Origin of the sequence: Actinomadura macra NBRC 14102, assembly GCF_001552215.1 — a bacterium.
Classification (GTDB): Bacteria; Actinomycetota; Actinomycetes; order Streptosporangiales; family Streptosporangiaceae; genus Spirillospora; species Spirillospora macra.
Genome location: NZ_BCQT01000001.1, coordinates 56,892 through 284,002 on the forward strand (window position 1 = coordinate 56,892; position 227,111 = coordinate 284,002).

Below are 227,111 nucleotides of genomic sequence, written 5' to 3' on the forward strand. Positions count from 1 at the left end.
TCGCCCGGCTGGAGGTTGTAGGCGGCCATGGCCAGCGAGAACCCGTGCGGATAGCCCGCCTGCTGGAGCAGGCTCTTCGCCTTGGCGGGATCGTAGGCGTAGTGGCCGTCCAGGGACGGGTCGTGCCCGTCAGCCTTGGGCAGGAGGATCTGGTCACTCGGGGAGGCGTACTTTCCGAACAGCGCCTTCGCCAGCGCCTTCCGGTCGATCGCGTAGTTCAGGGCCTGCCGGACCCGGACGTCCCCGAGCGCCTTGACCTGCGTACCGCTGCGGTCGAGGAGCTGGAGGTGGCCGAACAGGTACGGCCAGGTGCTCACGTTGAAGCCCGCCTGCTTCGCGGCGTCGGCACCCTTGGTGTCGCTGATCATGTAATCCACCTGCCCGGTGCGCATGGCGCCGAGGGCGGCGTTGGAGTCGGGGATGACCTTGACGACGATCTTCTTCCAGTTGATCGCCTTGGGATTCCAGTAGCCCGGATTCGGGGTGAACACGTACGTCTGGTTGGTGACGCTGCCCCCGGCGTCGAGCACGTACTGCCCGGCTCCGGCGGTCGAGGTGCCGAGCTTGTTCGGGTCCTTGAGCCCGAGCGGGCTGATGACATCGCCGATCGCGAAGCCCTGGGTGAGGATGTAGGGCAGTTCCGGATTCGCCGATTTCAGCTCTATCCGCAGCTTGAGCGGTCCGGTGACGGTGACCCGTTCGAAGTTCTGGACGCGGGACGCGCCGAGGCCCCCCGCCTTGGCGAAGTAGGCGAAGTAGTCCGCCACGCCCCGCGCGGTCAGGCTCGACCCGTCACTGAACTTCACGCTCGGGCGCAGTGTCAGTTCGAACACCTTGTTGCCGGAGCCGACGAACTTCCATTCGGTGGCCAGACCGGGAGCGAGGCTTCCGTCGGCCTTGAGGTAGATCAGCGGGTCGTACGCGAGTTCGACGGGGATGATCAGTGGGTCGCCGTTGCCCGCGAGAGCGGGGTTCAGACTCTGCGGCGGGGCCGCGACCGCGATGGTCAGCGTCTCGGGATTCTGCCGCGCGGGCTTTCCCCCGGCACCGCCATTCGCGCCCCCGCAGGCGGTCACCAGGGCGGCCACGAGCAGTGCGCCGCCGAGGATGCCCGCCGGGCGGACACAGTGCGGCCTTGCCGGTCGGTGAATCTTCTGTGTGTCGACCACGATCTCTCCATACTTTGAAGACAGTTGATGAGGTTCGTCTCGCATGCGACCGAGCAGATGCTTACGTCGATGCAGGCCATCAACTGTTTGCACACCGTATGGCGGGTGTGATGGATATCGCAAGCTTTGAAATGATAAAAACTCAGAACCAGAAAGTTACTTCATAGACTGAAGACAAAGCTCGGTGCCCCCGAAGACGAACCGTGCGGCTCCGATCGCGATGGCATGGCCGCCGAGTTCGGCCAGGACGACGTTCCCGCGCCAGTTGCGCGGGCTCGCCATCCGCTGCATGCCGTGGCTGACCGGATCCAGGAGTGCGGGCCCGGCGGCCGCCAGCTCGCCGCCCAGGATGAAGCGCTGGGGCGCGAGCACCGCGACGACGTTCGCCAGCCCGCTGACGATGTCCTGCGCCGCATCGGTGACGATCCGGACGCAGCCGGGATCGCCGGAGCGGGCCAGCTCGGCGAGCCGGCCGAGTGCGAGGTCGTCCCCGTGGAGAGCGGCGACATGGCTCAGCAGCGCTTCGCCGCCGACCTTCGTCTCCAGGCAGCCGCGGTTCCCGCAGACACAGAGCCTGCCGCTCGTGTCGGTGGAGGAGTGCCCGAGCTCCCCGATCCCGCCCAGCCCGCCGCGATACAGCAGCCCACCGAGAATCAACGCGCCGCCGACGCCGGAACTCAGATGCAGATAGAGCACGTCCCGGCAGCCGCGGGCCGCGCCCCATCGCACCTCGGCCAGCAGCGCGGCGTCGCAATCATTGATCAGCCGTACGGGGAGACCGGTCTCGTCCTCCAGCTCGCCCGTCACGTCGGCGCCGTACCAGGACGGGTCGAACGCCGGCAGATGCCCGCCGAACCCCACCGGGACGGTGTTCGAGACCGGGTCAATGGAGACGCACAGCGCCAGCCCCACACCGGCGAGCGGCCGCGACGACACCCCGTCGACGGCGCGCAGTTCCTGGATCAACTCCACGAGGGTGGATCGCTCCTCGTCGTACGGGGTTTCCTGGCCCCGCAGCCGCGACCGTTCGGCCAGGACCGAGCCCTCGTGGTCGACCGCCGCCGCAGTGATCGCCTCGCGCGCCACCGTGACAGCCAGAGCGAGCTCCTCGGCCGCCGCGTCCAGCTCGACCAGGTTGACGCTCCGACCGTTCCGCCGTCCCTTCGAGAGTTTGACTCGACCTTCCTCGATGAGTACACGGACGAGATTCGAAACGGTCGCCTCCGACAGCCCCGTCACCCTCGCGAGCTCCGACTGCGACAACGTCCCGCTCTGTCGCAGTGCTGAAACAACCTTCTTCAGGTTCGTACGCCGCAGCTCAGCGAGCGCCCCGCCGGTTGGTGCCATCTTGCGAACCCCTCACCCATGTCCACATGCTTTGAATCGACAGGGTACGCGGGCACATCAACTCCACCGCCGTCCACGTGGCGCCCGCCGTCCGGAGGAACCCACCTCTGGGCGGTCTCGGAACGAGCATGCTGTTCGAATCGATCGGCGGATCAAGGCCGAGGTCGTGATCCGGAGTCAGGTGTCGTGGAGGCCGCTGGCCTGGCTCTGTAGAGCTGTCACCATCGCCTGTGCCTGCGCGGAAGGGCGCGGGCGGGTCACAGCGAGGGTCGCGCGGCCGGTCCAGTGGCCGTCGGTGACGGCCACCGCTCGAACCCCCGCGGGCAATGCCGGCAAGGCCAGGTCGGGGATGACCGTGATGCCCAGGCCGGCCGCGACCAGGCCGAGGCGCGTGGGCCAGCTACGCGCGGTGTAGGCGATGGTGGGATCGGTCAGGGTGGGCCAGGCTCCGAACTGCGGCGCGTTCGCCGCGCCGTCCCCGGCGATCCAGTGCTCCTGGGCCAGGTCCGGCAAGGTGATGACGGAGTGGCCCGCGAACCTGTGCGTGTCGGGGACGGCCACCAGGAGATCGCCTTTGAGCACCGTGGTCTGCCTGAGTTCGCTCAGGTCGTAGCCCGGCAGGCCGTGGCCCACACCGATGACCGCCACGTCCAACCTGCCGGCCCGGAGCCGCCGGAGCAGGGCGGGCGTCGAGGCCTCTTCCAGGACCACGGCGAGACCAGGATGACCGGACATCACCTGCGCCATCGCACGCGGGGCCAACGCCATGGCGGCGGTGGGGTAGGCACCCATCGCGAGGCGACCCGCGAGCCGATCGCGCAGGCCCGCGAGTTCCATCTCGGTCGCGGCCAGGTCGGCCAGGATCTCGGTCGCGCGGCGGACCAGCACCTGGCCCGCCGGGGTGAGCGCCACACCGCGTCCTCGACGGTCGAACAGCGGCCCTCCGGCCGCGGTCTCCATGGCGGCGACTTGGCGGGAGACGGCCGACTGGGTGTAACCGAGCATCTCGGCGGCCCGCGTGAACGATCCCGCGGCGGCGACCTGGTGGACGACGTGGAGACCGGTGATGGTGAACTCGGCCATGGCCGAGATTACCATGCGCGTTCGTCATGGAAGAGATGCCGAATCATTGTTGGACCGCATACGTCGAGCGGGGCAAGCTGGGCCCATGACACAGAACTTCACCCGCGACGAACTCGTCGCACGCCTGGTCCGCGCCGGTGAGCTGGAGGTATCGGGCGAGGACGTGGCCGAGGCCGCGACGTACTTCGACACCGAGAAGTTCCGCTTCCACGGACCGGACGGTTTCGAGTCCGACTACGCCGGGCTCGACTCCTACTTCGCGGCGGTGCGCGACGCCTTCGACGACCGGTCGATCCGGCGCGGCATCGTCGTGGCCGAGGGCGACCGCATCGCCTGCCAGACCTGGATCGAAGGCACCTTCGTCCGCGAGTTCACCCAGTCACCGGCAGGCTCGCTGCCGCCCAACGGCGAACGGGTCGTGTTCGACCTGATCAACATCTTCCGCTTCGACGATCAAGGGCGGCTCGTCGAGGAGTGGGTGCGCATCGACAACCGCGAACTGCTGCGCCAACTCGGCGCCGAAGGACGCTAGACGTGCGCGACGACGTCGAGTACGTCTTCGGCGACGAGTCGGTCACGCCGTGGTGTCCGTGGGCGTCCGACGGCGGTGCAGGGCACCCGCGATCGCGTCGACCATCAGGAAGGCGAGCAGGGTGATCCCGAACAGGGGGATCGCCCAGCCCACGAACAGGACGGCCGGGATGCCGAGGAGCAGCAGCGGACGCGGAAGCCGCCGCCAGCTCCCGCGCGCGGGCGGCCGTCCGAACGGCGCGCGCCGGCCGTTGCGGGTCGGGCGGCGCCGCCACCACATCCGGTAACCCCAGCCGATGATTCCCAGTAGACCGAGCGCGGTGGCCGAGAGCAGGATCTGGTTCGGCAGGCCGAACAGGCGCCCCATGTGGAACTGGATGCCGAGCGTGGACAGTTTCGCCAGCCACGGGTGGTCCGCCCAGTTCACGCGCGCGCTGACCCGCACCGTGGAGGCGTCGACGGCGATCTTGTCCTGGTGCACCGGCCACTGGTTGTCAGCCTGGGCGACGCTCCACACGCTGTGAGCGTCCGTGGGAGGGCTGATCTCAAGCGGACCGGACAGCCCCTCCCCGCGTGCGACCGCCAGCACGAGGTCGACGTCGTCCGCCGGATCGACCGTCCCCGCGGAGGCGACATCGCCGCCGTGGTGCGCGCGGCCGCCGCTCGCCCCCGGCGCGGTGCCGGGCTGGGCGGTGTTCAGCTCCGGGGCGGTGGCCCGCAGTCCCGCCTGGACCTCGTCAAAGCGAGCCCCGGCGTGGTCGGACCAGGTCAGACCGGTCGCGCTCAAGAACAACAGGACCGCGCCCAGCCAGACACCGGTGACGGCGTGCCTGCTCCGGGTGCGGCGGACGCCCTTGGCCGAGCCGTCCGGCATGAGCGCCTGGCGTCGGGGGCCGCGGCCCCGATAGTGGCGGCGGCGACCCAACCACAGGAGCAGCCCGCCTGCGACGATGACCCACAGCCAGCTGGCGGCCGTCTCCGAGTACAGGCGCCCGGCCGTGCCCAGATGCAGGCTGCGGTGCAGCTCGTCCAGCCAGGCGGTCAGGGGTGTCGATCCGAACCAGGTGGTCAGCTCCCCCCGCACCCGGCCGGTGTAGGGGTCGACATACACGGTGCGCTGCTTTTCGCCCAGCTCCGGCACCGACAGGACGACCTTCGTCGTGGCGCCCGCAACGGTGGGCGGAATGACCGTGGCGACCGTTCCTTCCGGGTGCGCGGTTCTGGCGGCGCGTACCTGGTCGGCGAGCGGCAAGGACGCACCGGTGACGCGTTCGGCCCGCAGTTCGTCGCGATACACCAGCGCGTCGAGCTGCGGGGTGAACGCGTAGGCCAGGCCGGTCAGCGCCGCCATCGCGAGGAAAGGGGCCACGAACACGCCGGCGTAGAAATGCAGCCGCCGCACCAGCGGCCACACCGACGGTTCGGCGGTTCGGCGCGAACGCGCTTCATCCGGCCGGACGGCGGTGGTCGCGCCCGCCGGAGGGTCGGTCAGTTCGAGATCGTTCACTGGGCGATCGGACTCAGAAGTCTTGGACATGCCCGCTCCAAGGACGTGACGCCAGGGCTGGTGAGGCGCATGCCAGGCAGGCGGAACCGCCGCACTGGCCGCGAAGGGTCGGAGGCGCTCGCACCAGGCTTTGGTGAGAGCGAGGTGTCCCTACCACCGGAGGCGCGCTGCCCCGTCCGTCCACCGCGAAAGAGGCGATGGGACGGCTGCCGCGCTCCACTCCGGTACTCAGAAGTCCCGCTCGGACCGGCGACACCTCAGGGACGTCAGCCGAGAGCGGCGGCACTCTCCGGAGGTCCACGCCTGACCATGGCGTATCGCAGGATGACGGTCCGAAGCGCCCTACCCACCCTGGGGCCTGGTCGCATCGGACGGGCCGGACCGTACGCGGGCATCGGCCGTACACGGGCGAACGTCCGCAACACCCAGCGGGCCAGCCGACGCATCTGCCCGCACAGCCTGGCCTCGCCGCGCTCCAGCCACCACGAGGTGACCAGCACCGCCACGGCGTGCATGAGCAGCATGCCCAGTCCGGGCGAGCCGCCATGGGCATCGGCCATCATGGGCTGGTCGCCCGGCCCGGCGGCAGGCATCGCCATCGCGTGTCCCTCGGACGAACGCGACAGCATGACGTGCAGAACGACCTGGCAAACCGCGACGGCGGGCAGGATCGTGGCGATCGTGCGTTCCCGCCGGGTCAGCGCCAACGCCGGCACGAACACGGTCAGGAAACCGGTGACGAGGGCGACCCGGTGGACGTGTCCGCCGCCGACGAGGTGGGCGCCGGCCGCGAGGAGGGCACAGCCGGCGGCGAAGCTCGCCGCGCGCACCCACCGCACCGCCGACCACAGCCCCATGATGGTCAGAGCCTTTCAGAGCCGTTCCACGCGAACCGCACGATCCGCGCCGCTGGACGCCCAAGCCTCACGGGCATCACAGAGGTGATACGCATCCAGGGCCCGGAACCGTTCAAGCCCTTCGCGGCCGCGCCGGTGCTGGTCAGTGGGACGTGACTGGGAGGTCGAGGCGAAGGTGGTAGCCGTCGTCGGAGGTGGGGCCCGCTTCCAGGGCGCCACCGAGAAGTTCGGCGCGTTGGCGCAGGCCGATCAGGCCGTGATGCGCGCTGGGGAGGGGAAGGGCGGGCCTGGTCGGGGCGGTGTTGGTAACGGCAGTGCGTACCTTCCCGTTTCGCTGCCGGACCTCGACCCTGGCGGTGGAGCCAGGGGCGTGTTTGCGGACGTTGGTCAGCGCCTCCTGCACCGTACGGTAGATGGCCCGCTGCACCGGGGCCGGGAGGTCGCCGGCCAGGTCGATCTCCAGGTCGGCCTCGATGCCGCAGCCGGCGACCAGAGCGTGGAGCTGGGCGAGGGTCGGTTGCGGGGTCAGCTCCGTGGGCGGGCTGCCGGAGGCGCGCAGCACGCTGACCATGTGCCGCAGTTCGTCCAGGGTCTGCACGCTCAGCCGCCGGATGGTGGTCGCGGCATCCTTGGCGTCCGGATCGCCGGTGCTGACCTGGAGCGCGCCGGCGCGGACCGCGATCAGGCTGACCTGGTGGGAGACGACGTCGTGCATCTCGCGGGCGAGCTGGGCGCGTTCCTTGGCCAGGACGCTCTGCGCGGCGAGGAACTGCTCGTGCTCGCGTACCTCGGTGATCTCGGCCAGCCGGGCGGCGAGGTCGCGGCGGGCCTGGACGAGCTGGCCAAGCAGGGCCGGGGCGGCGCCCAGCGCCAGCCCGTAGCCGAGGGCCGGCACGTCCGAGACGGCCACGATGGCGCCGATCTTGGGCGCCGGCCAGGGCACCATGTAGCAGCCGGCGAAGGCCACCGCGCAGACCGCCAGCAGCGACCGGCGGCGCGTGTGCGCCGCCAGCGCGTACATGGCGATCAGCGTGGCGGCCACGGCGGACGAGGTCAGGGCGGCGGGCATGGTCAGGATGAAGGCGGGTAGCGGCGCGCGGCGGCGCAGCAGCAGGGCGCACGAGGCGAGTGCGGCGCTCGCGGTTTCGGACCGCACGTCGAGGTCCACCTGAATCCACGCGTCGAGCAGCGACACGGCGACGAAGCCCACGTCCAGCAGGGGGCCGGGGATCGTGCGCCGGCCGCCCGTCCTCACGTGCCGTCCCCATCATCCGGGGCGAGCAGCCCGGCGCGGTCGGCCAGCAGCGCGGCCTGGACGCGTCCGCCGACCTCCAGCTTGGCGAGGATCGCGCTGACGTGATCTTTCACGGTCGACGGGCTCAGGTGCACCCGGGCCCCGATCTCGGCATTGGACAACCCCTCGGCGACCAGCGCGAGCACGTCCCGCTCCCGGCCGGTCAACCGTGCCACGGCGCGGACGGCCGGCGCCTGGGACCCGGCGTCCAGATAGCCGTCGACGACCGTGCGGGTGACCTTGGAGGACAGTGCGACTCCGCCGCCGGCGAGGGTGCGTACCAGGTGGGCCAGCTGTTCGGGGTCGGTGTCCTTCAGCAGGAACCCGGCGGCGCCGGCCCGCAGCGCACCGGCCACGAACTCGTCGGTGTCGAACGTGGTGAGCATGGCCACCACGGGGGGATCGGGCAGCCGGCGAACGGCGGCGAGCACGGTCAGCCCGTCGACGTCCGGCATGCGGATGTCGAGGAGCACGATGTCAGGGCGGAGCTCCCGGACGGCGCGCAGCGCCTCGCCACCCGCGACCGCGCCGACCGTCTCGATGCCGTCGGCGGCGTTGAGGATGTGGGTGAAGCCGGAACGGATCAGTGCCTCGTCATCTACCACAAGCACGCGGATCACTGTCGTTTCCTACCACGCCTCATGTGAGCGGGCCCGGCCACGGCCATGAACACCCGCCGGACGGCGGGGGTCGGTCCGGCCGACCGGCCGGGCGCCTCTGGAAGGGCAGCGGATGGGATCGGCCTCACCGGATCGCGACAGTCGACTGTATGACGCAGGAGACTCCCCTGGCCGAGCGCGATGCCTCGGCGACAGAGAAAGTCGCTCCGACGACCGGCCGTCTGCTGGGCATCGATCTGGCCCGTTGCCTCGCGCTCTTCGGGATGTACGCGGCGCATGTCGGTCCGGACCCCTCCGACGGAGGGGCGACGGGCACGCTCGTGGAGTTGACGCATGGCAGATCCATGCCCTTGTTCGCGCTGCTCGCCGGAGTGACGCTGGTCGTCATCGCGGGGCGCACCACACCGAAGACCGGCCGTCCCGGCAGGCAGGCCGCGGCGAAGATCATAATTCGCGCGGCGATCCTGCTGGTGCTCGGCACCGCGCTGACCATGACCGGAACCTCGGTGGAGGTGATCCTCGCCTACTACGGCGTGTACTTCCTGCTCGCCCTGCCGCTGATCCGGCTCCGCGCCCGGACGCTGGCCCTCATCGCGGCCGGGTGGGCGCTGTCCGGTCCGCAGCTCTCGTACGTGATCCAGGGTTTCCTGGACGGCCCCGCGGACAGCGGCATCGATCCGCTCGACCGGCTGAGCGGCGATGGCTTCCTCGACCTGCTGTTCACCGGCTCCTACCCGGCGCTGACCTACCTGCCCTTCTTGATCGCGGGAATGGCCGTGGGCCGTCTGGACCTCACCTCGGCGACCGTCCGCGTTCGGCTGGCGGCACTCGGCGGGTTCCTCACGGCGCTCGGATACGGCGGATCATGGCTGGCCTTCCAGCTCTTCCCGAATCTCATGGCGGCGACCGAGGCGCCGTCGGCCTGGTGGTCCGATGTCGACGGCGATCCGGCCGGCGGAGCCGCCTGGCTGCTGACCGCCGCACCGCACAGCGAGACCACCCCCTGGGCGGTCGGCAGCACCGGCGCGGCGCTCATGGTGCTCGCCGCCGCGTTGGCCGCCGTCGACATGCTCCCCTGGCTGCGCCGCCTGGCCACCCCGCTGATCGCGGTCGGCGCGATGTCGCTGACCGCGTACGTCGCGCACATCGTCGTGCTCCTGCCGCTGGGCACCGACGACCTGCCGTCCTGGCCGCCGCACCTCCTGCTCGGCTTCATCGGCGCCGTGACCGTCCCGGCGTTCGTGTGGTCCCGGTACTTCCGGCGCGGCCCGCTGGAGTACATGGTCCACTCCGCGACCAAAGCGAGCCGGTACGTCCGATGACGCGCACCGAGGGGGTACCGGCTATCCGCGCGCAACCGGCTGGTCTTCGATCATCACCGTGACCGGCGCCGCGTGCTCCGTCAGGTCGGCGAAGAACCGGGCGGTGTCGATGGCCGCCTCGGGCGGGTGGACGCCGGGGCAGTCGACGGTTCCGTCGACCAGTTGGGACAGCCCCAGTGCGGCCGGGAGCCCGGTGGCTTCGGCCATGTCCTTCAGGAGCGCGGTCGAACCGGTCAGATGGGCCAGGACCGTGGTCTCCCTGCCGTCCTTCGTCCCGGTGGCGGCGGCGAAGAACAGCGGCAGGGAACCGGGCCCCTTCAGCCTGGGGGCGCGCAGGGCGGCCTGAAGAGCGTGCCGCAGTGTGGGTCTGGCGAGGTTCGCGGCCGCCGTCTCGTTGGTGAGCCGGCCGCTGTCGATGTTCCTGCGCAGCACGTCCAGGTAGGCGACGGTCCCGGGCGTGATGACCATGAGGTTGGCCGAGTCGCCGGACGGGCGGAAGCTGCGCCGCAGGGTCACGGGCTCGGGATGCCCGACGGTGTAGGCGGTGCCTTTGCGGCCACCGGGCAGGTCGAGCGTGACCGGCCGCAGTGGCGGCCGCCGCACAGTCTGCCCGTCGTTCACCTCGGCGATCGTGCCGCTGATCTGCTGCATCCAGTGCACCGCGGCGGCGCTGGGGCGCCCGCCGGGTCCGTCCAGATCGGTGTCGCCGGCACCGGAGCCGGGAACATCGACCGGCCAGGCGGTGTGGATGTCGGTCACGACGTCGAGGCAGGACACGGCCCTCGCCGCGAGCAGGTTGCTGATCCCGGGGCTCGCGCCCATGCCGACCACGGCGCGCACACCGGCCGCGCGGGCGCCGGCGTCGAGGTCGAGCATCGGCAGGGTGGCTTCCCAGTCATCGCAGATGTCGATGTAGTCGGTGCGGGTGCGGATCGCCGCTCGCAGCACGTCGGGGCCGAACCGGTAGTACGGACCGACGGTGTTGAGGACGATGTCCGCCCCGGCGAGCATCGCGTCCAGCTCGACCTCGTCGGTGACGTCGACCTTCCGAGCCCGCAACGTGACCCGGGAACCCGCCAGCTCGCGGACGAGCCGCCGGGCCGCGTCCAGATCACGGTCAGCGACGGTGATCTCCCTGACACCGGGCAGGCTGGTGGCGATGCGGACCGCGACCCGGCCCATCGCGCCGGGCCCGCCGAGGGCAAGGATCTTCACGGGCTCCTCCTTCGGTGATCACAACTTCAACGTTCGTTTCAGCTACGATCGTGTAGACCATGAGCGAATTGATCATGCTGTTCCGCGAGCGACCGGCGAGCCGACTGATCGTGGCCGAGGGGGCGGGGGCCCTGCTGTTCGCCGCGATGGCCCTACCGGTCTCGACACCGGATCAGCGCAGGGTGCCCGAGTGGGTCCAGCTCGTCGGCCTGGCGATGCTCGTCGGCCTCTACGGGACCGCGGTGCACACCTGGCGGGCTGTCATGGTCCGCGGGCTGCGCCCGGATCCGGCGATGCGCCGGCGGATCCGCGACGAACGGCGGCTCCATGTGCTCGTGCTGTGCTATCCGATCCTCATCGCGCTGCTCCTCCCGATACCCGACACCTGGACGATGTTCTGGTTCTGGCTCACGCTCGCCAGCGCGGTCGGCGGCGCGGCGTCACTGATCCGCCTGGTCACCGCGGTCAACGGCCGCCCTCTTCCAGATAGCGCCGCTGGTCACGCAGGTACCCCGGGACGAACAGGGACCTGGGCGCGGCGATGGCGACCACGACGGTCTTGACGGTGGAGTCCTCGACGTCCTTGCGCACCAGCGCATGGGTGGCGTCCGGATAGCGCAGGATCCGCAACTGACCTGGCATACGCACGTGCCGGCGATATCCGGCCTCGGTGTCGGCGACGTCGACGTTGATGTCGTGGCCCGCCAGGACCAGCAGCACCGGCACCCGTACCGCGGCCAGGTCGGCGGACGCGTCCGAGGTGTGGTTCTTGGCTATGAACGCCCACCGGTCCCGCGAGATGCCGCTCACATCACCGCCCGCGGCCTTGTAGCGCTCGTAGGTCTGGCCGGTCCGGAACGCGCTGCGCTCCCTGTCGCTCTGAGCGATCCTGGCCGCGGTCTCGCTCGGCGAGGCGTGCCGGGCGCGGAGTTCGGCGAGCAGGTTGTACCGGCCCTGCCGGAGCCAGTTGATCGCGGGTGAGACGGCGACGACGAACCGCACGTCGGGCGACTGCCTCGCCACCTTGGGCATGACCCAGCCCGCCTGGCTGGCGCCCCACAACCCGATCCGGTCGGGGTCGATGTCAGAGCGCCGCTTGGCCCACTCGATCGCCGCGACCGTCTCGTCGGCCCGGTCCTGCATGCTCTGGTGCAACCAGTTGCCCGGCGCTCCGTCCACGCCCGGCTTGTTCCAGGACAGCGAGGCATAGCCGGCCTTGGCCATGGCCTCCCAGATGGGCCGGTAGAAGGTGTCCTGGGTGGCGTCGGCCGGCCCGTCGCCATGGACGAACACCACCAGCCCGTACGGCCCGCGGCCGTGCGCCGGCAAGGCCAGCACCCCCTGAAGCGGCTGCGCGCCACCGGTGATCGTGACCTTCTGCTCCGCGAGGTCGTAGTCGTTCTGGTAGACCACCCAGCCGGCCGCGGCGGCGACCAGCACCAGTGCGGCCAGCAGCGGAACCCAGATCCGCTTGCGCACGTCCGCCTCCTTTTCGTTCATATCGAATACGATCGTTGCAAAAACGAGCGTACTACAATTGCCACCATGCAGGAGATACCGAGCCGGGTGCTGGTGGAGGCGATGGTCCGCGCGGACGGCACCGTGGACTGCGGTGACCTCTACGCGGTGGCGGGGATTCTCGGGATGACCGACCAGCAGGTGCGGCTGTCCATCAAGCGGCTGGTGACCGACGGCCGCTTCGTCCAGGAGGGACGCGGGCGCAAGGCCACCCTGCGGGCGACCACCGAGACACGGCGGTCGATCGAGCCCGACATCGAGTTCGTGCGGCTGATGTACCAGCAGGACCGCGGCGAGGCCCCGTGGGACGGGATGTGGCACCTGGCGGGGTTCGCGATCCCGGAGCAGGAACGGCCCGCACGGGACGCGCTGCGCGAAACGATCGTTCGACTGGGCGGCGCCCCCGTGCAGGGCGGCCTGTACGCCTCGGCCAACGCCTGGGAGGAACTGATCGAGGCCGAGGCCGCCAGGCTCGGCGTCCAGGCTCACCTCACCCTTCTCACCAGCCGGGATCTGCGGATCGGAGGGGAGGCCGACGCTCAGGCCCTGGTCCGCGGGCTCTGGCCACTGGACGAGATCGCCGAACGGCACACCCGCCTCATCGAGGTCGCGGCGGAGCGGCTGACCCGGCTCCGGACCGATCTACCGGAGGCCGAACGGCTGACCATCGTCATCGAGCTGGCCGCCGAGTTCACCCACGCGATGGAACCCGACCCGCTGCTCCCCCCCGAACTGCTTCCGCAGCCCTGGCCCGGGACGAAGGCACGCGATCTGGTCGCGCAATGCTGGGCGCAGGTGCTCAGCAAGCCGCACCACAACACGCCGCGGCTGTTCGAGGTCTACATCGACGCCGCACGACCCATCACGGCCTGACCCCCGGTCGCCCTCGTCCGCCCGGCGGCATGAGAGGAATCGTCCGCGAGTGTGGCGGAGTCGGTACGTTCCGCTGCGTCCGGGGGTGACAATGGAGCGATGGCGAATCCGGGCTCGGGGGAGGTAGGGCCGCAGCCGTTCGCGTATCTCAGCGCTCCGAACGCGGCTCTGTATCGGGACGTGCTGCGCTCGTTCGCGCGGGCGAAGGAACGGTTCATCGTCCATCTGCGTCCGGAGGACGTGGCGGCCGAGTTGCGGCGCGACAGCGACGAGCAGCTCACCCAGGCGCTGGAGAAGCTCGTCGAGTGGGGCAACCTGCGGGCCGACGCCGACACCGGCCGGGTGACCTCCGTCGAGGACTTCCACCGCAAGCGGTTCCTGTTCCAGCTCACCGCGGCCGGTCACGCCGCCGAGCAGGCCATCGCGTTCTACGAGGAGGCGATCGGGCAGCGCGGTGTGCTCCAGTCGGTGGCGCTCGCCGACATCGCCGACCAGCTCGCGGCCCTGTCGGCGCTGGCGGGCGAGGACGACCCGGATCCGGCCAAGGTCCATCTGCTCCTGCTGACGCTCGCGGACCGGTTCTCCTCCCTGGCCGACAACGCGCAGGCGTTCATGTCGTCGCTGCGGCGGGCGATCGACTTCTCCGACGGCGACATCGAGGGGTTCATCGCCTACAAGGAAAGGCTCATCGACTACGTCAACCGGTTCATCGCTGATCTCGCCAATTCCGGCGCGCACATCGCGAGGCTGCTGGACGAGGTCGAAGCGCGCGGCCACGAGCGTCTGCTGGGCCTGGCGGCGGGACGGGAGGCCTCCGACGCGGTCCCGGACGGCGCGGACGCCGCCGAGGCGTTCGGCCGGGCCGAGGCGGGTGCGCTGGAGTCGTGGCGCAACCGGTGGCGTGGCCTGCGCGACTGGTTCGTCTCCGGGGGCGCGGATCGCCCGTCGCAGGCGCGGCTGCTGCGTCAGTCCGCGGTCACGGCGATCAAGCAGCTGGTCGACACGGTGGGGCTGCTGAACGAGCGCCGCTCGGGCCGGTCGGACCGGTCGGCCGACTTCCGGACGCTGGCACGCTGGTTCGCCGAGGTCCCCGACGAGGCGGCGATGCACCGGCTGTGGCGGGCGGCGTTCGGGCTGACGTCCGCGCGGCATCTCACCGTCACCGCCGCGACGGTGGAGGCGTGGGAAGGGGCGCAGGGCGCGCCGTGGGCGGACGCACCGCCGGTGCGGATCTCGCCGCAGCTGCGCCGCACCGGTTCCTACGAGCGGCGGGGCAGGCCCAACCGCGTCCAGGACCGGTCGCAGATGCGCAGGCTGCTGCGCGAGCGCGCCGACCAGGAGGCCGCGGAGACGGCGGCGGCGCGGGTCCGGTTGCGTACGTCCGGGAAGGTCCTGCTGTCGGATCTGGGCGTCTTGGACCGGCGGGCGTTCCGGCTGTTCCTGTCGCTGCTGGGGGATGCGCTGGCGGCGCGGCTGCCGGGCGACACCGAGGTGAAGGCGGTCACCGGCGACGGGTCGATGGAGGTGCGGTTGGCCCTGGTCCCGGACGGCGGGCAGGTGCGCATCATGACGGAGGACGGCGTGCTCAGCGGGCCTGAGCACCTCATCGAGATCACGGACCTGCATGAGTGACACGGATGTGTATGAGTGACGACGACACCGCGCGGCGGCGGGCGGCGCTGCGGGCCCTGCTGCGGCGCCCGTTGCTGACCGCCGAGTCCGATCCGGAGGAACTCGTGCTGGTCCGCCGGTATCAGGCCGAGTTGCGCGACTGGCTGAGCCGGGAGACGGGCTGGCGGCTCCAGGTGCACGCCGAGTCGGCGCGGCTGTTCAAGACCGCGCCGACCTTGGACGACGGCACGCATCCGGCGCGCGGTAAGGCCGGGGAACCGTTCGGGCGGCGCCGTTACGTCGTGCTGTGCCTCGCGTTGGCGGCGCTGGAGCGCGCCGACGCGCAGACGACGTTGGGCCGGCTCGCGGAGGAGGTGCTGAACTCCGCGGCCGAGCCGGATCTGGCGTTCCCGTTCACGTTGGACAGCCGGGCGGAGCGCTCCGACCTGGTCGCGGTGGTGCGGCTGCTCCTCGGATGGGGCGTGCTGCGGCGGGTGTCGGGGGATGAGGAGTCCTACCTGTCGGCGACCGGGGACGTCCTGTACGACGTGCGCCGGGTCGTCCTCGCGGTGTTGCTCACCGGGACGCGGGGACCGTCCACCGTCACCGCGGCGGGGTTCGAGGAGCGGCTGGCCGAGCTGACCGACGAGCCCGTGCCCGATACCGACGACCTGCGGAACCGAGCCTTGCGGCGCGCCCTGACCCGCAGGCTGCTGGAAGATCCCGTGGTCTACTACGACGACCTGGACGACGCCGAACGCGCCTACCTGGTCTCCCAGCGCACCGCGATCACCCGCCGGATCGAGGAGGTGACCGGGCTCGTCACCGAGGCCAGGGCCGAGGGCGTCGCGATGGTCGATCCCGACGACGAGCTGACGGACGTGCGGATGCCCGAGCAGCGCACCGACGGGCATGTGACGTTGCTGGTCGCCGAGTACCTGTCGGCGCGGGACGGCGCCGGGTGGGATGAGCTGGTCGCGTTCGTCCGGGACGCGGCGGAGCGGCACCGGTCGTTCTGGCGCAAGGGCGTGACCGAGCCCGGCGCCGCGGAGGAACTGCTGGGCATCGCGCTCGGGAAACTGGCGGCGCTGCGGCTGGTGGAGGTGCTGCCGGGCCGGGTCCGGGCACGTCCCGCGATCGCGCGCTATGCCGTGGGGGAACCGACCGTCCGGGAATCGAGGAGGGCCACGCAATGACAAGCGCACCCGTTGCGACGTCGGAGCGCTGGAAGCCGCTACGGGCCGGGCTCGTCGACATGTTCTATTACGACGTCGAGGAGTTCCGGTTCCATGACGGGCGGCTGCTGTTGCGCGGCAACAACGGCACCGGCAAGTCGAAGGTGCTGGCGCTGACGCTGCCGTTCCTGCTGGACGGCGAGTTGTCCCCGCACCGGGTCGAACCCGACGGCGACCGGCAGAAACGCATGGAGTGGAATCTGCTGCTCGGCGGCAGGCACCCGCATCCCGAGCGGCTCGGCTACACCTGGCTGGAGTTCGGCCGCCGGCATCCGGACGGCACCGAGGAGTACTGGACGCTCGGTTGCGGGCTCAAGGCGGTGAAGGACCGCGGCATCGTCCGGCACTGGTTCTTCGTCACGACCCGCCGTGTCGGTGTCGACCTCGCGCTGGTGTCGGAGGGGGGCGTGTCGCTGACGCGGGAGAAGCTACGCGAAGCGGTGGACGGTCACGGCCTCGTCTACGACCGGGCGTCCGATTACCGGCGGGCCGTGGACGAGGCGCTGTTCGGGTTGGGCGAGCATCGCTACGAGGCGCTGGTCAACCTGCTGATCCAGCTGCGGCAGCCGCAGCTGTCGAAGAAGCCGGACGAGCGGCTGCTGTCGCGGGCGCTGACGGAGGCGCTGCCGCCGCTCAGCCCCACGCTGATCACCACCGTGGCGGAGGCGTTCCGTGGCCTGGACGAGGAGCGGGACGCGCTGCACGCCTTGGAGGACGCGCACAAGGCCGCCACCGACTTTCTCCGGCACTACACCAGGTACGCCCAGATCGCGGCGAAACGGAAGGCGGCCGGGCCTCGCCTCACCCAGAGCCGCTACGAGCACCTGAACCGGGACATCACCGAGGCGGAGACGCAGTTCACCGCGGCGGAGACCGAGCTCACCGAGGCCGCGCGGGTGCTGGAGGAGCTGGCGAAGGAGAAGATCCGGCTGGATGCGCGCCGGGAGGCGCTCGAAGCGAGCCCGCAGATGCGTGACGCCAAGCGCATCGAGGAGATGGGCGAGGACGCGCGGCGCCGGGCCGCGCACGCGAAGACGCGTGAGCGCGACCGCGACGAGCTGTCCGGCGAGGTGGTGCGCAGGCAGGCCCGTGCCGAGACGGCGCGATCACGCGCGGCCGAGGCCGCGGCGTCGTTCGGGGCCGTCCGGGATCAGTCGGCGGCGCTGGCGCAGGTCGCCGGCTGCGGTCCGGCCCACGCGGAGGCCATGGACGGGTGGGAGACCGATCTCGCGGGGGCGCGCCGCGTCACCGGCGCGCTGGCCGACGACCGGTCCCGTGCCCTCGCCGAGCTCGACCGGCTGATGTCGGCCGTCACCGCCGCCCGGACCCGGCTGGAGGCCGCCACCGCCGAGGCGGAACGGCTCGTCGGCGAGGTTCAGGCGGCGTCCGAGCGGATCGACGAGGCGGAGGCGCAGACGAGGGCGGGTGCGGCGGCGCTGCTGGACGACTATGTCACCTACCTCGCCGGACTCACCGAGATCCGGGTGGACGATCCCGATGTGCTGCTGGCGGAGCTGGAGGGATGGGCACAGGCCGCCGACGGCCCGAATCCGGCCGCGACCGCCGTGGACGACGCCGCGCGCAAGGCGACCGCGTCGCTCGGCGGGCGCGTGGCCGATGCGCGGTCCCGGCTCCGTGACGAGCGCGCGGCGGAGAACGCACTGCACGACGAGATCGAGCGGCTGGAGTCCGGTGGGCACGACGTCCCGCCCGTCCCGTACACACGTGCCGGCTCGCGTGAGGGCCGGCCGGGCGCGCCGCTGTGGAGGGTCGTCGACTTCACCGACACCGTGCCCGCCGACCACCGGGCCGGGCTTGAGGCGGCGCTGGAGGCCGCCGGCATCCTGGACGCCTGGGTGACACCGGACGGCGCCCTGGTCGGAGACGATGACACGTTCGTGCTCGGCGGCGAGCCCGTCCAGGGACCCTCGTGCGCGCTGGTGCTGCGCCCCGCGATCGACCGCGCCGACCCGGGGGCCGCCGCTCTCGGCGACGACGCCGTGCGGGCCGTCCTCGCCGGGCTGGGGCTCGGGCCGGGCGCGCGGACCTGGGTCGCGGTGGACGGGCGCTGGGCCAACGGGGTCCTCGGCGGCTCCTGGCACAAGGACGGCGCCGGTTTCATCGGCGAGGGAGCCCGCGAGGCGGCCCGCCGCGACCGCATCGCCCGGCTCCGCGACGAGCTCGCCGAGGCCCGGGCCCGGATCGCGGCGCTCGGCACGGAACTGGACGATCTGGCGGCACGCCAGGAGCGGCTGGCCACCGAGCACCGCGGAATCCCGCGCGACACGGACCTGCGCGAAGCGCACGTCCGGCTCGCCGGAGAGCATCGCAGGCGGCGTGAGCTGGACGTCGAGCAGACCCGCGCGGACGGGGTCGTGACACGCCGTCGCGACGAGGTGGCGACGGCGGCGGGGCGCGCCGCCGAGTTCGCGTCGGACGTGGGCCTGCCGACCGGCGACACCGAACTCGCCGAAGTTCGCGAGTCGGTCTCGGGCTACCGGCTGGCGCTCGCCGAACTGTGGCCCGCCGCGCGGGAGTCGCTGTCGGCGCGGGAGGCGGCGCGGGAGGCCGCCGAGGACCTCGAACATCTCCGGGTCCGGCTGGCGGAGGCGGCGGAGCTGGCCGCGGAGGCGCGCGGGCAGGCCGACACGGCGGCCGAGCGGCACCGGGCCCTGGTCGAGACGGCGGGCGCCGCCGTCGACGAGCTCTTCCGGCAGCTCGAACAGGTGAAGCTGGGCCTCACCGAGCGGGCCGGCGCCGAGTCGGCGGCGCGCGCACGGGAACGGTCGGCGCTGGAGGAGCGCGGCAAGGCGCAGGGAAGACGCGACCGGCTCCGCGGCGAGATCACCGAGGCGGCCCACGTCCGCGACGAGGCCGTCGCCGCGTTCCGGGCGTTCGCCGCGACGGGCCTGCTCGGCGTCGCCCTACCCGGGCTGGACGTTCCCGACCCGGCGTTGGAGTGGGCGCCCAAGCCCGCGGTGCTGCTGGCCCGCACCGTCAACACCGAACTGGAGGCGCTCGACGACGGCGACGGTCCCTGGGACCGCGTGCAGAAGAAGGTGACCGAGGAGCACAAGCTGCTGTCGGACGCGATGTCCCGGCACGGCCACTCGGTCGGCCTGACCCTGCGTGAAGGGATCATGGTCGTGGACGTGCTGTTCCAGGGCCGCGGCCGGGACGTGCCCGGCCTCGCGGGTGCGCTGGAGGCCGAGACGGCCCAGCGGGCGCGGCTGCTGTCGGCACGCGAGCGGGAGATCTTGGAGAACCACCTGCTGAACGAGGTCGCCGGCACCCTTCAGGAGCTCATCACCGCCGCCGAGGACGAGGTCCGGGAGATGAACGCCGAGCTCACGTCCCGCCCGACGTCCACCGGGATGCGGCTGCGGCTCGTCTGGAAGGCCGCCCGGGACGCACCGGACGGGCTGGACCGTATCCGCGACAGGCTGCGACAGACGATCGACGCCTGGTCGGCGGACGACCGCGCCGCCGTCGGCCGGTTCCTCCAGGAGCAGATCGCCCGCGAGCATGCCGACAACCCCTCGTCCGGCTGGACCGAGCAGCTCACCCGGGCGCTGGACTACCGGTCCTGGCACGCGTTCACGATCCAGCGGCTCCAGGACGGGCAGTGGCGTCCCGCGACCGGGCCGGCGTCCGGCGGCGAACGCGTGCTCGCCGCGTCGGTCCCGCTGTTCGCCGCCGCGTCCGCGCACTACAAGTCGGCCGGCAACCCGCACGCGCCGCGCCTCGTCGCGCTGGACGAGGCGTTCGCCGGCGTCGACGACGACTCGCGCGCCAAGTGTCTCGGGTTGCTCGCCACCTTCGACATGGACGTGGTGATGACCAGCGAACGCGAATGGGGTTGCTACCCGCAGGTGCCCGGCCTGTCGATCTGCCAGCTGTCCCGGCGGGACGGCATCGACGCCGTCCTGGTGACGCCGTGGCGCTGGGACGGCCGGGAGCGCGTCCGCGCCGACGTGCCGGACCCCGAGCCCGCGACCGGGCAGGCGGACCTGTTCGGATGACCGACACCGACCGGCTGCGGCGGCTGCTGGGCGGGCCCGACACGGCCTGGCTCGTCAGGCGTGTCCGGCAGCGGCTGGAACGCGGCGGCGCGCTCACCGGGACGGTCACCTTGGCCGGGGCCACCCCGTCCCAGCGGCGGGCGGTCGAACTGCTGCTGGGACGCCGGGCCGGCGTCGGTGCGTCGTTGTCGGTGTCCCTCACGGAGGTCGACCGTGTCCTGCGGACCAGCGGGGCCTGCGCCGGCGGGCTGGCCGCGGCTGTGGAAGCCCTGGACGGCCCGGTGCGCGACCTGGCCCGCGAGCACGCCGAGAGGGCCGCCGGCTGGGCCGCGGCGTTCGCTCCGCTGGACCAGGTGCTCGCCTCCCGCCCGGAGCTGGCCGAATGGCGTGAGCGGCTGGACTCCTCCGGTCTCGTCCGCCGTCTGACGTCCGGCTCCGAGGAGGCCGCCGAGATACTGCGGTGCCTCGCCGCGGTCGTGCGAGACCTGCCCGCCTCGGGTGTCCCGCTGGGCCGGTTCGCCGTCGAGACCTGCGGTAACGCGCACGCACTGGACGACGGGCGCCCTCTCGCCACGCTGGCCGTCTCCGGTGCCCGCGCCGTCGCCGGCCTGCCCTTCCGTGCGGACGGCGGCGCCGGGTCCCGCCGCGACACCTGGGCCGCGGTGGGCGTCCACCTCGACGAATTGTCCTCGACGGCGCTGTGCTTGGGACTGCCCGGCGATGCCGAGACCGCGACCGGCCGGATGCTCGCGGCCATGCGGGGCGAACCGGTGTCACTCACCCTGCGCCAGCTCCGGCGCCACCTCGCCCCGATGCGGGCGGGCCTGGTGCGGGTCTGTGAGAACCCCGTGGTCCTCACCGCCGCGGCCGATGCCCTCGGCCCGGCCTGCCCGCCCCTGGTCTGCTGCAACGGGCGTCCGTCCGCCGCGGTCTGGCGGTTGCTGGAACTCCTCGCCGAGGGGTCGGCCGAGTTCGCCTACCACGGCGACTTCGACTGGGGTGGAGTGGCGATCGCGGTGTCCGTCCGGGACCGCTGCGGCTGGCGCCCCTGGCGCTACGATGCCGCCGCCTACCGCGAGGCGGTCTCGGACACGCCCCTGACGGGACGCCCCTCCCCCACCCCGTGGGACCCCTCCCTGGTCAAGGCGATGACCGAACGCGGCGTACGTGTCGAGGAGGAACAGGTCCTGCCGGATCTCATCGCCGACCTCCGGAAGTCGAAAGTGACGGGTCGATGACTGTCCGTTACCTTAGGGTGGGCTCGTGGAGCCGTTGCCGCCGCCCCCTGCGGCCTATGTCGATCATTTGCGGTCGCTCTCGGACGCGCAGCTCGTGGCCATGCTGGACGAGCACGATCTGGCCTACAGCGCTCCCGTGCCCGCGACGTTCGAGGAACTCGCCGCGGCGCTCGTCCGGCGGCGGCTCCGGGGTTTCTTCGGGACGGCGTTCAACCGGTTCGAGGAGGAGGTCCACGACGCACTGATGATCCTCGGGGCGCGTCCGGTGCCGCTGGACGAACTGGGCCGTCTGCTGGGGCCCACGTGTGACGCGGCGGCGCTGAAGCGGGTGGTGGACCGTTTCCGCGCCTCGGGGCTGGCCTGGGAGAACGACGCCGGCGTCCACCTTCTGGAGGCGCATCTCGCACCGCAGGACGGGGAACGCACGAAGCTCTCGGGGCTGGGGCGGCCGATCCGACGTCTGCTGGCCCCGTACGACCGTGCTCAGCTGTGGCCGGTGCTTGACGCTCTCGGGCTGACCGAGGGGGACGGGGAACCGGTCGAGCGTGTCGCCGCCGCGTTCGCCGATGCCGACTGGGTGCGCCGGCATGTGGCGGGGCAAGGGGAAAGGGAACGCGCGCTGCTGCACGGGCTCGCCGAGAGCTCGCGCCCCACGTGCTGGGTGTACGGCGACGAGTTCTCCACCTACGACCGCGAAGAACTGTTCGAGCGGATCGGTGTGACCGGTGCCCGTGATTTCGTCCTGGCCCTGGCCGGGCAAGGGCTGCTCGGCGTGACGACGACCATCGGTGACCCGGTCGACTTCACCGCCAGATCGCTGGGGGCGGAGCTGCCTCGCGAGGTCGGGATGGCGCTCCGGGGAGACTCACCGTACGGCCGGCTTCATCCGCATCCGCCCGAGTTGCAACCCATCGACGTCGGGGCGTCCCAGGCCGACCGGGCGGGGGCCGCCGCAGTGTTCACCCTGCTCTGCGCGGTGGACCGGCTGCTGGCGCACTGCGCCGCCGACCCGCCCGCCAACCAGCAGCGGCACCAGGCCGCCTACGAGCGGGAGCCGCGCCCCCATCACGGCGTCAACGGCCAGGAGATGGACCACCTCACCGGCTGCGTCGGCCTCTCCTACGATCTGGTCTCGCTGTTGCTGGAGATCGTCGCGTGGGCCGATCTGCTCGCCCTCGCCGCGGACGAGACGGTCTGGCTACCCACGCCCGACTACGACATCTGGCGGGCGGCCGCGCCCGCCGAACGCTGGTACACGCTGGCCGAGGCGTGGCTGTCCATGGGGCGTCTCGCCGGACGCGAATCGGCGTACGATCCCGAATTCCACGAGCCGAAGACCGTCCTCGGGCCCCATCTGAACGCGCCGGCGGCGGCCCGGCGCCGTCCGCTGGAGGTGCTCGCCGAGTTGGAGACCGGGCAGGGGGCGTCCATGGACCGCGTCTGCGCCCTGCTCGACTGGCGGGGGCCCTTCACCACGGTCGATGGGAAGGAGCGTGTACGGCTCACGCTTCAGGAGGCCGAGGTGCTGGGCGTCGTCGGGAACGGCGCGCTGACGGCGTTCGGCCGTGCCCTGCTCGACGGTCGCCGCGACTACGGGCGGTTGGAGGCCCTGCTTCCCACGCTCCTTCAGCAGGGCGGGCGCCCCCGGCCGCGCTCGGCCGCGACGCTCGGTGACCTGCGGGCGCGCCGCCGCGGCTTCGTCCGCCGCGCCGCCGTCCGCGCGGAGGACGACCAGGTCCCGCACCGGTTGCGCTTCTCCGGGCTCTCCGACTTCTGGAACCCCGACCACGCCGAACTCGCCCTCGTCGTGCACGCCCTGCGCCAGGCCGATCGCGGGCGGGGCCGCCCGGCGCGCGAGCCGCGGCGGGTCGCCGAGCTGCGCGCCGCGGCGGCCTCCTGGCATGGCGGGACCCGTTGGCTGGAGATCGCCGATCCGCGGGGGCGGCGCTACCGGTTGATGGCCCGCGTCATGCTCGTCACGGGCGGCGTCGTCGCCGCGGTGGAGGCCGTCGACGGCCTGTCGTTCACCGTCCCGGTGAAGTGGGTCAGCGGCGTGACGGTACCGACGGACGAGGAGGCGCGCGCCCACAGCGCCTACCGGTTCCGCCCCGTCAAGCGGTTCCCCGACCCTCGGCGGCCACCCGATCCCTGGGGCGACGACCTGACCGACGAGTTCGACTCATGGTTCCAGCCGACGAGGCCATGAGGGTCGAGGTCAGGAACACCTGCCCCGTGCCGCCCGCGCCCTGCCGCGCCTCCCGCCGGTAGGGGCCGAACTGCCGGGATCACCGGGATGCAGGAGTTCCATGTGCCATCCGTCGCTGGGCCTGACGCGTCCGGGATTTCCAGCAGAGATGAATCTTCTTTCAGCAGCGTCCAGCGGGCGGCGTGACACAGAGCATGATCGAGCCTGGCGCGGCCGTCCGTTCAGACGCGGTCGGCGGCGGGCTCGTCCCGTTCCCGCTCGGGCGCGGCCACCGGTTCCGGCGCACCGGCCGGACGGAGGGCGACCGCCAGAACGACAGCTCCGGCGAGGGCGATCACCATGGTCCACAGGCTGGTCACGTGCATCGCGTGCATGAAGGCACGGTCGGCCGCCTCGGCGAGGCCGGGCCGGTGCGCGGCGGCCGCCGCGTGCCGGGCCTGCTCGGCGGAGATCCTCGCCTGGTCCCGGACGGGAGCCGGTGCTGCGGTCAGGGCGTCCTCGATGCCGCTCCGGTAGACGATCGACATGATCGTGCCGCCCGCCGCGATGCCGAGCACGCTGCCGGTCTGCCGGACGGTGTTGTTGACCGCCGAACCGGCTCCGGCGCGGTCCAGCGGGATGGCGCTCATCACGGCCGTGCTCACCGGGGCGATCACGGTTCCGATCGCGAGCCCCTGGACGAAGGACAGGATCTCGGTCCAGATCAGCGGGGTGTGCAGGCCGAGCAGGCTCCAGCAGCCCATGGCGAGGCCCGCGACGGCGAGCCCGGTGACCGTGACCGGCCGCGGGGAGGAACGGGCGACCAGCCGGGTCGCCAGCGGCGCGCCGAGCATCACGCCCACGGCGGCGGGCAGCGCCCCGGCCAGCCCGGCGGCCAGCGGGGAGTAGCCGCGGGCGCCCTGGAGGTAGAAGGCGGCGTAGAAGGTGCTCGCGGTCATCGCGAGGAACAGCAGGCCGAGCGCCGCGTTGCCGCCTCCGAAGATCCGCTGGGTGAGCAGCCGGGGGTCGAAGCTGGGCTGGTGGATCCGCGTCTCGACGGCCACGAACACGGCCAGCAGGACCAGGCCGCCGGCCACGGGGACCGCCACGTCCCACCGGACCCACGCGGCCACCTGCCCGGCCCGGATCAGCCCGTACACCAGCGCGGCCAGGCCGCCGGCCGACAGCAGCAGCCCGGCGAAGTCCAGCCGGCGCGGCGTCCGGCTCCGGAAGTTCGGCACCACCCAGCCGATCGCGGCCACCGCCACGATGACGATCGGCACGTTGACGAGGAACACCGAGCCCCACCAGAAATGGTCGAGCAGCACTCCGGCGAGCACCGGCCCGGCCGCGATCCCGACCCCGGCCGAGATGCTGACGGCGCCGAACGCCCCGGCGCGGGCCGGGCCAGTGAAGGCCCAGGTCAGGATGGCCGTGGTGGCGGGCACCGCGAGGGCGCTGCCCACTCCCATCACGGCGCGGGCCGCGATCAGCTCGGCCGCGCTGGAGGCGTACGCGGCCCACACCGACGAGAGGCCGAAGACGACCATCCCGACGAGCAGGACGGTGCGGTGGCCGAAGCGGTCGCCGAGCGCCCCGGCGGTGAACATCAGGGTGGCGAAGACGAGCGTGTAGGAGCCGACCGCCCACTGGAGCTCGCCCGGCGTGGCGCCGAGCCCGCGGTCGGGGTCGGCGAGCCGGACGAACGCGGTGTTCAGGATGGTGTTGTCCATCCAGATGACGATCGGGGAGAAGACGAGTACGGCGAGGATCAGTCGCTGCCGGGTTCCGGCCATCGCATGCCCTTACGGAGGTAGCCTTATTGTCAGGTTCTTGACGACTTGGCACAGCATGCCAATTCGTCAGGAACCTGTCAAACTCCGGCGCGTGCTCGCATGGGAGAGTGGAGCGGGTGGGAAAGTACCTGAACACCGACGGCGCGCTCGCCTTCCTGGTCCGCAGCGCCTGGCTCGGCATGCGCGCCGCCATCGGCACCGAACTGGAGGAGTTCGGGCTCTCGACACCCCAGTACGCCACGCTGATGATCGTCCAGGACCATCCTGGGCTGTCGAACGCCGACATCGCGCGCAAGGTGTCGAGCTCCCGGCAGTCCGCCAACGAGATGCTCTCCGGGCTGGAGCGCAACGGGCTGATCCAGCGGCTGCCGCATCCGGGCGACCGGCGCACCCAGCAGATCCAGATCACCGAGGCCGGGCGGGCGCTGCTCGAACGGGCCCGGATCGCCGTCACCCGCCGCGAGGCCGAACTGGAGAGCGGGTTGGACGAGCAGCAGCGGGCGGCCTTCCGGGCCTGGCTGGAGGGGATCGCCGAGGCCTGCGTCCCGGACGACGGCTGACTCCGCGCAGGTAGCGGGCCCAACGCCCTTCCGATCGAGGGCGTTTGCCGGTCGAGGGCCGGGTACCCCGGTGAGGAGGCGCCCCGGGTGGGGGCGCCGTTCCATCGTCATCTGGGGGCATCCGATGGGTTTCGTCAAGACGCGCGACGGCGTCGAGATCTACTACAAGGACTGGGGTCGCGGGCAGCCGGTGGTGTTCATCCACGGGTGGCCGCTCAATGCCGACGCGTGGGACGACCAACTGAAGGCGGTCGCCGACGCCGGTTACCGCGCCATCGCGCACGACAGGCGCGGGCACGGAAGGTCCGGCCAGCCGTGGGACGGCTACGACTTCGACAACTTCGCCGACGACCTCAACGACCTCATCGAGGCCCTCGGGTTGTGGGACGTGGTGCTGGTGGCGCACTCGATGGGCGGCGGGGAACTGGCCCGCTACATCGGGCGGCACGGGACGAGCCGGGTGTCCAAGGCGGTGCTGCTGTCGGCGATCCCGCCCCTGATGCTCCAGACGGACACCAATCCGGAGGGTGTGCCGGCGCAGGTGTTCGAGGACATCAAGAAAAGCATCCTGAACGAGCGCTCGCAGTTCTGGAGGGAGAGCTCCGAGGGGTTCTTCAGCGCCAACCGGCCGGACACCAAGGCCACCCAGGGGAACCGGGACGCGTTCTGGTTCATGGCGATGCACGAGAGCATCAAGGCGGGCGTGGACTGCGTCACCGCCTTCGCGGAGACCGATTTCCACGAGGACCTGCGCCGGTTCGACATCCCGACGCTGATCGTGCACGGCGACGACGACCAGATCGTCCCGATCGACGCGACGGCCCGCAAGTCGGCCGAGATCATCCCTGACGCCACCCTGAAGGTCTACGAGGGCGGGTCACACGGCATCGCGCTCGTCCCCGGCGACAAGGAGCGCTTCAACGCCGACCTGCTCGACTTCCTGGCGAGCTGAGCAGAGCGACCGGCGGCGGCGCGAGGACCGCCGCCGGGCAGGGTTCGCGTATCGCCAGGAGTACCGCTCCACGGCACGGCCGGTGGCGTCAGGGGATGATCGCCCAGGCTGGGCCGTGGGTCTCCTTGACGTCCACCTGGATGAGGGACGCGGCCTCAGGGTCGATGGCACCCGGGCCAGTAACCGTCCCATGATCCGGCTGGCTTCCGCGTCGTCCATGATGTGCCAGAAGACTCCCAGCATCGTGATCGCGACCGGACGTGACAGTTCCGGCGTCTCCTGCGCCCGGTCGAGAATGTGGTCCGGTTCGTGCATGTCGGCGTCCACATACGCCGTCCGTCCTTCCGGGGTGCTGGTCAGGAGGGCACGCGCGTGCGCCAGAACGAGCAGGCCACCAAGGGAAAGTCACGCGGGGGCCCGGCGGCCGCTGACAGCCTAGTCGCAAATCTCACGAATGGTGAGTTGTTCCAGTTCGCCTTCCAATATGTGGCGATACGGTCAGGACTAGCGAGGTAGAGCGTACCGTCAATACCGCATCAGCCGCACCAGCAGGCCAGGATGCGCTTATTGGGATAAGAATTGCGCAGAAATTCACGTCCCTCCCAGCAGGCACTGGACCGGGCGGCGCCACGGCAATGCCACCCGTCCGCCAAATTGCCCACCGGGAATCTCCGATGAGGCGCGGCGACGCTTCCGGGGGCAGGGAGCAACCCCCGGAAGCGTGGCTTTCTAGCGCTGGCCTGGGCGATCAACGATCTTGACGGTGAGATAGGCGTGCCAACTGAGCAGAGTCCCCGCCCTGGCGACCGCGTTCGGGTCGGCGGGCTCGCCCGTGACGGGGATGTCGCGGGCCGCCTCGGTACCCGTGCCGAGGTAGCGGTAGGTGGCGGGGTCGATGATGGCGCTGGTCCGCTCACCGTGCCCGTCCACGTAGGCGAAGGCGTCGCCCACGCGCCCGACCTGGTCGCGCACGTGCCGGCGCAGCCGCACGCCAGGGATCTTGGGCAGGGCCCGGTAGACCGCTGCCTGGAGCCGGGGCGGGATGGGGTTCTGGAGCATCTCGTTCAGCATGCTGAAGACGTCCCCAGGCCCGGTCTTCCCGATCTGGTCGCGATAGTGGAAGGCGTAGAGCGTGCGCAGCAGAGCGTCGGGATCCGCTGGCAGGGTGTGGTAGTTGCGCATGGTGTACTTCGGTGGCCCGCCGACCCAGCGGCGGATGACCTTCGGTGAGTCGTTCTTCCCGGGGTTGTCCTTGATCACGTCGACGACGAGGCGGCCGGTCCGGGACGAGACGTAGGCGTAGCCGCGGCCGTCGATCCGCTCCCAGTGCTCGCCGGGTTCCGTGCGCGAGCGATCGACACCCTTCCACCAGGTGTTCATGTCGAACCCGCCCGCCATGGCGGTCTTGGTGTAGACCCACTGGTCGGGCCTCGGCGGCGCGTAGGACCGTCCCTCGACGGCCTTGGCGGCCCTCGCCCCGAACTGTGCGGCCTCGGCGGCGGGCGGGCCGTCGCCGTCCAGGCCCTGGAGCAGGGGGATCCCGGCCGCGGCGGTGGCGGTCAGCGCGCTCGCGAGTCCCACCCGGAGCACGAGCCGCCGGCCAGGACGTGACGGAGCGGGTTCGGTCTCCCCCGTCGAGGCCAGAGTCCTGAGCCGGTCGCGGACGGCGTCCTCCTGTTCGGCGGACATCGGCGCCATTCCGCTCCGGAATTCCTTGATCGCGTTCAGGTCGTCCATCACCTTCACCTCTGCTCCTCGTCCTTCCTGGTCTCCAGATCCGCTTCGGCCAGCGCCGTGCGCACCTTGCGCCGCGCCCGGTGCAGCCGCGAGCGCACCGTGCCGATGCGCAGGCCGAGCGCGTCGGCGACCTGCTCGTAGGTCAGGTCGCCCCAGGCGACCAGCAGCAGGACGTCCCGGTCCCCTCGCGAGAGGCGTCCGAGCGCGCCCGCCAGCAGTTGTTCCTGCTCCTGGGCGGCGACGCGTTCGAGCACGGCGTCGTCGATCGGCTCGGCCAGCGGGTCCTGGCCGGTGCGCTGGAGCGCCTGGTAATAGCGCTCCTCGGTCCGCCGGTGGCGGGCGATCAGATTCGTGGCGATGCCGTACAGCCAGGGCCGTGCCAGCGGACGCGTCCGGTCATAGGAGTGGCGGCGGCGGAAGGCCGCGGCGAACGTCTCGGACACGATGTCCTCGGCCGCCTGGGCGCCCAGGCGGCGCGCCGCGTAGTCGTGGATCCGATGGCCGTGCCGGTCGAAGAGCACCGAGAACCACTCGGGCTCGTCGAGCGACAGCCAGATCAGCCCGGCGTCGTCCAGCTCCTGCGCCCGCTCCGGGTCGATCATGGCGGCCGTCATGGGGACAACCCGCGTCGATGCATTGCGTGCCCCTTCTCAGTCGGGAGGTCTGTGCGCACTGGTTGTCTCCCGGATCGATCGAAAGAGTTCGCGGCTCGGCTCCATGGTGGGCGCGTTTCCCTCCAGCCCGGGCGCCTGGCGGGGCGCCCGGGACATGGCAGCCGCGCTGAGCTGCGGTGTTGTTGATTTTGGGAGAGTTTGCCTTCCTTTGACGTTCGGAGTAGCTTGTCGCACACCAAAGCGCTCGCCAGGCGTTTTGTCACACCGTGTCCAAGCGGACACGATCGCCCCACATGACGCCGTCAGGTGGGGACGGCGGCGCGATCCACGCGTCGTCCTGCGATGTCCTGCCGCGCGGGTCCTCTGCCTGAGACCCGATCGTCAGCCCGACCATGCGCACGCAATGGCGTGCTGGTGCTGAGAGAAGCCGGGACCGAATCGCAGCAGCCCCTTCACGGGGCGCCGTACACGTCAGGCTGCCCGGGCATCGACGCCCCGGAGCCTAAAACCTGTTCACACCCCTCCGTGGACGCTCGCCCCCGGGCGTCCACCCGCCTAGTCCGCCATGCCGCCGTGCCCCCACGACGGCTCGCGGAGCCGGGGACCCACCCAGCAATCCGGGGTGAATCGGCCTGCCCTCAGGCCGTAGGGCGACTTCCACGCCCGAACCCGTCAGCTAACCCGGTAGGCGGCCTGGAAGCCAAGGAGTTTTCCCTTGCAAGGCAAGCAGAACAAGAACCGTGGTCCTCTCGGCCCCCGTACGATCGGCGTCGTGGCCGCCCTCGCCTTCTTCGGCGTGGCCGGGACCGCCGCGCAGGCGACGGTCTTCTCGTCCGACTCCGACTCCGGCAAGTCCGTCGCCGCCGTCGAGTCGTTTCCCCCGAAGCAGACGTCCGACCGGCCCAAGGCGGACCACTCGGACAAGAGGACGGGCGACTCACACAGGAAGACGGGCGACTCGCGCAGCAAGACCGGCGACTCGCGCAGCAAGACCGGCGACTCGCGTGCGAAGACCGACGCCCCCGACAGGACGACGAGCGACTCCAGCAGGAAGAAGCCGGACGCCCGTTCCGCCATCATCGCCCGGGCCAAGACCTGGGACCCGCACACCGGTGACCGGGTGCCCTACAGCCAGACCAGCTACCACAACGGGTACCGCACCGACTGCTCGGGTTTCGTGTCCATGGCACTGGGACTGCCCAAGCCCGGGGAGAACACCGTCGGCCTCACCTCGTCGCGGTACACCGAGCGCATCACGATGTCCGAGCTGAAGAAGGGCGACCTCGTCATGGACGCGCTCGGAACCAACACCACACGGCACGTCGTCATCTTCGAGAAGTGGGCCAACAGCGAGCACACGGCCTACTGGGCGTACGAGCAGCGCGGCAGGTACGGCACCGACTACCGGACGCGCGACTACGGCCTGTCCTCGGGCAGCGAGTACAAGGCGTACCGCCCGAAGAACCTCTAGTCCACCGAAGCGGTGAGTGACGCCCGGCCGGGCACGTCCCGGCCGGGCGTTTCGCTTGTGCGAGCCGCGGGGCGGCGGGCGTCCGTTCAGCCGGTGGGAGGTCCGAGGAGTACGCGGCAGAGGCGGCGCATCTCCTCGATGACGCGTTCCTGAAGGTCGGCGTCACCGGTGTGGATGAGGTGGTCGGCGGCGCCGTGCAGCGCCTGGAACAGGACGATGGCCGTCGCGGCGGGGTCGGGGACGGCGAACCCGCCCTCTTCCATGAGCCGGACGAGCGACTCGACGGGGAGGGGCTCAGCGGCCTCGGCGGGAACCGGCTCGGGGGCGCCACCGCGGGCCGGCTCGCGATGGCGGAAGACGACGTCGTGCAGGCGGTGGTCGCCCACGTAGTCCTCCAGCCCGGTGACCACCCATGCCTCGATGCGGGCGACCGGGTCGCCGGCGCGGGCGGCCGCCGCGTCCTGGCGGGCGACGAAGGCGGCGACGTAGCGGTCGCGCAGCGCGTCGAGCACCTCGTCCTTGGAGCGGAAGTACAGGTAGAAGGTGCCCTTGGAGATGCCGGCACCCGCGGTCACCTGGTCGACCGTCACCCCGTCGATGCCCCGCTCCAGCGCGAGCTTCTCGGCCGCGTCCAGGATGTCGGCGCGCCGCTCCTCGACGGGCTTGTCTCGTGGACGCAACCCTCACCCTCCGTCGTCACCTGAATCTTTGTTAGGTAATCCTAAGCCGGGCCTTGCCAGCCGCGGCCTCTCATGATTATCGTTCCCCCATTAATGACCGGCAGTCATTAACTCGAAGAGGTGAGGGACGAGATGGTGCTGCTCAACCGCCGGCTGCTCGGGCTGGCGTGGACCGTACGCGGCCACATCGCGGCGGCCACCCTGCTCGGCCTCCTGGTCACGGCCACGCGGGTGGTGCAGGCGCTCGCGCTCGCGCACGTCGTGGTCGCCGCCGTCGACGGACGGACGTCAGCCACCGGATACCTCTGGCTCGGCGGGGCCATCGCCGTGCGCGCGGCGGCGCTGTGGCTGGCCGAGGTCGCGGCGGACCGGACGGCCGCGGCCACCAAGGAACGGTTGCGCGTGCGCCTCTACCGGCACCTCCTCACGCTCGGGCCCGGGCACCTGATGCTGACCCGCAGCGGCGAGATCAGATCGACGCTGGTCGAGGGCGTGGAGGCGATGGAGCCCTACTTCGGCCGCTACCTGCCCGCGCTGGTCAACGCGCTGGCCGGGCCGCTGACCGTGCTGGTGATCCTGCTCGCGGTCGACCCGTGGCTCGCCCTGATCGTGCTCGCCGGCGGGCTGCTCGCGATCCTCGGCACGCTGGGCTGGCAGGCGGCGTTCGCCGACAGCAGCGACGACGTGTGGGCCGCGATCGGCGAGACGGACGCGGAGTTCGTCGACACCGTCCAGGGCCTGCCCACGCTCAAGGCGTTCGACGCCACCGCCCGCCGCCGCGTCCTGGTCGCCGAGAGCGCGCAGCGGCTGCGGAAGGTGTGCATGGACCAGCTCCGCTACAGCCTGATGCAGCTCGGCGTGCACAGGATCGCCACGCTCGGCGCGGGCGCCGCCGCGACCATCTACGTCGCCTACCGCTTCACCCGCGGTGACGTCGGAGCCGCCGACCTGATCAGCGTCGTGTTCCTGGTACCCGAGGTGTTCCGTCCACTGGACGACCTCGGCCGGCACGCGCACGACGGCATGGCGGCGGTCAGCGCGTCCAAGGGCATCGGCGAGTTGCTCACCGCGCCGTCCCCCGCACCGGAGCCGAAGGGGCCGGCCGATGCCCGGCCGCCGGAGCCGGGCATCGCCTTCGAGGACGTGACCTTCAGCTATCCCGGACGGGACCGTCCCGCCCTGCGCTCGGTGTCGTTCACGGTGCGGCCGGGCGAGACGGTGGCGGTCGTCGGCGAGTCCGGTGCGGGCAAGAGCACCCTGACGGCGCTGCTGCTGAGGTTCCTCGACCCCGCCGACGGGACGATCCGGCTCGGCGGCCGGGATCTGCGCACGATTCCCGCCGAGGTGCTCAGGAGCATGATCGGGCTCGTCCCGCAGGACACCTACCTGTTCCACGGCACGGTGGAGGAGAACATCGCGTTCGGCGCCCCGGGCTCCGAGCGCGGGGACAGCCCCGAACGCGTCCGCGCCGCCGCCCGCGCGGCCGGGCTGACCGGTCTCGGCGGGCTGGAGCTGGAGGTGTCCGCGGGCGAGCGCGGCCAGCAGCTGTCCGGCGGCCAGCGGCAGCGCGTCGCACTGGCGAGGGCCCTGCTCAAGGACGCCCCCGTCCTCGTGCTCGACGAGGCGACGTCCGCGGTGGACGCCGCCACCGAGGCCGCCATCCAGGAGACCCTGCGGACCGCCACCCGGGACCGGACCACGCTGGTGATCGCGCACCGCCTGTCCACCGTCCGGGACGCCGACCGGATCATCGTGCTGGACGGCGGCACGGTCGTGGAGACCGGGACCCACGACGAACTGCGCCGCGGCGGCGGCGCCTACGCGCGGCTCATCGCCGCGCAGGAGGAGATGACGGGGGTCACGCGATGACGCACGCCACGGAAACACACACAACGGAAACACGCGGCGCCGATAGCGCGCGGCACCCGCGCCCGCTGCGCGGTCTCCTCCCCTACATGCTCGAAGATCCGGTCGCGTTCACCCTGGTCGTCACGTCGGGGATCGCGTTCTCCGCGCTGCTCATCACCACGTCCGTCCTCGGCGCATGGCTCGTCGGCGCGGTCCTGACCGGCCGGACGTTCGGGGACGAGGTCCCGGTCGTCTGGACGCTCGCCGTGTGCGCCGTCCTCACCGGCGTCGCCACCTGGTGGCAGTCCTACATCAGCCACGACTGGGCGTTCCGGATCCTGGCCGGGCTGCGCGTCAGGCTCTACGACGGGCTGGAGCGCGCCACGCCCGGCAGGATCCTCGGCAAGCGGACCGGGGATCTCACCGCCTCCGCCATGGCGGACGTGGAGAAGACCGAGATGTTCTTCGCGCACACCGCCGGCGACTATCTCGGCGCGGTGCTGGTCTCGCTCGCCTCACTCGGGGTGATCGCCGCGCTGGACTGGCGGACGGCGCTGGTCGCGCTTGCACTCATGATCCTGGTCGCCGTCGTCCCGTTCACGCTGGCCGGACGTGCCGCGGCGCAGGGCCGGGCGATGCGCCGCGAGCTCGGCACCCTGAACGCCGAGGCGCTGGACGGCGTGCAGGGACTACGGGAGCTGGTGACGTTCGGGCGCGGGGACTGGTACCTGGCACGGCTGGTCGGCCGGACCCGCGCGACCGCGGCGCACGGCGCGGCGTACGCGCGCCGGTCCGGCCTCGAACAGGCGGCCACCGACCTGCTGCTGGCGCTCGGCGTCATCCTGGTGCCGCTCACCGCCGCGCACCAGGTCCGGACGGGCGACCTGGACCCGCGCTGGCTGCCCGCGCTGATCGTGCTGGCGCTGGCGTCCCTCCGCCCGATCGCCACGGTGTCGGCGACCGCGCGGACGCTCGGCGAGGTCCGCGCCGCCGCCGCGCGCGTCCTGGCGATCATCGGTTATCCCGCCCAGGTCACCGACGACGCGGCCGAGGCCCCGGACATCGTGGCGGCCGACGTGCGTTTCGAGGACGTCCGCTTCCGCTACGACGGTGCCGGCCCCGACGTGCTCGACGGGGTGGACCTGCACGTCCGTCCCGGCGAGACCGTCGCGCTCGTCGGCCGGTCGGGGGCGGGAAAGACCACGTGCGCGAACCTGCTCCTGCGGTTCTGGGACGTGGCGTCCGGGCGGGTGCTGATCGGCGGGCACGACGTCCGGGACCTGCCGCTGTCGGCGCTGCGCGCGGCGGTGACGCTCGTCCCGCAGGAGGTGTACCTGTTCAACCTGTCGGTGCGCGAGAACATCCGGCTCGCCCGCCCGCGGGCGAGCGACGCCGAGGTCGAGGCGGCGGCGCGCGATGCGATAGCGCACGACTTCATCGCCGCTCTGCCGCAGGGCTACGACACGCCCTGCGGGGAGCGCGGGGCGCAGCTGTCGGGCGGGCAGCGGCAGCGCATCGCGATCGCCCGCGCGCTGATCAACAACGCGCCGGTCATCGTGCTGGACGAGGCGGTCTCCAGCCTGGACACCGAGAACGAGAAGGCCGTGCAGGAGGCCGTCGCGTCCGCCCGGACCGGGCACACGATGATCACGATCGCGCACCGGCTCTCCACCATCCGGGCCGCCGACCGGGTGATCCTCCTGGACGGCGGCCGCGCCGCCGACACGGGCACGCACGACGAACTGCTGGCCCGCAGCGACGGTTACCGCGACCTGATGGCGGCGCAGACCGCCGGCCGGCCCAGGTGACCGGTCGCCCCGGGTGACCGGCCGGCGCGCCGCTCGCCGGGCGCGCCGGCCGTCACGCGTCCTGGGCGGTGGTGTGGCCGTTGTCCCAGGCCCACGCGGCGATGCCCACGCGGTTGCGGGTCCCGAGCTTGGCCTGGATGGCGGCGATGTAGTTCTTGACGGTGCCGTGCGACAGATGGAGCTCGCCGGCGATCTCGGTGTTGGTCCGGCCGGCGGCGATCAGCGCCACGATGCCGGTCTCGCGCCGCGTCAGCGCCGCCGGCGGCAGGGACGGCGGGGTCGCCGCGGTCGCCTCGGGCCGGCGCGGCGCCGGGCGCGCGAGGTGGCGCAGCAGCCGCACGGTGATCTGCGGGCTGATCAGGGCGTCCCCGGCGACCGCGGCGCGGACGGCCTCGACCAGCAGCGCCGGGGTGGAGCGCTTGAGCAGGAAGCCGCAGGCTCCGTTGCGGAGTGCGGCGTCGACGTACTCGTCCAGGTCGAACGTCGTCACCACCACCACGCGGAGCGGATCCGGGACACCGGGCCCCGCCAGGGCCCGGGTCACCTCCAGGCCGTCGAGGACGGGCATCCTGATGTCGGCGAGCACGACGTCGGGACGGTGCCGGCGCGCCAGCTCGACGGCGCTGCCGCCGTCCGCGGCCTCGGCGACCACCCGCAGGTCGGGCTGGGACTCCAGGATGAGGCGGAACGCGCCGCGGATCTCCTCCTGGTCGTCGGCGATCAGGATGTCGATCATCGTGTGATGTCTCCGTTCTCCGGCGGCAGGACGGCTCTGACCTGCCAGCCGCCGCCATGCGGTCCCGCGGTCAGCTCGCCGCCGAGGGCCCGCACGCGTTCGGCGAGCCCCGGCAGGCCCGTCCCGCCCCGCCGGCGGGCGCGCGGCGCGGGGGCGGACCGGTCGCCGGAGTCGTTGGTGACGACGACCTCCAGCGCGCCGCCGGACATGCGTCCGACGCCGACGTCGACCGTGCCGGCCGCGGGTGCGTGCCGGCGCACGTTGGTCAACGCCTCCACGACGACGCGGTACACGGTCGCGGCCTGTGCCCGCGACGCGTCCAGGCCGGGAGCGAGGGCGAGCCGCACCGTGGCCGGGCCGGCGTCGCCGTAGCGTTCGGCCAGCGCCGGCAGGTCGTCCAGGCCGGGCTGCGGGGACCGCCCTGCGGCCCGGTCCCCGTCCGGGCGCAGGGCGTCCACGGCCTGGTCCATCGAGGCCAGGGCGCGCTGGCCGGCCCGCTCGACGCGGGCGAACAGCTCGGCGGCGCGTTCGGGGTCGCGAGCGGCGACCAGCTGGCCCGCCTGGGCCTGGGCGACGATCGCGCTCACGTCGTGGGCGACGAAGTCGTGCAGGTCCTGGGCCAGCTCCAGGCGCTGGGCGCGGCGGGCGCCGGCCACCGCGCGGGCCCGCCGGAGCTCCAGGAGGCGCAGGTACGTCCCGAGGGCGACCGCCGCGACCGTTCCGGCCGAGAAGATCGCGCAGGCGATCGCCGCCGCGACCGCGGTGACGTCGGTACTCGCCATGATCAGCCTCAGCACGAGCGCGACGACGGCGGCACCGCACGCGACGACGAGCGCGCTCGCCCGGCGCGCCGGCGCCCACCGGGCCACACCCCCGGCCGCCACCATCAGCGCCGCCATCTCCACGTACCCGAAGACCTGGCCCGACTCCGGGACGTCGGCGGAGCCCGAACGCGGGTAGGCCGCGCTGGCGGCGATCGAGACGGCGGCGGCCACGCTCCCGCTCCACACCCACCACGGGTGCGGGGCCGGACGCGCGTTCAGGACCGCCGCGGCCACCGCCGCCGCGGCCGGTACGGTCACGATCGCGCCGAACGCCGGGGAGGCGGCGAGCCCGGCCAGCACCGTGCCCCCCGCGACCGCGACCGGCCACGACCGCCCCTGCTCTGCTCGCATGGCCCGAGCCTAAGGCGCCGGGCAGTGCCGGCAACGGTGCCGGATGGCACCTTTCGCGCCGGCCGTTCCAGGACGATCGGCATCTGGGCGTCCCCCTCCCCGGGTACCGACTCTTGACCCATGTCGATCACATCACGCCACTCGGCGTCCTCGTCCCACGTACCGACCGCCCCCCGCTGGGCCCGCTGGACGGCGCACGCCTCAGCGCTGGCGCCCCTTCCCTCCGGGCTGTGGCGCATCGCCATGGCGGTCGGAGTCCCGGTCGGCTTCGACCACGCCTGGCTCCGGGAGGCCCAGATGCCCGGACGCGGATCGGTGTGGCCGATCCTCCTGAGCCTGCTGACGGAGGGCTGCGCCCTGCTGGCGCTCGGGCTCGTCCGGCCGTGGGGCGAGCGGGTGCCCGGCTGGATCCCCTTCGCCGGAGGCAGGAGGGTCGCCCCGTATGCGGCCCTGGTCCCGGCCTGGTTCGCCACCGCGATCCTGACGGGCTTCGGCGTCGCGTTCGCCATCAAGATCACCCGAGTGCTCGGCGGGTACGAGTCCGACCCGTCCTTCCCCGAGGGGGCGGCGGCCTGGGTCATGAGCGCCACCTACGTGCCGATGCTGGCCTGGGGGCCGCTGCTCGGCCTGGCGACCCTCGCCTACCAGCGCCGGCGGCGGGCCGCGGCGGCGCATTCCGCCCCGCCGAGTTGACGTTATCGGCGGCGTTAACGATCAGTTATCGACCGTCGCTAAGCTCGGCGACAGTGAAATGAAAAAGTGGGCGAATATGCAGGCGCCCCGTTTTTTCAGCTGGGATCGAGCTACCCAAAAGGCAAGGGGGTGTGGGTGTGAGCACCAATCCATTCGACGACGAAGAGGGCCGGTTCCTCGTTCTGGTGAACGCGGAGGACCAGCATTCGCTGTGGCCGTTCTTCGCCGACGTGCCGGCCGGCTGGCAGGCCGTGTTCGGCCCGGAGAACCGTCAGGACTGCCTGGGATACATCGAGGAGAACTGGACTGACCTGCGGCCCAGAAGCCTGCGGGAGTCCATGGCCGCCGGCGCAGGTGGCGCCGGCGGCACGGCGTAGCCGAACCGAGCAGAAGTCGAGTACTCGCTACATTCCCTGACTGGGCTGGAGAGAACTCTTGTCTACTGAGCTGAGCACCGAGCAAGAGCCGGCGCGCAACCAGCGCGGCGTCATCGCCGAGCACTATCATTCCCTGCAAAGTCTCAGTGCCATCGAGGCAGCGCGCGAGGCCATGACGGTCGAGCCCGCCACAAAGGAGGCGTTGCTCGTCGGGCTTTACCAGTCCGCCGAAATCGCGCTGCACAATCTCACCGACCTTCTCAACCGGGCCGCCGAGCACCTCGGCAGGCAGGACGTCGACCGCTGCGTGACGCAACTCCACTGGGTGCGCAGTTTTCATCGCGTGCTCGTCCGGCTGAGCGTCGACGCGCTCCGCGTCAGCGACGGCTGGAGCGGTGACGCGCCGCGCTGGCCGGTCGACACGACCCCCGCGTTCACCGAGTTCCTTCCGGCCATGCAGGGCTTCGACAAGGCGCTGTCCCACTTCGTCGAGCAGGGCGGACTCGACGTGCAGGCGACGATCGCCGGGGCGTCCCTCGAAAGCGTCGAGTACGGCATCCTGCACTGCGCCCGCATCGCCAACCACGACGCCCGCGTGTGGAGCGCGAACCTGGCCCGCGCGGCGCATCCGGCGCCCGAGGACGAGATCGACCGGCTCCTCGCCTCCGACCACCTGCGGCACGCCGTCCACGAGCACCGCCTGACCGGCGACACCTACTTCACGCAGTTCCGTGGCCTGCACCAGATCCCCGAGCTCCTCGTCCGGGAGATCAACGACCGGCTCGAGATCGCGACCCGCGCCGCACGCGAGGGTGACGTGGCCCTCGCGGTCGAGATGCTCGACGGCGTCGCCGACCTGTACGCGCCGATCGAGGCGTGCCTGCCGCCGATCGTCGACAACCTCAGCACCTACGACTACCACCAGATCCGGGAGAACCTCGGCCTGACCAGCGGCAGCCACTCGGTCAGCATGCGCTTCCACCTGTTCACCGACCTGTACGAGCAGTTCGCCGAGGCGCTCGGGAGGCTCCAGGAGTCCGGCGAGGAGCACGCGCTCCTGCCGCGGCTGCGCCGCCACGCCTCCGACCTGCGCGTCTTCATCTTCGCCTGGCGTGACATGCACCTGCACCTGCCCCGCAACAACCTGGGCGGGCAGGAGACCAAGTCGCTCACCGGCTCCCCGGACGCGGTCCGCACCGTCCGCAAGATGCGGGACAACGCGGTGACGTCCGACCCGCTGACGCGGGTCGCCAACCGCAACCACCCGACGAGCACCAGCGGCCCGCTCGCGGGCTACCTCGACGGGCCCGGCTCGTCCGACACCCTGCTGCTCAACGTGACCGGCAGGGCGACGCAGGAGAACTTCCGCGACGTGCAGGAGCGGCTGAACTTCTTCTCGCAGCGCACGCCGTTCTCCCGGCCGCCGCGCCGCGTCGTCTAGCGGCCCCGCCCGACCACCCCACCCGACTCCGGCGTCGATCCGCTGCGGGCGGACGTGCCGGTCCCGCTGGAAGGAGCACCGATGAGCGGGCAGCAGGAGACCGCCGGGTCAGTACCCGAGACGTCGATCGCCGAGTTGTTCGACCGCCAGGTCATCGCGCGGCCGGACGGGATCGCCGTCCTTCCCGGCGGAGTGTCCGGCGCGGAGCCGCTGACCTACCGGGAGCTCGACGCCCGCGCCAACCGGCTGGCGCGGGTCCTGGCCGCACGCGGTGTGGGGCCGGAGTCGGTGGTGGGGGTGGCACTGCCGCGGACGCCGGAGGCGGTGGTCGCGGTACTGGCGGTGGTCAAGGCCGGTGGCGCCTACCTGCCGGTGGACGCCGCCTACCCGGCGGACCGGATCGCGTTCATGGTGGCGGACTCGGGGGCGCGCCTGGTGATCGGTGACAAGGGGACGGCGGAGCGGCTACCGGAGCTCGCGGTGCCGGTGCTGCGCGTCGACGACCCCGAGGTCATCCGGGCGATGGCCGCCGCCGACCCCGCGCCGGTGAAGGACGCGGACCGGGTGTCCCCGCTGTCGGTGGGCAACACCGCCTACGTCATCTACACCTCCGGTTCGACCGGCCATCCGAAGGCCGTCGCGGTCGCCCATTCGGGTCTGGCCGCCCTGCTGGCCACCCAGGTGGAACGGTTGGACGTGACGCCCGAGAGCCGGGTGCTCCAGTTCGCCTCGCCCAGCTTCGACGCCTCCGTCTGGGAGATGGCCACGGCGTTGCTGACCGGCGCGACCCTGGTGGTGGCCGACCGTGACGCCCTGGCACCCGGCACACCGCTGGTGGAGACCATCGCGGCATCCGGGGTGACCCATGTCCTGCTGCCCCCACCAGTACTGGCGACCCTGCCCCCCGGGTCACTGCCCAGCGTGACGTCCCTGGTGGTCGGCGGCGACGCCACCTCCGGCGAACTCGCGGCCGCCTGGGCGCCGGGACGACGGATGATCAATGCCTACGGCCCCACCGAGACGACCGTCATCGCCTCGATGAGCGGACCACTGACCGGCGACGGCACCCCACCCCCCATCGGACGGGCGATCACCGACGCCCGGGTCTACGTGCTGGACCACGCGCTCCGGCCCGTGCCCGCGGGCGTGCCCGGCGAGTTGTACGTGGCCGGACCGGGACTGGCCCGGGGTTACCTGCGCCGGCACGGGTGGACGGCCACCCGGTTCGTCGCGTGTCCGTTCGGCCGTCCGGGCGAGCGGATGTACCGCACGGGCGACGTGGTGGTCGCCACGCCGGACGGCGAGTTGCTGTTCCGGGGACGCGCGGACGACCAGGTCAAGATCCGCGGGTTCCGGATCGAGCCCGGCGAGGTCGAAGCCGCGCTGGAATCCCACCCGGGAGTGGCGCAGGCCGTCGTGCTGGCCCGGGAGACCCCGGCGGGTCCGCGGCTGGTGGGTTACGTCGTCCCGCGCGAGAGCACCGGCGGCGGCCCGGGCCGGACCGTCCGGGACGGTGAGATCGACCTGTCGTCCGGTGTCATGGCGGCGGACGTGCGTGCGCACGCCGCGCGACGCCTCCCGGACTACATGGTGCCGTCGGCGGTGATGTCGCTGGACCGGCTGCCGCTCACGGCGAGCGGGAAGGTGGACCGGGCGGCCCTGCCCGACCCGGTGTTCACCCGGGACGCCTACCGGGCGCCGCGGACTCCGGAGGAGGCGGTCCTGGCGGAGGCGTTCGGCGCGTTGCTCGGCGTCGACCGGATGGGCATCGACGATGACTTCTTCGCGCTGGGCCTGGACAGCATCCAGTCGATCCAGGTGGTGACCAGGGCCCGCGCTCAGGACGTGGACGTGAGCCCCCGGCAGATCTTCGAATACCGGACCGTGGCGAAACTGGCCGAGGCCGCGGTGGCGAACCGCCGGGACGGCGGGCGTCCGCGCCTCGCGGAACTCGACGGCGGCGGCGTCGGCTGGATGCCGCTGCCGCCGGCGGCGGAGTGGCTCCTCACCGGCGGGCCCGGCTTCGGCGAGTTCCTCCAGGCCATGGTGCTGGAGCTGCCCGAAGGCGTCGACCGGGCCGGGCTGATCGCGACGCTGGACGCGGTGGTGGACCGCCACGACGTCCTCCGGTCCCGGCTGGTGCGGGAGGACGGTCCCGGCCTGCGGGTCGATCCACCGGGCTCGGTGGACGTGAAGGCGCTGACCCGCCGGATCGGGTGCGAGGGGCGGTGGGACGGGGAGGACTGGCGCCGGCTGGTGGCGCGCGAGCTGGACGCGGCGGCCCTGCGGCTCGCTCCGGCGGCGGGCGTGATGGCCCAGTTCGTGTGGTTCGACCCGGTGGCCGCGTCCGGCGCCGGGCAGGCCGGTCCTCCCGGCCGGCTGCTGGTGGCGCTGCACCGGCTGGTGGTCGACGCGGCGTCCTGGTGGATCCTCGCCCGCGACCTCGCGGAGGCATGGGCCAGGGTGCGCGCGGGAGAGGAGCCCTCGCCGGCACCGGTGCCCACCTCGATGCGGCGCTGGGCGCACGCCCTCGCGGACGAGGCGTCGCGGCCCGAGCGGGTCGCGGAGCTGCCGTTCTGGCGGTCGACCGTGGACGGGCCGGACCCGCTGCTCGGAACCCGGCGGCTGGATCCGGACGTGGACGCGTCCTCCACCGTCGAGAAGGTGACGGTCCGGTTGCCGGTGCCGGAGACCGAGGCGGTGCTCGCCCGGGTGCCGGCGGCCTTCCACGGCGAGGCCCGCGACGTTCTGCTGGCCGGGCTGGCGCTGGCGGTGGCGGAGTGGCGCCGCAGGCGGGGCGTCTATGAGCCGTCGACGCTGGTACGGCTGTCGGGCGACGGCCGCGCGGAGGGCGCGGTGCCGGGCGCCGACGTGTCCCGCACCGTCGGCGGGTTCACCAGCGTGTTCCCCGTCCGCCTGGACCTGACCGGGATCGACCTCGACGAGGCGTTCGCGGGCGGCCCGGCCGCCGGGGCGGTGATCAAGGCGGTCAAGGAGCGGCTGCGTGCCGTCCCGGACGAGGGGATCGGCTACGGGCTGCTGCGGTACCTGAACCCGGACACGGCGCCGGTGCTGCGCGACCACCCGATCGGCCAGATCGGCTTCACCTACGTGGGGCGGTTCTCCGATGTGGACTCGGGCCTGGGCATCGGGCGGGACGCGGGCATGCCCGTGCCGTCCGAGCTGGACATCGAGGCCACGGTCACCGACACGGCCGACGGGCCCAGGCTGGACGCCGTGTTCGCCGCTCCGGCGGGTGTGCTCGGCTCCACCGAGGTACGTGAGCTCGCCGATCTGTGGCCGGCCGCCCTCCGAGCACTGGCCGCGCACGCCGCCCGGCCGGGCGCCGGCGGGATGACGCCCTCCGACGTGCCGTTGCTGCCGGTCGGGCAGGACGAGATCGAGACCTGGGAGCAGCGCTACCCCGGGCTGGTGGACGTCTGGCCGCTGACGCCCTTGCAGTCGGGGCTGCTGTTCCACACGATGGCGAACGAGTCCGCGTTCGACCCGTACCGCGTGCAGTGCGTGCTGCATCTGAGCGGACCGGTGGACCCGGCGCGGCTGCGCGCGGCGGCGCAGGCCCTGCTCGACCGCCACGCCGGCCTGCGCACCGCGTTCGTGCCGGGCGCCTCCGGCGAACTCGTCCAGCTGGTGCTGGACAAGATCCCGCTGCCCTGGCGGGACGTCGATCTGGGCGGCCTCGGCGAAGCGGGCCGCGAAGCCGCCTTCGAACGCCTCCTCGCCGATGACCTGGCCGTCCCGCTGGACCTGGCCGCGCCGCCGCTGCTCCGGTTCACCCTGGTCACAATGGGTTCCGAGCGGTCGGAGCTGGTGCTCACCGCCCACCACGCGGTGTTCGACGGCTGGTCGCTGCCGCTGCTGGCGAAGGACCTGCTCCGGCTCTACAAGACCGGCGGCGACGCGGCGGCGCTACCGCCCGCGCGCGACTACCGCGAATTCCTCACCTGGCTGTCCCGGCAGGACGGGGACGAGTCGGCGCGAGCGTGGGCCCTGGACCTCGACGGGCTGGACGAGCCGGCGACGCTCGCGCCCGATGGCCCGTCCGCCTCGCAGACCTCGCGGACTTCGTCCACCTCGTCCACCTCGAACGAGGGCGGTGCCGAGGACGGTGTCGGGCAGGTGCCCGTGCCGCTGTCCGCGCAGGAGGCCGCGGAGCTGGCCCATCGCGCCGCCGAGCTGGGCGTCACGCTGAACACCGTCGTCCAGGGCGCGTGGGCGATCTTGTGCGGGCGGCTGACCGGGCGCCGGGACGTCGTCTTCGGCGCGACGGTGTCGGGCCGCCCGCCCGCGGTGCCCGGCGTGGACGAGATGGTGGGGATGTTCCTCAACGCCGTCCCCGTACGGGTGCGGTGGGCGCCGGAGGACTCGCTCGCCCACATGCTGACCGAGTTGCAGGGCCGGCAGGCCGCGCTGCTGGACCACCACCACGTCGGGCTGACCGACGTCCAGCGGCTGACCGGGCTGCGGAGCCTGTTCGACACCTGTGTCGCGTTCGAGTCCTTCCCGGTGGACCGGGCCGGACTCGCCGAGACGAGCGAGGCGGCCGGGATCGGCTGTACCGGCATCGGCCTGGTCACCACGACCCACTACCCCCTGACCGTGATGGCGATGGCCGACGCGGATTCCCGCCTACGGCTGACCCTCCAGTACCAGCGGAACGCGTTCGACGAGGAGACGGCCACGGCGATCTCGGCCCGTTTCGGGCTGGTCCTTCGTCAGCTGGCCGCGGATCCCACCCGCCGCGCGGGCTCCGTCGAGGTGCTGGACCCCGCCGAACGCGACCACCTGCTGCGCGAGCTCAACGACACCGCCGTCGCCACGCCTGACATCACCATCCCCGTACTGTTCACGAGCCAGGCGACCGCCACCCCCGACGCGGTCGCGGTCGTGTCGGACGAGGAGTCGCTGACGTACCGGGAGCTCGATTCCCGGTCCGACCGGCTCGCGCGCGCCCTGGCCCGGCGCGGTGTGGGGCCGGAGTCGGTGGTGGCGGTGGCGCTGCCGCCGTCGGCCGAGCTGGTGGCGGTGCTGCTCGCGGTGCTGAAGGCCGGCGGCGCGTACCTGCCGGTGGATCCCGGCTACCCGGCCGAACGGATCGCGTTCATGCTCGGGGACACCCGCCCGGCCGTCCTGGTGACCAGCGTGGACTTCGCGGCGCGGCTGCCGGACGTGGACTGCCCGAGCGTGCTGGTCGGCGAGCTGGACGCCGCGTCCGGCGAAACGGAACCGGGCCGCGCTCCGGATCTCGCGGTGGGCTCGGACCCGCAGAGGCGACCGGACCGGCTGGCCTACGTCATCTACACCTCCGGCTCGACCGGGGTGCCGAAGGGCGTCGGGGTGACCCACCGGGCCGTCGTGGACCTGGCCCTCGACCGGCGGTGGCGCGGCGGCGCCCACGAGCGGGTGCTGCTGCACTCGCCGCTGATGTTCGACGCATCCGTCTGGGAGCTGTGGATCCCGCTGCTGGGCGGCGGCCGGGTCGCGGTGGCCGGGCCCGCGGCCCTCGATCCCGGTACGCTCGCCGCGTACGTGACCGAGCACGCGCTGACCTCGATCTTCCTGACCACCGCGTTGTTCAACCTCCTCGTCCAGGAGGACGCCACGTGCCTGGCGGGGTTGCGGGAAGTGTGGACCGGTGGCGAGCGCTCCTCGTCCCCGTCGTTCCAACGCGCGCTCGACACCTGCCCGGACACGGCGTTCGTGCACGTGTACGGCCCGACGGAGACGACGGTGTACGCCACCAGCCACCCGCTGCCGGCCCGGGAGGCGGTCGGTGAGAACGTCCCCATCGGGCTCCCCATGGACAACACCGGCGCCTACGTGCTGGACGGGGCGTTGCGTCCCGTACCGGCCGGTGTCGCCGGTGAGCTGTACCTCGCGGGCTCCGGGCTCGCACGGGGATACGTGCGTCGGCCGGGCCTGACCGCCGCACGCTTCGTCGCGTGCCCGTTCGGGCCGCCCGGCGCGCGGATGTACCGCACCGGGGACCTGGTGCGCTGGAGCGCGTCCGGGCGGCTGGAGTATCTGGGCCGGAGCGACGCCCAGGTGAAGATCCGCGGCTTCCGGATCGAGCCGGGCGAGATCGAGGCGGTGCTGGCGGAGCATCCGGCGGTGGCGCAGGCGGCCGTGATCGCCCGCGACGGCCACGACGCCGCCGCGAGCAAGCAGCTCGTCGGCTACGTCGTCCCCGCCGGACGGGACGCGGCGGCGCCCGGCGAGCTCCGCGGCCATCTGTCGAAGCGGCTCCCGGACTTCATGGTGCCGGCGGCGTTCGTGACGCTCGACCGGTTGCCGCTGACGCCGGGCGGCAAGCTCGACCGGGCCGCCCTGCCCGACCCCGAGTTCGCCGGGAACGGCTACCGGGCGCCGCGGACGCGGCGGGAGAAGGCGCTCTGCCGGCTGTACGCCGATGTGCTCGGGCTGGAGCGGGTCGGCGTCGACGACAATTTCTTCGACCTCGGCGGGCATTCGCTGCTCGCGACCCGGTTGTCCAGCCGCATTCGCGCCGCCCTCGGGCTCGACGTTCCCGTCGGGACGATCCTCAAGTTCCCCCGTGTCTCGGAACTGGCCCTCGAAGTGGACGACTTCGCCGAATCCAGCAGGCCGCGCCTGCGCAAGATGATGGTCAAGGAGTAGAGGTCACATGATTCCCCTGTCTTTTGCGCAGCGCCGGTTGTGGTTCATTCACCGTTTCGAGGGTCCCTCGGCGACCTACAACGTCCCGCTTCGCGTCCGGTTGACGGGCACGCTCCATCTCCGTGCGCTTGAGCTGGCGATCCGGGACGTGGTGGGGCGGCACGAGAGCCTGCGGACGGTGATCGTCGAAGACGAGGGCGGCGTCGCGTTCCAGAAGGTGCTGCCGCTGGACGAAGCACACGTGACCGTCACCTCGCAGGACGTCGGCCCTGCCGGCATCGACGCCGCCGTCACCCAGGCCGTCAGCCACCGCTTCGACCTGGCCACCGACATCCCCCTGCGAGCCTGGATCTTCCACACCGGACCCGACGAACACACCCTGGTCCTCCTCATCCACCACATCGCCATGGACGGCGAATCCATGGCACCCCTCGTCCGCGACCTATCCACCGCCTACACCGCACGCGTCGCCGGCCACCCCCCACACTGGCCCGACCTCCCAGTCCAATACACCGACTACACCCTCTGGCAACGCCAACTCCTCGGCGACGAAAACAACCCCGCCAGCCTCGCCGCACAACAATTCCACTACTGGCGCCAAGAACTCCACGGCATACCCCAACCACTCCCCCTCCCCACCGACCGCCCCCGCCCCGCAGTCGCCAGCCGCCGCGGCGACATGCTCGAAATCCGGCTCGACACAGCGATGCATGCCGCGATCGAGGAGCTGGCCCGCGAGCATGACGCGACCGTCGCGATGGTGCTCCAGTCGGCGATGGCGGTCCTGCTGCACCGCCTGGGCGGTGGCGAGGACATCACGATCGGATGCAGCATCGCGGGCCGTACCGAGGAGGCGCTGGCCGACCTGGTCGGCTTCTTCGTCAACACGTGGGTGCTGCGGACCGACCTGTCGGGCGCCCCCGCCTTCGCGGCCGTCCTCGGCAGGGTGCGGGACAAGGCGCTGGCGGCCTACGACAACCAGGACGCCCCGTTCGAGCGGCTCGTCGAACTGCTCAACCCCGAACGCTCCACCGCCTACCACCCCCTGTTCCAGGTCGGGTTCACCTGGCAGAGCAACGCGCGGCTGGACGTGGACATGCCCGGAGCGCGGGCGTCCCTGGAGGGCGTCAGGACCGGGACCGCGAAGTTCGACCTGGAGTTCAGCTTCGCCTACGAGCCGGCCGGCGAGGGGATGCTGTGCCAGCTGGAATACGCCACGGACCTGTTCGACCGGGAGACGATCGAGGCGATCGGAGAGCGGTTCGTCCGGGTGCTGCGTCAGGTGGTGGCGGAGCCGGGGCTGCCCGTGGGCGCGGTGGACGTCCTTGGCGAGGCTGAGCGGGACTGGCTGCTGTCCGGGGTGAACGACACCGCGGGAGCTCCCGCCGAGGCGGAGACGATCCCCGCGCTGTTCGAGCGTCAGGTCACCGAGCGCCCTGACGAGACCGCGGTGATGTACGGCACCGCGTCGGTGGCCTACCGCGAGCTCGACACCCGCTCCGACCGGCTCGCGCGAGTGCTGGCGGCGCGCGGCGTGGGACCGGAGACGGTGGTGGCGGTGGCGCTGCCCCGCTCTCCGCACCTGATCGTCGCGGTCCTCGCGGTGATGAAGGCGGGCGGCGCCTACCTTCCCGTGGACCCGGCCTACCCCGCCGACCGGATCGAGTTCATGCTCACGGACTCGGCCGCACACTTGATGATCACTGACACCGCGACGCAGGGGCAGCTCCCCGACCTCGCCGTCCCCGTCCTGCGCACCGACACCCTCGACTCCGACGCGGACGCGGACGCGGACGCCGGTACCGACGCGCCAGGCGACCGCCTTCGGCCTCCATCGGTCGGCAACACCGCCTACGTCATCTACACCTCCGGGTCGACCGGACGCCCCAAAGGCGTGGCGGTCACCCACATCGGGCTGGCCAGCCTGCTCGCCACCCAGGTGGAACGCCTGAACGTCACGCCCGACAGCCGCGTCCTCCAGTTCGCCTCACCCAGCTTCGACGCCTCCGTCTGGGAGATGACCACGGCGTTGCTGACCGGCGCCGTCCTGGTCCTGGCCGACAAGGACGCCCTGGCACCCGGCACGCCACTGGTGGAGACCATCGCGGCGTCCGGGGTGACGCATGTCCTGCTGCCCCCGCCCGTGCTGGCGACGCTGCCGGCCGGTTCGCTGCCGAGCGTGACGTCCCTGGTGGTCGGCGGCGAGGCGACCTCGGGTGAACTGGCGGCGGCATGGGCGGCGGGACGGCGGATGATCAACGCCTACGGCCCGACCGAGACCACGGTCATCGCGTCGATGAGCGAACCGCTGGCGGGCGACGGCGCCGCGCCGCCCATCGGCGGGCCGATCACCGGCGCCCGGGTCTACGTGCTGGACGGCGCGCTCCGGCCTGTGCCACCGGGAGTTCCCGGCGAACTGTACGTGGCCGGGCCGGGCCTGGCCCGCGGCTATGTACGGCGGGCGGGCCTGACCTCCGAGCGGTTCGTCGCATGCCCGTTCGGCAGTCCCGGGGAACGGATGTACCGCACGGGCGACCTCGTGACGTGGACGCGGGACGGAGAGTTGCACTACCGGGGACGCGCCGACGCGCAGGTGAAGGTCCGCGGTTTCCGGATCGAGCCCGGCGAGGTCGAAACGGCGCTGGTCGCGCACCCGAGGGTCGCGCAGGCCGTGGTGGTCGCCCGCGGTCCCGCCGGGAACGGCGGAAGCACCCGGCTGATCGGCTATGTGGTGCCCGTCGGCGCCGACGAGGCGGGGTTCGGCAACGTGACGAACGTCCGCGACTTCGACTTCGACCTCAGCGCCGGGGTGTCGGCGGCGGAGCTGCGCGCGTTCCTGTCGGGACGGCTGCCGGAGTTCATGGTGCCGTCGGCGTTCGTCGTGCTGGGCGGGCTTCCGCTGTCCCCGAACGGCAAGGTGGACCAGCGGGCGCTGCCGGACCCGGAGATCGCCGCCGCGGCGTACCGGGCGCCGCGCACGCCCCTGGAAGAGGTCCTGGCCGCAGTGTTCGCGCAGGTCCTGCAACGGGATCGGGTGGGAATCGACGATGACTTCTTCGCCGCCGGTGGGGACAGCATCCGGTCCATCCAGGTGGTGTCGCGGGCGCGCGCACGCGGGGTCGAGATCAGCGCGCGGGACGTCTTCGAGCACCGGACGGTCGCCAGGCTGGCCGAGGTCCTGAACGGCCGCGCGGACGCCGAGGGCCCCGAGGGCCCCGCCGGAGCGGCGGACCGCGACGAGGGCGGGCGGGGCCGATCCGACGCGCCGCTGGTGACGGTGAGCCCCGGCGAGTGGGAGATGTGGCGGGAACGCCATCCCGGCCTGGCGGACGTGTGGCCGCTGGGTCCGTTGCAGGCTGGTCTGCTGTTCCACGCGATGCTGGCCGACACCGCCTTCGACGCCTACCACATGCAGTTGGTCATCCATCTGTCCGGCCAGGTCGACCCGGATCGGCTGCGCGCGGCCGGGCAGGCCCTCCTCGACCGCCACGCCAACCTGCGGACGGCGTTCGTCGACGACGAGTCCGGGGACCCGGTCCAGCTCGTCATCGCCGGCGCGGGGTTGCCGTGGCGGCATCTGGACCTCGGTGACCTGCACGAGGACGAACGCGAGGAGTCCCTGCAACGGTTCCTGGCCGAGGACCGCGACGCCCACTTCGACCCCGCGACGCCGCCGATGCTCCGGATGACGCTGGTCACGCTCGGTTCGGACCGCTCGGAACTGGTCGTCACGGCCCATCACGTCCTGCTGGACGGATGGTCGTTGCCGCTGCTGATGCAGGACCTGCTTCGGCTGTACGGTTCCGCCGGCGACCCGTCGGCGCTGCCCGCGGCCCCCCGGTTCCGCGACTACCTGGCGTGGCTCGCCGAGCGGGACGACGCGGAGTCGGCCCGGGCCTGGGCGGCGGAGCTGGACGGGGTCGACGAGCCGACCCTGATCGCCGCGGGCAGGGCGCAGGAACTCGGCACGACCGGTCCCGCCGTGGTCGACGTGGCGCTCTCGGTGGACGAGGCCCGCGAGCTGGCGGGCCGCGCGACCGAGCTGGGCGTCACGCTCAACACCGTCGTCCAGGTGGCCTGGGGGGTGCTGCTCGGAATGCAGACCGGGCGGCAGGACGTGGTGTTCGGCGCGGCGGTGTCCGGCCGCCCGCCCTCGGTGCCGGGTGTCGACTCGATGATCGGGCTGTTCATCAACACTGTGCCGGTGCGGCTGCGGTGCTCCCCGGCGGCGACGCTCGCCGAGCTGATGACCGGGCTCCAGGCCCGGCAGGCCGCGCTGCTGGATCACCACCACCTCCGGCTGGCCGACATCCAGCGGGCCGCCGGGCTGACCACCCTGTTCGACACCGTCATCGGCTTCGAGTCCTATCCGATCGACCGTGCGGGCATCAGGGAGGCGGGCACCGCCGCCGGTGTCGAGATCACGGGGATCAAGACCTCGGGCGGCACCCACTACCCGCTGGCCGTGCTGGCCTTCGAGGACCCGCACCTGCGGGTCGCCCTGCAGTACCAGGAGGAGGCGTTCGACCAGGACGCCGTCCAGATGATCGCGGCGCGGTTCGCGCGGGTGCTGCATCAGGTGGTGGCTGATCCGCGGCTACCCGCCGGCGCGGTGGACGTCCTCGGCGAGGCCGAGCGGGACTGGCTGCTGTCCGGGGTGAACGACACCGCGGGAGTTCCCGCCGAGGCGGAGACGATCCCCGCGCTGTTCGAGCGTCAGGTCACCGAGCGTCCCGACGAAACCGCGGTGATGTACGGCACCGAGTCGCTGACGTACCACGACCTCGACACCCGCTCCGGCGAACTCGCACAGATATTGGCGGCGCGCGGCGTGGGACCGGAGACGGTGGTGGCCGTGGCGCTGCCCCGCTCACCGCACCTGATCATCGCGGTCCTCGCGGTGATGAAGGCGGGCGGCGCCTACCTTCCCGTGGACCCGGCCCACCCCGCCGACCGGATCGAGTTCATGCTCACGGACGCGGCCGCACACGTGATCGTCACCGATGCCGCCACGCGGCGGCGGCTGCCCGACCTCGCGATACCGGTACTGCACGCCGACGCGGACGCCCCCGACGCCGACACCGGCGTCGACACCGGCGTCGACACCGGCGTCGACACCGGCGTCGACACGCGAGGCGGTCGCCCCGCGCCCCTCTCGGTGAGCAACACCGCCTACGTCATCTACACCTCCGGATCGACCGGACGCCCCAAAGGCGTGGCGGTCACCCACACCGGGCTGGCCAGCCTGCTCGCCACCCAGGTGGAACGCCTGAACGTCACGCCCGACAGCCGCGTCCTCCAGTTCGCCTCACCCAGCTTCGACGCCTCCGTCTGGGAGATGTGCATGGGCCTGCTGTCGGGGGCCACGCTCGTCCTGGCGGACAAGGACGCGCTGGCGCCGGGCGATCCGCTGGAGCACACGATCGACGCCCAGCGGGTGACGCATGTGACGCTCCCTCCCCCCGTCCTGGCCTCGATGCGGCCGGGGACGCTGGGGACGGTCGAGTCCCTGGTCGTCGCGGGCGAGGCGTCCTCGTCGGACCTGGTGGCGGCGTGGTCGCGCGACAGGCGGATGATCAACGCCTACGGCCCCACCGAGACCACCGTGTGCGCCACGATGAGCCCGCCGCTGGTGGGGGACGCAAGCGTGCCGCCGATCGGCGGACCGATCACCGGTGCCCGCGTCCACGTGCTGGACCACGCCCTCCGTCCCGTACCGGCAGGAGTTCCCGGCGAACTGTACGTGGCCGGGCCGAGCCTGGCCCGCGGCTATGTACGGCGGGCGGGCCTGACCGCCGAGCGGTTCGTCGCGTGCCCGTTCGGTGGCCCCGGGGAACGGATGTACCGCACGGGCGACCTCGTTCGCTGGAACTCCGAGAACCAGCTGGAGTACATCGGCCGGGCGGACGCGCAGATCAAGGTCCGCGGCTTCCGGGTCGAGCCGGGAGAGATCGAGGCGGCCCTCGCCTCGCACGAGGCCGTCGAGCAGGCCGTGGTGGTGGCGCACGAGGATCCGGCCGGTGATCGGCGGCTGGTCGCGTACGTGGTGCCGAGCGCGGCCGGGTCCGCCCTCGGCGGGGCGGATGACAAGGTCGCCGCGTGGGAGCAGGTCCACGAGCGGGTCTACGCGTCCTCGGACGCGCCGTGGGGCGAGGACTTCGGCGGCTGGGACTCCCAGTACACCGGAACCGCGATCCCGCTGCCGGAGATGGCGGCGTGGCGGGACGCGGCGGTGGAGCGGATCTCGTCCTGGTCCCCCCGCCGAATCCTGGAGATCGGCGTGGGCACCGGGCTGCTGATGTCGAAGATCGTGCCCGACGTGGAGGAGTACTGGGCCACCGACCTGTCGGCCACGGTGATCGCGCGCTTGCGCGACCAGGTCGCGCGGGCGGGGTACGCCGAGCGGGTGCGGCTGCGGTGCCAGACCGCCGACGACGTTTCCGGGCTGCCGCGCGGGCATTTCGACACGGTCGTGTTGAACTCCGTCGTGCAGTACTTCCCGGACACCACCTACCTGGGCCGCGTGCTGCAACAGGCCATGGAACTGCTCGCCCCGGGCGGCCGGATCGTGGTCGGGGATGTGCGGAACGCGGGTTCGTTCCGGTTGTTCCGGGCCGGAGTGCAGCGGGCACGGCATCCGGACGCGGCGGAGTCGGTGGTGCGGGCGGCCGTCGCCAAGGCGATGCGGGCGGAGAAGGAACTGCTGCTGGACCCCGAGTGGTTCACGCGCTGGGCCGACCGCCATGACGTCGGCGCCGCGGACATCCGGCTGAAGGCCGGGCGGGCGCACAACGAGCTGACCCGGCACCGCTACGAGGTCGTCCTGCACAAGGCGCCCGTGGACGCCGTGCGGCTGGACGACGTCCCGACCTGGGTGTGGGGCGAGCAGGTCGGGGATCTCGCTGGGATGGCCGAGTTCGTCCGCACCCGAGGCGACACTCCCGTGCGGATCACGCGGATCCCGAACGCCAGGCTGACCGGCGAGGTCGAGGCCGCCTCGGCGGCCTCGCTGATCGACGCGCCCGCGACCGGCCACCGGGAGATCGACCCGCAGGACGTGCACGACTGGGCGCGACGACAGGGCTGGGACGCGCTCGTGACCTGGTCGACCAACGCGGTGGAGTGCTTCGACGTCGTCGTGTTCCCCGGCGGCGGGACGGCGGGACGGGTGCTGTCCGGCGGGTTCGTCCCGTCCGGGCGCGTCGGCCGGACGCTGGCGAACGAGCCGGCCGGGGCGCGGGAGGGCGAGACCCTCGCGGCGGTGCTGCGCGGTCACGTAACCGGGCGGCTGCCCGGATACATGGTCCCCTCGGCCGTGATGACCATCTCCGAGGTGCCCCTGAACACCAGCGGAAAGCTGGACCGGCGGGCGCTGCCGGCGCCCGACTACGCCGGGGCGCTCGTCGGCCGGGCCCCCCGCACGGCGCAGGAGGAGGTCCTGTGCGGGTTGTTCGCCGAGGTGCTCGGGCTGGAGCGGGTCGGCGCCGACGACGACTTCTTCGACCTCGGCGGGCATTCGCTGCTCGCGACACGGCTCGTCCGCCGGATCCGCACGGAGCTGAACGTCGAGATCCCCATCAAGGCGATCTTCGAGTCACCGTCCGTCGCCGAGCTGGTCAGGCACCTGTCGACGGGGCTGTGGGTGCGGCCGCCGCTGCGGCCCGCCGAGGTGCGCCCGGATCGCCTGCCGCTGTCGTACGCGCAGCGCCGGTTGTGGTTCATTCACCGTTTCGAGGGCGCATCCGCGACCTACAACTCCCCGCTCCGCATCCGGTTGACGGGCACGCTCGATGCCGGCGCGCTGGAGTCGGCGATCCGGGACGTGGTGGGGCGGCACGAGAGCCTGCGGACGGTGATCGTCGAAGACGAGGGCGGCGTCGCGTTCCAGAAGGTGCTGCCGCTGGACGAAACGCACCTGACCGTCACCTCAACGCACATCGACGCCGACGGCATCGACGCCGCCGTCACCCAGGCCGTCAGCCACCGCTTCGACCTGGCCACCGACATCCCCCTGCGAGCCTGGATCTTCCACACCGGACCCGACGAACACACCCTGGTCCTCCTCATCCACCACATCGCCATGGACGGCGAATCCATGGCACCCCTCGTCCGCGACCTATCCACCGCCTACACCGCACGCGTCGCCGGCCACCCCCCACACTGGCCCGACCTCCCAGTCCAATACACCGACTACACCCTCTGGCAACGCCAACTCCTCGGCGACGAAAACAACCCCGCCAGCCTCGCCGCACAACAATTCCACTACTGGCGCCAAGAACTCCACGGCATACCCCAACCACTCCCCCTCCCCACCGACCGCCCCCGCCCCGCAGTCGCCAGCCGCCGCGGCGACGCCGTCGAGTTCACCGTGGACCCGCAGGTCTTGGCGGCGGCCGAGGAATTGGCACGCGCACAGGGGATGACTGCGGCGATGGTGTTCCAGTCGGCGCTGGCCGTACTGCTCCACCAGCTCACCGGCAGGGACGACCTGACGATCGGATCGCCGATCGCCAACCGGACCGACGAGGCTCTGACGGACCTTGTGGGCTTCTTCGTCAACACATGGGTGCTGCGGACCGACCTGTCGGGCAACCCCACTTTCGAGGCTCTGCTCAACCGCGTGCGGGACAAGGCACTGGCGGCCTACAACAACCAGGACGCCCCGTTCGAGCGGCTCGTCGAACTGCTCAACCCCGAACGCTCCACCGCCTACCACCCCTTGTTCCAGGTGGCATTCGCCTGGCAGAACATCTCCTGGGAGGACTTCGACCTCCAGGGGACGCGGGCCACGCTCGAACCGTTCTCGACCAATGTCGCGAGATTCGACCTGGAATTCGCGATGTTCGCCCTTCCCGGGCACGGGGTCCAGGGCCGTCTCGAATACGCCACCGACCTGTTCGACCGGGGCACGGCCGAAGGCATCGTCGCGCGTTTCGTGCGGGTCGTCGGGCAACTGGTCGCCGACCCCGTCATGCCCGTCGCACTCGTGGACGTGCTGGACCCCGCCGAGCGCGACCGTTTGCTGCGGACGGTAAACGACACGGCCGCACCGGTACGGGTGGGGACGATCCCCGAACTGTTCGAGCGCCGGGTGGCCGAGCGTCCGGACGCGGTCGCGCTGGTGCACGAGGGAGAGTCGCTGACCTACCGGGAGCTGGACTCCCGGGCCAACCGGCTGGCGCGGCTGCTGATCGGGCGCGGCGTCCGTCCGGAGTCGGTGGTCGCGGTGATGCTGCCGCGCTCGCCCGGCTTGTGGACCGCCGCGCTGGCGGTGATGAAGGCGGGCGGCGCCTACCTGCCGGTGGACCCCGCCTACCCCGCGGACCGGATCGAGTTCATGGTGAAGGACTCCGAGGCGCACCTGGTGATCGTGGACGCTTCGACGGCGGAGCAGGTCCCGGACCTGAACGCGTCCGTCGTCCACCTGGACGATCCGGACATCGCCACTGCACTGTCCGGTGCCGCACTGTCCGGTGCGGCAGCGTCCGGTGCCGCAGCGTCCGGCGCCGACCGGGAGGCGGAGCCGGTTCGCGACGCCGACCGGCTCGGTCCGCTCACGGTGGCCAACGCCGCCTACGTCATCTACACCTCCGGGTCGACCGGGCTGCCGAAGGGTGTGACGGTGACCCATGTGGGGCTGGCGAGCCTGCTCGCGTCCCAGATCGACGGCCTTGACGTGACGCCGGAGAGCCGGGTCCTCCAGTTCAACTCGCCGAGCTTCGACTCCTCGGTCTGGGAGATGTGCATGGCGCTGCTCTCCGGCGCCGCGTTCGTCCTGGCCGGCCGGGACGAACTGGCCGCGGGCGAACCGCTGGTGGAGACGATCAACACCCACCGGGTGAGCCACGTCCTGCTGACGCCCTCGGTGCTGGCGGCGCTGCCGCCCGGGTCGCTGCCCACCGTCACCACCCTGACGGTGGCCGGGGAACCGGTCTCGCCCGAGCTGGTGGCGGCCTGGTCGCAGGACCGCCGGATGGCGAACGCCTACGGTCCGACGGAGACCACGGTGATGCCGACCCTGTGCGAATCCCTGGTCGGGGACGGCCGGACGCCGTCGATCGGGCGGCCGATCCCGAACGCCCGCGTGTACGTCCTGGACGCGTTCCTGCGCCCGGTACCGGTGGGCGTGGCGGGCGAGCTGTACGTGGCCGGGGCGGGTCTCGCCCGCGGGTACCTCGGCCGGGCCGGGCTGACCGGCGGGCGGTTCGTGGCCTGCCCGTTCGGCGGACCGGGTGAGCGGATGTACCGGACCGGCGACCTCGTCCGCTGGAACCCGGGCGGCGAGCTGGAGTTCGTCGGACGGGCGGACACGCAGGTGAAGCTGCGCGGATACCGGATCGAGCCGGGCGAGATCGAAGCGGCCCTGGCGGCCCATCCGAGGGTCGCGCAGGCCGTGGTGGTCGTCCGGGAGTCCGCCGGGACGAGCGGGGCCAGGCAACTGGTCGGCTACGTGGTGCCCGTGGGCCTGCTGGAGACCGACCGGTCCGAGGGGCTCGGCGGCGGCGGCATCGACCTGAGCTCCGGGGTCTCGGCGGGGGAACTGCGCGGTTTCCTGTCGGGGCGGCTGCCGGAGTTCATGGTGCCGTCGGCGTTCGTCGTGCTGGACCGCCTGCCGATGACGCCGAACGGGAAGGTGGACCGCGGTGCGCTACCGGACCCGGAGTTCACGGGCGAGACCTACCGGGCGCCGCGCGACCACCTGGAACGGGTCCTGGCCGAGGTCTTCGCCGAGGTCATGGGGCTGGAGCGGGTGGGCCTCGATGATGACTTCTTCGCCACGGGCGGGGACAGCATCCAGTCCATCCAGGTGGTGTCGCGGGCGCGGGCCCACGGAGTGGAGATCAGCCCGCGGGACGTCTTCGAGCACCGGACGGTCGCGAAGCTGGCCGGGGAGGTGCGCGGCCGGTCCGGCGCGAGCGCGACCCTGGAGGAGTTCGAGGGCGGCGGCACCGGAACCATGCCGCTGCTGCCCGTGGCGCGGTGGATCCGCGAGCAGGGAACCACGCCCGAGGGATTCGACCGGTTCTCCCAGTCCATGGTGGTGGATCTCCCGGACGGCATCGACCACGCCGGGCTGACCGCGACGCTGAGCGCGGTGCTGGACCACCACGACCTCCTGCGGTCCCGGCTGGTCGCCGCCGACGGCGGGACCCTGGAGGTGAGCGCGCCGGGTTCGGTGGACGCGGCGGGGCTGATCCGCCGCGTCGAATGCGACGGCCGCTGGGACGAGCGGTGGCGGGACCTTGCCGCCGCGGAGCTGAGCGCCGCCACCCGCGCGCTGGACCCGTCCGCGGGCATCATGGCCCGGTTCGTGTGGTTCGCACCGGCGCAGTCCGGGCCGACCCTGGCCCCAGCAGGAGGGCGACCCCCCACATTCCCCGAAAAGACCCGGTTGCTGATCGTCCTGCACCATCTGGTGGTAGACGGCGTGTCATGGCGGATCCTGCTGCCGGACCTCGCGGCGGCCTGGGAGCAGGTCCAGGCCGGGAAGACGCCGGCCCTGCCCCGGGTGGGGACGTCGATGCGGCGGTGGGCGCACGCGCTCGCCGCGGAGGCGGCCGACCCGGCGCGGGTCGCGGAGCTGCCGCTGTGGCGGTCGGTGCTGGACGCTCCGGACCCGGTGCTCGGGTCCCGCGCGCTCGATCCGGCCGCGGACGTCATGTCCACCGTGGACGCGGTGTGGCTGCGGCTCCCGGCGCCGCTGACCGAGTCGGTGGTGACCGCGCTCCCGGCGGCGTTCCGCGGCGGCGTCAACGACGGCCTGCTGGCCGGGCTGGCGTTGGCGGTCGTCCGGTGGCGCCGCCGGCGGGGCTTGGAGGAGTCCTCGGTGCTGCTGCGGGTCGAGGGGCACGGCCGGGAGGAGCAGGTGGTACCGGGGGCGGACGTCTCCCGGACCATGGGCTGGTTCACCAGCGTGTTCCCGGTCCGCCTCGACATCGGCGACACCGACCCGCAGGAGGCCTTCGCCGGCGGGCCGGCCGCCGGCGAGGTGGTCGCCCGGGTCGGGGAGCAGGTGGCGGCGCTGCCCGACAAGGGCATCGGCTTCGGGTTGCTGCGGTACCTCAACGCCGAGACCGCGGCCGAGTTGGAGCCGTACCCCACCGGCCAGATCGCCTTCAACTACCTGGGCAGGTTCTCGGCGGCGGACATGCCGGAGAGCCTGCGAGGGAACGGGTGGACCGAGGCCGCCGACGCGGCCGAGCTGGTCGCCGAGCCCGCCGCGGACGGTCCGGTGCTGGCGACGCTCGATGTCAACGCGTACGTGTCGGACGCCGAGGACGGCCCGAGGCTGAGCGCCCGCGTCGCCTTCCCCACCGGGGTGCTGTCCCGCGACGAGGTCGCGGAGCTGGTGGACCTCTGGTCGGACGCGCTGGAGGGGCTGGCCCGGTACGTCGCGGAGCACGGCGGCGACCCGGTCCCGTCGGACGCGACGATGGTCCCGGTGGATCCCGGCGAGCTGGAGGCGTGGCGGGCACGCCACCCCGGCCTGGTGGACGTGTGGCCGCTCGCGCCGCTCCAGCCGGAGCTGCTCGTCCACGCGATGGCGGCCGGAATCCCGTTCGACGCCTACCACATGCAGATGGTGATCCATCTGTCCGGACGGGTGGACCCGGACCGCTTGCGCGCGGCGGGACAGGCCGTGCTCGACCGGTACGCCAACCTGCGGACGGCGTTCGTCCACGACGCGTCCGGAAGCCTCGTCCAGCTCGTGGTCGACGGCGTCCGGCTGCCGTGGCGGCATCTCGACCTCTCCGATCTGGAGGGGGGTCAGCGCGAGGACGCGCTGCAACGGTTCCTGGCCGAGGACAGCGACGCCCACTTCGACCCCGCCGCACCGCCGATGCTGCGGATGACGCTGGTCACGGTGGGTCCGGAGCGCTCGGAACTGGTGTTCTCCGCCCACCACGTGCTGCTGGACGGATGGTCGGGCCCGCTGTTCATGCAGGAGTTGCTCCGGCTCTACGGGTCGGCAGGTGACCCGTCGGCGCTGCCTCCTGCGCCGGAGTTCCGGGACTACCTGGCATGGCGCGCCGGGCAGGACCCCGAGGAGTCGGCCCGGGCCTGGGCGGCGGAGCTGGACGGGCTCGGCGGGCCGACGCTGCTCGCCCCGGAGACGACGTCCCCCGTCGAGTGGGAGGGTTTCGGTCTGGCCGACGTCCCGCTCCCGGTGGCGGAGGCCCGCGCGTTGGCGCGGCGCGCCACCGAGCTGGGCGTCACGCTGAACACCGTCGTCCAGGTGGCCTGGGGCGTCCTGCTGGGACGGCTGACCGGCCGGCGGGACGTGGTGTTCGGCGCGACGGTGTCGGGCCGGCCGCCGTCGGTGCCGGACGCCCACTCGATGATCGGGCTGTTCATCAACAACGTGCCCGTGCGGGTGAGATGCGCACCGGACGCCACCCTGGCCGACCTGGCGACCGAGGTGCAGTCCCGCCAGGCCGCGCTGCTGGACCACCATCACCACCGCCCGGCGGGCGTCGAGCGGCCGACCGGCCGGGGCGGCCTGTTCGACACCCTCGTGGTGTTCGAGTCGTATCCCATCGACCGGGCCGCCCTGCGGGAGGCGAACACCGCCGCCGGTGTGGCGATCACCGGGGTGGGCATGTCGAGCGGCTCGCACTACCCGCTGGGCGTGGCGGCGATCGAGGATCCGCACCTGCGGGTGGGCCTGCAATACCAGCGGCACGTGTTCGAGCAGGACGCCGTCGAGGTGATCGCCGCACGGTTCGGCGCGATCCTGCGGAGGTTCGCGGCCGATCCGCGAGCGCGGGTCGACACAGTGCAGGACGCAGTGACCGACACGGCGGCCGGCAGGGCGACCGACACGGTGGCCGACACAGCGACGGACACGGTGACGGACGCCCCGGAGGAGGACGGGGTGGAGGACCGGTAGAGGCCACGGGTACCGGCTGACGCGGGCCGGTACCCGTGCGAAGGCGGCACCTCCCGCTCAGGACGCCAAGCCGACCTTGGCGAGGAGGTGCCGCGCCAGCCTCTGGATATGACCGAAACCGAACTCACCGGCCATGGACAAGGCCACCCGCGCCTCCTCGTGCGCCTCGTTGAGACGGCCTGCGGTGAAGTGCGTACGGGCCAGTTCGAGATGGGACTCGGCCGCACCATAAGGGTGAGTCGAGGTCTGGGTCGCCGCGGCCAGGGCGCGCTCGTGGGCCTCAACGGACTTGCCGAGCTCGCCCCGGCGGCGGTGGACGGTGCCCAGCCCGTTCCACACGCTGATGGCGATGCACCGAGTGCGCAAGCCCTGCGACCGGGCGAGCGCCTCGTGGGCCGCCTCGGACGCCTCGGCCGGCTCGCCCATCTCGGTGAGGGCGACGGCCAGATAGGCGAGGCACTCCGCCTGGTGATACCGGGTCTGGAGCTCGGCCGCCTCGTCCGCCGCCGTCCACAGCACCTCGGCGGCGTGCTCCCACTGCCCCATCAGCAGCCGGCACCGCCCGACCACCATCAGGCACTCGACACGCTGCACGGTCGGCTGCGCCCGGGTGGCAGCGGCGAGTGCCTCCTCCAGCAGCGGCAGCGCCCGCTCGTAGTTCCCGGCCAGCATCTCCGCCGCGCCCAGGCCGAGCGGCACCGCGCCGAGCAGGAACGGCGGCAGCGCGTCCGCGGCGGCCAGCTCGGCGACCTCGCCGAAGCACTCCCGCGCCTGGTCGAGCTCACCCCTTTCGAGCCGGACGGACCCGTGCCAGACCATCAGCAGCGGCCGGCCGGGGGCGGCGGGGTCGCCGTCGGTGAGAGCCTCGGCGACGTAGGCGAGCGCCGTGTCGAGATCGCCCAGCTTCCGGTGCTCCCAGACCAGGCAGCCCACCATCGCCGTCTCGGCGGCCGGGTCCCCCGCGACGCGGGCGGCGTGCAGACCGGCACGCGCGGCCACGATGTACTCGGTGTGGTGCCCGCCGATGCCCAGATGCCAGGCCAGCGCCTCGGTCAGCCGCCACGCCATCGGGCGGGGGCCATGTTCCGCGCAGTGCTCGATGATCGCGACGAGATTGCCGCGTTCGGCGTCCAGCCAGTGCAGCGCCTGGGATCGGCTGAGCCGGGGCGTCGCGGGTGCGTCCGATGGCTCGGTCGTCGACCTGATGGCCGTGGTGAACTCCGGATACAGCGCGGTGACCGCGTCCTTGACGGCGTCCAGGTACCAGTCGAAGAGCCGGGCCCGCGCCGTCGCGCAGTACTCCTCCCCGTACTCGGCCCGCACGCGGTCCGCCGCGTACTCCGACAGCAGGTCGTGCATCTGGTAGCGGTCACCGGGCAGCCGCTGGACGAGGCTCGCGGCGGCCAGCTGTTCCAGGGCTTTCGCCGCCTCCTGCGGCGTGCCGTCGGCGAGCACGGCCATCGCCTCCGCCGCGACGTCGGGGCCGGGGAACAGCGCGAGCAGCCGGAACATCGCGCGGGCCTCGGCCGGCAGCGAGAGATAGGACAGGTCGAAGGCCCGATCGACGGCGATGTGGTCGTCGTCGTCCATGGCGAGCGCCCGCACCCGACGGTCCGCGAGAAAGCGCAGGATGTAGGCGCCGATGTCGGGCCGGTGGCTGCCCGCGAGGTTGCCCGCGGCGATCCGCAGCGCCAGCGGCAGATGCCCGCACAGGTCGGCGAGCCGCTCGGTCGCCGCCTCCTGCTGCCCGGTGATCTCCTTTCCGAGGATCGCCGTCAGCAGCGCGATGGACTCGCTGCTGCTCAGCATGTCGAGCCGGACGCGGCGGGCGCCGTCCCGCGCGGTCAGCGCGGTCAGCTCGTTGCGGCTGGTGATCAGCATCGCGCAGCCGGGCTCGCTCGGGATGAGCGGGCGGACCTGGCTGGCCGACGCGGCGTTGTCCACCGTGACGAGGACGCGCTTGCCGCGCAGCGCCGTCCGGTACGCGGCGACCTGCTCGTCCTCGTCGACGGGGATCTCGTCGGCGTCGTGCCCGAGCGCGCGCAGCAACCGGGCGAGCACCGCCGACGTCGACGGCCGCCGGATCACCGAATGCGTGTGCAGCTCGACGTATAACCGGCCGTCCGGGAACGAGGCGCGCATCTGGTGCGCCACCCGCACGGCGAGCGCGGTCTTGCCGACCCCGGGCGGACCCGACACCGTGACCACCGGGACCGCGACCCGCCCCCCGGTGTCCAGGAGCCCCGCGATCTGCTCGATCTCGGCGCCCCGGCCGACGAAGTTCCCGATCGCCGGCGGCAGCTGGGAGCCCGTCCGCGGCAGCCCGTCCGCGGCGCCCTCCGCCGGCTGCGCGCCCGGCGGCGTCAGTGCCGGGTCGGCGACCAGGATCGACTGGTAGAGCTCACGCAGCGCCCGGCCCGGGGTCACGTCCAGCTCGTCCGCGAGGCCGGCGGAGATCGTCTGGTAGGCGGACACCGCCTCGGCCTGCCGGTTCGCGCGGTACAGGGCGAGCATGAGCTGCGCCCAGAGGTCCTCCCGCAGCGGGTTCGCGGCCGTCAGCTCGCGCAGCCGGCCGATGACGTCGTGGTGCAGCCCCATGCGGAGCTTCACCTCGAACCGCAGGTGCTCCGCCCGCAGGCGCAGTTCCTGGAGGCGGGCGGCCTCCAGGTGCAGCGCCTCCGACGGCACGTCCGCGAGGGGCTCGGCCCGCCAGAGCGCCAGGGCCTCGTCGAGCAGCGTCTCCGCCCGCTCCAGCGCCCCGTCACCCGCCAGCGCGGTGCCCCGGGAGACCAGGTCGCCGAAGCGGTACAGGTCGAGCGCCGCGTCGTCGATCTCCAGCCGGTAGCCGTCCGGCATCGTCCGGATGAGATCGGGCACGTGGAACAGCTGGCGCAGGCGCATCACGAAGACCCGCAGGGCGGCCACCGGCTGCGCGGGGACGTCGGTCCCCCAGACGGCGTCCGTGAGCTCGCGGAGCGAGACCTCCCGGTTCGCCCGCAGCAGCAGCGTCGCCAGCACCACGCGCAGTTTCGGGGCGCTGACCCGGACCTCTTCTCCGTCCTGCCGTACCTCCATCGGCCCCAGCAGGCCGAATTCCATGAGTGGACGCATCCGTCGACCGACCCCCGTTCGTGTCAAACGTCAAAGCTGGTAACGCTCGCCCACGCATCGACCATAGCCCGGCGATCGTGTTTTGTTCCCCTCGACAACAGAGATAGGGGTGGTTTCGCGGAGCGTGAAGCCGCACATACTGTGCGATGAATGGCTTTTCCTGCCCAGTGCGCAGCGACTGGCGGCCATCGTCCGGACTCCTGGAGAATGACAGCGGGGTGGCTACATGATCATTCTAATTTCCACGATCCGACCCCTAACCCGGGCGGCAGTGCCCTAAGCCGACAAGCGGCACGCCTGTTTCCCGGATTCGCAGAACGCGGGAGTTCCAGCGCGCGGAGACACCGGGCGGGCAGCCCGCAACGGCCGTCCGGACCTGCTCACCGCGCACCTGCTCGTCGCGCACCTGCTCGTCGCGCACCTGCTCGTCGCGCACCTGCTCGGCTTGGCGCAGCACCGCGTAATCGCGCAGCAGGTCGTGGACGTGGTACCGGCCGCCCGGCTTGCGCTGGACCAGGTTCGCCCTGGCGAGCCGCTCCAGATGCCAGGCGGCCGCCACCACCGGCACCCCCGCCAGCGCCGCCAGCGCCTCCGGTGTGAAGTCCGGGCCGGGGATACGGCCGACCAGCTGGAACATGGCCTGGAGCAGCGGCGGGAGCTTCGCGTACGACAGGTCGAACGCGGCCCGGGTGGCCGCCTCGTCGCCCTCCACGGTGAGCGCGGCCAGCAGGTCACCGGAGCGGAACTCGCGGACGTAGGCGTCCACGTCGACCTGCGGACGGCCGGCCAGGTTCGCGGCCGCTATCCGCAGCGCCAGCGGGAGGTGCCCGCACATCTCCGCCAGCCGCTCGACCGCCTCGAACTGCGCCGTGACGACGTCCTCACCCAGGATCCGGGCCAGCAGCCCGACGGCCGCGTCGGGGCCGAGCACGCCCAGCGGCACCAGGCGCGCGTCGTTCGTCACGATCAGGCCGCGCAGCTCCTGCCGGCTCGTCACCAGCACCGCGCAGCCGGGACCGCCCGGCAGCAGGGGCCTGACCTCCTCGGCGCTGGCGACGTTGTCGAGCACCACCAGTACCCGCCTGCCGTCCAGCAGCGTCCGGTAGACGGCGGCCTGCTCGTCCTGCTCCGCCGGGACCTGGTCGGGTGGGACGCCGAGCGCGCGCAGGAACCCGGCCAGCACCGAGGTCGTGGAACGCGGCGCGCCCGGAGAGTGACCGCGCAGGTCGGCGAACAGCTGACCGTCGGGAAACCGCGTCTGGCAGTGCCGCGCGACGAAGGTCGCCAGCGACGTCTTCCCCACCCCGGGTGGCCCGCACACCGTCACCACGGGCATGGTCGCGTTGGTGGCGCCCGCGTCGAGCAACCCGATGATCAGCTCCGCCTCGGCGTCGCGGCCCACGAAGTCGGCCACCACCGGCGCCACCTGGGACGGCGTCGGCTCCCGTGCGGCGGAGACCTGGTCGAGAACGGGATCCCGGGAGAGGATCGCCGTGTAGAGGCCCTCCGCCTCCGGCCCGGGATCGATGCCCAACCGCTCGGCGAGGAGGCCGCGCAGGGTGTGGTAGGCGTCCATCGCCTCGGCCCGCTCGCCGGACCGGTACAACGCGAGCATGAGCTGAGCCCAGAACTGTTCGCGAAGCGGATGCTGCTCCGTCAGCTTTTGCAACGGCCCTATCAAACCGATGTGCCCGCCCTTGCGCAGAACCGCGTCGTTCCTCGCGGCCTCCACGTCCAGTTCGCGGTCCTGGAGCCGGGGGACCTCGACCCGGTGCAGGAACTCCGAGTCGACGTCCGCCAGCGCCGGCCCGCGCCATTCGGCCAGCGCCCGGTCGAACAACGCGACGGCGGCGTCGAGCGCGCCCTGCGCCGAGGCGGCCATGCCGCGGGCGGCGAGATCCTCGAACCTGCCGAGGTCGAGATGCTCGTCCCGGACGTGCAGCACGTATCCGGTCGAGGTGGTCTCGATCAGCTCCGGCTCGCCCAGCAGCTGCCGCAGCCGCATGAGGTACACGCGGAGCGCCGGCACCATCCGCCGGGGCACCCGGTCAGCCCATACGCACTCGGCCAGCTCGTCGATCGAGACCGACCGTCCGGCGCGCAACAACAACGCCGCGAGCAATGACCGTTGCTTGGCGGCCCCCACCGGGATGGGCTCGTCACCCCGATGAACCACGAGCGGGCCGAGCACACCGAACCTGAGTCGAGAATTGCTACCAGGCCCCATATCACGAACCGTCATCGAAGTGAAGATGAAAGGAGTCGGCACTATTGTGGCCGGTCACGATCGGGGTGGAGTAGACGTCGATGCCGCGGGGCCTGCCGGGTGCCCCCATTCGGGTCATGGAAGTGAGTGTACGCGGCGAACAGCGCCGTGCTCGCTCGCATCATCGCCGCTGACGTATTCCCGCCACGGAGTACCCGCGTCGAATTCTTTATTCCCAGCAAAGCGCGCCACAGCCGGCCACTCGCGTCCCGGCCGGTCGGGCGGGGATCGCCGCATCCTCCATCGGGGCCGCTCGTCCGGCGAAGGGACCGAATCGGATCCTGACTTAGACTTGTGCCGTCCGAATCGTTCGCGTTCACGAAGGCAGGTTCGGTGCCATGACCGCCTCCCGGCCCCCGACCACCGCCGCGGAACTGCGCGGCGCCGGCCTGCGGGTGACGGCCGCGCGCGTCGCGCTGCTGGAGACCGTCCGGGACGGCGACCACCTCGGTGTCGAGGCCATCGCCGGGGGTGTGCGCGACCGCGTGGGTCACATCTCGCTCCAGGCCGTGTACGAGGCGCTCCACGCGCTCACCGCGGCGGGCCTGGTGCGCCGCATCGAACCCGCCGGCAGCCCGGCACGGTTCGAGGGACGCGTCGGCGACAACCACCACCACCTGGTGTGCCGGAACTGCGGAGCGGTCAAGGACGTCGACTGCGCCGTCGGGCACCCGCCCTGCCTGGACGCGGTGGACGACGCCGGCTACCTGGTCGACGAGGCCGACGTCACCTTCTGGGGCCTGTGCCCGGACTGCCGGCCGGCACCGGGCTGACACGTCCGGGCTGACACGTCCGGGCCGGCCCGATGCGGACCGGCCCGGACGTTCAGATCGACCTGCCGTCAGACCAAGCTGCCGTCAGACCGGCCAGCCGTTCAGATCAAGCTGCCGTTCGGATCAGCCCCGGACGAGGTCGAACCGGTCGAGGTTCATGACCTTGTTCCACGCCGCGACGAAGTCGCGGACGAACTTCTCCCTCGCGTCGTCGCTCGCGTAGACCTCCGCGAGCGCGCGCAGCTCGGAGTTCGCGCCGAAGACGAGGTCGACGCGGCTGCCGGTCCACCGCACCGCGCCCGACGCGTCGAGCCCCTCGTAGGTCTGGGCGTCCTCGGCCGACGGCCGCCACGTCGTGCCCATGTCGAGGAGGTTGACGAAGAAGTCGTTGGTCAGCGTCCCGGGGGCGTCGGTGAGCACGCCGAGCGTCGAGTGCTGGTGGTTCGCACCCAGCACGCGGAGACCGCCGACGAGCACGGTCATCTCGGGCGCGCTCAGCGTCAGCAGGTTCGCCCGGTCGACCAGGAGGTACTCGGCGGGCAGCGTCTGGCCCTTCCCGAGGTAGTTGCGGAACCCGTCCGCGGCCGGCTCGAACACCGCGAACGACTCCACGTCGGTCTGCTCCAGCGACGCGTCCGTGCGTCCCGGCGCGAAGGGCACCTCGATGCTGTGCCCGGCGGCCGCGGCGGCGTGCTCGACGGCGGCGCACCCGCCGAGCACGATCAGGTCGGCGAGCGAGATCCGCTTGCCGCCGGTCTGGGCGGAGTTGAACTCCTCCTGGACGGTCTCCAGGACGCGCAGCACCGTCGCCAGCTCGTCGGGGTCGTTGACCTCCCAGCCGTTCTGCGGCTCGAAGCGGACCCGGGCGCCGTTGGCGCCGCCGCGCTTGTCGCCGCCGCGGAACGTCGAGGCCGACGCCCACGCGGCCGCGACCAGGTAGGAGACCGACAGCCCCGAGTCGATGATCCGCGCCTTGAGGGCGGCGATGTCGGCGGCATCGACGAGTTCGTGGTCGACCGCCGGGACGGGGTCCTGCCACACCAGCGTCTCGGACGGGACCTCCGGCCCGAGGTAGCGCTCGATCGGCCCCATGTCGCGGTGGGTCAGCTTGAACCACGCGCGGGCGAAGGCGTCCGCGAACTCGTCGGGGTTCTGGTGGAAGCGCCGCGAGATCTGCTCGTAGATCGGGTCGTAGCGCAGCGAGAGGTCGGTCGTCAGCATCGTCGGCGCGTGGCTCTTCGACGGGTCGTGCGGGTCGGGGACAGTACCGGCGCCCGCGCCGTCCTTCGGCCGCCACTGGTGGGCTCCGGCCGGGCTCTTGAACAGCTCCCACTCGTAGCCGAAGAGGATCTCGAAGAAGGAGTTGTCCCAGGTGACCGGGGTGTTCGTCCAGATGCCCTCAAGGCCGCTGGTGATCGCGTCGCCGCCCTTGCCGGTGCCGTAGCTGCTCTTCCAGCCGAGGCCCTGCTGCTCCAGCGGCGCGCCCTCGGGCTCGGGGCCGACGTGGTCCGCCGGGCCGGCGCCGTGCGTCTTGCCGAAGGTGTGACCGCCGGCGATCAGGGCGACGGTCTCCTCGTCGTTCATCGCCATCCGGCGGAACGTCTCGCGGATGTCCCGGGCCGCCGCGATCGGGTCCGGGTTGCCGTTGGGCCCCTCCGGGTTGACGTAGATGAGCCCCATCTGGACCGCACCAAGGGGGCTCTCCAGCTCCCGGTCCCCGGTGTAGCGCTCGTCCCCGAGCCAGGTGGTCTCGGGCCCCCAGAAGACGTCCTCCTCGGCCTCCCAGACGTCCTCGCGTCCACCGGCGTAGCCGAAGGTCGTCAATCCCATCGACTCCAGGGCGACGTTCCCGGTCAGGATCAGCAGGTCGGCCCACGAGATCTTCTGCCCGTACTTCTGCTTGACCGGCCACAGCAGCCGGCGGGCCTTGTCCAGGCTCGCGTTGTCCGGCCAGCTGTTGAGCGGCGCGAACCGCTGCTGCCCGGACCCGGCGCCGCCGCGGCCGTCGCTGATCCGGTACGTCCCCGCGCTGTGCCACGCCATCCGGATCATGAACGGGCCGTAGTTGCCGAAGTCGGCGGGCCACCAGTCCTGCGAGGAGGTCAGCACCTCCGCGATGTCCCGCTTCACGGCGGCGAGGTCGAGGGTCTTGAACGCCGCGGCGTAGTCGAACCCCTCGTCGAGCGGATTCGACACGGCGGGGTTCTTCGCGAGAAGCCTCAGGTTGAGCCGCTCCGGCCACCAGCCGCGGTTGCCACCGCCCTGGGTGGGATGCGAGGCGCGGCCGTGCGCGACCGGACACCCGCCCTCACCTATCGCACTCGGGTCGTTGATGATCGATTCGTTTGTCTCCGACATGAGGATCCTTCCAGGGCTACGCGGGGGGGATCAGATTTTCTGGTCGGTGGAGCAGTCAGGGCACAGGCCCCAGTAGATGACCTCGGCCTCGTCGATCGAGAAGCCGCTGTCGTCGGACGCGGTCAGGCAGGGCGCCTCCCCCACGGCGCAGTCGGCGTCGGCGATGACGCCGCAGGTCCGACACACGATGTGATGGTGGTTGTCCCCGACCCGCGACTCGTAGCGGGCGACGAAGCCCGACGGCTGGATGCGCCGCACCAGACCCGCCGCCGTCAGCGTGTGCAGCGAGTCGTAGACGGCCTGGTGGGACACCTTCGGCAGATCCCTGCGCACGGCACCGAGGATCGAGTCGGTGTCGGCGTGCGGATGCGCGTGCACGGCCCTCAACACCGCCACCCGAGGCTGGGTGACGCGCAGAGCGGCCCCGCGCAACATCTGCCGGAAGTCCAAGGTCGACGCCACCCGCCACAGGCTGGCCCATTTTCTTGAACGAGTCAAGAATCCAACGTAGATCATCCCACCCTGGTCGAGCCCTTGCCCACCGAGTAGCGCCTCCACTGCCGCCGGGACCGCCGTGAGCCCGTCGCCCCCACGAATCATGGTCAGTGCTCTGGACGCGCTCTCATCGGGACGCACTCGCCGCTCTGAATCCAAGGCACTTGATTCCGCGGCCGTGCCCCCCTTGGTCCGTCCGTCGACCCCGTCCACTGGCCCGTCACCCGGGTGACCCGTCGCCCGGACCGTTGACGCTGATCCCGGGCGCACCGACTCGGCGCGGAGAAGGCGATCAAGAAGCGCGGCGCTTCCACACGATGACGCAGCCTGCCTTAGGAAGGATCCAGTCGTCGATGCTGACGCTCACCAGGCGAGTCCGGTCCATGTTGGGCGCATAGTCGATGGACGCGGGCCTGGTAGCGCCGAAGTAGTCAAGGGCGCGGACGCGTTCGATGTCGGGAACGGCGACGCTGACCGAGTACGTGGCCCCGAACGTGGGCTTGGGTACTTCGAAGCTCAGCAGGTTGCCGTCGGCGAGGACCTTAGCGGTGAACGAGTACTGGACTCTGATGCTCTCGCTGTCCTCGAACTCCTCCACTGGGAGGTGACCGACGAATTCGCGCTCGACATCATTGCGGGCGAAGTCCACGGTGCGGCTTCCGAAGGACGCACCGTTAAGGACGAAGCCGTCCGCCCAAGTGTCATCAAGCTCACCCGTGGAAGGAAGCCGCCATACCGCGCCCACATCCTCGGCACGCAGCGCCTCATCGTAATCACCGAACCGCAGCACGCGGAACGCGAACCGTGAGCGCCGGACGTTGCTGGTGTGGTAGCCGAACTGGAAATAGACCGAGTAGTAATCGTGCTGCCGACCATGGTCGGCAGCGTGTTCAATCTCCAAGATCTCCGCCCGCACGACGAGGCCGTGCCAGATCTCGCTGGACTCGAAAACGCCCGTACGCAACTTGCGGGCGATGACCTTGCCAAGCTCGGCGTCGCCCGACCGTAGGCGGGAGGCGTTCTCGATCACGTGGTCGAGTTCGTCGGGCGACAACCGCAGGTCAGCGAGATGGGCGCCGGCCGACAACGACTTCACGACCGCGTGCGCGACCTCGTCTTGCTGCTCGTCGAGCACCTGCCTGACATGCTCGACAAAGCGGTCCTCCGCGATCTGGTTCAGCAGGACCTGGAAGATCGTGAGAGTGATACCGACCTGGAACAGGGCGACCCCTATGTCAGCGACCCGGAACCGCGTCCATAGGTTGTGGGAACCGCCCCCCACGATGAGCCGTCCGCCTTCGAGGGCAACCTCCGTTTCGGCAGGCGGGGCAAGCAAGATCAACAGGAACCCTGCCAGTGTGGCCACCACGCCGAGCAGCAGACCACGGCTACGGTAGAGATCGCTGAGGGTTCCGACCAGGTTGCGGGCCGGTCCTCGCGTCCCTCGGCCGCCCGGCGCGCTCACGCGCCCGGAGCCGGGGAACCCGGAAGGTAGCGGATGACCGCCACATCGGCGGCGGCTTCAAGGCCGAGATAGTGGTCGACGTTGGAGTAACCGATGCGATCGCCGTCCTGAACGAACAACGCCGACGTGGCGCCGAGCTCCTCCAGCATGGGCGCGCCGACGTCTCTGGAGACTCCTGCCTCGACGCAGACCTCTCCAACAGTGCGGCCCTTCCGAGCGTGCAGGGCCAGCAGACATTCCAGCGGAGAGAACACGTGGGACGGCAGGTAAGCTTCGCACGCGAACTCCACCAGTTCAGTGGTGGCGTCGTCCCATGAACCTCGCGGTAGTGACAGTTCCCGATACGTCCCCTTCATCACAGCCTCCTCGGCCTCGTGGATGGCTGCGCGCCCGCGTCGTACCAGGGCGACGATGCCCTCGATGCCGAACTCCCGGTAGAGGAGGGACGCTTGGCGGGTGTGGTCGAGGTAGACCGACCAGAGCTTGTCCCGTTCGGCACCATGCCGACCGTGCACGATGATGTTGCGCAGAACGTGCGCAGGTAACACTCCCAGCCCCGCGTAACAGGTGCCGAGGATCTCGGCCACCCCTTCTTCCAGCCCCATCGCATAGATCTCGGGGTCAACCGAGCCCGTGACCGTGTGCACGACCTCATGGGCGAACAAGGCGTCGGAGTAGAACGGGCGAAGCCGGTCGCGGCGGAAGTAGACCCCGGGCTCGATACCGTACCTGTCCTGATCTTCTGCGTCCGGCGCGAAGGCCGCCCAGGCGAACCGGTGGAACGGTTCCGGGAAGGTGTCCACGACGCGCAGCGGAGCCTCACCGACGGGAAGCCCCGCTTCCTGAAGCCGTTTCTGCAAGCTCGGGCCAAGGACGTCCAAGCGCTCGGTCACCGTGTCGTACCCGACGATGCCGCCGAAATCTGCGCTGGAGACGCGCCGGAGATCCTCGGCGATGAGGCGCCGCGCGGCGTCATGCTGGGTGCCGACCTCCCCGCCGGTGCTCAGCCTGTCCGCGATCGCCGCCAGTTCAGCGGCGAAGGATTGCGGCGCCGTCGTCTGGTCGTACGTCGCTGTCAGATCTGCCTCGGTTTCGAGGATCGCGGCGAACCGCTCGATGTTGGCGAATCTGCACATTCGCTGATAAACGCCGCCGTAAAGAAGATCAGAGAAGCTGGTCATCGATTCGATCCGGGTCTTCGATGGTTCAAGGACAGATCACTCCGGCTCGCCCAATGGCCAGGAGGCCGCTGGGCGAGCCCGCGGTCCATCAGCCACCGCCGCTATTACCGTCGACCCACATGGTTCCTCCTTCCCCTTCGATCAGTTGATGGCTCCGCCGAGGACCTGAACCCGTCTGGTAACAGCAGACCGCATGTCTGGGTCCATATCGGGCTCGGCGCCGGAAGCCACCCGCTCCCAACATCGGATCGCATGATCGACCAGTGCTTCGGAGATGTCCTTAGCGATTTGCTTCAGCCGACCTGCCTGCTCGATCTGATCCGTGGTAATGCAACGGAACAGAGCGGTCTGACACCGCCGTTCCACATGGGTGTACGGTTCCAGAACGTCAAGGAACGACCGGCGCAGAACGGCCACCGAGGCATCAGTGAAATCGTAGTCGACCCTATATGCTGACTCCCTCAGCGCCACACCTCTACGCCGAAAATAGCCGTTGAGCGGAGCTCCGGGATAAAGTTCGAGGCGGTTGGCGATTCGACGATACGTACCCAGGCGTAACCGATATAGGAAGTCCAGATTCTCCCGAACCCCGCCCAGCGACGACTGCGGCTGGAACATGATGAAGCCGATGGTGAAGTCAATCTCGAGTCTGCGTAACAGGCTGATGGCCCGCTCGGCCTGGGCGTTCGTGGTCTTCTTGGCGAACAGGGCCAGGTCTGCGTCGTTGGCGGCCTCGATCCCGATGAGCACCCGGCGGAGCCCGGCGGCTCGGAGCGTCAGCAGGAGATCTGCGTCCAGCTCGTTGATCCGGCATTCGATGGAGAACCGGATACGGCGCGGGAGGCCGCGTAGCAGCCGCGCGATCTCGTACGCCCGTTCGTGCCCCTGAGCGTCGCCGCCGAAGAAGTCGTCGTCGACGAAGCTGATCGCCGTCACATCGTGTTCGCGGATGAGTTCGGCGACCTCCGCCACAACGTTTTTCGCCGACCGGGAACGCCAGCGAGGAAGGCGGTGGTACCGGTTACCATAATTGCCGGACTGGCAGAAGGTGCAGTGCGCCATGCATCCCCGGCTTGTGCTCATGGTAGCGACGCCATCGCGATAGACACCGGTACCGGCGCGCCGGTAGGGGAAGGGAAGTGCATCGAGATCCTCTACCGGTGAACGGGGGTCGGCCGTGATCTGACCGCCATTTCGATACGCCAGCCCCGGAATGGTGTTGAAGGAACGACCGGCTCGCAAGCATCGCCAGAGGTCACGTACGGTGTCATCACCTTCATACAGGCACACCGAGTCCAACGCCGAACTGTCCTGGAGGACGCGCTGCCAGAGGAACTGCACGCCTTGGCCGCCGAGGATGAGGTGAGCGGCCGGAGCGACGGCGCGCAGGGTAGAGATCAGTTCCAACGCCGCGGGTACCTGACGGGTGAACAGCACCCCCACTCCGATCAGGCGTGCGCTCGCCGCGAATTTCGCGACACCGGCCGGGACTTCACCAGGGCACTCGTCTACCACGCATACCTCTGCACTCTCCCGTAGCAGGGTTGCCGCGACGGACCGGAGACCTAGACTTTCGGCAGAACCGTAGGCCGAAATGTCGTATGCAGGAGAAATCAGCAATGCGCGATCATTTGGGTCGCTCGCCATGCCTCCCCCTCACTCCTCGGCCAACCTCAGGACTAGCACGCCACCGAGAGACAGTCCAGGGAATGCCGGTTCGAGACAGATGAAATTGTTCAAAGGTCCATAAAGATGTATATGGCATACCGAAACACTCACCAGGTTCAATTCAACCTGTGCGGGTCGGTCGCGAGTTGGCCGCAGGCGCTGTAAACGTTCGTGAAATAGGTGAAACTTCTGACAGCAGAGGTTCTCGACAAGATCGTCTTTGCACGCACCGGCACTTAATGTGCTGTCCTGCCGGCCGCCCTTGATCTGCCGCGCCCGATCCCCACCGTCACCTTGCGATACGTGATCACCGTTGCATGCGCCCGTTCACTAGGCGCAGAGAAGGTTACAACCACACGAACTGGCTCGACCTGATCGACGTCTCGGGTCCATTCCTCCGAATCCCGGTCCTCCGGCGGACGTGGCCGATTCCGGAGACGCCTCGATCGGTCCGCTCGCGAACGGCTCCGCCTGGCACACGCCACCTCCCCAAGAAGGCCATGGATCAACTACGTCCTGACCGAGCTTCTCGGCTGGGACGACCTCGTCCATTTCGAGGCTGAGACCGGTGGCCTGTCCATGGACGTCCCGGCATACGACGCCACTGTCACGCCGTCGTTCGTCCTGCGGGAACCCGGAGCAGTGGCCGACGCCGATGCCGAGACTGTCCATCTCCTCAGGCTCATCTGCGGCGAGCATCCGCATCAGCGGATCATGGGCTCGGACTGGCCGGCGACCTCTGTAGACCTGCTTGCTCAGTTGTGCCGCCACTATGACACCGGACAACGTCCTCGTTCTGACCAGTCAGAAGATCGCCTTCCGACGCGGGCCGTCGGGCCGCAGCGTCGGGCGCCCCTGGCCTGGTCTTCCACGGTGCGGGCCGCACCGACAGCGCGATCTGAACACTGTGGACTCTCGCTGATGACCTGGAACGCCTCAACGGCCCGGCCGATCGCACCCTCCCGACCGTCCAGGAAATGCTCAGCCGACTCACGTGAGGGAGCCGCCCTCCAGTGAGCCATCAGCCATCAAGCAGGACGCTGCGAGAGGCTCAGAGGAGGGCGATGGTCAGGACGAGGACGGCGATGGAGGCGGCGGCCAGGAGGGGAAGCCAGCTCTGGAGGCTTGCGGTGCGCGAGGGGCGGGGGTCGCCTTCGAGGCGCCTGGCGCGGGCGGCGGTGTGGCGGAGGTGGAAGGTCAGGAGGGCGGCGAGGCAGGCCGCCAGGATCAGGACGGCGCTGTGGACGCGATCCCCCATGCTCAGCCGGTACAGGACGTGCGCCGCGAGGAGGCCGGACGCGCACGTCCAGAGCGTGGAGGCCGGGCGGCGCATCGGATCAGCCCCTCGGTGCCCCGGCGCCTTGGCCGAGTGCCGGTTCCGTGCCGAGGTGCGGGTGGTGCAGGTCGAAGGCGGGGCGTTCGGAGCGGATCCGCGGGATGGCATTGAAGTTGTGGCGGGGTGGCGGGCAGGTGGTGGCCCATTCGAGGGAGTTGCCGCTGCCCCAGGGGTCGTCGGCCACCACCTTCCTGCCCTTTTTCCACGTGACGTAGATGTTGAGGAAGAAGGGCAGGGTCGAGGCACCGAGAACGAAGGAGAAGATCGAGGATATCTGGTTCAGGGTCGTGAACATGTCGGGATAGTCGGCGTAGCGGCGCGGCATTCCCCAGGCGCCGAGCCAGTGCTGGACGAGGAACGTGCCGTGAAAGCCGATGAACAGCGTCCAGAAATGGACCATCCCCAGGGGTTCGTTCAGCTTCTTCCCGGTGAACTTGGGCCACCAGTAGTAGAAGGCGGCGTACATGCTGAACACCACGGTTCCGAAGACCACGTAGTGGAAGTGGGCGACGACGAAGTAGGTGTCGGAGACCTGGAAGTCCATGGGCGGGGACGCCAGGATGACACCTGTCAGGCCACCGAAAAGGAACGTGACCAGGAACCCCAGTGCGAAGACCATCGGCGTCTCGAAGGTGATCTGGCCGCGCCACATCGTCCCGACCCAGTTGAAGAACTTCACTCCGGTGGGCACCGCGATGAGGAACGACATAAAGGAGAAAAACGGCAGCAGGACCTGACCGGTGACGAACATGTGGTGGGCCCATACCGTGACCGACAGTCCGGCGATCGCGATGGTCGCGAAGACAAGGCCGATGTAGCCGAAGAGGGGTTTGCGGCTGAAGACCGGCAGGATCTCGCTGATGATGCCGAAGAACGGCAGCGCGATGATGTAGACCTCGGGATGGCCGAAGAACCAGAACAGGTGCTGCCACATCAGGGCACCACCGTTCGCGGCGTCGAAGGCGTGCGCGCCCAGTTTGCGATCGGCCTCCAGGGCCGCCAGCGCGGCGGCCAGGACCGGGAACGCCACCAGGATCAGGATCGAGGTGAGCAGCACGTTCCAGGTGAACAGCGACATGCGGAACATGATCATTCCGGGGGCGCGCATGCAGAGGATGGTCGTGACGAAGTTGACCGCCCCGAGGATGGTCCCCACCCCGGACAGCAGCAGCCCGGTCACCCACAGGTCGCCGCCCACGCCGGGCGACCGGATCGTGTCCGACAGCGGCGCATAGGCCGTCCACCCGAAACTCGCGGCCCCGTTCGAGGTCAGAAAGCCGGCGACGGTGATGATCCCGCCGAACAGGTAGAGCCAGTAGGAGATCATGTTCATGCGCGGGAACGCCACGTCCGGGGCGCCGATCTGCAACGGCATGATGGCATTGGCGAAACCGGCGAACAGCGGGGTGGCGAAGAGCAGCAGCATGATCGTGCCGTGAATGGTGAACATCTGGTTGAACTGCTCGTTGCTGATCACCTGGGTCCCGGGTTCGAGCAACTCGGCGCGGATCATCATCGCCAGCAGCCCGCCGACGAGAAAGAACACGAACGAGGTGATGAGGTAGAGGTGACCGATCACCTTGTGGTCGGTGGACGAGAGCCAGGATGCGACGAGACGTCCCTTGGACGTCCTCGGCGGAGCCGCTCGCGGGGCCGGCGGGCGCAGTTCCTCCAGCGAGGTCACCGCCCACTCCGGAGCATGGACGGAGCGCAGGGCGGGCGTGGTTGCCGTGACGCGGCCATAGGGCCAATCATCACCGGTGCGCATGCCGCTGATCGTTTCCGTCCCGCCAAGGCCCGGCAAAATCTCGGGTGCCGATAGTCGTTCGCCGGCCATCCGTCAAGAATCCCGCCATGCCTCCACGGCCTTTACCGCGGCGCACGCGAGAATGAACGTGTGCCCAAAGCGCGCGATCACGGACCACTGCCGCCTTTGCTCGTTCTCCTCACGGTGATGACCGGTTTGGTGGACTCGGTCAGTTACCTGGCGCTCGGTAATGTATTCGTGGCTAATATGACGGGGAATATCATCTTTCTCGGTTTCGGGCTCGGTGGCAGTGGCACGGCGACGGGCTCGATCCTGTCGACCACCCTGTCGACCCTGTTCTTCTGCGCGGGGGCCTCCGTCGGAGGCCACCTTGCTTTCAGGCGGCCGATTCACCGGGGTCTTCTCCTCGGCCGGGGCACCGCCCTGCAAACGTGCGCCCTCGTCGTCGTGGCCTTGCTCGTCACGACCTCCGGGCCTACCGGATCGCCCGTCCGGGAGGTGTTGATCGCGATCTTGGCGGTCTCGATGGGATGGCAGTACGCGCTCGTGCAGCGTCTCGACGTGCCCGACTTCAGGACGATCGTGGTCACGACCACGGTCACCGCGCTGGTCGCCGAACCCGGGCAGTCCAGGGAACGGGCCGTGCGCCGGGTCCTGTCCATCGGCGCCCTGCTCCTGGGCGCGGCGATCGGGTCCGCGCTCATCAGGAAGGTCTCGGTCGCGGCGCCCCTGTGGGGAGCGACCGCCGTGCTGCTCGTGGTCGCCGTCGCCTCGTCCGTCACGGCCCGGCGCGCGGGCTCGGAGCGCTGGCGCTGACGGGAACGGCCCCCGACGTCCTCTGGGGCGAGGAAGCCGAGGGCCGTTGGGGTGGGTGCGTCAGCAGGTCAGGTTGGCGCCGGGAGCCACGCCGAGGAGCTGGGTGAACCGCTTGTAAGCGTCCACCCGGCTCTGCACCTGGGCGGGATTCCTGCCGTCGCATTCCAGGCCACCGTTGATGCTGCGGATCGTCTCACCGAATCCGCGGCTGTTGACCATCGCGTTGTGCCCGGTCATGGTCCCCGGGCCGTTCTGGGTCATCCAGTACCAGAGGGCGCTCTTCCACGACACCGCCGCGTCGCGCTCCACCAGGAAGGGGTTGTTCAACAGGTCGATGCCGAGGGCGTCGCCCGCGGCCTTGTAGTTGAAGTTCCAGCTCAGCTGGATGGGCCCGCGCCCGTAGTAGGCGGCACGCCCCGCCGGGCAGCCGTAGGGCTGGCCGGCGTCACAGTAGTGCGGGTAGTTGCTGGTGTTCTGCTCGACGATGTGGACGAGCCCGCCGGTCTCGTGGTTGACGTTGGCCAGGAAGGCGGCGGCCTCCTGCTTCTTGATCGTGTCGCTGCCGGTGGTGGCGAACGCGGGGAAGGACGCCATCGCCGCGGTCAGTCCGCCGTAGGTGTAGAAGGCGTTGCGGCTCGGGAACATCTCCTTGAACTGGGCCTCGCTCACCACGAAGTCGCCGGTGGCGGGCGGGACGTCGGACCCGCCGCAGGTCCCCTGGTCGGTCCAGACGGCGTCGCCGCCCGGAGACTGGTTCTGCGTCCACCACTTCGCCGACCAGTTGTGCCCGTTGTGGGACACCGCGGCGCCGCCGGCGTAGACGGCGGACGCGGTCCACGCCGTCGCGCACTCCGCGGCGATGGCAGACGACACCGGCAGCACGGCCGATACCGTCCCCGCCGAGAGCAGCGCGGCGCCGAGCAGGGTCAGGACACGTTGCACCTGATCACTCCTTTGCGAGACCCGTCCGGTGCGGGCGTCACTGGACCTGCACGTCGATGCAGGCGTAGAAGGCCATGGCGGTGTCGGCGATGTTCCAGATGGCCAGCACCTTCTGGCGTCCGGTGTATCCGCTGAGGTCGACCGTGTGCGCCACGAGCGAGGACCGGTCGCCCTTGAAGTACCCGATGCGCTTGTCGCCGATGTAGTACTCGTAGTCGCGGGAGGGGTGCTTGGCGGTGAACGTCCAGGTGAACGTCACCGACTTGCTGACGGAGGCGACGCGCCACGCCTTGGCGTCGTCGTCGAGGTCGGAGAAGCGCCCGTTTCCGCCGCTGCAACTGCGCAGGCCCTTCGGCCCTTCGACGCTCTGCGGCTCGTACTGGATCTGTCCACACTGGACGACCTTCTGCGCGCACTGGGCCTGCCGGCTCGGCGGCGCGGAAACGTAGCCGTGGGCGTAGGCGGTGGCCGCCGGCAGCACGACGGCGACGACGGGTGCGATCACCAGTCCCGCCGCGGTCGCGGCGAGTCTGCGCCTTGAAGTCTTCATGCGGGGGTCCTTGCGTTCGGGGTGGGACGGGTTTCGTCGCGGCCACCGGCATGGCGGTGGCCGGATGAGCCCTGGCGGGGGAGCCGGGCAAGGGGCCGGACGGGAGTGCCCGTGGCTCTCGATGGCACGGCCGGGCACGCCGGGCGGGGTGGCGGGGAGCGAGGCATGGGAGCTCCATCTGATAGGAAACTTTCCTATCGGATAGCTGAACGTTAACCGCCCGTCGCGCAACGGGCAAGGCTTCGGACACCGAAACATGACCATGCCGAGGTCAGAGAGGTCCACGCCGCCGACATCAGGAGTCGCCCGGGATGCGGAGGACGCCCGGGCCCCCTCCGGCCACGTGCCGTCTCCTGCTCACGGGCCGCCTCGCCTCCGGGCGCCGCACTATCCGCGCCTGCGCGCGGCGGACGGGAGCGGAAAGGTGCTGTGCGCTTCCTCTATGCTTCCTATCTTCTGGCAGTTCATCGATGGACGAATTTCCCGGGTGGGGTGCTGGTGCGCCCTGCCGGGATTCCCGTCTGAACGGGCTGCGGCGCCCTCCCGGCCACGGATAACCGGAAGAGCGGTCAGGGTATCCAGCCTGCCTCGGTCGCGATGCGGACGGCGTCCACCTTGTTGCGCGCGTGCAGCTTGACCACCACGGTCGTCAAGTAGTTGCGCACGGTGCCGACCGACAACTGAAGAGCGGCCGCGATCTCGTTCGGCTCGGCGCCGAGCGCGACGTGCTTGAGAACCTGCACCTCCCGTTCCGAGAGGGGATTCTCACCTACGTCCCATGCGATCAGCGCCAATTTTGGGTCGATGACACGACGTCCCGATGCCACTCCGCGGACCGCCTCTGCGAGGCGTTCGGACGGCGTCGACTTGAGCAGGAAACCCGACACCCGGGCGGCGAGCGCGCGGCGGATGACGCCGGGTCGTGCCAGCCCAGTCAAGATCACTGTACGGCAGGACGGGAGGGATTCGTGCAGCATCTTCGCCGCGGTCAGTCCGTCGACGTCGGAGCTGTCGAGGTCGATGATCGCCACATCGGGCCGGCATTGCCGGGCGGCGTCGATGACCAGGTCACCGCGGTCCACACTGGCCACCACGCTCAGGTCGTGCTCCATTTCGAGCAAGGCCACCAGCGCTCCCCGGATCATGTGCTGATCGTCGGCGATGAGCACCTTCAACGCCCGCATTTGTGCACCTTCTGGCTTACAAGACAGGCCATACGGCATCTGTCAAATGCGAACCGCTGGGGAGGCGGGTCCGCTGTTGAGGTCGGTGGGACGGCGGTCGCGATCGGGATCGTCGTTCCCGGTTTCGGCGGCCTCATGTCATGGTCACCGTCATGGCACTACCAGTGACTTCGACGGCACCATCAGTGTGGTTTGCGGCACCGTCACTCCGCTCCCTCGACACTGTGGTTATTTATGATAACCCAATCAGTATCGTCGTAAAATGGCACGCTCCAATCGTGCTCCTGCAATGGCCATAACCGGCCGTCTCGCCATGCTTGCGCCAGTTTTCGCAGGAACCGCGCTTTAAGCAGAATTACCGGAAGTCGACAGCTTGTTTTTCGGCCGTGTTCCAAGCGCACCGCTTAAGGCTCGCACTGATCATTCAACTCGGGTTTAGCGCGTGGTCGCCCGCCGTGTACGCCGGCGGTGATCCGTCAAGAGTCAATGACGTAGCGTGGAGAGGGCTCATCCGACCCGTTGCAGGGCCTTCTCGCGGTATCCGGCCACTCGCGAACCCGATTCGCGGCGGGCCATCCGGCGCAACACGATCGGCGCGACGACCAGGCCGGCGACGGCCCACGCGCTGAGGACGCCGAGTGTTTCCAGATGCCGCCAGGATTCGCCGAGTTCGACGCCGGCCATGTCGCCGGGCAGCAACGCCGACCGCATCCCGAGGCCGAGCCAGTAGATCGGGAAGACCTGGGCGATCCACTGCATCCAGCCGGGCAGCGCGGTGATCGGGTAGAAGACTCCGGAGATCGAGATCAGGGCCATGACGGGGAGTGCCAGATACCCGGCGCCGCGGGGGCTGGAGATCAGTGAGCCGAGCGCGGCGCCGATGGACTGGGTCGCCACGAGCCCGAGGACCAGCACCCAGGCCATCGTGAGCCAGGACGAGACGTCGCCCGTTTCCAGCCCGTCGACGATGAACATCCCCGGCACGATGATGATCGCCAGGTAGACCAGGACGCAGCCGGAGGTGGTGACGAGCTTGCCGATGAAGTAGCCGCGTATCCCGTGCGGCGTGGCCTTGGCGCGCAGGAGGGTGCCGTCCTCGCGTTCGGCGGTGAGGTACTGGATCACCACGATCATGCCGAGTGCGATGAACATCCCGAGCAGGCTCGGCAGGATGAGGGTCCCCAGCGTGAACCCGCTCTGCTGGAACTCCCTGTCCCGCAGGAAGTAGACGGTCGCCAGCGTCACCACGGGCCACAGGAGTTGCCCGAACAGTTCCGCGCCGGAGAAGGATTGGCGCAGCTCGATCAGCCCGCGGGAGAGGCCCGCGCGGAGCACCGTCGTGGCCGGAGACATCACACCGCCTCCTTCAACCCGCCCGTGCGGGCCGTGCCGCCGGACTCGGCGCGGCGCACCAGGGCGAGGTAGGTGTCCTCCAGGGACGAGCGGCGCACCTCAAGGTCGGCGACCGCCTCACCATGCCGCTTGAACAGCTCGAAGACGAAGGCGGTGGAGTCGCCGGTCGCGCGGACGTGCCGCCGCCCGTCCACGGTCCAGCGCACCTCGTCCGCGCCGACGATCTGCTGGGCGAGTTCCTCGGCGGTGCCGTCGGCGACGATCCGCCCCTCGTTGAGGATCAGGATGCGGCCGGCGAGCCTCTCCGCCTCGTACAGGTCGTGGGTGGTGAGCATGATGGTGGTGTCGCCCGCCGCCGCCAGGTCGAGGATGAGGTCGTGGAACTCGCGGCGGGCCTCCGGGTCGAAGCCCGCGGTGGGTTCGTCCAGGAACAGCATCTCGGGGCGGCCGACCATCCCGATCGCCACGTCCAGCCGGCGCCGCTGCCCGCCGGACAATGTCTTGATGCGTTGGCCCGCGTGCTCGTCCAGGCCGACCGCCGCGATCAGCTCGTCGGCGTCCCACGGCCGCCGCACCTTCTCGGTGGAGTGGCCGGCGTAGTAGGAGCCCAGGTGCGCGAGCAGTTCGCGCACCCGCCACTTGCCGTGGTCGCGCCAGGACTGCAGCACGATGCCGAGCCGGGCCCGCCACGCCTCGTCGCCGCGCGCCGGGTCGGCACCGAGCACCTCGACGCGCCCGGCCGACCGCGCCCGGAAACCCTCCAGGATCTCGATGGTGGTGGTCTTGCCTGCGCCGTTCGGCCCGAGCAGGGCGAGCACCTCACCCTGGAACACCCGGAACGTCACATCGTTGAGGACGTCGTTGGACCCGTACCTCATGCGCAGCCCGTCCACCCTGAGCGCGGTTTCCTCATCCGTCCTCATCGGCTCACCTCTCGTCTTTCGCGGCGCGCTCCGCGCCGGGGAGCGAACGCTGGACGCGTGTCGCCAGTTCGGACTGGTCGACACCGGCCAGGGCGAGGGCCCGCGGGACGGTGCCGACCTTGAGCCGCAGGACGCCCAGCAGCAGGTGCGCCGGCCGCAGATCCCGCTTGCTCGCGGCCGCCGCCACGCCCCGCTCGACCACGAGCCGGGCCGAGGCACCCAGCCGTGTCGGACGGTTCGCCGCCTTGCTCGACCGTGGCAGGGTCCCGCCGGCGACGGTCACCCCGGCCGCGCTCAGGCTGTGCCTGAACTCCCGCTCCAGCGCATCGCGGATCGCCTCGTGGTCGAGTCCGGCCGAGGCCAGGAGTTCGCGTGTGCTGCTCTCGTCCTCGGCGGCGATCGCCAGGAGCAGGTGTTCGGCCTCGATCGTGGCCGAGCCGTCGCGCCGGGCCTCCTGCGCCCCCCGCTCCATGATCGTCTGGACGTATCCGCCGAACGGCCGCATCAGCGCCTCCTCCTCAGCTCGACTCCCACGGCGATGAGCCACTTCGCGTGCTTTTTGTGCACCGCCTGGCGCGTGACTCCGAGGGCCTCGGCGACGTCCGACCAGCTCCACCCGGCCCGCATGGCCTTCTCCACCGCGGTGTCCTCCAGCCGGTCGGCCAACCGCCTGAGAGCCACCACGGCCGCCAGCTCGTCGGCGGGATCCTGCGAATCGGGAACCTCGAAACCCGGCATGCAAGCAACCCTAGTTGCTTAGCGATGACTGTCAACCCCAGTTGCTTAACGCGCCCCAAGCCCGCCCCTGCCCGGCCGCGTGAATCTTTCATAGCGATGACGTGATCTGGTCAATGGCCCCTTCCGGCCTGATACATGCATGCTGTGCGTATCTCGGCCAGAAAGGGACGAAAGAGACCACATTGCCGGGGGTGGCCGACCCCGAACCGTCTCGACATTTCGTCCGGGCACGCCGTCCAGCCCCTCGACATCCCAGTGCCTTCACGAGGGAGAGATCCGTGAACACGGCAGGAAAGGACCTGATCACCAATGGCCGGGCCGGAGGTGGGAATGCACGGGCGGCGCGGCAGCCGAGGCCGGAGGCGGCCGGCCGAAGCCGCGAGAGGTGGTCCGTCCAGACCGGTTTGAGGGTCGATGCCGGCGTGCGGGCCGGCCGGGCCGAGTTGCACATGCCCGTAGGCCTGACGTTCGACTCGTGGCGCCATATCGGACGCAACCTCAAAATGATCACCGACTCGTCCGGCTGGTGGCTGGGCGACTGGCTGGTGTACGGCGAGAACCGGTTTCCCAACCGCTATCGCGTCGTGATCGAGGAGACGGCCCTGGACTACCAGACCCTGCGGAACTACGCCTGGGTCGCCCGGAAGTTCCCCGCATGGCGGCGCCGGGACACGCTGAGCCTCCAGCACCACGCCGAGATCGCCGCGCTCCCCGAACGGGAGCAGGACAGGTGGCTGGAGCGCGCGGAGCGCGGCAAATGGTCCACCCGCCGGCTGCGCAGGGAGATCCGCCAGCTCCGCGAGGCGTCGAAGGACGGCGCGCGGCAGTGGGACGGCCGGGCCCCGACGAAGGTGGTCATGAGCCTGGACGCCGGCCGCAAGGACCGCTGGGACCAGGCCGCGGAGGCCGCCCAGATGCCCCTGCTCGACTGGATCGCCAAGGTGCTCGACGAGGCCGCGACCGCTGACTGACGAGCGTGCCGGGGGCTCCCTGTGGCTGGGGAGGGAGCCCCCGGCGCGCACCTCGGGTCAGGTCAGCGCCTCCCGGGCTCGCGTTCCTGGGTCGCGAGCCTGGTCTGGACGGCGAGCAGCCGTCCGGTCTGCCATCGCACGGCGGTGGCGGGCGCCGCGTAGAACGAGGCGCCCAGCAGCGCGTAGGCGAGTTCCGTTCCACCGATCAGGTATCCGGCGAAGGTCACGCCGCCCATGGCCGGGAGGCCGAGGAGCACGACGGCGGTCGGCTTGGAGCGGGCCGTGAAGTCCAGGAGCCCGGCCGCGACACGCCACGGGGTGGCGTAGCGGCGGCGAACGTACTCCAATACCCGTTCGGACGCGAGGATTTTGAAGGACCCGACGAGGTTGCCGACGGCCTCCAGGAGCAGTTCGGCGGGGATACGGCCCTGGCGGCGGCCGTTCCTGAGGTCGGCCGTCCACTGCCGGCGCAGGTCACCGCCCAGCGGGCCGCCGACGATCGCGGCGCCGAGGGAGTTGACGGACGCCGCGAGGCGCTCACAGCGCGACGGCCGGACCCGGTTCCACCAGGCCCGGACGACCAGGCGCCGCAGGACCCGTCCGGGCGTACCGCCCACGTGCTCGCGTATCGCGTCCCCGACCTCGGGGCGATCGTCCGTCGCTGCCTCGATCTTGCGCAGCGTGGGGCCGAGTCGGATGCCGGAGGCCGCTCCCCACAAGGCCGCAACTGCGAGGCCCGCGCAGAACAGGAGCACATAACTCCCGTCCGGCAGGCTGCCGTACTCGTTCATCGGGCGGTGTTCCCTTTCTGGTCATTGCCCGAAGACCGAACTCGGAGGTGGCACCAGGGGGAACGGCGCCCCGGCCTTGGCCAGGGCCTCCCTGCGCACCTCCAGCGCCGAGCGTGCGCGCTCCCGACCTTCGGACGTCAGTTTGTAGTACTTGCGCGGCGCTCCCGAGTCGCGCGCCTCGCCCGGATCGTCCCGGTCCTCCCACCGGCTCGTCACCCAGCCCGCCCGCTCGAAGCGGACGAGGATCGGGTAGACGGTGCCGGTCCGGAGCGCCGTGGCGGCGGAGATGGCCTGCCCGTACTGTCCCTTCTCGCCGTCGCTCACCAGGAGGACGGACAGCACGGCCAGCATCTGATCGGTCATTCGTGCGAGGGGGCGGACTTCGGCGTTCGCGCCGCCGGTCACCCTGTGGCCCGAAGAGGAGGTCATGACGCCATCCCCCTCCTCAGCGTCGTCAAAGGCGCCGCCCCCGCGCAAGGCGCCTTCGACCGGGTGCGCGCCGTCCGCACGCGCCCGTCCCGAGTGGACTTCATGCCGCTGGTGTTCCTCTCTCCTCACCGCGGCCGGCTTTCACCGGCCGCTCACCGTGGGTCACGAGCGCTGCCCCCGCGGACCCCCCGCGATCAGCGCTCGCCCCCCTGACGGTCACCAGAATACTTGTTCTCGATATATAGAGATAGACTCTTCAAGCGTTCGGCACGCACGGCGCGCGGACGAGAGCGCATGGCTCGGCGGCCCTAGGAACGCCCCTGAGGGCCGCGTGGCCCCCGGGCGATACTGGCCGAGGGGCACGCGGCGAATCCGCGAGAGAGCGGTGCTTGAGGCCCTCGCGGGCGGCCAGAGGCGCACTGCGGCGCGGTCCGGGCATATCGCGGGGCGGCATTTCGCGGGCGGCGTCGAGCGGACGCCGGGCGGCTGGAGATCCAGCCGGCTGGGCGCCTCCCCGTGTCGTTCAGCGGGCGGCCGGCGGTCTTCGAGGAGGACGTGTATGGGTCCTCCTCCGGCTGCCGCGCGGCCGCCGGGACCCTAAGGTCGCAGAGGTCTCAAAGGGGTGCAGGGTTCGTGGCGGTCTCAAAGGGGCTTGGCGGAATCGGTGGGATCGGCGGTCAGAGCGGGAAGAGCTTGGCGTACGGTGCGTTGATTCGGACCTTGCGGGTGCCGAAGTCGACGAGGACGGCATCGCGCTCGACCTCGACGACACGGCCGAGGCCGTACTTGTCGTGGGTGACCCGGTCCGCCACGTCGAACTCTTTGGCGGGCGGGGCCGGCGGTGGTGGTTTGAAGGGACTGGTCGGCAGGTGTCGCCGCCGTGCGGCTCCAGAGGGTTTCATCACCGCCAGTATGCGCCCGTAAAGGTGATCACGGGAGCCTCATCGGTATCTGATCTGGGAATTCATCTCGTTTATGGCCCTCTGACCAGCGCCGCAACGGCATGAACGGACCTTCAGGCGGTGGGGAAGCGGGCGACCCAGCGGCGCTGCCACGGGGTTTCGACGGCCCGATGGTGATGATGTTCACGCGTCCAGGCGACGGCGGCGGTCGCGTCCAGCCCCGAAAGGACGGCCAGGCACGCGATCACGGTGCCGGTGCGTCCCACCCCGCCGCCGCACGCGACCTCGACGGCGTCGCCCGCGCGCGCCCGCTCGTGCAGGGCCCGTATGTGCCGGACGGCGAGGACGGGGTCGCGGGGCAGCAGGAAGTCGGGCCACTCGATCCATTCGCGGGGCCAGTGCAGGGTGCCCTCGTGGCGCCGCCGGAGACGGCCGGAGCCAAGGTAGAGGCCGAAGTCGGGTGCCGGGCCCGGCGGTGCCGGGTCCCGCAGGCCCCTGCCGCGGATCCAGGAGCCGTCAGGGAGCTGGAGGGCGCCGTCCAGCGCGCTCATCGGGGCACGCCCCCGGCCCGCAGGCGGGCACGATGGTTGGCGACATTGAGCCGGTTACCGCACAGGTCGGGCATGCAGTAGCGGCGGCGGCCGGCCCGGCTGGTGTCGGCGAACACGCCGCGGCAGTCCGGGGCGGCGCAGGGGCGGAACCGGTCGTGGCCGAGGGCGCGGACGGTGCCGAGCAGGCCGACGGCGACCAGCGCGGCCAGTTCGGCGGCGAGCGGCGCGTCCGGCGCCGTGGGGACGTACCACTCCCATCCGTCGCCGTCGCGGCGCAGCACGGGGCTCTGGCCGGCGCGCTTGAGCAGGACGATCCCGCCCGCGACGGCCTGCTCCCCGGTCTCGGTCTCCAGGATGCCGCGCACCTCACGCCTCAGCAGCTGCACGTCGCGCACGTCGCCGGCGGACGGTGCCCGCCCGTCCGCCGTCGCCGCGGGCCGGACGGCGTGCTCGGCCAGGAGGAGCGCCAGCGCGTCCGGATCCGGGAGCGCCTCGCCGGCGGCGCCCCGTACGGTGGGTGAGGTGGCGACCAGGTCGTTGCCGACCGCCGCTCCCACCCCGTAGTCGGAGACGGAGATGTCCACAACGCTCCTCAGTAAGGCTTATAGGCGAACTATAACCCTTACTGGCCGAGCCCGGGCCGTCCGGTGCGCTCGGCACGCAGCGGAAGCTGGTGGTTCGGGCAGATCGGCACGGCCTCGCCGATCTCCTGGGCCGGGTAGCGGTAGTCGCCGTGCGGGCACGCGTACATGGTGGCCGCGGTGACCTCGCCGGGCCCGGGAAGGTCGAGGTAGGCGAACGCCCTGGCGCCCTCCGACGGGACGGGCGACACGGCGTTCAGCCTCTCCCGCAGGGCCGCGTCCCCGGTGAGCAGCTCGAACAGGTCATCGCCGGTCGGCTCGCCGCGCCGCAGGGCCGCCAGCAGCGCATCGAACCGCGCCGCCGTCTCGGCGCCGGCCAGCGCAGGCACCTCCGGGCGGAGGGCCCCGGCCACGGTGAGCAGCTCGTCGTCTTCCACGGTCAACCTCCGGTGTAGGCGAACGCGGCCCATTCCGTCGCGTGGGCGAAGGGCATCGCTTGCGGGTCGCGGCGGCGCACGGCCCGCCAGAGCGGACGGGCGTCGGCCGGGGACAGCCCGAAGGTCACGTGGGCCCGGTCGGGTTTGAGCGCGGCGGCGAGGTCGGCGTTGGTGAGACCGCGGAACTCGCGCTGGACGCCGCACAGCGCCGCGGCCGGATGCGTCCCGTTCGAGCAGCGCTTGTAGAACGCCGCGATCATCAGGGCGGCCGTCAGCGGCGCCACCGCCCACTGGCTCGCCACGACGCCCTGGCAGCCGAGCTGGAGCAGCCCCGTCGGCAGGCTGACCGTCTCCTCCGGCAGGTCGGCGCCCACCTGGAAGGACTCGCACGCCGGCAGGACGACCAGCCGGGGGCCGGCCGTCGCGTCGAGCTCCACCAGGTTGCGCAGGGTGAGCGGCTCGTCGTAGGCCATCAGCAGGGCGCTGTCCAACGGCGCGTCACCGCGGCCGAGGGCGTGGCAGGACAGGTGCACCAGGCCGTGCGACGGCAGCTCGCCGAGGACCCTGGTCCGCGTCGCGTCCGATCCGGCCAGCAGGGTGACGCGCTCGGACATCCGCGCGGCGGCCGCGCGCTCGGCCGACGACCAGGGCAGCGGTGGCGCGGGCACGGGCTGGGGGTCGTCGACGACCAGGGCGCTGGTGAAGGTTCTCGTGCCACCCGCGCCCGTCCGCAGCGCCTGGGCGTTCGGCGCGTAGCCGAACGTCATCTCGTCGAGGACGAGGCGCCCGCCGGGGCTGCGCGCCGCGTGCAGCGGCAGCAGGGCGAGCCGCCCGGCCGGGATGAGCACGCAATGCCCGGTCCCGCGTGGCAGGCGCCGGACGACCCGGTCGAGGATCGCGTCGTGCGCCCAGCGGGTGACGGCGTCGACCGCGCCGAGCCAGGTCGCGGAGTCCCCGTTCTTCGCGCGGTAGGCGTTGGTCATCACCTCGGCACGCACCCGCACCGCTCGGCTGGTCACCGCCGGCAGCTCGACCGCACGCACCTTCCCGGCCTCGGGATCGACGATCAGGGCGAAGCCTCCCGCCTCGGCGGCGCCGAGATAGACCAGGACCCGGGCACCGGCCGCGCCGAAGATCGCGTCGAGGTCCAGGACGGCGGTCTCGGCGCGGCGCGGGACGGCTTCGGCCAGCAGCACCGTGCGGGCGCTCTCCAGGACGAGCACGGCTTCCTCGACCCGCCCGGCCTGGATGAGCGCGTAGGCCGCCCGCGCGGGGATCGCGTGCGCGGTCGGCAGCCAGGTCTGCTTGCCGGGACGGTGCCGCTGCCGCGCGGACAGGATCTCGATGACCTGGACGCCGAAGGCGTACGCCTCGACGGCCTCCTTCCACGCGCGTCGGGACGAGGCCCAGGCGCCCCAGGCGAACGAGGCTTCCAGCGTCCTTTCCGGGGACCGGTCAAGGCCGGTCAGGCAGGCGATTCTCAAATGGCGGACGGCGTCCTTGTAATCCTTGCGCCGTCCGCGCGCCGCATGCCGGGCACTGAGACTTCTCCCCAGATTGAGATGTCGCGACGACAGTTCCAGATCTTTTTGATCGGTTCTTTCGAGAGCCTCGGTATAAAGGTCTATCGACTGGTCGAGATAGGCGCGGTCTCCGGTCTCCTCATAGGCGCTGGAGAGGCTGTTTCCGAAATTATTGAGACGTTCGGCATAGGATCTATCGGTAAAATCTGTGGCCTCGACGACCATTCGGAGAACATCGAGCGCCCGGCGGAGATAAGTGACGTCCCCACGCAGGGAATAGACGGCCTGAAAGGCGTTCGCCTGGTGGTTCAACGCCAGCAGCCACGACCGGCCGCCCTCGGGGGCCTCCGCGACGGCGCGCTCGTGGGATTCCAGCGAACGGTGCAGATCGGTCTCGTCGCCGGTGCGCATGTAGCGCTCCCGCAGCAGCATCCCGTGCAGGCCGTGGCCGTAGCACCGCGTGCCGAGGAAGACCCGTCCGGCGGACGTGGCCTCCAGCAGGCCGATCGCCTCCGCCAGGTCGGCCAGCCGCCCGGACGTCCGGTAGCGCGCCCGCAGCGCCGACGCCAGCATCACCCGCACCGCGTCGCGGTAGGGCGAGGCGGAGGCGAGGTCGACCAGCGCGGCCCTGGCCAGGTCGATCGCCTCGTCGAGATCGACGCCCTCGCCGCCATGGCCGTGCAGCCACACCAGGCTGCGCGACAGGACGTCCATGCAGCGCGGGCGGAGGCGGTCCTCGTCGAACGGAAGGTCGATGAGGACGCCCCGCAGCCGCGTCACCGCCGCCCACGCGTCCTGCTCGGAGTCGCGGATGACTGCCCGGTGGTAGAACAGGATTCCGAGGTGGTAGCGGACGTCCGGGCCGAGCCGTCCGGTCTCGCCGAGGGCGAGTTCGAGGTGGCGGCGGCCCACCTCGATCTCCTCCAGGTCGCCGTTCTCGGACGCGTGCCAGCACAGGGCCATTGCGGCGCGGTCGCGGCAGGCCGCACGGAACTCCGGATCGGCTCCGGCGAATTCGGGATGGTCGAGGACCGTCCTCCAGACACCGATCAGTTTCTCCAGTGCGGCCCGGTCGAGTTCCCGCCACCAGGCGGCAAGAAGGTCCTCCGTGCCGTCCATGAGGACGGTGAGGGATGCCGGGCCGGCGGGCATAGTGAGCCAGCCCAACTGTCCGGCCATATCGGGGGCCAGGGGGTATTCGGACACCGGCTCTGCCTACCATGTTACCCGTCAGGACCATAGCGATCGGGTTAATGTCAGGGCCGAAACAGAGCCGGGTGTCGGACGAATCGTCACTTCGCTACATCGCGTTAAAAAGGGTCAACGGAATGCGTTGTGCGCGCTTATCCGAGGGTGGAACCCCGGGCGGGGCGTCACGGCTCGCGGCGGCCCCGGAGGAAGAAGTCGACGACAAGGGCGAGCACGCCCAGGCCGGTGACGGTGCTGACGCCGACCTCGACCCAGGTGCCGTTCAGCGCCACGTTCGCCATGACGTTGATGGCGAGCAGGATTCCGATGATGGTCCAGCGGGTGCCGTTGCTCATGGTCATGTGCCTTTCCGGAGGTCGCGCGGGACTTCAGGGGATGGACGGAACTTCGGGGATCGGACGGTGCTTCAGGGATCGGACGGTGCTTCAGGAGATGGATGGGGAGGTGCGGCGGGGCAGCAGAGCCCGCGCCGGAAGGAGGATCGCGGCGGCGCCGGAGCCGGCGACGCCGAGCAGGACGACCGCGCACGCCACCGGGGAGACGGACGGGAGCGGGAGGCCGGTGATCGCGGTGGCGAAGGCCATCAGGGTCACCCCGGCGATGCCCGCCCCGGTCAGGGTGCCGGTGCCGAGGATGATGGCGGCCTCCAGGCGCAGCATCCGGAGCACCTGCCGGCGGGTCGCACCGACCAGCCGGAGCAGGGCGAACTCGCGCCGCCGCGCCGCCGTCGCCAGTGCCAGCGTGGTGACGAGGCCGATGACGATGAACCCGCCGATCGCCGACACGACGACGTAGTTGAAGAAGCCCTGGAGCCGGATCTCCCGCGACATGCTCGCGCCGAACGCGGCGTGGTCGATCGCGGCGGTCCCCGCGTACGCGGCCGTGACCGGGCGGAGGTCCGCCTTCCCTCGGACGAGGACGTGGTCGTCCAGCGTCGTGGAGGAGTGCGCGGTGACGAGATCGTGCGGGAGCAGGACGTCGCCGAAGCCGAGACCGCGGTCGTAGACCGCCACGACGCGGGCGGTCACGCGCGTCCCGTCGCCGAGCCAGAGCGGGGCCGCGGAGCCGACGCGCAGGCCGGCCGCGACGTCGCGGCTGAGCGCGACGGTGGTGCCCCGGAGGTCGGCGAGCCTGCCGGACGTCACCCGGGGATCCATGGTCGCCTCCGCGTCCCGGCCGACGCCGCGGGCGTTCAGCGATCGCAGGTTCTTCTCACCGAGCTCCTTGACCGGCATGACCACGGTGGTGCGCTTGACCGGGGTGGCGGCGGTGACGCCGGGGACCCGGCGCGCGGCGTCCGCCACATCCCGCGGCAGCCCGGGACCGGCGGCCACGATGACCTGGTCGGCGCGGTCGCCCGCCGCGGCCTGCTCGGTCGTCGCGTGGACGACGGTGGCCTGCGCGAACAGCTGGGTGCCGGCGAACGCGACGGCCAGCGCGACCGGGGTGATGATCGAGCCCGCCCGCAGCGCGGCGGCGGCCCCGGCGTGCTGGGCCAGGCGTCCGGCCACCGGCGAGGCGGCGCGGGCGGCGGCGCCGAGCACCCGGTTGCCGAGCCGCGCGACCAGCGGGCCGAGCAGCGCGGTCGCGACGATCAGTGCGATGACCAGGCCGCCGATCGCGGCGTTCGCGGCCGGCCCGGAGGTGGCGGTGGACGTGCCGAGCGCGGACAGGCCGAGCACCAGGAAGACCACGCCGGTGATGACCCGCCACGCCGGGAGCGCGGCGGACTCGACGGCGGACTCCCCCAGCGCCTGGACGGGACGGATCCGCGACACGCGCAGCGAGGCCAGCAGCGCCGTGAAGAGGGCCGCGACCAGCGTCACAGCGAAGGCGACCAGCGCCGGAAGCGGGCTGAGCGACAGCCCGAAGCCGGCCGGCAGCACGCCCTTGTGGAGCATCGCCCGGTGCATCGCGGCGCCGAGCCCGAGCGAGAGGACGCCGCCGAGCAGCGCGGCGGGCACCCCCACCTTGAGGGTCTCGCCGAGGAGTTGGCGGCGCACCTGACCGGGCGTCGCGCCGATCGCGCGGATCAGCGCGAACTCGCGCGCCCGCTCCCGCACCGACAAGGCGATCAGCCCGCCGACGACCACGATCGCCGTCATCACGGCGACGCCGCCGAACGATGCCCCGAGCTCCAGGATGTCGGGACGGGCGGCGGCCACGCCCAGATCCTCGGCGTCGCCACGCGCCGATCCGGTCGCGACGGTCAGGCCGGGCACGGCCTTGCGGAGCGCGTCCGCGTCCACCGTGCCGTCCTTGCCACTGGTGATCGCGAGCGCGTCGGCCCGGCCGGGGTGCCCGGCGAGGGCGGCGGCCGTGGCACCGGTGAAGAACGCCGCCGCAGGCCCGGACGAGACGACCCCGGTGACCCGGTACGGCCGGGGCGTCCCGTCGACCTGCAACCGGACGACACTGCCCGGCGCGGCCCCGGCCGACCGGCTCAGCACGACCTCGTCCGGCGCCTGCGGGGCCCGTCCGGCGCTCAGCTCGTAGGGACGCAGCGCGGCCGACTCCCAGCCGTGGCCGGTGACCGTCCGCCCCGTGGCGGACAGGACGGGGAACGACACGTCCGCGATCACCGCGCGGACACCGGGCACGGCGCGCAGCTTCGCCGCCGCGGCGACCGGGACCCGGGACCGCTCGGTCAGCGGCCGGCTCTGCGTCTCCGGCTCGTCCCCGAGCCGTTTCATCCGGTCCTTGACGCTGTGCGGCCCCGTCACGACGGCCTCGGTGGCGCCGAACCGTTCGACGGGCGCGTGCGCCCGCCACGCCGACTCCACCAGCACCCCGCACGCGCCGACGAGCGCGGCGGCGAACAGCAGCGCCGCGAAGATCCCGGTGAAGGCGCCCGCGTGCTTTCCGGCGCGGCTTCTCACAGCGACTCCCAGCGGTTGATCACGGTTGCGGTGGACGGGGCGATCAGCTCGTCGACGATCCGGCCCTCGCGCAGGAACAGGACTGAATCGGCCCACGCCGCCGCCACCGGGTCATGGGTGACCAGCACGATCGTCTGGCCGGTCAGGTCGGCCGCCTCGCGCAGCAGCCGCAACACGTCGCGGGCGGTCCGGGGGTCGAGGGCGCCGGTCGGCTCGTCCGCGAAGACCACCTCGGGCCGGGTGACCAGCGCGCGGGCGACGGCCGCGCGCTGCTGCTGCCCGCCCGACAGTTCGGACGGGCGGTGCCGCAGCCGCTCCGCCAGCCCCACCCGGGAGACGACCTCGCGCAGCCACCGGGGGTCGGCCTCGATCCCGCCGAGCCGCAGCGGCAGCGTGATGTTCTCCTCCACGTCCATGGACGGCACCAGGTTGAACGCCTGGAAGACGAACCCGATCCGCTCGCGGCGCAGTCGTGTCCGCTTGGCCTCACTGAGCCGCCCGATGTCGGTGCCGCCGATCCGGACCGTGCCGCCGCTCGGGCGGTCGAGCCCGGAGGCGCAGTGCAGGAAGGTGCTCTTACCCGACCCGGACGGCCCCATCACCGCGGTGAACCCGCCGCGCGGGAACGACCAGGTGATGCCGTCCAGGGCGCGCACCGCGCCGTAGGTCTTGGTGACCGACTCCAGGCCCACTGCCTGAGCGGTCGCCTCGGCCGTCATCGTCGTCATCGGTACCCTCCGCCGAAATCCGTCCTCACCTGGACGAATCTAGGATTCGGCGGGGGTCGGGCACATTGACGGCCGCTCCCGAACCCATGGTGTAGCCCGCTACACCATGCCGCCGCCCCCCGGGGCTCCCGGCGCCCGTACGGCGGTCGCTCAGAAGTCGATCACCGGGACGGGCCAGCGGCGCAGCCGGTAGGGCAGGGCGACCGCGACGCCCTCGATCTCGACGGCCAGCCGGGCGTCTAGGAGATCGTCGAGATGGGCGCGCTCCTCACCATCGAGGCACGTGGTGTCGACCGGGTCGGCGAGGCGGTGGAAGAGGGCGAGCAGGCCCGGGTCATGGATCACGAAGTGGGCGCCCGGGTTCTCGCGAAGGTCCTGGACGACGGCGAACCCGCTGCCGCGTCGCCAGTAGCACAGGCCGTAGCGGTACGCGGCACGCCATTTGTCGGCGACCTCGTCGCCGAACACGGGCGGCGTCAGGTGGAACAGCAGTCCGCAGGGCAGGTCCGCGACCGGGCCGCCCCATTCCAGCGGCAGCCCGAACGAGGTCGCGCGGACGAGGAAGGCGATCAGCAGGGCCGCGCTGGGCAGGGCCGGGGCGTCCAGCGTCATGCCGATGATCCCGGCGGAGCACAGCGCGGCGAAGTCCTCGTCGGACGGCCAGACACGGGCGACGTGCGGCTCGGTGCGACCGGCGCGCGGCCCGGCGAGGGCCAGCTCGGACGGCTCCGGCCGGACGCGAAGCCACGTCAGCGGCTCGTCCCCGCCGCGCGGGGTCGTCGCGCCCGAGGTCAGACCCGCGAGGGGCACCTCTAGGACACGGACGTCCGGGCGTTCCGCGGCGGCGTCGATCCCGGCGGCGCTCGTCAGATCGACGGGAGGCAGGTCGCGGATCATCGGGTGCCGGCGGAGGTCATGTGCCCGCCCCCACCATGGCGGGCGTCGGGATGGCCGCGCCGCGCACCGCCGTGGCGTCGTGTCCGGTGGACAGGGTCACCGCGCGCCCGGACTCGCGGTAGACGAGACCGAGCGCGGCGAGATCGTCGACGAACGCCGCCGGCCAGGAGTCGCCGACCCGCCATCCGCTGGCGGACAGGTGCCGGGCGAGGCTCTCCGGTGACCGTCCGCGGGCGAGCGCGGCATACGCGGCGACCTCCGCGGGATCGTCGAGGACATGGTCGGCGGCGCGGCGGCCGCCCCTGCGGTCGTACAGGTGGAGCCGCCCGCCGACGGCGCGGTGCGTGAGCGACGAGCCGGCGTAGGCGCCGCGCCAGACGTCGAACGCGGCTTTCAGCGCCGCGACGGTGGCGCCGCCGATCCCGCGGTCCGGGGTCTCGAAGAGGTAGGCGATGTCCGCCAGGTCGGGCTCGCCGAGGCCGGGGAACACGCCGCGGTACCAGGCGCGGGGACGGCGCTCGGCGAAGCCCAGGTCCGGATGGTCGAAGTAGGGGTTGAAGCGTTCGAGGGCGATCCGGTGCGCGCCGAGCGGCGGCTGAAGGTGGTGGAGCAGCGGGATCTGCCCGATCACCTCCTGGTAGCACTCGTCGGTCTCACCGGGAAATCCGACGAGATAGTTCCAGAGGACGGTGAGGCTCTGCTCCTGCAGTTCCCTCAGCGTGGCGATATTGCTCGTCCCGGTGACGCCCTTGCGCATCAGCTTGAGCGGCAGCGAATGCAGGTTCTCGATCCCGGGCTGCACCTGGATGACGCCGGCGCCGCGGAGCGCGCGGGCCTGGCCGGGCGTGAGATTCGACTTGATCTCGTACATGACGCGCAGGTCGAGGTCGCTTTTCGCGAGCGCCGGGAAGACCGTGTCGAAGTAGGTCCGGTCGACGATGTTGTCGGTGGTGAGGACATCGAGCACCTGATGTCGGCGCACGCCCGCGAGAAGTTCCTCGACGACCGTGTCCGGCGCCTTGGAACGGAACGGCAAGATCATGTCGGAGAGGCCGCAGAAGGTGCAGTGATGCCGCTCACCCCACCAGCAGCCGCGTGCGGTCTCCATCATCAGCGCGGGCTGGATGTAGTCGGCGACCGGGGACTCCTCGATCCGCTCGAAATAGGCGTCCTGGTCCATCGGCGGGAAGTCACCGCCGTCCGGCAACCGGCCGTCCTCGGGGTTCGCGCGGACCGTTCCGGACGCGTCCCGCCAGCACAAGCCGGGGATCTTTCCGGCCTGGACATCCGTCCGCCCCGCGTCGCCGGCGGCCAGCGCGTCCAGCAGCGCGCGCAGCGGCGCCTCGCCCTCCCGCCGGACGACATAGTCGATCTCGGGGAAGTTGCGGTGCAGCGCGGCGCCCATCGTGTCGTCGCAGTTGGAGCCGCCGAAGACGATCGTCACGTCCGGGGCGAGCGCGCGCAGCCGCCGCGCGACGGCGAGCGCGGGGACGGTCTGTGAGAACGTCGTGGTGAACCCGACGACGTCGGGACGGCCCGCGATGATCGCCTCCGCCGCGTCCGCCGCGAAGGGCGCCGCGAGCCGGAAGATCTGCGCCGCGACGTCCGGGGAGAAGCCGATCGCCGCGCACGCCCCGGCCGCCGCGTCCGGCAGGTCCGGGTATCCGTAGAGCGCGCCGGTGAAAAGCCATTCGCCGATTCCGCCGGTAAATCCCTCTTCGGCCACGTACATATAGGACTCGGGGAGCAGACGTGCTTTCGCACTGCCTTCGGGAGCCGTTTCGGCCTCGGCGAGCATGCGTTCGGCGAAGGCGATGCTGCCGTAGTAGGTGGTGACCTCGTGATCCGGGGCGAGAGCGGCGGCGAGAACGCTCGCCGCACCGTTCGGCGCGGTCATGAGATGCCAGGGCATGACCGCGAGGGTGACGCGCACGTGCGACCTCCGGTGCGGGAGAGCGGGGGGCGGAAGACGGAACGTGGCGCGAACCCCGCAAGGGTCCGGCCACGCTGGGGAGCCCGTCAGAACTCGTGTCGCTGGCTGGCGGTCTGCTGCTTACGGATTGCCTTTCGCTTCACCCCACCCTCCCTTCGCCACTTGATGATCACTCTGCTTTTCTACCCGCCGCTCGGACGGCCATCCGACGGAGGTGTCCGAACTCGGCCAAGATCAGCGACTCGCTTGCAGCGCCGTGTGCGGACCGTGCTTACCTGGGTGCTGGAGGTGAATGGTCCAGTGCCGAGGGGACGGGTGGAAACTGGCAACTCCTACCGTGCCCTGTTCTCCATCGCGGGCACAACACGGCTCTACCTCGGATACCTCTTGGCGCGCATGCCCGTCGGCGTCATCGGGCTGTCACTGCTCCTGCTCGGCCAGGAGACCGGCGGTACGGCACGCTCCGGGCTGCTGGTCGGCGCGTTCTCGGCCGCGCTCATGGTCGCGACACCGCTGCTCGGCCGGGCGCTGGACCTCTTCCCCGCCGGCCGCGTGCTCGTGCTGACCGCCGCCGCCCACTGCGGGGCGCTGGGCCTGCTCGCGTCCTGCTGGTCGGCGTCCGCGCCGTCGCCCGCGCTGCCGCTCGCGGGCGCCGTCCTCGCGGGCGCGTCCCTCCCCCCGGCCGGGCCCGCGCTCCGCGTCGCGCTGCCGTCCTTCGTCCCGGACGCCCTGCTCACCACGGGGTTCACCGGCGAGGCCGTCATCCTGGAGACGGTCTATGTGATCGGTCCGCTGCTCGTCGGCGGGCTGGGCACGGTCGCGGGCTGGCTGCCGCTGGCGGCGGCGGGCGCAGCGACCGCGGCGGGCGTGCTGGTCATGCTGGCCAGCGGGCGGCTCGCCCCGGCCGGGTGCTCGCCGAAGGGCCGCGCGCTGTGGACGCTCGGCCCGCTCGCGCACGGCGGCGTCCGGCGCCTGCTGCTCGGCGCGCTGCTCTTCCTTCCCGCCCTCGCCGTGGTGGAGGTCGCGGTCGCCGCCGTCGCCGGTGAGCGGGACCGCCCCGAACTGCTCGGCGTGATCATGGCGGTCGCCGCCGCCGCGAGCCTGGCGGGCGGGCTGCTGTTCGGGATGCGCCGCTGGCCGGGTTCGCTCCCGTCCCAGGTGGGGATGCTCGCCGGCTGGTTCGCGGCGGCGGCCACACTCGGCGCGCTGGCCCCCGGCCCGTGGCCGGTCGGTGCCGCCGTCCTGCTCGGCAGCCTCGTCGTCGCCCCGGCGCTGGCGCTGCTCAGCCGGATCGGCGGCGTCGTCGCACCGCAGGGACGCGTCGCCGAGACCTACACGTGGCTGTCCACCATGAACAACTGCGGCCAGGCGGCGACCCTCCCGCTGGCCGGGCTCCTCGCCGAGCGGACGGGGCCGTCCGGTGCCTTCCTGCTCGCCGCGGCCCTCGCCGGGACGGCAGGCGTGGTCATCGTGAACAGCCGCCACCACCTCGCACCCGCGGCGGCGTCCCGGCCGATGGAGACCGTCAACACCTGACCGGACGGGACGCTAGATGAGTCCCTGCGCCAGCATCGCTCCCGCGACGCGCTCGAAGCCCGCGATGTTCGCGCCGATGACGTAGTCGCCGGGGGCGCCGTAGCGCTCTGCGGTCTCGAAGCAGGTGTCGTGGATCGTCGTCATGATCGTGGACAGTTCCGCCTCGACCTGCTCGAACGCCCAGGCCTCGCGGCCCGCGTTCTGCCGCATCTCCAGCGCGCTCACCGCGACGCCGCCGGCGTTCGCGGCCTTGCCCGGCCCGAACGCGACGCCCGCGTCCTGGAACACGTGGACGGCCCCGGGCGTGGCGGGCATGTTCGCGCCCTCCGAGACGGCCTTGACACCGTTGCGGACGAGCACGAGCGCCGCCGCCTCGTCCAGCTCGTTCTGCGTCGCCGACGGGAGGGCGATGTCGGCAGGCACGTCCCACACGCTGCCGCCCGCGACGTAGCTGGCCGAGACGCCGCGCAGAGCGGCGTAGTCGGCGACCCGGCCCCGGTCGATCTCCTTGACCTTCTTCAGAAGCTCAAGGTCGATGCCCTTCTCGTCCACCACGTAGCCGCCCGAGTCGGAGACCGTGACGACGTTCGCACCGAGCGCCTGCGCCTTCTCGATGGTGTAGATCGCGACGTTGCCCGACCCGGACACCACGACCTGCTGCCCGTCCAGTTCCTCACCACGCCGCTTCAGCATCTCGGCGGTGAACATGACGTTGCCGTAGCCGGTCGCCTCGGTCCGGCCGGCGGAGCCGCCCCACGGCAGCCCCTTGCCGGTGAGGACGCCCGCCTCCCAGCGGTTGGTGACGCGCCGGTACTGGCCGAACATGAAGCCGATCTCCCGCGCGCCCACGCCGATGTCGCCGGCCGGAACGTCGGTGTGGTCGCCGATGTGCCGCTGAAGCTCGGTCATGAACGACTGACAGAAGCGCATGACCTCGTCGTCGGAGCGTCCGTGCGGGTCGAAGTCGCTGCCGCCCTTGCCGCCGCCGATGCCGAGCCCGGTCAGCGCGTTCTTGAAGATCTGCTCGAAGCCGAGGAACTTCACCACGCCGAGGTTCACGGTCGGGTGGAAGCGCAGGCCGCCCTTGTACGGGCCGAGCGCGCTGTTGAACTCGACGCGGAAGCCCCGGTTGACGTGCACCGCGCCCGTGTCGTCCTGCCACGGCACCCGAAAGACGATCTGCCGCTCGGGCTCGATGATCCGCTCGACCAGCCTCGCGGCGGCCAGCCCGGGACGGGCGGCCAGCACCGGCGGGAGCGACTCCAGCACCTCGTGGACGGCCTGGTGGAACTCCGGCTCGCCGGGGTCGCGGCGGAGAACGCGCTGGTACGACTCCTCCAGCGCGGCCAGAACCTCGGACGGGGCCTCCAGGCGGGGAGACAAGGGCATGGGGGGTTTCCTTTCGGCCGGACGACAACCTTTCTACCCGCAGTACGCGACCTCGTCGAAATCCGCCTCCCCGGCCGGGCGGAAATCGGGCCCGCCCATTCCGGGCCCCCCGCTGATCGTCCGAGCGGTACGCAACATCACGACAACCCCTGAAACCGAAAGAGCCCCCCAGATAGGGGGATACCGACCGTCGGATCGGGCCCGTCCGGTGGCCAGGTCAGGGGTATTTCGGACGACATTGGGGTGGGCCGGGCGGCCCCCGCGCTCCTGCCGCGGCACCGCACTGAGCCTGACGCCCGATCTGACAACAGGCCCACTCACGGTCCCGGAACGGCCTACTCTGTCGGGATGATCCCCAATGGGGGTGACTCCTCCACTATCAGCCGACTTGGGTGGCTGGACGCCCTGCGCGGATGGGCCGCGCTCGCGGTCGCGCTCCACCACGCCAGCTACATCTACCTCCCCTCGCTCCAGGTCTGGCTGCTCCCCCGCTTCGACCCGGGCCGCTACGGGGTGATGGTCTTCTTCCTGGTCAGCGGGTACATCATCCCGGCGTCACTGGAACGGCGCGGCAGCGTGCGGGCCTTCTGGATCGGCCGGTTCTTCCGCATCTACCCCCTGCTCGCGGTGGCGTGCCTGATCGGCGTGCTGCCCTACCTGCTCGGCGTGCTCGGCCTGCGGGCGGGACTGGAGCACTACGATCCCGTGACTGCCGTCCTGGCGCACATGACCATGCTCCAGGACCTGCTCGGTGTACCCAACGCGATCAACGTGCTGTGGACGCTGTCCTATGAGATGGCCTTCTACCTGCTGATCGTCGCGCTGTTCGTGGTCGGCGGACACCGGCGCTCCGCGCCCGTCGCGTCCGGGCTGGTGGTGACGGCCCTGCTGGTGGGCGGGCTGCTGCCCTCGACGCTGCTGTCACGGACGGCGGGCACCGGCCCGCTCGTCGGAATGGTCGCGCTGGCGCTGGTCGCCACCATCGCGGCCGCGGTGTCGGACCGTCCCGTGCTGCGCGTCTCGGGCGGCGTGCTCGGCGGCCTGCTGGCCCTCGCCCTGGTGACGGTGAACAGCCGGGTCTACGCCTGGGAAGGAATGATCATGCTGGCCGTCATGTTCGCCGGGACGGCCATCTACCGCGCCGAGCACGGCCAGATCAGCCGCCGCGCCGCCGCCGCCACGGCGGCCCTGGTCCTCGGCGGCGCCATCGCCTGCGCGACCTGGAACACCGAAACGGCCGACCAGGCGTGGCGCGTCCAGCTGTACTGGTCCATCCCGCTGGCGCTGTCGGCGGCGACGTTCGGCGCGGCCTGGCTGCTGCGCCACCGCGGCTTCCCCCGCTGGACGATCGCCCTCGGCACCGTCAGCTACTCGATCTACCTCCTGCACCCGCTCCTGCTGATGATCGCGGCCCAGTTCCTCGGCGCCTCCGGTCGCGAGGACCTCGTCGGCCTCCTGGTGTTCGTGGCCGTCCTGGTGGCGGCGAGCTGGGCATCGCACCGCTGGATCGAGGCCCCAGCCCAACGAGTAGGCCGACGAGTAGCGCGCCGCCTCGTCCGCCCGGCACAACCGCCAGGCGAACCAGCCCCCCAGGTCCTCGTCCCCTGATCAGGACGACGGGTTGAGGAGGTTAAGGGATCCATGTCCAGGCCTGGGTGCGTGTTTCCTTCACTTCTACCTGAATTCGATCCAGGTGTTTGTCTTCGAGCAACCGATAGCCGCGGACGACTTTATACAGGTCGTTCGACATGATCACCGCGAACTCCGCCTCGTGCTCGTTCATTCTCGCCTTGAACTCCGGTGCGTCGAGCATCCGGCTGAGCCGGTTGAGGGCGACTCCTGAGTAGCCGTGCGCGTCCTTGTGGAGGTATCCGCCATCCAGCGCCACGCGGAGCTGTATCTGCTCCGCGGGCGCGGCGAGCAGGTTGTGTCCGCGCACGCCGCCACCGAGGTACCTGATGAAGTCCCCGAACAGCACCTCGACCCCGACCTTGCCGGTGACGACCAGCACGCCGTCCCCACGGTCGCTGCCCACCTCGGACCGCCACGGGACGCGGGCGGCCGTCGAGGCCGCCCGGACCATCGTGTGCATCGCCTCGCGGATCTGGGCCTGCGATGCCGCATCCCGGCTGGTGAAGCGTGAGATATCGACCGCGAAGCAGGTCCTGTAGCGGGGCCTCACGACCTCCGGGCCCGGGTTGGGATCGCTCATCTTCACCTTGTGGCTGCCGTTTCGACGGGGACCAACAGACCGTCGGCCCAAAAATCGATCAACTGTTCACAATCCAGGTCATGAAGGGTGGGGTGCTGATGGAGCCGCCTGCCGGTGGCCAGCATCCATGTGGTGGTCAGGACGATCGCCAGCTCGGCTTCCTCAGGGCAGCGGGGGGCAGCGTCGTGCCGGCGGCTCGGACGGCTGCCCTGGTATAAGGCGCCTTCACTGCCGCCGCCACGGGTGAGCATCGGCATCGCGGGGGTGACTCCGTCGGGGAGAAATGAACACACATACCTTTGCGCACAGCACCGCCTGATATGCACCGTTCTAGGGAGAAAACACGAAATGAACTGCCAGGGTGCGGCAGGAACGCTGAAGAAACGGGAAGAAAAATCGGTGGCGCGTCAAAGATTTGGCACCAAACGGATGCGACCGTAAGATTTGGCACCAAACGGAAAGGGTGCCGGTAAGGGTCGTCCGGGAAGCGGTGTCAGAGGGCGACCGGACGCGACGGGTCAGCCATCGAGTGCCTGCTCCTTGACGACGAGACGGGCGGCGCAGGTGGTGAAGAAGCGGGCGGCGTCGTCCCGACCGTAGGTGCGGGCCGCGTACTCCAGGGCGCGCGCCTGCCTGACGGCGAGTTCCGCCGCCGCGGCCATGCCGGTCTCGGAGGCGATGAGGAGATCGGTGGCGGTGGACACCCCGGCGGCCGCGGCGTTCGCGGCGAACGCGGCGGCGCGCTCGTTGTAGGGGGTGCCGGAGACGAACAGGCCGACGGACACCTCGTACATGGCGCCGGGATCGCCCTCGGTCGCGCGGACGGCGAGAGAGGCGGCGTAGGGGCCCAGCGCAGTGAGGCAGGACACCTCGACACAGGTCAGCGAGACGGAGGCGGCCAGCGTCCATGCTCCGGGAAGTTCGGCGATCGGCGCCAGCATCGGGCTGGGCAGCCGCACTGGCTGGGTGGGGTCGAGGCAGGTGTCCTCGATGAAGTCGCCCCGGTTCCGCTGCGCGATGTCCAAGACGATCGCCTGGCTCAGCAACGCCTGCCAGCCGGGCAGGGTCGAGGTGCCCGGATCGTCGCGGATGACTCGTTCGACCCAGGCCAGGTGCTGGAAGGCGAGGATGAGGCGGGAGAGCTGGGGGGTGGTCGGCAGGCTGCCGTGCCGACCCATAATGATCTTGTAGATGTTCGCTGGGGACGACAGCCCGGTGCAGTCCTCGGCACGGTAGTCGGGATAGAGCGTTCGGAGCCGCTCCACGGTCTCGGAGATCTTGGCGAACGTCGGTTGGCCGTGCAGGATGTACGCGCCATGCAAGCAGTTGATCATCACCTGGTGGGCCGGAGTCCGCCGCGGCGTCGTTGCCATCGGTCCGTCCTTCTACTCGCTATGAGGACAAGAGCTCAACAATGCACATCGGCCCACCCGCCCGTGGCACTGTCGTCACCGGCACCGCGGACACGGTCGGCTGGATCCGCGCGGGAGGCGGGTGAGCTCGGCGGGCACCTGTGGTCGTTCAGGGGGTGGTGACCTGATCGCCGCCGGACAGCATGCCAGGCTCAACTACCCTGTTCTGTGTCATCGGCGACATTCCCCCCATGATTCACAAGTTGGCGATCATCTGCCGCAACAGGCCGGGGGTGCGCGCGGGGGGCTCGGCGACGACCGCCAACAGGTCCATGACGTAGAGATGCCGCAGCTCGTAGTCCGGGTAGTAGGCGGTGTTGAACTGCTGAAGGTAGACGATCTGGCGCACGTCCTGGTCACGCAGGACTTTCACCAGCGTGATCGGGCCGCGCGGCAGGTCCTGGCCCACCGCCAGGGGCATGATCTGAATGACCACGTGCGGCAGCTCACACAGGTTCAGCAGGTGCTCCAGCTGGCGGTAGGTGATCTCGGCCGTGCCCATGCGGCGGCGCAGGGCGGTCTCGTCGATGATCGCCCACAGCCGGGGCGGGCTGCCGCTGTGCAGGATCTGCTGGCGCCGCAGCCGCAACTCCAGGCGCTTGGCCAGCTCTTCCTCACTGGCGTCCCGATGAGCCCAGCGGATCAGCTTCTCCGCGTAGGCGGGATGTTGCAGCAGGTCGGGGACGGCACCGACGGTGTAGCAGCGGATGATCTCGGCGGCCTGTTCCGCGCCGAGGTAGGGCAGGAACCAGGAGCGGATGATGCTGCGGTAGGGGGCCCACCAACCCTCCTCACGGGAGTGGAGGGCCAGTTGCAGCAGTTGCAGGCGGGCGGCATGGTCGGTCACCCCGTACAGGGAGGCCAGCGCCATGACATGGTGCGGGTCGGAGGCGGTCACCCCGCGCTCCATCGCCTCCAGCAACGGCAGCGACCCGATCGTCGCGCCCGCCGTCGCCGCCACCACGCCGTTGCGCTCGCGCAGGCCGCGGAGCCTGGCGGCCAGCAGCAACCGGGGGCGCGTCAGCGCGTCAGGGTCGCGCGCCGGCAGCCATAACGTGCCCACGCTCCTCCTTCCCGCCCGGCGCCGGACCGACGAAGATCACCACCGCGCCGGCCCCCGCACAGCCTGCCCGATACGTGCGCGTCCGCGCACCCGGATCGGGCACGGCTTTGCCAGGACGACACGTGATCACGGTTTGCGGCCGACACCGCCGAACTGGTCGACCTCGTCCGGCAGGATGTCCAGGGTCTCCGGCCGCCACCGGTTGCAGGAAACCACACCCGGTTCCAGCAACTCCAGGCCCACGGCGTCGAACAGGTCCTCCACCTGCTGTTTGGACCTCCACACCCCCGGGGGGGTGCCGTCGCGGTTCCACATCCGAACGGCCTCTCGCGCCTGCTCGCCGGTGATCTCGTCGGTCTGGTGGCTGATCGCCAGGTGGCTTCCCGGTGCGACCCGCTCCACCAGGCGTCCCAGGATCCGGCGCGCCTGCTCGTCCTCCATGATGTGCCAGACCACGCCGAGCATGGTGATCGCCACCGGCCGGGACAGGTTCAACGTCCCCTGGGCCTCGTCCAGGATCTGGTCCGGGTCGTGCATGTCGGCGTCGAGATAGGCCGTCACACCCTGCGGTGTGCTGGTCAGCAGTGCGCGGGCATGCGCCAGGACGAGGGGGTCGTTGTCCACATAGACGACACGGGCCTCCGGACGCAGGCGCTGGGCCACCTCATGGGTGTTGCTGGAGGTCGGCAGGCCGGTCCCGATATCCAGGAACTGATCGATCCCCACCTCGCCCGCGAAGAACTCCACCACCCGGCTCAGGAACAGACGATCTGCGCGCGCCTGCGCCACGATATCGGGCAGCACCCTTTCGATCTCATCGGCCATTACCTTGTCGGCTTCGTAGTACTGGTGGCCTCCCAGCCAGTAGTCCCAGACACGAGCTGAATTGGCCACGTTGGGATCGAGCCCGGGAACCGATGGCAGGTGCGCCTCGAACTGTTCGTCCACGATCATCCCATCAAATCAGACAAAAGCCACAATGAGCCTAAACGACTCATCAAATCGGCGCTATGACCTTAAGCGGCCACCATCACCGTCTTGACAAAGGGTTTCAATGCGTCACACGCGCCGATCCGAACACGGCAACTACTCCCCGGCTCGACCATTGCGTCCTCGTCGGCGGATCGGCGCATTCACTAAATCATGATCGCCGTAACGGCCATTCGACAACAGCGGGCTTGCGCCGGCGCAACCCGCCACCGGACGTCTGTCCGCCACTCGACGAAAACGGATGCGGCGCCTGACCGGACGTTTCGATAGCTGCAAACTGTCCGGTTGTCGGCGGGGGAATCGACACATCCTGGAAACGCGTCGCCCGTGGGCCGATCTTCAGGTCGGGCGGCATCCGCAGGTCAAGACGCCGGTCGCGAAGGTCGGATCGTCCGGCGATCAGGACGTCAGGGCGACGATGGCCCCGACGGGAGCTCAGGTGCTCACGTGGTCGACAAGGATCGCCGCCTGGCTGTGAGGTAGGTCTTTTGTGGCGGTCAGGAGCGTCAGCGGCCCCTTCGCGGCAAGCGCGCGCAGGCGTTCCAGGGCGGCCGCGCGGGTGGGCTCCTGAAGCTCCGTTTCGTAGCGGCGCTTGAATTCGGGAAACTTGTCGGATTCGTGGCCATACCACTTGCGGAGCTCGGTAGACGGGGCGACGTCCTTTTCCCAGTGGGAAAGACGCGCGGCGTCCTTCGTCAGACCGCGTGGCCACACGCGGTCGACCAGGACGCGGGTACCGTCCTGGACGGTCGCCGGCTCGTACACTCTGCGCAGTCTCACGGTTGTCATATGTTCTCCCGCGCGGGATCAGACGGGCCGGGCGTGCTTGGCCGGACGGTATTCGGCGGCGGTACGGCGGGCGAACTCACCGGCGAGGGCGCGGCCCAGGACGTCATCGTCTGGACGGTGTTTCTCAAGGTACTCCAGGGCCTCCGCGAGTTCCCCGGTAGTCAACCTGCGGAGTGGTTTCACGGCCCAGTGGGGCGGCCATCGGTTCACGGGTGTCGGGCCTTTCGTCGAGAGTGTCCGCGCGGCGGCAGGTGCCGGATCGGCCGGTTCCCATAGGATCGCCGCGTGCATTGGTGGAGCCAGCAGGCGTGCGACGCGGCCGCGGAGGCGCAGGCTGCCGATCCGTCGCCGGGAAATCTCATGGCGGCCGCCCAGGTGCAGGCGCTGATCTCGATGGCAGAGGCATTGCACCGTATCGCGGCGGCATTGGAAGAACGGGACGAGAACGTTCCGCCTTTGATCATCCGGCCGAGATCCTGACGGGTATGAAATAACCGGTGCGCCCCGCTGGGCGCACCGGCATTCCACGCGTTCTCAGGCGTCGCTGAACGACTTGCGTTCTGCCCTGCCATTGGTGCTGGAGGCGAGGCGGGACGCCTTGGTGATGGGCGGGCGCAGCGGGCCGGTCGAAGGCTCGGCGTAGTCGGGCTCGGGTGCGGCGGCCGGTCCCTCCTCCTCGGGCACGACCCGGCGGGTCTCCTCCCGTGGGCGGTCCCGCAGCCGGCGTGCGGCCTGGCGCAGGGCACGCTCGCCCACCAGCCGCGTCAGCTCCAGCCCCCAGCAGTCCAGCTTGTCGGCGTCGGTGAGATCGTCGCGGTGGCTGAGTTCGGCGGCGAGGCCGCCGAGCCGCTGGGCCTCGGCGAGGTCGAACTCGCGCATGAGGTGGCAACACAGTTCGGCGAGCGCCGCGTGGTCGCGTTCGAACGACAGGCCGGACAGGTCGTTGTGCGACAGCCGGCTCAGCGCGCGCTTGCGTTCCAGTTCACCGTCGGCGATCCGGAGGATGCCGTTGAGCAGGGCGATCGGGCCGGTGCCGATCGCGCGCGTCTGGGCGGGGGCGAACGACATGCGCAGGATGGCGGCCGAGCCGATCCCGGCGGCCATCACCCGCACGACCACGAAGCTCGTCGGGGGCATCGTCTCCGGCAGGCCGAACGTCCAGCCCGACGCGGTCACCGCGATCAGCGCGACCACGGACGCGCTGGTGTTGACGAAGACGAACAGCAGGCCGCCCGGGGACAGCAGCGCCGCGACGGGCTTGTCGCGGTAGCGCGCGACGAGCTCGGTGGCGCCGATCGCGCCGCCGATCAGGGCGGCGAGGAACATCTCGATGATCATGATGTTCCGCCCCTATGCGCTACGGGCGTTCAGGCGGCCGAACGGGTACTCCTCGGACCGGCCGCGCCGCGAGAGCAGGGTGGGCCGCTGCCTGCCGGCCAGTTCGGCGCGCTCGACCTCCAGGAAGACCAGCAGCCATTCCGTGGGGCCGGTGGCGAGGCCGCTGTGGGTGCGCAGTGCCTGCTCACGTGCGCCGAGAAAGGTGAGCAGCCAGCCGGTCGGTCCGGCACCCCGAATTCGTGATTCCATGCGGACGACCATTTCGCAGCACGGCACCGAAGTCGACGTTCGACGCGTCAAGTTTTCTGAGATCGACAGCGAATCCGACACTCCACCGAAAACGACTGAACGATGACTCGTTATCTGTAAAACGTCTCCGGCCAACACGTTTTAGCTTTTCATTCAATAAATGCGTGAACAGTTTTACGAAGGACGTCACAAGACCGCGCGATCACCTAGAATTCCCCGAATGAACGGGCGTCCCCGGACAAACAGACCCCGGACAAACGGATCCCCGACAGACGGAGGGGCCACTCCCCCCAAAGAAGTGACCCCTCTCCCCCCGTTCCGCCGGGCCGGCCGCGGTGCCCTATACCGGGGCCCGCCTGCTCCTTGCGAAGCGGCCCGCTCCCCCCGAAGCGGCCCGCTCCCGGAGCGGCTCGCGCCGTTCGTCCGGCGGATGCGAAGAACGTAGCGAGCCCTCGACGGACGCTGCGAGGGCTTCCTACTTCTGCGTCGACGAACGGTTCGCCATGTGCGACGAACGGGGCACGCTCCGCGTTCAGGTGCCGCCGGGCATCACGGCACGCGACGCCCGGCGCGCCGCGTCCACCGTGTGCGGTCGCGCCCCGCCACATGCCACGCGGGCTCCGCATCCGCATTAGGGTCTCGGGGATGACGGTGCCGGATGGAGGAGAGCGGGCTATGACAGGGCGGGTGCGGGCCATCACGCTGGTGGGGACTCCGGTCCTGCATCAGGCGTGCCGGCCGGTCGAGGAGTTCGACGCGGCGCTCGCGGAACTGGCGGACGACATGTTCGCCAGCATGTACGCGGCGGAAGGCGTCGGACTGGCGGGCAACCAGGTCGGGGTGGATCTACGGATCTTCGTCTACGACTGCCCCGACGACGACGGGGAGCGCCACAAGGGCGTGGTGGTGAATCCCGTCCTGGAGCTTCCACCGCTGGACGAGCGGCGCCTGGACGACGGGGACGAGGGCTGCCTGTCGGTGCCGGGGCCCTACGCGAAGCTGGCCCGTCCCGACCACGCGACCGTGCACGGCTTCAACCTCCAGGGCGAGCCGGTCACCGTGGAGGGTACGGGGTTGCTGGCGCGCTGTCTCCAGCACGAGACCGACCACCTTGAGGGGAAGGTCTACATCGACCGGCTGTCGGCGAGGTCCCGCAAGAAGGTGCTGAAGGAGTACGAACGGCTCCGCGCCGAAGCAGCCGAGCAGGCCGCGGCGGAGCCCCCGTCCGGAGCTGCGGCGGAGCCCCCGCCCGGAGCCCCGCCCGAGGCAGCCCCCTCAGCCGCGCCAGACGGGCAGTAGCAGCGACGACGGATGCTCAACGTCGCGGTGGACCTCGAACCGGATGCGTTTGGACGCGACCGCCCGCGCGGCGGGCTCCCCGGTGCCGTGGTTGCGGGCGAAGCGGGGGAACGCGCCGCCCGCCAGCATGACGCGAAGCCGGTGCCCTCGATGGAAGCGGTAACCGGTCGGGTGCATCTCGATCTCGGCGCGGACGAGCCCCGGCGACGAGATCCGCACGATGCCGTCGGTGACGTTGCGGGAGACGCCCTGCCGGTCGACATCGCAGAGCCGGACGAACAGATCGCCGTGGCCGGTGCTCGTCCGGACGTGGATCGTCGCCGACACGGGGCCGATCAGGTCGAGGTCGCGGTCGAGGGGAGCGCCGGTGAGGACGGCGACGTCAGCGCGCGCCTCGATCCGGCCGTTGTCCCGCTGGCCGCCCCTGCCCGGTGAGAGGAGGGGGCCGCCCGCGTTCGGCGTGGGGTCGAGCGCGTCGTAGGTGAAGGCGGCGGGCTCGGCGTCGGATGGTCCGTCCCAGGTCAGGCCGTGGGACAGGAAGAGCGGGGTCGGCTCGGTCCCGGGCGGCGGCCACTGTTCGAAGTCGAGCCAGCGGCCCGACCTCTGGAGGTGCAGCCGGACGGGTGCCCGGCGCAGCGCCGCGGTGTCCCCGCCCAGGTGCGCGTCCAGCCAGGAGACCTGGTCGGCGAGGACGGCGCGCAGGGCCTTCGCGTCATGTCCCCAGGGACCGATGGTGATGCGGGCCTGGCGGCCGGCGGCGTGCAGGGCGCGGAAGTCGCGGAGCTGGCCGCGTAGGAACAGGTCCCACCAGCCGGTGACCATGCTGGCGGGCGCGGTGGTGGCGGCGACGTGGGCGCTGTGGTCGGTCGCCTCCCAGAACGCGATCCGCTCGGCGTTCGCGGTGACCTCGCGCAGGAAGGGCTCGGGCCGTCCGATCGCGGCGGTGTCGGCCTCACCGACCGGCAGGTGCCGCATCGCGCGCCGCACGCGCCGGTCGTGCAGCGGCCGCCGGCCGTCCCGCGCTCCCTGGCCCGGTTGCCCGCGCTGGTCCTCTCGGCCGCGCTGGTCCTCTCCGCCGCGCCGGCCCCCTCTGCCGCGCCGGCCTCCCCGGGTGCCCATCAGGGACGACCACACGAGCGTGTTGTGCAAGGCCAGCGCGCCGCCCGGGTAGAAGGAGCTGACGAACTCGGACGCGGTGATGCCGAGTCCCATCGCCTCCAGGGGCGGGTCCGCGTAGGGCGCGACCGCCCACTGGGTGAAGCCCAGGTAGCTGGCGCCGACCGTCGCGACCCGGCCGTCGCACCATGGCTGGGCGCGCAGCCAGGCGAGCGTGGCGAGCCCGTCGTCGCGCTCGTCGTGGAAGGCGCGGAACTCGCCGCCGGACCCGCCCACCCCGCGCACGTCCTGCACGACGACCTGGAAGCCGCGCCTGGCGAGCACGCGAGCGAACAGCCGCACGAGCGCCTGGCCTTTGCCATACGGAGTGCGTATCAGGACGGCGGGCAGCGGACCGCCGCCGCGCGGACGGTGCACGTCAGCGAGGAGCGTGACCCCGTCCGGCATCGGGACACCCAGATCGCGTGCGACGCCGATGGGCGGCGTCGTAGCGTGCACCGGGAGCCCGGGCAGGCCGAGGATCCGGTCGGTGAGGCGGCCCAGAACGGTCATCGAATTTCCTCCGCGTGTTCGAACACCCACGTTAGGCTGCGAAGAGTGATCTCGGTGCTGGACGCCCCCTCCAACCTCGGGCTGCGGCCACCGCGCGAGGGGCATGAGCCCGGCGTGCGCGGCCTCGCCCAAGCGCTGCGCGGTCACGGGATCGCCGGTCGGTTGGACGCCGAGGACGCCGGGCGGGTCGATCCGCCGCCCTACGTGTTCGGCCCCGACCACACCACCGGCTACCTGAACGGTCCCGCCCTGGCGGGGTATTCGGTGCGGCTCGCGGCACGGGTCGGCGACCTCCTGGACGCGGACCGCTTCCCTCTCGTGCTGGGCGGCGATTGCAGCATCCTGCTCGGGCCGATGCTGGCGCTGCGCGCCCGCGGCACGTACGGGCTGGCGCATCTGGACGGGCACGACGACTACTCGCCGCGCCTCGACCCGGACGCCCACGCGGGGCGGCTGACGGCGGGCGGGCTCGCGCTCGGCCTCGCCACCGGCCACGGCCCGGACGCGCTCACCGACCATGACGGGCTGCGCCCCTATGTCGCCGAGGAGCACGTCGCGCACATCGGCGTCCAGCGGGAGCCGGAAGACCACGAGGACTCCGATCTCGCGGCCTTCGACACCTCGCGCATCGCCCGTTTTCCGATCGAGTACGTCCGCGAGCACGGTGCCGGCGCGGCGGCGCGGGCGGCGCGGGCGCATCTGGAGGACGCGCCGATCGAGGGTTTCTGGGTCCATCTGGACGCCGACATCCTCGACAGGTCGGTCATGCCGGCGGTCGACTCGCCGAATCCGGACGGGCTGTCGTTCGCGGAGCTGACCTCCGTCCTGACGACGCTGCTGGCGAGCCCTCGCGCGACCGGCCTGCACGTCGGCATCTACGATCCCGAACTCGACCCGGACGGCACGGCGGGCGCCGCCCTGACCGCCGCGGTCGCCGACGCGTTCCCCTGAGGTGTCCACCGACCTGCACCTCGTCTCCAGCGCGGCGATCGGGGCCGGGGAGATCCGCGACCTGGTCGTGTCGCTGGGCGGGGAGCATCAGCCGACGGCGGGTGCACCGGATGTCGCGGTCCTCGTGCGCGGTGACGGCGCCGTGGTCGTGTACCCGTTCCCGCCGGACGAGCCGATCCGCGGCGCAGCCTTCCGGCGGGAGTGCGAACAGGCCCTCGGCGCACCACCGCGCACAAGGATCATGCTGGAGATACTGCGGGAGCGGGAGAGCGAGTGGCTCGCGGCGGAGATCGTGCTGGCCGCCGCCGACCGCTGGCCGCTCGCCATCCGCGACTTCGGGGAGGTCGTCATCACCGTCCCGGAACTGCACCGGCGGCTGTCGCAGCGCCGGTCGGGCTTCTTCCAGCCGGAGGGCCGCCACGACCCCGCCCCCGCCGTGCAGCACCGTGCCCGAGCGGCCGAGGCGACGCTGCTGCTGCCGGGCGACGTCACGCCCGAGCGGTTCGTGCGGGTCGTCCACTCCCTCGGTGGACGGCTCGTCCCGGACGTTCGCACCGACGCCGTGTTAGAACGCGCCGGGGCGTCGGTGTGGGTCCACCTCCAGTCGCCGGGCGCCGCATCCGTGGACGCGTCCGGCGCGGCGCTCCACCGTGCGGTCATGGGTCCGCCGCCCTACAACTCGGTGGTGTTGGAGATCTTCGAGGGCGCTGGTTCGCAGTTTCTCGCCGCGGAGCTGGTGGAGGCGGCTGCGGCGCACTGGCCGCTGATGGTGCGGGGCGGGTCGGGGCAGGCGATGACGGTGGACGACGTCCGCGCCCGTGTGGCGATGGGCGCCACGGACGTCTTCGACCCCTAACCGGAGATGCCGGGCTCGTCGGCGAGGTAGGGCGGTGCGGGCTCGTACTGGATGTAGCGGCGAACCGCGCGCGCGTGGTCGCGTCCGTGGAGGCGTCCGATCAGCCACAGCGCCATGTCGATGCCCGCCGACACGCCCTGGCTGGTGACGAGATTCCCGTCCACGACATAGCGGGCGTCGCGGACGACGGTCACGCCACCGAGTGACTCAAGGGCGTCCTCGGAGGCCCAATGTGTGGCGACGCGCCGCCCCTTGGCGACGCCCGCCGCGTGGAGCAGGAACGCGCCGGTGCACACGCTCGTCACCCACCCGGTCCGCTCGGCGGTCCTGGCGATCCAGCCCGTCACCACGGAGTTCGACGGCTGCGTCTCACGCGCACCTCGGCCGCCGGGGACGAGCAGCACGTCCAGTTCCGGATGGTCGTCCAGCGTGTGGTCGGGCAGGACGCGCATGCCCTTGGCGCACCGGACGGGCCCGGACCGCTCCGCGAGCAGCACCGCCTTGTCAGCCGGCACCGCCCTGTCAGCCGGCACCGCCTTGTCAGCCGGCACCGCCCTGTCAGCCGGCACCGCCTTGTCAGCCGGCGCAGCTCCGTCGCCCTGGTCCCGCACCATCGCCGACGCCGTGAACACCTCCCACGGGCCCACGAAGTCGAGTTCCTCTGCGTCGTCGAAGACCAATAGCCCGTACGTGGTCATGCGAACTCCCTCATTCCTCGGAAACGGTCTCGGTAGTCGGACGGGGCGACGCCGACCTGCCGGTGGAAGGCGCGGCGCAGGGTCTCGCCCGTCCCGAAGCCGAGTCGCCGGGCCAGCGTCTCGACGGGCTCGTCCCCCTCCGCGAGCGCCCGCCGCGCCGCCTCCACCCGTACCCGCTCGACGTACGCGGCAGGCGGGACGCCCAGCTCGGCGGTGAACCGGCGTTGCAGGTGCCGCGCGCTGAGCCCCGAGCGGCCGGCGAGGTCGGCGATGCTGTGCCGCGCGCCCGGGTCGGTCTGGATCGCCGACACCGCCGCCCGGATCGGGTCGGACGAAGGCTGCGCCGACCACAGCGGAACGCTGAACTGCGATTGGCTGCCGGGACGTCGCAGGAACATCACCAGCTCCCGCGCCACCGCGTGCGCCACGTCCCGGCCGTGGTCGTTCTCCACCAGGGCGAGCGCGAGGTCCATCCCGGCGGTGACCCCGGCGGACGTCCAGAACCGCCCGTCCCTGATGTAGATCGGGTCGCAGTCGACGGTCAGCCGCGGATACTCGTCCCTGAGCTGCCGTTCGCGTCCCCAGTGCGTGGTGACGCGGCGACCGTCCAGCAGCCCGGCGTCGGCCAGCAGCAGCACCCCGCTGCACACCGACGTGACGCGCCGCGCGGTCGCCGCCGCGGCGGCGACCCAACCGGCGAGCGCGGTGTCGTCCCGTGCGCGGTCCACCCCCGTCCCACCAATGATCATGAGGGTGTCGACGCTGCCGGGCGGCACGTCCCGGACCCCGTGCGAGGCGTGCACGGGCAGCCCGCTGCTCGCCCGGACGAGACCCGCCTCGGACGCCACGACCAGGCACTCATAGCGCCCGGTGTAGTGGAACACCTCGTGCGGCCCCGCCAGGTCGAGCGACTGGAACCCCTCATAGATCACGAACGCGACGCGCTGCATGCCTCCAGGCTGACCGCCCGCCGCTCATGGCGTCAACGACCAGTACCCCACAGATCACGTCATATTCACGGCAATCCCGGCTCAAGGGACTCGCCCGACGACTCGCCCTCCGGCTTTTCACTCAGCTCGTTCCACGCTCACGCGAATTCGGACTTGACACCGCCTGGGCCGCTATGGCTAACTCTGATGCATGAAGCTTTGATTCTTCTCCGGTTGAGCCGCCCTCCGGGCCGCTCCCGCACTCTCAGCGCCACAGGCAAACCCTGAACACTGCTCGCCGGCACCCCCTGCGACCAGTGTCGTCGGGCTGCGCCGGCGCACTCTTCTTTCCTTTTATCGGCCTTTCCACGGCTGAATTCACACGTGCCCGGAGGTGGTTTGTTTATGCGTGCCATTAACAACGAGTCCGATCCCTTCGCCAAATCCCGCAAGAAGGGCAAGCGAAAGAACCAGGACATCAGGTCGGCGAATCTCGCGACCAGCCGGCGCAACGCCCGGCAGATGCCGACCCGGCAGCTCAACCGGGGTCGCTGACCGGTTCCCGGCCCCGGCCTTCCACGGCCGGGGCCGGGAACTCCGCCCACACCACCGTGCGCGGACCGTCCGTCCGGTACCCCCACCGCGACGCCAGCCCCGCCACGATCCGCATCCCGCGCCCGGTCTCCGCACCGACCTCGGCCTTGACGAACGGCCGCCCGCCGGCCGCCCCGTCGTCGGTGACCTCCAGCCGGTAGCAGTCCGGCCCCGCCGCGAGCACGACCCTCACCCGTCCGCCCTCCAGCCCGGACGCCGTGTGCGTGATCGCGTTCGCGACCGTCTCGCTCACCACCATCACCAGATCGTCCAGCCGCTCGTACCCGCTCGCCAGCTCCCGGACGAAGCCCCGCGCGTACGCGACCGACCGCCGTACCCCCGGCAAGGTCACCTCGCCGAGCACCCCCGGCCCACCCACGGCACCGCCTCCCCGCCGCCCGGTACACCCGGCGACGAGTCGGGGCACGTTCTCGACACCCACGGCGACGGCCCCCTCCATCCCGGAAAGCCACACGTCACCAGGCTGTACGGCAGGAGCCCCGTACACCGTTCACGCCCTCGCGAACGTTCTCCCGCGCCGCACCGTCCGCTCTACGGACCGCCACGTGGCAGACGCCGCCCGGCCTCTGCCCGGCCTCTACCGAGCCACCCGGCCTCAGCTCAACCGCGGGGTTCGACCGCGCCCCGGGGAGCCTCGATCCGGACGGGCGCGCCGTAGTCGAAGCCGAGCCGCTCCTTCCCGTCCACCAGCGCGACGGGCCGCGCGTCGCCGGACGCCGCCAGGTACAGCTTCTTGCCCGGCGAGCCCGCGAACCCGATGACGCGGACGGCCTTCCCCTCGAACGTCGCCGCGCGTCCCGGTGGCTGCATGCCGTCGAAGGCGGTGACCAGGATCGCGTCGATGCCGATCAGCCTGCCGACGAGCTCGCCCCCCGGCCGGCGCCAGCATCCCCCACCGGTCGCCCACCCGCCCGGCGACCTCGGCCATCCCGGTACGGAACTCCCCGGTCAGGGTGTCAGGGCTTGACCGCGACGCCGCAGTAGTGCGCGACCGCGGGCGGCTCCCCGAACACAGGGGACTCGACGCGCCACCGCGAGCACGGCACGATTCCCGGCTCCAGCAGTTCCATTCCCTCGAAGAACGGCGCGAGCCGCACGGCCGTCCGCAATACCATCGGCGGTGTGCCGTGCTCGTTCCAGTACTCCACCGAGGCACGGGCCGCCTCGGCGTTGATCTCGTCCGTCCCATGGCTGAGAACCAAATGACTCCCGGACGGTACCGCGTCCACGAGCGTCCTCACCACGTCATAGGCCTTTCGGTCATCCAGAACGAACTGGACTATGGCCAGCAGCGTCAACGCGACGGGACGGGATAAGTCCAGCGTCCGTGCTGCGCTTTCGAGGATCGCCTCCGGATCGTGCACGTCCCCGGCGACGAAGTCCGTCGCCCCCTCCCGCGTACCGCTGAGCAGGGCCCGCCCGTGGCTGAGGACCAGCGGGTCATTGTCGACATAGACGACCTTGCTCGCGGGATTGGACCGCTGAGCCACCTCATGCGTGTTGTCCACGGTGGGCAGGCCCGTCCCGATGTCGAGGAACTGATCGATGCCCCATTCGCCGGCCAGGTGGCGCACCGCTCGCCCGAGGAACACCCGATCCGCCCTGGCCGACAGGACGATGCCGGGGAACACGTCCCGTATCTGCTCGCCGGCCGCCCGGTCGACCGGATAGTTGTCCTTCCCGCCCAGCCAGTAGTTCCAGATCCGCGCCGAATGCGGTACCGAGGAATCGATCCGCGCCCCGTCATCGCTCATCCGTCCATGCTGCCGCATCCCGCTCTTTCGCCTACTCACCCCCATCGCCGGCGAATCCGCCTTCCCTTCCTATTTACCCGGCTTTATGAAACTCCCAGGAGATCAACTCGGGGTGGCTCCGCGCCTGCCACCTCCTCAGACACCCCGCCGCGGCAGTCCGGTTCGCGTGATCAGCGTGATCGTCTCATTCGCGGCGGCAGATTTGCACTGTCTCACCAACAGCGTCCGGCGCACGCCCGTCGTTGCTCACGTCTTACGAAGACCACTCCGCGCCGCGCGTGCGAATCTTTGACAGGTCAACCACTTTTCATCCCGATCCGAAGGGAGGGCGTCCACATCGACTGCACATCGGCACGGAATCAGGCCCGGATTCAGAACCAGAAAGGTTCGGAATCGCGCCCACCAGGTCAGGACCGAATCGCCGGTGACTCCGCCGAGCGGTCGCCGCGCTCGGCATCCGCGTCGCGGCACTCGCCCTGCCGGCTCCCGCGCAGGCTGGCACCGGAGACCCCTCGAACACCACGCGGGCGGAACCGGCCCTCCTAGGCGATCCGGATGGTGTGTGCACCGGCGTTGAACTCTGTCCGTCCAAGAACCACCGTGTGAGACTTCGCCCCTCACGAAGTCCAAGGCAGCCGATCCGTCCACCGGGTCGGCTGCCTTGCTGTCGCCCGCCCGACACCCCGTTCTCGGCCGTCATCGAGATCATCGACGGTCAGATGACACGGCCACAGATCATCGACACCGCTCACCAGGCAGGGATCAGGCCCACGGGTCGAGTGCCTGCTTCCCGCTGGTGAGCCGATCCTCGATCCGCCGCAGAAGGGCCGGGCCGTCCGCCAGGCCGTGCACGGTCGGCCGCCCCGGCGGGTAGACGCCCTGGGCGATCAGGCTCAGCAACTCCGCCATCAACTGCTGGTAGAAAGCCGGCACGGCGCTGGCGAGCGCACGGATGTGAAGGCCGATGACATGCACCTGGTGGTCGAACACCAGGTCGTGCGTGCTCAGGGTCGCATCTCCCGAGGCAGCACCGAAGACCACGATCCTTCCGGTGACGCGACGTGTCACCGACAGGCTGGTGGCGAAGGTCGATCTGCCCACCGACTCCAGGACGAGGTCCACGCCTCCGGTGCGGCGCATGATCTCCTCTGCCAGGTCGGCCCGCGAGCCGTCCAGGACGTCCTCGACGCCGAGCGCCCGGATCGTGGCGTGCTTCGTGGGTGCGGCGCTGGCGATCACGCGCGCCCCGTGGTGAACGGCCAGCCGCACGGCCGCCTGGCCGACGCCTCCGGCCGCCGCGTGGACGAGCACCACGGCGCCGGGACGGATGTCCCCCAGCTTCAACGCGGCCAACGCCGTCGCCCAGTTGAGGACGATCCCGAGCGATTCCGCGTCACTCCACCCGTCCGGCACCGGAAGGACGCCAGCGGCGGGCATCGTCATGTACTCCGCGAAGGCACCGCGGCCCACCCCGACCACATGGCTGCCCACTCGCGGTGGCGCGGTGACCTCCTCCCCGATCGCCACGATCTCGCCGGCGGCCTCGAACCCCGCGATGTAAGGCGCGGCTGGGCCGCCACCGTAAGTTCCCTGCGTCTGCATCACGTCGGCGTAGTTGACCCCTGCCGCCGTGACCCGAACGAGGAGCTCACCCGGCGCCGGGACAGGACGCGGAGCATCGTCGACCAGGGTCAGGTCCGAGGGTCCGCGTCGAGAGGTCTGCACCAGGGCCCGCATGGTCGGGGCCGCTTCCGTGGTCGTCACGTCCATGAGGCGAAGGTAGGACCCTCACGCATGTGTCAGGGTCAAGCCGACGCGGGCGGGCGGGCGCGTCCGAGGTAGGTGTCGAGGGCCGATCGCTGCGCCTCAAGGCTCGCGATCTGCGCGGCCAGCCGGTCTCGATACCGCTCCACCTCGGCGAGGAATTCCTCGCAGGACGACGATCGCGGCCCGTCGGATCCGTCGCTCGGGCCCGGCAGGGCAGCGCGGATCAGCCGCACCGGCAGTCCAGCCTTCAGAAGCGAACGGATGTGCAGCACCGTGCCGATGGTTGAGGGGCAGTAGTCCCGATATCCGTTCGCCCGACGGCCGGGGGTGATCAGCCCTTCTTCTTCGTAGTGCCGCAAAGCCCTGACACTCGCACCGCTCACCGCGGAAGCCTGTCCTATCCTCACACGAGCATGAACGCCATAGCCGCGAGGACTCTTCCCGGTGACATACCGATGTGGCGGCGGCCAACGCCGGTCCTGTCTTACCTGAACAAGGGAACTTCACGCCCCGTCCCGCCACTGACCATGATCTCCACGGCATGATCGATCACAACTTTCCGTGTCCGGATTGGGCCATCGCAACCACGAGTCGGACCCACTTCCCGCTGATTTCCGCTGGCACGACGGGTCCAACGCTGCGGCCGCGCCTTGGTCGGGACGATGACCCGGTGATCTTCCGAGTCTTGAGAAAACGCGTGTGCATTCCACGCCGGTGGGACCGACACTGGGAAGTATGAGGGGTACGGGGGATCGTTTATATCGGCAAATATGTACGGTATTGGTGCCAGGTGCCGGGCTTGAAGAGATAGGGGCGGCGCTTTCCAAGGTGATCACGTCAGTGGTCCCGCATGAGGCGTTGCGATTCGGAGTGATGAATCCGTCGCTGGGAGCGGGCGTCACCGGGGTGGCGTTCTGGCACGGGTACGGGCCCGATCTCGGGCGTCAGGTGATGAGCGTCGACAGCAGGGGAATGGACGATCTGCGGGGCCTGGCCGGTCTGGCGCGGCAGCCGGTGCCGGTGGCGGTGACGGACCGGATGCGCCGTGCGGACGCGCCCGATCGATTGTTCGCCGAGTACGGGGTGGGCGAGGAACTGCGCTTCGTGTTGCGCGACTCGCGCGGGGTGTGGGGGCTGCTCTGCCTGACCAGGGCGGCCGGTGCCCGGCCGTTCGACATGGACGACCGGTACCGGATCGCCGAGGCCGGGCCGCCGCTGATCGCCGCAGTGCGCCGTTACATGACCGCGGGGCCCGTCGTTCCCTCAGCGCGGCAGTCAGCGCCGGGAATGCTCGTCATCACCCCGGACGGCAAGATCAAGTCGAGGACGCCCCAGGCCGGACGGTGGCTGGACCCGATGATCGCCCAGCACGCGATACCGGACTGGCTCGTCGAGGTCTCCGTCGCCGCCCTGGCGTTCGAGGCACGCGAGCACGGCCGCGACCCGCGGGCGCGCTATCCGCGGATGTGCATCCCGTCCATGGGGAACGGCGGGTGGACTTCGATCGAGGCGCAGCCGCTCGGCGACGACGGGCACGTCGCGATCGTGATCCAGCGTGCGACCGGCGCGCTGCTGCTCCCGACGTTCTGCGACTGGTACCAGATCACCGCACGCGAACGGCAGATCATCCACTACCTGCACGACGGCTCCGCGACCAAGCAGATCGCCCGCCATCTCGATCTGTCGGTGCACACAGTCAACGACCATCTCAAGGCGATCTTCCGCAAGACCGGCGCCTGCGGACGGCACGACCTGATGGCGGCCATCACCGCGTGACGCCCGCACGCGGCCGATCTTCCAGCCCCGGCCCATCGCCTCGGTGTACCCGCCCCGCGCACACCGGAGCCGTGGGCCCGCATGTTCACTCCGGAGGCGGTCGCAAGGCGCCCTTCACCGCCACCACGGCGTCCATGGGATGGTCGGCCTCGCACAGCCAGATGCCGTTCGCCCAACTGAACCACCATTGGTCATTGTCACTGGCTCGCCTGCGGCACTCCAGCACCACGCCTTTGCTGTCCGGGTCGTGCGTGACGTGGAGACGTCCGTCCACGATCTCGGCCGTGAGCCTCTGGCCGCGCAGCGTCCCGGCCAGGCTCGCCAGCCGCCCGGCACCGCCCGGGCCGATCACCTGCTCCGCGTCGGTCTCACGCGGCCACTCCAAGAACCCCACTGTGAACCCCCCACGCCGTGATCACACACTGTGCTTCTTCTACCACGCTAGGTACGAGGTCGTGGGGCCGGCCACGAGTGTGGCGAAGTGTGGCACGCGACTTCACACGAGGGTGTCCCGCACCCTGGTGATCAGCTCGCGAGCGGCCGCGCCGTGTGCGGCCGGCTGGGCCAGTTCTTCGAACGCCGAGGCGTACAAGGCGATCTCGGCGGGCTGCGTGATGGTCAGCCATCCGGAGACGGTCTCCACCGACACGCGTTCCTTGTCGAACATCCAGAAGCCCTCGACCGGCCAGAGCCTGCGTTCGGCGTCCGCCGGGATCACACCGAAGGAGACCGTGGGCAACCGCGTGATCCGCAGGAGGTGGGCGAGTTGGTCTGCGAGCACCTCGGCCCCGCCGAGGCGGCTCCACAGGGCGGACTCCTCCACCAGGAAGGCGAACCGGTGATCGCCTTCCCGCAGGACGCGCTGCCGGGCGATGCGAGCGTCCACCGCGTCGTCGAGGTCGGCGGTGGGACTGTTGCGAAACGAGCCGACCGTGGTGAGGACCGCTCGTACATAGCCGGGCGTCTGTAGGAGGCCAGGCATGACCCCCGGCTCGTAGATCCGGAAAAGGCGAGTCCGCTCGTACAGACCCATCCGGGACTCTTGGAGGCGCCGAAGCCCGGACCGCTGGAGCCGCCGCCACTCGATGAACGCACCCTCCACGGCGCGGAGCGCGGCGATGAGGTCGGCGGTCTGCTCCTCGGCCCCGCACATCCGGCACCAGATCTGGACGTCCTGGCTGCTCGGAGCGCGCGCCGCATGCTCGATCTTGCTGACCTTGGTGCGGTGCCAGCCGGCCTGGGCCGCGAGGGCCCGACCGGTCAGGCCCGCGTCGAGGCGGAGTTCGCGAAGGCGATCGGCCAGTGCCCGGCGGGCCTGCTGGGCGCTGGACGAGGGTGAGGTGGTGGACATGACGGGGTGCTGGGGCGGATCACGCCGGCAGGTAGTCCGCGTGATCGACCCCGCGTTCCCACACCGCCTCGAACGCCGACGAGCACGTCGTGATCAGGAATGTGTCGGTGGTCGTCTCCTGCTGGAGCGTCCGGCCGTCCCCGTCGAAGTGGTTCCACAGAACCAGCTCGCCGTCGAACAGCCAGAAATCGTTGCCGGGCAGGCACAGGCCGGAGGCCTGACGTCGGGGCAGCCAGCGCACCTGCTCACCCGCGTACACGTTGGTGAACGTGCCGTCGTACTCGAACCGGATGTACTGGCTCACCGGTTCGGAGACGATGCGGGCCCGCCGGATCTGAACCCCGCGGCCCGTCACCTCCTGGACGAGGGTGAGCCACGGCCGCCACCACGAAGCCGGGTCGGCCGGATCGTCCCGGTGTCCTACCTTCCAACCCTCGAAATCCTCGTCCTCCCCGTCCACGGTATAGACGTCGCGCATCTCGAGGTGGACGGCGGTGAATTGCGCCGACCGGAGGAGTTTAGCGGGCGTCGGGACTGTCGTCATTCATCAGCTCCTTGAGCAAGGGGAGGATGCTGCCCGGAATCCGCACTATCGCCTCGTTCACCGGGACGTGATCACGATGGGAAGTCGCCAGGAGTTCAGCCAGCACCGCCGGGTCGCCCTCCTCCTTCCACCCCTGCACCAAGACGCTTCCATCGGCATCGTCATGCCAGAGTGAGGGCGAGTCGCCGTCCTTGCTGTCCGGGGACTTGCCCAGAAAACGTAGCGCCATGACGGCCTCCCTGGTCGGGGATGTGCCTACATCTGGCCCACCCGATGTCCAACACCATCCCCTCCGCTCCAGGGCCCATCAAGACATCGAACCCGGCGCCCATCGTGGCCCCTGACTATGCACCCCTTAGGGGCCTTGTGCCTGCCGTGGGCGAATTATGGGACTATCCGGTTGAGTCGCTAGAGGTGTCTCTTTCTGCCGTGGACGGCTCCGCTCACGAAAAGGTGATCCAGCGTGCAGAGCTCCCTGGAGACCCGGGCAGGCGGCGCAGGGGAATCACTGCCACTACCGGTGTCGCGATCTCCATTTCCGCCTCTCCCGCCCAACTCTTGTGATCTTTCCTGCGGCCTCCCGGCGAGAAGGGCGGGAGTATCTGCAATCCCTAGCAAATCGCCTTGACAGCTCCAAGGATCAGATAGGTGGTGTTCCGCTCGTTTCAACGGCGTTACGCCACGTGCACCGGACGGACGGGGTGATCAACGGCAAGGACCGCTCACTCCAACGGGCAGCCTCGAACCTTGCCAGGAGCACCTCACAGATCTTGTTTTGGCGAGATCACGGACGAGCAGCGAGCCCGCCTGAATGCACGGCTGGGCGTGGCGCTCTCCCGAAAATCCTCATCACATTGCGCCCCTCGTGACGTCGGCCCGGCTCGACTTCCGCCGCATGACCGCCTCACGGACCCGGCTCCCGCCACTGTGGCGGGGGGCGGACGCCTGAAGTCCCGGCGTGAGCGGGGATTCATCGGGTGGCCGGGTCTGGTGTCGTTCGGCATGGCCACGGCTCGTCCATCAGGTGCGACTGGTGTCGATGACGCAGAAGCGGTTGCCCTCGGGATCGGCGAGCACGACGAAGTCGGCGTCCTCGGGATAAAGGTCCCAGGCGACGCGCCGAGCGCCCAGAGACACCAGCCGCTCGACTTCGGCGGCCTGGTCGGCCGCGTCCCCGGCGTACAGGTCCAGGTGGGTCCGCGGATGTTCCTGGGCCGGCGTCTCGCTGAGGCCGAGCGATAGCTGGGCCCCCGCCCCGTCCTTCGGCACGAGCACCACCCAATCCTCTTCCATCTCCTCCCGCGGGACGTATCCCAGGGCCTCCATCCAGAAGGCGGCCGCACGCGGCACATCCGAGACACCCAGCACCACGGATCCGATCCTCAGCATGCGTCGATTCTGGCGGAGACAACCGACAGGCACTACGCCTCCCACGGCCGGGCCAATCAATCGGAACGGTGAACGGCGTGTCGGGTGCGGCGCGGCCACGGGGGCGCGGGCGCGGAGTGATCCATCGTGTCCAGGGTGGACCGGCCGTCACGGTGGCGATCATTCGCCACATGGGCGTTCTGTACGTTTTTATCCTGGTTTCATGGTCGCGTTGACTTCCCGGGAGACGGAACTGTGGCGGGTCTGGACGAGTGCTGCCGAGATCGTCCGGGCACGGGTGGCCGACGACATCGCGCGGGCGACCGGGTTGTCCGGTCCCGATTTCGGAGTGCTGTCCCGGATGGCGGAGTTGGGGGGCGGACGGCTGCGGCAGAACGAGTTGGCCGCGTCGATGGGATGGCACCGCAGCCGGCTTTCGCACCATCTGACCCGGATGGCGCGGCGGGGCCTCGTCGTCCGGGTGGAGGTGGACGGCGGTGTGGACGTCGTCGCGACCGATCGCGGGGACGAGTTGCACGCCGCCGCCCGTCCCGTCCACGCCGAGGCGGTGCGCCGCCACCTGCTGGACGCGATCCCGCCCGAACTGCGCGACGACATGCGTGAACTCCTCGGCCGGCTGGCGGACCCGGGGGCAGGGGACCCGGTCGGCTCCGCTGAGGGGCTCGTCCGGGAGGGCGGGAACGGTCATGCGGAAGGAGATCAGGCCGAAGGACGGGTTGTGGACGGCCGCCGCCCGGTCAGTCCCGCCCGCGCGAACGGTGGCCACCTTCCGCGTTCGGCCACCGCTGACGGTGACCTTTGACGCCGATGGCACGGCCTAGCCGGGGGCTTGGCACGCCTCGGGCAAGGGCGGCGAGGGCTTGGCCGGCGGCTCCGACGGGCCGCCCGGAGACGCTGCGGACCAGGGCGAACGCGGCGCGGTCCCATCCCGGATGACAAGGTCAACGGGCTGATCATCGGGGATGCCCGGACATGCCCGCGCCTGTACGCGCGGAATTCTCGCCACTACGCTGAGTCATGGACGATCACCATCGGTGAGGCCGGATCGTCCGGGACACGGGGGATCGGTGTGCGTTCGGAGACGGCGGACGGGTGGCGCGGGCGGGCCCGCCAGTGGCACGCGCGCCTGTTCCTGTCCGTGCGCGGCCGGGCGACCACCATCACGGTGGCCGTCTCGGCGCTGATCCTGCTGCTCGCCCTCACCCTCGGGATGCTCCTCGCCCGCGACTGGGCGGAGAACAACGTGGAGGAGACCGCGGAGCGGACCGTCGAGCGGGTCGCGTTCGACCTCGTCAGCGGGCAACCGGCGAAGGCGCTCGACCCTCGCCCCGGCGAGTCGCCGATCGTCCAGATCGTCAGCCGGGACGGCCGGCGCGTGCTGGCGGCCAGCGAGGAGGTCATCGGCCGGCCGCCGCTCGCCCCCACCGACCTGACGTCCGGTGAGCTGCTCATCGACCGCAAGAGCTGCCCGTCCGTCCTGGACGAGTGCGTGTGGATCTTCGGCATGCGGCTGCGGACGTCCGCCTACGGGGACGGGGTGATGGTCACCGCCGCGTCCCCGTTGCCGACGCTGGCGAGCGCGTGGCTGCTGCCGGTGGCGATGGCGGTGATCCTGGTGGCGCTGCTCTCCCTGATCGCCTGGTGGACGTGGCACACGGTCGGCCGGGCACTGGCCCCGGTCGACGGCATCCGCAGCGAGCTGGCGCACCTCAGCGCCCGTGCCCTCGACCAGCGGGTGACGAACCCGCGCACCGGCGGGGAGATCCAGGATCTCGCCGAGACGGTCAACGAGACCCTCGACCGGCTGGAGGAGGCGACGAACCGGGAGCGCCGCTTCATCTCCGACGCCTCCCACGACCTGCGCAACCCGATCGCCGGCCTGCACACCCGGCTGGAGGTCGCGCTGGAGGAACCCGGCGACGAGAACTGGCGGACGGCGGTCCGCGCGGCGTTGCACGACGTGGAGCGGCTGAATGAGATCGTCATCGACCTGCTGGAGCAGTCCCGGCTCGACTCCCGCGTCCCCCAGCCGGTCGAGCGGGTCGACCTCGCCGAGCTGGCCCGGCGGGAGCTGGAGCGCCGTCCGGAAGGCGTCCCGATCACGACCCGGCTGGAGCCCGGCGTGATCGTCCGGGCGAACCCGGTCCGGCTGAGCCGGCTGCTCGGGAACCTGTTGAGCAACGCCGAACGGCACGCCGCGTCGGCGATCGAGGTGATCGTCACGCGGGAGTGCGGGGAGGCGGTGGTGGTGGTCGCCGACGACGGCGACGGCATTCCGAAGGAGTCGCGGGAGCGGGTCTTCGAACGTTTCGCCCGGCTGCCGGACTCCCGCCGCCGCGACCCGGAGGGCACCGGGCTCGGCCTGCCCATCGCCCGGGAGATCGCGCGGATCTACGGCGGCTCCCTGTCCATCGCCGACAGCTGCGAGGGCGCCCGGTTCGTCGTGCGCCTTCCCCTGGCCTCCGCGGATGCGTCCTGAGGACGTCACGTGAGGACGCGATGGAGCGCGGCGACCAGCTCACCTCACCCCGTAGCTCGTCGGAAACGGCAGCACCAGGTCGGCGCCCGCCGCCTGCACCTGTGCGACCGTCCTGATCGTCTGCGTGGACGAGTCGGGCCGGGTGGGGAGAACGGCACGAGGACGCCTGAACTGGGGAGGTCAGGGCGCGGGGGTGCGGATGGCCTCGATGACGCTGGAGAGGCCGTTTCCGCCGTGGCCCATGTTCACCGCACGCCAGAAGAGGTCCTTCAGGGCGGCCGGGCCCCGGGTGTCGATTCCGGCCTCGCGGCTGGCCTCCACGATGTGGTCGGCGCCGATCGCCTGCATCAGCAGGGTGTTGGCGTCGCCTGGGGAGAGGCCGGAGTCGACCTCGTCGGTGATGACGCGCATGTACCCCATCGGTCCCTGCTCGGCCAGGCTCGCGATGGACATGGTGGCGAACGGATGGAACTGCTCGGCCGACACACCCGCCGTGCCCAGGAGGGCAAGCCCGTGCATGTAGGCCGTGAGCGTGGACCAGAACAGGTACAGCTGGGCCTGGTAGTACAGCATTGACAGACCCACGTCCGTGCCGATGAATGTGGTGTCGCCCAACTCGCGGAGGGTTTCACGGTGCCGGTCCAGGGTCGTCTCCTGTCCGCTGTAGAAGACGTACGATCCGGGCTTTCCGATGGCCGGCGGCGGCACCATGATGCCTCCGGTCAACAGTTCCGCCCCATGCCCGGAGGCCCACTCGCCCGCGCGGCGCAACTCGTCCGGGCTGCCTGAACTGAGGTTGGCGAGGACACGGCCCTTCAGTGCGTGGGTCTCGCCACCGAGCGAGTCGTACATGGCCTTGTAGTCGGTCTGGCTGATGACGACCAATTCGGACGCGGCGAGCGCGTCGGCGGGCGTCGCGGCAAGGGTCGCGCCCTTGTCCACCAGCGGCGCCGCCTTGGCGGCCGTCCGATTCCACACCGTGGTCGGTCGCCCGTTCTCCAGGAACACCGCGGCCATCTTCGCGCCCATGGGGCCCAGGCCGATGACCGTCACCGGGGATTTCGACATCGAGTCCTCCTCGTCATGTTCGAACTGCGCTGTTCGGACAACCGGGGTCCAGCGTCGCGTCGGGCGCTACGGATTCGCCGCGGGTCGCCCCGTGGCGGGCGGGTCGGGGACGGCGCATACGCTGACGGGATGCGCTTCGGGGTGCTGGGTGCCCTTGCCGTGTGGACCGACGGCGGGACGGACGTGCGCGTGCCCGAGACCAAGGTGCGTGCCCTGCTGGCGGCGTTGCTGGCCGACGCCGGGCGCCCCGTGTCCGTCGACCGGCTGGCCGACGCGTTGTGGGGGGACCGCCCGCCCCGGAACCCGGTCGGAACGCTCCAGGCGCGGGTCTCACAGCTCCGCGGGGTCCTGGACGAGGCGGAGCCGGGCGCCCGGGGGCTGATCGTGTCCCGCCCGCCCGGCTATCTGATCGAGGTCGCGCCGGAGGCGGTGGACTCCGGTCGATTCGCCGCGCTCCTCGGCCGGGCCGGTGAGGTGGCCGATCCGCTGGCCAGGGCACGGCTGCTGGGGAACGCGCTGGCGCTGTGGCGCGGGCCCGCGTTCGACGGCTTCGACTTCGCGCACGACCTGGCGGCAGATCTTCAGGAGCGGCGCCTGGTCGCCCTGGAGGATCATGCCGAGGCCCGGCTCGAACTGGGCGAACACGCCGCGCTCGCGGCCGAGCTGGCCGCCCCGGTCGGCCGGCACCCGCTGCGGGAACGGCTGCGCGCGGCACATCTGCGGGCCCTGTACCGGGCCGGACGGCAGGGCGAGGCGCTCGCGGGCTACCACGATCTGCGCGAACGGCTGGCCGGGGAGCTGGGCGTCGACCCGGGTCCCGAGCTGGCGGCCCTCTACCAGTCGATGCTCGAACAAGATCCGGCGGAGGCGGAGCGTCCGCGCCTCCCGTCGCGGCTGCCCGTGCCGCTGGGTGAGCTGATCGGACGCGAGGAGGCGGCACGGCGGGCCCGTGAGCTGCTCGCGGCCGACCGGCTCGTGACGCTGACCGGCCCCGGCGGTGTCGGCAAGACCCGGCTGGCACTGGAGGCCGCCGCGCGCTCGGTGGGCGATCATCCGGACGGCGTGTGGGTCGTGGAACTGGCCGACGAGCACGCCGGGACGCCAGCGGAGATCGCCGAGCAGGCGGCGCGCGTCCTCGGCCTGCGCGAGGAGGGCGCGGACGGCCCTGTCGAGCGGCTCACCGAGGCGCTGCGCACCCGGCGGGCGCTGCTCGTCCTGGACAATTGCGAACATGTCGCCGGGCCCGCCGCCGAGCTGGCGGAACGGCTGCTGGCCGGGGCTCCGGGCCTGCGGATCCTCGCGACGTCACGGGAGCCGCTGGGCGTCCCCGGGGAACGGCTCCAGATCGTCCCGCCGCTGGACCTGCCCGGCAACGAGACCGGGCTGCACTCCGGCCCCGCCGCCCTGCTGGAGTACAGCGCGGTGCGGCTGTTCACCACGCGGGCCACGGCGGCGGCGCCCGGATTCGTGCTGGACGAGGCGTCCGCGCCCTGGGTCTCCTCGATCTGCCGGCGGCTGGACGGCCTTCCCCTCGCGCTGGAGCTGGCGGCGACCCGTGTCCGCGCGCTGGGGGTGCGGGAGCTGGCGACTCGGCTGGACGACCGGTTCCGCGTGCTGGCCGGCGCCCGGCGCGGCGGCCCGCCTCGGCAGCAGACGCTCCGCGCGGTGATCGACTGGAGCTGGGAGCTGCTGACCGGCCCCGAGCGGGTCGCGCTGCGGCGCCTCGCGGTGCACGCGGGCGGCTGCACGCTCGGCGCCGTCGAGGAGATCGTCGGCGCGGACGTGGACGTGCTGGCCCGGCTCGTGGATCGCTCTCTCGTCGTCCGGACGGAGGCCGGCCGCTACCGGCTGCTGGAGTCGGTCGCCGCCTACAGCCTGGAGCGCCTCCGGGAGTCGGGCGAAGACGGCGAACTGCGCGCGCGCCACGCCCGCTACTACACCGCCTTGGCCGAGGAGGCCGCCGGAGAACTGCGCGGGCATGGGCAACGGCAGTGGCTGGAACGTCTCGACCAAGAGGCCGCCAACCTCCGTACCGCACTCGACCACGCCATCGGCGAGGACATGCTCCGCCTGGTGAACGCCCAGGGCTGGTACTGGTTCCTTCGGGGACGTTTCGGCGAAGCCCGGCGAGCACTGAGCGCCGCGCTTGCGGCCACGAAGGAACCATCCCGTGCCCGGCTGGAAACCGAGACGTGGCTGGCCGGCTTCATCATGGCCTCAGGCGAGGACACCGATTCCGAGGCACTACGCCGGTCGACCCTGGCGAACCACGAGGTTGCCAACTACAAAGACGAATACGACCGCGCTAAGGCCGAATGGTTCCTGACCCACGTCCACTGGGCGTACGGCAACCTGGCCGTGAACGAAGAGCGCATCGATCGTGCGCTGGCGGTCTTCCGCGCACGCGCCGACCGTTGGCATACGGCGGCTGCCCTCGCCCTCCACGCCAGGCAGGTCATGGGACGCGGCGACCTGGACGCCATGAGGCGCCACGGCGCGGAGAGTCTCGCGATCTTCACCGAGCTCGGGGACGCGTGGGGACGGGTGGAGGCCACCGACGTCCTCAGCCGCCGCGCCGAGATCATCGGTGACCTCACCGAGGCGGCCCGGCTGCGCCGCGCGGAGCTGCGCCTCGCCGAAGAGCTGCGGATGTGGCCGGACGTCGCGTTCCGGCTCGCCCAGCTCGGCCGGATCGCGATGCTGAGCGGCGACCTCGACGAGGCCCGCGACCTGCACGCGCGGGCGCTGGACCTCGCCGTCCGGCACGCGGCGTCGTCGGCCGCGGAGTTCGCCGAGATCGGCCTCGGCATGGTCGCCCGGCGGCGCGGTGACCTCGACGCCGCCGAACGGCACCTGCGGTCCTGGCTCGGCTGGCTGCGCGGGATCGGCGGGACGGCCGGGATCTCGTTCGTGCACGCCGAGCTGGGATTCGTCGCCGAGCAGCGCGGCGACGCCGCGACGGCCCGCGCCCTGCACACCGAGGCCCTCGCCGCCGCCCGCGCCATCGGCGACCCCCGCGCGATCGCCCTGGCGTTCGAGGGTCTGGCCGGGGCGCGCTCGCTCGCGGGCGAGCACGCGCCCGCCGCGCGGCTCCTCGGCGCCGCCGCCGCTCTCCGCGCCGCGTCCGGTGCTCCCCTCCCGGCCGCCGAACGCGGCGATGTCGACCGGATCGCCGGGAGGATTCAGGACGCCGCCGGTGTTTTCCCCTTCACCCCCGAATTCGACGACGGTCGAGCCGGACGGCAGCCGATCACGGCCGAGCCTGACGGCCGAGCTGAAAGGACACCATGAGCGAGGATCTCGGATATGGCTGGCAGAGCGATCTGCTGGACCTGCCCGCCTACCTCAAGCGGGTCGGCTACCACGACGACCTGAAGCCCACCGCCGCGACGCTGCGCGCCCTGCACCGCGCCCACGTCACCTCGATCCCGTTCGAGAACCTGGAGGTCATCCTCGGCCGCCCGGTCGAGCTGGGCGTCGAGGCGCTCCAGGCCAAGCTCGTCGACCGGGCGCGCGGCGGGTACTGCTTCGAGCACACCGAACTGTTCGCGGCGGTGCTGGAGAAGGCCGGGTTCGAGTTCACCGCCCTCGCCGGGCGGGTGACGATGGGCGCGACGAAGCTTCTCCCGAGCACCCACGCGCTGCTCCAGGTCAGGATCCCCGGCGAGCCCGACCTGCTCTGCGACGTCGGCTTCGGCGCCGGCCCCCTCGAACCCCTGGCCTTCCCCGCCGAGGACGGCGTGACCGAGGTGGAGCAGGACGGCTGGGGTTTCCGCCTCCAGCACGGCCCGCGCACCTGGGAACTGCACCAGCGCGGCGCGGGCGGCTGGCTGCAACGCCACACCTTCACGCTGAACGAGACGTTCCACATCGACTACGAGCTGTTCAACTACTTCATCGCGACCCACCCGCGCTCGCCGTTCACGACCCGTCCGTTCGTGCAGAAGTTCTCCCTGGACTCCCACCACGTCCTCGACGGGACGAACCTGACGACCACCCGTCCCGACGGCACCGAGGAGAAGCGGACGCTGGCCCCGCAGCACCTCCCCGCCACCCTCGCCGAGACGTTCGGGATCGTCCTGGACGAGCCGGACGGCGCCCGGCTCATCGCGTCTGTGGAGGAGCGGGCGTGACCACCGCGTTCCCCGGGCGGCGCCGCTAGGCCGCCATCGCTTGATCCCCTGCCGGCCGTTCCCCGGAGCTCTACCCGCGCACCACCGCCCGATTCGTCCGCCATGTCACACCGCGGGGTCCGCCGGGCCTTGACCTCAAGCAAGGTCGAGGGCGCAGGCTGGTGGGTAAGGCCCGGAACCACCCGGGCTCTCGCGGCAGGGGGAAGCATGCCCGTCAACCTCGACCACATCATCGTCCCGGCCAAGGACAAGAAGACCTCGGCGGCGTTCCTCGCCGGCGTCCTCGGTCTGGAGGTCGGCCCCCAGTTCGGCCCGTTCCTGCCCGTCAGGACCGGCAACGGCGTGACGCTCGACTTCATGGACTCCGACGACTTCCGGGTGCAGCACTGCGCGTTCCTGGTGTCGGACGAGGAGTTCGACGCCATCTTCGCGCGCATCAAGGAATCGGGCGCCCACTACTACGCCCACCCCGACCACAGCGGACCGGGCGAGATCAACACCCGCGACGGTGGGCGGGGCGTCTATTTCGACGACCCAAGCGGCCACGCGATGGAGATCCTCACCACTCCCTACGGCGGCGGGTCGTGACGAGGGCGGGACGGGAGGAATCAGCGGCTCCGGACGGCCGGTAGGCCGGCTTCCCGGGGGAAGCCGGCCACATCGTCAGTCCCAGGTCGTGCCCGCGGGCTCCTTGATGACGGCGTTGAGCCTGTTGAACATGTTGGTCAGGCCGATCATGAGGATGATCGCGGACAGCTGCTTCTCGTCGAAGTGGTCGGCGACCTCGTCCCACAACTCGTCCGGCACCGCGTCACCCGACCGGTCGGCGAGGCGCGTGGCGGCCTCGGCCAGCGCCAGCGCCGCCCGCTCCGCGTCGGTGTAGAAGGGCGCCTCGCGCCAGGTGCCGACGTTGAACAGCCGGTCATCGGTCGCGCCGGCCTTCCGCGCGTTCGCCAGATGCCCGTAGACGCAGGCGCTGCACCCGTTGATCTGGCTGGTCCGCAGGGCGACGAACTCCAGCAGTTCCTGCGGGACGCCGCCCTCACCGGTGGCCTTGATCAGAGCGCCGATGCCCTTCACCGCGTCGGGAAGGACGTACGCCGAGCTCTTCATCCGCGCTTGCATGCTCGCTCCTAGAGGTCGTGTCGAATCGTTCACCCCACTGACGGAGCGCGCCGGGCGAATGTGACCCGACACAGCAAGACACGACGAGAAACCAGACGCAGCGAGAACCTAGAAATGGCCCGCCAACTCCGCGAGCAGACGCCGCTTGGGCTTGGCGCCCACGATCTGGTGGACGACCTCGCCGTCCCGGTAGAGGTTCAGCGTCGGAAAGCCCAGCACCCCGTACCGCGACGCGACCTCGGGATGGTCGTCGCCGTTGAGCTTGGCGACCGCGAGACGGTCGCCGTACTCGGCGTCGATCTCGTCAAGGATCGGCGCGATCATCTTGCACGGGGGGCACCAGTCCGCCCAGAATTCGACCAGTACCGGCTTGCCGGAGCGGAGCACCCGCTCGTCGAAGTTCTCCGCGGTCAAAGTGATCATCCGTCGCCTCCGGTGAGAGCGTGCAGCCGGGACAGGCCCGCTTCAGTTGGTCGGTCACATCGGACCTCAGCCGGACCAGGGTGCGGATGTCGGCGTCGATCTCCGCCAGCTTGCGCCGGTAGACCGCGACCGACTCCGGGCACGCCGCCCCCATCGCGTGGCCCGCGCGCAGGCAGTCCACGAAGGGCCGGGCGTCCTCCAGCGTGAACCCGGCCGCCAGCAGCGTGCGGATCTCCGCGAGGAGCCGCAGGTCCGACTCCTCGTACTCCCGGTACCCGTTGGCCGCGCGCCGCGCCGGCAGCAGCCCCTGCTGCTCGTAGTAGCGCAACGTCCGCGTGCTCACCCCGGCCCGCGAGGCGAGCTCCCCGATCCGCATCGGCCCCTCCCTGCTCCGTGGCCGTCCACGACGCTAACCCTTCACACCGACGTCAATGTCAACCCGGTCTCCGCCGAATTCGGTCCCCGCGCCGCGCAACCGGCGGCGGGGCACGTCCGTTGAAGGGGACATGGCCATCATCGTCTTCATGACGATCCCCGGACTGGTGATCGCGCTGGTCGCCTTCGCCGCCCTCGACCGGGCGGGTCTCTGGGCGCATCGCAGGTTCCGCCTGCCCTGGCGGCGGGACGAGGCGGGCCGCCCGGTCTCGGCGGTCGCGGTCGGCGAACTCGACGCCTTCTTCCAGGGCACGCACCGGCACCAGCAGGAGCAACGCCGCACATCGCTGATGCTGCGCGACGAGGAGAACGACGGCGCGCCCCCGGCCCGCGTCGACCTCGACGCCGGTACCGCCATCGTGCGACGCCCGTCCGACGCCGGCTGAGCGGCCGGTCAGCGGGGCCGCGCGCCTGAGGGCGTCCGGACATGGGCCGGGCGCGGGCCGTGTTCGCACGGCCCGCGCCCGGGTGTTGACTCAGCGTCCCTGGAGGGAACGGACGTTGTTGCCGAACGTGAAGCCCTTCGAGCCGTCCCAATTGAAGGACCAGGTCATGATGCCCTTCAGCTGGCCCTTGAAGTTGTTCCACGCCTGGGCGACGAGGCTGGGCGACATGTAGCCACCACCGGCGCCCGGCTGCGCGGGCAGGCCGGGGACCTGCTTGTCGTACGGAACCTTGATCGTGGTGCCCTGGATGACCAGGCCCTTGTTGAGGCAGTCGGTCTGGACGACGAAGCCCTGGACCGTCCCGGCCTGGTAGGAGTCACCGGAGCAGCCGTACATGCTGCCGTTGTAGTACTGCATGTTCAGCCACCACAGGCGGCCGTTGTCGGCGTACTTCTTGATGATCGGCAGGTAGGCGCCCCAGATGGAGCCGTAGGTGACGCTGCCGCCGGTGACGTAGGCCGTCTCGGGCGCCATCGTCAGCCCGAAGTTGGACGGCATCTGGGCGAGCACGCCGTCGATGATGCGGATCAGGTTCGACTGCGAGGGCGACAGCTGCGTGATGTTGCCGGCGCCGGACAGACCCGTCTCGATGTCGATGTCGATGCCGTCGAAGTTGAACTTCTTCAGGATCGGGACGACGGTCGCGACGAACTTGTCGGCGACGGTGCTGGAGCTGAGGTCGATGCCGGCGGTCGCGCCGCCGATCGACATCAGGAGGGTGGCGCCGGCCTCCTTGGCCGCGCACATCTCGGCCGGGGAGGAGACCTTCACTGTCGCGTCCATGCCGTCCTCCCACAGGACGGTGCCGTCCGAGTGGATGACGGGGAACGCCAGGTTGATGACGTTGTAGCCGTTCTTGATCATCCGGGAGTCGGTGATCGGCACCCAGCCGAAGGGCGGGTGGACGCCGTTGATGGAGCCGTCCCAGTTCTCCCAGTAGCCCTGGAGGACCTTGCCCTCCGGCTTGGACTTCACCGCGCAGGTGTCACCGGCGGGCGGGGTCGTCGGCGTGTCGGTGGGGGGCGTCGTCGGCGGGGTGGTCGGGGGCTGGTCGTCACAGGCGCCGAGGCCGCGCCACAGGGTGGGGGCGGACTCGGGGTTCCAGTTGGTGGTGTAGGCGGTGTGGTTGACGCGCGCCTCGTAGCCCTTGTCGTTGTAGGCGACCTTCGTCCCGGCTGTGTACGCCTTGCCCTCCGACCAGGCGGGGAAGCCGCAGGCGATCACGGCACGGGCGGACGGTGGCGCGGAGAGCATGACGGCGCCGAGCGACAGCACCAGGGCCACCGTGGCGGCGGCGAAGGCGGCCACCGCGGGCGACCATCGCCTGTACTGGTAGTTCACGAGTCGACTCCTCAGTTGACGGGGACACAGAGGAGCCGGCGCAGAGCCCAACAAATCCCGCGGACGGGACCCTCCCAGGGCGAAAGGCTTATACGGCCGGCGTGGACGCCACAAGAAGAGTAACCGGGTCGGTCTGGGCCGGGAAGACCCCGGCGCCCGGAACACCCTGGCCGGAGTCGTGGAGGGTGATGGGACGCGGACGCAATGTCGCCTGGAAGATCTCGCTTCTAACATTGAGCCGGCGATCCTGGGAGGTCATGATCATGTCCGGGCAGGGGTCTGAAGAACCGAACCGGCACGGGCGCTCGCCCGGAGCACGAGGCGGGTTACGCCCTCCGCGGCGCAGGCGGAGGATCATCCTCGCGGCCGGTGCCGGGATCGCCGCCGCCGTCGCGCTCGGGGCCGTCGTGCTGTCCCACGGGGTGTCCGGCGCACCGTCCGGGCCCGTGACGGCCGAGCAGTGCGTCGCGACGCGCATGGAGATGGGCTCCGCGCACAAGATCCCGTTCGGTGAGCGGGTGACCTGCGACGACGCGAAGGCCGCGGCGAAGGTCGTCAAGGTGACGGCGGAGGGGGAGAGGTCGGCGTTCGATTTCGCCACCCGATCCGCGCCCGACTGCCCGGATGGCAGCGACGGAGTCGTCCGCGTCACGGCCGGGTCGAACGATCGGCACTACTGGGAGAGTTGCGTCCGCAACCTCGCGGGCCCCCATCCGGGCGATCCCGGTGCCGGCGGAGCGATGATCTCCGTCGGCGACTGCGTGAACGCGGCTTTCGGGTTCGGTGGCGAGAAACCCTGCTCGGAGCCGGACTGGTACGGCAAGGTCATCGCCCGCGTCCAGGCGGAGAGCGCCTGCCCGGCGTCGCGGACGCTGGAGACGATGACGCTCTCGCCGTCCGACGGCCGGACCGCACCGCCGCGTCCCGTGCTGTGCCTCGGCCACGCGGGGAAGATCATCGGCTCGGGCGACTGCATCACCGATCCCACGCTCGTCCTGGGCGAGGTGTCACGGGCCGACTGCACGTCCGACGACGCGGTGGCCAAGGTGGTCACGCGCGTGAAGTCGACGGGTGAATGCCCCTCCGGAGCGACGAACTACCTGAGCACCCAGAACAGGTACCTACCGGTGATCTGCCTGAAGAAGCTGCGTCCCACGCTGGGCGAGCGGCTGCGGCCGCTGCCGGGCTGATCAGCGCGACAGCATCTCGACGATCTCGGCGGCGGGCGCCTCGGGGGCGAGCCGGAACGCCTCGCCCGCCCACAGGTTGACGACGTCCGGGTCGCCCTGCGCGGCCGCCGCCCTGCGCAGCGGCGCGGTGATGAAGTGGACGTCCGGGTAGGCGGCGGGCGCCTGCGCCGAGTGCTCGGTCAGGAACCGGTTGACCAGGCCGCGGGCGGGTCGTCCGCTGAAAGCCCTGGTCATCGCGGTGGAGATGAAGCGGGGGTCGGCCAATGCCGCCTTGTGGACGGCGCTGGCCCCGCTCTCCGGGCAGCGCACGAACGCCGTCCCGACCTGCGCCGCCGCGGCGCCGAGAGAGAGGATCTCGGCGACGTCCTCGGACGTGGCCAGGCCACCGGCGGCGATCAGCGGGTGCGGGACGAGGTCGCGGACGAGGCGGAGGAGTTCGCGCAGCGGGAGCGCACCGTCCACGGAGTTGGTGAACGAGCCGCGGTGCCCGCCCGCCTCGGCTCCCTGGACGCAGAGGACGTCGGCGGCGGACGCGGCGCGCGCCTCGTCCGTGCTGGTCACGGTGACGACGACCGTGGTGCCGCGGTCCTGGAAGGCGCGGATGACATCGACCGTGGGGCAGCCGAACGTGAAGCTGACGAACGCGGGCGGGTCGTCCAGCAGGTCGGCGATCTTGGCCGTGTAGTCGTCGTCGCGGGCGGACGGGGTGCCGAGGTCGACGCCGAGGCGCTCGGCCTCGGGGACCAGCCGGTCACGGTAGGCGGCGACAGCGCCGTCGTCGATGCCGTCCAGGGACGGCATGAAGACGTTCATCCCGAACGGGCGGGACGTGCGCCCGCGGGTCGCGGCGATGTCCTCGCGCATGGCGGCGGCGGTCTTGTACCCGGCGGCGAGGAAGCCGACGCCGCCCGCGTCCGACACGGCGGCGGCGAGGGCCGGGGTGGAGGCCCCGCCGGCCATGGGCGCCTGGATGATGGGCCGGTCCGTCTTCGCGAGGGCTGCCGTCACGAGGGCAAGATAGCCCGCGGGACACCGGGCACCGCGTCCGGGACACCGTTCATGGACCGGCGCTGACCGAAAGGGGAGCAGGATGCGGGTGCTGCTGCACTACGACATGGACCATTCCGAACCCGGGCTGGACATCGTGAGCTGCTCCGAGCAGGACGACGCGCGCCTGGGCCGGCTGCTGCCGGACACCGAGGTCATCTGGCACGTGCTGCGCCCGCTGACCGCCGCCGACATGGACCGCGCCCCGAAGCTGCGGCTGATCCAGAAGCTCGGCACCGGCGTGAACACGATCGACCTGGACGCGGCGCGGGAGCGCGGCGTCCGCGTCGCGAACATGCCGGGGCAGAACGCGCAGGCCGTCGCGGAGACGAGCCTGCTGCTCATGCTGGCCACCCTGCGCCGCGTCATCGCGTTCGACGCGCGGACGCGGCGCGGCGAGGGCTGGCCCGCCGACCGCGCGCTGGTCGGCGGCGAGCTGTGCGGGCGGACGGTCGGGCTGCTCGGCGGCGGCGAGATCGCCGGCCTGCTGCGCGGGATGCTGGAGGCGATCGGCGCGCGCGTCGTCTACACCGCGCGCCGCCCCCGCCGCGACGACCCGTCCTGGATGGAGCTGGACGACCTGCTGCGGGTCAGCGACATCGTGTCCGTGCACATCCCGCTGACCGAGGAGACCCACCATCTTCTGGACGCCCGGCGGCTGGCGCTGCTGCCGCCCGGCGCGATCGTGGTCAACACCGCCCGCGGCGCGGTGATCGACGAGGCCGCGCTGGTGGCCGCGCTGGAGTCCGGTCACATCGGCGGCGCCGGACTCGACGTGTTCGAGCGGGAGCCGGTGGAGGCGTCCAACCCGCTGCTCGCCCGCGCCGACGTGGTCGTTTTGCCGCACGTCGCGTGGCTGACCCGCGAGACCTGGGCCCGCTATTTCGCCGTGGCGGCGGAGAACTGCCGCCGCCTCGCAAGCGACGAAGAGCTACTGCACGGTGTCGTCTAGTGGAGCGCCCGGGAGCAGGACGGGCTTGACGACCTTTCCCGCTCGGGCGTCGGCCTCGGCCTGGTTGATCTGAGCCAGCGGATAGGTCGTGACCAGCCGGTCGAAGGGGAAGCGGCCCTGCCGCCACAGCTCGATCATCTTCGGGATGAACGTGTGCGGGACGGCGTCGCCCTCGATGATGCCCTTGACGGTGCGTCCCATGAGCAGGAGCGAGGCGTCCAGCCGGTACTCCCGCGCGCCGACGCCGACCAGGCCGCAGACGCCGGTGGTGCGCAGGGACGCGACCGCCGCCGAGACGACCTCGGGGACGGCGGTCGAGTCGAGCGCGTACTGGACGCCTTCGCCGCTGGAGATCGCCCGGACGCGTGAGGCGAGGTCGGCGCCGCCGTCCGGGCCGCTCGCGCCGTCCAGCACGTGGGTGGCGCCGAGTTCGCGGGCCAGGTCGAGGCGCGGGCCGTGCAGGTCGACGGCGATGATCGTGGTCGCGCCCGCGACCCGCGCGGCCATCACCGCGGCGAGCCCGACGGCGCCCGCCCCGAACACCGCGATGGACTCGCCCGGACGGACGCCGAGCGAGATCAGCACGGACGCGGCGCCGGTCTGGACGCCGCAGCCGAGGGGACCGAGCGACTCCAGCGGGATGTCGCGCGGCACCGCGACGACGTTGCGGGCCGTCCCGAGGGCGTGGGTCGCGAACGACGACTGCCCGAACCACCGGTTGTGGACGGGCGCGCCGCCGCCGTCGGTGACGCGCGGGCGCCCGTCCCGGGGCCGGGCCGTCATGTTGAGCGCGGCCATCGCCCTGCAGTTGCCGGGCAGCGACGCGCGGCAGTTGGCGCACGATCCGCACGAGTCGAACGACATGACCACATGGTCGCCCTCGGCGAGACCCGCGACACCGGGACCGGTGGCCTCGACCACGCCCGCGCCCTCGTGCCCGAGGATCACCGGCTTGGAAACCCGGTCACCGGGCGCGCGCCCGAGCAGGTCGGTGTGGCACATCCCGGCGCCCACGATCCGGACGAGCACCTCGCCGGGCCCCGGGCCGTCCAGATCCAGCGCCTCGATCGCGTAGGGGGCGTCGGCGGCGCGCAGCACCGCGGCCTCGAACCGCATGCCGGCCCCTCAGGCGACCGAGTAGCGGATGGGCAGCCGTTTGAGACCGCCGACGAACGTGGTCGCGGTGCTCTCCGGCACCCCGCTGAGCTCGATCGAACCGAGCCTCGGGAGCAGCTCCTCGAAGAACGCGCGCACCTCGATACGGGCCAGCGCCGCACCGAGGCAGTAATGGACGCCGAACCCGAACGCTAGGTGCTTGTTCGGGTCGCGGCCGACATCGAAGCGGTACGGGTCGTCGAACACGTCCTCGTCCCGGTTCGCGGACGGGTAGGACAGCAGCACCGACTCGCCCTCGCGGATCGTGACGCCGCGCAGGTCGTAGTCGCGCGCCGCGGTCCGCATGAACTCCTTCACGGGCGTCACCCAGCGGATCATCTCGTCCACGGCGAGCGGCATCAGCTCGGGTTTCGCGCGGAGCCGGTCGAGCTGGCCCGGATGCTCGATCAGCGCGTGCAGGCCACCCGCGATGGTGGCGCTGGTGGTGTCGTGCCCGGCGGTCGCGATGATCACGTAGTACGAGGCGGTGTCGAAGTCGTTCAACGGTTCGCCGTCGATCCGCGCGTTGGCGATGGCCGAGGCGAGGTCGTCGGTGGGGGTCCGGCGGCGCGCCTCGGTGAGCCGCTGGAAGTAGGCGAAGAAGTCCATCAGGACCTCCAGCTTGTCCTCCTTGGTCGCACCGCGCCGGTAGTCGTCGTCGTCACCGCCGAAAAGTTCCTGCGTGAGCTTGAGCATCCGGTCGAAGTCGCTCTCGGGGAGGCCGAGCAGGGACAGCACCACATAGAGCGGAAAATGCACCGCGACCTGCCGCGCGAAGTCGCATTCGCCACCGAGCTCCACCATCCGGTCGACGTAGCGCCGCGCCAGCTCCTTGACCCGCGGTTCGAGATCGCGCATCGCCCGGGGCCGGAACCAGTCCGCGCCGATCGCCCGGACGACCCGGTGGTCGGGGTCGTCCATATGGACGATCGTCCGCAGCGCGATGCCCTGCTCCTGCCGCTGCCGGTTCATCTCGTCCATCTCGGCGGTGCTGAGGATGGGGCGCGGCGCGCTGAGGAACACGCCGTGCTCGCGCTCGACCTCCAGGACGTCGGCATGCCGCGTGACCGCCCAGAACGGGTTGTAGTCCGGAGCCTCGACGCGGTGCACCGGCGCCTCGCGGCGCAGCAGCGCGAGCGCCTCGTGCAGGCGTCGCTCGTCGGCGTAGGACTTCGGGTCCGCGAGCGCGCGGCCCGCCTCGTCCACGGTCAGGGTCATGCGATCGGCTCCTCGCTCACGGTGGCCGCCCGCAACGGGACCCTGGAAGCCGACTCGGGTTCGGCCGACTTCTCCAATGCCGTCGAAGCCGCCGTGCCGCCCATGCCCCCGGGTGAACCGCTGCGCGCCCTTCAGAGCATCATCCAGCGACCCGGGCCCGTGACGGAACTCGGCGGCGAGCGCGTCGCGGTCAGAAAACCCTTCCGCGGTCGGCCCGTCGACCGCGTTCCGTGCCTCGGGACGGGACAGGATCATCGTGGTGACGGAGCCCGCGCGCCCGGTCCGGACGGACACCTCACCCTTCTTCCCCGGGCGTGTCGAGGAACGCGCCGTCCACGAGGTCCTTGAAACGGTCGAGATCCTCCGCCGGCGCGTCGATCGCCCGCAGCGGCCCCTTGTCGGCCAGCCGGCTCCGGGCGTAGAGCCGCGCGACCAGCGCCTTGCGGTCGCCGCCCGAATCGGCGCGCTCCCACCCGGCCTGCTCCAGCAGCAGCGCCGCCGCGTACACGTCCGCCATGTATTGGGCCAGCGGGTACAGGCGCGCCTCCGCCGTCGTCCTGTCCAGGCCACGCCACCGGTCGATGGCCTCGCGCAGGTCGCCGATGCGCTCGTCCACCAGGCCGGCGGTCGCGTCGTCCCCGTCCGGCGCCTGCCGGACGGCCTGCGTCAGCCGGTCGAGGAACGGCTCGTGCGCGTCCTGCCGCTCGATCGCGCGCCGCACGTCCAGGCACAGGATGTTGTCGCCGCCCTCCCAGATGGGATTCACCTGGGCGTCCCGGAGAATCCGCGCGACCGGCCATTGCTCGATATAGCCGTTTCCGCCATGGATCTCGATGGCGTCACTGGCCGCCGTGACACCGAGCCGCGCCGTCCTCAGCTTGATGAGCGCGGGCCCCAGCCGCAACCGCGGACGGCCCAGATATCCGTCGAACACCAACGCCTGCGCGGCCTCCGTCTCGACGATCAGCTCGGCGAGCTTCCGGCGCATCAAAGGGTGCTCGTCCAATGACGTCCCGAACGCCTCCCTGGCCCGCGCATAACAGAGCGCCTCGACGAGCGACCGCCGCGCACATCCGAGGCCCATCATGGAAATGCCCAGCCGAGCGCCGTTCGTCAGTTCCATCATCCGAGCGAGGCCCTTGCCGTCCCCACTCTCCCCCGGGGCCAGCAGGAACGCCTCCGCGTCCGTGAACTCGATCTCCGCCGACGCTACCGACCGGGTACCGAGCTTGTCCTTCAGCCGCCTGATCCGGACGCCGTTGCGCGACCCGTCCCGCCGCTCTTTCAAGACCAGGAACGGCGCGATTCCCCGGACTCCGTCGGCCGCGCCTTCGGGTTTGGCCAGAACCACGAACGCCGAACCGTTCGCATTGGACGCGAACCATTTGAACCCGTTGAGCCGCCAGGAATCCCCGTCCGGCGACGCCGTCGATTCCAACGCTCCGAGATCGGACCCGCCGGACCTCTCCGTCAACATCTGCGCGGCCTCACCGGAGAACTCCCCGGCCGCGAACAGTTCCCGCACCCGCGCCTTCACATCGTCCGGCGCGAATGATTCGGTGAGACTCACGACCATGTCACCGCCGGTCCCCAGCGCGCACGCCATCCCGATATCGGCCTGGTCGAGCAGGTAGCTCCAGGCGACCTCCAACGGCGCCGGATCGACTCCCGCCGCCCGCGCCTGCGCGACGAACTGCGGCCGTGTGAAGGACGTCGTCACCAGCCGCTCCCGCGCGGCCTCGAACGACGGCGGCATGACGACCTCGCTGACGTCCCGCCCCCACCGGTCGTACTTCTCCAACCGCGGCGGGTCTCGGTCGGTCTCCTCGGCCCACCGCGCGACCGGCCCGCCCATCAGTGCGCCCATCTCCCGCAGCCTCGGCTCGGCCCATTCGAACCCGTCCCCGAGGTGGCGCCGTATCAAGAACCGCAGCGTCGGGTCGCCGTCGTACCAGTTGCGGCCCACGGCCCCGCGATAGCGCTCCGTCGCGTACCGCCGGGCCTTGTCCGCGCCGCCGTAGGGAAGCCGGTCGACCGGTTCGATCAGATAGGAGCCCATGACCGAACATTACGCTCCCAACTCATACGATGAAAGACTGTAATATCACGGCGGCGCTCACTCAGAGGACCCCTCCCCGCGAACGTCCAGCAGATAGAATTCCGACCAGACATGACCGCCAACACCTTGGAGATCCGGCCGCTCACCGCACGATCAGTGGTGCTGAGTACGCTGCTGGGCGTCCACCCACCCCGACTCCCCGCCCGTTACCTCGTCCGCGTCGGCGACCTTTTCGGCATCGCCGAGGGCACGATCCGGGTCGCGCTCTCCCGCATGGTCGCCTCCGGCGACCTCGTCCAGGCCGACGGCACCTACGCCCTCACCGAGCGCCTCCTCGACCGCCAGGCCCGCCAGGACGAGAGCCGCCTCCCCCACACCCGTCCCTGGGACGGCACCTGGGAGATCGCCGTCATCACCGCCGAGCGCCGCCCCGCCCCCGACCGCGCCGCGCTCCGCCAGGCCATGTCGGCGCTCCGGCTGGCGGAACTCCGCGAGGGCACCTGGCTACGTCCCGCCAACCTGACCCGCCGGCGCCCCAGCACGGTCGTCCGCCAGTGCAGATTCCTCACCGCCCACCCCGAAGACGACCCCGCCACGCTCGCCACCACCCTCTGGGACCTGGACGGCTGGGCGGCGTCCGCCCGCCTCCTGCGCACCGCCCTGGACGGCGCCACCACGATCGCCCAACGCTTCACCCTCTCCGCGGCCGTCCTCCGCCACCTCCTGGACGACCCGATCCTGCCCCCCGATCTCCTCCCCGCCGACTGGCCCGGCCCCGACCTCCGCACCCGCTACGAGCGCTTCGAGACAGACTTCGAGCAACTGCTCACCCACCACGTCCTCTCCTGACCGAAGATGCGCCCCTACGGCTGGCGCGCCACGCGATAGCGCAGATAGACGACTCCCGAGTCGAAGGTGCGGGTCTCCGTGAGTTCGAGATCCACCCGGTGCTCACGCTGGGGAAAGAACGGAATGCCACCGCCGACCAGCACCGGGTAGAACCTGGCCCGGTACTCGTCGATCAGACCCGACGCGGCCGCCTCGCCGGCGAGGGTGGCGCCGCCGATCGCGATGTCGCCCTCCCCTGGTTCGGCCCGCAACCGCTCGATCTCCTCAGCCAGGCCGCCGGAGGCCAGGCGGGCATTGCCCTGCACCTCCGACAGCGTGGTGGAGAACACGACTTTCGGGAGCGGATTCCAGAGCCCGGCCCATTCGAGCTTTGAGTCGTCGAGCGATGGATCCTGGTCGGCGGTCTCCCAGTACAGCATCGTCTCGTACAGCCGGCGTCCCAACAGGTGGACGCCGACTCCGCGTATCTCGTCGATCCAGGAGCGAAAGACCTCCTCGTCGGGCGCCGTCCAGTCGAAACCGCCGTCCGGCCCGACGATGTAGCCGTCAAGTGAGACGTTCATCGAATAGGTCACGCTGCGCATCAGAGTCCCTCCTCGGTAACGGGTTCGACAGTACGACCACCGGGCGCCGCCGGATTCATCGCCGCTAGCGGGTCCCCTGGGGTCCGCACTCGCCCCCACTCCACCTGCCCGATGCCGGCAAGGCATGCTTTGCCCGATGATGGCGGAGTTGAGGATGTGACGGGCCAAGCGGAACTGTCGGGGTTCGCCGCCGGTCTGCTGATCGCGATGGTGACCGCGCCGGTCGGGGTGTCGGGAGCGGTCTTCCTGCTCCCGGTCCAGCTCAGCGTGCTGAACGTGCCCAGCCCGGCGGTCACCCCGACCAACCTGCTGTTCAACGTCGTCGCCGGTCCCGGCGCCCTGGCCCGCCACTATCGCGCGGGGAATCTCGCCGGGCCGCTGACCCGGCTGCTGATCGCGGGCACCCTGCCGGGCGTCGTCGCCGGGGCGTTCATCAGGGTGTTCGCCGTCCCCGGCGCCGCCGTCTTCCGCGTCCTGGTCGGTCTGCTCCTGCTGCCGCTGGGCCTGTGGCTCTGCGCCCGGACACTGCGTCCACCCCGCCGCGCCGGGCAGCCGTCGCGACGGTTCATCACCACGCTCGCGCTGGCCGTCGGAACCGTCGGGGGCGTCTACGGCATCGGCGGCGGCTCTCTCCTGGGCCCCATCCTGGTCGGCCGGGGCATGCCCGTCGCCCTCGTCGCGCCTGCGGCGCTGGCCTCCACCTTCCTGGCCTCCCTCGTCGGCGCGGGAGCCTACGCCGCGCTGTCCCTCATGACCACCGGCGACATCGCTCCCCACTGGAGGCTCGGCCTGACCTGCGGCCTCGGCGGGCTCGTCGGCGGTTACCTGGGCGCACGCCTGCAACCCCGGCTTCCCGAAACCGCCCTGCGGCTGATCTTGGGTCTGCTGGCCACCACGCTGGCCGCCGGCTACCTGCTCCAAACGATCGGCTGACCTGGCGGCGGCACCGGCCCAGGCGAACGCCTGGATGCGTCAGGGGATCTGTTCGACTCGAACGCCGGGTATCGCCTTGTAGGCGTCCGGTGTGGCGGTGATGAGGGGCCAGCGGCGCCATCGGGCCGACCACGCGGCCTGCGCGGCGTCCACGCCCAGGTCGGGCACGCTCGCGGCGAGCAGTCCGGTCTGCTGGGCGATCACCTCGTCCAGGTCGTCGACGTGCACGACCTCCATCCGGGGCAGCCGTTCCAGGACGCCGCGGCCGTGATCGGGGACGAGTTGCCACGCGCGTGCCAGTGCGGCCGCGGGGATGACGATGCTGGCGTGGGCGGCGATCGATGCCCTCAGCCGGGCCCGCACATAGATCGTCTTACCGGTGGCCAGGTCCAGCAGAGCGGTCGTGTCGACGACGTGGCCGGTGATCACGCAACGTTCCGGTCGGGCTGCGCGGCGCCGTCGATGAGACGGTCGACCAGCGCCTGCTCATCCGGGGTCGGAGGCCCGAACAGCTCATCGACGGTGTCGGCGTCCTGCAGGTAGGCCAGCTTGAGCAGGGCGGCGTCCTGCAGAAAACCCGAGACCGAGGGGATCTTCTTGTCCGCGGCGAGTCCCTGCAGGGTCGCGGCGAGCTCGTCAGGCAACGTGATGTTCAGTCGAGCCATGGCCACCACGATACACACTTTGTGCGCCAGAAGTGTGTATCACCGTCAGCGCCGGCGACGTCCAGGGAAGGTGCGGTGACGGGCCCGCCCCAGGCCCGCCCTTCCCTCCTTGTCCATATACACAGGTTGACGAGGTGTGGGGGGACTATGCCCGAATCGTGATCTCGTTGACCTTGTCCGGCCATGAATTTCGTGGGCAGAGTCTCCCGGTGGCCCGCAATGGTGCGGGGCCCGTGTCGGGAGGTAGGTACATGGCCTCGGTCTTGGACGGGATGCTGCGCCGCAAGCCCATCGATCAGATCGACGACGAGGGCGCGGCGTCCGGGCTCACGCGGACGCTGGGACTGTGGCAGCTCACGGCGATCGGCGTCGGCGGGATCATCGGCGCCGGGATCTTCTCGCTGGCGGGGGCGGTGGCGAACGAGAAGGCCGGGCCCGGCGTGCTGATCTCGTTCCTGGTCGCGGGGATCGCGAGCGCGGCGGCGGCGTTCTCCTACGCCGAGTTCGCCGGGCTCATCCCGCGCGCCGGATCCGCCTACACCTACGGGTACGCGGTGCTCGGCGAGTTCACCGGGTGGGCGATCGGGTGGGACCTGCTGCTGGAGTACACGGCGATCGTGGCGGTGGTCGCCATCGGGATCTCCGGGTATTTCAACGACCTGCTCGGGTTCCTGGACGTGGACCTGCCGCTGTGGATGAGCGGTGCGCCCGGCACCGAACCGAAGGGCATCGCGGACGGCAGCTACAAGGTCAACCTGTTCGCGGCGCTGCTGTGCCTGCTGATCGCCTACGTGCTCAACCTCGGGATGAAGAGCGCGGCCCGGTTCGAGACGGCGCTGGTCTACCTGAAGGTCGGGATCGTCCTGCTGGTCATCGTGGTCGGCGTCTTCAAGATCAACACTGGGCACTACTCGCCGTTCCTGCCCTACGGGTGGTCGGGGGCCTTCACCGGGGCGGCGACCGTGTTCTTCGCGGTGTTCGGGTACGACGCGATGTCCACGGCGGCGGAGGAGTCGCAGGAGGCGCGCAAGCACATGCCGAAGGCGATCCTCTACTCGCTGGCGATCTCGATGGTGCTGTACGTCCTGGCGTGCCTGGTGCTGACGGGCATGGTCGACTACCAGGACATCGACACGAACGCGGCGTTCTCGTCGGCGTTCGACTCCGTGGGGATGGACGCGCTCGGGGCCGTCATCGCGGTCGGCGCGATCCTGGGCGTGCTGACGGTGCTGTTCACGTTCATGATGGGCGCCACGCGGGTGTGGTTCTCGATGAGCCGGGACGGGCTGCTCCCCGGCTGGTTCGCCAAGACGCACCAGACCCGGCACGTACCGACGCGGATCACCTGGATCCTCGGCGCCGGGTCGGCGGTGATCGCCGGGTTCCTGCCGATCGCCGAGGCCGCGGAGCTGACCAACATCGGCATCCTGCTGGCGTTCATCGTGGTGTGCATCGCGGTCATCGTGCTCCGCTACAAGCGGCCCGACCTGCCGCGCGAGTTCCGGACGCCGGGCATGCCGATCGTGCCCCTCGTCGGTGTCGGGTTCTCGATCTGGCTGATCACGTTCCTCCAGTGGCAGACGTGGGCGCGGTTCGGGGTGTGGTTCCTGCTCGGCTGCGTCGTGTACTTCGCCTACAGCAGGCGCGCGTCGGTGCTCAACCCCGGCCGGAGGAGCCTGAAGGACTGAGGACTGAGGACGGCGACGAGCTAGGAGAACCTGCGCGTCAGGTGCACCGTCACCTCGTCGCCGAGCCCCTTGCCGATGGTCTTCCGGAAGGCCGCGCGGAGCGGCATCATGTGCGTTCCGCCGCCGATCGGCAGCATGGCCGCCTCGTAGTCGTGCCCATCCACGGTGCCCGCCACCCTGACGGCCTTGCCGGTGCCGAAGAAGTCCGCCGAGCCCGGCATCCGCACGCAGGGCCAGCCGCTGTTGGAGTCGGCGACGACGGTGGCGGTGAACGTGGTGTCGATCTCGTGCGCCGTTCTCTCAGCCATGGTGGAGTCCTCCGTCCCGCGTCAGCGCAGAGGCGCCCGGGCCCGTCAGCTCGTCCGCGCCGGTGGGCCGCCCGGACGCCGCCAGCAGCAGCGCAAGCGCGGTACCGCGCACCTCCGGGCCTTCGCCGACGGCGAGACTCGCGTCGGTCGCCGTCAGGCGCAGTCCCTGTGCGCGTTCCTTGCCTCCGCCGAGCGTCACGCGGGTGCCGAGCTGGTAGCGCAGCGCGGTGACGACGTGCGCGACCGGATAGGTCCGGCTGAGGCCGAGCGGACGCCGGATGTCCTCGCCATGGACGAACGCCTCGACCAACCGGGTGTCCTTCGATACCGGAGCGCTGGTGGTCCGGTGGCTCACCGCGCGGAACGAGGCGAGCGTGCGCTGTGGTTCGTCGGCACGTTCCCGCGCCACCGCCTCGTCGTTGTAGCGGTCGAAGTCGAAGCGGGCGGCGGCGAATCGCCGGAAGAAGCCGAGGCGTGTGGTCTTGGCGTCATCGACGAGATGGGCCAGGACATCGTGAACATCCCAGCCAGGACACAATGACGGGGTGTCCCAGCGCTCGGCGGGCAGGCCCTCCAGGTCGCGGATCAGGGCCTCGCGTTCGGCGTGGACCACCGCCCAGATCTCGTTCATGTTACCCCTCGATCGTGAACTGAACTGTACTGTACAGGAAAGTTGCTTCTGTACTCAAGAGTTCAGTTGGAGGTAGCATGCAGGACGTGGGCAAAGACAGCACGAGAACCGCGGCCCCCTCGGGCAAACGCGCCGAACGCAACCGGCAGGCCATCATCGCCGCCGCCCGCGAGATGTTCGTCCGGGAAGGATTCGACGCCGGCATGGACCTGATCGCCGCCACGGCGGGCGTCTCCAAGGTGACCGTCTACAACCACTTCGGCAGCAAGGAAGAGCTGTTCACCGAGGTCATCGGCCAGGCAATGGGCGAAGCCCACACCACCATGGCCCAGGTACGCACCCGCCTCGCCGACACCGACGACGTCCGCCAGGCCCTGCTGGACACCGCGCGTGCCCTGGTGACCGCCGCCACCGACCCCTCCCGGCTGGCACTACGCAACCTCGTCACCGGCGAGCTACGCCGCTTCCCCGAACTCGGCCACGCCTACCAGGAGCGCGGTCCCGCCCGCTCCGCCGCCGCCCTCGGCGAAGTGTTCGGCGACCTGTGCGACCGGGGCCAGCTGGCCATCACCGACGTCGAGGTCGCCGTCATCCAGTTCTTCAGCCTGGCCGTCTACCCCCATCTGATCGTCGGTTCGATCGGTGCGAGCCTTCGCCAGGATCTCGCCGAGCGGCTCATCACCGATGGCGTGGACATGTTCCTGGAGCGGTACCGGTCTTGCTAGGACGAGGCCCCGCGCGGCACGGCGCCCTCCAGACCGCAAGGAAAGGTTCTGAGCACGATCCCGGCCTGGAGGGCGCCGTGGTCTGGGCGCCCCTGCGGACTCGCCGCGGGCGTTGCGGCCGCGGCTAGCCGCGGGCGTTGTCGAAGCGGGTCTTGACGTCCGCCCAGTTGACCAGCGACCAGAGCCTCTGCACGTAGTCGGGGCGGACGTTGCGGTACTGCAGGTAGTAGGCGTGCTCCCAGGCGTCGAAGACCAAAAGCGGGGTGGAGTTCATGCCGATGTTGCCGTGGTGGTCGTAGACCTGCTCCACGATGAGACGCCGGCCCAGCGGCTCCCACGCCAGCACTCCCCAGCCGGACCCTTGGACGAGCGACGTCGCGCTGGACAGCTGCTTCTGGAACGCCTCGAACGAGCCGAAGTGCTCGTTGATGGCCGCCGCCAGCTCCCCGTCCGGGCGGTCCCCGCCGTCCGGCGACAGGTTGTCCCAGAAGATCGAGTGCAGGACGTGGCCGGAGAGGTTGAACGCGAACGTCTTCTCCAGGCCGACCAGACCGCCGAACTGCTCCTTGTCGCGCGCCTCGGCGAGCTTCTCCAGCGTGTCGTTGGCGCCCTTGACGTAGGCGGCATGGTGCTTGGAGTGATGCAACTCCAGGATCTCGCCGGTGATCGCCGGCTCCAGGGCTGCGTAGTCATAGGGAAGGTCGGGCAGCGTGTAGTCAGCCATGCCGCCACTATTGCAAACGAGTTGCAGTTACGTCCAACCCGCAACACGTGGGTCTCCGCGCCGGCGTCGGTGGCCGCGCATGGGCAGACCGACGGGCCGGTCGGGGATCCCTGCGTGTCAGCGAGGAATCCCGACCGGAACGCCGGGGTGACGGGTCAGTGGCGGCGCCCGCCGCGCAGTCGCGCCAGCACACCGCGGACCTTGGCCTGCGTCCGGGGGTCCCGGGCGAGCCGCTCAGCCCGTGCGCGCGCCTGCCGCCCTTGCGGGCCGTTCACGAATCGTTTGATCCGGTCGATGAGAGAAGCCACGTTCTTCCTCCTCGGCCTAGCCTTTCCCGTTCAACGAGTGCCCACTCCGAGAAGTTCTGAACGCCTCGCCCCCGCCGCAACCCGGCGGGGGCGGACCCAGCACGGGATAGAAACCCTACATGTAGTCGAGTGTCCTCGTGCAGCCCCAACATGTTGGGCGTGTCGTGGCCACTTCCGGGGGTCGAGTGCACATTCGGTCCTGGCGGTGGGACGATAGCCCGGTCATGTCCGCACAGCGCCCGTATCCGCCGCCCCGCACGGCGCGCGCGGTGGTGTTCGCCACCGTGTGCGTGACGCTCGCGGCGATCGGGCATGCCCTGGCGTCGCGGGAGGCGGTCCCCGCCTGGGCCGTCCTCGCCGGGTTCGGGACGGTCCTTGCCGTCACCTTCGTGCTCGCCGGGCACGAGCGCTCGCTCGCGACGATCGCGGGCGGCCTCCTCGGCGGGCAGTTCGTGCTGCACACGCTGTTCGCGAGCGCGACCGACCCCATGCTGCACCACGCGTCGGGGATCGGCGGGGCGCACGGCGGGGCCGTGCAGGCCTCGGGCACCGCGATGACGCTCGCGCACACCGCCGCCGCCCTGCTCTCCGCACTGTGGCTGCGGCGCGGCGAGCGAGCGGCGTGGTCGCTCGCCCGGCGGCTGGCCATGGCGGCCGAGCGTCCACTGCGGCTGCTGCTGATCCTGTTCTCCGTCGAACCGGCCACGCCCTCGATGGGCGCTCCGGCCGTCCGGGCCGCGGACGCCGCCATGACCACCGGACGGGTGCTCCGGCACCAGGTCGTCCGGCGCGGGCCGCCGTCCCGTTCGAGGGCGCTCGTCCAGCACTGATCCGGCTCAGCACCAATCGGCTCAGCACCGAGTTCGTGTTCCGCGGGCGCCGCAGGTGTCACCGGACGCGCCGATCCGCGGCGCCTCCGGCTCCTCCCGTACGACTCGAACGGAGTTCCGCCATGCTTTCCACCCCGCCCGTCCGCCGCCTCGCGACCCTCTCCTCGCTCGCCGCGCTGTCGGTCATCGGGCTCGCCACCGCCGCGTCCGCCCACGTCACCGTCAACCCCGGCACCGCCGAGCAGGGCGGGTTCACCAAGGTGTCCTTCCGGGTGCCGAACGAGCGCGACGACGCCGGCACCACCAAGATCCAGGTGGACCTGCCCACCGACCACCCGGTGGCGTTCGTCTCCGTGCGTCCCGTCCCCGGCTGGAAGGTGAAGGTGGAGAAGGCCAAGCTCAAGACCCCGCTGAAGATGGAGGGATCGGAGCTGACCGAGGCCGTTTCCCGGATCACCTGGAGCGGTGGCAAGATCGACCCGGGGCAGTTCCAGGAGTTCGACGTCTCGATGGGCCCGCTGCCGACCGACACCGACCGGATGCTGTTCAAGGCCGAGCAGACCTACTCGGGCGGCGAGGTCGTCAAGTGGGACCAGGACCCCGGCGACGGGCAGAACGAGCCCGAGCACCCGGCGCCGGCGCTCAAGCTGACGCCGAAGGGCGCCGAACCCGCCGCCGCCAAGTCCACGACCGGCGTGGCCGTCCAGCCGAAGGCCGCCGCGAAGTCGGACGCGAGCGACGGAACCGCCCGCCTTCTCGGCGGGATCGGCATCGCGGTCGGCGTGATCGGCCTCGGCGTCGGCGGCTACGGCATCACCCGCGCGAGGAGCCGGGCATGACGAGGACCGCGGTCAGACTGGCCGCGGGCGGCGCGGTGGCCGCGCTGGTGGTGACGCTGGGCGCCGCGCCCGCCTCGGCGCACACCACGCTGAAGTCGGCGAACCCGGCGTCGAACTCGACCGTGGCACCACCGTCCAAGATCGTTCTGACCTATGCGGACCCGGTGATGGTGCCGCAGGTCGTGCTGACCGACGCGTCCGGTGGACGGCACGAGGCCGGCAAGGCCCAGGCGATCGACAACACAGTGACCGAGACCGTCTCCGGGACGCTGCCGAACGGTGTCTACACGGTGGGATGGCGTGTCGTCGCCACAGACGGCCACCCGGTCAAGGGCAGCTTCAAGTTCACCGTGAAGGGCTCGACGAGTACCGCGGCCCCGACCGGTGCGCCGGCACCCCCCACGGCACCGGCAGCGGCCGGTGAGGACTCCGGCGGGTCGTCCGGCTGGCTGTGGATCGGGCTGGGCGCGCTGGTCATCGCCCTGGTCGGCGGCGGCGTCGCCTGGTCCCGGCGCGCGAAAGGGTGATCGTTTCGCTTCCGGTCGGGTGATTACAGCATTACAGTAATTACCCGACCGGATGCGATATCCGGCGCGACCGCCAGGGGGCCAGATGATCGTCGAATACATCCGTTACAGGATCGACCCGCAGGAAGCAGAGGAGTTCGAGGCCGCCTACGCGCGGGCTTCGGTCCCGCTCGCGGCCGCCCCCCAGTGCGTGGACTACGAACTGTCACGGTGCACCGACGACCCCGCGTCCTACATCCTGCGCATCGGCTGGACGTCCCCCGACGACCACAGGCAAGGCTTCCGGGGCGGCGAGCACTTCCCCGCCTTCTTCGCCGAGATCAAACCGTACGTGGAGCAGATCGAGGAGATGCGGCACTACGAGCGGACGGACGTGCGCGGCTCCGGCTCGTCCGTCCCGACGCTCTACGACTGGGCGGGCGGCACCGCGGCGTTCGAGCGGCTCACCGAGGTGTTCTACGCGCAGGTTCTCAAGGACGACCTGATCGGCCCGCTGTTCGCGCACATGGACCCCGGCCACCCCCGGTACGTCGCGATGTGGCTGAGCGAGGTGTTCCGCGGCCCGGAGCGCTACAGCGGCGAGCGCGGCGGCTACCACCACATGGTCCGCCAGCACCTCGGCAAGGCCATCACCGAACCGCAGCGCCGCCGCTGGGTCAGCCTGCTCATGGACGCGGCGGACGAGGTCGGCCTCCCGGACGACCCCGAGTTCCGCGCCGCGTTCAGCGGCTACATCGAGTGGGGCACCCGCATAGCGCTCACCAACTCCCAGCCCGGGGCGGAGCCGCCGCTCGAAGCACCGATGCCGCACTGGGGCTGGGGCGTCGCCCCGCCGTACATCCCCGCCGAATGACGAGCCCAACGCAGCGGCTGGCCGGTCAACAGCGGCGCCCCCCGGCTCTCACGGCCGTCTCAACCAGGTCCGGAGCCGGCTGATCGGACAGCGCGAAGGCGTGCCCCACCCCGCGGTACCGGCCGCTCGTCCAGCGTTTGATAACGCATGGCTATCAGAGCGGCGATTGGACGGTGCGAGGGGTGGGGCCGGAGGATCTTCGTGGCCGGCAACGAGGCCGGGAACGACGGCGCGGGGGTGGGAGAGATGGGTTCTACCGAAGATCGGTTGGGGATCATCGAGACGTGCACGCGGCTGGCCTGGCACGCTGACCAGCGCGAATGGGAGCACCTGAAGACGATCTTCGCGGACGAGGTGCGGCTGGACTACACCAGCCTCAACGGCGGTGAGCCCGCCGTCCTCAGCGCCGGGCAGATCGTGGACGGCTGGCGGCAGGGGCTCGGCGGGTATGACGCCACCCACCACATGATCACCAACCATCTGGTGGACGTGGCCGGCGACACCGCCGTCTGCACGGCGTCCTTCCAGGCCACGCATCGTCTGGAGAACCCGCACGGGTCACCGCTCTGGACGCTCGGCGGCACCTACCGCTTCGACCTCGTCCGCGACGACGGATGGAAGATCAGCGGGCTGGTGATGACCGCGACGTGGGCGGACGGCAACCAGCACCTCACGACGCTGGCGGCGGGCCGGTGAAGGTCACCTTCGCCAGCGACGCGGCGACCCTGACCGGGAACCTCCTCCACCCCGGCGGGGACGGGCCGGTGCCCGGCATCGTCGTCGCCGGGACGTGGACGAGCGTCAAGGAGCAGATGGCCGACCGCTACGCCGAGCGGCTCGCCGAGCGGGGGTTCGCCGCCCTCTCGTTCGACTTCGCAGGTTACGGCGAGTCCGGCGGTGAGCCCCGCGACGTGGAGTCGCCCGAGCGGAAGGTCCGGGACATCCACAATGCGGTGACCTACCTCGCGGGACGTCCCGACGTGGACACGGGACGGATCGGCGCCCTCGGGGTGTGCGCCGCCGCGATGTACATGAGCGCGAACGCCACCGAAGACCCGCGTGTCCGGTCGCTGGCCCTTGTCGCGCCCTGGCTGCACGACGAGGCGATCTGCCGGGAGAACTACGACGTGGACGCGCGGCTCGCCGAGGCCGCGCAGGCCCGCGCGCACTGGGAGCGGACCGGCGAGGTCGAGTACGTGCCCGTGGTGAGCGGCACCGATCCGCGTGCGGCCATGCCCTTCGACATCGATTTCTACCTGAACCCGGCTCGCGGCGGCATCCCGCAGTGGCCCAACCGGTTCGCGGTCATGGCGTGGAAGGAGTGGCTGGAGTTCGACTCGGTCGCGCTGGCGCCGCGTCTCACCGGCCCGGTCCTGCTCGTCCACAGCGAGGACGCCGCCATCCCGGACGGTGCCCGCCGGTTCCACGCGGGTCTCGGCGGGCCGAAGGAGTTCGTGTGGACGACAGGCACCCAGTTCGACTTCTACGACCAGGAACCGGCGGTGACCACCGCCGTGGACGCGGCCGAAGCGCACTTCAAGGACACGCTGTGAACCGAGTCGCGTTGGCGGTCGGGGTGGCCACCGTCGCCTGACCGGCGTGGACGCGCCGCCCGGCCGGGCCGGGCGGCGCGTCGACCGCGTCGTCCACACGCGAAGGCTGTCCTAGGACTTGGCAGGCGCCGCCCCGACCGGTGCCGGCGGGATGTCGGCCATGCAGGAGGTGTCACCGACCTTCAGGGCACGGATGAAGCCGGTCTCGATGCCCGCCACACAGCCGCTCGGCTCCACTTCGGCGACATGGCCGACGTTCGGGACCTCCACGACGGTGGAGCGGCGGAACTGGCGGGCGGCGAGGCGCCCCTCCTCGGTCGGGGTGTTGGCGTCCAGGTCCCCGGACACGACCAACACCGGGACGTCGGGAAGGGGACCGGTCCGCTGCCCCGTGCCCTCCCGGTCGGGCCAGTTGAGGCAGCTGTTGCCGCGGTCGGTGATGGCGCTGGTCCACGCCTGCTTGCCGAACGGCCAGAACTCGCGTTCGGGCAGGGCTGCGCGTCCGGCCGCGAACTGCCGGGTCCGGGTGGCGACCGGCGCGGCACGGTCCCACAGGGTCGGGTAGTCGTTGCACATCACGGTCACCGACTGGGCCGGGTTGAAGGGCTGCTCGTCGGGCGCGGACGAACCGCTCATCGGGGCCAGCTCGCGGGCCGCCGCGACCAGCGCGGCGGTGCGGCCGCGCAGGGCGTCCCGGACCATCGACGGGATGGTCCCGATGCCCTGCGGGGCCCGGGTGGCGGCGTCGTAGACGATCGCCGACAGCGCGGTGCCGTCCAGGGTGCGCCGCTCGCCGTTCTCCAGCTCGTAGGAGATCGGCCGGTCGCCCAACCGGTCCGACAGGCGGGCGACGTCGCGCAGGACGCGGTCGCCGTCGCAGGCGCCGCTGCGGTCGCACACCAGCGCGAGGGTCCTGCGCGCGGCGCGGACGTTGGGACGCGCCCACATGTCGAAGTCGATCGGGTAGGCGCTGGACAGCACGATGGACCGCACCCGCTCGGGGTGGCGCTGGGCGTAGACGGTCATGAGATAGGTGCCGTACGACTCGCCGAGCAGGTCGAGCTTGCCGATGCCGAGCTTCGCGCGGACGGCGTCGATGTCGTCGGCGGTCTCCGCGGAGGTGTAGCCGCGCGCGCGGGCGCCGAGGGCCTCGCCGCAGTCGCCGATCGTGCGGACGAGGCCCTCGCGGGTCGCGGGCAGCGCGTCCCCGAACCCGCAGTCGATGCCGCCGGAGCGGTTCACCCCGCGCGGCTCGACGAGCAGCATGTCGTGGTCTTGCAGGAGGGTGCGGAACTTGTCCGCGTAGAGCGGCGCGAACGCGAACGCCGAGTCGCCCGGCCCGCCCGGGTTGACGGTGACCGTTCCCTTGGCCGGCCGGGACGTGTCCCGATGGGGGATCACCGCGTAGGCGACCGTCGTCCTTCCCAGGTCGGGGCGCGACCGCACCAGCGGAACCTGGATCGTTCCGCATTCCGCGCCGGGGACCGCTATGCACTCGGGCGCGGGCTCCCGCGCCGATGCGGCGCCGACGCCGCTTCCCGCGATGGCCGCGCACACGGCCATCGGCACGCCGATCCACTTCAAGATCTGCCTCATCCCCCGACGATGACCGGCGGGGACCCGGACGCGCATCGCCCGGCACGGGTAGACCGCGCCCGCTACCGCAGAGGGAGCCCGGTCCGAGTCGCGGCACGACCTAGCGGACGCGTTCCTCCAGATGGACGGTGATGTCGTCGCCGGCCTCCTTGCCGATCGCCTCGCGCAGCTCGGCCTTCACCGCGAGCTTGTGGTTGCCGTCGCCGAGGGCCATGAAGGAGCCCTCGAACGGGTGCCCGTCGATGGTCCCGCGGACCTTGACCAGGCCCCGCGTCCCGAAGAACTCCGCCGACTCGGGCCAGATCACGTACGTCCAGCCGCCCTTGTTGGGGCTCTTCTGTAGGTTCGCGGTGAATCGCTTGTCCAGTGCCGTGCCCATGCCGACCTCCTTGTAGCGTTGTCTCTCGCGGGTATTGACCGTCCCTCGCAGAGAAACTCATCGGACCGACCGGTGCGTCCCGCCATAGGTCTAGAGGATGAGGGTGGGGTAGGACGCCGATCGCTGGAGTTCCGCCCAAGCCCTCCCGAGCCGGTCGACCAGCTCGGTGAGGGTTTCGGTGGGAAAGGTGAACGGAAGCCGGATGAAGTTGTCGTGCCGCCCGTCGGAGTCCATGGCGGCGCCGGGGACGATCTCGACTCCATGCCGCAGGGCGACGTGCGCGAACGCGCGGGCGTCGATCCGCGGGAGCTCGATCCACAGTGCCGCACCGCCCTGCGGCTCCGTCCAGCGCCAGGTGGGGAAGCGCGCCCGCAGCAGGCCGGCCAGGTGGTCGAGGCGTTGCCGTCCGGCGGCGGATCGGCTGGCTTCGAGCTCGTGGAGCCGGGGCAGGAAGCGCGCGGCGAGCGCCTGGTCGAGGACGGGACTGCCGAGGTCGGCGAGCGCCTTGTGCCGGGCGAGCCGCTCGGTGGTGTCGGCGGACGCGCGGATCCAACCGATGCGCAGGCCGCCCCAGACCGCCTTGGCGAGCGACCCCACGGTGAGGATCTCGGCGCCGGGCCCGCCATAGGCCGCGATCGGCGGCGGCGCCTCACCAGCGAGGCCCGTGTAGGCGTTGTCCTCCAGGACGGGGACACCGTACCGCTCGGCGAGCCGGGCGATGCGCCCGCGCCGGGCAGCCGACATCAGCGTCCCGGTCGGGTTGTGGTAGGTCGGCATGACGAACAGCAGCGCCGGCCGGTAGTCGGCGAACGCGCGCTCGATCTCGTCCGCGCGGGCGCCCTCCTCGTCCAGCCGGACGCCGCGCAGCCGCGCCCCCGCCGCGCGGAACACATCGAAGCAGCCCGGCCAGCCCGGTGATTCCACGACCACGCCGGAGCGCCGGCGCAGCCGCATCTGCGCGACGAGGCCGATGGCCTGCGAGGCGCCCGCCGTCACCAGGACCTGCTCGGACGAGGTGTCCAGGCCGAGCCCGGTGAGGTGCGTCGCGATGGCGTCCCGCAGGGCCGGAAGGCCACGCGGGTGGTATCCGGCGTCGGCGGTGAGATGCGGCAGATCCTCCCGGACGAGGTCCAGCAGCGCCTGGCGCAGGTCGGGCACCGGTCCCTCGATCGCGTGCGCCAGCGAGATCACCTCGCCGGGGCCGTCCACGAACCGCTGGAAGATCGACGTCGCCCGGCCGCCGGGAACGCGCCCGTCGGCACCGGCCGGCAGGGCGGGCGGGCCCTCCGCGACACGGGTGCCGGAGCCGCGCCGGCTCTCCACCAGCCCCCGGGCCCGCAGCTCGTCGTAGGCGGCGGTGACGGTGGCGCGGCTGACCACGAGCGTCCGCGCCAGGTCACGCTCGGACGGCAGCCGCTCGCCGGGGACGAGGTCGCCGGCCGTGACGGCGCGGGCCACGGCGGCGACGAGCCGCCCGTAGAGCGGGCCCGAGGCCGTGCTCCAGTCGCCGAGGATCTCGACCAGTTCGTCCGCGCTGCGATAACGGTCCAACTCCCGCTCCATTGCCTCGGATGGACGGTAACTGCCTCGGATGGCTGCAACGCTAGCGCCGGAGCACGATCAGCAGGGATCAGCGACCACAGGGAGCGACTTGCGAGATCAACATTCGTCGTCCCTGGGTAGGACACCTGAGACCGCCACCCCCGTCCGGGGGTGGCGCACACCACAGTCCACGACAACGATCGCCCTAGAAGCGCCAAGAAACCATCAGCACCCATACCAGCCACCACCCAAGCCACCACCCAAGCCACCAACGACCAGAACAGCTGCGATCGCGTGCGAAGCCAGGTACGAGCGAAGCGAGAACCTGATCGCGAAGCGAGCCCTCCAGGGCGAGTCGAAAGCGATGCAGCGATCGCCGCAGTGCCCGCCGAAGGAAGGGCCGCCAAGGCCCGACCGCCAAGGGAACTGCAATAAACACAGCGATCGCGTGCGAAGCCAGGTACGAGCGAAGCGAGAACCTGATCGCGAAGCGAGCCCTCCAGGGCGAGTCGAAAGCGATGCAGCGATCGCCGCAGTGCCCGCCGAAGGAAGGGCCGCCAAGGCCCGACCGCCAAGGGAACTGCAATAAACACAGCACCGAAAGGACTACCCCTCATGCCGGCAGTCGAGTTCCGCGCGGCGCGCGACTTCCTGCTCGCCCATCGCGAGGACTACGCGACCGCGTACGAGAAGTTCCGCTGGCCGGTGCTGACCGGCTTCAACTGGGCGCTGGACTGGTTCGACAAGAACGCCGAGGGCAACGACGCCCCGGCGCTGTGGATCGTCGAGGAGGACGGCTCGGAGGCCAAGTACTCCTTCGCGGAGTTGTCGCGGCGGTCGAACCAGGTCGCGAACCGGCTGCGGGCGGCGGGCGTGCGGCGCGGTGACCGGATCATCCTGATGCTCGGCAACCAGGTCGAGTTGTGGGAGACGGTCCTCGCGGCGATGAAGCTCGGCGCGGTGCTCATCCCGTGCACGCCACTGCTCGGCCCCGCGGACCTCCAGGACCGGCTGACGAGGGGACGGGCCCGCCATGTGGTGGCGGGCTCGGCCGACACCGGGAAGTTCGCGGGGCTGGACGGCGAGTACACGCGGATCGCGGTCGGCGCGCCCGTGGAGGGCTGGCTGCGGTACGAGGACGCCTATGAGGAGCCGGAGAAGTTCTCCCCGTACGGGCTGACGATGTCGCGGGACACGCTGCTGCTCTACTTCACGTCGGGCACGACCGCGAAGCCGAAGCTGGTCGAGCACACGCATGCCTCGTATCCCGCCGGACACCTGTCGACGATGTACTGGATCGGGCTGCGGCCCGGGGACGTCCATCTGAACATCTCCTCGCCCGGGTGGGCTAAGCACGCGTGGAGCAACGTCTTCGCGCCGTGGAACGCCGAGGCGTGCGTGTTCATCTTCAACTACACGCGCTTCGACGCCGACCGGCTGCTCGACACTCTCGACCGGTGCGGGGTGACGAGCTTCTGCGCGCCGCCGACCGTGTGGCGGATGCTGATCCAGGCCGATCTCGGACGGTTGTCCACGCCGCCGCGGGAGGTGGTCGCGGCGGGCGAGCCGCTCAACCCCGAGGTGATCGAGCGGGTGCGGGAGGCGTGGGGCCGGACGATCCGGGACGGGTTCGGGCAGACCGAGACGACCGTCCAGATCGCGAACTCGCCGGGTCAGCCCGTCAAGCCCGGCTCGATGGGGCGGCCCGCGCCCGGCTACCGCGTCGCGCTGATCGACCCGGTGACCGGGGAGGCAGGCGACGAGGGCGAGATCTGCCTCGACCTGGAGGACCGGCCGCTCGCGCTGATGGCGGGCTACCACGGCGACGAGGCGCGCACCGAGGAGGCGATGGCGGGGGACTTCTACCACACCGGCGATATCGGCTCCCGGGACGCCGACGGCTACATCACCTATGTGGGACGCGCTGACGACGTGTTCAAGGCGTCCGACTACAAGATCTCGCCGTTCGAGCTGGAGAGCGTGCTGATCGAGCACGACGCGGTGGCGGAGGCGGCGGTGGTGCCGTCCCCCGATCCGGTGCGGCTGGCCGTGCCGAAGGCGTACGTGACGCTCGCGGCGGGCTGGGAGCCGGACGCCGAGACCGCCCGGTCGATCTTCGAGCACAGCCGGGCGCAGCTGTCGGCGTACAAGCGGGTGAAGCGGCTGGAGTTCGGCGCGTTGCCCAAGACCATCTCCGGGAAGATCCGCCGGGTGGAGTTGCGCACCAGCGAGATCGGCAAGCATCCGGGGGCGGACGACCGTCCGGAGGGTGAGTTCCGCGAGGAGGACCTGCGGTGAGGCCCGCGTACGCCTCGGGCACCTCGGCGGTCCCGCTGCTCGGTGACACGATCGGAGCGAACCTCGACCGGACGGTCGCGTCCTTCGCCGACCGCGACGCCCTCGTGGACCGGACGACGGGGCGGCGCTGGAGCTATGACCAGTTCGCCGCCGACGTGGACGCGGTCGCGCTCGGGCTGCACGGTCTCGGCGTCGGCAAGGGCGACCGGGTCGGGATCTGGGCGCCGAACTGCGCGGAGTGGATGCTCGTCCAGTACGCGACGGCGAGGCTCGGCGCGATCCTGGTCAACATCAACCCGGCGTACCGCGTCCACGAGCTGAGGTTCGTGCTGAACCAGGCGGGCGTCCGGACGCTCGTCGCCGCGCCCGCGTTCAAGACGTCCGACTACCGGGCGATGATCGAGGAGGTCAGGCCGGACTGCGGCGCACTGTCGGACGTCCTGCTCCTCGGGTCGCAGGAGTGGGACGCGCTGCTGGCGGCGGGCCGCGCGGGTGACCGGGCCGTGCTCGCCTCGATCGGCGAAGGGCTGAGCCCTGACGACCCGATCAACATCCAGTACACGTCCGGGACGACGGGCTTCCCCAAGGGCGCCACGCTCTCGCACCACAACATCCTGAACAACGGCTTCTTCGTCGGCGAGCTGTGCGGGTACGACGAGGAGGACCGGGTGTGTGTTCCGGTGCCCTTCTATCACTGTTTCGGGATGGTGATGGGAAATCTCGCGGCGACCAGCCACGGCGCCTGCGTGGTGATCCCCGCGCCCGCGTTCGACCCGAAGGCGACCCTGGAGGCGGTCGCGGCGGAGCGGTGCACGTCGCTGTACGGGGTGCCGACGATGTTTATCGAGATGCTGGGGCTCACCGCGGTGCTGGGCGAGCCGTCCGGGGACGGGCTCGACCTGTCCGCCCTGCGCACCGGGATCATGGCGGGGTCGCCGTGCCCGGTGGAGGTGATGAAGCAGGTCATCGAACGGCTCGGGATGGCCGAGGTCGCGATCTGTTACGGGATGACCGAGACGTCGCCGGTGTCCACCCAGACCCGGGCGGGCGACTCGCTCGACCGGCGGGTCGCCACGGTCGGGACCGTGCACCCGCATCTGGAGGTCAAGATCATCGACCCCGGCACCGGCGTCACGGTGCCGCGCGGCACGCCCGGCGAGTTCTGTACCCGCGGCTACTCGGTGATGCTCGGCTACTGGGACGAGCCGGACAGGACGGCCGAGGTCATCGACGCCGCGCGGTGGATGCACACCGGGGACCTCGCCGTGATGGACGGGGACGGCTACGTCACCATCACCGGCCGCATCAAGGACATGGTGATCCGGGGCGGTGAGAACGTCTATCCGCGCGAGGTCGAGGAGTTCCTCTACACCCATCCCGACATCGTGGACGCGCAGGTCATCGGCGTCCCGGACGAGAAGTACGGGGAGGAGCTGATGGCGTGGGTGCGGTTGCGCGACGGTGCCCCCGAGCTGACCGCGGAGTCGCTGCGGGAGTTCTGCCGGGGCAGGCTGGCCCACTTCAAGATCCCCCGCTACGTCCATCGGGTGGAGGAGTTCCCCATGACGGTCACCGGCAAGATCCGCAAGGTGCAGATGCGCGCCGAGGCGGTCGACATCCTCGGTCTGGAGCCCCGGGCCACCAAGCCCTGACTTTTCCGCCCCGGTGACCTTCCGTAAGCGGATTGTTCGGGGGATGCTGCACTACATGAACACGGCGTTGCCGGGAGGTGTCCCCAGAGCGCGGGGGGACGAGGCCGCGGTGAGGTCGGCGGTCCTGTCGCTGCACCGCACGACCGGGCTGCCCATGGTGTTCGGCGGTGCGCTGAGCGGGCGGGACAGCCTGCGGATCACCGAGCTGGTGGGCAACACCACCGACGCCCTGGACGGGCTGGTGGTGCGGCAGGGCAACGGGCTCGGCGGCAAGGCGATGGCGCTGGGCCGCCCGGCGTGGGTGAGCAACTATCCGTGCGCCGCGTCCATCAGCCACGACTATGACGGGCCGGTCGCGCGGGAGGGGCTGCTGTCGATCGTCGCGGTCCCGGTGGTGGTGCGGCGTACGGTCCGCGGCGTCCTGTACGGGGCGCTGCGCGAGCCGCTGTCGCTCGCCGACCGGGTGGTGGGCGCGGCGATGCAGGCGGCCCGCGACCTGGAGCAGGACCTCGCCGTGCGGGACCGGGCGGACGAGGCGCTCACCCGGGCCCGCTGCGACCCGGCGGGGCTCGCGGGGTCGTCGGCGGCCAGGTGGGAGGAGGTCAGGGCCGTCCACGCCGAGCTGCGCGCGCTCGCCGAGCAGGTCCCGGACGCGCCGACCCGCGACCGGTTGCGCGAGGCGACGCTGCGGCTCGCCGCCGCCGGCCTGGACGGGCCGGACGGGCCCGCGCGGCCCGTCCTGTCGCCGCGCGAGCTGGACGTCCTGTCGTATGTGGCGATCGGCTGCACGAACGCCGAGGCCGCCCGGCGCCTCGGGCTGCTGCCCGAGACCGTGAAGAGCTACCTGCGTTCGGCGATGCGCAAGCTCGACAGTCATACCCGGCTGGAGGCGGTGACCGCGGCCCGCCGCGCCGGGCTGCTGCCCTGATCGGCGGCGCGTGCCGCGGCGCGCCCGCCGAGGGCCGCGGCGGCGCACGCGACGAGGGCGGTGCCGGCGAAGGCGACCATCACGATGGTGAAGGCGTGCCGGTGGCCACCCGGGACGCCGAGGTAGAGCGACCCGAAGACGGCGAGGCCGGCCGCGCCCGCGAGCTGGAAGTTCGTGTTGATCAGCCCGCTGAGGTCGGGCGCGTACCGGGCGGGGACGCCGGCGGTGAGCCGTCCGAGCTGCGGCGCGAAGCCGAGCCCGAGCCCGAACCCGCCGAGCCCGAGCAGGACGACCAGCGCGGCGCCGTCCGCGTGCGCGAGGCCGATCGTGACGTAGGCGGCGGCGAGCAGCAGGTACCCGGCGACGGGGCCGAACGCGACGACCCGGGCGGGCATGCGCGGCAGCAGCGGACCCGAGATCCCGAACGCGGCGACCCAGGACACCAGCACCAGGCCGGAGAACAGGGCGCTCCTGCCGAGGCCGTCCTGGACGTGGAGGGCGAGCACGAACAGCATCGCGTAGTAGGTGCCGGTCGCCGCGCCGAGCGCCCCGAGGGTCCACGCGACGACGGGCCTGACCAGCACGGACAGGTTCAGCAGCGGCGTCCCGCCGCGTGCCGCGACCCGTCGCTGCCGCCGCGCGAACGCCGCCAGCGCCGGCGCGCTCGCGGCGAGCGAGAACCACGTCCACGGCGGCCAGCCGGCCTCCCGGCCGAACAGCAGCGGGACGACCGCCAGCAGCACCGCCCCCGCCAGCAGCGCGACGCCGCCGAGGTCGAGGCGGGTGCGCTCGCGCGACACGGCGTCCGCGGGCAGCAGCCGCGCCCCGGCCGCCAGCAGGACGAGCCCGACCGGCACGTTGACCAGGAAGATGGGCCGCCAGCCGAGACCGAGCACGTCGGCGGTGACGAGCACGCCGCCGAGCACCTGACCCGCCACCGCGCCACCGGACAGTGCGACGGCGAACAGCCCCTGCGCACGCTCCCGCGCCCGGCCGGTGAAATGGAGCTGGATGCCGGACAGCACCTGCGGGATCATCAGCGCGCCCGCCGCGCCCTGCGCGACCCGCGCCGCGACGAGCGCACCGGTGGCCGGGGCGAGACCGCAGGCGAGGGAGGCCGCGGTGAACGCGGCGAGCCCGGCCAGGAACATCCGCCGGTGCCCCCGCGCGTCACCGAGCCGCGCGCCGGCGATGAGCAGGACGGCGTAGGCGAGGGTGTACCCGGAGATCACCAGTTCGAGGGCGCCCGCGGACGGGTGCAGCCCGTCCTTGAGGGACGGGGCGGCGACGTTGACGATGGCGGTGTCGACGTTGACCATGAACTGGCCGATGAGCAGCACGGCCAGCATCCCGGACGGGCGTCGCCCGCCGGAGGGTGCGGTCGGTGGTGTGGAGGGAGCGGTCACGCGGGGACAACACCGGCAGCCGCCGCGCGGTTGCGGGGCGGTCTCCGGCGGCGCGAACTCTCCGGCGATCGGGCCCGGCGACGGGGTCAGCGCCCGCGCAGTGCACGTGACGACCAGAGCAGATCGGCCCCCGTGGCGCACTGCCTGGTCGGAACGGTCACCACGAGCCGGCTGCGCCGGGCCATGATCGCTCGGCCGCCCCGCCCCGTTCCGGGCGGGGGCGTCCGCCCCCGATGTGCAATCAGCACGGTAACACCTGCGAACACCAATGTTCGTGATGTTGGAATTGTTCACCCGGGACCCGCTCGTTGGTAGCTTTGACACATGGATTCCGACGGCCGCTGCCCGCTGCCGCGCGGGCGCCATCACCTCACCCGCGAGCAGGTCAGCGCGTCCCAACGGGAACGGCTGCTCCAGAGCATGACGGAGGCCGTCGGTGAGAAGGGGTACACGCGCACCTCCGTGGCGGACGTGCTGAAACGCGCGCACGTTTCCCGGGAGACGTTCTACGAGCACTTCGCCGACAAGCAGGAATGCTTCCTGTCGGCCTACCAGGCCGCCGCCGACCGCATCGTCGGCGTCGTCCACGAGGCGCTCCAGAGCGGCGACGAGCCGCTGATGCAGCGGTTCGAGCGGGCGTTGAGCGCCTACCTGCGGGAGCTGGCCGTGGACGCGGCGGCGGCCCGCACGTTCCTGCTGGAGATCTACGCGGCCGACCCCGCGGCGGCGGTGCTGCGGATCGGGGTGCAGCGCCGGTTCGTGGAGACCGTCACCGGTCTGCTGGTCGAGGACGAGCGGTTCCGCGCCCTGCCCGACCCGCAGTTCGCGTGCCGGATGCTGATCGGCGGGGTCGCCTCGCTGGTGACCGGGAAGGTGGCGATGGGCGAGCACGCCACGCTTCCCGGTCTGTGCGCGCCGATCCTCGCGCACGTCCGCTCCCTGCTCGAACGCTGACCTGCTCCCGCGCGGGGCAGGGTCAGATGAAGACGCTGAGCAGACCGGCCATGGCGAAGCCGACGACCGACAGGATCGTCTCCAGGACCGTCCAGGTCCTGAGGGTGTCGCGGACGGACATGTTGAAGTAGCGGGAGATGATCCAGAACCCGCCGTCGTTGACGTGCGAGGCGATGATGGAGCCCGCGGAGATCGCGATGGCGATCAGCGCGATGTGCGGGTCCGGGTAGTCCTTGTCCTGGACGAGCGGCGCGACGATGCCGCCGGTGGTCACGATCGCCACGGTCGCCGAGCCCTGGGCGACGCGCAGCCCGCAGGCGATCAGGTAGGCGAGCACGATCACCGGCAGGCCCGCGTCCGACAGGGTGTCGGCGAGCGCCTTGCCGACACCGGTCGCCGACACGACCGCGCCGAAGAACGCGCCGCCACCGATGACCAGCAGGATCATGCCGATCGGACGGAGCGAGCGGGTGGCGACCTCCGACAGTTCCGCCCCGGGGATGCCGCGGCGGATGCCGAGCAGGTACATCGCGAGCAGCACCGCGATGGTGAGGGCGACGACGGGGTTGCCGAGGAAGGTCAGGGTCGGCAGCGCGGGGCTGTCCTCCCACCAGACGGTGCCGAACGTGGCGAGCAGGATCAGCACCAGCGGCACGGCGATGATCAGCCCGACCAGCAGGAGGGACGGCTCGGGTTCCGGCGCCCGTGCCTTCCCGTCTTCCCTGTCTTCCCCATCTTCCCTGTCTTCCTTGGCTTGCCTGTCTTGTCGGTCCCGGTCCGTTCCGTGCCGCTCGGCGGTGATGTACTCCTCGGGCACCTCCACCATGACGCGCTTGCCGATCCACGCGCCCCACGCGACGCCCGAGACCAGGAACGCGGGGATGCCGCAGATCAGGCCGAACACGATGAGCCAGCCGAGCGGGACGCCGAGCAGCCCGGCGGCGGCGACGGGGCCGGGGTGCGGTGGCAGGAACGCGTGCGTCATTGACAGGCCGGACAGCAGGGGCAGCGCGTACAGCACGAGGGAACGCCCGCCCTGCTTGGCGGTGATGTAGACGAGCGGCGCCAGCACGAAGATGCCGACGTCGAAGAAGACGGGGATGCCGAAGATGAGCCCGGCCAGGCCCATCGCGAGCGGTGCGCCCCGCTCGCCCGCCACGCTGAGCAGCCGCCGGGTGAGCACGTCGGCGCCGCCGGACCGCTCCAGGATCGCGCCGAGGATGGTACCGAGCCCGACGATCGGCGCGATGTGCCCGAGCAGGCCACCGAAGCCCGTCTCCAGCAAAGATTTCTTGGAGCTGAGCGCGGTGCCGACGATCTCCTCGACGCTGAGCCCGGCGACGAGCGCCAGCGCGAGGCTGGAGATGAGCAGCGCGATGAACGGCTCCAGCTTGACCTTGATGATCAAGAACAGCAGCACCGCGATGGACACGGCGCACAGCAGCAGAAGGCCGCCTGTCTCGTGTTGCAGCCAGTGGACCATGGACGTGACCTCTCGGGGGGTGGGGGCGAGATGGGAGCGGGGTCAGCGGGCAGCGGGTCAGCGGGTCAGCGGGAAAGCGTCAGCGGGTTGTTCCGGCGGGGGTACGGCGGAGGGAGCGGCCGGGAAGCGCGCCGGTGTGCCGGCCGTCGGCGATGACGGCCGTCCCGCCGACGAGGACGTGGGGGATGCCGCCGGCCTGCTGCCGGGGGTCGTCGAAGGTGGCGGTGTCGCGGACGGTCTCGGGGTCGAACAGGACGAGGTCGGCGTGGTACCCGGTCCGGACGAGCCCGCGGGAGTCGAGCCTCAGGCGCCGCGCGGCCCGGCCGGTGAGGTGCGCGACGCACTCTTCGAGGGAGAGGACGCCCAGCTCGCGGACGTAGTGGCCGAGGTAGCGGGGGAAGGTGCCCCACGCGCGGGGGTGCGGTTTCGCGGCGGCGAGGAGGCCGTCGCTGCCGCCGGTGTGGCACGGGTGCCGCATGATCGCCTGGACGTTCTCCTCGTGCCCCACGTGCTGGAGGATCGTGGTGGCGAGGTCGTCGGCGACGAGCCGCTCGCAGAAGACGTCGAACGGGGAACGGCCGGACGCGGCGGCGAGTTCGGCGATCGTCCGTCCGATGACGGTGCGGTTCGGGGAACCGGACACCTCGATCGTCTCCCATTCGGCCGGCACGCCGTGGCAGCCGTCCGAGCCCTCGACCTCCATCGCGTGCCGGAGGCGCGCGCGTTCGGCGGGGTCGGCGAGCCGGGTGAGCAGCGCCTTCGGGCCGCCCACGGCCGCCCAGCTCGGCAGCAGCGCGGCGAGGGTCGTGGAGCCGGGGAGGTAGGGGTAGGTGTCGAGCGTGATGTCGCAGCCCGCGCCGATCGCCTCGTCCAGCAGGCGGAGCAGTTCGGGCGCGCGGCCCTGGTTGACGCCGAAGTTCATCGTCGCGTGCGCGAGGTGGAGGGGGCAGCCGGAGCGGCGCGACAGCTCGACCATCTCGGCGTACGCCTCCAGCGCACCCGCCCCGTAGGAGCGGTGGTGCGGGGCGTAGAAGCCGCCGAGGGACGCGACGACGCGGCACAGCTCGGTCAGCTCGTCGTCGTCGGCGTACATGCCGGGCACATAGGTCAGGCCGCTGGACATGCCGACCGCGCCCTCGCGCATGCCGGTCGCGACCAGCTCGCGTTGCCGGTCGAGTTCCGCTCCGGTCGGCGGGCGGTCCGCCCAGCCCATCGCCAGCATCCGGACCGCGCCCTGCGGGACGAGGTAGCAGGCGTTGACGGCGATGCCCTCGTCGAGCCGGTCGAGGTACTCCCCGACGCTCCGCCACGTCCAGTCGAAGCCGGCCGGGTCGCCGTTCCAGCCGGCGATGGTGCGGCGGATCTCGGGCAGGGTGGTGTCGTCGGCGGGGGCGTAGGACATGCCGTCCTGGCCGATGACCTCGGTCGTCACGCCCTGGCCCACCTTGGCGAGGTGGTCGGGCTCGATGAGCAGCGCAAGGTCGGAGTGGGCGTGCATGTCGATGAACCCGGGCGCGAGAACGAGACCGTCCGCGTCGAGGGTCTCCGCGCCGGACAGGCCATGCCCGATCTCGGCGATCCGCCCGCCGGAGATCGCGACGTCGGCGACACGGCCCGGGGCGCCGGTGCCGTCCACGACGGTGGCGCCGCGGATGACGGTTCCCGGCATCAGAACCACGTCCGGATGAGGTCCACGACTTCGGGACGCTCGGCGTCCGCGTCGTCCAGGACGGGGATCAGCGTCCACTTGTCGAGCGCCGTGCAGGGGTGCGACAGCCCGAGCCTGACCACGTCACCGACCTCCACCGAGGAGTCGGCGAGGAATGTGTGCTGGTCGTTGAGCGCGGTGACGCGGGCGTTCTCGATCGGCCCGGTGCCCTTGCCGCGGACGAACTGCGGCACGGGCATGCCCTCGTCGAACGGAAGGTCGCGTTTGCCCGTGTCGAGCAGCGCGAGCGTGGGTTCGGGACGGGACACCACGCGCGCCCAGCCGTGCATGGCCGACCGCAGCGGCGCGTCTCCCGTACCACGCGAGAAGGGCGATATCTCCCGGTAGAAGCCGTCGTCGTGGATGATGTACGCGCCCGACCGCAGCACCACCTGCACGCCGAGTTCGCCGAGCCCGCCGAGCACCTCGGCGACCTGGTCGAAGAAGGAGCTGCCGCCGGCCGTCACGATCGGGGCGTCCGTCTCGTATTCCAGGCCGCCGAACAGGTTCGCGACGCGGTGCAGATAGGCGTCCACGGAGGCGCGCCCCTGATCGGACGCGTCGTGCGCGAGGGCTCCCTCGTAGCCCGCGACCCCGGCGAGCCGGAGGGTCGGCGCCTTGCGCACCGCGTCGGCGACCTCACGCGCGGCACCGTCGTCGCGGACACCCGTACGGCCGTGCGGACCGCCGAGCTCCACGCACACGTCCACCGGACGCTGCGCGCGGGCCGCACGCAGGGCGTCGTCCATCAACTCGACCGTGTGCGCCGAGTCGACCCAGGACACGAACGCGAAGTCCGGGTCGTCCTCCAGGCGCGCGGCGAGCCAGGCGAGCCCGGCCGGGTCGACCAGCGCGTTGGCGAGCTGGACGCGGCGGACGCCGAACGCGCGCGCCACCCGGACCTGCGGCAGGTTCGCCAGCGTGATGCCCCACGCGCCCGCGTCGAGCTGCCGCCGCCACAGCTGCGGGGCCATCGTCGTCTTCCCGTGCGGGCAGAGCGCGACCCCCGCCGCGTCCGCCCAGCGCGCCATCGCGCGGACGTTGTGGTCGAGCGCCCCCGCGTCCAGTGTCAGCAGTGGTGTGCCGAAATCGTCCAGGGGTATGCGGGTGTCACGGATCTCCGCCACCGACCTGCCGTGCGCGGACGCCGGGATCGCCTTGAAGCGCCAGTCGAGCCGCTCGTCGCCGAGTGCGTCCACCGCGCGGGCATCGATGTTTGCGACCATGATGACCTCCTATGTTGCACACTATGCAATGCTGATTGCACTATGTGCTGCTGCGGTTGTAGCATCGCCCTCGGGTACCGGTCAACGGTCGGGAGACGATCGTGACCGCCTCGGGGAGAGAGGGCGATGGAAGGCTTGCCGGCTGCCGCCTGCGTGGGCGAATCACTGGCCGTGCTCCTCCCCGACCGGCCCGGCCCGCTTGAGCACGTCCCCTCCTTCCGGCCCTCGTCCGGCGGCGCCGAGGCGAACGTCGCGCACGGGCTCGTCGCACTCGGCATACCCACCGCGTGGATCGGACGCGTCGGCGACGACGGTTTCGGACGCCGCGTCACCCGCGACCTGGCCGCGGGCGGTGTCGACATCCGCGGCGCGTCCGTGGACCCCCACCGCCCGACCGGGCTGTACGTCAAGGAGATCGAGCCGGGCGGCAGCGTCCTGCACTACTACCGCGACGGCTCGGCCGGCTCGACGATCGGCCCGTCCCTGCTCGACGACCCCGACGCCGGGCCACTGCTGGCCGGTGCGAAGCTCGTCCACCTGTCGGGCATCACCGCCGCGCTCTCGGACTCCGCCCTCGAACTCACGCGCGCGCTCCTGTTCCGCTCCCGGCCGGGCCGGCTGGTGAGCTTCGACCTGAACTGGCGGCCCGCGCTGTGGCGGCGGCGCGACCCGTCCGTCCTGCTGCCGCTGCTGAACGCCGCCGACATCGTGCTGCTCGGCGCCGACGAGGCCACCGACGTGCTCGGCACCGGCGATCCCGGCGAACTGCGCGCGCTGCTGCCCGGCCCCGCGACGCTGGTGGTCAAGGACGACGCGCACCGCGCGACCGCCCTCACCCGCGAGACCGCCCACACTCGCGAGATGGTCGTCACCGCGCCCGCCCTGGACGTCGAGGTCGTCGAGCAGGTCGGCGCGGGCGATGCGTTCGCCGCCGGATACCTCGCCGGCACGCTGCGCGGCTACGGACCGCGGCGCTGCCTGCGGCTCGGCCACCTCGCGGCCGCCGCCACACTCGTCGTGCCGAACGACCATGGACCGCCGCCCCCGCCCGCACTCGTGGACGAGTTGCTGCACGGCTCACCGGAGGCGTGGGCGGCGACGACCGTGCGCGCCTCCGGCATCGTCCGTCCGCTGCCGGACCGCCCGGTGGAGGAGGAGACGCGATGAGCCAGAGCCTCGGACGCGCGCTCGCCATTCTCGGCGAGCTCGGCGAGGCCCCGCGCACCCTCGACGAGCTGGCCGCGAAGGTCGGCGTCCACAAGACGACCGTGCTGCGGCTGCTGCGCACGATGGAGGACGAACGGTTCGTGCGCCGCGACGGCGACCACCGTTTCCACCTCGGGTCGCGGCTGTTCGCGCTGGCCGGGGCGGCGCTCGAACAGCGCGGCGTCCGCGACGTCGCGGCACCGCACCTGGCCCGGCTGAACGACGCGACGGGCCAGACCGTCCATCTCGGCGTGTACGAGGGCGGCGATGTCATCTACCTCGACAAGTACGACTCGCGGCACGCGATCCGCATGTACTCGCGGGTGGGGCTGCGGATGCCGCTGCACGCGACCGCCATCGCCAAGGTGCTGCTCGCCGATCTGCCGGAACCGCGCCGCCGCCGCGCCGCCGAGGAGATCGAGTACACCCCGTTCACCGAGCACACCATCACCGGCCCCCGCGAGCTGCTGGACGAGCTGTCCCGTGTCGCCCGGCAGGGCTATGCGATGGACGACGCCGAGCACGAGACGTTCATCCGCTGCGTCGCCGCGCCCGTCCGGGACGCCACCGGACGGGTCGTGGCGGCCGTCTCGATCTCGGTGCCGGAGGTCGTGCTGAGCAGGGACGAGGTCCTCGCGCTGCTCCCCGACCTCCGCACGACCACCCGCGCCATCTCCGCCGACTGCGGCCATACGGAAGGAAACCGAGAATGAGCGACAAGACACAGGTGAGCACCGACGGCGCACCCGCCGCCGCCTTCGCCTTCTCCCAGGGCGTCCGGAAGGGGCCGCTGTTGCAGGTCTCCGGCCAGGGTCCGCAGGACCCGGCCACGGGCGAGTACGTCTACGCCGGCGACGTGAAGGCGCAGACCCGGCGCGTCCTGGAGAACGTCAAGGCGATCCTGGAGGCGGGCGGCTCCGGCGTCGAGGACGTGCTGATGTTCCGCGTCTACCTGACGACCCGCGACCACTTCGCCGAGATGAACGAGGCGTACGCGCAGTTCGTCAAGGAGAACTGCCCGAGCGGCGTCCTGCCCTGCCGGACGACCGTCGCCGTCGAGCTCCCGCACCCGGCGATGCTGGTGGAGATCGACGCCCTGGCCTGCGTCGGCTGACCCGCGCGAGGCGGCCGGAGGCGACCAGATCCAGGGTGATGAGCACCGCGATGGCCTCGATCGCCAGCAGGCCGATGAGGACGAGGAGCTGCGTCGCCCCCGCCTCAACCGGGTCGGCGCCGCCCAGCAGCACCCCGACGAACGCGCCCGGCAGTGTCACCAGCCCGACGGTGCGGGTCTGGTCAAGGACGGGGAACAGCGCCAGCGCCGCCGCGGACCGGCACACCTCCAGCGCCGCGTCGCGCGGCGGAAGGCCGAGCGCGAGACCGCCCTCGTACTCGCCGCGGCGCGCGGCCAGCTCGTCCAGTGCGCGGCGGCCGGTGAGCCCCGTCGCCGACATGGCACCACCGATGAAGATCCCGGCGATCGGCAGCACCGCCACCGGCCGCGCCGGCACCAGCGTGGACGCCATCAGCAGCGCGAGGACGGGCGCGACCCCGGCGACGATCGGCAGGGTCGTCCACCAGGCCGAGCGGGCGACGGCCCCGGTGATGCGGTGGCCCGCCGTCGCGACGGCGACCACGACCATCCCCGCGATGAACACCGCCGTCCAGCCGGCGCTGCGCAGCACCACCGCGATGACCAGGGACACGACCGCCAGTTGCACCGCCGCTCGCGCCGCCGCGACGACCATGTCCCGGCCGAGGCCGAGACCGCCGAAGCGCGCCAGCACCCCGGCCCCCGCCGCGAGCGCCACCAGCACGAGCGCCAGGACCGGTCCGACCTCCGGCGCCGCGTCCATCGCGCCCCCCGCCGCCATGACCGAGTGACCCTCATCCCAATTGGGATGATTGTGATCTCATAGCAGTCTCCTACCCGCTTAAAACCCCGATAGCGTGGGACTTGTGGAGGATGAGGAGGCAGGCGGGACGTCCCGTCGCAAAGCGCTCTGGCTGATGGGCGCGGCCGCCGGACTCGCCGCACTGGGGGCGGACGGTGTGCACGCGTCCCACCGCTCCCCGGCCGTGGCGCAGGCGCCGCCGACTCCCCGGGCACGACCGGTCATCCATCCGACCCCCACACCGACACCGACGCCCACTCCGACACCGCGTCCCGCGCCGTGGACGCCCGCGAAGCTGACCGCGTCGGAGACACCCGTCCGCGAGCTGACGCAGCTGTCGCCCGCTCCCCCGCCGGACTCGATCGCGCTGACCATCGACGACGGCCCGAGCCCGCTGTGGACGCCGCGCGTGCTCGACCTGCTCGCCGAGGAGGAGATCCGCGCGACGTTCTTCATCATCGGCGAGCAGGTGGAGGAGTTCCCGAAGCTCACCCGCCGCATCGCCGACGCCGGGCACCAGATCTGCAACCACACGATGACCCACCCGATCACCATCGCGGGGATGTCGAAGAAGAAGGTCCGCAAGGAGATCGTCGACGCGCACGACCTGATCGCCGACGTCACCGGCGTCGTGCCGCAGTTCTTCCGCTCGCCGGGCGGCGCGTGGTCGAAGAACGTCCTAGAGCTCACCGAGGAGCACGGGATGCTGCCGATCGACTGGGCGGTGGACCCGCGCGACTGGGCCCGTCCGGGCGTCGGCCATATCCGCAGGTCGCTGCTCGACGCGAAGGCGGGCAACATCCTGCTGTGTCACGACGGCGGCGGCGACCGTTCGCAGACCCTGTCCGCGCTGAAGACCGTCATCCCGAAGCTGAAGAAGCGCGGCCTCACCTTCGTCCCGCTCTGACCTCCACGCCCAACGCGGACAGTCCGACCGCCCACCAGAACAGCAACTATGCCGAGCCCAAGAATTGGGCTCGGCATAGTTGCTCGTTCAAGCAGAGAATTGGGGTGGTCCTAGACTTGTGGGACGGGCGGACCCGGCACCTCGGCAGGCGGCATCGGGAGGGCACCCTCCCCGAGATCACCGTGGCCCCCGCGGTCACTGTGTTCTCTGTGCCTTCCGGGCTCGCCGTGCTCTCCGTGGTCACCGTGGTCACCGTGCGAGACGCCGGGCAGCCAGCCCAGCCAACGCGGCAGGTACCAGTTCGCCCGCCCCAGCAGGGACATGACGGCGGGCAGCAGCACCACCCGGACGACCGTCGCGTCGATCAGCACCGCCACCGCCAGGCCCACGCCGAGCTGCTTGAAGTCCTGCATCGACAGCGTCGCGAAGATCCCGAATGTGGCGATCATGATGACGGCGGCGCTGGTCACCACGCCCGCCGTCGAGCGCACCCCGTCCGCGACGGCCCGGGTCGTCGGAACCCCCCGGTCGTACGCCTCGCGGATCCGCGACACGACGAACACGTGGTAGTCCATCGACAACCCGAACAGGACCACGAACACGAACAGCGGGATCCACGACTCCAGCGCCCCCGCGCCGCGCGTCCCGACCAGCGAGTCCCCCCAGCCGTGCTGGAACACCGCCACCATGACCCCGTAGGCGGCGCCGACCGACAGCAGGTTGAGCACGATCGCGCTCGCCGCGATCACGACCGAGCGGAAGAAGACCAGCATCAGCAGGAACGTGATCCCCATGACGAACAGGAACACCGGCACGATGGCGTCGCCGAGCCGGGCGTTGTAGTCGACCGACCAGGCGAGCTGTCCGGTGACCGGCGCCTCGGCGACCCGTCCGACCGTCTCCGGGACGATCTTCTCTCGCAGGGTCTCCAGCGCGTGCTTGGAGGTGTCGTCGGCGCCGGCCCCCGCAAGCGGCACCTCGATCTCCGCGATGTTCTGCCTCTCGTGCACGGTGACGTCGATCGGCTCGTTCATCTCCCCGGACGCGACGGCCCGCCGCCTCAGCTCCTCGATCGCCGCCCGCACCTGTGGCGAGCCGATGTCGCGGGCCTTCACCACGACCTGGGCCGGCTCGGAGTTGCCGGGGAACGCCGTGTTCAGCCGCGTGTAGGTCTTCGCGATCGGCTCTCCGGGCGGGATCTGCTGGTCGATCCCGAGTTGCTCGGTCCGCATGCCGAGCGCGGGCGCGGCGAGGGCCAGCAGCACCCCCGCCGCCAGCAACGCCGCGACACCGGGACGCGCCAGGACGGGCTTGAGCAGCGCGGCGACCACGCCTCCACCGGTCCCGCGGCGGCGCGGCATCGGGATCCGGCCGAAGTCGACCTTGTCGCCGAGCAGGGACAGCAGCGCGGGTAGCACCGTCACCGAACCGAGCATCGCGATGAGCACGACGAGGATCGTCGCGACCGCGAAACCCTTGAACAGCAGCAGCCCGGAGAGGAACATCCCGGCCATCGCCACCATCACGGTGAGGCCCGACACCAGCACCGACCGCCCCGACGTGGCCGCCGCGATGGCCAGCGCCGTCTCCCGGTCGCGTCCCCTCGCCCGCTCCTCACGCTCGCGCTGGAGGTAGAACAGGCAGTAGTCGACGCCGACCGCGAGGCCCATCAGCAGCATCACCGAGTTCGTCGTGTCGTCGACGTGCACGGCGTGGCTGGTGACGGCCAGCACCCCGCCCGCCGCGAGGAAGGCCGTGAACGCCAGCAGCACCGGCAGCACGGCCGCCAGCAGCGCCCCGAACGCCACCAGCAGGATGCCGAGGGCGAGGGGCAGCGCCGTCATCTCCGCGCGCTGGAAGTCGCTGCCCAGCGCCTTGTCGAACCAGGCGTCCGCGCTCGCGCCGCCGAACTCCCCGATCTCCACCGACGGGTTGTCGCGCTGCGCCTTCGCGACCGCGTCCTCGACCGCCGGAAGCGGGTCGGGCGCCCCGTCCGGCACCTCCTTGAGCGTGAGCTGGACGATGATGTGGTGCCGGTCCTTGGACACGACGTCCGGCCGCATGCCGGTGATCACACCGGTGGCCTGCACGTTCGCCCGGACCGCGGCGACGGCCCGGGCCATCTCGGGCGATCCGGCGGCGTGGGCGCCGCCGGAGATCAGCACCGTCTCCTCGTCGGTGTCCTCGACCCCCGCCTCGTCGAGGATCTGCACGGCCCGCGCGGACTGCCCGGTGCCCTGCTCGTGGTCGGCCATCGTGACCTGCCCGCTCATCCCGCCGAGTACCGAGGCGAGGACGACGAACAGCAGCCAGCCGAGGATGGCCGTCAGGCGATGTCGTGCGCTCCAGCCGCCGAGCGTGGCGGCGAGGTTCCGTTTCATGGGTGTTCCCTGGGGGTTTTGGTTTCGGGATGACACCTATGGACGCTAGGAAGCGGACGACCCCCGCGACATGGCTCTAGACGGCCTCCAGGGGGTGCACCTGGGTACACCCCATGTCCGGGTTCGGGGCACACTGTGCTGGAAGGACGCTCACCGGAAACTGGACTCCGGACAGCAAAGCGAGGCTTACGGAGGACCCGGTGGACGTTCAACTGGCGAAGGAGACGAGGCGCCAGCAGCACCTCAAGACGCCCTGGCGCGGCCTGGGGATGATGCTGCTCGGCGTCCCGGCGACGTTCGTGGGCCTCTGGTTCATCTCCGTCGTGTCGATGATCACCGGCATGCTCGGCGTGCTGCTGTTCCCGTCCGCGACCCGGCTGATGCGCAGCCAGGCCGACGTGTACCGCACGAAGATCAACAAGTGGACCGATGTGCGGATCGAGCGGCCCTACCTGCCCGAACCCGAGCCGGAGCCCGGCCTCAACGGCTACTTCAAGCGCTTCATCGCGATGATCAGCGACCCCGCCACCTGGCGGGACTACCTGTGGATGGTCGCCGACCCGATCGTGGTGATGTTCACGGCGGCGCTGCCCGGTCTTCTCATCCTGTACGGGCTGTGGGGCTACGTCCTCGCCGCGTTCGCCGGGAAGCTGCTCCACCACTACGCCGGCCACGACTGGTACGGATGGGTGGAGATCAACCACGGCTACGGCCAGGACACCGAGCGGATCATCTCGACCGTGGTCTTCGCCACCGGCTGCATCATCGCCGGCTACCTCATCGGCCCGAAGATGATGGCCGTGTACGGGCGCTGGGGCCGCGCGGTGCTCGGCCCGACCGAGAAGTCCCGGCTGGCGCTGCGTGTCCAGTACCTGGCCGACAGCCGCTCGGACGCCGTCGACGCCTCCGCCGCCGAGCTGCGCCGCATCGAGCGCGACCTGCACGACGGCGCCCAGGCCCGGCTGGTCGCGATGGGCATGACCCTCGGCGCGATCGAGCACCTGCTCGACAAGGACCCCGACAGGGCGCGGACCCTGCTGGCCGAGACGCGCGCCTCGTCCGCCAAGGCGCTGCACGAGCTGCGCGACCTCGTCCGCGGCATCCACCCGCCGGTGCTCGCCGACCGCGGCGTCGGCGACGCGGTCAAGGCCCTCGCGCTCGACCACCCGCTGAAGGTCGAGGTCACCGTCGAGCTGCCGGGACGCCCCGAGCCGCCGGTCGAGTCCGCCGCCTACTTCGCGGTCTCGGAGATCCTCACCAACGCCGTCAAGCACTCGGGCGCCGGCCGCGTCTGGATCGACCTGCGGCACGAGCGCGGCATGCTCCGCATCACCGTCACCGACGACGGCCGGGGAGGCGCCACGATGGACGGCGGAACGGGGCTGCGCGGGATCGAGCGCCGGATCGGTACATTCGACGGCATCCTCGCCCTCAATTCGCCCGTGGGCGGCCCGACCATCGTCACCATGGAGCTGCCGTGCGCGTTGTCCTCGCCGAAGACCTCGCCCTCCTGAGGGAGGGCCTGGTCAGCCTGCTGGAGACGCACGACTTCGAGATCGCGGCGGCCGTCGACAACGGCCCCTCGCTCCTGAAGGCACTACTCGACCACCGCCCGGACGTGGCGGTGGTCGACGTGCGTCTCCCACCGTCCTTCACCGACGAGGGGCTCCAGGCCGCGCTGGCGGCGCGCCGCCAGGTCCCGGGGCTGCCCGTGCTCGTGCTGTCGCAGTACGTCGAGCAGCTGTACGCGCGTGAACTGCTCGCCGACGGCACCGGCGGCATCGGCTACCTGCTGAAGGACCGGGTCTTCGACGCCGCGCAGTTCGTCGACGCCGTCCGGCGCGTCGCCGCGGGCGGGACGGCCATGGACCCCGAGGTCATCTCCCGGCTCGTCGCCAGCAACACCCGCGACTCCCCGCTCGGGCGCCTGACCCCCCGCGAGACCGAGGTCCTCGAACTGATGGCGCAGGGGCGCTCCAACGCGGCGATAGCGGAGAAGCTCGTGGTCACCGAGCGGGCCGTCACCAAGCACACCGCCAACATCTTCACCAAGCTCGACCTCGCGGTCACCGGCGACGACAACCGGCGCGTGCTCGCCGTCCTCGCCTATCTCAACCGCTGAGGGCCTATCCCAACCACTGAGGACCTATCCCAAGCGCTGAGGGTCTACCTCAACCCCTGAAGGCCTACCGGAACCACTGAAGGGCCCACCTGAACCGCTGAGGCGGGCGGGGCGGACGTCCACGGCCGGTCCGGGCTGTGCGGGTGCAGTATGTTGCTCCGCGAGATGGCCCTTTGGAGGGCGCGATGACGGTGGTCCTGATCCTGCTCTGCCTGGCGATCGCCGGCCGGGAGCTGTACCTGGCGTTCGAGCGCAAGCGGTCGACGGGCGCCCCCGAGATCGCCGACGTCCGCACCCAGCTCACCGCGCTCAAGGGCACGCGGGACGAGCTGGAGCGGCTGCGCGCGGAGGTCACCGCCGGGCAGGCCCGCGACGCCGCGTCCCTGCGCGAGACCGACGCCCGCATCCGGTCGCTGATCTCCCAGATCAACGACCGGATGGTGCCCGACGTCAACGACCGCCTCGCCCGCCAGCGCGACGCGGTCGACCGGCTGGCCGCGGAGGTCGCCGGGCTCCGCGCCCACCTCGTCGGCCAGCTGGACCAGGCGGTGGCCGCCTCCCTCGGCGCCGATCCCGCCGATCTGGTCGCCGGGGCGGTCACGCCCGCCGAGATGGCGGCCCCCTACGAGCGGCTCGCCGAACACCACGGGCTCCACGTCGAACTGACCGACCGGGACCGCTACTACCTTTCGGGTCGCAGCCCCCGCGCCCTGGAACGCGAGTTCCTCGATCTCTTGGGCGTGCTCCGCGGCTGCGAGGGCGACGAAGCCGCGGCCACCGGCACCGAGCACGCGCGGGCCCTGCTCTCGGCCCTGCGCGGGACCGACGGGGGCGGCGCGCAGATCGGCCCCTTCCTCGCCGTCCGGACGGCCGCGTCCCTGGTGTGCGGCGTCCTCCCGCTCGCCGAGCTGCGCCGCCCCGGCGCCGGCCGGCTGCTGGACGACCCGGCCGGCGCTGCGCTGCGCCTCCACGACCTCCCCGACACCCGCTTCTGCGACCTGTCGTCCTGGCCTGCGCTCACGCGGGGCCCGTCCACGTGAAGCGGGGTGTGCGGCGCTCCAGGAACGCCGCCACCCCCTCGGCCGCGTCGGGGCCGTGCACCGCCTCGTCCTGCCAGCGGCGGACCTTCGTCTCGAACGGCTCGCCCGCCGCCACCGCGTCGACGACGTCCTTGGCGGCGCGCTGGGTGAGCAGCGAACGGGACGCCAGGGTCCCCGCGAACTCGGCGACGCGGGCGCGCAGGCCACCGGCGGGGACGACCTCGTCCAGCAGGCCGATCCGCAGCGCGTGCGCGGCGTCGATCAGGTCCGCCGAGTAGAGCAGGTACTTGCCCGCCGACGGCCCCACCAGGCGGACGAGGCGCGCCGTGGCCGCGGCCGGGTACACGATCCCGAGCTTGGCCGGGGTGATGCCGAGGCGCGCGTCGCCCGCGGCGAAGCGCAGGTCGCACGCCGCGGCGAGCTGGCAGCCGCCACCGACGCAGAACCCCTCGATCGCGGCCAGCGACGGCTTCGGGAACGCCGCCAGCGCCACCTCCGCCTCCGTCGACAGGCCGGTGTTGTGACGCCAGCCCTGCCCGCCCAGCTCGGAGATGTCGGCGCCGGCGCAGAAGTTGCCGCCCGCGCCGGTCAGCACCAGCACCCGGACGCCCGGATCGGCGGCGAGATCGTCCAGCAGGCGGGGCAGCGCGGCCCACATCCGCGCCGTCATCGCGTTGCGCTTGTCCGGGCGGTCGATGGTGATCGTCCCGACACCGTCGGCGACGTCGCACCGCAGCCCCATGGTCCCCCCTCGGTTCGGCGCCTGCGCCATCGTACGGACCGGACCCGAACGGGTCCTCAACCGGGGACGTATCAGGGTGGATCTCCGCCCTCAGGACGAGCCGCTCGGGGCGCTTCCACCCCCAAGGGGTGGGCCAAGAACAACCCCTGTGATGGAGGAATTCACAGGGCGTTCAGCGGATTCTAAATGAAGGGCGGCCCCGAGGAACGGAGCTCGTGGTGCCACACAGCACGCGCGTCTTCTGGACCATCAACCTGGACGATCCGCTGGCCACCGCGCCCGACCGGGCCGGAGCCAAGGCGGCCAACCTCGCCCGCGCGGCGCGGCACGGACTGCCCGTGCTGCCCGGGTTCGTCATCCCCGTGCCCTGCGTCTCCCTGAACGAGCGGTACGGCAACATCGGCGAGCTGCGCGCGGCCTGGACCCGGTTGAGCCACGACGGAGAACGCGCGCTGGTCGTGCGGTCCTCGTCGACGCAGGAGGACGGTGCCGTCTCCTCGATGGCCGGTCGGTTCGTGTCGGTCCTGGACGTGCTGGGCTGGTCCGCGTTCCGCCGGGCCGTGGACGAGGTGGCGGGCTCGGCGTCCGGGCCGGGCACGATGGCGGTGCTCGTCCAGCCGCAACTGGACGCGGCGGCGGGCGGCGTGATGTTCGGCGCCGACCCGGTGGACGGCCGCACCGACCGCGTGATCGTGTCCGCGGTGCCCGGCGGCCCGCAGGCCCTCGTCGGCGGCGAGGTGGACGGCACCCGCTACTGCCTCACCCGGCGCGGCCGGCTCGTCGGCGTCGAGCGCGACGACGGGCCCACCGGAGAACAGGGCCCGCTGACGTCGTTGCAGCTGCGCGCGCTGGCCCGGCTCGCGGCGCGGGCCGCATCAGTGTTCGGCGGCCCGCAGGACGTGGAGTTCGCGTTCGACCACGAAGGCCGCCTGTGGCTGCTCCAGAGCCGCCCGGTGACCGCGCTGGCCCCGCTGCCACCGCGCCGCGCCGCGCTCCTCGGTCCCGGACCGGTCGCGGAGACGCTGCCCGATCCGCTGTCGCCGCTTGAAGAGGATCTGTGGCTCGTCCCCCTCGACCGGGGGCTCGGCGAGGCGCTCGCCACGGCCGGGGCGGTGTCGCGGCGCGCGCTGCGCCGTGCCCCGACCGTCCGCGCGGTGGGCGGTCGCGCCGCCGCCGACCTGCGGCGGCTCGGCGCCGAGCCGGGGCGGCGGTCCCGGCTCCGGCTGCTCAACCCCGTCCCGCCGGCCCGGCGGCTGCGTGTCGCGTGGCTGGTCGGGCGGCTGCGCGCGGACCTGCCCGCCCTCGCCGCGCGGACGTCCGCCGCCGTGGACGCCGACCTCGCCGCGCTCCCCCGGCTGGACGCCGGGATCACCGATGCGGAGCTGTCCGACGCCCTGCGGTGGACGCGCGCCACGCTGACCGCCCTGCACGGCCTGGAGGCGCTCGCCGGGTCGCTGCTCACCGGTCCGGACGCGGGGGACGCGCCGGCGATCCAGGGCAGCGCGGCCGCACAGGGGCTGGCCGCGCTCGCCCGGGAACGCTCCCTCGGCCGCGACGACGCGCGCATCCCCGCCGCCGCCCCGGCGGTCCTCGCGCTGTCGCCGCCGGTGATCGGCCCGGCCCCGCAGCTGCCGCCCGCCGCCGGCCCCATGGGCGACGATCAGGTGGGCGACGGCTTGGTGGGCGACACCTCGGTGGGCGTCACGCCGGACGGGCTGCCGCCGCGGGAGTCGCTGCGGCTGCGCATCCGGTGGGTGCAGGAGCTCGGCGCCCGGCTCGCGTGGACGGCCGGCAGGCGGCTGGCGGCGTCGGGGGCGCTGGCACGGGCGGAGCTCGTCCGGGCCCTGCGCTTCGAGGAGCTGGTGACGGCGCTTGAAGGTGGATCCCTCCCGGCCGACCTGGAGCGCCGTCCCGCTCCGCCGCGTACCGCTCCGCTGCCCGCCGCGTTCCGGCTGGCCGGCGACCGGATCGTGGCGGAGGCGGCGCCGCCCGGGGACGGCGCGCGTCCCGCGGGCGGCGGCAGGGGCGCCGGGCCGGTGCACTCCGGCCCGGACGCTCCGCCGCCCGGCTCCGTGCTGGTCGTCCGGACGCTGGCGCCGGCACTGGCCGCGCGGCTGCCGGCGCTGGCCGGTCTGGTCGCCGAGACCGGCAGCCCGCTGTCGCACCTGGCGATCCTGGCCCGCGAGCTGGGCGTGCCGACGGTCGTCGGCCTGCGCGGCGCCCTCGACCGCTTTCCGCCCGGCACCGAGGTCCTCGTCGACGGCGACACCGGCCGCGTCGATCCGCTGCCAGTCGCGCCCCGCACCGGTGAGGAGTCGGTGGCATGAACGGGCGCACGGCGTGAACGGGAGACGGGGCATGCGGGGGGTCGTCCTCCTGGGGCTCGGGGTGACGATCTTCTGGTCCGGGGCCTACGTGGTGATCTACCTGGCGCGGTGGGAGTGGCAGCGGGCGCTGATGGCGGGGGAACTGCTGCTGGTCGGCCTCGTGGTGCTGCTCGCCGTGCTGGGGGCGCGGCGGCTGGCGCGGATGGAACGGCGGCTGACGGAGCTGATCGAGGGGACGGCCCGTCCGGTGGAGTCGCCCGCGCGGTTGTCGGCGGTGCCGTCGCGGCGGGTCTCGGAGCGCGCCTCGGAGCGCGCCCCGTACGCGGCGCGCCAGGTGGACGAGACGCAGCGTTTCGGCTGGCTGGAGCCCGACGGCGACGCCTACCGGGTCTTCATCCCGGTGCTGCTCGGCGCGGGGATCGTGGTGTCGGGGCTCGCGGCGCTCGTCGAGCGCCTCGCCGCCGCGTTCGGCCGGGGCGGCCGGTCCGGGACGCTCGGGCGGGTCCGGCTGCCGGACGCGCTGGAACCGCCGCCCGGGGGCGTGCTGGCCGGGGCCCCCGATCTCGCTCCGCCACGTCCGGACCGGACGGCGTGGCTGCGGGCGGCGGCGGTCACGCTGGCGGTGCTGCTCGTGACCGCGCTGGTGGTGGACGAACTGGCGGAGCGGACGCAGGACCGTCCCGACCGTCCGGTGGCGGCCGCCGCGAGCACCGTGGTCATCGAGGCCGCCACGCGAGGCGAGACCGGCGCCACGACCGTGGAACCGCTGGTCGTACGGCTGTGGGAGTACTGCCGAGGAGCCACCCGCCCCTACGTCGAGGGCGGCGGGACGGTCGCGCTCGGCGGCGATCGGTTCGCGCTGGTCGTCCGTCCGGCACTGGGCGAGCACGCGCTGCGGCGCATGCGCGGCTGCCTCCAGGACGCGATGATCGACCGGGCGCGCTTTCGGGTGCTGTCGGTGAGCCCGGCGCCCGAATGATCGCACCCTGCCGACCGGAACCCCGGGGATCTTTGCGGAGTCATAAGAGGCCGTAGGCGTCCGCGACTCCAGGGAGACCCAGATGAACGGCCTGACCTTCGGGAATGCACAAACGGGCCGGAGTGTTGTACATTCGAGGCAGCGTCTTCGGTTTTCCGCCGTATGCGGTGAGGACGTCTCTTTCCCCGCCCGGGCCATCTGAGCGCCCGGTGGTCCTCGGTCAGATACACGTCGTGAGCGTGCTGGCCGCCGCACAAGGGAGCCGACGTCAGCCCGGAGAGCCGAGCTGCTTTTCTTGCATTCCTCTCGCGTACGCGCCGCGGGTTCCGCTGCCGCACGCGGGAATCGATTTCAGGCCGTGCGGAGCGTTCCGCCCGGACCTGAGAAGGGACCCCCATGTCCGCTTCCACCATCACTGAACATTCCAGTACAACAGAGCACAAGGCCCACCGGGCCTCCCAGCCGGCCCGGCAGAAGGGCCGGCGTTCCGCCGCCGCCAAGCAGGCGGGCGCGCAGGCCGCCGCCGCGGCACCTGCCGCGGCCCCCGTCCCGTTCCACGGGATCCTCGCCGTCCAGGACAAGCACGCGTTCGTGCGCACCTCCGGCTACCTCGCCGGCCCGGACGACGTGCACGTGTCCCTCGCCCAGGTCAGAACGTACGGGCTGCGCCCCGGCGACGCCGTGTCCGGCACGGCGGGAGCGCCGAAGTCCAACCGGGAGAAGTTCACCTCGCTGATGTCGGTCGACACGGTGAACGGCCTGTCCCCCGAGGACGCGGCCGCGCGCCCCGAGTTCGCCAAGCTGACGCCGCTGTTCCCCGAGGAGCGCCTGCGGCTGGACACCGGCCCGCTCGCCACCCGCGTCATCGACCTCATCGCGCCGATCGGCAAGGGCCAGCGCGGGCTGATCGTGTCGCCGCCCAAGGTCGGCAAGACGATGATCCTGCAGGCCGTGGCGAACGCGGTCGGCCTGAACAACCCCGACGTCCACCTCATGGTCGTGCTCATCGACGAGCGTCCCGAGGAGGTCACCGACCTGCAAAGGTCCGTCGACGGCGAGGTGATCCACTCGACGTTCGACAAGCCCGCCCAGGAGCACACCGCGCTCGCCGAGCTGGCCGTGGAGCGCGCCAAGCGCCTCGTCGAGCAGGGCCGGGACGTGGTCATGCTGCTCGACTCGATCACCCGGCTCGGCCGCGCCTACAACCTGGCGGCGCCGTCCAGCAGCCGCATCCTCGCCGGCGGCGTCGCGACGACCGCCATCTACCCCCCGAAGAAGTTCTTCGGCGCCGCCCGCAACATCGAGAACGGCGGCTCGCTCACCATCCTCGCCACCGCCCTGGTCGAGACCGGCTCCCGCATGGACGACGTGTTCTTCGAGGAGTACAAGGGCACCGGCAACATGGAGCTCAAGCTCGACCGCGGCCTGGCCGACCGGCGAATCTTCCCCGCCGTCGACATCGAGGCGTCCGGCACCCGCCGCGAGGAGCTGCTGATGTCGCCCGAGGAGCTCGACCTCGGCCGCCGCCTCCGCCGCGCCCTCCAGGGCCTCGACCGGCAGCAGGCCGTCGAGCAGCTCCTGGAGAAGATGAAGGGCACCGCCTCCAACGCGGAATTCCTGCTCCGCCTCCAGCAGACGACCTGAGTCACTCCGCCTTTTCGGGCTTGAACGACTTCAGGATTCCGTCGTAGAGGCGCTGACCGGGAGTCCATTGCGGATCGGGCGCGGAGAAGCGGAACTCATAGCCCGCCACGCGGCTGCACAGAACGTGCTCGCCGCCCGCGTCGTCCTGCCAGGTGAATTCCCATTCGGCCGCACCGTCGACGAGTTCGGGCGCCGCCTCCAGGCGCAGCCGGCGATACCCCGGATACCGGCTCTCCCGGACCGCCGTGTACTCCGCCGTGCGCAGCCCCGCCAGGGGCTCCCCGGGCGCGGGGGAGATGCGCAGCCCACGCCCGGTGTCGCCGTCCTCCCATGCCATGACCGCGCCGCGCCGCTCGGCCTGCCAGCCCGCGGGTACCCGCACCGAGTAGGCGCCCGCCTCCCGGTACTTCGCCGTCCTGACCGGCACGCCCGCTGCGGGGCGCAGTGCCACCGCGTCGCTCTTGCCGATGGACGTCCACCGGGCCGCCCACGTCCCCATGCCCGCCGCGAGCGCCGCGAGGACCGCCACGCTGAGCACGGCCCCGGGCCGCAGCCGCCCGCCGGGCAGCAGTCCCGCCACCCGTCGCCGCATCGGGCCGCCGCGCCGCCGCCCCGGCCCCGTGGCCCGCACCGGAACCGCAGGCCGCGTGGGAGCGCGCGAAGCGAACCCGCCCCGCCGGGACGTGCCGCGCCGCACCCGTGGACGCCGGGACGGGGGCATCGCCGTGGCGCCCGGCTCCGCCGCCGGCCCGGCCGCCTCCCGCAGCAGGACGGCGGTGGCCTCGGCCGACAGCCGGTCCTCCGGCCGCTGCCGCAGCAGTCCCTCGATGACGGGCGTCAACTCTCCGGCCCGCACCGGGGGTGCGTACTCGCCGAGCAGCACCGCCACCATGGACGCGAGCGCGTGGCAGCGCAGGAACGGGGAGAAGCCCTCGACCGCGGTGTAGAGCGTCGCGCCGAGCGACCACAGGTCCGACGCCTCCACGCTCGGGTGGCCGTCGACCCGCTCCGGCGGGAGGTAGGCAGGCGATCCCTCGATGCCCGCCACGAGCGTCTCCGCCGCCTCGCGGCCCCGCTCCATGTGCACCGCGAGCCCGAAATCGGTCAGCAGGACACGGCCGTCTTCGCAGATCAGCACGTTGCTCGGCTTCACGTCGCGGTGCAGGATGCCCGCCGCGTGCGCGGCCCGCAGCACCGACAGCACCTCGGCGCCGATCTCGGCGGCGCGCCGCACGCCGAGGGGACCGCCGTCGGCGATGAGCCGGTGCAGGGAACGCGACTCCAGGAACTCCATCACGATCCAGGGGCGGCCGTCCTCGACGATCAGGTCGTGGACGGCGACCACGCCGGGATGTTTCAGCGCGGCGGTGGCCCGTGCCTCGCCAAGCAGGCGCCGGCACAGCACCTTGCGCTCCGCCTCGGTGATCCGCTCGGGAAGGTGGACCTCCTTGACCGCCACGTCACGGTCGAGCATCTCGTCATAAGCCCGCCAGACGGTACCCATGCCCCCTCTGCCGACCACAGAGAGAAGGCGATACCGTCGCGCGAGCGGTATCAACCGATCCCCTTTCATGGGGAAGTTATGCGCCCGGATGCGCTCAAGCCACGCCCCGTCCGGTTCAATCATTCTTTGACCGTGCCGCACTTGCGCGCGTGATGGAAATGCGCTGAGGCCCGATGCCCGGGGGGAACGCGATGGTAAAGAAGTGTTATGCGTCCGCTTCCGCGAACACCTTCTTGGCCCATTTGTAATCGGACTTGCCGACGGCCGTCCGCTGCACCGCGGCCACGAGCTGGAGCTGCCGTGGCAACTTGTAGCCGGCGAGCCTGTCACGGCAGTGCCCGACCAGCCCGTCCAGTGTGACCTCAGCGCCGGGACGGGGCGCGACGACGGCCGCGACACGCTGCCCGAACCGCTCGTCCGGCAGGCCGACCACCACGACGTCCGCCACGCCGGGATGGTCTTTCAGCGCGACCTCGACCTCCTCGGGGTACACCTTCTCGCCACCGGTGTTGATCACCAGGGAGCCGCGGCCGAGGAGCGTGATCGTGCCGTCCTCCTCCAGGGTCGCGAAGTCGCCGGGGACCGACCAGCGGGTGCCCTCGGCGTCGGTGAAGAACGTTGACGCGGTCTTGGCCGGGTCGTTGTAGTAGCCGAGGGGGATGTGGCCGCTGCGCGCGAGCCGCCCGATCTCACCGGGCGCGACCACCGTCAGGTCGTCGTCGAGGACGGTGACGCCGGGCTTCACCTGGAACCGCGCGGTGCCCTCCCGCCCGCCGACGGACGGGCCGCACGCACCGGTCTCGGACGCGCCGTAGTTGTCGAGGAACAGCACGTTCGGGAGGTGCGCCTGAAGCGCCTCCCGTGCCCCTTGGGTGAGCGGCGCGCCGCCGGACGCTATCGCGATCAGCGAGGACGTGTCGTATCCGCCGACCGCCAGTGCCTCCGCCACCGGGCGCGCCATGACGTCCCCGACCAGCATGAGCACGTTGGCCTCCTCCTCGGCGACCAGCCGGAGCGCCGCGTCCGGGTCGAACGCGTGGCCGGTGTAGAGGACGACCTTGGAGCCGTGGAACAGCCCCATGAACGCGACCCACTGCCCCGCGCCGTGCATGATCGGCGCGCAGTCGACGACGGGCAGCCCGGGCCGGCGGGCGTTCTCAGCGAGTTCCTCCGGGCTGCCGACCGGTTCGCCGAGCGGGTTCCCGCCGCCGAGCGCGCCGAAGAAGATGTCCTCGCAGCGCCACTCGACACCCTTGGGATAGCCGGTGGTGCCGCCCGTGTACATGATGTAGCGATCGTCGCCGGAACGTTCCGGGAACCGGTCCGACGGATCAGCGGTCGCGAGCGCCTTCTCGTACTCCACCGCGCCGGGGATCTCGCCTGTGCCATGGTCCTCCAGGACCACGACGTGGTGCAGCTTCGGTAGGTCGGCGCGGACCTCCTCGACCTTCTCCAGCAGCGAGCGCTCGCCGATCAGCGCCACCGAGTCGGAGTCGGACAGGACATGGTGCAGCTCGGCGGCGACGTACCGGAAGTTCACCGGCACCGGGACGGCGCGGATCTTGAAGATGCCGAACATGGCCTCGACCCACTCGGCCCGGTTGTAGGCGAGGATCGCGACGTGCTCGCCGGGCCGGACCCCCGCACCCGCGAGGTGGTGGCCGACCCGGCTCGCGCGCTCGTTCAGCTCCCGGTACGTGCGTCGGGCTTCCCCCGCGACGAGGGCGGGACGCTCCGGTCCGGCAGCCGCCATGATCTCCAGCAGATCGGCCAGATTGTAGCTTCGTGCCATGCCACGTCCTCGCGTCTCGGGGTGGGGTGCGAGCCCTCCGCATCATCCTCGCGAGTACATAAGTACTCAATTACCCGCGATATTTCCATTCAATGAGATGTATCACATCCGTTACATCCAGTCACCGCGGGAGCGGCACGTACACGATCGACGTCCGGACGCCGCTGTCGATGAGGCGGCCGTCCGGACCGAACGTGCCCAGCCCGAAGTCGTTGTCGTTGATCACAGCGAGCGAGCGGCGGCCGGCCGGCGCGATGCCCTCGATCTTGCCGGGCATCCCGGGCACCGCCGACAGGTCCGCGGTCAGTTCCTTGGGTAGCGCGGTGACCCCCGAGGGCACCCCGGTGGACTTCTCCAGCGACGGCGCCGTCACCTCGTCGTCCCATCGCGAACCGCTGATGTCGGTGGCTTTGCGCAGGTCAACCGTGTAGACACGGGCGACCTTGTCGGTCCTTTCCGCCACCAGGATCCGCTGGTCATCGAGCGCGGCCAGCCCGGAGATCTTCATCTCGTTCTGATCGCCGCAGCCGGACGGGTCGAACGAGCAGACGTCCTCGAAGCGGTAGACGTACTCCCCCGACACCTGCCTCTTGCGTAGGTCGAACCTGAAGATTCGTCCGTTCCGGGACGCCTTGTAGGTCTTCTTGTCGGGGTTGGACAGAGGGCTCTGCACCGCCGCGTACAGGGACTTACCGTCAGGTGAGATTGTCAGACCTTCGAAGCCACGATTGTAGGTCCGCTTGTTAAGGATCGCGGGGAGCGTCGCCTTCACCGGATAGCTCGGCTTCCCGGTCCAGCCCTGCGGGACGTACCGCTCGATCACCCGGCCGCGCCGGTCGAGGTGCAGCAGGGACGGGCCGTACTCCTCGGCCACCCAGAACTCGCCGTCCTTCGTCCGGACGAGCCCCTCGGAGTCGATCCCGTCGGCGTTGAAGGCCAGCCGCGTCCCGCCGTCGAAGCCATAGGGCGCCTCCTCGCGTCCCTCGACGTTCGGCAGTCCGGTCACCGGACGGCCCGCCCGGTTCGTGATCGGCAGCGTCCTGGTGATCTTGATGCCGTCCTTGCGGACGCGGAGCCTGACGATGACCGGGTCGAACCCGGGGACGGGGAAGGTCACGCGCTCCGCACCGCCCACCTGCACGGTGCCGTTCGGGCCCCGGTCGGTGATCGCCCAGAACTCGTCCGGACGATCGCCCTTGGCGTGGAAGAGGTCGCTGCCCACGCCGCCGAGGGCCACGCCCCTGTCGTCGTCGACGGTGCCGGGCAGCACCGCGTTCTGGAACGGGGCGAGCGGGATCCGTGGCAGGACGGCGGTTCCGGACGGACCCACCGTCTCGGACCCGTGGGCGGTACCGGACGTTGCGGCGGTACCGGAAATCAGGATGAGGACGGCCCCCGCGAGCGCGGACGGGCGGAGCAATGAGCGATGTGTCACACGCGGACGGTAGGGGCACAGGGTGACGGACGGATGATGCCCAGGTGACGGCGGGGTTCGTGACGATCGGCGGAGGTGCCGCATCCGGCCACGCGGGTCGTTCTTACACGGCTCTTATCCGGGTACCTGCATGCTTGGCCGTAACGATTTCATATCAGACCGGGGGTAGTGGTGAGCGCAAGCGCGATGGCGTGGACGCCTCCGACGTGGGAGGAGATTGTCAGCGAGCACTCGACGCGGGTGTTCCGGCTGGCATACCGCCTCACGGGGAACCGGCACGATGCCGAGGATCTGACCCAGGACGTCTTCATCCGGGTCTTCCGCTCGCTGTCCTCCTACAGTCCCGGGACATTCGAAGGCTGGCTGCACCGCATCACGACCAACCTGTTCTTGGACCGGGCCAGGCGCAAGCAGCGGATCCGCTTCGACGCGCTGGGCGACGACGCCGCCGAGCGGCTCCAGGGTCGCGAGCCGAGCCCCGCCCAGTCCTACGACGAGCGGCATCTGGACGCCGACATCCAGAAGGCGCTGGACGGCCTCGCCCCCGAGTACCGGGCCGCCGTCGTCCTGTGCGACATCGAGGGGCTCACCTACGAGGAGATCGGCGCGTCCCTGGGCGTCAAGCTCGGTACCGTCCGGTCGCGCATCCACCGGGGCCGCGCGCAACTCCGCGCCGCGCTGGAGCACCGCCGCCCCGTGGAGACTGTGACCGGCATCACTAGTGACCGGTGAGTAACTTCTGATTAACCTCGGCTCGTGGACATCGTCTTCGAGCGCCGCGGCGAGGGCCCTCCGCTGGTCCTGCTGCACGGCATCGGCCACCGCTGGCAGGCCTGGTCCCCCGTGCTGGACCTGCTCGCCGCCGAACGCGACGTGATCGCCGTCGACCTGCCGGGCTTCGGCGCGTCCCCGCCGCTGCCCGCGGGCACCCCGTACACGCTGGACGCGGCAATGTCGGTGCTGGCCGCGACGTTCGCCGACCTCGGCCTCGACCGCCCGCACATCGCGGGCAACTCCCTCGGCGGCCTGTTCTCCCTGGAAGCGGCCGACCGGGGCCTGGTCAGCTCGGCGACCGTCCTGTCGCCGGCGGGCTTCTTCACCGCCCCCGAACTCCGCTACGCCGCCTCGGTGCTCCGTGCGTCCCGGCTCGCCGCCCGCGTCCCCGACACCGTCCTCGCCCGCCTGGCCCGGTCCCCGCGCCGCCGCAACGCGATGTTCGGCATGATCTACGGCCGCCCCGACCTGCTGGACATCGCCGCCCTCGCGGGCGACGCCCGCGCCATGCGCACCGCCGCCGGGTTCGAACCCACCCTCCGCGCCGGGCGCGCCACCCGCTTCCTCGGCGCCTGCGCCGACGTCCCCGTCACCATCGCCTGGGGCACCAAGGACCGCCTGCTCCTGCGCAGCCAGGCCATCCGCGCCCAGCGCCGCCTCCCCAACGCCCGTTTCGTCTGGCTTGAGGGCTGCGGCCACGTCCCCATGGGGGACGATCCGCCGCAGGTGGCCCGCGTCCTCCTGGAGGGCAGCGCCCATCCCCTCCGCACCGCGGCCGCCTGATCCGTCATGGGTCAGGGCGAAGACATAGCAGTTCTCACCCGGGGCGAAGAGCGTCTCCAGATGATCCCTGGTGAGCGCGACGGACACGCTCCCGAACGGGTCGCCGCCCAGCTTCGCCCGCCTGGCCAGCGGGAAGTAGTCGCAGCCCGCCCCCGTGCGGGCGGGCGGCGGCGGGATGCGGCGCGACAGCTCCGGCAGGGTCTCGCGGCGCAGCGCACGCTCGGTGAAGATCTGCTTGGGTCCGAGCGTCCGGCCGGTGGCGAGTTCGATGTTCAGCGCCATGGACCCCATGGACGTGCTGCCCGCCACGTACACCGGCGTGGACACCAGGTAGCGGACCGACAGCAGCCTCGGCCCCCGGTACACGATCCCGGCGCGCATGTGTAGGCGGGCGTCCCCGCCGTCGACGCCTCCCCGGCCGCCCCCGCGATACCGAAGTCGATCAGCTTGCTGCGCCCGTCCGCCGGGACCACGACGTTGGACGGCTTGTAGTCGCGGTGGACGACCCCGGCCGCGTGCGCGGCGGCGAGCCCGAGCAGCGAGCCCTTGAGCACGACGAGCGCCGCCTCGGTGCCGAGCGCGCCGTGCTCGTCCAGGACGGCCTTGAGGGTGACACCATCGACCGCCTCCATGATCAGCGCGGTGCCCTGCTCGCTCTCGACCAGCCGGTACAGCCGGGCGACGTGCGGGCTGTCGACGGTACCGAGCATCCGGGCCTCGCGGCGGAACCGGTCGCGGTCCCGCTCGCCGGCGCCGGCGGCCAGGTACTTGATCGCGACGGGGGTGCCCGCCCGGTCGTGGCGGCTGAGCACGACCCGTCCCTGCCCGCCGCGCCCGAGTTCCCGCACCTCGGTGAACCCGGACACCTGCCAGTCCGCCACACAGCCCTCCAGCCATGACCCGTTCATCGGGCACATTGGCACACGGATCTGACAAGGCACAGCGGATTATCGACCGTAAATCCGGCTCCATCGCATTGCGGACGTGCCGACCGTCCGGCCGGGCAGTGGGTAAAGCGCCGTGATCGAGCCGCCCCAGCAACCGGCTCGATCACGGCGCGTGATCACCACCTCACCTGGCTGTCCAGGGCCCGGTGGGCGGGGTCAGCCGGTCACGGGAAGGTCGCCGGGAACCGGGGTCGGCGCGGGGGCCGCCGCTGGCGGCGCGGACGGGGACGGCGCCGGGGAGCCAGGGTGCCCCGGCGTGGTGGGCGGCGTCGGCCGCGGCCCGCCGCCCTTTCCACAGGTCACGGACGCGATCTTGAGCGTCTGGGTCCCGCCCGGCCCGAGCGGCAGACCGATCTCGATCGCCGTGACGCTGAGGTCCCCGTTCCGCTCACGGACCTGCTTGTTCAGCGTCACCGACACCACGCCGACCTGGTTCAGCCGGGCGGTGACGGTGGTGTTCGGGTCGGCGGTCACAGCCAACCGGCGTCCGTTCAGGACAGCCTTCGCCAGGCGCGAGACGCCGTGGCCGTTCTCGCACTTCGCCGTGACCGCGCTCGCGGACAGCAGAAGCTTGGCGATCTTCAGGTCGGCGACCGAGGCCCGGCCGTGCCCGGCCCAGGCGGCGGCCGACAGCGACCGCGCCTCGGCCAGGGGGTTGGCCGGAAGCTCGGCCACGCTCCGGCGCACCGGCAGCTGGGAGGCGCCGGCCACGGACGGTGTCGCCGGGATCGCGACGGGCCCGCTCGCGGAGATGGCGGCGGCCGAAGCGGCGCCCGGGGCGGGGGTGGCCACGGCGGCGGGGGTGGCGGCGGTGAAGGGAAGAGCGAGCGCGCCAACCGCGATGGCGCACTTCGTGAGGGCCTGCATACGCACAGTTGTCTCCTTGGGCGTCGAGAACCGGCGTGGTTCTCGTTCGAGTGGGTGGGCGGGAGCCGGCCGCGCGGGCGATCCGGAGTGGGAAAGGCGGGTCAGGCGGTGATGAGGACGGTGGTGCCGATCGGCACCTTGGCGAGCCGCTTCAGCGCGTCCGCCGGGACCCGCACGCAGCCGTGCGTGATCGCCTTGCCGAAGACGGACGGGGACGTCCAACCGTGGAACGCCACCGTCCCGGGCCCGCCCCCGTAGGTGTCGAGCGTGTCGGAGTGCGCGCCGAGCGGGAGGATGAGCGGACTGAAGGTCGGCTTCGCCGGGGCGAGCAGCGCGAGGACGAAGGTCCGCCCGATCGGGGTGGGCGTCTTCGCGGCGCCGACCGCCACCTTCCAGGAGCCGGTCTCGCGTCCGGACTGGAGCAGGGTCATCCGGCGGTCGCTCAGATCGACCTTCACCTGGTGGGTGCTGCGCGCCGTCTCGTCCTCGGCCGACTGGGGGATCCAGCCGGTCACGCGGTTGGGCCGGCTCGGCAGCAGGACCCGCCGCCAGCCGGGCCTGGTCTCCACGACCGGGACCCAGGTGGGCCCGCCGAGCTGGCTGGCAGGCAGTTCGGCGACGGCCGGTGCGCCGGGACCGGCCGAGACGGGGACCGTGTCGGCCGGGTGCAGCACCGTCCCGTCACCTCCGGCGAAGGGGGTGGTGTCCTGCGGCAGGTCTTCGATGGTGGTGTAGGTGGTGGCGCGAGGCAGGTTCGCCCCGGCGCCCGCCGGGGTCGTCCGCGCGGTCGCGGCCTTATGGCCCCCTCCGCATCCGGTCGCGAGCAGCGCGATGGCCGCCAGGGCCGCCGCTCCCGCCGCGGGCCCGCGCGGTCCGCGGGCCGCGGCGCGCGGCAGTTCGTCGGTCACGAGGACTCCAGGTGTTCGTGTCGCCGGGCCGTCCCGGCTGGCCTCTGTGACCTCTCGTTACGCACGAGCCTCACCCGAGGTTGCACGCAACGCGACGGACCTTTGCGGCGGGGACGGGAACACGGGAGGATTGACAAGTGTTTGAACCCTCAACTAACCTCAAAGTCGTTGAAGGTTCAACAACAACCGCCACTGGAGAGACTCATGAGCATCGCCACCGTCGCCCCCGGCGTGACCGCCGGCACCTGGAACATCGACCCCGCGCACTCCGAGGTCACCTTCACCATCCGGCATCTGATGACCAAGGTACGGGGCAGCTTCACCGAGTTCAGCGGCGTCGTCCAGTTCGCCGAGGAGCCGGCCGACTCGACCGCCACCGTCGAGATCACCATGGCCTCGCTGGACACTCGCAACGCCGACCGCGACGCCCACGTCCGCAGCTCCGACGTGCTGGACGTCGAGAACCACCCGACGATGACGTTCGCGACCACCGGCGTCCGCACCGAGGCCGGCGAGCACTACCTCGACGGTGACCTCACCATCAGGGGCGTCACCCGTCCGGTCAGCCTTGAGGTGGAGTTCCACGGCGTCGCCGAGGACCCCTGGGGCGGCACCCGCGCCGGGTTCTCCGCCGCCACCACCATCAACCGCAAGGACTGGGGCATCGAGTTCAACGTGCCCCTGAAGGGCGACAAGGCCCTGCTCGGCGACAAGGTCGACATCCAGCTTGAGGTCCAGGCCGTCCGCGCCTGATCTCGCCCCCGGCGTCCGCCGCGCCCCCGGACGCCACTCGCGGAAAGGGCCGTCCACCCTCGTGGACGGCCCTTTCCGCGTCCTCGCGGGCCGCTACTCGGCGGCGAGCGGCAGCCGCAGGACAAAACGGGCGCCGCGGGTGCACTCCTCGACGCGCAGCGTCCCGCCATGGGCCTGCGCGATCTCCCGCGCGATGGCGAGACCGAGGCCCGTGCCGCCGGCGCCGCGGCTGCGCGCGCTGTCCAGCCGGGTGAAGCGCTCGAAGACACGCTCACGGTCCTGCGGCGGGATCCCCGCACCGTCGTCGGTGACGGTCAGCAGCGCATGGCGGTCCTCGCGCGTCACCCCGACCGACACGACCTCGTCGGCGTACCGCTCGGCGTTGTCGAGCAGGTTCCCCAGCAGCCGGACGAGCTGCATCCGCACGCCGCGCACCATGACGTCGCCGTCGAGCTCGGTGCTGACCTTCAGCGCGAACGTCCGCCGCGCGATCTCGGCCTCGGCGAGCCGCGGCAGGTCGATGGACTCCTCGGCGGAGGCGCCCGTCCCGATGCGGGCGAGCAGCAGCAGGTCGGTGACGATCGACTCCAGCCGGTCGGTGTCGCGCAGCGCCGAGTCGACGACCGCCCGCAGGTCGTTGTCCTCGGGATGCATGGACGCGTCCTCCAGGTTGGCGCGCAGCCCGGCGATGGGCGTGCGCAGCTCGTGGGAGGCGTCGGACGCGAACTGCCGCTGCCGGCCGACGGCTCTCTCCAGCCGGTCGAGGGTCGCGTTGGCGGTACGGGCGAGCTGCGCGATCTCGTCCTCGCCCGGCGGCTCGGGCACCCGGCGGTTCAGATCGCTGCCGCTGATCTCGGCGAGCTGGGCCCGGATGGCCTCGACGGGACCGAGCGTCCGTCCGACGACATGCCAGGTGATCCAGGCGACCAGCGTGGCGAGCGCCAGCACGATCGCGCAGAACAGCACCTCCAGCACGCCGTTCACCAGATAGGCCGGCATGGGCTCCCACGCGTACACCACGACGGAATCGGGCGCCGTGGTGGCCCGGATCGCCTCGACGACGAAGCACTCGCGGTCCGGCCAGCTGCCGCGGCACTCCACGAAGTCACGGACCCGCAGCTCCGCGGTCGGCCACAGGATGCTCACCGGCTCCCTGCCCGTCGCCGCGGACGTGGCGTCCAGGACGTGCCCGCCCGGCCCGACGACCTGCACGAGGATCCGCCCGCCCGTCTCGTCCGGGATCGGGGTCGGCAGGGAACCGTCGCGGACGCCGCCGCTGGCGCGCCGCGCGTCGACCTGGATCTCCTTCAACAGGTCGGCCTTGACGGCGCTGCGCACGCCCAGATCGATGCCGACGGCGATGAGACCGAGCACCAGCACGGCAAGCACCGCGGCGATCAGGGTGTCCCGGGACCTGATCGACCGGGGGCGCATGCGCATCGGCCCTCCCGTCAGCGGCGCCACAACGTTTCGCGGCGCCGCCCGAGGGGATAGCCGCCGGTACCCCGGCGGCGGCGGTGGGCCTCGCCGTCCATCACAGAGTGTCACGTTTTGCAGGAGGTGCACCCCCTGCCCGCCAACGCTACCGATCGGTCACGAATCGGGGGCCCGAAACGGGATGTCGGGTTTTTACCACGCCTTACCTGGACATCCCGTTTTATGACGGTTCCTCCGAAGCACAGGGACGGACACATGGGCAGGGACGTGGCCTCGGTCACCATCAGCGGCGAGGACCGCAGGCGATACCGGGACAAGGTCCGCGGTTGCCTCGACGTGCTGGCCCGCATGCTGGGCGAGGCTCAGTTCGACTTCGAGCGCCCCCACATCGGACTGGAGATCGAGCTCAACCTGATCGACTCCCTCGGTGACCCGCTGATGCGCAACGCCGACGTGCTCAAGGCCATCGCCGATCCGGCCTGGGCCACCGAGCTCGGCCAGTTCAACCTGGAGATCAACATCCCGCCGCGCGAGCTGGGCGGGGAAGGCACCGGCGAACTGGAGGCCGAGGTCCGCGACCACCTCGACCACGCCGGCACCCGCGCCCGCGAGGTCGGCGGACAACTTGTCATGATCGGCATCCTGCCGACCCTCCGCCGCACCGACATCGGCGAGGAGACCCTCTCGGCCAACGCCCGCTACAAGATGCTGAACGACCAGATCTTCGCCGCCCGCGGCGAGGAGATGCACATCGCGATCGACGGCCCCGAACCGCTGCGCATGCACACCGACACGATCACCCCCGAGGCCGCGTGCACCAGCGTCCAGTTCCACCTCCAGGTCAGCCCCGAACAGTTCGGCGCCTACTGGAACGCCGCCCAGGCCATCGCCGGCGCCCAGGTCGCGGTGGGCTGCAACTCCCCCTTCCTGTTCGGCCACGAACTCTGGCACGAGACCCGCATCACCCTGTTCGAGCAGGCCACCGACACCCGCCCGGAGGAACTGAAGACCCAGGGCGTCCGTCCCCGGGTCTGGTTCGGCGAACGCTGGGTCACCTCCGTCTTCGACCTGTTCGAGGAGAACACCCGCTACTTCCCCGCACTCCTCCCCCTCTGCGACGAAGAGGACCCCGCCACCGTCCTGGACGAGGGCGGCATCCCCGAACTCGGCGAACTGACCCTCCACAACGGCACGGTCTACCGCTGGAACCGCCCGATCTACGCGGTCGTGAAAGGCCGCCCACACCTACGCGTGGAGAACCGCGTCCTCCCCGGCGGCCCGACCGCCGCCGACGTCATCGCCAACGGCGCCTTCTACTACGGCCTGGTCCGGATGCTCGCCGAAGAGGAACGCCCCGTCTGGACGCGCATGTCCTTCAACACCGCCGAGGAGAACCTTCACCGCGCCGCCCGCCACGGCCTCGACGCCACCCTCTACTGGCCCGGCATGGGCGAAGTCCCCGCGACCGAACTCGTCCTGCGCCGTCTCCTCCCCCTGGCCCACCAGGGCCTCGACCGCTGGGGCGTCGACCCGTCCCGCCGCGACCGCCTTCTCGGCATCATCGAGCAACGCTGCCTCACCGGCCAGACCGGCTCCGCCTGGCAGATCGAAACCGTCCACTCCATCGAGGAGTCCTTCGGTACCTCCCGCCACGAAGCCCTCCGCATGATGACCCTCGCCTACGTGGAGAACATGCGAGACAACGCCCCCGTCCACACCTGGCCCATAGGACCGTGATCTTTTGGGGGCCCCAATCCCCCCGGCTGCGCGGGCTCGCCACCTCCTCACTCGCTAGCGCTCGCTCCGGGGGAGCGGCGCGCCGGGCATGCCCCTGCGCTCGCTGTACTCGCTCCGGTGCCTGTCCCGTAACCGACAGCTGAGGCTCAACCCGCCGGGGTACGGATCAAATCGGCAGGTGCGGTTCAACCTGCCCGGGGCACGGTTCAGGCCACTGGCTGGGGTACGGGCGAACTACTCAGCGGCGTGGCGGGCGCGGTGAGCGCGGAGTTTGTGGCGGTTGCCGCAGCGTTCCATGGCGCACCAGCGGCGGGCGCCGGGGCGCGACAGGTCGACGAAGACCAAGGGGCAGTTGTCGCTGGCGCACTCGCGGATGCGTTCGGATGCCGGCCCCGACAGTAGCTCGATCATCTCCCGCGCCAGCGTCGACAGCACCTGCTCCGCTCGCACCGGCGGCGCCCAGCACGCGGTCGTGCCGTCGGCGGTCAGTTCGGGGGCCAGCGGCGGCGCGGCCGCGGCTCGGTTGATGGTCGCGACCGCCTCGGCGGGGAGCGGACGGTCCGCCGCGCGGGCGTGCGCCGTGTCCCAGATCGCCTGGCGGAGGGATTTGGCGGCGGTCAGCTCGCGGGCCGTCATGGGAACCGTGAAGATCGTGGCCAGCGGCGGCTGCGCCAGCCATTCCTCCAGGTCGGCAGGGGTGTGCAGGGTCTCGAACACCGCATACTGGCCCTCTCCGCCCGTGTGGGCGAAGTCCAGGCAGACCGCGCCGGCGTCGAACCGGAACGACCCTCCCTTGGGGTCGTGCAGTACCCGACCGGTTGTGCTCCCTCGCATGCAACCACTATAACTGGTTTCCCAAGCAACACCGGTATAACCGGTTTCAGAGGAGGCGGCACATGGGCGTACGGCACATCAACCCCGAGGGGCTCCACCGCAGCCCGGCCTTCAGCCAGGCCGTCGTGGTCGAGCAGCCGAGGAAGACGATCTACATCGGCGGGCAGAACGGCGTCGGCGCCGACGGCAAGGTCGTCGGGCCCTCGGTCGGGGAGCAGGCCGGTCAGGCGTTCCGCAACCTCGCGGCCATCCTGGAGAGCGAGGGGGCCGGCCTGGCGAACATCGTGCACTGGACCATCGCCGTGGTGGACGGGCACACGCTGGAGGAGGGGTTCGCCGCCTTCCAGCAGGAGTGGAACCCGGCCGACGCTCCGCCGGCCATCACGGTCCACGTCGTCGCCGGGCTGGGGCCCGGGTTCCTCGTCGAGATCGACGCCGTCGCCGTCGTGTGACGCACGGGGCTCGACGGTCTTCACGGTTTCCGCACAAGTCACACGCTGAGCACACATGTCGGGCTTCTAGAGTCGGGGCTTGTGAGTGGGAACGTGTCACGCATCCTCGTGGTCGAGGACGAGCCGACGATCGCGCGGGCGGTGGTGGACCGGCTGGTGGCGGAGGGGTTCGCCGTCGAACTCGCCGGGGACGGGCCGACGGCGGTCGAGCGCGCCCGGACGTGCGAGCCGCACCTCATCGTGCTGGACGTGATGTTGCCCGGGTTCGACGGCCTGGAGGTGTGCCGGCGGGTGCAGGCCGAGCGACCGGTGCCGGTGCTCATGCTGACCGCGCGTGACGACGAGACCGATCTCCTCGTGGGTCTCGGCGTGGGCGCCGACGACTATGTGACCAAGCCGTTCAGCATGCGGGAGCTGGTCGCCCGGATCCGTGCGGTGCTGCGCCGGGTCGAGCGCCCGGTGCCGGACGCCGCGCTGGCGCCGCTTCGGGTCGGGCCGCTGGAACTCGATCCCCGGGCGCGGCGCGTGCGCAGGGACGGGCGGGAGGTGCATCTCACGCCGACCGAGTTCGACCTGCTCGCCTGCCTCATCCGGAATCGGGGGATGGTGCTGACCCGCGCCGTCCTGCTCGAACAGGTGTGGGACTGGGTGGACGCGTCCGGGACACGGGTCGTCGACAGCCACGTCAAGGCGCTGCGCCGCAAGCTCGGCCAGGAACTCATCCGGACGGTGCACGGCGTCGGCTACAGCCTGGAGATCGCGTGATGGGCAGAGTTGTCCACAGGCTGTGGGCACGACTGCCCCGCCCCCTGGACCCGCTACGCTCGATCAAAGTGAAGTTCGGCGTTGTCGTCGTGGTCACGGCCTGCGTCGCGGTGCTGATCGTGCTGTGGGGATACCCGCTGGGGTTCCGCGCCCGGCAGACCATGCCGGTCGGCGTGCTGATCTCGCTGGTGGTGATCCAGTTGCTCGCGCACGGCATGACGGCCCCGCTGCGCGAGATGACCGCGGCGGCGCGGGCGATGGCGCGCGGCGACTACAGCCGCCGCGTCAGGGCCACGTCCAGGGACGAGGTCGGCGAGCTCGCGCAGGCGTTCAACCGGATGGCCGCCGACCTCGCGGAGGTCGACCGGCAGCGCCGCGAGTTCGTCGCGAACGTCTCGCACGAACTGCGCACGCCGATCAGCGCGCTGCGGGCCGTCCTGGAGAACGTCGCGGACGGCGTCACACCAGCGACCCCGGCCGTCCTGGACTCCGCGCTCGACCAGACCGAGCGCCTCGGCCGCCTGGTCACGCAGCTGCTCGACCTGTCCCGCGTGGACGCGGGCGCCGCCGCGCTGGACCTGTCCCGCCTGGACGTCGCCGCGTTCATCGCCGACGTCACCGCCGAGGCCGCAGCCGGGAACCCGGGCGCCCTGTTCGAGTCCGATGTCACGCCCGGCCTGCACGCCACCGCCGACCGCGACCGCCTCCACCAGGTCGTCGCGAACCTCCTGGCCAACGCCGTCCGGCACGGCCCGCCCGGCAGGGCCGTCACCGTCACCGCCCGGCCAGGCCCGGCTCCGGGCGCCCTCGTCCTGGAGGTCGCCGACGAGGGTCCCGGCATCCCGCCCGCCGAGCGCGCCCGCGTCTTCGAGCGCTTCTCCCGCGGCACGGCCTTCGGCCCCCGCGCCGGCACCCCGGGCGGCGGGACGGGCCTGGGCCTCGCCATCGCCCGCTGGGCCACCGACCTGCACGGCGGCGACATCACCGTCCTCCACACCGCCCGCGGCTGCCGCGTCCGCGTCACCCTGCCCGGCGACTGACCCGGCGCCGCGGTCAGGAGTTCTCGTGAAGGGCGAGGAGGGCGTAGGCGGCCAGGGTGGAATCGTCGGTGATCAGCCCGTCCCGGATGAGGGCCTTGAACTCGTCCTGGGGAAACCACCGCTGCCGCATGTCCTGTTCTTCGGGCTCGCGGTCGGTCTCGCCGGGTTCGAGGTCGGTGGCGAGGAAGGTGTTGAAGCCCTGGCCGCTCGTCCCATGGGAGCAGTTTAGGAAGCCGAGGTGGGTCAGGGTCCCGGCGCGCAGGCCGGTCTCCTGAGCCAGTTCAAGGCGGGCGAGATCCTCCGGGACGGCCTCCTGGCGGCCGGGCATGGCGCCCTGCGGGAAACTCCACGTGCGGCGGCCGATCGGATAGCGGTACTCCTCGACGAGGTGGAAGCCGCCGTTCTCCGCGGGCACGACCACAACGAAGTCCGGTTTGTCGATGACGCCGTAGATGCCGCGGGAGCCGTCCAGCCGCTCGACCTCGTCCTCCCGGACGATCATCCATGGGTTCTCGTAGACGACCCGCGTGCGGACCTGGCGGACCGCGGGCTCCCTCTCGTCCTGCATTCAGGCCCCCGATCCGTAGCGGTACACGAGCTCGTGCCGGTCGCCCACCACCACCCGGTGGGTGACCTCGACCACCCGCTCATCCTGGTCGTACGCGCGGCGCCACAAGGTCAGGACGGGCTGGCCGGAGCCGATCTGCAGCGCTTCCTGCTCGTCGCCGCGCGGGAGCCGGCAGGTCACCGACTCCTCGAACAGGATCCGGTACCCGGCCTCCTCCAGCCGCGAGTAGATCCCACCGGGGCCGGTGTCGACCTCCCGCAGCACCGGGAGCCGCGCCACCACCTCCATGATCACCCAGGTGGTCGCGATCTGGACGGGCGGCTCCCCCTCGACGCCCTGCACACGGGCCCGCTCCAGCACCCGCGTACCGGCCGGGACCGCCAGCCGGTGGGCGAGCTTGGCGTCGGCGTCCACCTCCCGGACGGTCGTCCGGGTGAACGGCCTGCGTCCTTCCGACTGCGCGGATACGTGAAACCCGCGCCAGCCACCGACCTGCCGGGTGATGTCCGACGCCGCGCGCCGCACCGGCCGCTCCGGCCGCACCTGCACGCCCGCGCCATGCTTGACCTGCACGAGCCCCTGGTCGGCGAGCATCCGCAGCGCCCGCCGGACGGTGGACCGATCAGCGGTGAACTCGCGTGCCAGCTCCCGCTCGGAGGGCAGCCACACACCCGGCTCCAGCTCGCCCTCGACGATCCGGGCGGCCAGCGCACTGGTGATCGCTTGGGCCTTCGTGGGGGGACGCGGCATACCAGATCCTGCTTCGAACTGCGTACTTTGGCCCCACACACGCTACAACGTTCTACCTCCCCGTCCCCTATACCGACAGTGGCGGGAAGATGGCGATTAGTGGCTAACACCAAGGGCCACAGGACGACCACACAGCCGAAGCAATACAGATGACCGCGGACCCGAAGGAAGTACGAAACCCCAGTCGGCAACAACCGGAAACGTTGCGATCGCGTGCGAAGCCAGGGGCGAGCGGAGCGAGAACCTGATCGCGAAGCGAGCCCTCCAGGGCGAGTCGAAAGCGATGCAGCGATCGCCGCAGTGCCCGCCAAAGGAGGGCCTCCAAGGCCCGACGCCAAGGGCACTGCAATAAACACAGCGATCGCCGCAGTGCCCGCCGAAGGAGGGCGCCCTAGCGTCCGACGCCAAGGGCACTGCAATAAATACGAGCGCGCAGGACGATTTCCAGGTCGAAGCGTAGGTCGGGGTCCAGGAGTTGGTCGCCGAAGAGTTCTTCGAGTTGCCGCAACCGGTAGCGGACGGTCTGGGGGTGGACGTGCAGGCGCATCGCGACCTCGTTGGCGTTGCGGCCTGATTGAAGCCAGGCGAGGAGGGTTTCGGCGAGCCGGTCCTGCTGGCTTGTGCGCAGGTGGGCGAGGGGGGCGAGGCGCAGGTCGGCGAGGGCGGTGACGAGTTCCTCGTCCTGGAAGAGGATCAGGGTGGACATGTGCTCCACGCAGCGGATCACGCCGTCGCCGGGCTCGATCACGCCGCGCTGGACGAGGTGGAGGGTCTTGCCGGCCCACTGGCTCGACCGCGCCGCCTCCACGACCGGGACCGTCGGGCCGACCGCCGCGAGGGTGCCGGACAGGGCGCGGTCGACGATCTTGGCGCGGCCTGGTCCGTCGGGGTCGGGGATGATGAGGCTGGGGGTGCGGCGGGTGAGGTCGGCGAGGACGTCGGGCGGGAACGCGGGTCGCAGGGCGGCCTCGCGGTGGGGGCCGTCGAGCGCCACGGCGGCGACGGTGCGGGGGACGGGCCAGTGCGCGGCGGCGGCGAGGTCGGCGATGGCTTCGGGGGCGGCGGGCGGGTCGGCGAGGAGCAGGTCGAGCAGCCGTTTGCGGCGGCGCTGCATCTCGCCAGCGACGGCGGCCTTGGCCTGGGAGTATCCCTCGACGGCGGCGGCGGCCAGTTCGTCCTGGAACTGCATCAGCACCTCGCCGACGGCGCCGAGCATGCGGGGGGAGGCGTGCAGGGCGTCGGCGCCTTCGGCGATGCGCCGCCAGGCGACCATGCCGCCGACGCGCATCGCGGTCTGCATCGCGTCCAGGCTGCGGCCTTCGCCGGCCTCGCCTCGGCCGATCGCGCGGAAGAAGTCGGTGACCGCGGACGGGTCGTGACCGGGATCGGCCACCCGTTCGACGAAGTAGTGCAGGACGCGTTCGACGGCGAGCCGGAGGGTCTCGGAGTAGAAGCCGTCGCCTGGCCTGTCGTACTCGCGGACGCGCGTCTGGATCTCCTGCATCATGGCGTCCGCGACCTCGTCGAGGTGGGGCCGCATGTGGTCGGCCAGCTCCCGGGGCACATCCACCCACGGGGACCCGTCGGCGGTGGAACCCTGGTCCGCCACGTGTACCTCCCGCCGCTCGTCCCCTTGCGTTGCGCGCCGTACACACGGGGCAATTCACTACTTATGTGATCTGTGTGGGCAAAGCATGACCCTGTGCGTCCCAGGGAGCAAAGTCTAGGTTCGGGGTCGACCAGGTTTGGCCGATTTCGTGACGAAGCACCACAGGTCGGACACTCTGGCCCGTCCCGCCGTCCGGTGCGACAGTGAAGGCACGACCAACCGATGCGCGAGGTGGTCATGTCCGGCGACCGCGAAGCTCCCCAGGCCCTCGGCGCGACCGGCCGAGCCGTGGACGACCGCCTCGGCGGGGCGCCCTTCCTGCGCAGGGCGATCCGCAAGGCCTTCCCCGACCACTGGAGCTTCCTGCTCGGTGAGATCGCCATGTACTCGTTCTTCATCATCCTGCTGACCGGGGTGTTCCTCACCCTGTTCTTCAAACCGAGCATGGACGAGGTCATCTACAACGGCTCCTACGAGCCGCTGCGGGGCGTCCGGATGAGCGAGGCGTACGCGTCCACGCTGGAGATCAGCTTCGACGTCCGCGGTGGCCTGCTGATGCGGCAGATCCACCACTGGGCGACGGTCCTGTTCATGGCGGCGATCGTCATCCACCTGCTGCGCAACTTCTTCACCGGCGCGTTCCGCAAGCCCCGCGAACTGAACTGGCTGATCGGGATCGTGCTGTTCATGCTGGTCATGCTCAACGGACTGTTCGGCTATTCACTGCCGGACGACCTGCTCTCCGGCACCGGCATCCGCATCCTGGAGGGCGTCATCGCCTCGATCCCGCTGGTCGGCTCGTACGCGCTGATGTTCCTGTTCGGCGGCGAGTTCCCCGGCGACGTCATCATCCCGCGGCTCTACGTCATCCACATCCTGCTCATCCCCGGCATCCTGCTCGCCCTGATCCCGTTGCACGCGGTCGTCCTGACATGGCGACAGACGCACACGCAGTTTCCGGGCAAGGGCAGTTCCAACACGACCGTCTACGGCTATCCCTTCTTCCCGGTCTTCATCGCGAAGACCACCGCGTTCTTCCTCTGGGTCTTCGGCGTGACGGCGCTGCTCGCCACGTTCTTCCAGATCAACCCCATCTGGCTGTTCGGCCCCTACGACCCGGGTGCGATCAGTTCCGGCTCGCAACCCGACTGGTACATGGGCTGGCTGGAGGGCGCTCTCCGCATGATGCCCGCCTGGGAGATCAACGCGTGGGGCCACACGCTCGCCCTCAGCGTCATCGTCCCGGCGCTGATCGTCCCCGGGATCCTGTTCACCGGCCTCGCCGCCTACCCGTTCCTCGAACGGTGGGTCACCGGGGACCACGGCGTCCACCACCTGCTCGACCGCCCCCGCGACGTCCCCGCCCGGACGGGCGTCGGCGCGGGCGGCATCGTCTTCTACGGCGTCCTCTGGCTGGCCGGCGGCAACGACGTGATCGCGGACCGCTTCGAGATTCCGCTGTTCTGGACGACCTGGTTCTTCCGTTTCGCCGTCATCCTCGGCCCCGTCCTGGCGTACGTCATCGCCTACCGCATCTGCCTGGGCTTGCAACGCCGCGACCTCGGTCTCGTCGAACACGGACTGGAGACGGGCGTCATCCGCCGCACGCCCGCAGGCGAGTACATCGAGATCGAACGTCCCCTGGACGAGGACCGCCTGGCCCCTATATCGGACGCCCGTCCGCCGGCCGCCGTCGCCCTGACCCGTCCCGAGACCCGCGGGGTCTCCTCTCCCGAGGCGCGGACCTCTCTGGGCCGCCTCCGTATCGCCCTGAACCGCCGCTTCATGCGCGACCTTGGCGAGCCGCCGACCTCGACCGGCGGCGAAGAGCGCAAAGCCCTCGGCCCCTGACCTGACGACGCCGCCCGGCCGCCAATCCGCAATCCATTCCTGGACGGGTCCATCCGCGTTCCGGCCGTGATTAACGAGAAAGTCATACGGACGAAACCCGGGTGTCCATGGAACACGCTCTCAGCTGGTGTTCCTGAGCCCCATGGGACCAATTGTGAACCGCCCTGGAGTGATCCAGCGGTTGAAAGTTAAGGCCGCCCGGGATTGAAAAGAACGGCGTTGACGCCTTCCCCGGATCGAGATTACTGTCACAAAAGATCACCGGTTCGACCTGATCAGCGGCTCAGTCGTAACCGTCGCTACCCCGGAATACCGGACGGCCGAGAATGCCGTGTCGGTACCGCCAATGACCTGGGAGACGTACGACCAATGAAGAATGCCAGAATCGCGGCGTTCGTGGCCACCGGAACCGTTGGCCTGTCCCTCCTGACCGCTTCCCCCGCGCTTGCCGATCCGCCCCCGTCCGGCAAGGTCACCATCGACGTGGTGAACGACAAACGGACGTGCCCGGTCGGGACGGTGGCCATCGGAATCTACGACGACAACACCGGCTTCACGGTCTCTCTCGGGGACTTCTCGGTGTCCGTCGGCGGCGACCCGTCCCTGCAGGCGGCCCGCAAGACCTGCCGGCTCGAATTGAAGATCAAAGTACCGGCGGGCTATACCTATGCGATCGACGAAGTCGCCCACCACGGATCCGCAAAACTCCAGGCCGGCACCTTCGGTCATGTGTTGGAGGAATTCCACTTCCAGGGAAGCGCGGTGGGCAACACGCTCAAGAACACGGTCAAGGGCGCACACAACGGGGGTTGGCAGGTCCAGAACGGCAAGGACGTCATCACCCCGGTCTTCAGGGCCTGCGGTGAGGACCGCAATCTCCTCATCGCCAAGGACCTGAGGGCGGACCTGGGCACCTCCGACGCCACCAAGGTCAGTTCCTTCTCGCAGGGCGCCCCCGACGGCAACACGAAGTACCGCTTCGCTTGGAAGCGCTGCACCGCATAAGCCCAGGTGATCTCGGTAGCCCCCGCACGGTAGGCGACCAGGAAACCGCCGAACGTACCGCGCGCCCGGGCATGGGGCGGGCCGCCCTTGCCCCCTTGGCGGCCCGCCCCGGCGTCCGCCGAAACGTCCCCCCGACAGCAGTACCAAGACCAGCGCTTGGAGAGCCGGCCTCATGATGAATACACGACGCATGGCGATAGCGGCCTTAGGGATCGCCGCCCTCCCTCTCGTTACTGCCGTGCCCGCGTTCGCCATTCCGCCACCGGACGACGTCAGCATCGAGGTGGTAAAGGACGGCCGCTACCCCTGCATGGGCAAGGGGGCAGCAGCCGGTTTGTCCGACGACCACACCTCTTTCACCGTCTACTTCGGCGACTTCTCGGTTTCCACCGGTGGCGATGCACCGCCGAACGACTGGCGAAAGAACTGTGGAATCCGGCTGCGGATCGAGATACCGGCGGGCTACACCTATGCGGTCGAGGAAGTCGATCACCAAGGCTCCGCCGGCCTCCAGGCCGGCGTCTCCGCCTCCAAGAAGACTCATTTCTATTTCGATGGATTCATACTGGACTCATTTCTCACGCACACGCTCAAGGGCCCATACGAAGGCGCGTGGACGTACCACGAGATCGGCAATCTCAAGGATCCGCTCTACAAGCCATGCGACCGCCAACGCGATTTCATGATAACGAAAGAACTGCGGGTCATCAGAGAAGTGTCCGACCCTTCCAAGATGAGTTACATGTCTATCGGGTCCCGCGAGGGAAGTACGAGGTACCACTTCCTCTGGAAACACTGCCCCGCATAACTCTGTCCAATGTGAGGAGACCCGCGCATGAGAACCACTGAGCGATTCGCCGGCATCGCGGCGTTCGCCGTAACCCTGCCCGTCCTGACGGCCTCACCCTCGCCCGCCGCCCAGCCCCCGGGGAAGATCACTGTCAGCGTCGTGAGCGCCATCGGCAACGGCTGCCCGGCCGGAACGGTGACGGCCACCGTGGCCGACGACAACGACACTCTCACGCTCACCTTCACTTCCAGCGCCTTCACCGCCCGTGCCGGAGGTGCCTCCGGTCCGACCGATTCTCGCAGGAACTGTCTGGTGTCCCTTCATCTCGGCGTACCCGAGGACTACACCTACGGCATCAAGCAGGTCGACCACTACGGCTCCGCTAGCCTGGAACCAGAAGCCTCCGGCACCAAGAACTCCAACTACTACTTCCAGGGAATGGCGCAAACAGATCGGAGCACCAGCGTGCTCAAGGGACCACAAGCCGGCGGATGGCATTTCGCGGAAACCGTCGGTACTGAGAGGCAATATAGGCCGTGCTACCAGGATCGAAATCTCAACATCGGGATGGAACTGCGGGTCAGCCTGGGCACCTCTGACCCTGTGAAGGTCAGTTCGATGTCGATCGGCTCCCCCGGCGGCAGCACGAAGTACACGCTTGCCTGGAGGACCTGCCCGTGATGGGGCATCGGCTTCGAAACGCCAGCGGGCCGCCGGCAGCGTCCGTGCTCCATCTCTGACTGGGGGAACCCGCACCGATGAAGCATGCCGAACGCATCGCGAGCCTGGCGGTGGGCGTCATCGCCCTGCCCATCCTGATCGCCTCGCCTGCGCCCGCCGCCCAGGGTCCGGACGGGGTCACCATCGACATCGTCACCCAGAACGGCAGTGGCTGCCCGGCCAAGAAGACGAACGTGACCCTGTCACCGGACCACGAGAGCTTCGTGATCAACTACGACCCCGACGACTTCACGGTCCGCGCCGGCGGCGACTCGACACCGACCAGTTACCGGAAGAACTGCCAGCTGTCTCTGCGTATCAGCGGACCCGCCAGCCACACCTTCGCGATCAGGCAAGTCGACCACCGCGTCACCGTGAACCTGGAAAAGGGGGTCTCCGGTCACCTGAGGTCGAATTACTTCTTCAGTGGGATGCCGTCGAGTATTCCGCTGACCTTCGACGTTCTCGGCCCGCTCAAGACGAACTGGCAGGTCATCGAGAACCCGGATGCCGAATCACTGGTCTACAAGCCGTGCGGCGAGGAGCGAACCCTTCTCATCAATATAGAGATACGAGTGAACTTGGGTACCTCTGACCCAGCCAAGGTCAGTTCCATGTCGTTCGGTCCCGACAGCAAGCCGGCGTACCACTTCGCATGGAAGCGCTGCCCGTGATGGGCCGATCGAGCCGCGACCTCGCAGCACGAATCCCATGAAAACGACCAAACCGTCGCCCGGACGATCGAGAGGAGCCTGCCGCATGTGGGGATTAACACGCACGACGATCGTGATGGCGGCCACCGTCGCCCTGCCCGTCCTGACGGTCTCTCCCGCACCCGCTGTCGCGGGGCCGACGGGTGTCACCCTCAAGGTCGTGGCCGAGAACGGCAGTGGCTGCCCGCCCAAGAGGACGAACGTCTCGCTTCTCCTGGGCAACGAGACCATCGTCATCGACTATGATCCCGACGCCTTCACGGCCTATGTCGGAGGCGACTCGGCACCGGTCGACTTCCGAAAGAAGTGCGGGCTGTCCCTGCTCATCAGCACTCCGGCGCAATTCACCTTTGGCATCAGGGAAGTCAACTACGAGCTTTACGCGGCCCTGGCGCAAGGATCCTCTGGCCATCTGCGAACGAACTACGAGTTCAGTGAAATGCCGACGAGGACGCCTCACACGTTCGATATCAGAGGCCCGTTCAGCCACCGCTGGGAGATCTCCGATGTCGAGGAGACCGGCTCGGTGGCATACAAACCATGCGGCGAGGACCGCCTTCTCGCCATCAATACGGAAATTCGGGTGATCCGAGGGACCTCTGACCCTATGGAGGTCAGCTACCTGTCGATGACCACCGTCGACGCCCGAACGTGGTACCGCCTCGCCTGGAAGACCTGCCCCTGAAGGGCAGGCAGCCATGACGGCGGCACGTTGCCTTCGCCGTCGGAGAAGTGCGGGCGACTTGTCGTCAGCCGATCAGCTAAAGGAGACCAAGCGCCATGAAGAAGACTCCACGAACGATGTTCATTTTGGCGACCACCGTCACCCTACCCCTGCTAATTCCCGCCACCGCGGCCGCCGATCCCCCGCCGCCAGACGGCGTCAGCATCGAGATCATTACCGTCAACGGGGCCTGTCCCGGAACAGGGGGGGTGGCCATCTCTCATGACAAATCCAGCATGACCGTCACAGGCGACGCAGTCACGGCCTCCGTCGGAGGAGACTCGCCACCTTCGGCCGCTAGAAAGACCTGTAGTTATTACATGAAAATCCATGTGCCCCAGGGCTACACCTACGGGATCCGAGGAGTCGAGCAAGGCGGCACCGCGAAACTGGAGGCCGGCGCCTCCGGGAAGGTGACGCAGAAATTCTACTTCCAGGGAACGACGTCGCCGACCGGCTTCACTCATACCCTCAATGGACCATACGACAACACCTGGAATTTTCGCGACACCACTGATCCCGAGACCACTATCTACAAGCCCTGCGGTGAGCTGCGCAACCTTAACCTCACGACGGAACTACAAGCGAACCTGGGTACCTCTGATCCCTCGAAGGTGAGTTTCATATCGAATTCGTCCCCGTCAGGTGCGAGCAAGGCGACGTACTACTTCGCATGGAAGAACTGTCCTGGCTGAGCCGTCCCCATGGGTCCGAGCAAAGGACGTCGGCACCCAGATCCCTTGTGGGGCAGGCCAGACCCGACGACGCGCCGAGGGGGTCACCACTCTGAAAGCCAGGCACACAGCGACCGGCCGGGCCCTCCGGGAGCACGACGCCGACCTCTCGCGCAGGACGACGTACTCATTCGGCTGGAAGAGGTGCCCTGTCCGAAGCTGACCGCGATCACGTCCGAGTAGGGTGGAGGAATGCTTTGACGCCTGCCCGCTGACCGGGCCCCTCCTGATCTCCTTCGTTCGTCACGCATCGACCACACCCACGAAGGAGATGTCCTTTCATGACCGCGTCGGCCACCATCGACGTCCCCGAAGCGTTCGCCGCGTCCTATGGCGGAAACGGTCCCGAGGCACGCGCCTGGATCGCCGGGCTGCCCCATCTCGGCGCGGCGTTCCTGGAGCGCTGGGACCTGAGGCCGGACGGCCCGGCGGCCTACGGCATGGCCTCGCTGGTCCTGCCCGTGCTCCAGACCGACCGGGCACCCGCCGTTCTCAAGCTCCAGCAACTCCGGGACGAGACGGCCGGAACCGCCATCGGACTGCGGACGTGGAGCGGCGACGGCATCGTGCGTCTCCTCGACTACGACGAGGCGAGCGGCACGCAGCTGCTGGAACGGCTGGACGCGTCCCGGCCGCTGTCCTCAGTGATCGACGACGAGGCCATACGCGTGCTCGCCGGCATCATGGCCCGCCTGACCTCGGTGCCCGCACCCGCGGGGCTGCGGCGGCTGTCCGACATCGCCGCCGCCATGCTCGACCAGGTCCCGCGGGCCGTGCCGCTGCTCCGCGACCCCGACGACCAGCGCCTCGTGCGCTGCTGCGCGTCCGCCGTGTCCGACCTGATCGGCGAGCCCGGTGACCGGCTCCTGCATTGGGACCTGCACTACGACAACATCCTCGCCGGTGAGCGGGAACCCTGGCTGGCCATCGACCCCGAACCGCTATGCGGCGACCCGGGGTTCGAATTGCTGCCGGCGTTGGACAACCGGCTGGAGGGCATCGACGACGTGGCGCGCGTCGTGCTCCGCCGTTTCGACCTGCTGACCGAGGCCCTTGGCCTGGACCGGCGGCGGGCGGCCGGCTGGACCCTCGGCCGCGTCCTGCAGAACGCGTTGTGGGACGTCGAGGACGGCAGGACCGCGCTGGACCCCGTGCAAGTCGCCGTCGCGCTACCGGTGTCGCGCCGGTGGGACGAGCGGTTCAGGGCATGAAGACACAACCCGTGTAGGTGGTTCCCTGAGGGAAATGTTTCGTCTTCCCCGAGCGGCGCGCGGCACACGGTCAGGCCCCGTCCTTGCGTAGGGGACGACAATGGGCAGGCCCGTCGCCACAGGGATGTGCTCCTCTACAACACCGGCGCGGCCAACCATGCGTCCCAGTCCGTCGCCCGCGCCCTGGGACTCACGTCGCTCTGCTGGATCTGGACCGTGCGTTGAGCCCGGTTTCGGCTTCAGCCGGGTCACGCCCGTTGCCCACGAGCGCGGTGCCGACCACACCGCCGACCTGCCGGGTGGTGTTGGCGACCCCGGACGCGGCCCCTGCCAGTTCAGCCGTGACGCCGTCCATCGTGACGTGTTGCACCGGCGCGAACTTCGCGCCGCTGGCCAGGCCGATGATCAGGAGGCCGGGCAGGAGCCACCAGGCGCCGGCGTCCGCACGCGCCGTCAGGGCCAGGACGACCATCCCGAGAGCCAGGGTGACCATCCCGGCCATCAGGATGAAATGCCGCCGATCCTGTCCGCCAGGCGTCCAGCAAAGGCCGACCCTGCTGCGGTGAGGACGGCGCCGGGCAGTAGGAGCAACCCCGTCCGAACCGGCGAGAAGCCCCGCGCCGTCTGCAGGTAGAGGACGAGCACCAGCGAGATCCCGATCATGCCGAGTTAAGAGACGAACCCGATCCCGTGCTAGTGCCGGGTCGTGGTACCGGTGAATCGCCGGGTCGTCGCGACGCCAGGACAGAAAATCGCCCGGGCACGACGGGCAGCGCAACGTCTTCGAAGACGGCAGGGCCCGCCGCACAGTCACAACCATCACAGAACGCCTTGTCAGGATGCCGTGTGACTCTCACCTTCCCCTTGCCATCGGACAGGGGAAGCTGATTGGCGAGGCAAAGCCCCTGGTGGGAAATCGCGAGCACCCTAGCAGACGGTTCGCGAGGCGATCGGGCACCGTCGCGCGAGTCTTCAACCGGCCGCGACCACCGGTATCAGGCCTAGAACGGACGGCGCGCCGGCCGTGCAGCCCCCGGAGCCTCCAGCGGCCACAGCACCGGGCAGCGTGAGAGCAGACCGGACGGCATCTCCGCGTTGATCAGCGACAATGCGCTTCGAAAATCCCATTCTGGAATGGCCCTGAAGGCTGCCGGCCACGTCATTGAATGTCTGGTCGCACCTCATTCCGATGAGTATCGGCACCGCCTGACGAGTTCGAGCGCATTCGGGAAGCGCTGAAATTTCAGTTATGGCTTGAATCTGGTTACTGACAGCTCATCGACGTACCTTGCTGTCACACGACGCCCTTATCGCGAGCCCTCCCCAGCGAGTTCGCTGATCAGGCGCGTCCCCCGCAACCCAGGTTGCCGCCGACGCCCACCGGCGATCGGTGGCGAAAGGTGGACAAGGATGAACCGTGGAATGCACCTCAAACGCGTGGTCCCCCCGCTGTTGGGTGCTGCGGCCCTGATCACACTCCCGGCGCTCGGGACCGTTCCGGCATCGGCCGGAACGCAGGCGGCAGGGACCGTTCCGTACGCCCAGTCTCCCCAGACCAAGCTGTCCGACCAGCTGACCAGCCGGCTCGGCTCCCAGTACGCCGGCTCCTACCTTGACGGCTCCGGGAACCTCGTCGTCAACGTCACCAACGCGACGGCCGCCCAGCAGGTCAGGACCGCCGGCGCCAAGGCCCGCATCGTCAAGCACGGCATGCAGCCGCTCAACGACTCCAAGTCGAAGCTCGACCGTTTCGCCGGCACCAAGGGTGCCACCGGGCTCTCCTGGGGCGTCGACGTCGTCACCAACGCCGTCGTCGTCTACGTTCCGAAGAGCGACAACGACGCCGCCACCAAGTCCCTGCTCAAGCAGGCGCGCTCGATCAGCGGCAACGTCAAGATCCAGCGCGTGTCGGGCGCGGCGCGCCTGACGCTCGGTCCGGGCGATGCGATCATGACCGGTGGCTCGCGCTGCTCGGTGTCGGCCTTCGGCGTCAGCGGCAGCACGACGTACCTGGTCACCGCCGGGCACTGCACCAACGCGGGCGCCACCTGGACGGCCGGTGGGCAGACCGTCGGGACCCGGCAGCTCAGCAGCTTCCCGAACAACGACTACGGCACGATCCGGGTGACCAACACCTCGATGACCACCACCAACGCCCAGCTCACCGAGGTGGGCAAGCCGCCGGTCGGCACCCAGATCCAGAAGAAGGGCTCCACGACCGGCACGACCTCCGGGACGATCCGCGCCTACGACCGCACGGTGAACTACTCGGAGGGCGCGGTCACGGGCCTCATCGCGACCAACGCCTGCGCCCAGCCCGGTGACAGCGGCGGCTCCCTGCAGAGCGGCAACATCGCCGTAGGCATCACCTCCGGCATCAGCAGCAGCTCCTGCAACGGCAGCGGCTTCGAGTCGTTCTTCCAGCCGTTGGACGAGGCCATGCAGGCCGGCAACCTCACTCTGAAGAAGTAGTCACAGCCCGCCCCCCGCATGTGGGGCTCCCGGCCCAGCGGGAGCCCCACACCCCTCTTCACGCACTCCCGCCGTCGACGCACATCCCAGCGCCGGTCGCCTCACCGGAAATCGTCCACATGATCAGCCGCCCACCGGTCGAAGCCGATCGCCGGACGGCCCAGGACATCCCGCACAGTGCACGCCCTCGGTGAGTTCCCAGCAGCCGCGTCATCGAGGAAACGTAGCACCGCTTCCGCATCTTCGGACGGCATGAACTGCGAGAACTGCTCCAATGCGGCGTCGCGGGAAAGTTCCTTCAACGGCATGTGCGCACCCACGGCGCGTCCGATGGCGGCGACCTGGTCACGCTGCGACATCCGGTCAGGCCCGGTGAGCAGTCCACTCACCGCCGGTGTGACGGCGCCGGTCAGCGCCGCACAGGCGACGGCGGCCACATCCTGTTCATGGATCGGAGCGGTCAGCGCGTCCGGCTGGTACAGCGGCAGACTCCCGGTGGCGCGGAGCAGATAGGCCCAGCTCAGAGCGTTGGTGGCGAGCACCAGCGGACGGATCGGCACCACCCGCACATCCCCGGCGGCGGCATACGCGTCCTCGATCCGGCGGAGTCTCTCCGTGATGGGATTGCCCGCCGAGCCGGGGTGGATCACGCTCCCCGAGGACAACAGCACCAGACGCTCCACACCCGCGGCACAGGCGGTCTGGACAACACCGCCGACACTCTCTCGGTCGGAGTACAGGAACACCTGCCCAGCACCCTCGAACGCCGGACGGAGACTTTCCGGATCGGTCAGGTCGGCGGCGAACACCTCCACACCGTCGGGAAACGAACCGGGCTCAGGACGGCGCGCGGACGCCCGGACCGGGAGGTCTCCGTCCAGAAGTCGTCGCAGGACGAACCTGCCGACGTTTCCGCGGGCTCCCATGACCAGGGTGGGCTTGCGATCGAGACTCGCCATGACGACTCCACATGCACGTATGACTACGCGCCATGGAGACCCCGATCGGCCGGCGGGGCGTTCCGACGCTGCACCCTGCCAAGGACCACCATAACTCCATCACGAAGTCTCGTCCCTGCCAGCTGCCATCGACACTTCGCGCACCAGTTCCCGACAGCCAGGAGCCCCCGCTTTGTCGGCGAGGGCTCGGTCGCTGTCGGGGAATTGCCCAAATCGGGTCAGGTCGTGGACGCTTGTAGCTTGTCCCACGCTCGCCCCTCACTCAAGCGATGCTTCCGCCTTCGACGAATTGGCCGCTCGCGCGAGCGACACGCTGAGGACATTCCGGTGGCGGGGCAGACCCCAGCGTCCACCCCGCCACCGGAGCGAGCCGTCCAACCCCCGGACGGCTCGGTCAGAAAGGACACAGCACGGCCGGTGGGGACACCCCCCTGGCCCACCGGCCACCCCGTGTCCACCCGATGTTTGGCAGACCCGTCACCGTTCAAGGCGCCTCGCCCGCCGGTTGCAGCGTCCTGCGATGAGCGGCTTGCCCCTGCGCCGATCCCGACTGGGCGGTGACCAGGATTTCCACCCACCTCATCCCGCATATGGCAAGGCAGCCGGACGCGGAACGGTCAGTTCCAGTTGAGGTTCTCCCCGTACACGAATTCACCGTTCTCGAAGAAGGAGATGTAGCCGCTCGTGCCTCTGCCGGAGGGGTCCTGGGTGAAGTCCAGGGCCTCCCACTGGCCTCCGGCCTCGATGTTGGCCTCCGCGACGACCGACCGCCCGGTCACGTAGTCGATCTTCACCCGCACCTGACGAGCCTCCGGACATTGCACCTTCCAGAAATCGGCCGCCCTTGCGTTCTGCTGGTTGGGGAGCTTGACCTCATTCATGTCCGCCGAGACATTACATACCCCGGCGACCGGGGCCGGGGCGGCCAGGGCGGGGGCGGACGCGAGTCCACCCGTCAGCGCGGCGGCAAGGGACATTACCGCCAGAATTCGTGCACGCATCAATAACTCCTTCGTTCCGCTGGACGAACGGTCCGAGGCACACGCACACCTCGGCTGAGCCTGGAATATCCAGCACTGGAAATCCCATTCTCGCGAGACGTACTCGGCTCCGCGTCCGATGGATTGGGTTTGCCATACGAAGTCTGCCGTCCGGACCCCCCGATTGGGCGACCCCGCCTACAGGGGAAGGAGTGGTACAGCTAGCGCTACCAGAACCTCTTGCCATATCTGAACTGAGTCCGAGACCCGCATTTATGCACGGGCAGCAAACCATTCACTCACGCTCGCCAAGAGACCGGCGGATCAAGTCTTTGGAAGCTCCCACTCACGGCCGTCGCACTGTACGACCACCGCTCCACTCGCCCAGAGCGGAGATTGAATTGCCTGCGATGAGCACCGATCAGCTCCGCCAGGCATGCGTCAACGGGAAAGCGGCCCGAAGCAGAGTGCAGCTACGACACATCGCGAGATCCGAATGGTCACTGCCCTGCGCGATCACCGTCCACGAGGCGATGCGCACGCCGCCGGAAAACACGTAGTCGACCGACGAACCCCCGTCCAGCGAGTCCCTCCCCGCCGAGGCCCGGCGCAGGCCCGGGACGCGTCATCGACCGAACCGGCCCGATCGCCATGCCCTGAATCCGACCTTGGCCTGGCCGAATGCGATGATTGCCGTTATGGCTTCCTCCGGCGACGGCTACCTCTTGGACAATGCCCGGCCAGAGGCGGGGACCCGATTCGACGCGCTGAGCGAGCTGTTCGACCCGTCCACTTTTCGGCACATCGAACAACTCGGCATCACCTCGGGCTGGCGCTGCTGGGAGGTGGGGGCGGGCGGTTCCTCGGTAGTGACCTGGCTGGCCGGGAAGGTCGGGCCGACCGGCCAGGTCGTGGCGACCGACATCGACACCTCCTGGGTCGCCGGGCCGGCCGAGGGCGTGGTGAAGGTGCTGCGCCATGACGTGGGCCGTGACGCGCCACCCGAGGGCGGCGGCTTCGATCTCGTGCACGCCCGGCTGGTGCTCGTGCACGTGACGGACCGCGAGCGGGCCCTGCGCACGATGGCCGATTCGCTGCGGCCCGGCGGAGTGCTTCTCCTTGAGGACGCGGACCCGGCGTTGCAGCCCCTCACCTGCCTGGACGAATATGGCCCTGAACAGATGCTGGCCAACAAACTGCGCACCGGTTTCCGTTCGCTGCTGACTACCCGCGGCGTCGACCTCGCCTATGGACGCAAGCTCCCCCGGCTGTTGCGGGAGACCGGGCTGAGCGACGTCAACGCGGACGGCTACTTCCCGATCACCTCGCCGGCCTGCAACACCCTGGAAGCGGCAACAGTCCGGCACGTCCGCGACGCCCTCGTCGCCGCCGGGCTCGCGACGGACACCGACATCGACGCCCACCTCGCGAACGTCGCCGCCGGCCGCCTCGACCTGTCCACCTCCCCCATGATCTCCGCCTGGGGCCGCCGCACGGCACCACCATGACCGCTTGCCGTCACTTCCAACCAGCCACCCGCCGAGCACAGGGCCTTGAAGGATCCCGAACCGGGAACTTAGCGAGGCCGCAAGGAGAGTCTCGAGCCGCCCCAGGAAGCGCGTCCGTTCTCACACGACCGACAACCACGCGCATGAGACCGCATCGTCCCCGTCAAGCCAACGGCGGGACGACGCTCGTGATCAACGCCGATCGGGGCCGACGCGACGCCTACCCGTAACTCTCTTCCAGAGGCGCAATCGTGACACCACGCTCCTCCAGGACCATGACGGCCGCTCTGCCCACACCTTCGACAAAGCCTTCCGCCCGGTGAGCCAGGAAAGAATCTCGCGCCCACGCGTGGCGGGCAGGTGGCGCCCCGTCGCGGAACGAGCGGACCGGCGCACACCGACAGCGGACGCCCGAGGGTCAAAACCGGGATTCAGTTTACATAGCGTCAGCATTGCTGAAGTTTGCGGAGAACTCCTCCGCGGTGTCGGAGGTCATGGCGCACTTGGCCCAACGGTGCAGCTGATCGAGATCGTCGCAGCTGTTGATCTGGTCACGGATGTGATCGGGAACCGGGATGCCACGCGTCTCCAGGACGTACAAGAGCATGTTCGCCTCGCCCTTCACACAACCTTCCGCGCGGCCTTCTTCGCGACCTTCTTCGCGGCCTTCTTCGCGACCTTCCGCACGGCCTTCTTCGCGACCGGCCGCTCGGTGGGTCGCTGCGAACTTCGACGGCCACTCGTAGCCGTTCTTCTCCACGCTCTCCTCCAACTGCCGGGTTGCTTACCCGTCCGGTCCGATCATGCGCCGTCTAGCCGATCTGCACCCTGGAGCCGCCAAGACCGATGCCCGCGACGCCCACGTCAGCGGCGACGCCGACGCCGACGCCGACGCCGACCGCACTATGCCGCACACTTACGCATGTTCGATACCGCGACGACGCCCTGGCCGAACTGAACGTGCTGGTCGGGTTTGATGACGCCTAACCGCCGAAGCACCCGATTCCACAACCGCATCCGCGGGCTGCTCGCCAAAATCCACCCAGCGCTGGAGCGGGTGCTGGGCCCCAGAGTCGCCTGCCCAGCCGTGCTTGAGTTGCTGGCGCGGTTCGGTGGTCCCCCGTAGCTGCGCCAGGCCGGATGTCACCGGCTGCTCTCACCGGCCGCAAACTCACCCAGCACCTGACTACCACCGCGGCCCAAGCGCCGCAACGCCGCCCTGATCTGCCCGGCGCCGCCACTGCGACGTGTTGTTCGCATGCTCCGCGACAGCCCCACCTATCAACCTACGAATCCACCCAAGGACACCAAAGGCCTTGACGAACCCCGTAGGGATACCCCACAGAATGCATCCGCCGGGACGGCGCGCATCGATAGTTTGAAGTCGAGAGTCAGACCCGCATCTCAGTCACACAGCGCCAGCATTGCTGAAGTTTGCGGAGAACTCCTCCGCGGTGTCGGAGGTCATGGCGCACTTGGCCCAACGGTGCAGCTGATCGAGATCGTCGCAGCTGTTGATCTGGTCACGGATGTGATCGGGAACCGGGATGCCACGCGTCTCCAGGACGTACAAGAGCATGTTCGCCTCGCCCTTCACACAACCTTCCGCGCGGCCTTCTTCGCGGCCTTCTTCGCGGCCTTCTTCGCGGCCTTCTTCGCGACCTTCTTCGCGACCTTCTGCACGGCCTTCTTCGCGGCCGGCCGCTCGGTGGGTCGCTGCGAACTTCGACGGCCACTCGTAGCCGTTCTTCTCCACGGTCTCCTCCAGTAGCTTCTGGGCGGCTTCAGAGAGCTGCGGCAAGATGTATTCATGATATAGGTCCCCGACGTCGTCACTCAGGGTCTCGAGCGCGGCGGCTACGCTGTTCAGGACGGCTTCGGCCTGCGGTCCGTCGGCGTGGGCGGGGGCGCTCAGCACGGCGAGTTCCGGCAGGCGGCACGCCTCTTTCGGGTCGGTGATGGGGGGCAGGCCCTCCGGGGAGACCGCGAGGGGCTTGAGCACCCATCCGGGATGGCCCATGTCGATCGGCGTGGCGCAGCCTCGTGCGGTGGCCTGGTCGGGGCAGAGCACCAGCAGCAGCACCGGGCACTTGCGGCGCAGGCGCAGTGAGGCCAGGTAGGCGGGCCAGCTGTATCGCTTCTCCTCCCGGGTTCGCAGCTGGGACTCCACGACGACGCCCAGATCGGGGGCGTCCGGCTCGCCGAGCAGGACGGTGGCATCGCAGCGCAGCTCGGCCGGATGGGTCTCGGCGTAGGACTCCGACGCCAGCGTGACCCGGCCCTGGCCGGACACGTCCAGGTCGAAGACTCTGCGCAGTAGCGCTGGGACGAGTGCCGGCTGGTTGCGGACCATCTCCAGCGGCAGCTCGTGCATGTTCGTAGGCACGAGCATCAAACTAACAGTAATCAGATGGCAACGCTGTGTTATTGCAGAGTTGACCCTTGGGTTCGTGGCGGGTCGCCGCCGGTCGTGGGGATGGTCATGCGGGTTGCGGTTCGCGGACTGGCGCTTGGTGGCTCCTGATCGGTCTGGTCACCTGCTTCGCCAGGCACGGCGGCATCCCCGCCGCAGCGCCCGCCGTGCCGCGGCGGTAGGCGCTGGGCGGGATGCCAACCAGTTCGGTGAAGCGTGTGCTGAACGTGCCCAGCGATGAGCAGCCGACCGCGAAGCACACCTCGGTGACGCTGAGGTCGCCGCGGCGCAGCAGCGCCATCGCGCGTTCGATGCGCCGCGTCATCAGGTAGGCGTACGGCGACTCGCCATAGGCGAGCCGGAACTGGCGGCTGAGGTGCCCGGCCGACATGTGCGCGCCGCGGGCGAGCGCCTCCACGTCCAGTGGCTGCGCGTAGTCCCGGTCGATCCGGTCGCGGACGCGGCGCAGCCGCGCGAGGTCGCTGAGGCGCTGCGCCGTGGTGAGCGCGCGCGACCAGGAAGGTCGACACATCAGAGTGCTCCTTTGTCTGGTTCCACGGGAAGGGCCGGCCGGGCAGGCGCTCAGCGAAGCTCTTGGACGCGGACCAGGTTGCCCGCGGGGTCGCGGAAGGCGCAGTCGCGGATGCCGTACGGCTGTTCGGTCGGCTCCTGGACGACCTCGGCGTCGCCGGCCTGCACCTTCTCGAAGGTGTCGTCGAGGTCGGTGGTGGCCAGCAGGATCCAGCCGTAGGTGCCCTTGGCCATCATCTCGCCGATGGTGCGGCGCTCGTCCTCGGTGATCCCGGGGTCGGTGGCGGGCGGCGCCAGGAGGATGGACGTGCTGGGCTGGTTCTTCGGGCCGACCGTGATCCAGCGCATCTTGCCCTGGCCGACGTCGGTGCGGACCTCGAAGCCGAGGACGTCGCGGTAGAAGGCCAGCGAGGCGTCCGGGTCGTCGTGCGGAAGGAAGCTGGTGTGAATGGTGATGTCCATGCCGATCACGCTAGGCGCGGGAGGGTCATCGGGGCTTCTCGATTCCTGACCGGTTCCCCATGCCGACTCAGCGGCGGTAGAGGGTGAGCTTGTCGGCGAGCCGGTCGCGGCGGGCGGGGTCGTCGACGCCTTGGCCCTCCGCGGTGGCGGCGCAGAGGACGGCGACCTTGCCGACGTGCTGGTTACGCTGGACGGCGCGGGTCGCCTCGCCCGCCTCGTCCAGGGGGAAGACCCTGGACAGCGTCGGGTGGATCATGCCGAGGGCGATGAGGCGGTTGGTCTCGACGGCCTCGTGGTAGTTGAAGCCGTGCGAGCCGATGATGCTCTTCAGGCGCATCCAGAGGAAGCGGTTGTCGTACTCGTGCCGGAAACCCGTCGAGGAGCCGCAGGTGACGATCTTGCCGCCGCGCTTGGCGACGTAGACGGACGCGCCGAACGTCTCGCGGCCGAGGTATTCGAACACGATGCCAGGGTCCTCGCCGACGAGGCGGCGGACGGCCTCGCCGAGGATGCGGCCGGCCTTGGGGTGGCGGAGGCCCTGTTCGCCGAGGTCCAGGTCGTTGCGGTTGATGACGTGCTCGCAGCCCTGGGCGCGGACGATCGCGGCCTTCTCGTCGGAGGAGACCACCGCGACCGGGATGCCGCCGCCGTTCTTCACTAGTTGCGTCGCGTACGAGCCGAGGCCGCCGGTGGCGCCCCAGACCAGCACGACGTCGCCCTGCTTCATGCGGGCGCCGTGGGTGCCGACGAGCATCCGGTACGCGGTGGCGGCGCAGAGGGTGCTGGCGCCCGCCTCCTCCCAGGTGAGGTGCGCGGGCTTGCGGATGAGCTGGTTCGCCTTGACGATGCAGAACTCGCCGAGAGAGCCGAAGTTCGTCTCGAAGCCCCAGGCGAGCTGGCTCTCGCTCATCATGGCGTCGTCGTAGGAGCCGTGGTCCTCCTGGTCCATGTAGGACGGGGACAGGACGACCTTGTCGCCGGCCTTCCAGTTCTTCACACCCGGGCCGATGCGGACGACCACGCCCGCGCCGTCCGAGCCGAGGACGTGGTAGGGCAGGTCGTGCCGGGCGCCGTGCCAGCCCTGGCGGCCGAACTTCTCCAGGAACGCGAAGGTGGGGACGGGTTCGAAGATCGCCGACCAGACGGTGTTGAAGTTGATCGCCGCCGACATGACCGCGACGACGCACTCGTCCGGGGCCAGCTCCGGCATGTCGACCTCGCCGATGTGCAGGGAACGCCGGACGTCCTTGTCGGTGTGCCCCTCGAAGATCCCGACCTCGTCCTTCAGGGTGAACGCGGCGCGGAAGCGGGTCGGCAGGTCGAGTTCCTGGAGCTCGGGGCCGCTCGCGCCGGACCGGACGGCGTCGAGCAGGTCGTCGGACGAGCCGGGGTGGGCCATGGGGTTGTCCTCCGGGTGGGCGGCGGGGTCGTGGCTGGGGGTCCTCAGCGGGCCGGAGCGGCCGTACTCCGGGAGGGGCCGGGTGCGGGGCGGTCGGCGGGGGCGGGGCGGTCGGCGAGCCTGGCCGTCAGGTGGGCGGCGAGGACGTCCACCGCCGGTGGGTCGAGCAGGTTCAGGTGGTGTGCCCCGGGGATCGTGACGATCTCCAGGTCGGAGCAGAGCCCGCCGAATCCGTTGGTCCCGTCGAGCGCGTACCGTGCGTCCGTCACCGCCCAGGGGGTCTCCTCGGGCGCGCGGTAGAGGATGACGTGCCCGTCGTAGGGGCCGGGGTCGTAGGCCTCCAGGGACCTCGTGTCCTGATGGGAGGTGAGCTGGTGGGCGAGGGCGGCCGGGGGGATGTGGTCGACGAGCGGCGCGGCCCGCTCCATGACCAGCGCGAACTGGGTCTGCTCGTCAAGGCCGACCAGCTCCTCGTAGTCGAGCGCGACGTCCAGGCCGTAGGTCTCGTTGATGTAGTCGACGAACGCGGCGAACCGGCGGGCTAGGGTCGCGGACTCGTCGTCCACGGCGAGCGGGAGGCCCGCGTCGAACAGCGCGACGAACTCGACGTCGCGTCCGGCGGCGGTGAGCTGCCGCGCGGTCTCGTAGGCGAGGACGCCGCCGAACGACCAGCCGCCAAGGCGGAACGCGCCTGCCGGCTGCTCCTTTTGGAGCTGCCGGACGTATCGGGCGGCGCGGTCTGCGACGGGGGGCGCGTCGTCGAACCGCTCCAGGCCGTAGACCGGCTGGTCGTCGCCCAGAAGGTCGATGAGCTGCCGGTAGCAGGCGGTGGTGCCGCCCGCCGGGTGCGCGACGAAGAGCGGGCGGCGGCCCCCGGACGGACGCAGCGGCCGGACGGTCTGCCGCGCGGCCTCGACGTCCGCGTCCCGGATGAACCCGGCGACGTGTTCGGCGGTGGGGACCTGGAACAGCCGGGCGCGGGTCACCTCACCGCCGATCTCGGCGACGACCCGCGCGAGGACCTCGTCGGCGTGGCCGTCCCGGCCGCCGAGGTCGGTGAAGAAGTCCGCGGTGACGCCGACGCGGTCCAGGCCGAGGACGTCCTCGAAGATCCGGACGGCGAGGCGCTCGGCGGCGTCGCGGGGCATCACGTACCCGGCCTCGGCGTTCGCGGTGGCGGGCGCGGCACCGATAAGGCCCAGTTCGGCGGTCGCCCACTCCTCGATCGTGGTCACGCTCGCGCCCTGGAGCAGCACGGACGCGGGGACGGTCAGTCCGAGGTCGTGCTCGACGCCGCTCTTGATCCGGACGGCGATCAGCGAGTCCAGGCCGAGGTCGGTGAGGGGGACCGCCGGGTCCAGGCGCCGTGGGTCGAAGCCGAGGACGGCGGCGATCCGGCTCCTGATCCGCGCCGCGACCATCGTGCGGGCGATGGCGGGGGCGACGTCCGTGAGCGCGTCCACGCCGGGCCAGTCGCCGACGCCGCCGGGGCCCTGTTCGTCGGCTGTGCCGGCGAAATCCGCAAAGTACGGCATTCTGCGGATTTCAGGGAACAGCCGGAGGGCGGTGACCGGGTCGAAGCGCAGCACGCCCGTTGCGGGCATCCCGTGGACGAGCAGCGTTTCGAGCGCCTCCGCGCCCTCCGCCGGGCTGATCGGGTCGATCACGGTGACGGTGGTGTCGGCGGCGGCGCCGACCCGCGACCAGGTGCCCCAGTTGACGGTGGTCCCGGGGCGTCCGCGCGCACGGCGGTAGGCCACCAGCGCGTCGATCGCGGCGTTCGCGGCGGCGTAGGCGGCCTGGCCGGGCGAGCCGAGCAGCGCGGCGGCGGAGGAGTGCGTGACGAACCAGTCGAGATCGAGGTCCCAGGTGGCCTCGCTGAGCCGCCGCGCGCCCTCGACCTTCGCCGTCCACACCCTGTGGAGATCCTCGACGCCGAGGTCGGCGATCAGCCGGTCGTCGAGCGCCCCGGCGCCGTGCACCACGCCGCACAGCCGGACGCCGCCCTCCCGCGCGACCTCGACCAGGCGTTGCGCGGTGCTCGGGTGGGCGATGTCGCCGAGCACGACCCCGACGTCCACGCCGTCCTCGCGAAGCCTGGCGATCGTCTTTTCCGCGTCGGCGCCGGGACCGCGCCGTCCGGACAGGACGATCCGCCCCGCGCCGCGCTCGGCCAGCAGCCGGGCCGTGACCAGCCCGACCCCGCCGTAGCCGCCGGTGATCACGTAGGCGCCGCCGCGCCGGACGAGGCGCGCCGGCCGACCCTTCGGCTCGGGCAGGGCGGCCCGCGTGAGCCGTGCCGTGTAGCGGCGCCCGGCGCGCCAGGCGACCTCGCGTGCGTCGGTGTCCGCCAGCAGTTCGGCGACCAGATCGGCGGGACGGTCCACGTCCACATGAGTGGCCTTCTGGACGGTCCGCTCGAACGCCAGGACGCGGGTGAGCGCGCTGACGAACCCGTGGCCCGGCTCACCCGCTTCCCCGTCCCGGACGGGCAGTGCGTTGCGGGTCGCCACGTAGAGGCGGGGACCATCGGGCAAGGTGCGACTCACTTCGGCGACAGTGAGGACAAGCTCCTCGTCCACAAGGTCGGCCGACGGAACGAGGACCACGCCGTCGATCGGGTGGTTCACCGCGAAACGGTCGGTTCCCGGACGGGTGGTCTGCTGGTGCCGGATCACGCGTTGCCCGTGCGCCACCAGTCCGGAGGCGGTGGCCGCGGCGAGCGCGTCGTCCTCCTCGGAGAGCACCAGCCAGGTTCCGGCGACGTTCGGGGAGGCGTCGGAAGGGTCGGTATCCGAAGAGTCGATGTCTGAAAGGTCGGTATCGGGACGGTCGGTCTCATCCCAGGCGAGTTCGACGAGCTTGGCGGCGACCGGCACCGGGACGTCGTGCCGTTCGACGCGGCGCAGGACGATCCCGCCGGCCTCGGCCAGGACCTGCCCGTCCGCCGCGAGAAGCCGAACAGAGCCGGTCAGGCCGTCCTCTCCCTGAACGATCTGGACGTGGACATGGCCGCCGCGATGCGTCGGCCCGTGCACACGAAGGCTGCCGATGGTCTCGGGCCACCAGGTCCCGCCGTCCGTCCCGGCCTCGGCCGACAGCACCGACAGGCAGCGGCCGAACACCTCCGGGTGCAGCCGGTAATGGCGGCTGCCGCGCTCCGCGCCCTCGACCACCACGCCGACGGCCCCGGCGCCGACCAGAGTGGGCGCGCGGTGGTCCTCGCCCACGTCCGCGCTGGCCAGCCGGGCCCAGGTGCCCGCCGGGGTCAGCGCGTGGACCTCGACCCGCTGCTCCGCCTCGTCGAACGTCGTGGTGATGGTCGTGTGGTCGGTCAGCGCGAGCGGCCGCTCCATCCACAGGCTGTTGACGCGGACGGCGTCGGTCCCGAGGGCGGTGGCGCCCGCCGCGAGGGCCAGCTCCGCGAACGCGGCGGCGGGCAGCGCGTGCAGGCCGTGGACGGTCGCGTCCCGCAGCCACGGCTGCGCGGCGAGGCCCACGTCCGCCCGCCAGGCGTGCCGGTCCTCGCCGGGCAGCTCGACGTGCGCGCCGAGCAGCGGATGCTCGTCCCGGTGGCCGGACGTGCGGGGAGGCAGGTCCGCCCAGTGCCGCTCGTGCCGCCACGGCGAGTGCGGGACGTCCACGATCCGTCCGTCCGAGGGCGCGGTGACCGGGTGCCCGTGCGCCGCCAGTGTCGCGAGCTGCGCGTGGAAGGTGAGGGTGTCGTCGGTCTCCTGCCCCGCCGGTGCCCGCCTCAGCGTGTGCGTGACGAGAGCGCCGGTACCCTCCAGCGTCTCCGTGATCGCGTGCGCGAGGATCGGATGGGCGTTGACCTCGACGAACGTCCGGTACCCGTCCTCGGCCGCCGCCGCTACCGCACCGGTCAGCCGGACGGGTTCGCGGACGTTCGCGGCCCAGTACTCCGCGTCCAGTGGGACGGCGCCGTCCAGGAGGGAGCGCGGGTCGTCCCGGGTGGTGGTGTAGAGGGCGATGCCCTCGGCGAGCGGGGTGCCGGCGTCGAGACCGACGCCGGCGAGCTGGTGGCGCAGTTCGGGGAGCAGCGGGTCGATCTGCGGCGAGTGGCCCGCGCCCTCGGCTGTGAGCGGCCGCGCGAGGCCCCCTTGCGCCTCGGCGCGGGCGATGACCTCGGCGACCTGCGCGGCGTCGCCGGTCACGACGGTCTGCCGCGGCGAGGAGTGCACCGCCGCGTACACCTCGGGCAGGTCACGGGCGAGCGCGGCGACCTCGGCCGCGGACACGCCGAGCACCGCCATCGCGCCGCCGCCGACGAGCCGCGACAGCAGGCGGGAGCGGCGGCAGATCACCTTCACGCCGTCCTCGACGGTGAGCGCCCCGGCGACGACCGCGGCCGCGACCTCGCCCATCGAGTGGCCGATGACCGCGCCGGGCGTGACCCCGTACGACGCCCACATGCGGGCCAACCCGAGCTGGACCGCGAAGATCACCGGCATCGCGGTGGCGGGACCGTCCGGCCCCCGGCCCTCGTCGAGGAGCGTCCACAGGGCGGGGCCGCCCTCCCCGGCGAACAGCTCGTCCAGGTCGTCGACGGCCTCGGCGAAGGCGGGCTCCTCCTCAAGGAGCCGCCGCGCCATGCCCGCCCGCTGCGCGCCGTATCCGGAGAACACCCAGGCCGGACGGCCCGGCGCGCCGAGCGCCGTACCGGTGATGACGCCCGGGTGCGGGCGTCCCTCGGCCAGCGCGGACAGCCCGGCGACGAGCCCGGGGCGGTCGCGGGCGGCGACCGCGGCGCGGGCCCGGCCGCGG

General features: G+C 71.0%; 192 protein-coding genes, 2 pseudogenes and 1 riboswitch (1 of these 195 only partly in view). Of the genes and pseudogenes, 80 read left to right on the plus strand and 114 right to left on the minus strand.

The window, feature by feature from the left end; all coding sequences use genetic code 11:
- From AMA02S_RS00265 to AMA02S_RS00275, 3 genes are all read right to left on the minus strand, one after another.
- On the minus strand, nt 1–1,169 hold the 5' portion of the coding sequence (locus AMA02S_RS00265) for an ABC transporter substrate-binding protein (RefSeq protein WP_169806748.1). The gene continues 436 nt to the left of window position 1, outside the view; 1,169 of the gene's 1,605 nt are visible here — the first part of the coding sequence; its start codon is at nt 1,167–1,169; the stop codon falls past the left edge of the window.
- Nucleotides 1,170–1,325: 156 nt separating this feature from the next.
- A complete protein-coding gene (locus tag AMA02S_RS00270) occupies nt 1,326–2,516 on the minus strand; it encodes an ROK family transcriptional regulator (protein ID WP_084264367.1) in 1,191 nt (396 codons plus the stop codon).
- Between the two features lie 177 nt (nt 2,517–2,693).
- Nucleotides 2,694–3,599: a LysR family transcriptional regulator gene (locus AMA02S_RS00275; protein WP_067450100.1), complete on the minus strand. Its 906-nt coding sequence runs from the start codon at nt 3,597–3,599 to the stop codon at nt 2,694–2,696.
- Nucleotides 3,600–3,684: 85 nt separating this feature from the next.
- On the opposite strand from AMA02S_RS00275, the gene AMA02S_RS00280 reads away from it, so the two are divergent.
- Nucleotides 3,685–4,131: an ester cyclase gene (locus AMA02S_RS00280; protein ID WP_067449758.1), complete on the plus strand. Its 447-nt coding sequence runs from the start codon at nt 3,685–3,687 to the stop codon at nt 4,129–4,131.
- 42 nt (nt 4,132–4,173) lie between these two features.
- Here AMA02S_RS00280 and AMA02S_RS00285 read toward each other — a convergent pair whose 3' ends face one another.
- The 4 genes from AMA02S_RS00285 to AMA02S_RS00300 all read right to left on the minus strand — a co-directional run bounded on the left by AMA02S_RS00285 (nt 4,174) and on the right by AMA02S_RS00300 (nt 8,408).
- On the minus strand, nt 4,174–5,637 hold the full coding sequence (locus tag AMA02S_RS00285) for a PepSY-associated TM helix domain-containing protein (RefSeq protein WP_218004800.1): 1,464 nt from the start codon (nt 5,635–5,637) through the stop codon (nt 4,174–4,176).
- Between the two features lie 266 nt (nt 5,638–5,903).
- Nucleotides 5,904–6,494, minus strand: a complete 591-nt coding sequence (locus AMA02S_RS00290; RefSeq protein ID WP_067449761.1) for a hypothetical protein — start codon at nt 6,492–6,494, stop codon at nt 5,904–5,906.
- Nucleotides 6,495–6,636: 142 nt separating this feature from the next.
- Nucleotides 6,637–7,749 carry a sensor histidine kinase gene (locus AMA02S_RS00295; RefSeq protein ID WP_067449762.1) on the minus strand — a complete coding sequence of 371 codons (1,113 nt, stop codon included), beginning with the start codon at nt 7,747–7,749 and terminating at the stop codon, nt 6,637–6,639.
- Nucleotides 7,746–8,408 (minus strand): response regulator, encoded by a 663-nt coding sequence (locus tag AMA02S_RS00300; RefSeq protein WP_067449764.1) that lies wholly within the window; start codon nt 8,406–8,408, stop codon nt 7,746–7,748. The genes AMA02S_RS00295 and AMA02S_RS00300 overlap by 4 nt, the downstream gene beginning before the upstream one ends.
- Nucleotides 8,409–8,557: 149 nt before the next feature.
- On the opposite strand from AMA02S_RS00300, the gene AMA02S_RS00305 reads away from it, so the two are divergent.
- A complete protein-coding gene (locus AMA02S_RS00305) occupies nt 8,558–9,730 on the plus strand; it encodes a DUF418 domain-containing protein (RefSeq protein WP_067449765.1) in 1,173 nt (390 codons plus the stop codon).
- A gap of 21 nt (nt 9,731–9,751) precedes the next feature.
- Here AMA02S_RS00305 and AMA02S_RS00310 read toward each other — a convergent pair whose 3' ends face one another.
- Entirely contained in the window at nt 9,752–10,945 is a 1,194-nt protein-coding gene (locus AMA02S_RS00310; protein WP_067449766.1) for a saccharopine dehydrogenase family protein, read from the minus strand.
- A gap of 59 nt (nt 10,946–11,004) precedes the next feature.
- Between AMA02S_RS00310 and AMA02S_RS00315 the strand changes: the two genes are divergently transcribed.
- Nucleotides 11,005–11,508, plus strand: coding sequence for a hypothetical protein (locus AMA02S_RS00315; RefSeq protein ID WP_157430280.1), 504 nt, complete (start codon nt 11,005–11,007; stop codon nt 11,506–11,508).
- On the opposite strand, the gene AMA02S_RS00320 is transcribed toward AMA02S_RS00315, so the two are convergent.
- Nucleotides 11,411–12,445, minus strand: a complete 1,035-nt coding sequence (locus AMA02S_RS00320) for an alpha/beta hydrolase family protein (RefSeq protein WP_084264368.1) — start codon at nt 12,443–12,445, stop codon at nt 11,411–11,413. The two genes, AMA02S_RS00315 and AMA02S_RS00320, sit on opposite strands and share 98 nt — an antisense overlap.
- 45 nt (nt 12,446–12,490) lie before the next feature.
- Between AMA02S_RS00320 and AMA02S_RS00325 the strand changes: the two genes are divergently transcribed.
- From AMA02S_RS00325 to AMA02S_RS00350, 6 genes are all read left to right on the plus strand, one after another.
- Nucleotides 12,491–13,336 carry a PaaX family transcriptional regulator C-terminal domain-containing protein gene (locus AMA02S_RS00325; RefSeq protein WP_067449771.1) on the plus strand — a complete coding sequence of 282 codons (846 nt, stop codon included), beginning with the start codon at nt 12,491–12,493 and terminating at the stop codon, nt 13,334–13,336.
- 99 nt (nt 13,337–13,435) lie between these two features.
- Nucleotides 13,436–14,968, plus strand: coding sequence for a TIGR02677 family protein (locus AMA02S_RS00330; protein WP_067449772.1), 1,533 nt, complete (start codon nt 13,436–13,438; stop codon nt 14,966–14,968).
- 11 nt (nt 14,969–14,979) lie between these two features.
- Nucleotides 14,980–16,143: a TIGR02678 family protein gene (locus AMA02S_RS00335; RefSeq protein WP_067449773.1), complete on the plus strand. Its 1,164-nt coding sequence runs from the start codon at nt 14,980–14,982 to the stop codon at nt 16,141–16,143.
- Entirely contained in the window at nt 16,140–20,204 is a 4,065-nt protein-coding gene (locus tag AMA02S_RS00340; protein WP_067449774.1) for a TIGR02680 family protein, read from the plus strand. The genes AMA02S_RS00335 and AMA02S_RS00340 overlap by 4 nt, the downstream gene beginning before the upstream one ends.
- On the plus strand, nt 20,201–21,442 hold the full coding sequence (locus tag AMA02S_RS00345; RefSeq protein WP_067449775.1) for a TIGR02679 family protein: 1,242 nt from the start codon (nt 20,201–20,203) through the stop codon (nt 21,440–21,442). Before AMA02S_RS00340 ends, AMA02S_RS00345 begins: the two co-directional genes overlap by 4 nt.
- Before the next feature lie 25 nt (nt 21,443–21,467).
- Nucleotides 21,468–23,648 carry a hypothetical protein gene (locus AMA02S_RS00350; protein ID WP_157430281.1) on the plus strand — a complete coding sequence of 727 codons (2,181 nt, stop codon included), beginning with the start codon at nt 21,468–21,470 and terminating at the stop codon, nt 23,646–23,648.
- A 221-nt stretch (nt 23,649–23,869) separates the two neighbouring features.
- On the opposite strand, the gene AMA02S_RS00355 is transcribed toward AMA02S_RS00350, so the two are convergent.
- Entirely contained in the window at nt 23,870–25,423 is a 1,554-nt protein-coding gene (locus AMA02S_RS00355) for an MFS transporter (protein WP_084264369.1), read from the minus strand.
- A gap of 116 nt (nt 25,424–25,539) precedes the next feature.
- Between AMA02S_RS00355 and AMA02S_RS00360 the strand changes: the two genes are divergently transcribed.
- Both AMA02S_RS00360 and AMA02S_RS00365 read left to right on the plus strand, forming a co-directional pair.
- Nucleotides 25,540–25,983: a MarR family winged helix-turn-helix transcriptional regulator gene (locus AMA02S_RS00360; protein ID WP_067450109.1), complete on the plus strand. Its 444-nt coding sequence runs from the start codon at nt 25,540–25,542 to the stop codon at nt 25,981–25,983.
- Between the two features lie 124 nt (nt 25,984–26,107).
- Nucleotides 26,108–26,935 carry an alpha/beta fold hydrolase gene (locus tag AMA02S_RS00365; protein ID WP_067449781.1) on the plus strand — a complete coding sequence of 276 codons (828 nt, stop codon included), beginning with the start codon at nt 26,108–26,110 and terminating at the stop codon, nt 26,933–26,935.
- Here AMA02S_RS00365 and AMA02S_RS44860 read toward each other — a convergent pair.
- The 3 genes from AMA02S_RS44860 to AMA02S_RS00375 form a co-directional block, all read right to left on the minus strand.
- Entirely contained in the window at nt 26,861–27,325 is a 465-nt protein-coding gene (locus AMA02S_RS44860; protein ID WP_084264370.1) for an SAM-dependent methyltransferase, read from the minus strand. The genes AMA02S_RS00365 and AMA02S_RS44860 overlap by 75 nt on opposite strands.
- Nucleotides 27,326–27,664: 339 nt before the next feature.
- A complete protein-coding gene (locus tag AMA02S_RS00370) occupies nt 27,665–28,672 on the minus strand; it encodes a CU044_5270 family protein (protein ID WP_157430282.1) in 1,008 nt (335 codons plus the stop codon).
- A 5-nt stretch (nt 28,673–28,677) separates the two neighbouring features.
- On the minus strand, nt 28,678–29,286 hold the full coding sequence (locus AMA02S_RS00375; RefSeq protein ID WP_084264371.1) for an RNA polymerase sigma factor: 609 nt from the start codon (nt 29,284–29,286) through the stop codon (nt 28,678–28,680).
- Nucleotides 29,287–29,845: 559 nt separating this feature from the next.
- Nucleotides 29,846–29,993, plus strand: a riboswitch (cyclic di-AMP (ydaO/yuaA leader).
- An 8-nt stretch (nt 29,994–30,001) separates the two neighbouring features.
- Here AMA02S_RS00375 and AMA02S_RS00380 point away from each other — a divergent pair.
- Nucleotides 30,002–30,757: an NlpC/P60 family protein gene (locus AMA02S_RS00380; protein WP_067449784.1), complete on the plus strand. Its 756-nt coding sequence runs from the start codon at nt 30,002–30,004 to the stop codon at nt 30,755–30,757.
- An 86-nt stretch (nt 30,758–30,843) separates the two neighbouring features.
- Here AMA02S_RS00380 and AMA02S_RS00385 read toward each other — a convergent pair whose 3' ends face one another.
- The gene (locus AMA02S_RS00385; protein ID WP_067449787.1) at nt 30,844–31,437 is read right to left on the minus strand and encodes a TetR/AcrR family transcriptional regulator; all 594 of its coding nucleotides are present in this window, start codon (nt 31,435–31,437) and stop codon (nt 30,844–30,846) included.
- A 120-nt stretch (nt 31,438–31,557) separates the two neighbouring features.
- Between AMA02S_RS00385 and AMA02S_RS00390 the strand changes: the two genes are divergently transcribed.
- The gene (locus tag AMA02S_RS00390) at nt 31,558–33,306 is read left to right on the plus strand and encodes an ABC transporter ATP-binding protein/permease (protein ID WP_084264372.1); all 1,749 of its coding nucleotides are present in this window, start codon (nt 31,558–31,560) and stop codon (nt 33,304–33,306) included.
- Between the two features lie 86 nt (nt 33,307–33,392).
- Nucleotides 33,393–35,093 (plus strand): thiol reductant ABC exporter subunit CydC, encoded by a 1,701-nt coding sequence (gene cydC, locus AMA02S_RS00395; protein ID WP_169806749.1) that lies wholly within the window; start codon nt 33,393–33,395, stop codon nt 35,091–35,093.
- 52 nt (nt 35,094–35,145) lie between these two features.
- Here cydC and AMA02S_RS00400 read toward each other — a convergent pair whose 3' ends face one another.
- Together AMA02S_RS00400 and AMA02S_RS00405 are read right to left on the minus strand one after the other, a co-directional pair.
- The gene (locus AMA02S_RS00400) at nt 35,146–35,829 is read right to left on the minus strand and encodes a response regulator (protein ID WP_067449791.1); all 684 of its coding nucleotides are present in this window, start codon (nt 35,827–35,829) and stop codon (nt 35,146–35,148) included.
- On the minus strand, nt 35,826–37,004 hold the full coding sequence (locus tag AMA02S_RS00405) for a sensor histidine kinase (protein ID WP_067449793.1): 1,179 nt from the start codon (nt 37,002–37,004) through the stop codon (nt 35,826–35,828). The genes AMA02S_RS00400 and AMA02S_RS00405 overlap by 4 nt, the downstream gene beginning before the upstream one ends.
- 120 nt (nt 37,005–37,124) lie before the next feature.
- Between AMA02S_RS00405 and AMA02S_RS00410 the strand changes: the two genes are divergently transcribed.
- The 5 genes from AMA02S_RS00410 (at nt 37,125) to AMA02S_RS00430 (ending at nt 60,063) form a co-directional block, all read left to right on the plus strand.
- Nucleotides 37,125–37,697, plus strand: a complete 573-nt coding sequence (locus AMA02S_RS00410; protein WP_067449795.1) for a hypothetical protein — start codon at nt 37,125–37,127, stop codon at nt 37,695–37,697.
- 137 nt (nt 37,698–37,834) lie between these two features.
- Nucleotides 37,835–38,074 carry an MbtH family protein gene (locus tag AMA02S_RS00415; RefSeq protein ID WP_067450115.1) on the plus strand — a complete coding sequence of 80 codons (240 nt, stop codon included), beginning with the start codon at nt 37,835–37,837 and terminating at the stop codon, nt 38,072–38,074.
- 58 nt (nt 38,075–38,132) lie between these two features.
- Nucleotides 38,133–39,515 carry a hypothetical protein gene (locus AMA02S_RS00420; protein WP_067449798.1) on the plus strand — a complete coding sequence of 461 codons (1,383 nt, stop codon included), beginning with the start codon at nt 38,133–38,135 and terminating at the stop codon, nt 39,513–39,515.
- 81 nt (nt 39,516–39,596) lie between these two features.
- Nucleotides 39,597–46,172 (plus strand): non-ribosomal peptide synthetase, encoded by a 6,576-nt coding sequence (locus tag AMA02S_RS00425; RefSeq protein WP_067449799.1) that lies wholly within the window; start codon nt 39,597–39,599, stop codon nt 46,170–46,172.
- Nucleotides 46,173–46,179: 7 nt separating this feature from the next.
- Nucleotides 46,180–60,063, plus strand: a complete 13,884-nt coding sequence (locus AMA02S_RS00430) for a non-ribosomal peptide synthetase (RefSeq protein WP_084264373.1) — start codon at nt 46,180–46,182, stop codon at nt 60,061–60,063.
- 57 nt (nt 60,064–60,120) lie between these two features.
- On the opposite strand, the gene AMA02S_RS00435 is transcribed toward AMA02S_RS00430, so the two are convergent.
- Together AMA02S_RS00435 and AMA02S_RS00440 are read right to left on the minus strand one after the other, a co-directional pair.
- Complete coding sequence (locus AMA02S_RS00435; protein WP_169806750.1) at nt 60,121–63,162, minus strand: AfsR/SARP family transcriptional regulator; 3,042 nt, start codon at nt 63,160–63,162, stop codon at nt 60,121–60,123.
- Between the two features lie 268 nt (nt 63,163–63,430).
- Entirely contained in the window at nt 63,431–65,416 is a 1,986-nt protein-coding gene (locus AMA02S_RS00440; protein ID WP_084264374.1) for an AfsR/SARP family transcriptional regulator, read from the minus strand.
- Between the two features lie 362 nt (nt 65,417–65,778).
- Here AMA02S_RS00440 and AMA02S_RS00445 point away from each other — a divergent pair, with 362 nt between their 5' ends.
- Nucleotides 65,779–66,213: a Fur family transcriptional regulator gene (locus tag AMA02S_RS00445; RefSeq protein ID WP_067449805.1), complete on the plus strand. Its 435-nt coding sequence runs from the start codon at nt 65,779–65,781 to the stop codon at nt 66,211–66,213.
- A gap of 123 nt (nt 66,214–66,336) precedes the next feature.
- Here the strand turns inward: AMA02S_RS00445 and katG are convergent, their stop codons facing one another.
- From katG to ctaD, 7 genes are all read right to left on the minus strand, one after another.
- Nucleotides 66,337–68,571 (minus strand): catalase/peroxidase HPI, encoded by a 2,235-nt coding sequence (katG, locus tag AMA02S_RS00450; RefSeq protein ID WP_067449806.1) that lies wholly within the window; start codon nt 68,569–68,571, stop codon nt 66,337–66,339.
- A 30-nt stretch (nt 68,572–68,601) separates the two neighbouring features.
- Nucleotides 68,602–69,006, minus strand: coding sequence for a Fur family transcriptional regulator (locus AMA02S_RS00455; RefSeq protein WP_218004811.1), 405 nt, complete (start codon nt 69,004–69,006; stop codon nt 68,602–68,604).
- A gap of 352 nt (nt 69,007–69,358) precedes the next feature.
- Entirely contained in the window at nt 69,359–70,531 is a 1,173-nt protein-coding gene (locus tag AMA02S_RS00460) for a hypothetical protein (protein WP_157430283.1), read from the minus strand.
- Nucleotides 70,528–71,667: a hypothetical protein gene (locus AMA02S_RS00465; protein ID WP_067449810.1), complete on the minus strand. Its 1,140-nt coding sequence runs from the start codon at nt 71,665–71,667 to the stop codon at nt 70,528–70,530. The genes AMA02S_RS00460 and AMA02S_RS00465 overlap by 4 nt, the downstream gene beginning before the upstream one ends.
- A gap of 186 nt (nt 71,668–71,853) precedes the next feature.
- Nucleotides 71,854–73,359: a B12-binding domain-containing radical SAM protein gene (locus AMA02S_RS39725; protein WP_084264375.1), complete on the minus strand. Its 1,506-nt coding sequence runs from the start codon at nt 73,357–73,359 to the stop codon at nt 71,854–71,856.
- A 1,072-nt stretch (nt 73,360–74,431) separates the two neighbouring features.
- Nucleotides 74,432–74,713, minus strand: coding sequence for a hypothetical protein (locus AMA02S_RS00480; RefSeq protein ID WP_067449815.1), 282 nt, complete (start codon nt 74,711–74,713; stop codon nt 74,432–74,434).
- Between the two features lie 4 nt (nt 74,714–74,717).
- A complete protein-coding gene (gene ctaD, locus AMA02S_RS00485) occupies nt 74,718–76,484 on the minus strand; it encodes an aa3-type cytochrome oxidase subunit I (RefSeq protein WP_084264376.1) in 1,767 nt (588 codons plus the stop codon).
- A 129-nt stretch (nt 76,485–76,613) separates the two neighbouring features.
- Here ctaD and AMA02S_RS00490 point away from each other — a divergent pair, with 129 nt between their 5' ends.
- On the plus strand, nt 76,614–77,300 hold the full coding sequence (locus AMA02S_RS00490; protein WP_067449816.1) for a YoaK family protein: 687 nt from the start codon (nt 76,614–76,616) through the stop codon (nt 77,298–77,300).
- 60 nt (nt 77,301–77,360) lie between these two features.
- Here the strand turns inward: AMA02S_RS00490 and AMA02S_RS00495 are convergent, their stop codons facing one another.
- From AMA02S_RS00495 to AMA02S_RS00525, 7 genes are all read right to left on the minus strand, one after another.
- Nucleotides 77,361–78,242, minus strand: coding sequence for a glycoside hydrolase family 19 protein (locus AMA02S_RS00495; protein WP_067449817.1), 882 nt, complete (start codon nt 78,240–78,242; stop codon nt 77,361–77,363).
- A gap of 37 nt (nt 78,243–78,279) precedes the next feature.
- Nucleotides 78,280–78,792: a lytic polysaccharide monooxygenase auxiliary activity family 9 protein gene (locus AMA02S_RS00500; protein ID WP_067449818.1), complete on the minus strand. Its 513-nt coding sequence runs from the start codon at nt 78,790–78,792 to the stop codon at nt 78,280–78,282.
- Between the two features lie 569 nt (nt 78,793–79,361).
- Nucleotides 79,362–80,015: a response regulator transcription factor gene (locus AMA02S_RS00505; RefSeq protein WP_245667283.1), complete on the minus strand. Its 654-nt coding sequence runs from the start codon at nt 80,013–80,015 to the stop codon at nt 79,362–79,364.
- Nucleotides 80,016–80,483: 468 nt separating this feature from the next.
- Nucleotides 80,484–81,329 carry an ABC transporter permease gene (locus tag AMA02S_RS00510; protein ID WP_067449824.1) on the minus strand — a complete coding sequence of 282 codons (846 nt, stop codon included), beginning with the start codon at nt 81,327–81,329 and terminating at the stop codon, nt 80,484–80,486.
- Entirely contained in the window at nt 81,329–82,252 is a 924-nt protein-coding gene (locus AMA02S_RS00515; RefSeq protein ID WP_157430284.1) for an ABC transporter ATP-binding protein, read from the minus strand. The genes AMA02S_RS00510 and AMA02S_RS00515 overlap by 1 nt, the downstream gene beginning before the upstream one ends.
- Nucleotides 82,253–82,256: 4 nt before the next feature.
- A complete protein-coding gene (locus tag AMA02S_RS00520) occupies nt 82,257–82,757 on the minus strand; it encodes a Clp protease N-terminal domain-containing protein (RefSeq protein WP_067449826.1) in 501 nt (166 codons plus the stop codon).
- Entirely contained in the window at nt 82,757–82,990 is a 234-nt protein-coding gene (locus AMA02S_RS00525; protein ID WP_067449829.1) for a hypothetical protein, read from the minus strand. The genes AMA02S_RS00520 and AMA02S_RS00525 overlap by 1 nt, the downstream gene beginning before the upstream one ends.
- Nucleotides 82,991–83,268: 278 nt before the next feature.
- Between AMA02S_RS00525 and AMA02S_RS00530 the strand changes: the two genes are divergently transcribed.
- The gene (locus AMA02S_RS00530; protein ID WP_245667284.1) at nt 83,269–83,961 is read left to right on the plus strand and encodes an LmbU family transcriptional regulator; all 693 of its coding nucleotides are present in this window, start codon (nt 83,269–83,271) and stop codon (nt 83,959–83,961) included.
- A 62-nt stretch (nt 83,962–84,023) separates the two neighbouring features.
- On the opposite strand, the gene AMA02S_RS00535 is transcribed toward AMA02S_RS00530, so the two are convergent.
- The 12 genes from AMA02S_RS00535 to AMA02S_RS00580 all read right to left on the minus strand — a co-directional run bounded on the left by AMA02S_RS00535 (nt 84,024) and on the right by AMA02S_RS00580 (nt 96,821).
- A complete protein-coding gene (locus AMA02S_RS00535) occupies nt 84,024–84,752 on the minus strand; it encodes a hypothetical protein (RefSeq protein WP_067449830.1) in 729 nt (242 codons plus the stop codon).
- Nucleotides 84,753–84,773: 21 nt separating this feature from the next.
- Complete coding sequence (locus tag AMA02S_RS00540) at nt 84,774–85,181, minus strand: PadR family transcriptional regulator (RefSeq protein ID WP_218004801.1); 408 nt, start codon at nt 85,179–85,181, stop codon at nt 84,774–84,776.
- Between the two features lie 677 nt (nt 85,182–85,858).
- Nucleotides 85,859–86,083, minus strand: a complete 225-nt coding sequence (locus tag AMA02S_RS39730) for a hypothetical protein (RefSeq protein WP_084264377.1) — start codon at nt 86,081–86,083, stop codon at nt 85,859–85,861.
- A 113-nt stretch (nt 86,084–86,196) separates the two neighbouring features.
- Nucleotides 86,197–86,634, minus strand: a complete 438-nt coding sequence (locus AMA02S_RS00545) for a phosphatase domain-containing protein (RefSeq protein ID WP_067449832.1) — start codon at nt 86,632–86,634, stop codon at nt 86,197–86,199.
- On the minus strand, nt 86,631–87,218 hold the full coding sequence (locus AMA02S_RS00550; protein WP_067449834.1) for a CGNR zinc finger domain-containing protein: 588 nt from the start codon (nt 87,216–87,218) through the stop codon (nt 86,631–86,633). The genes AMA02S_RS00545 and AMA02S_RS00550 overlap by 4 nt, the downstream gene beginning before the upstream one ends.
- 38 nt (nt 87,219–87,256) lie before the next feature.
- Complete coding sequence (locus tag AMA02S_RS00555) at nt 87,257–87,652, minus strand: hypothetical protein (protein WP_067449836.1); 396 nt, start codon at nt 87,650–87,652, stop codon at nt 87,257–87,259.
- A 2-nt stretch (nt 87,653–87,654) separates the two neighbouring features.
- Nucleotides 87,655–90,381, minus strand: a complete 2,727-nt coding sequence (locus tag AMA02S_RS00560; RefSeq protein ID WP_157430285.1) for a CHAT domain-containing protein — start codon at nt 90,379–90,381, stop codon at nt 87,655–87,657.
- A gap of 167 nt (nt 90,382–90,548) precedes the next feature.
- The gene (locus tag AMA02S_RS41165) at nt 90,549–90,719 is read right to left on the minus strand and encodes a hypothetical protein (protein WP_218004802.1); all 171 of its coding nucleotides are present in this window, start codon (nt 90,717–90,719) and stop codon (nt 90,549–90,551) included.
- A gap of 90 nt (nt 90,720–90,809) precedes the next feature.
- A complete protein-coding gene (locus AMA02S_RS00565) occupies nt 90,810–93,263 on the minus strand; it encodes an ABC transporter permease (RefSeq protein ID WP_084264378.1) in 2,454 nt (817 codons plus the stop codon).
- The gene (locus tag AMA02S_RS00570) at nt 93,260–93,991 is read right to left on the minus strand and encodes an ABC transporter ATP-binding protein (protein ID WP_067449839.1); all 732 of its coding nucleotides are present in this window, start codon (nt 93,989–93,991) and stop codon (nt 93,260–93,262) included. The genes AMA02S_RS00565 and AMA02S_RS00570 overlap by 4 nt, the downstream gene beginning before the upstream one ends.
- A 150-nt stretch (nt 93,992–94,141) precedes the next feature.
- Complete coding sequence (locus tag AMA02S_RS00575; protein WP_067449841.1) at nt 94,142–94,888, minus strand: DUF5825 family protein; 747 nt, start codon at nt 94,886–94,888, stop codon at nt 94,142–94,144.
- 16 nt (nt 94,889–94,904) lie between these two features.
- Complete coding sequence (locus AMA02S_RS00580; protein ID WP_067449843.1) at nt 94,905–96,821, minus strand: RiPP maturation radical SAM C-methyltransferase; 1,917 nt, start codon at nt 96,819–96,821, stop codon at nt 94,905–94,907.
- Between the two features lie 315 nt (nt 96,822–97,136).
- Between AMA02S_RS00580 and AMA02S_RS00585 the strand changes: the two genes are divergently transcribed.
- Nucleotides 97,137–98,357, plus strand: coding sequence for an MFS transporter (locus tag AMA02S_RS00585; protein ID WP_067449845.1), 1,221 nt, complete (start codon nt 97,137–97,139; stop codon nt 98,355–98,357).
- Nucleotides 98,358–98,369: 12 nt separating this feature from the next.
- On the opposite strand, the gene gdhA is transcribed toward AMA02S_RS00585, so the two are convergent.
- Nucleotides 98,370–99,746 carry an NADP-specific glutamate dehydrogenase gene (gene gdhA / locus AMA02S_RS00590; RefSeq protein ID WP_084264379.1) on the minus strand — a complete coding sequence of 459 codons (1,377 nt, stop codon included), beginning with the start codon at nt 99,744–99,746 and terminating at the stop codon, nt 98,370–98,372.
- A 348-nt stretch (nt 99,747–100,094) separates the two neighbouring features.
- On the opposite strand from gdhA, the gene AMA02S_RS00595 reads away from it, so the two are divergent.
- Nucleotides 100,095–101,354 (plus strand): acyltransferase family protein, encoded by a 1,260-nt coding sequence (locus tag AMA02S_RS00595; RefSeq protein ID WP_067449847.1) that lies wholly within the window; start codon nt 100,095–100,097, stop codon nt 101,352–101,354.
- A gap of 22 nt (nt 101,355–101,376) precedes the next feature.
- On the opposite strand, the gene AMA02S_RS00600 is transcribed toward AMA02S_RS00595, so the two are convergent.
- The 7 genes from AMA02S_RS00600 to AMA02S_RS41170 form a co-directional block, all read right to left on the minus strand.
- A complete protein-coding gene (locus AMA02S_RS00600) occupies nt 101,377–101,958 on the minus strand; it encodes a hypothetical protein (RefSeq protein WP_067449849.1) in 582 nt (193 codons plus the stop codon).
- A 2-nt stretch (nt 101,959–101,960) separates the two neighbouring features.
- Nucleotides 101,961–102,215: a hypothetical protein gene (locus AMA02S_RS00605; protein ID WP_067449853.1), complete on the minus strand. Its 255-nt coding sequence runs from the start codon at nt 102,213–102,215 to the stop codon at nt 101,961–101,963.
- Between the two features lie 261 nt (nt 102,216–102,476).
- Entirely contained in the window at nt 102,477–103,331 is an 855-nt protein-coding gene (locus AMA02S_RS00610; protein ID WP_067449855.1) for a hypothetical protein, read from the minus strand.
- Nucleotides 103,332–103,566: 235 nt separating this feature from the next.
- Nucleotides 103,567–104,433, minus strand: coding sequence for a DUF5753 domain-containing protein (locus tag AMA02S_RS00615; RefSeq protein ID WP_067449856.1), 867 nt, complete (start codon nt 104,431–104,433; stop codon nt 103,567–103,569).
- Nucleotides 104,434–104,559: 126 nt separating this feature from the next.
- A complete protein-coding gene (locus tag AMA02S_RS00620) occupies nt 104,560–105,387 on the minus strand; it encodes an SAM-dependent methyltransferase (RefSeq protein ID WP_067449860.1) in 828 nt (275 codons plus the stop codon).
- A gap of 471 nt (nt 105,388–105,858) precedes the next feature.
- The gene (locus AMA02S_RS00625) at nt 105,859–106,212 is read right to left on the minus strand and encodes a DUF488 domain-containing protein (protein WP_067449862.1); all 354 of its coding nucleotides are present in this window, start codon (nt 106,210–106,212) and stop codon (nt 105,859–105,861) included.
- Between the two features lie 18 nt (nt 106,213–106,230).
- The gene (locus AMA02S_RS41170; protein ID WP_157430288.1) at nt 106,231–106,377 is read right to left on the minus strand and encodes a hypothetical protein; all 147 of its coding nucleotides are present in this window, start codon (nt 106,375–106,377) and stop codon (nt 106,231–106,233) included.
- A 120-nt stretch (nt 106,378–106,497) separates the two neighbouring features.
- Here AMA02S_RS41170 and AMA02S_RS00630 point away from each other — a divergent pair, with 120 nt between their 5' ends.
- Nucleotides 106,498–106,692 (plus strand): hypothetical protein, encoded by a 195-nt coding sequence (locus AMA02S_RS00630; protein WP_067449864.1) that lies wholly within the window; start codon nt 106,498–106,500, stop codon nt 106,690–106,692.
- Nucleotides 106,693–106,746: 54 nt separating this feature from the next.
- Here AMA02S_RS00630 and AMA02S_RS00635 read toward each other — a convergent pair whose 3' ends face one another.
- Nucleotides 106,747–107,550 carry a hypothetical protein gene (locus tag AMA02S_RS00635; RefSeq protein WP_067449866.1) on the minus strand — a complete coding sequence of 268 codons (804 nt, stop codon included), beginning with the start codon at nt 107,548–107,550 and terminating at the stop codon, nt 106,747–106,749.
- 12 nt (nt 107,551–107,562) lie between these two features.
- Nucleotides 107,563–107,799: a hypothetical protein gene (locus AMA02S_RS00640; RefSeq protein WP_157430289.1), complete on the minus strand. Its 237-nt coding sequence runs from the start codon at nt 107,797–107,799 to the stop codon at nt 107,563–107,565.
- A gap of 675 nt (nt 107,800–108,474) precedes the next feature.
- Between AMA02S_RS00640 and def the strand changes: the two genes are divergently transcribed.
- A complete protein-coding gene (def, locus tag AMA02S_RS00645) occupies nt 108,475–109,098 on the plus strand; it encodes a peptide deformylase (RefSeq protein WP_084264380.1) in 624 nt (207 codons plus the stop codon).
- Here the strand turns inward: def and AMA02S_RS00650 are convergent.
- Nucleotides 109,075–110,766: a CocE/NonD family hydrolase gene (locus AMA02S_RS00650; RefSeq protein WP_067449869.1), complete on the minus strand. Its 1,692-nt coding sequence runs from the start codon at nt 110,764–110,766 to the stop codon at nt 109,075–109,077. The two genes, def and AMA02S_RS00650, sit on opposite strands and share 24 nt — an antisense overlap.
- Before the next feature lie 45 nt (nt 110,767–110,811).
- Between AMA02S_RS00650 and AMA02S_RS00655 the strand changes: the two genes are divergently transcribed.
- Nucleotides 110,812–111,717, plus strand: a complete 906-nt coding sequence (locus tag AMA02S_RS00655) for an arginase family protein (RefSeq protein ID WP_245667286.1) — start codon at nt 110,812–110,814, stop codon at nt 111,715–111,717.
- A 1-nt stretch (nt 111,718) separates the two neighbouring features.
- Nucleotides 111,719–112,573, plus strand: coding sequence for a hypothetical protein (locus tag AMA02S_RS00660; RefSeq protein WP_067449873.1), 855 nt, complete (start codon nt 111,719–111,721; stop codon nt 112,571–112,573).
- Here AMA02S_RS00660 and AMA02S_RS00665 read toward each other — a convergent pair.
- Together AMA02S_RS00665 and AMA02S_RS00670 are read right to left on the minus strand one after the other, a co-directional pair.
- Nucleotides 112,570–113,271 carry a DJ-1/PfpI family protein gene (locus AMA02S_RS00665; RefSeq protein WP_067449876.1) on the minus strand — a complete coding sequence of 234 codons (702 nt, stop codon included), beginning with the start codon at nt 113,269–113,271 and terminating at the stop codon, nt 112,570–112,572. The two genes, AMA02S_RS00660 and AMA02S_RS00665, sit on opposite strands and share 4 nt — an antisense overlap.
- Nucleotides 113,268–114,221, minus strand: coding sequence for a GlxA family transcriptional regulator (locus AMA02S_RS00670; protein WP_067449878.1), 954 nt, complete (start codon nt 114,219–114,221; stop codon nt 113,268–113,270). The genes AMA02S_RS00665 and AMA02S_RS00670 overlap by 4 nt, the downstream gene beginning before the upstream one ends.
- A 384-nt stretch (nt 114,222–114,605) precedes the next feature.
- On the opposite strand from AMA02S_RS00670, the gene AMA02S_RS41175 reads away from it, so the two are divergent.
- Nucleotides 114,606–114,755, plus strand: a complete 150-nt coding sequence (locus tag AMA02S_RS41175) for a hypothetical protein (RefSeq protein ID WP_157430290.1) — start codon at nt 114,606–114,608, stop codon at nt 114,753–114,755.
- Here the strand turns inward: AMA02S_RS41175 and AMA02S_RS00675 are convergent.
- From AMA02S_RS00675 to AMA02S_RS00695, 5 genes are all read right to left on the minus strand, one after another.
- Nucleotides 114,739–115,269, minus strand: coding sequence for an ATP-binding protein (locus AMA02S_RS00675; RefSeq protein ID WP_157430291.1), 531 nt, complete (start codon nt 115,267–115,269; stop codon nt 114,739–114,741). The two genes, AMA02S_RS41175 and AMA02S_RS00675, sit on opposite strands and share 17 nt — an antisense overlap.
- Before the next feature lie 146 nt (nt 115,270–115,415).
- Nucleotides 115,416–115,625 carry a hypothetical protein gene (locus AMA02S_RS00680; RefSeq protein ID WP_067449881.1) on the minus strand — a complete coding sequence of 70 codons (210 nt, stop codon included), beginning with the start codon at nt 115,623–115,625 and terminating at the stop codon, nt 115,416–115,418.
- 146 nt (nt 115,626–115,771) lie between these two features.
- Nucleotides 115,772–116,569, minus strand: a complete 798-nt coding sequence (locus AMA02S_RS00685; RefSeq protein WP_067449882.1) for an SAM-dependent methyltransferase — start codon at nt 116,567–116,569, stop codon at nt 115,772–115,774.
- Between the two features lie 762 nt (nt 116,570–117,331).
- Nucleotides 117,332–118,339, minus strand: a complete 1,008-nt coding sequence (locus AMA02S_RS00690; protein WP_067449884.1) for a zinc-binding dehydrogenase — start codon at nt 118,337–118,339, stop codon at nt 117,332–117,334.
- Between the two features lie 35 nt (nt 118,340–118,374).
- Nucleotides 118,375–118,743: a MerR family transcriptional regulator gene (locus tag AMA02S_RS00695; RefSeq protein WP_067449886.1), complete on the minus strand. Its 369-nt coding sequence runs from the start codon at nt 118,741–118,743 to the stop codon at nt 118,375–118,377.
- A gap of 466 nt (nt 118,744–119,209) precedes the next feature.
- On the opposite strand from AMA02S_RS00695, the gene AMA02S_RS00700 reads away from it, so the two are divergent.
- Nucleotides 119,210–120,112 (plus strand): helix-turn-helix transcriptional regulator, encoded by a 903-nt coding sequence (locus tag AMA02S_RS00700; RefSeq protein WP_218004803.1) that lies wholly within the window; start codon nt 119,210–119,212, stop codon nt 120,110–120,112.
- Between the two features lie 85 nt (nt 120,113–120,197).
- On the opposite strand, the gene AMA02S_RS00705 is transcribed toward AMA02S_RS00700, so the two are convergent.
- The 5 genes from AMA02S_RS00705 to AMA02S_RS00725 form a co-directional block, all read right to left on the minus strand.
- The gene (locus tag AMA02S_RS00705) at nt 120,198–120,497 is read right to left on the minus strand and encodes a hypothetical protein (RefSeq protein WP_157430292.1); all 300 of its coding nucleotides are present in this window, start codon (nt 120,495–120,497) and stop codon (nt 120,198–120,200) included.
- Nucleotides 120,498–120,608: 111 nt separating this feature from the next.
- Nucleotides 120,609–121,463, minus strand: coding sequence for a helix-turn-helix domain-containing protein (locus AMA02S_RS00710; RefSeq protein ID WP_067449890.1), 855 nt, complete (start codon nt 121,461–121,463; stop codon nt 120,609–120,611).
- Between the two features lie 19 nt (nt 121,464–121,482).
- On the minus strand, nt 121,483–122,007 hold the full coding sequence (locus AMA02S_RS00715) for a DUF6879 family protein (RefSeq protein ID WP_067449891.1): 525 nt from the start codon (nt 122,005–122,007) through the stop codon (nt 121,483–121,485).
- Nucleotides 121,982–122,236: a hypothetical protein gene (locus tag AMA02S_RS00720; RefSeq protein ID WP_067449892.1), complete on the minus strand. Its 255-nt coding sequence runs from the start codon at nt 122,234–122,236 to the stop codon at nt 121,982–121,984. Before AMA02S_RS00720 ends, AMA02S_RS00715 begins: the two co-directional genes overlap by 26 nt.
- Before the next feature lie 791 nt (nt 122,237–123,027).
- On the minus strand, nt 123,028–123,396 hold the full coding sequence (locus AMA02S_RS00725; RefSeq protein WP_067449896.1) for a VOC family protein: 369 nt from the start codon (nt 123,394–123,396) through the stop codon (nt 123,028–123,030).
- Nucleotides 123,397–123,598: 202 nt separating this feature from the next.
- Between AMA02S_RS00725 and AMA02S_RS39740 the strand changes: the two genes are divergently transcribed.
- Both AMA02S_RS39740 and AMA02S_RS00735 read left to right on the plus strand, forming a co-directional pair.
- On the plus strand, nt 123,599–124,198 hold the full coding sequence (locus AMA02S_RS39740) for a MarR family winged helix-turn-helix transcriptional regulator (protein WP_157430293.1): 600 nt from the start codon (nt 123,599–123,601) through the stop codon (nt 124,196–124,198).
- A gap of 267 nt (nt 124,199–124,465) precedes the next feature.
- Nucleotides 124,466–125,875: a sensor histidine kinase gene (locus AMA02S_RS00735; RefSeq protein ID WP_084264383.1), complete on the plus strand. Its 1,410-nt coding sequence runs from the start codon at nt 124,466–124,468 to the stop codon at nt 125,873–125,875.
- Between the two features lie 180 nt (nt 125,876–126,055).
- Here AMA02S_RS00735 and AMA02S_RS00740 read toward each other — a convergent pair whose 3' ends face one another.
- Nucleotides 126,056–126,943: an NAD(P)-dependent oxidoreductase gene (locus tag AMA02S_RS00740; RefSeq protein WP_067449900.1), complete on the minus strand. Its 888-nt coding sequence runs from the start codon at nt 126,941–126,943 to the stop codon at nt 126,056–126,058.
- A 129-nt stretch (nt 126,944–127,072) separates the two neighbouring features.
- Here AMA02S_RS00740 and AMA02S_RS00745 point away from each other — a divergent pair, with 129 nt between their 5' ends.
- The 3 genes from AMA02S_RS00745 to AMA02S_RS00755 all read left to right on the plus strand — a co-directional run bounded on the left by AMA02S_RS00745 (nt 127,073) and on the right by AMA02S_RS00755 (nt 131,664).
- The gene (locus AMA02S_RS00745) at nt 127,073–130,234 is read left to right on the plus strand and encodes an ATP-binding protein (RefSeq protein WP_067449902.1); all 3,162 of its coding nucleotides are present in this window, start codon (nt 127,073–127,075) and stop codon (nt 130,232–130,234) included.
- Nucleotides 130,231–131,076, plus strand: coding sequence for an arylamine N-acetyltransferase family protein (locus AMA02S_RS00750; protein ID WP_067449904.1), 846 nt, complete (start codon nt 130,231–130,233; stop codon nt 131,074–131,076). The genes AMA02S_RS00745 and AMA02S_RS00750 overlap by 4 nt, the downstream gene beginning before the upstream one ends.
- Nucleotides 131,077–131,283: 207 nt before the next feature.
- On the plus strand, nt 131,284–131,664 hold the full coding sequence (locus tag AMA02S_RS00755) for a VOC family protein (RefSeq protein WP_067449906.1): 381 nt from the start codon (nt 131,284–131,286) through the stop codon (nt 131,662–131,664).
- A 75-nt stretch (nt 131,665–131,739) separates the two neighbouring features.
- Here AMA02S_RS00755 and AMA02S_RS00760 read toward each other — a convergent pair whose 3' ends face one another.
- The 3 genes from AMA02S_RS00760 to AMA02S_RS43845 all read right to left on the minus strand — a co-directional run bounded on the left by AMA02S_RS00760 (nt 131,740) and on the right by AMA02S_RS43845 (nt 133,000).
- Nucleotides 131,740–132,201: a carboxymuconolactone decarboxylase family protein gene (locus AMA02S_RS00760; RefSeq protein ID WP_067449908.1), complete on the minus strand. Its 462-nt coding sequence runs from the start codon at nt 132,199–132,201 to the stop codon at nt 131,740–131,742.
- A gap of 108 nt (nt 132,202–132,309) precedes the next feature.
- Nucleotides 132,310–132,624 (minus strand): thioredoxin, encoded by a 315-nt coding sequence (gene trxA / locus AMA02S_RS00765; RefSeq protein WP_067449910.1) that lies wholly within the window; start codon nt 132,622–132,624, stop codon nt 132,310–132,312.
- Nucleotides 132,506–133,000 (minus strand): MerR family transcriptional regulator, encoded by a 495-nt coding sequence (locus AMA02S_RS43845; protein ID WP_157430294.1) that lies wholly within the window; start codon nt 132,998–133,000, stop codon nt 132,506–132,508. The genes trxA and AMA02S_RS43845 overlap by 119 nt, the downstream gene beginning before the upstream one ends.
- 148 nt (nt 133,001–133,148) lie before the next feature.
- Between AMA02S_RS43845 and AMA02S_RS00775 the strand changes: the two genes are divergently transcribed.
- Nucleotides 133,149–133,445, plus strand: coding sequence for a DUF6191 domain-containing protein (locus AMA02S_RS00775; RefSeq protein WP_157430295.1), 297 nt, complete (start codon nt 133,149–133,151; stop codon nt 133,443–133,445).
- A gap of 90 nt (nt 133,446–133,535) precedes the next feature.
- Here AMA02S_RS00775 and AMA02S_RS00780 read toward each other — a convergent pair whose 3' ends face one another.
- Nucleotides 133,536–134,846 carry a glycosyl hydrolase family 18 protein gene (locus AMA02S_RS00780; protein ID WP_245667288.1) on the minus strand — a complete coding sequence of 437 codons (1,311 nt, stop codon included), beginning with the start codon at nt 134,844–134,846 and terminating at the stop codon, nt 133,536–133,538.
- Between the two features lie 263 nt (nt 134,847–135,109).
- On the opposite strand from AMA02S_RS00780, the gene AMA02S_RS00785 reads away from it, so the two are divergent.
- Nucleotides 135,110–136,036 (plus strand): LppU/SCO3897 family protein, encoded by a 927-nt coding sequence (locus AMA02S_RS00785; RefSeq protein ID WP_157430296.1) that lies wholly within the window; start codon nt 135,110–135,112, stop codon nt 136,034–136,036.
- Here the strand turns inward: AMA02S_RS00785 and AMA02S_RS00790 are convergent, their stop codons facing one another.
- Nucleotides 136,037–137,044, minus strand: a complete 1,008-nt coding sequence (locus AMA02S_RS00790) for a nitronate monooxygenase (protein ID WP_281181828.1) — start codon at nt 137,042–137,044, stop codon at nt 136,037–136,039.
- Between the two features lie 82 nt (nt 137,045–137,126).
- Between AMA02S_RS00790 and AMA02S_RS00795 the strand changes: the two genes are divergently transcribed.
- Nucleotides 137,127–138,035 carry a 2-hydroxyacid dehydrogenase gene (locus AMA02S_RS00795; RefSeq protein ID WP_084264384.1) on the plus strand — a complete coding sequence of 303 codons (909 nt, stop codon included), beginning with the start codon at nt 137,127–137,129 and terminating at the stop codon, nt 138,033–138,035.
- On the opposite strand, the gene AMA02S_RS00800 is transcribed toward AMA02S_RS00795, so the two are convergent.
- The 3 genes from AMA02S_RS00800 to AMA02S_RS00810 all read right to left on the minus strand — a co-directional run bounded on the left by AMA02S_RS00800 (nt 138,015) and on the right by AMA02S_RS00810 (nt 142,467).
- Complete coding sequence (locus tag AMA02S_RS00800) at nt 138,015–139,151, minus strand: NAD(P)-dependent alcohol dehydrogenase (RefSeq protein WP_067449918.1); 1,137 nt, start codon at nt 139,149–139,151, stop codon at nt 138,015–138,017. The two genes, AMA02S_RS00795 and AMA02S_RS00800, sit on opposite strands and share 21 nt — an antisense overlap.
- A gap of 9 nt (nt 139,152–139,160) precedes the next feature.
- A complete protein-coding gene (locus AMA02S_RS00805; protein WP_067450148.1) occupies nt 139,161–140,408 on the minus strand; it encodes a cytochrome P450 in 1,248 nt (415 codons plus the stop codon).
- 295 nt (nt 140,409–140,703) lie between these two features.
- Nucleotides 140,704–142,467 (minus strand): acyl-CoA dehydrogenase family protein, encoded by a 1,764-nt coding sequence (locus AMA02S_RS00810; RefSeq protein ID WP_067449920.1) that lies wholly within the window; start codon nt 142,465–142,467, stop codon nt 140,704–140,706.
- A gap of 111 nt (nt 142,468–142,578) precedes the next feature.
- On the opposite strand from AMA02S_RS00810, the gene AMA02S_RS00815 reads away from it, so the two are divergent.
- Entirely contained in the window at nt 142,579–143,316 is a 738-nt protein-coding gene (locus AMA02S_RS00815; RefSeq protein WP_067449922.1) for a PaaX family transcriptional regulator C-terminal domain-containing protein, read from the plus strand.
- Nucleotides 143,317–143,330: 14 nt separating this feature from the next.
- Here AMA02S_RS00815 and AMA02S_RS00820 read toward each other — a convergent pair whose 3' ends face one another.
- Complete coding sequence (locus AMA02S_RS00820; protein ID WP_067449924.1) at nt 143,331–143,900, minus strand: dihydrofolate reductase family protein; 570 nt, start codon at nt 143,898–143,900, stop codon at nt 143,331–143,333.
- A 156-nt stretch (nt 143,901–144,056) separates the two neighbouring features.
- Here AMA02S_RS00820 and AMA02S_RS00825 point away from each other — a divergent pair, with 156 nt between their 5' ends.
- The gene (locus tag AMA02S_RS00825; RefSeq protein ID WP_245667289.1) at nt 144,057–144,833 is read left to right on the plus strand and encodes a sulfite exporter TauE/SafE family protein; all 777 of its coding nucleotides are present in this window, start codon (nt 144,057–144,059) and stop codon (nt 144,831–144,833) included.
- A 39-nt stretch (nt 144,834–144,872) separates the two neighbouring features.
- On the opposite strand, the gene AMA02S_RS00830 is transcribed toward AMA02S_RS00825, so the two are convergent.
- Together AMA02S_RS00830 and AMA02S_RS00835 are read right to left on the minus strand one after the other, a co-directional pair.
- The gene (locus tag AMA02S_RS00830; protein WP_067449926.1) at nt 144,873–145,262 is read right to left on the minus strand and encodes a hypothetical protein; all 390 of its coding nucleotides are present in this window, start codon (nt 145,260–145,262) and stop codon (nt 144,873–144,875) included.
- Nucleotides 145,259–145,498 carry a ribbon-helix-helix domain-containing protein gene (locus AMA02S_RS00835; RefSeq protein WP_157430297.1) on the minus strand — a complete coding sequence of 80 codons (240 nt, stop codon included), beginning with the start codon at nt 145,496–145,498 and terminating at the stop codon, nt 145,259–145,261. Before AMA02S_RS00835 ends, AMA02S_RS00830 begins: the two co-directional genes overlap by 4 nt.
- 251 nt (nt 145,499–145,749) lie before the next feature.
- Between AMA02S_RS00835 and AMA02S_RS00840 the strand changes: the two genes are divergently transcribed.
- Entirely contained in the window at nt 145,750–147,186 is a 1,437-nt protein-coding gene (locus AMA02S_RS00840; protein ID WP_067449930.1) for an amino acid permease, read from the plus strand.
- 20 nt (nt 147,187–147,206) lie between these two features.
- Here AMA02S_RS00840 and AMA02S_RS00845 read toward each other — a convergent pair whose 3' ends face one another.
- Nucleotides 147,207–147,494 carry a DUF1905 domain-containing protein gene (locus AMA02S_RS00845; RefSeq protein ID WP_067449932.1) on the minus strand — a complete coding sequence of 96 codons (288 nt, stop codon included), beginning with the start codon at nt 147,492–147,494 and terminating at the stop codon, nt 147,207–147,209.
- Nucleotides 147,487–148,125 (minus strand): maleylpyruvate isomerase family mycothiol-dependent enzyme, encoded by a 639-nt coding sequence (locus AMA02S_RS00850; protein ID WP_067449934.1) that lies wholly within the window; start codon nt 148,123–148,125, stop codon nt 147,487–147,489. The genes AMA02S_RS00845 and AMA02S_RS00850 overlap by 8 nt, the downstream gene beginning before the upstream one ends.
- Before the next feature lie 86 nt (nt 148,126–148,211).
- Here AMA02S_RS00850 and AMA02S_RS00855 point away from each other — a divergent pair, with 86 nt between their 5' ends.
- Complete coding sequence (locus AMA02S_RS00855) at nt 148,212–148,850, plus strand: TetR/AcrR family transcriptional regulator (RefSeq protein WP_218004804.1); 639 nt, start codon at nt 148,212–148,214, stop codon at nt 148,848–148,850.
- 124 nt (nt 148,851–148,974) lie between these two features.
- Here the strand turns inward: AMA02S_RS00855 and AMA02S_RS00860 are convergent, their stop codons facing one another.
- Together AMA02S_RS00860 and AMA02S_RS42715 are read right to left on the minus strand one after the other, a co-directional pair.
- Nucleotides 148,975–149,574, minus strand: a complete 600-nt coding sequence (locus AMA02S_RS00860) for a superoxide dismutase (protein WP_067449938.1) — start codon at nt 149,572–149,574, stop codon at nt 148,975–148,977.
- Between the two features lie 155 nt (nt 149,575–149,729).
- The gene (locus tag AMA02S_RS42715) at nt 149,730–149,882 is read right to left on the minus strand and encodes a hypothetical protein (RefSeq protein ID WP_169806751.1); all 153 of its coding nucleotides are present in this window, start codon (nt 149,880–149,882) and stop codon (nt 149,730–149,732) included.
- A 224-nt stretch (nt 149,883–150,106) separates the two neighbouring features.
- Here AMA02S_RS42715 and AMA02S_RS00865 point away from each other — a divergent pair, with 224 nt between their 5' ends.
- The 6 genes from AMA02S_RS00865 to AMA02S_RS00890 all read left to right on the plus strand — a co-directional run bounded on the left by AMA02S_RS00865 (nt 150,107) and on the right by AMA02S_RS00890 (nt 154,484).
- The gene (locus AMA02S_RS00865; protein WP_067449940.1) at nt 150,107–150,712 is read left to right on the plus strand and encodes a hypothetical protein; all 606 of its coding nucleotides are present in this window, start codon (nt 150,107–150,109) and stop codon (nt 150,710–150,712) included.
- A gap of 122 nt (nt 150,713–150,834) precedes the next feature.
- Nucleotides 150,835–151,551, plus strand: coding sequence for a YcnI family copper-binding membrane protein (locus AMA02S_RS00870; RefSeq protein ID WP_067449942.1), 717 nt, complete (start codon nt 150,835–150,837; stop codon nt 151,549–151,551).
- Nucleotides 151,548–152,078, plus strand: a complete 531-nt coding sequence (locus tag AMA02S_RS00875) for a copper resistance CopC family protein (protein ID WP_067449944.1) — start codon at nt 151,548–151,550, stop codon at nt 152,076–152,078. The genes AMA02S_RS00870 and AMA02S_RS00875 overlap by 4 nt, the downstream gene beginning before the upstream one ends.
- Before the next feature lie 85 nt (nt 152,079–152,163).
- A complete protein-coding gene (locus tag AMA02S_RS00880) occupies nt 152,164–152,931 on the plus strand; it encodes a group II truncated hemoglobin (RefSeq protein WP_067449946.1) in 768 nt (255 codons plus the stop codon).
- 201 nt (nt 152,932–153,132) lie between these two features.
- Nucleotides 153,133–153,627 carry a nuclear transport factor 2 family protein gene (locus AMA02S_RS00885; protein ID WP_218004805.1) on the plus strand — a complete coding sequence of 165 codons (495 nt, stop codon included), beginning with the start codon at nt 153,133–153,135 and terminating at the stop codon, nt 153,625–153,627.
- Complete coding sequence (locus tag AMA02S_RS00890; protein WP_218004806.1) at nt 153,624–154,484, plus strand: alpha/beta hydrolase; 861 nt, start codon at nt 153,624–153,626, stop codon at nt 154,482–154,484. Before AMA02S_RS00885 ends, AMA02S_RS00890 begins: the two co-directional genes overlap by 4 nt.
- Before the next feature lie 111 nt (nt 154,485–154,595).
- On the opposite strand, the gene AMA02S_RS00895 is transcribed toward AMA02S_RS00890, so the two are convergent.
- The 3 genes from AMA02S_RS00895 to AMA02S_RS00905 all read right to left on the minus strand — a co-directional run bounded on the left by AMA02S_RS00895 (nt 154,596) and on the right by AMA02S_RS00905 (nt 158,010).
- The gene (locus tag AMA02S_RS00895; RefSeq protein ID WP_067449951.1) at nt 154,596–156,080 is read right to left on the minus strand and encodes an alpha/beta fold hydrolase; all 1,485 of its coding nucleotides are present in this window, start codon (nt 156,078–156,080) and stop codon (nt 154,596–154,598) included.
- Nucleotides 156,081–156,180: 100 nt separating this feature from the next.
- A complete protein-coding gene (locus tag AMA02S_RS00900; RefSeq protein ID WP_067449954.1) occupies nt 156,181–156,459 on the minus strand; it encodes a DUF1905 domain-containing protein in 279 nt (92 codons plus the stop codon).
- A gap of 90 nt (nt 156,460–156,549) precedes the next feature.
- Entirely contained in the window at nt 156,550–158,010 is a 1,461-nt protein-coding gene (locus AMA02S_RS00905) for an aminotransferase-like domain-containing protein (RefSeq protein ID WP_218004807.1), read from the minus strand.
- 606 nt (nt 158,011–158,616) lie between these two features.
- Here AMA02S_RS00905 and AMA02S_RS00910 point away from each other — a divergent pair.
- From AMA02S_RS00910 to AMA02S_RS00920, 3 genes are read left to right on the plus strand one after another with little or no spacing between them, the layout of a single operon-like run.
- Nucleotides 158,617–160,299, plus strand: coding sequence for an AMP-binding protein (locus AMA02S_RS00910; RefSeq protein WP_067449960.1), 1,683 nt, complete (start codon nt 158,617–158,619; stop codon nt 160,297–160,299).
- Nucleotides 160,296–161,951, plus strand: a complete 1,656-nt coding sequence (locus AMA02S_RS00915) for an AMP-binding protein (RefSeq protein ID WP_067449963.1) — start codon at nt 160,296–160,298, stop codon at nt 161,949–161,951. The genes AMA02S_RS00910 and AMA02S_RS00915 overlap by 4 nt, the downstream gene beginning before the upstream one ends.
- A gap of 43 nt (nt 161,952–161,994) precedes the next feature.
- Nucleotides 161,995–162,879 carry a helix-turn-helix transcriptional regulator gene (locus tag AMA02S_RS00920; RefSeq protein ID WP_245667290.1) on the plus strand — a complete coding sequence of 295 codons (885 nt, stop codon included), beginning with the start codon at nt 161,995–161,997 and terminating at the stop codon, nt 162,877–162,879.
- Here the strand turns inward: AMA02S_RS00920 and AMA02S_RS00925 are convergent.
- Nucleotides 162,825–164,285 (minus strand): MFS transporter, encoded by a 1,461-nt coding sequence (locus AMA02S_RS00925; RefSeq protein ID WP_218004808.1) that lies wholly within the window; start codon nt 164,283–164,285, stop codon nt 162,825–162,827. The genes AMA02S_RS00920 and AMA02S_RS00925 overlap by 55 nt on opposite strands.
- Before the next feature lie 324 nt (nt 164,286–164,609).
- On the opposite strand from AMA02S_RS00925, the gene AMA02S_RS00930 reads away from it, so the two are divergent.
- A complete protein-coding gene (locus tag AMA02S_RS00930; RefSeq protein WP_067449969.1) occupies nt 164,610–165,239 on the plus strand; it encodes a TetR/AcrR family transcriptional regulator in 630 nt (209 codons plus the stop codon).
- 22 nt (nt 165,240–165,261) lie between these two features.
- Here the strand turns inward: AMA02S_RS00930 and AMA02S_RS00935 are convergent, their stop codons facing one another.
- The 3 genes from AMA02S_RS00935 to AMA02S_RS00945 form a co-directional block, all read right to left on the minus strand.
- Nucleotides 165,262–166,722, minus strand: a complete 1,461-nt coding sequence (locus AMA02S_RS00935; RefSeq protein ID WP_067449972.1) for a GntP family permease — start codon at nt 166,720–166,722, stop codon at nt 165,262–165,264.
- 79 nt (nt 166,723–166,801) lie between these two features.
- Nucleotides 166,802–168,391, minus strand: a complete 1,590-nt coding sequence (locus tag AMA02S_RS00940) for an N-acyl-D-amino-acid deacylase family protein (RefSeq protein ID WP_067449975.1) — start codon at nt 168,389–168,391, stop codon at nt 166,802–166,804.
- Entirely contained in the window at nt 168,391–169,656 is a 1,266-nt protein-coding gene (locus AMA02S_RS00945; protein WP_067449978.1) for an amino acid deaminase, read from the minus strand. Before AMA02S_RS00945 ends, AMA02S_RS00940 begins: the two co-directional genes overlap by 1 nt.
- Before the next feature lie 126 nt (nt 169,657–169,782).
- Between AMA02S_RS00945 and AMA02S_RS00950 the strand changes: the two genes are divergently transcribed.
- The 3 genes from AMA02S_RS00950 to AMA02S_RS00960 are packed head-to-tail and all read left to right on the plus strand — an operon-like array spanning nt 169,783 to nt 171,976.
- A complete protein-coding gene (locus AMA02S_RS00950) occupies nt 169,783–170,823 on the plus strand; it encodes a sugar kinase (RefSeq protein ID WP_174550921.1) in 1,041 nt (346 codons plus the stop codon).
- Nucleotides 170,820–171,575: an IclR family transcriptional regulator gene (locus AMA02S_RS00955; RefSeq protein WP_067449981.1), complete on the plus strand. Its 756-nt coding sequence runs from the start codon at nt 170,820–170,822 to the stop codon at nt 171,573–171,575. The genes AMA02S_RS00950 and AMA02S_RS00955 overlap by 4 nt, the downstream gene beginning before the upstream one ends.
- A complete protein-coding gene (locus tag AMA02S_RS00960; RefSeq protein ID WP_067449984.1) occupies nt 171,572–171,976 on the plus strand; it encodes a RidA family protein in 405 nt (134 codons plus the stop codon). The genes AMA02S_RS00955 and AMA02S_RS00960 overlap by 4 nt, the downstream gene beginning before the upstream one ends.
- Here AMA02S_RS00960 and AMA02S_RS00965 read toward each other — a convergent pair.
- The gene (locus AMA02S_RS00965) at nt 171,867–172,736 is read right to left on the minus strand and encodes an ABC transporter permease (RefSeq protein ID WP_067449986.1); all 870 of its coding nucleotides are present in this window, start codon (nt 172,734–172,736) and stop codon (nt 171,867–171,869) included. The two genes, AMA02S_RS00960 and AMA02S_RS00965, sit on opposite strands and share 110 nt — an antisense overlap.
- An 85-nt stretch (nt 172,737–172,821) precedes the next feature.
- On the opposite strand from AMA02S_RS00965, the gene AMA02S_RS00970 reads away from it, so the two are divergent.
- Nucleotides 172,822–173,664, plus strand: a complete 843-nt coding sequence (locus AMA02S_RS00970) for a polysaccharide deacetylase family protein (RefSeq protein WP_245667291.1) — start codon at nt 172,822–172,824, stop codon at nt 173,662–173,664.
- Between the two features lie 110 nt (nt 173,665–173,774).
- Here the strand turns inward: AMA02S_RS00970 and AMA02S_RS00975 are convergent, their stop codons facing one another.
- Nucleotides 173,775–176,045, minus strand: coding sequence for an MMPL family transporter (locus tag AMA02S_RS00975; protein WP_067449992.1), 2,271 nt, complete (start codon nt 176,043–176,045; stop codon nt 173,775–173,777).
- 200 nt (nt 176,046–176,245) lie between these two features.
- Here AMA02S_RS00975 and AMA02S_RS00980 point away from each other — a divergent pair, with 200 nt between their 5' ends.
- The 3 genes from AMA02S_RS00980 to AMA02S_RS00990 all read left to right on the plus strand — a co-directional run bounded on the left by AMA02S_RS00980 (nt 176,246) and on the right by AMA02S_RS00990 (nt 179,207).
- Entirely contained in the window at nt 176,246–177,559 is a 1,314-nt protein-coding gene (locus AMA02S_RS00980; protein WP_245667292.1) for a sensor histidine kinase, read from the plus strand.
- Nucleotides 177,523–178,167: a LuxR C-terminal-related transcriptional regulator gene (locus AMA02S_RS00985; protein ID WP_067449993.1), complete on the plus strand. Its 645-nt coding sequence runs from the start codon at nt 177,523–177,525 to the stop codon at nt 178,165–178,167. The genes AMA02S_RS00980 and AMA02S_RS00985 overlap by 37 nt, the downstream gene beginning before the upstream one ends.
- A 185-nt stretch (nt 178,168–178,352) precedes the next feature.
- Entirely contained in the window at nt 178,353–179,207 is an 855-nt protein-coding gene (locus tag AMA02S_RS00990) for a hypothetical protein (protein ID WP_067449996.1), read from the plus strand.
- Here AMA02S_RS00990 and AMA02S_RS00995 read toward each other — a convergent pair.
- Nucleotides 179,185–179,949 carry an enoyl-CoA hydratase/isomerase family protein gene (locus AMA02S_RS00995; RefSeq protein ID WP_067449999.1) on the minus strand — a complete coding sequence of 255 codons (765 nt, stop codon included), beginning with the start codon at nt 179,947–179,949 and terminating at the stop codon, nt 179,185–179,187. The genes AMA02S_RS00990 and AMA02S_RS00995 overlap by 23 nt on opposite strands.
- Before the next feature lie 218 nt (nt 179,950–180,167).
- On the opposite strand from AMA02S_RS00995, the gene AMA02S_RS01000 reads away from it, so the two are divergent.
- From AMA02S_RS01000 to rho, 3 genes and pseudogenes are all read left to right on the plus strand, one after another.
- Entirely contained in the window at nt 180,168–182,276 is a 2,109-nt protein-coding gene (locus AMA02S_RS01000; protein WP_157430298.1) for a PEP/pyruvate-binding domain-containing protein, read from the plus strand.
- Between the two features lie 31 nt (nt 182,277–182,307).
- Entirely contained in the window at nt 182,308–183,255 is a 948-nt protein-coding gene (locus AMA02S_RS01005; RefSeq protein ID WP_067450003.1) for a hypothetical protein, read from the plus strand.
- Nucleotides 183,256–183,804: 549 nt separating this feature from the next.
- Nucleotides 183,805–184,899, plus strand: a pseudogene (gene rho / locus AMA02S_RS01010) (transcription termination factor Rho); the annotation flags it as partial.
- A gap of 1 nt (nt 184,900) precedes the next feature.
- Here rho and AMA02S_RS01015 read toward each other — a convergent pair.
- The 3 genes from AMA02S_RS01015 to AMA02S_RS01025 form a co-directional block, all read right to left on the minus strand.
- Nucleotides 184,901–186,526 carry a serine/threonine-protein kinase gene (locus AMA02S_RS01015; RefSeq protein WP_084264391.1) on the minus strand — a complete coding sequence of 542 codons (1,626 nt, stop codon included), beginning with the start codon at nt 186,524–186,526 and terminating at the stop codon, nt 184,901–184,903.
- Nucleotides 186,527–186,608: 82 nt separating this feature from the next.
- Nucleotides 186,609–188,195, minus strand: coding sequence for an acyl-CoA synthetase (locus AMA02S_RS01020; protein WP_067450008.1), 1,587 nt, complete (start codon nt 188,193–188,195; stop codon nt 186,609–186,611).
- 121 nt (nt 188,196–188,316) lie between these two features.
- Nucleotides 188,317–189,630, minus strand: a complete 1,314-nt coding sequence (locus tag AMA02S_RS01025; protein ID WP_218004809.1) for an esterase-like activity of phytase family protein — start codon at nt 189,628–189,630, stop codon at nt 188,317–188,319.
- 186 nt (nt 189,631–189,816) lie between these two features.
- Between AMA02S_RS01025 and sigE the strand changes: the two genes are divergently transcribed.
- On the plus strand, nt 189,817–190,362 hold the full coding sequence (gene sigE / locus AMA02S_RS01030; RefSeq protein ID WP_157430308.1) for an RNA polymerase sigma factor SigE: 546 nt from the start codon (nt 189,817–189,819) through the stop codon (nt 190,360–190,362).
- A 24-nt stretch (nt 190,363–190,386) separates the two neighbouring features.
- Entirely contained in the window at nt 190,387–191,187 is an 801-nt protein-coding gene (locus AMA02S_RS01035) for an alpha/beta fold hydrolase (protein WP_067450015.1), read from the plus strand.
- Between the two features lie 272 nt (nt 191,188–191,459).
- Here the strand turns inward: AMA02S_RS01035 and AMA02S_RS01040 are convergent, their stop codons facing one another.
- From AMA02S_RS01040 to AMA02S_RS01050, 3 genes are all read right to left on the minus strand, one after another.
- The gene (locus tag AMA02S_RS01040; protein ID WP_084264393.1) at nt 191,460–192,095 is read right to left on the minus strand and encodes a protein kinase domain-containing protein; all 636 of its coding nucleotides are present in this window, start codon (nt 192,093–192,095) and stop codon (nt 191,460–191,462) included.
- 195 nt (nt 192,096–192,290) lie between these two features.
- On the minus strand, nt 192,291–193,001 hold the full coding sequence (locus tag AMA02S_RS01045; RefSeq protein ID WP_067450021.1) for a choice-of-anchor P family protein: 711 nt from the start codon (nt 192,999–193,001) through the stop codon (nt 192,291–192,293).
- Nucleotides 193,002–193,102: 101 nt separating this feature from the next.
- On the minus strand, nt 193,103–193,909 hold the full coding sequence (locus AMA02S_RS01050) for a L,D-transpeptidase (RefSeq protein ID WP_245667293.1): 807 nt from the start codon (nt 193,907–193,909) through the stop codon (nt 193,103–193,105).
- A 204-nt stretch (nt 193,910–194,113) separates the two neighbouring features.
- On the opposite strand from AMA02S_RS01050, the gene AMA02S_RS01055 reads away from it, so the two are divergent.
- Nucleotides 194,114–194,662, plus strand: a complete 549-nt coding sequence (locus tag AMA02S_RS01055) for a YceI family protein (protein WP_067450024.1) — start codon at nt 194,114–194,116, stop codon at nt 194,660–194,662.
- Nucleotides 194,663–194,755: 93 nt separating this feature from the next.
- Here AMA02S_RS01055 and AMA02S_RS01060 read toward each other — a convergent pair whose 3' ends face one another.
- The gene (locus AMA02S_RS01060) at nt 194,756–196,102 is read right to left on the minus strand and encodes a sensor histidine kinase (protein ID WP_067450027.1); all 1,347 of its coding nucleotides are present in this window, start codon (nt 196,100–196,102) and stop codon (nt 194,756–194,758) included.
- A 252-nt stretch (nt 196,103–196,354) separates the two neighbouring features.
- Between AMA02S_RS01060 and AMA02S_RS01065 the strand changes: the two genes are divergently transcribed.
- Nucleotides 196,355–197,836 (plus strand): glutamate-cysteine ligase family protein, encoded by a 1,482-nt coding sequence (locus tag AMA02S_RS01065; protein WP_067450031.1) that lies wholly within the window; start codon nt 196,355–196,357, stop codon nt 197,834–197,836.
- Nucleotides 197,837–198,070: 234 nt separating this feature from the next.
- On the opposite strand, the gene AMA02S_RS01070 is transcribed toward AMA02S_RS01065, so the two are convergent.
- Nucleotides 198,071–198,670 carry a CGNR zinc finger domain-containing protein gene (locus AMA02S_RS01070; protein ID WP_067450034.1) on the minus strand — a complete coding sequence of 200 codons (600 nt, stop codon included), beginning with the start codon at nt 198,668–198,670 and terminating at the stop codon, nt 198,071–198,073.
- A 62-nt stretch (nt 198,671–198,732) separates the two neighbouring features.
- Between AMA02S_RS01070 and AMA02S_RS01075 the strand changes: the two genes are divergently transcribed.
- From AMA02S_RS01075 to AMA02S_RS01085, 3 genes are all read left to right on the plus strand, one after another.
- Nucleotides 198,733–199,122, plus strand: coding sequence for a RidA family protein (locus AMA02S_RS01075; protein ID WP_067450036.1), 390 nt, complete (start codon nt 198,733–198,735; stop codon nt 199,120–199,122).
- A gap of 93 nt (nt 199,123–199,215) precedes the next feature.
- Nucleotides 199,216–199,887, plus strand: a complete 672-nt coding sequence (locus AMA02S_RS01080) for a response regulator transcription factor (RefSeq protein ID WP_245667294.1) — start codon at nt 199,216–199,218, stop codon at nt 199,885–199,887.
- 68 nt (nt 199,888–199,955) lie between these two features.
- Nucleotides 199,956–200,927 carry a sensor histidine kinase gene (locus AMA02S_RS01085; RefSeq protein WP_245667295.1) on the plus strand — a complete coding sequence of 324 codons (972 nt, stop codon included), beginning with the start codon at nt 199,956–199,958 and terminating at the stop codon, nt 200,925–200,927.
- A 13-nt stretch (nt 200,928–200,940) separates the two neighbouring features.
- On the opposite strand, the gene AMA02S_RS41180 is transcribed toward AMA02S_RS01085, so the two are convergent.
- From AMA02S_RS41180 to AMA02S_RS01100, 3 genes are all read right to left on the minus strand, one after another.
- The gene (locus tag AMA02S_RS41180) at nt 200,941–201,495 is read right to left on the minus strand and encodes an NUDIX domain-containing protein (protein WP_067450042.1); all 555 of its coding nucleotides are present in this window, start codon (nt 201,493–201,495) and stop codon (nt 200,941–200,943) included.
- The gene (locus AMA02S_RS01095; RefSeq protein WP_067450044.1) at nt 201,496–202,245 is read right to left on the minus strand and encodes a GntR family transcriptional regulator; all 750 of its coding nucleotides are present in this window, start codon (nt 202,243–202,245) and stop codon (nt 201,496–201,498) included.
- Between the two features lie 391 nt (nt 202,246–202,636).
- Nucleotides 202,637–203,854, minus strand: a complete 1,218-nt coding sequence (locus AMA02S_RS01100) for a PucR family transcriptional regulator (protein WP_067450046.1) — start codon at nt 203,852–203,854, stop codon at nt 202,637–202,639.
- A gap of 222 nt (nt 203,855–204,076) precedes the next feature.
- Here AMA02S_RS01100 and qcrB point away from each other — a divergent pair, with 222 nt between their 5' ends.
- From qcrB to AMA02S_RS01135, 8 genes are all read left to right on the plus strand, one after another.
- Nucleotides 204,077–205,705, plus strand: a complete 1,629-nt coding sequence (qcrB, locus tag AMA02S_RS01105; RefSeq protein ID WP_369688367.1) for a cytochrome bc1 complex cytochrome b subunit — start codon at nt 204,077–204,079, stop codon at nt 205,703–205,705.
- 396 nt (nt 205,706–206,101) lie between these two features.
- Nucleotides 206,102–206,710 carry a DUF4360 domain-containing protein gene (locus AMA02S_RS01110; RefSeq protein WP_169806753.1) on the plus strand — a complete coding sequence of 203 codons (609 nt, stop codon included), beginning with the start codon at nt 206,102–206,104 and terminating at the stop codon, nt 206,708–206,710.
- 190 nt (nt 206,711–206,900) lie between these two features.
- Nucleotides 206,901–207,518: a DUF4360 domain-containing protein gene (locus AMA02S_RS01115; protein WP_067450051.1), complete on the plus strand. Its 618-nt coding sequence runs from the start codon at nt 206,901–206,903 to the stop codon at nt 207,516–207,518.
- Nucleotides 207,519–207,545: 27 nt separating this feature from the next.
- Nucleotides 207,546–208,181: a DUF4360 domain-containing protein gene (locus AMA02S_RS01120; protein ID WP_084264399.1), complete on the plus strand. Its 636-nt coding sequence runs from the start codon at nt 207,546–207,548 to the stop codon at nt 208,179–208,181.
- Between the two features lie 77 nt (nt 208,182–208,258).
- Entirely contained in the window at nt 208,259–208,894 is a 636-nt protein-coding gene (locus AMA02S_RS01125; protein ID WP_067450054.1) for a DUF4360 domain-containing protein, read from the plus strand.
- A gap of 115 nt (nt 208,895–209,009) precedes the next feature.
- Nucleotides 209,010–209,618 carry a DUF4360 domain-containing protein gene (locus tag AMA02S_RS01130; protein ID WP_169806754.1) on the plus strand — a complete coding sequence of 203 codons (609 nt, stop codon included), beginning with the start codon at nt 209,010–209,012 and terminating at the stop codon, nt 209,616–209,618.
- A gap of 95 nt (nt 209,619–209,713) precedes the next feature.
- Nucleotides 209,714–210,352, plus strand: coding sequence for a DUF4360 domain-containing protein (locus AMA02S_RS39760; RefSeq protein WP_084264401.1), 639 nt, complete (start codon nt 209,714–209,716; stop codon nt 210,350–210,352).
- Nucleotides 210,353–210,672: 320 nt separating this feature from the next.
- Nucleotides 210,673–211,602 (plus strand): aminoglycoside phosphotransferase family protein, encoded by a 930-nt coding sequence (locus AMA02S_RS01135; protein ID WP_067450057.1) that lies wholly within the window; start codon nt 210,673–210,675, stop codon nt 211,600–211,602.
- A 190-nt stretch (nt 211,603–211,792) separates the two neighbouring features.
- On the opposite strand, the gene AMA02S_RS42720 is transcribed toward AMA02S_RS01135, so the two are convergent.
- Both AMA02S_RS42720 and AMA02S_RS42725 read right to left on the minus strand, forming a co-directional pair.
- Nucleotides 211,793–212,095 carry a hypothetical protein gene (locus tag AMA02S_RS42720; RefSeq protein ID WP_169806755.1) on the minus strand — a complete coding sequence of 101 codons (303 nt, stop codon included), beginning with the start codon at nt 212,093–212,095 and terminating at the stop codon, nt 211,793–211,795.
- 8 nt (nt 212,096–212,103) lie between these two features.
- Nucleotides 212,104–212,265 carry a hypothetical protein gene (locus tag AMA02S_RS42725; RefSeq protein ID WP_169806756.1) on the minus strand — a complete coding sequence of 54 codons (162 nt, stop codon included), beginning with the start codon at nt 212,263–212,265 and terminating at the stop codon, nt 212,104–212,106.
- Between the two features lie 747 nt (nt 212,266–213,012).
- Here AMA02S_RS42725 and AMA02S_RS01145 point away from each other — a divergent pair.
- Nucleotides 213,013–214,074, plus strand: a complete 1,062-nt coding sequence (locus AMA02S_RS01145; protein ID WP_084264402.1) for a S1 family peptidase — start codon at nt 213,013–213,015, stop codon at nt 214,072–214,074.
- Between the two features lie 101 nt (nt 214,075–214,175).
- Here the strand turns inward: AMA02S_RS01145 and AMA02S_RS01150 are convergent, their stop codons facing one another.
- Nucleotides 214,176–215,033 carry an SDR family oxidoreductase gene (locus AMA02S_RS01150; RefSeq protein WP_067450064.1) on the minus strand — a complete coding sequence of 286 codons (858 nt, stop codon included), beginning with the start codon at nt 215,031–215,033 and terminating at the stop codon, nt 214,176–214,178.
- Nucleotides 215,034–215,650: 617 nt separating this feature from the next.
- Nucleotides 215,651–216,034 carry a hypothetical protein gene (locus tag AMA02S_RS01155; protein WP_157430301.1) on the minus strand — a complete coding sequence of 128 codons (384 nt, stop codon included), beginning with the start codon at nt 216,032–216,034 and terminating at the stop codon, nt 215,651–215,653.
- 677 nt (nt 216,035–216,711) lie between these two features.
- Between AMA02S_RS01155 and AMA02S_RS01160 the strand changes: the two genes are divergently transcribed.
- Nucleotides 216,712–217,521, plus strand: coding sequence for a class I SAM-dependent methyltransferase (locus AMA02S_RS01160; RefSeq protein WP_067450070.1), 810 nt, complete (start codon nt 216,712–216,714; stop codon nt 217,519–217,521).
- A gap of 436 nt (nt 217,522–217,957) precedes the next feature.
- Here the strand turns inward: AMA02S_RS01160 and AMA02S_RS01165 are convergent, their stop codons facing one another.
- Nucleotides 217,958–218,281 carry a hypothetical protein gene (locus AMA02S_RS01165; RefSeq protein ID WP_067450183.1) on the minus strand — a complete coding sequence of 108 codons (324 nt, stop codon included), beginning with the start codon at nt 218,279–218,281 and terminating at the stop codon, nt 217,958–217,960.
- A 19-nt stretch (nt 218,282–218,300) separates the two neighbouring features.
- Between AMA02S_RS01165 and AMA02S_RS43850 the strand changes: the two are divergent.
- Nucleotides 218,301–218,641 (plus strand): annotated as a pseudogene (locus tag AMA02S_RS43850) (IS110 family transposase); the annotation flags it as partial.
- Between the two features lie 288 nt (nt 218,642–218,929).
- Here the strand turns inward: AMA02S_RS43850 and AMA02S_RS43205 are convergent.
- The 5 genes from AMA02S_RS43205 to AMA02S_RS01190 all read right to left on the minus strand — a co-directional run.
- Complete coding sequence (locus tag AMA02S_RS43205) at nt 218,930–219,895, minus strand: hypothetical protein (protein ID WP_084264403.1); 966 nt, start codon at nt 219,893–219,895, stop codon at nt 218,930–218,932.
- A gap of 106 nt (nt 219,896–220,001) precedes the next feature.
- Complete coding sequence (locus AMA02S_RS01175; protein ID WP_067450073.1) at nt 220,002–220,466, minus strand: helix-turn-helix transcriptional regulator; 465 nt, start codon at nt 220,464–220,466, stop codon at nt 220,002–220,004.
- 50 nt (nt 220,467–220,516) lie between these two features.
- Nucleotides 220,517–220,927, minus strand: a complete 411-nt coding sequence (locus AMA02S_RS01180) for a VOC family protein (protein ID WP_067450189.1) — start codon at nt 220,925–220,927, stop codon at nt 220,517–220,519.
- Nucleotides 220,928–220,994: 67 nt separating this feature from the next.
- On the minus strand, nt 220,995–222,326 hold the full coding sequence (gene ccrA, locus AMA02S_RS01185; RefSeq protein WP_067450076.1) for a crotonyl-CoA carboxylase/reductase: 1,332 nt from the start codon (nt 222,324–222,326) through the stop codon (nt 220,995–220,997).
- Between the two features lie 44 nt (nt 222,327–222,370).
- Nucleotides 222,371–227,111: SDR family NAD(P)-dependent oxidoreductase (locus AMA02S_RS01190; RefSeq protein ID WP_067450079.1), on the minus strand; the 4,741-nt coding region annotated here is incomplete at its 5' end.

What these genes read in the sequence shown, in the direction of transcription:
- AMA02S_RS00975 (WP_067449992.1), bottom strand. Translation starts at nt 176,045, where the DNA reads ATGAAACGGAACCTCGCCGCCACGCTCGGCGGCTGGAGCGCACGACAT.
- AMA02S_RS00860 (WP_067449938.1), bottom strand. Translation starts at nt 149,574, where the DNA reads ATGGCTGACTACACGCTGCCCGACCTTCCCTATGACTACGCAGCCCTG.
- AMA02S_RS00920 (WP_245667290.1), top strand. Translation starts at nt 161,995, where the DNA reads ATGCTGCACTACATGAACACGGCGTTGCCGGGAGGTGTCCCCAGAGCG.
- AMA02S_RS39725 (WP_084264375.1), bottom strand. Translation starts at nt 73,359, where the DNA reads ATGGCGAGCGACCCAAATGATCGCGCATTGCTGATTTCTCCTGCATAC.
- AMA02S_RS00850 (WP_067449934.1), bottom strand. Translation starts at nt 148,125, where the DNA reads ATGAACGAGATCTGGGCGGTGGTCCACGCCGAACGCGAGGCCCTGATC.
- AMA02S_RS01125 (WP_067450054.1), top strand. Translation starts at nt 208,259, where the DNA reads ATGAAGCATGCCGAACGCATCGCGAGCCTGGCGGTGGGCGTCATCGCC.
- AMA02S_RS00835 (WP_157430297.1), bottom strand. Translation starts at nt 145,498, where the DNA reads ATGGCTCGACTGAACATCACGTTGCCTGACGAGCTCGCCGCGACCCTG.
- AMA02S_RS00535 (WP_067449830.1), bottom strand. Translation starts at nt 84,752, where the DNA reads ATGAACGAGTACGGCAGCCTGCCGGACGGGAGTTATGTGCTCCTGTTC.
- AMA02S_RS43845 (WP_157430294.1), bottom strand. Translation starts at nt 133,000, where the DNA reads ATGCGGATCGGGGAGCTCGCCTCGCGGGCCGGGGTGAGCACGCGGACG.
- AMA02S_RS41165 (WP_218004802.1), bottom strand. Translation starts at nt 90,719, where the DNA reads ATGAGCAACGGCACCCGCTGGACCATCATCGGAATCCTGCTCGCCATC.
- AMA02S_RS00815 (WP_067449922.1), top strand. Translation starts at nt 142,579, where the DNA reads ATGACCGCCAACACCTTGGAGATCCGGCCGCTCACCGCACGATCAGTG.
- AMA02S_RS00840 (WP_067449930.1), top strand. Translation starts at nt 145,750, where the DNA reads ATGGCCTCGGTCTTGGACGGGATGCTGCGCCGCAAGCCCATCGATCAG.
- AMA02S_RS01180 (WP_067450189.1), bottom strand. Translation starts at nt 220,927, where the DNA reads ATGGACATCACCATTCACACCAGCTTCCTTCCGCACGACGACCCGGAC.
- AMA02S_RS01130 (WP_169806754.1), top strand. Translation starts at nt 209,010, where the DNA reads ATGGCGGCCACCGTCGCCCTGCCCGTCCTGACGGTCTCTCCCGCACCC.
- AMA02S_RS01145 (WP_084264402.1), top strand. Translation starts at nt 213,013, where the DNA reads ATGAACCGTGGAATGCACCTCAAACGCGTGGTCCCCCCGCTGTTGGGT.
- AMA02S_RS01045 (WP_067450021.1), bottom strand. Translation starts at nt 193,001, where the DNA reads ATGCAGGCCCTCACGAAGTGCGCCATCGCGGTTGGCGCGCTCGCTCTT.
- AMA02S_RS00810 (WP_067449920.1), bottom strand. Translation starts at nt 142,467, where the DNA reads ATGGGCTCCTATCTGATCGAACCGGTCGACCGGCTTCCCTACGGCGGC.
- AMA02S_RS00330 (WP_067449772.1), top strand. Translation starts at nt 13,436, where the DNA reads ATGGCGAATCCGGGCTCGGGGGAGGTAGGGCCGCAGCCGTTCGCGTAT.
- AMA02S_RS00900 (WP_067449954.1), bottom strand. Translation starts at nt 156,459, where the DNA reads ATGGGCACGGCACTGGACAAGCGATTCACCGCGAACCTACAGAAGAGC.
- AMA02S_RS00620 (WP_067449860.1), bottom strand. Translation starts at nt 105,387, where the DNA reads ATGATCGTGGACGAACAGTTCGAGGCGCACCTGCCATCGGTTCCCGGG.
- AMA02S_RS00940 (WP_067449975.1), bottom strand. Translation starts at nt 168,391, where the DNA reads ATGCCGGGAACCGTCATCCGCGGCGCCACCGTCGTGGACGGCACCGGC.
- AMA02S_RS00650 (WP_067449869.1), bottom strand. Translation starts at nt 110,766, where the DNA reads ATGACCGTTCTGGGCCGCCTCACCGACCGGATCCTCGGCCTGCCCGGG.
- def (WP_084264380.1), top strand. Translation starts at nt 108,475, where the DNA reads ATGACAGGGCGGGTGCGGGCCATCACGCTGGTGGGGACTCCGGTCCTG.
- AMA02S_RS00895 (WP_067449951.1), bottom strand. Translation starts at nt 156,080, where the DNA reads ATGAGGCAGATCTTGAAGTGGATCGGCGTGCCGATGGCCGTGTGCGCG.
- AMA02S_RS01020 (WP_067450008.1), bottom strand. Translation starts at nt 188,195, where the DNA reads ATGGCACGAAGCTACAATCTGGCCGATCTGCTGGAGATCATGGCGGCT.
- AMA02S_RS00680 (WP_067449881.1), bottom strand. Translation starts at nt 115,625, where the DNA reads ATGCAGCCACCGGGACGCGCGGCGACGTTCGAGGGGAAGGCCGTCCGC.
- AMA02S_RS00605 (WP_067449853.1), bottom strand. Translation starts at nt 102,215, where the DNA reads ATGCCGATGCTCACCCGTGGCGGCGGCAGTGAAGGCGCCTTATACCAG.
- AMA02S_RS00990 (WP_067449996.1), top strand. Translation starts at nt 178,353, where the DNA reads ATGACGGTGGTCCTGATCCTGCTCTGCCTGGCGATCGCCGGCCGGGAG.
- AMA02S_RS00320 (WP_084264368.1), bottom strand. Translation starts at nt 12,445, where the DNA reads ATGAACGAAAAGGAGGCGGACGTGCGCAAGCGGATCTGGGTTCCGCTG.
- AMA02S_RS01040 (WP_084264393.1), bottom strand. Translation starts at nt 192,095, where the DNA reads ATGAACGGGTCATGGCTGGAGGGCTGTGTGGCGGACTGGCAGGTGTCC.
- AMA02S_RS43205 (WP_084264403.1), bottom strand. Translation starts at nt 219,895, where the DNA reads ATGCACGAGCTGCCGCTGGAGATGGTCCGCAACCAGCCGGCACTCGTC.
- AMA02S_RS00960 (WP_067449984.1), top strand. Translation starts at nt 171,572, where the DNA reads ATGAGCGACAAGACACAGGTGAGCACCGACGGCGCACCCGCCGCCGCC.
- cydC (WP_169806749.1), top strand. Translation starts at nt 33,393, where the DNA reads ATGCTCGAAGATCCGGTCGCGTTCACCCTGGTCGTCACGTCGGGGATC.
- AMA02S_RS00610 (WP_067449855.1), bottom strand. Translation starts at nt 103,331, where the DNA reads ATGGCAACGACGCCGCGGCGGACTCCGGCCCACCAGGTGATGATCAAC.
- AMA02S_RS42725 (WP_169806756.1), bottom strand. Translation starts at nt 212,265, where the DNA reads ATGATCGGGATCTCGCTGGTGCTCGTCCTCTACCTGCAGACGGCGCGG.
- AMA02S_RS00370 (WP_157430282.1), bottom strand. Translation starts at nt 28,672, where the DNA reads ATGGACGACCTGAACGCGATCAAGGAATTCCGGAGCGGAATGGCGCCG.
- AMA02S_RS00500 (WP_067449818.1), bottom strand. Translation starts at nt 78,792, where the DNA reads ATGAAGACTTCAAGGCGCAGACTCGCCGCGACCGCGGCGGGACTGGTG.
- ccrA (WP_067450076.1), bottom strand. Translation starts at nt 222,326, where the DNA reads ATGGCCCACCCCGGCTCGTCCGACGACCTGCTCGACGCCGTCCGGTCC.
- AMA02S_RS00910 (WP_067449960.1), top strand. Translation starts at nt 158,617, where the DNA reads ATGCCGGCAGTCGAGTTCCGCGCGGCGCGCGACTTCCTGCTCGCCCAT.
- AMA02S_RS00345 (WP_067449775.1), top strand. Translation starts at nt 20,201, where the DNA reads ATGACCGACACCGACCGGCTGCGGCGGCTGCTGGGCGGGCCCGACACG.
- AMA02S_RS00505 (WP_245667283.1), bottom strand. Translation starts at nt 80,015, where the DNA reads ATGCCGTATGGCCTGTCTTGTAAGCCAGAAGGTGCACAAATGCGGGCG.
- AMA02S_RS01005 (WP_067450003.1), top strand. Translation starts at nt 182,308, where the DNA reads ATGCGGGGGGTCGTCCTCCTGGGGCTCGGGGTGACGATCTTCTGGTCC.
- AMA02S_RS00520 (WP_067449826.1), bottom strand. Translation starts at nt 82,757, where the DNA reads ATGCGGCCGTTCGGCGGATACGTCCAGACGATCATGGAGCGGGGGGCG.
- AMA02S_RS00325 (WP_067449771.1), top strand. Translation starts at nt 12,491, where the DNA reads ATGCAGGAGATACCGAGCCGGGTGCTGGTGGAGGCGATGGTCCGCGCG.
- AMA02S_RS00775 (WP_157430295.1), top strand. Translation starts at nt 133,149, where the DNA reads ATGACGATCCCCGGACTGGTGATCGCGCTGGTCGCCTTCGCCGCCCTC.
- AMA02S_RS42720 (WP_169806755.1), bottom strand. Translation starts at nt 212,095, where the DNA reads ATGGTCACCCTGGCTCTCGGGATGGTCGTCCTGGCCCTGACGGCGCGT.
- AMA02S_RS00425 (WP_067449799.1), top strand. Translation starts at nt 39,597, where the DNA reads ATGAGCGGGCAGCAGGAGACCGCCGGGTCAGTACCCGAGACGTCGATC.
- AMA02S_RS00340 (WP_067449774.1), top strand. Translation starts at nt 16,140, where the DNA reads ATGACAAGCGCACCCGTTGCGACGTCGGAGCGCTGGAAGCCGCTACGG.
- AMA02S_RS00365 (WP_067449781.1), top strand. Translation starts at nt 26,108, where the DNA reads ATGGGTTTCGTCAAGACGCGCGACGGCGTCGAGATCTACTACAAGGAC.
- AMA02S_RS00935 (WP_067449972.1), bottom strand. Translation starts at nt 166,722, where the DNA reads ATGGTCCACTGGCTGCAACACGAGACAGGCGGCCTTCTGCTGCTGTGC.
- AMA02S_RS01015 (WP_084264391.1), bottom strand. Translation starts at nt 186,526, where the DNA reads ATGATTGAACCGGACGGGGCGTGGCTTGAGCGCATCCGGGCGCATAAC.
- AMA02S_RS00690 (WP_067449884.1), bottom strand. Translation starts at nt 118,339, where the DNA reads ATGGACGTGACGACCACGGAAGCGGCCCCGACCATGCGGGCCCTGGTG.
- AMA02S_RS00805 (WP_067450148.1), bottom strand. Translation starts at nt 140,408, where the DNA reads ATGACCCTGACCGTGGACGAGGCGGGCCGCGCGCTCGCGGACCCGAAG.
- AMA02S_RS00355 (WP_084264369.1), bottom strand. Translation starts at nt 25,423, where the DNA reads ATGGCCGGAACCCGGCAGCGACTGATCCTCGCCGTACTCGTCTTCTCC.
- AMA02S_RS00515 (WP_157430284.1), bottom strand. Translation starts at nt 82,252, where the DNA reads ATGAGGACGGATGAGGAAACCGCGCTCAGGGTGGACGGGCTGCGCATG.
- AMA02S_RS01060 (WP_067450027.1), bottom strand. Translation starts at nt 196,102, where the DNA reads ATGCGCATGCGCCCCCGGTCGATCAGGTCCCGGGACACCCTGATCGCC.
- AMA02S_RS01070 (WP_067450034.1), bottom strand. Translation starts at nt 198,670, where the DNA reads ATGCGAGGGAGCACAACCGGTCGGGTACTGCACGACCCCAAGGGAGGG.
- AMA02S_RS39730 (WP_084264377.1), bottom strand. Translation starts at nt 86,083, where the DNA reads ATGAAACCCTCTGGAGCCGCACGGCGGCGACACCTGCCGACCAGTCCC.
- AMA02S_RS00545 (WP_067449832.1), bottom strand. Translation starts at nt 86,634, where the DNA reads ATGAGCGCGCTGGACGGCGCCCTCCAGCTCCCTGACGGCTCCTGGATC.
- AMA02S_RS00445 (WP_067449805.1), top strand. Translation starts at nt 65,779, where the DNA reads ATGACCGCCTCCCGGCCCCCGACCACCGCCGCGGAACTGCGCGGCGCC.
- trxA (WP_067449910.1), bottom strand. Translation starts at nt 132,624, where the DNA reads ATGATCACTTTGACCGCGGAGAACTTCGACGAGCGGGTGCTCCGCTCC.
- AMA02S_RS00435 (WP_169806750.1), bottom strand. Translation starts at nt 63,162, where the DNA reads ATGGAATTCGGCCTGCTGGGGCCGATGGAGGTACGGCAGGACGGAGAA.
- qcrB (WP_369688367.1), top strand. Translation starts at nt 204,077, where the DNA reads ATGCGCGAGGTGGTCATGTCCGGCGACCGCGAAGCTCCCCAGGCCCTC.
- AMA02S_RS41180 (WP_067450042.1), bottom strand. Translation starts at nt 201,495, where the DNA reads ATGCAGGACGAGAGGGAGCCCGCGGTCCGCCAGGTCCGCACGCGGGTC.
- AMA02S_RS00410 (WP_067449795.1), top strand. Translation starts at nt 37,125, where the DNA reads ATGTCGATCACATCACGCCACTCGGCGTCCTCGTCCCACGTACCGACC.
- AMA02S_RS01150 (WP_067450064.1), bottom strand. Translation starts at nt 215,033, where the DNA reads ATGGCGAGTCTCGATCGCAAGCCCACCCTGGTCATGGGAGCCCGCGGA.
- AMA02S_RS01065 (WP_067450031.1), top strand. Translation starts at nt 196,355, where the DNA reads ATGGGCAGGGACGTGGCCTCGGTCACCATCAGCGGCGAGGACCGCAGG.
- AMA02S_RS00745 (WP_067449902.1), top strand. Translation starts at nt 127,073, where the DNA reads ATGCGCTTCGGGGTGCTGGGTGCCCTTGCCGTGTGGACCGACGGCGGG.
- AMA02S_RS00305 (WP_067449765.1), top strand. Translation starts at nt 8,558, where the DNA reads ATGACGCAGGAGACTCCCCTGGCCGAGCGCGATGCCTCGGCGACAGAG.
- AMA02S_RS00430 (WP_084264373.1), top strand. Translation starts at nt 46,180, where the DNA reads ATGATTCCCCTGTCTTTTGCGCAGCGCCGGTTGTGGTTCATTCACCGT.
- sigE (WP_157430308.1), top strand. Translation starts at nt 189,817, where the DNA reads ATGGCGTGGACGCCTCCGACGTGGGAGGAGATTGTCAGCGAGCACTCG.
- AMA02S_RS00750 (WP_067449904.1), top strand. Translation starts at nt 130,231, where the DNA reads ATGAGCGAGGATCTCGGATATGGCTGGCAGAGCGATCTGCTGGACCTG.
- AMA02S_RS00670 (WP_067449878.1), bottom strand. Translation starts at nt 114,221, where the DNA reads ATGCAGCGCGTCGCGTTCGTGATCTATGAGGGGTTCCAGTCGCTCGAC.
- AMA02S_RS00455 (WP_218004811.1), bottom strand. Translation starts at nt 69,006, where the DNA reads ATGTTGCGCGGGGCCGCTCTGCGCGTCACCCAGCCTCGGGTGGCGGTG.
- AMA02S_RS00760 (WP_067449908.1), bottom strand. Translation starts at nt 132,201, where the DNA reads ATGCAAGCGCGGATGAAGAGCTCGGCGTACGTCCTTCCCGACGCGGTG.
- AMA02S_RS00400 (WP_067449791.1), bottom strand. Translation starts at nt 35,829, where the DNA reads ATGATCGACATCCTGATCGCCGACGACCAGGAGGAGATCCGCGGCGCG.
- AMA02S_RS00945 (WP_067449978.1), bottom strand. Translation starts at nt 169,656, where the DNA reads ATGGTCGCAAACATCGATGCCCGCGCGGTGGACGCACTCGGCGACGAG.
- AMA02S_RS41175 (WP_157430290.1), top strand. Translation starts at nt 114,606, where the DNA reads ATGCGTGCCATTAACAACGAGTCCGATCCCTTCGCCAAATCCCGCAAG.
- AMA02S_RS00280 (WP_067449758.1), top strand. Translation starts at nt 3,685, where the DNA reads ATGACACAGAACTTCACCCGCGACGAACTCGTCGCACGCCTGGTCCGC.
- AMA02S_RS00865 (WP_067449940.1), top strand. Translation starts at nt 150,107, where the DNA reads ATGTCCGCACAGCGCCCGTATCCGCCGCCCCGCACGGCGCGCGCGGTG.
- AMA02S_RS00930 (WP_067449969.1), top strand. Translation starts at nt 164,610, where the DNA reads ATGGATTCCGACGGCCGCTGCCCGCTGCCGCGCGGGCGCCATCACCTC.
- AMA02S_RS00725 (WP_067449896.1), bottom strand. Translation starts at nt 123,396, where the DNA reads ATGCTGAGGATCGGATCCGTGGTGCTGGGTGTCTCGGATGTGCCGCGT.
- AMA02S_RS00995 (WP_067449999.1), bottom strand. Translation starts at nt 179,949, where the DNA reads ATGGGGCTGCGGTGCGACGTCGCCGACGGTGTCGGGACGATCACCATC.
- AMA02S_RS00290 (WP_067449761.1), bottom strand. Translation starts at nt 6,494, where the DNA reads ATGGGGCTGTGGTCGGCGGTGCGGTGGGTGCGCGCGGCGAGCTTCGCC.
- AMA02S_RS00820 (WP_067449924.1), bottom strand. Translation starts at nt 143,900, where the DNA reads ATGCGCAGCGTGACCTATTCGATGAACGTCTCACTTGACGGCTACATC.
- AMA02S_RS00795 (WP_084264384.1), top strand. Translation starts at nt 137,127, where the DNA reads ATGCGGGTGCTGCTGCACTACGACATGGACCATTCCGAACCCGGGCTG.
- AMA02S_RS01075 (WP_067450036.1), top strand. Translation starts at nt 198,733, where the DNA reads ATGGGCGTACGGCACATCAACCCCGAGGGGCTCCACCGCAGCCCGGCC.
- AMA02S_RS00685 (WP_067449882.1), bottom strand. Translation starts at nt 116,569, where the DNA reads ATGAGCGATGACGGGGCGCGGATCGATTCCTCGGTACCGCATTCGGCG.
- AMA02S_RS00540 (WP_218004801.1), bottom strand. Translation starts at nt 85,181, where the DNA reads ATGACCTCCTCTTCGGGCCACAGGGTGACCGGCGGCGCGAACGCCGAA.
- AMA02S_RS00755 (WP_067449906.1), top strand. Translation starts at nt 131,284, where the DNA reads ATGCCCGTCAACCTCGACCACATCATCGTCCCGGCCAAGGACAAGAAG.
- AMA02S_RS00440 (WP_084264374.1), bottom strand. Translation starts at nt 65,416, where the DNA reads ATGACGGTTCGTGATATGGGGCCTGGTAGCAATTCTCGACTCAGGTTC.
- AMA02S_RS00625 (WP_067449862.1), bottom strand. Translation starts at nt 106,212, where the DNA reads ATGACAACCGTGAGACTGCGCAGAGTGTACGAGCCGGCGACCGTCCAG.
- AMA02S_RS01095 (WP_067450044.1), bottom strand. Translation starts at nt 202,245, where the DNA reads ATGCCGCGTCCCCCCACGAAGGCCCAAGCGATCACCAGTGCGCTGGCC.
- AMA02S_RS00965 (WP_067449986.1), bottom strand. Translation starts at nt 172,736, where the DNA reads ATGGCGGCGGGGGGCGCGATGGACGCGGCGCCGGAGGTCGGACCGGTC.
- AMA02S_RS00710 (WP_067449890.1), bottom strand. Translation starts at nt 121,463, where the DNA reads ATGTCCACCACCTCACCCTCGTCCAGCGCCCAGCAGGCCCGCCGGGCA.
- AMA02S_RS00720 (WP_067449892.1), bottom strand. Translation starts at nt 122,236, where the DNA reads ATGGCGCTACGTTTTCTGGGCAAGTCCCCGGACAGCAAGGACGGCGAC.
- AMA02S_RS00715 (WP_067449891.1), bottom strand. Translation starts at nt 122,007, where the DNA reads ATGACGACAGTCCCGACGCCCGCTAAACTCCTCCGGTCGGCGCAATTC.
- AMA02S_RS00405 (WP_067449793.1), bottom strand. Translation starts at nt 37,004, where the DNA reads ATGCGAGCAGAGCAGGGGCGGTCGTGGCCGGTCGCGGTCGCGGGGGGC.
- AMA02S_RS00480 (WP_067449815.1), bottom strand. Translation starts at nt 74,713, where the DNA reads ATGCGCCGCCCGGCCTCCACGCTCTGGACGTGCGCGTCCGGCCTCCTC.
- AMA02S_RS00785 (WP_157430296.1), top strand. Translation starts at nt 135,110, where the DNA reads ATGTCCGGGCAGGGGTCTGAAGAACCGAACCGGCACGGGCGCTCGCCC.
- AMA02S_RS00875 (WP_067449944.1), top strand. Translation starts at nt 151,548, where the DNA reads ATGACGAGGACCGCGGTCAGACTGGCCGCGGGCGGCGCGGTGGCCGCG.
- AMA02S_RS00465 (WP_067449810.1), bottom strand. Translation starts at nt 71,667, where the DNA reads ATGTGCAGATTCGCCAACATCGAGCGGTTCGCCGCGATCCTCGAAACC.
- AMA02S_RS00335 (WP_067449773.1), top strand. Translation starts at nt 14,980, where the DNA reads ATGAGTGACGACGACACCGCGCGGCGGCGGGCGGCGCTGCGGGCCCTG.
- AMA02S_RS01175 (WP_067450073.1), bottom strand. Translation starts at nt 220,466, where the DNA reads ATGTGTCGACCTTCCTGGTCGCGCGCGCTCACCACGGCGCAGCGCCTC.
- AMA02S_RS01135 (WP_067450057.1), top strand. Translation starts at nt 210,673, where the DNA reads ATGACCGCGTCGGCCACCATCGACGTCCCCGAAGCGTTCGCCGCGTCC.
- AMA02S_RS00315 (WP_157430280.1), top strand. Translation starts at nt 11,005, where the DNA reads ATGAGCGAATTGATCATGCTGTTCCGCGAGCGACCGGCGAGCCGACTG.
- AMA02S_RS00635 (WP_067449866.1), bottom strand. Translation starts at nt 107,550, where the DNA reads ATGATCATCGAGATGTTCCTCGCCGCCCTGATCGGCGGCGCGATCGGC.
- AMA02S_RS00880 (WP_067449946.1), top strand. Translation starts at nt 152,164, where the DNA reads ATGATCGTCGAATACATCCGTTACAGGATCGACCCGCAGGAAGCAGAG.
- AMA02S_RS00600 (WP_067449849.1), bottom strand. Translation starts at nt 101,958, where the DNA reads ATGAGCGATCCCAACCCGGGCCCGGAGGTCGTGAGGCCCCGCTACAGG.
- AMA02S_RS00595 (WP_067449847.1), top strand. Translation starts at nt 100,095, where the DNA reads ATGATCCCCAATGGGGGTGACTCCTCCACTATCAGCCGACTTGGGTGG.
- AMA02S_RS01160 (WP_067450070.1), top strand. Translation starts at nt 216,712, where the DNA reads ATGGCTTCCTCCGGCGACGGCTACCTCTTGGACAATGCCCGGCCAGAG.
- AMA02S_RS00845 (WP_067449932.1), bottom strand. Translation starts at nt 147,494, where the DNA reads ATGGCTGAGAGAACGGCGCACGAGATCGACACCACGTTCACCGCCACC.
- AMA02S_RS00525 (WP_067449829.1), bottom strand. Translation starts at nt 82,990, where the DNA reads ATGCCGGGTTTCGAGGTTCCCGATTCGCAGGATCCCGCCGACGAGCTG.
- AMA02S_RS01115 (WP_067450051.1), top strand. Translation starts at nt 206,901, where the DNA reads ATGGCGATAGCGGCCTTAGGGATCGCCGCCCTCCCTCTCGTTACTGCC.
- AMA02S_RS39740 (WP_157430293.1), top strand. Translation starts at nt 123,599, where the DNA reads ATGGTCGCGTTGACTTCCCGGGAGACGGAACTGTGGCGGGTCTGGACG.
- AMA02S_RS00740 (WP_067449900.1), bottom strand. Translation starts at nt 126,943, where the DNA reads ATGTCGAAATCCCCGGTGACGGTCATCGGCCTGGGCCCCATGGGCGCG.
- AMA02S_RS01155 (WP_157430301.1), bottom strand. Translation starts at nt 216,034, where the DNA reads ATGCGTGCACGAATTCTGGCGGTAATGTCCCTTGCCGCCGCGCTGACG.
- AMA02S_RS00510 (WP_067449824.1), bottom strand. Translation starts at nt 81,329, where the DNA reads ATGTCTCCGGCCACGACGGTGCTCCGCGCGGGCCTCTCCCGCGGGCTG.
- AMA02S_RS00575 (WP_067449841.1), bottom strand. Translation starts at nt 94,888, where the DNA reads ATGATCCGCGACCTGCCTCCCGTCGATCTGACGAGCGCCGCCGGGATC.
- AMA02S_RS01120 (WP_084264399.1), top strand. Translation starts at nt 207,546, where the DNA reads ATGAGAACCACTGAGCGATTCGCCGGCATCGCGGCGTTCGCCGTAACC.
- gdhA (WP_084264379.1), bottom strand. Translation starts at nt 99,746, where the DNA reads ATGCCCTTGTCTCCCCGCCTGGAGGCCCCGTCCGAGGTTCTGGCCGCG.
- ctaD (WP_084264376.1), bottom strand. Translation starts at nt 76,484, where the DNA reads ATGCGCACCGGTGATGATTGGCCCTATGGCCGCGTCACGGCAACCACG.
- AMA02S_RS39760 (WP_084264401.1), top strand. Translation starts at nt 209,714, where the DNA reads ATGAAGAAGACTCCACGAACGATGTTCATTTTGGCGACCACCGTCACC.
- AMA02S_RS01055 (WP_067450024.1), top strand. Translation starts at nt 194,114, where the DNA reads ATGAGCATCGCCACCGTCGCCCCCGGCGTGACCGCCGGCACCTGGAAC.
- AMA02S_RS00955 (WP_067449981.1), top strand. Translation starts at nt 170,820, where the DNA reads ATGAGCCAGAGCCTCGGACGCGCGCTCGCCATTCTCGGCGAGCTCGGC.
- AMA02S_RS00275 (WP_067450100.1), bottom strand. Translation starts at nt 3,599, where the DNA reads ATGGCCGAGTTCACCATCACCGGTCTCCACGTCGTCCACCAGGTCGCC.
- AMA02S_RS00950 (WP_174550921.1), top strand. Translation starts at nt 169,783, where the DNA reads ATGGAAGGCTTGCCGGCTGCCGCCTGCGTGGGCGAATCACTGGCCGTG.
- AMA02S_RS00870 (WP_067449942.1), top strand. Translation starts at nt 150,835, where the DNA reads ATGCTTTCCACCCCGCCCGTCCGCCGCCTCGCGACCCTCTCCTCGCTC.
- AMA02S_RS00375 (WP_084264371.1), bottom strand. Translation starts at nt 29,286, where the DNA reads ATGACGGCCGCCATGATCGACCCGGAGCGGGCGCAGGAGCTGGACGAC.
- katG (WP_067449806.1), bottom strand. Translation starts at nt 68,571, where the DNA reads ATGTCGGAGACAAACGAATCGATCATCAACGACCCGAGTGCGATAGGT.
- AMA02S_RS00570 (WP_067449839.1), bottom strand. Translation starts at nt 93,991, where the DNA reads ATGACGACGATGACGGCCGAGGCGACCGCTCAGGCAGTGGGCCTGGAG.
- AMA02S_RS00640 (WP_157430289.1), bottom strand. Translation starts at nt 107,799, where the DNA reads ATGGAATCACGAATTCGGGGTGCCGGACCGACCGGCTGGCTGCTCACC.
- AMA02S_RS00270 (WP_084264367.1), bottom strand. Translation starts at nt 2,516, where the DNA reads ATGGCACCAACCGGCGGGGCGCTCGCTGAGCTGCGGCGTACGAACCTG.
- AMA02S_RS00800 (WP_067449918.1), bottom strand. Translation starts at nt 139,151, where the DNA reads ATGCGGTTCGAGGCCGCGGTGCTGCGCGCCGCCGACGCCCCCTACGCG.
- AMA02S_RS00700 (WP_218004803.1), top strand. Translation starts at nt 119,210, where the DNA reads ATGAATCCGTCGCTGGGAGCGGGCGTCACCGGGGTGGCGTTCTGGCAC.
- AMA02S_RS00665 (WP_067449876.1), bottom strand. Translation starts at nt 113,271, where the DNA reads ATGACCACGTACGGGCTATTGGTCTTCGACGACGCAGAGGAACTCGAC.